Raw genomic sequence first — 230,686 nt, 5'->3', positions numbered from 1 at the left:
GAGCATGTCAAGAACATCCGCGCCAAGCTGGGCCGGTACGGGCTTGAGGCCATTGAAACCATCTGGGGGATAGGATATAAGTGGAAGCTGTAAAACAACGCAAACCCGTGCGGCTGCGCACCTTTTTTCTGCAATACCTGCTGCTGTTAAGCCTTGGTACCATTCTGCTGCTGGGAGGACTGCTGGGCGCATTCACACTGGCGTTCGCCTGGGGTGCGGTGCTGCCTGCCAACTATGACGAGAAGGAGATCACCCAGTTCAAGCAGCAGCTGGCTGCGGGTACAGCGGATACGGCTCCCCGGGTCCCCGACCGGCTGGATTACACCGTATTCACCTTAGACGGGAAGCCGCTGGGCGGCAATCTGAATGCTAAAGAGGCGGAACAAGCCTGGAGAATTACCCGGCAGGGGGACTACAGAGGCTCCTACTTCTACACCACCGCCGAACATGGACAGAAGCTGTGGATCTTCCGTTATGTCTTGACGCCGCAATACGCCTCTCCCCTGCTGCGCCGCTCGCTGCCGAACCCCCAGCTGCTGGCCCCCGTGCTCTTCGTGCTCGGGTTTCTGCTGATGGCCGCCCTGCTCGCGGCCCGGTTCGGCCGGAAGCTCTCCGAGCGGATGGCCGGGCTACAGGAAGCGACCGAGAACATCCGGCGCGAGAATCTGGAGTTCACCGTCCAGCCCAGCGGCATCCAGGAGATTGACGAGGTGCTAGGCTCCCTGGACCGGATGAAGGATGCCCTACAGACTTCACTGGAGAAGCAGTGGGAACTGGAGCGCTCCCGCAGAGAACAGATCTCCGCGCTGGCCCATGACATCAAGACGCCGCTGACCATTATCCGGGGCAATGCCGAGCTGCTGCAGGAGATTGTAGAGACTGAGCCGCAGCGTGAATACAGCGGCTACATCCGCCGCAGCGCCGCAGACATCGAAGCCTTCGTGCAGGAGGTCATTGATCTGTCCAGCCTGCAGGCCGGCTCGTCCCGCCAGCAGGCGCGGGTCCCGGCTGCAGAGATTATGGCCGAGCTGGAGCTGCAGATGAAGGCCCTCGCGGCGGGCAGGGACCTGCAGACCTCTGTCCGGCAGGAGAAGCTGCCGGAATTCCTGTTCATTCACAAGGAGCTGCTGCTGCGGGGAATCATGAACCTGATCGCCAATGCAGCTGAGCACACCCCTCCCGGGGGAAGTATAGCCCTGCTCGTCCAGGGCGAAGCGGAAGCGGCCCAGTTCACGGTTACCGATACCGGCAGCGGCTTCTCAGCAGCCGACCTCCGGGAGGCCACGAACCAGTTCTACCGGGGTGATCCGAGCCGCAGCGCCGGGGATCATCACGGAATGGGGCTTTATATTGCAAGGTCTGTGGCCGAGCAACACGGAGGCAGCCTAAGCCTCAGCAATGTCTCCCCTTCCGGGGGCGGGAAGGTGACGATGCGCATTGCCGCGCCTGAGTAGCGCCACATCCAGTTCGTGGCTGAATTCCATTGTTCTTAATATTGCTCTGCCTGCGTTCATGGATGATTTCATCCGATTTAATAGATTCAGACTTCTCCCCAGTTCCGCTGATACAAGCGGCGGGAGGGTGTGTGTTCCGTATGCTCTGTGTACAGGTTAGTTGCGGTTACAAGCGTAACCACCTTATCCAGGAAGACCGCCTTCAGCAGCTCCTGGCCGAGAATCACCTCGTAGACCTGCTGCAATTCAGCCAGAGTGAAGCGCGCAGGCATTAAGTGCAGTGCGATTCCTGTTCTCTCCGTCTCCTGACGCAGCTGTTCAATGGCATAGGCAATGATCTTAGCGTGATCAAAAGCAAGTCCGTCATTGGACAAGACGGCATATTGCACCGATCTGGCCGCCGGTGTCGCTGTCACCGTCTGTTCTACCACCGCAGTCAGCGCCTCGTTTGCAGCCTCCAGCCGCAGCTCATAGGTACGGGTGCGGATGCAGCCTTGCTCCAGCAGCTCTTTATGCTCCTGCCGGAGCTGGTAGCTTACCTTGAACCAGGCCGCAGCCTCGGCATCATCCCCTGCCTCTAATTGGCTACGGCGGCTGTCGACCAGCGCCATATAACTGCTGCTGATCACCCACGTGCGGGGATCACGCCCGGGGTCAGAGAAGGTGCGAAGCTGCTCCAGATATACGCCTGTAACACCGGTCTCCTCCTCCAGCTCGCGCGCAGCCGCCTGCTCCCCGCTCTCGTGCGGCTCGATGAAGCCGCCCGGCAGCGCCCACTTTCCCAGGCACGGATGCCCGCCTCTGCGGATGAGCAGCATGCGCAGCTCCTTCGCAACTGGACCAGGCCCTTGGTCTGCTTCTGTGTCCGTGACGGTGAAGATCACCATATCGGTAGCCACTGAAGGCCGCACATAATCCCCTGGCCGGTACTGCTCCAGGAATTCTTGCTCTGTAAGTCCGTTACGATCTCTCAATTCCACATTCTCCGCCTCCTCTATCTCTGGTTCAATGCTCCAGCTCTCCGAAATAATTCCCGTACGGCTTGAACTTTGCCAGTACACTGTCTACCTTGCTTATACGTTCCGTAAGCGTGCCCCTCAGGGTAATATAGGGAATGCGCCGCTCCTTCAGATCTGCAATAATCTGCTTGTGGAACACCTGCCGCTTCTGATCTCCGCTGCGGTCCCAGGTATCATCATACGGAATATCATCATCGCACAGGAAGAACAGGTCGTAGCGCTGCGCGTTCTCCAAGGCCAGCCGGGTCAGCAGCTCAGGCGCCCGTCCATGGTAATCCAGTGCATACATATACGTGGTAATTGCATTGGTATCGACGAATATATATTTATTGGCGTCAAGCTGTGCCTGCTCTTCCCGCTCCAGATGCCCCACCGCGATCTCGTCAAAAGCCTCCAGGCCAATCCGGCGGTCCACCTGATGCTCTGTCCAGTAATCCCGCCCGTATTCACTGGCGAAGGCCGTGCCGTACTTCTGGGCAAGCGCTTCGGTGATCGTAGACTTGCCGGTAGACATCGCCCCTACAAATACGGCCTTCGTAATTAGATCGCGGTACACAATCCCGCTGACATAATCACGGTATTTGTAGGGGTCCGAGCGGACCATCGTGGCCGATACCGGCACCTGCACCCTCGCCTCATCCACCCGCCGGTCGATGGCCCCCAGTGCCCGGCTCATATGCCCGCCATAGAACTCGCTCGAATAAAAGTGGGTCACCTGCTCGCCCTTCAGCAGCCCGAGAATATACTGCTCTTCCCGGATCTCATGCTCTCTGTCGTCCGAGTACCCGTCCGGACCGTCCCAGGCTTCGATTACCCGGACCGCAGGATAGAGGCTGCGAATCCAGTTCGCCCGGATCTGTAGCGGCACCGGAGAGACGGTCGTCTCGTAGATCACCACGATCAGCTCGTCAACCTCCCGCAGTGCGGTCTCGAACATGAACTGGTGGCCTTTATGCAGCGGGGCAAACTTTCCGAGTGTTAATCCAAGTGTCTTCATGACAGCGCCTCCTTAGCCCCTTTGTTCCAGTTGTAGTAACCGTAGACCGCGTTAATCAGATAGGCGCTCCACATCACGATCATCAGCAGACCTTCCCCGCTGCCTTCTAGCGTGCGGATCACCCAGAGCAGCACGGTGAACATATTCAGCACAATATAGACCAGCCACTGCTCCTTGAACCGCCGTACCATCAAGATCGTTGCCACTACTGATAACACGGTAGTCAGGGCATCGATGTAAGGTGAATTCTGCGCGGGAATGAACGATAAGCCGAAGCCCAGCAGCAGTGCCCCCGCCACACAGACTGCAATGGTGAGCAGGATGCCTCTAGTCTCCATTTGGCGCATGGACAGCTTGCCGCCATGCATATTTCTTTTCCACATATAGAAGCCTACAATATTCATGGGCACAAAGAATAGCAGATTCAGCATAACCTCGCCAAATAATCCGTTGATATAAGCCAAATAAGCATATCCGAACGTATTATACATCCCGAATCCATAGCTCGCCAGCTTCCCCTTCGCCGTCAGCACCACGCATAGTACCCCGGTGATGAAGACCGTGAACCCGAAGAGCGAATCCTTGGAGATCACCGTAAAAACAACCGCGATCAGCGTAAATATCACCAGCCAGGCGAGTTCAAACCCGCTCCAGTTGCCGGGTACCTTCTTCATGCTCATCCCTCCGATTCCTCTGTATCTTGCAAAACAGATTGCTTATCAATGATTCTTATTAACTAATTGATAATTACATTTTGTTAATATCAAGATAACAGAATTCATGAGGAAGCACAAGCATTTAATTTACTTCCATTTGTTGTTGCTTAATCCTCTATATGCAAATATTATAGATTCATATACTCCAAGAAATAACATCATTTTCCACGCCCTATTTCAATCTTATGAGGAGGATCAGCAGCAATGTTCAAGAGAAGGATCATGAAACGGAGCTTCACCCTGTTTGTCATTCTGGTATTGGTATTATCGTCTCTTCAGCTCAAGCCAGCTTTAGCACAGGAAGACACGGGCGGGAAGCAGGAAACAACTTACACAGGAGAGGGTTATGAGGTAACCTACACGATTTCCTCCAAGTGGGAAGGCGCCTTTAACGCAGATGTTACGATCAGGAATACGGGTAACCAGACGCTGGAGAACTGGAGTATTGATTTTACATCCCCTTATGAAATTACGAATATCTGGAACGGACAAGTACTGGCCTACGAGAACGGAGTTTATACCCTCAAGAATACAGGCAGCAATCAGGACATTCCGGTGGGTGGCAGTGTGAATTTCGGCTTCACGGCTTCATTTGAAGGAGAGCTGCTGCTACCGGCGTCATTTGATATGCACAGCACTGGACAGATCGTACCGGGCGGGCAATACGAGACAAGCTTCACAGTGACAAGTGATTGGGGAAGCGCTTTTAACGGCGAAATTGCCATTAAGAATATATCGCAGTCAGCCATTGAGGATTGGACGCTGGAGTTCGATTATGACGGGAACCTGGACCGGTTCTGGACGGCTGAAATTACCGGGCATACCGGCAATCATTACGTCATACATAATGCGGGCTATAACGCCAACATTCAGCCGGGCGAGACACTGATCCTAGGCTTCTCTGGGAACCCGGGGAATGTTGTAAGTGCGCCTTCGGGCTATCAGCTAACGCAGATCTCAACCGGGGAAGAATCCCCGGAGCCTGAGCCGGGCAGGGTCTCCGTGCAGCTTGAAACGTACAGTCTCCAGCTTCAGAACAGTCCGGACGGAGACTATTACTTCCTGACCTCCAAGATGGACAAGCTGACTGGTACGCTGGGAGGAGTATCACAGGTCAAGGCCTTCAATTATGAGATTACGGACAAGAATAAAGCAGTCCTCCAGCAAGGGACGATCCCTGTAAGTGCAGCATGGTCTGCAGAAGGAATCGGGCTTGGCATCGGATACAATCTGCTGAAGCTGCGCGCACAAGTTCAAGATGGGACTGAAGTGACCAAAGAGTATATTATCGTGAACTTCGACGAGAACAATCTGGATAACCTCGGGATTGACCGGGAGAAGGACAGCGATAAGGACGGAATCAGCGATTACTATGAGGAGCATTATGGCCTCTCCGCTACCAGCAAGGATACTGATGGTGACGGCTTAAGTGACCGGGATGAGCTGCTCGTGCTGAAGCTGAATCCACTTGAAACGGACAGTGATAAGAATGGGACCGCTGACGGTGATGAGGACTACGATAAGGATGGATTAACCAACCTGGAGGAGCTGATGCTGGGCACCAGCCTCATCAGCGAGGACAGTGACGGCGATGGTCTTACGGACGGCGAAGAGGTTCATACGCACAAGACCGATCCCCTGAAGGCCGACACCGATGGCGACGGACTCTCTGACGCGTGGGAACTCCAGATCGGAAGCGACCCGCTTGTGCCTGAGACGAAGTTCGCAAGAACAATGAAGGCAGAGGATGTCGGGGGCAAGGCTGTTCCAACTGTTGCTGTAGAAGGGATCACTGCGGAGCAGGTAGACAGCTTATCTGTTCAGCCGGTCCAGGACGGCATTCTTAATGATACAACTATTCCCGGATATATTGATCAAGGCTATAATTTCTCCATCGACGGAAGCTTTGAGAAGGCCACAATCTCCTTTGAGTTTGACAAAAGCTTACTGAGTCAGGCAGGCTTTGTGCCGCGAATCTACTATTACAATGAGGAGTCGCAGCTGTTCGAAGAGCTGCCGGATCAGCAGGTGGCCGGGAATATGATCTCGGTCCAGACGGTTCATTTCTCCAAATACATTCTGTTAAACAAGACAGTATACGACCAGGTCTGGTTATATAAGTTCCTGTATGATGAGGGACAGGAGCATTATGCGGGGATGGATATTGCCTTCGTCATCGATTCCTCGGGCAGTATGTCAGATAATGACCGGAGCAATGTGAGAATCAGCGTAACCAGACAGTTTGTCAATCTGCTGACGGACAGTGACCGCGGGGCTATTGTTGATTTTGACGACTCTGCCAAGGTGTTATCCGGCTTCACTTCAGACAAGACCGTGCTGAGTCAGGCTGCGGGGCGGATTGATGCGAACGGCGGAACGACTCTGAGCAGCGGGATTTCCAGTGCAATTAATCTGTTCGCTACCACCAGCAGAGCGGAGGTTCTGAAGTACATTATTATGCTTACTGACGGGGAAGGCTCTTATGATACCGCACTAACCAAACGGGCTGCCGATCAGGGTATTGTGATTTATACGGTAGGCCTGGGCAGCAGCATTTCGACGAGTGTCCTGACCAGCATGGCCCAAGGCACCGGCGGCAGCTATTATCATGCAAGTAATGCCAGCCAATTGTATGGGATCTTCGATACCATTGCCGAAACTTCCGACCTGTACAAGGATACAGACCAGGATGGCATCAGCGATTATCATGAGAAGGAGATGCAGGCCGGAAGACTGCGTGTCGGTACTGGCGGTGCGGCGGTCAGGTTGAACTATCTGGATGCGGACAGTGACAATGACGGGCTTAAGGACGGGCAAGAGATCCACATTGTCAAAGCTGGCAACAAGGTCTACGCTTATATGTATTCCAATCCCAACCTTACCGATACGGACGGGGACGGATTAAACGATGCGGTGGACAGCAGAAGACTGATTCCAGATGTAAGCGAGGCCCTGATCCTTCAATCTGAGTACAGAGAAGGAATTCTTAAGAAAGCCCCGCAGGGAACTTCCCCAGTCTCCGATGACCTGACGTTCAATGACTATACGTATTTTGAATTACTCAAGCTGGGCCCTGTATTCTCGGTGGCCAGAATTACTTCTGAGCCCATGATCTGGGGCGAGATGGCCCTCCTGTTCGTTGTCGGCACAATAGGTGCAACGGATGATATGAAATTCGTTCTTGGCGATCTGATCTCAACGTTCAAGTACAGCAAAACCATTAATGAGGGAACCTCAGTAACCCTTGGTGACACCTTCGATACCAGCAACTATATTAAGTATCATAACAGCAAGCTGGATAATGCCGTCATCTCGGACGCCAGCACCCAGAGGTATGTACAATTAATCCGGGATTTCGTGGTGCAGGAGCTGCGCAGTAATCATGGCGATCTGTCCAGGCTGAGATTTGACCCGAACGGAAGCCAGAGTGTGGTGAATAGTTACGTGAATCAATTCTCGACCAGCCCGTATCCGGTATTTACGGAGAAGACCAATCTGGCGTTATCTCTGGCCATCCATGCCTTCCATGGTCATAATATTACCATTAAGGACTTCAACAACAACGGAGATCAATTCAGCGGCAAGCTGGTGTTCCATTTCTATGATCATTTCGGCCTGGATGCTGATGATGAGATCAATAATCCGGGATTTGTGGACTGGTTCACTTTGCAGCACTACGAACGGTTCAACGGCAAATATGTACCGTTCATTACAACGATTGATTACGAGCTGCCTTTTAGCGGCTCCGTGTATTAATTTCAATCCAATCTAGGCAGGTGAAGCTATTGAGTGTCAGGACACGAGTCTTACTTGGCATTACAGTTATACTGATGCTTGCGGGAATAGTCTCCATCATCGGTTACGATTCCTCCAAGGCAAAATATAAACTATTCCGGGAGCATCGCGCACAGTTTGATGCTGTGAAGACGGAGGCCCTTCTGCTGATGGACAGCCTGGATGAGCGGAGCGATATCGGGAATACGTTCATCTACTCTGATAATGCCGTCCCTCCATTCCATGACAGTATGAATACGAAATTGCAAGACAATATCCGGCAGATCGCCGCATGGTCCGGGGACAGTCTGGACTTCGTGCGCTACAGCAGGCAGGACGGGAAGCCGCTCCTCAGGTTCATATTCGACTGGGAAAGGGAGCATGGTCCCACCTATCATATCGTGTATTGCGCAAGTCAGAGCATGGTGGAGCAGGCCTATGCAGCAGAGCCGGTTAAGTATAAGCTGACTCTACTTGCAGACGGCTGGTACGGTATCGAGATAGAATAGTTAACAAAAACGGGGTGTCCCACGCCATGTGTAATGGCTGAGACGCCCTTTTTTTGAATACATAGGTTACCCGCTCCGTTCACTCGCCCACCCTGTATTTTGGTTTTTCTTCAGGGTATGTTATCATTCCTAAAGTAAGTTAAATTTTAAATGTTTAGGAGGGATACCTGATGAAAAAGAGATCTATTCAATATCTGTCTGCTGGAATCGGGTATTCGACTGCTGTTTTTTTCTAGAATTAATGTTGACGGGATAGTTCTGTCCAATATTAAGAAAAACTACAAAAAAACAGCCCATTTTAAAGGAGACTTATAACCATGAGCCTAAATAACAATGTCATTCAAAGATATAATCCGGAAAATATAGCGAAACCGGTCGGCAGCTACAGCCATGTGACCAAAATCAGCAGAGATGCTGAAATGTATGTCTTTTCCGGTCAAATCGGAATTGATCCGAACAATAATATCCCTGCCGATTTCAACCAGCAAGTAACCAATACCATGAGTAATATTGTCGACATTCTGTCCTCACAGCAGCTAACCCCGGACCATGTCATCAAAATCAACATCTGGGCCACGGAGGAAATCGATTGGGATCATTTCTATTCCATCTGGAATAACGTGTTCGGCCCCACGCCTCCCTCCATGACGGTTGCCTACATCCAAGGATTAGGGCTGCCTGAGCTGAAGATTGAATTAGATGTTTGGGCCGCTGGTTAGAGCGTAGCGTAATTTAACACACCCAAAGCAAGCCTTAGAAGATATTCTAGAGGCTTGTTTTGGGTTTTATTTGATGTACCGTGTATTGGAATATCGGTTAAGGATTCAGAGCCATTGAAGCGGCAGCTTCCTCTAATGTCTTCTTCATATCCTTACCTCATCGTTCGAATGAAGCCATTCGAAAAAAAGCTGACCTAAGCGGAAGGCTAAACCTGATTAATATCGAGCCCTGGAATACAGATTGGATAAGAGCTTAGCCTATTTGGTTACTTTCCGCACATATCCAGCGTATCAGCAGTCTTATGACTATCTTGCTAAGGCGAGCCTCAACTCATCAGTCTGAAAAAATAATGTAATCCGAGGTTGTAAATACTTGATCTCTATCTCCCTATTAAATAGAAGGTGGTTGATGCAGAGTACAATGATATGGAGCTATCTAGTACACTCTGCGACTCCATCAGCTAATCCTTCAAAAAAAATTGGAGGTTTTTAAAAATGGGATATCACATTATTGTTAGCTTAAAGACGAATCGTAAAGAGTTGGGTACATTGAAAATGTATAATGATAGTGGGGCATTGGTATTTGGGCCCAAACAAGCACTTGGTCGCTCTGAATACGATACCAGTTGGTCTCAGCTTAACGGAAATACACCGACTGGTGTATACTCAGCAACAATTGCTGGTCCAATGTCTCAAACCGATGCCAATATATATTCATATGGTCCGTCGAAATATATTGATATGGACCCTGTAAGTGGTGACGCTTTGATCGCAAAACAAAATGGCCGTTCGGGTTTATGGATTCATGGTGGTAAGGAAGCCCAAGCAGGGGCAACTTCTTATCCACTGCGTCCAACCCATGGTTGCGTAAGACTTTCAAATAATGACCAAGCCAGCTTGATTTATGTCCTTTCAACGTTGGGTGGAGGCACTGGGAAGGTTACTATCACTGAGAGTTAATCATAAAAGGAGAATAGGATGGGCTTAAGCCCATCCTATTCTCCTTTACTTACATAAGATTATTCTATTTTTTTAGGTAAAAATTTTGTTGTTAAGATTTTTTGTTCATTTTCTGAGAGAGTACCTGTCACCTTGGTGATCAATTTCTCTTTTAATAAATACTGGTAAAGAATCACAGGATTTTTATCATCATCTGTTTTACTTAAAAAATCGAAGCCTTCCCCGTTCTTATGCCAAACTACCGATGTAATCAGTCTATAGTCTTTATCAGAGAGATTTGATAAGGTATTATCTTCTGTATTGTACAATGCAATGTAACTGGAACCTATAGATCCCATGCCAAAAGCAAGTGTTTTACCATCGGGGGACCAATTATAGCTATCTATTTTTTCACTAAAACCAACTTCATTGGGAAGGTTATTTAGCACACTTTGTTTTCCTCCGGAAAGACTTAAAATAATTAATCTCGACCCCTCATGATCTCTCACATGAACAGCTAATTGGTTGTTTTTCGATAAGTCCACCGACTGAATACCTAATGGCTTTTTATCAAGTTCAATCGTATGAACCCCGTTATTACTTTCAACAGTAATAGAACTAATTACCGTATTAGACTGCAAAGCTTGTTCCCCTTCCGCTTTAGAAATAGTTGCGGTAAGTACTACATCCCCTTCTTTCCACACAATCTGTTTATAAGAAGTTTGAATAATTGGATCGCTTTCTAAAACATAATATATTGAGGAATCAAATGATTTCCTTCCTCCGGACTCTTGGACCTGAACTTTTTGGGGAGCGGCATTTCCACTTTGACTTTGATTAGCCGCTTCTTTTAAATCGGAGTTATTGTTACAACCCAGTATAGATGTCATTACTAACATGATGATAGAAACATTAACAATCTTATTCATGTTCATTTTCCCATCCCTTCAGAATTACAGTCCATTTTCGTTAGCCAATATGCCATCTATGGTATATTTATCCTTTTCCTCTTCTTGTATAGACGCTAATCATTAAATAATGTTTCACTACATATCAAAAAAAATGTTTAAGATCCCAAAAATGATCTAGAAATCACAAAAATAGCCTCAAGGAAATTTTTCCCTGAGGCTATTCGTCATTTAATTACGAGCTATTTGTTGTTTTTTCTCTTTTGGACTATCCCCTACGAATTCTTCGTTTCTAACTTTATGTTTCGCGTCCAACTCTCGAATGACTTTCGTCAATCTATTGAGTGAGTTATCTAATTTGTCGAGCTTATTTCCCATTGTTTGAAGCATATACCGAAGCAGGATAAAACAAATAGCTATCGGAAAACCAACATTTGTAAACAAAGAACTTAAATCATCAATATTCATATATTCACCCCCTTTTAATACTAGGAAGCGAAAATACAATTATTACACTAATTCCTAATTCGGACACATTTTTTGTGTTATCTTATTATTATTAGGAACATATGTTCCTATTTTGGTTGTAAAATATATTTATCAAACACCTACTTTAATATAAACGTATGTATCAAAAGGGGGAAGTTTCCATATGAGCATAATCAATTATTATCGAAATGAGCTAAATAGAATCGCTTGGCGGATGCAATATCGCACAAGAAGAGATTTTAAACGTGAAGTTTCAGTATTATCAACTCCTGAGCTAATGGAACCATCCTTTTCAGAAAAGTCCGAAAATAGAATAGTCATGCAACAATATTTAGATGGATTATCGTCTGAGCTAGGTAAGAGAGTAATCTTTGAGATTTACATAAACGATAAAACTGAAACTCAAGTAGCAAGTGAACTCCAAATAAGTCAACAGGCGGTGAGCAAATGGAAGAAGAAAATGATTCAGGAATTATATCAGAAATTGAATTTCTAGATCTCTTATCACTTGTGCAGGAACAAAACGATGAAAGAGCTACTTTAAGACTTCTCGAGTTTTATGAACAAGATATAATTCGACTATCCAAATTTATGCGGATGCCCAAAGAAGAAGCTATTCAAGCGATGAAAGTTGAACTTATAGAACTTTTGAAAAAAAAGCACCCCTCTGAGGAAAAAGATGGGTCAGTGTAAGATGATTAGCCTGATGCATGGATCGATTCCATTTCAATATTGGGGCTTAAGAGTACGAAACGTCAGATATAAGAAAACAGGCTGCTCTCCATCACTGGAAAGCGGCCTGTTTCATCACCTGTCTACAATATCACTCCGCCTCCCCTTTCTTCGGCGCAGGCCGCTCATACACCACAGCATAATTCTGGCTGCCCAGCAAAATGCGTTTACCCTGGAACTCGTTATAGATGTTCACCCGCACCGTGGCACCGGTGAGCGCCTTGTACGCTTTGTTGTTCAGCGGGAAGGACAAACTGCCCGTGGCTCCCGCACCAGACGGTCCGTCTCCCAAAGGCAGAAGCTGCTCCGACGGCTGCCCGAACGGATCGATCAGCTCGGCCACCAGCTTATGCCCATTCGCCTCTGCAACATACTGTTCGCTGCGGGTGAACCGGTAGTTGATCTGCGTCTCTATGGACTCCCGGTCTTCAGGCATCGTGGCGGTCACCTGGTTCACGGACAGGGAGTACGGGAACAAGTCCAGCTTCTGAAGGGACGGCTGCGGAGCAGGATTGGCCGGACTCAGCCCCAGGCCCACGGTCTGGATGTAAGCGGTCGGCACTGCGCCAGGTGCGGTCAATTTGCCTTCGGCGATGCCTTCCCCAAGGAAGAGGGTTAGATCCGACGCATTGATCTCCGGCGGAAGCTTACTCCAGACGGTTACGAGACTCTTCTCTTTGGGGTTCAGGGCCGCGGCGGACTGCGAGATTACCGCCTCGAAATACTGATGGTCCGGGGTCCGGTAATACCCTACCAGCTGCGCCGGCTGGGTCTTGCGTAATTCCTCGTTGGTCATCACCAGCTCAGTATAGATCAGCTTGGAATCCGTGCCCGGATAGATCCGGCTCTGCCGCTCCAGAATCTCTGCCTTCTTCCCGGCCAGCTCCAGGCGTAAGGGTTCACCGGCCGCTACGGTTCTTAAGGTATTCTCCACCTGGCTGGTGAACAGCGTGAGGAAATTCGCCTGGGTCTCTTCCGAAGGATACTGGAGGATCACCTTCAGCTTAGTCAGATTATAAGAATAGGGAAGGTTCCCCGTAATATACAGAACCGCTGTCTCCTGCGGGGCCAATTGGCTCTTGGAGCCTTCGATCACCATCTGCGAACTGCCGCTGATATCGAGATCCCCTGCCTTCAGAAGCGCTGTAAGGGCCGGAAGCTGCACATTCGTGGACCCTGAGTTGCGGAGACTGATCTTGGTCACGACCTGATCGCGGTCCGACCACGGCAGGCGTTCCACCGATTCCAGCTTCACCACGAAGGTACCCAGACTGTTCTGCACGGGGTACTCAGTCGCCAGCAGATGATTCGGCTGCAAGGAGTAGGGAATCTGATAGTAAGCCGCCGGGAAGGCGATCCGGCCCTCTTCTGCCGGCTCATTCATCTGTAGCTGGAGCACTCCCTGATTAAGCTTCAGGGGCAGCTCTGCATTGAGTTCGACTACCCGCTCCTCCAGCGGCTTCAGACTCAGACCGGCCAGTGCCTTATTGCTGACCGGATAGCTGTACCCTTCGGCAGTCGTCAGGCTGAGGGGGTAGGCCGGAATCGTCACCGCTTGGTTGCCTGTGTTGCGCACCCGGAATTTCAGGCTCCATTTCGCCAGATGATCCTCCGAATACACCGCCGCGCTTGCGAGCTGCGTCTCAATTGTATCGTTAGCAACCTTAAGCTTCGCGACGGCATTAGCGGGTACGATGAAGTTGGGCGACTGTGCAGCAGGCAGCTTATACTCAGCCACCGGCAGGTTCAGCTGCAGCGCGCTGTCTTCCTGGACGAACTGCAAGGACATATTATCCGTCTTCGTATAGGAGGGGATGTCCGCCAGATATTGCACGGTCCGTTTCTCCTTGGGCTGAATCTGGTAATTGGCAGGGGCGGCATTCAGTTCAAATCTGGAGCCTCCCGAGGATATCAGATATCCCTTCAGACCTGTGTCCTTAAGCAACTTGGTACCCGAATTGGCGAAGCTGATGCCCACCCTGGCGTACACTTTTCCGTTAGCCTTAACGATCTGCAGGCTCTCGGCCTTACTGATCACCGGCACACCCGCCAGGACCAGCTTCTTGCTCTGCCCTCTGGCAGTGGCTACCGAGTAGGAACCCGGAATCGTGAACATCCCCAGCTTCTTCTGGTAATTCGCCTGGCTGAAGTCCCAGCCGAACAGGGCGATTCGGACTCCGGTTATTTTGGCAGCCTTACCCGCATTGACGTAATACGTAACCAGTTGACTGCTGTTAGCCGGAATAGACTTGATGGCAGCACTGCCTGTTACCGGTTTACCTTGAATCACAGCGCCGCTGGAAGTGGTGACCTTGGAGAAATAATCGATCAGGCTTACATTACTGCCCGTTCCGTTGTAGTAATTCAAGGTGTACGTGAGTATATTCCCGCTCTCCTGAGGCTGAAGCGCTGCATTCAGCAGCTTCACACTCACGCCGCTCTTCAATGAGACCGCCCCCAGTCCCTCCAGTGTGGACACGGCGGCTACAGCCGCTGTTCCCGCTGAAGATCCGGCGGCTGCCGTATAGGCTCCGAAGGCGATGGACTGGCTGAGAACCGCCAGGCTTAGCATGGCAGCAGCATATTTTCTTTTGGAATGATACATGATTCTGATTCTCTCCTCCCTTAACTTCGCTTACGCTTGCGGCAGCCGCATCTCGAATCTTGTCCGTATCTCGTTACTCTCCACAGACAGAGTTCCCTCATGCTGCTCTACGATGTTCCGTGCAATGAACAGACCCAGACCCGTGCCGCCATCCTGATGAGTCCGCGCCCGGTCCCCGGAATAATACATCTCGAAGATATGCGCCTGCTCCTCCGGCGGAATGGGATTCCCGTAATTGATCACCTCAACCGCAACTGCACCTGAATCCAGACGGCTGTTAATATCCACATATACGCCTTCCTGCCCATAGCGGGCGGCATTAGTAAGCAGATTCCCTAAGACCCTTACCAGCAGATCCCCATCCCCATAGACACTTAAGCCGGGGGTAATATTCAGCCGGGAGGTCAGACCGTTCCGCTCAAATACCGGGTATAGCTCCTCGTTCAATTGCCGGAGCAGCTCGCCGATATCCAGGTGCGTCTTCACCATAGGCAGTGTGCCATAGTTCATCCTGGTGATCTCGAACAGTCCGTCAATCAGCTTCTCCAGCCGCTGGGACTTGGTGAAGGCTATGGTTGCGTAGTGTCTGATCGTCTCCATGGGCAACTGCTCCTCCTTAAGAATCAGATCCAGATAGCCAAGCACAGAGGTAAGCGGCGTACGCAGATCATGGGCCAGATTGACGACCAACTGGTCTTTGCTGCTCTCGGCGAAATCACCTCTTTGCACCGCTGTCAGCAGCTTAGCCCCTGCCGCATTCAGATCCTCGGCAATCGCACTGAACTCATCCCTTGAGGCAATCTTCACCTGATTCTGAAATTCCCCGTTAGCCAGATGATGAATCCCGCTGGAGATCTCGTTAAGATAACGGATATAAGGCTTGGTGAACTTGAAAAAGAAGATCAGCATGAGCGGAATGAACAGCATCAGAGATACGTTGAAGTCCCCGAGCTTGTAGATGAACCGGCGCACTTCCGCCTCCGGGTCCTCCAACTTCACCCCGGAGTAGTAGAGCTGAAGCAGCTTGAAGATCCCATAGGTCAGACCAGCGGAGAGCAGCATGCTTACCCCCAGTAACTGGACTAATCTGGCCCTGAAACCACGGGGCCGCTTATTCATTGAACGTGTACCCGACGCCCCAGATGGTTCGGATGAACCGGTCCTTATTCTGGTCTTCGCCCAGCTTCCTGCGCAGTGTACGAATATGCACCATCACGGTATTGCCGGATTCATAGTACGCTTCACCCCACACCCGCTGAAATATACTCTCTGCGCTAAACACCTGCTTGGAGTGGCTGGCCAGCAGATAGAGGATGTCGAATTCCTTGGGCGTGAGATCAATCGCCTTCCCGTATAGCGTAACTGTATGCCGGTCAGGGGATATAACAAGCCCGCCAGACTCCAGCACCGGGGCCTGATGGGCAGCCGGAGGCTGGCTGAACTTCCGGGAACGCCGCAGCTGGGAATTGACACGGGCCAGCAGCTCCATAGGGTTGAAGGGCTTAATCATATAATCATCCGCTCCCATCACAAGGCCGGTAATCTTATCGAAATCTGAGGTCTTGGCGCTTAAGAAGATAATCGGCAGGTTATGCTTCACCCGGACCTGGCGGGTAACCTCGTACCCGTCCAGCTCCGGCATCATAATATCCAGGATCGCCAGATCAATGGACTGTGACTGAATGGCCTGCACCGCTGCCCGGCCGTCAGGCACCTTGATACAGTGATACCCTTCCTTCTGCAGATGCAGGGCAATCAGGTCGGCAATCTCCTTCTCGTCCTCTGCGATTAGAATCGTGGTTCGCTTCATTCCGGGACCTCCAGGCCGTGATCTATTCGTTAAGGTACGTAGTCGCCTTGTTCTGAATCAGCTTAGCCACATCCTCTGCCGTCTTCTGTCCGCTGAAGAACGCGTTTGCTTCCTCGCCGATGATGCTCAGAATCTTCACATCCATCATGGCGAAGTTATCCGCTGTATCCATCATGTCTTGGAACACCTTGAATTGTCCCTCTGGAACACTTGCAAGCTTGCCGTCCGGGAGCTTATACGTCCCGCTCTTCACCTGCTGCTGAAGCTCACTGAACTGCTTGTCATTAAGCGATCGGAGCAGGGAGAAGCCTTCTCTGCTCGACAGGGACTGAACTTCATCAGAGAGCAGGAACTCCATGAACGTCCAGGCTTGTTCGGCAACCGGCGATTTGGCCTGTATCGCAAACGTATAGTTCGGAATAATTCTCATGGCCCCGGAGTTTCCGCTATGCGGCTTATACAGCAGCTTCGGATTGGCGAAATTGGTATACGGAACGTTGATGAAATCCGCCGGGCCCTGTATAACGGCAGAATAGAACAATTGATTCTCGGTCTCGACCGGCTCGGTGGTCATCAACTTCTCTTGATACATCTCATTAATCTCCCGCATCATAAATATGAAGGCGGGGGAATCAAACTTGGCCTTGCGTGCAGCTACGTCTACGAACTGGTTATAGCCGTCGACCACCATCTCCTGAAGCAGCATATCCGGCGGATTATTCGGAAGCGCGTAGCGGTGTGCGGACCCCGCCTGTTGCTCCGACGCAATCAGCGATTTGGAGATTTTCTTCCATTCCTGCCAAGTCCAGCTCTTATCAATGATCTCTGCTTGCTTAAGTACATCCCCGTCTCCAAGGAACGCTCTCAGGCTGAACCCGGATGGAATGATATAGGTGCCCCCTTTCACCTTCAGGGCATTCAGCACATTCATTTGCAGGTCCTCATGCTTCAGCGTCTTCGACTGCTTGAGGTAATCCTCCATATCAAGGAATAGCTTCTTGCTCACGTAATCACTGGCGGGCAGACTGCCCGTTTCATAAATATCGGCTCCTTTGCCTGAGAGCAATGCTGTACCGGCGGTTTTCTGATACTTCTCATAATCCGGCCCTTCCATCTTCTCGCCAATCCCCTTATACGCCTGAATCTGCAAATCTATATCGGGATAAGCCTGTTCAAACTTCTGCTCTACCGCACGGTAGAACTCACTATCCTGCTGAACCGATAACGTAACAACCGTCTTCCCCCCGGTGCTTGGAGCTTCTGCACTGCTCCCTGAACTACATGCTGACATCATCGTTGTAAAAGCAAGGCTCAGCCCCAGCCAGCCCATTCTCTTAATCATCTTCATCTGTCACTACCTCCAATAATTGTTCGTATAGTAGGCCGTACTCCTAAGGTTATTGCAGACGTACGCGGTTCCCGTCCTGCAAGGGCTCACTGCTCTCCAGAATAATCATCTCGTCCCCATACAGATTATCCGTCTGAATCATACTGTCCGGGCCGTTCGTGATACTGGAGCGGATCTGAACCTCGCGGGCGACAAACGTATTACCTAATGCCCCCCTCTGCTCCTCAACTACATAGACAAAGCTGCGCCCGCCCGTCTGATGGATGGCCTTAGCCGGTACCACCACACCCTCCTGAAGGGACGGCTTCTTCATCTGGAACTGAACCTGCTCTCCTCCCTGAAGCGAACCCTCCTTCATTACAATGAAGACCGTCTTCTGTGCGATGTCCTCCGCCCCGCTGTTATCCTCACCGGCCGGGCTGCCGGCACGCGCCTGAGCGCTCTTGATCTCTGTAATCTTTCCCGCCAATATCCGGGCCGATGGCCCCTCAGCAGAATGAACCTCCACCTCAAGCTTCTCCCCCAAGGTAATGCCAAGGCTGGATAATAATCCTGCGTCCGCCGTAAAATCGAATTGGAACCCCTCGCGGCTGCTTGACAGCACCAGATCCGGCTCGCCGGATGACAGTATCCCCGGAAGGGCATTCAACCGGGTTACAATCCCGTCGAAGGGTGCCTTAAGCTGCTGCTCCGCAGTTAACCTGTCTCTCATCTCGGCGATTTTACGCGCCTGTCTGGCCTGATCCTGCTTGCCTGCTTCAATCTCGCGCCGGGCCTTGCGAATCTGGAGCTCATCCCCTTCCGCATACGTCTGAATGAACTGATCCTGCAGGGTCTGCTGCCCGAGCTTTTGCTTATCCAGCAGCGCGATTTCATCCTGCAGCCCGGCTTCCGCAGACTGGCTGTCATAGAGGATCAGCCTCTGCCCCTTCTTCACCCGCTCCCCTTCCTGCACAAGCACCTGCCGGGGCTTCCAGCCGCTGGCATTCTGGAGCTTCACTTCATTCACGGGCCGCAGCATCCCGCCGCCCTCCAGCGTGAATTCAAGGCTCTTGCTCTGCGGCGTGACCGTCGTCACCTTGGGCAAGGTCAACGACTGCAGCGTATTGCTGAAGAAGGTGAAGAAGAGTAACACGCCCAGTAGCAGCAGGGAGGCTATTTTAATGTTTTTTTTACGCCTGCGGTCTGCGGGCACTCCTGCAATCTTCATTTCCCCGTTCTCCTCCTTTCCTCATAAGTCCCTCACATGCGAGCCCTAGCCCTTGATCCCGGATAACTGAATGCCCTCAATGAAATACGTCTCCGCATACAGAAAGAGCAGTACCATCGGGGCCATGTAGATGACGGAAGCAGCAAACGCAAGCCCCTTCTCTTTGCTGACATTCGATAAGTAGACGGACAATGGCTGACGCAGCGGATCATCCAGGAAAATCAGCGGCTGCTCCACCATATTCCAGTAATCGACGAATAAGAGAATCGTAAGCGCGGCTAGACCCGACTGAACCATGGGAACAATAAGGGTACCAAAAATCCGTAAATGTCCGGCTCCATCCATCTTGGCCGCTTCGATATAGGCATACGGAATATCCAGCATGAACTGCCTGAGCATGAACACACCGAAGGCCGCAAAAATGCCAGGCAGAATAATGGCCCCCGGGCTATTCAGCAGCCCCAGCCGGTCGGCCATGATGTAATTGGGCACCAGGGTTACCTGAAAGGGCATCAGCATCGTCAGGACATAGACCAGAAACAGGAGCTCCCGGCCCCGGAATCTCAGCTTGGAGAAGGCGTAAGCAGCCAGCGCAGCTATAAGCGTCTGCCCGGCAATGATGGGCACCACCAGGAACACCGAATTCCAGAACATCGACAGGTACATCGGGCTCTCCAGCAGCACCTTACCGTATTGCTCCAGGGAGACCTGATCGGGCAGCCATTTCAGATTGGCGAACGGATCGCTCCTGCCCTCTATGACTGTGTTCATTTGTCCGACGGGACCGTAATTGATCTCAATCTCGCGGGTACTCATGAACGAATTGATGAGGGTGACCCCGATCGGGAACAGCATCAGCAGGGCAACCACTCCCATAATGACGGTTAATATTAGCTTGGGTAAGACTTTATCCACTGGCACAACCTCTCCACCTCTATTCCATATTTCGACGGTACCGGCGTTCCATGGCGAACAGCCCGAGAACAAGGATCAGAATGCCGCCGACCATCAGGGTAGATGCCGCTGTCATCTTCGGGAGGTCGAGGGACAGGAACATATTGTTCATAAAATGCTGCAGCATATAGATACTGTCATGCGGATACGGCCCGGCCAGCAGAAACGTCTCCCGGAATACCTTGAAGGAGTTAATGATCGACATCATGACGACAAAAAACATCGTAGAGGTTAAGTAGACCAGCGTAATGCTCCGGAACTGCCTGAGACGGCCGGCCCCTTCAATCTGGGCGGTTTCATAGTAATCCTTCGGGATCTGCTGCAGTCCGGCCAGGAACAGGATCACGTTGTACCCGATGTTTTTCCACACATACATCATCATAATTACATTCCGCGCTGCCTCCGTCTTCATCCAGTCCACCCGGGCCAGACCGAAGCCGCTCAACCACGCATTCAGCGCCCCGTTCCAGTCGAACAGGATCTGCCAGACCAGAATAATGGACGCGACAGGCACGACCAGCGGAAGAACGTAAGCAGTCCTTAGCCATTTCTGAAAATACAGCTTCTTATGGAGCAGCAGCGCTAACCCCAGCGACAGCACGATCAGCAGCGGAACACTCACCAGGCTGAAGTAGAAGGTATTGAAGGCCGCCTTCCGGAAGGAGTCGCCCGCAATCAGCTCCCGGTAATTATGCAGGCCCACATACTGCCCGTCCACCGCACGGTCCATGAAGGAATAGAACACGCCCATGCCAAACGGAATCAGATAAAACAAGGCAAACCCGATGCTACTAGGTGCCAGAAATAACCAAGCCACCGATGAATCCTTACGGGCCCAATTCTTCAAGTTGCTCCCTCCCTGTAATCAAGAATAGGCGCAACTACTTAAGAACAAGTCGGGTAAAGATTAAAACTTTCTTAAATTCCCTTCACCACACAGCAAAAAGCTGCGGACGGATGTATTATCCATTCGCAGCTCTTGCAAGGCACCGCATACTTTACTTCAAATCCGCAACCTCCATCACTTTATCCCTGAACCGGTACGTCACACTAACTTCTTCAATAATTGCTGTGTCGTCATAGGCCAGAGAACTCTCGAACGCTAACGTATCGTTATCCTGCCACACAAGATGGTTCGCATAACTGTAATTCTCATGATCACTGCGCGTCCAAGTTTCCAGCTTACGCTGCGCGCCATGTCTGATTCTCGCCGACTCTACCAGCTCCGGGCTGATCGTCCCCTTCTCCACATTCAGGATTTGCACAAATTCACTCTTGTTAGAGCTGGTGACCACCGCAAGCAGCTTGCGGTCCGGGGACGGGAGGATCTCCTTAATGTACATCGAAGGGGCCGCGAAGCTGAAATACGGTTCCAGCACATCGCCCTTGATCCGCCACAGCACATTCTGGGTGCCGTAATCCGAATAGTTGTTGAATAAGGCGAATACGATGCTCCCGTCGGCCATTTTGTGGAGATACGGACTCTGGTAGCTTTTCGACAGGATATCTGTGGCAAAGGCAGCCGACTCCGCGATCTTAGCGGAAGCACTGGTCAAGAAGGGCCGCAGCTTCTGCAGCGCCAGCTCCCGCGCCTTGGGATCATTGAAGCTCTCCACCAGCCGGTTCACTGCAATATATACCTTGTCATCGTTCCCGCTGGCTAACGCCTTGAGGAATTTGTCGGCCTCATACTGCGCACGGGGGGCCAGCTCCATATCCTCCGCTGTCAGATAACGGATGTAGGACTCCTCCGTTTTATTTCTGGTGTATTCTGTGGCAAGCAGCACGGTAGAAGTTGAGCTGTACACGACCAGACAGGCGACCAGTGCGATCCATCTTTTGGAGAACCTGTGTCTCCTGCCCCTGCCCCTTACTCCGCTGTGTTCAGCCGCCGCAATCAGCTCCTCGTCAATCAGTCCGATCTCTTTATACAAGTCCTCCCGCTTCATAGGTGAACGCCCCCCTGGTCTAAATGAACTCTAAGCTTGTTCCGGGTCCTGAATAGGCTCGACTTCACCTTACTGCTGCTCATATCGAACCTGCTGGCGAGGGATTCTATCGAATCCGCATACCAATACCGCCTGATGAATAAATTTCGTGCGCCCTCCTCCAGCCCATACAGGAATTCATTGATTAACCGGGCCGTTTCGCCTGCGGCATGCTCCGTTTCAACCGTCTCCGCCGCAGGCAGGCAGTCTTCCAGCTCCTCCAGAATCACCTCAAACTGGCGGCTCCGCTTCTTGGCCGTATTATAACCATGCTTGTCGAGCGCAATATTGCGGGTGATTCGCCCCAAGAATACCGGCAGCCTCCTGGGCAGGTTAGGCGGAATAGCGTTCCACGCAGCCAGGTATGTATCGTTCTCGCACTCTTCGGTATCGGGCTGGTTCGCGACAATGTTCCTGGCGATCGCCCGGCAGTAAGCACCATATTTGTTCCGGGTCTCCGTGATGGCCTGCTGTGAGCGCTGCAAGTATAGCTGAATGATTCCCTGATCTTCCATCTGCTAGTTTCTCCTTTGGCATCCTCTTATCTATATAGTAGAGAATTCCGGGTAACGGTTGCACTTATACGCTAATTATTTTTAGCACAAAAAAATCCTGGCGCATAAGCATATCACTGCTCACACACCAGGATGGGGATATAAATCTCTGTGTTAACCGAGGACCTGCTGGTCAAGCTCAGTCGTGGTGTCATCCTTCACGTCTGCCGGTTTCTGGATGACCTTAATGTCCACAATCAGGGAATCCGTCAGCTCCGTATCGGCCCAGGCTGTGCCGTCCCATACCTGCTTGCGGTAGATAACCGTTATCTTGTAATCACCTGGGGCAGAAGGAAGATAGGTAGCCTGATAGACCTCATCCGTTACGGTGAAGACGCCTGCCATACCATCCTCTGTGGAGCTCCAGGCTTCCGGATAATAACGTTCATCTCCGGGGGCAACAGGTGCCAGGCTCTGGTTATGGCCTTCTGCCGTCAGAGTAAGTGTCTCTCCTGCAAGCGGGCTGCCCGGGCTAAGGCTGAGCCGGTTGCCTTCAGGCGTAACCGCTTCATACACATCTTGGGTTACCGTCTTAAGCGCATTGGCCGTCACCTTGTGTATCCCTGTAACGCGGGCATTATCGAACACCGCATTCTGGGAGGTTGTCCGGAAGCCGATCTTCCCTGCAGTTAATTCCGTTTGCGGGTTCGTCCATTCGAGCTTTAACTGGCCGTCCACAAAGCCTAGAATTCTATTCCCTTTGATGACCGCCTTCAGGGTATACCACTGGCCCGCAGCCGCATCGGCAAAAAGCATACTAGACACGGGGGTCAGAGTTCCGTTAACCGCCTTGAACAGCTCCAGCTTCTTGTCGTTGACGTTGATCCGGTACATGTAATAGTTATTGGCGTCCTGCACCCGGAAGAGAATACCGGCATTGGCATTCGCGATGGGAACCTTCACTTTGGCTTCAAAAGCAATATCCTGCCACACGCTCCCAGCTGTAATAAGTCCCGTCGTATTCCCCGTCGTCTGGATCAAGGCTTTCGTACTGCCGTCAGTGGTTACGCTCCAGGTCCCGCTGGCAGCCGTCCAGCCCGCCAGATTGCCATCCTCAAAGTTATCCGTGAACCGGACCGAATTAGGATTGGCATCAATCGGGGTCTCATCCACATCGGTAACCTGAATCGTGAAGCTTTTTTCCAGAGACAGGCCATTGGCGTCAATGCTCTTCACCCGGATGCTATAGCTGCTCTTCGCTTCATAATCCGGCGTGGTGCGGAGGATCAGCCTGTCTCCCTGCGGGGCAATGGAGAAGCTGCTGTTATCGGCGTCTCCCTGCCCGGGAACCAGCGCATAAGTAAAGGTCTGGCCCGCATCCGGATGGGCTGTCGTGAAGGTGCCCACTACACCGCCTGGAGTAGTCAGCTCCGGCACCTGGGTTGAGCTGAGAGTGATATCAGCGGGCGGATTGTGAATGGCAGTCACCTTAGCATCGTCATACCAGATCCCGGCCGAAGTGGTGCGGAAGCCGACTCCGCCCGAGGTTAATTCATTGACCGGATTGGTCCATGTCGTCTTCAGCACACCATCCACATACCCTTTGATGGTATTGCCCTGAACCGTCGCCTTAAGCGTATACCATTGGTTCTTGACAGGCACAAACGAAGTATTCGAGACCTGCGTCAACGTTCCAGCCACAACCTTATAGAGCTGCAGCTGGCTTGTGCTGGCATCGATCCGGTACATATAGAAGTTGTTCTGATCCTGTACCCGGAAGACAATACCTGCGTTCTCGCTTCCATTAATGAGAGGTAGTCTGGCTCTGGCTTCATACGTGTAATCCGTCCAGGATGCACCGGCCTTGGCGGTGATCAGCGCCGTCGTTGTCTGGCTGGTGGACAGCACCCGGTTCCCTGTTTGCTCGGTTACCGCCCAGCTGGCCCCTCCTGAAGCCATGGTCCAATCCGTGGTCAGCCCGGATGTGAAGTAATCGCTGAACCAGGCCTGATCCGTATTTGCGAAGACCACCCCGCTTACATTCTCATTCTTGATGCTCACCTTCAGGTCACTGAGATTCTTCGCCAGCTTTCCTTTGACCACTACGTCTGCAAAAGTTACCCCGTTCACCATCCCGCCTCTGGTAGGGTTGCCCTGAATAGGGGAATCTCCTCCCGTATCGCGCACATTGATGTTCCGGAGAATGACATTGCTTACATCGCCGGATGTACTGGTGGAGACCCGCAGCCAGTAATTCCCGAACTGGTTGATGCCCACCCGTTCAATATCAATATTCTCGAAGGTCACATCCTGGGCCCAGCCCTCGACCGGGAGCGGATTCTCTGTGTAAGCATGATCCACCAGCAGCGCCCGCGCGCTCTGATAGACATACGAATTGCGGATGGTTACGCCAATCTGGGGCGTGCATATGCCCATGCCCAGCTTGAAGGCGGCGCAGCGCGTCCAGGCGAAGCAGTCCTCGAAGACCACATTCTCCAGATGCTCGATGGCTCCCGGCCAGTCCTTGGACATTCCTTTCTGCGGCCAGGTCTTGGTGGAGAAGGTATCGTCATCCGAGATGGCAAGCGCATGCTTCACCAGCACGTTCTGGCTCTCATTAATGTCGATGGCATCATCCTCAAGCGTAAATAAATCCTGGTATCCCTTATAATTGGTGATGGTCACGTTATCGGAGCGGACCACCAGGAACGCCCAAAAGCCGCCATCCCGCAGGGTTAACCCGTCAAACTTGAAGTTGCTGGTCGCCATCGGCACCACCAGGTTATTGATGAATCCCTCTCCCTGCTTATGGGTTGCAGGCGGATTGGTCATCTTGCGTTTGCGCATTTCTATCCCTTTACCATCGATGGTTCCGCGTCCCCGCATGGTGATATTCACGGAATTGGTCGCGGTGCGGATAAAGTAGGTTCCATCCGAGATCGAATCCTTGCGGAAGTCATTCCGGTAGTCCTCGCCCCGGCCTGTGCCGACAATGACTGCACCCCCGGCCAGGTAAAAGGTAACATTGCTTTTCAGGGTCAGGTTGCTGCTCTTGTACACACCCGCCGGAATATACACAGTGCCGCCTCCGGCCTGATTGGCAGCATCAATCGCCTGCTGGATGGCGCCTGAGGTGATCGTTGCCCCCGTCTTGTCTGCGTTGTACGGTGCAGCGGTCACATTGTAGATTCCCGGGCCGGAGGACGCGGGGATGTCTGTCTCCAGCGGATCGGCGGCGATCACGAGTCTTTTGCGGCGCTTGTCCGGGTCCTTCTCATTCGGGTCTTCGTTCGCAGGTGCATTAATATCCACGATCACATAGGTTGAGGCCGACAGGGTGAAGGTCAGCTTGTTGCCGTTGACCGTTCCTGTGATGTTCTTGGCCAGCGGACTGATCGAATAGGAGGTGATCGGCTTGTCTGCCGTAACCTCAAGACTAATGGTTCCTTCAAAGGAGAACTCGGCATAGTCATAATCAGGCAAATACTTGACGACGGGGACCGCCTCATTGTTCACCTTTAACGAATAGACAGCAGACGGAGTATAGATAGACGGCATCGGGTAATTCTGGATGGTTGCCGGGCCAGCGGCGGCCACCTGCGGCACCGGTTCCGGTTCCGGTTCAGCCGCACCGGCGGTCTGCGGGATGAACCCTGTGAATGCGACAGCAAGCACCAGCAGCAATCTCATTACTTTGTGAGTAAGCATAAATACCTCCTCCAGATCAATTTTGGCTCCAGGCAACCGCTTTCAATTTCCAGCAGGATACATAGAGTCATTCCCTACTATAATCCCGGGCCAAAAAGAAAGGAGGGTGGCAAACCCACTCTCCAGGGACACAATTATACTGTTCTAAACCGCTCTCCGGTCTAGATTAAAGCGCCGAAATGGCCCTCACATCTGTGACCGCGCTGCTTCCGGTATGACCCGCTGCTTTCCATATGCAATTGGAAACGGCTTTACCGTCCCATTCTTATATTTTGAAAAATCTCCGAAAACAATTTACATAATATCCTATATATGGTATCCTCGATGTGGATGCGCTTACATATTATGTCGGGAGAGGAGGAGGCGACTCCGTTTCTGTAAAGGGAAGGCGAATAGGGTTCACCAATCGAATGAAGGAGGACATGTGAAATGAAGAAAATAATGACCCGAATTGCAAGTCTGGCTCTGGCGACAGTCCTGCTGTTGCCTGCAATGTCTTATGCATCACCTGTGACAGAGGAGCAGGATCTGAGCCTGTCTGCGGATGCTGCTGCGGCTGTAACCAGTACCATCACTCCCGCTCCGCAAGGCTATGACGGATACCGCAATAATATTCCGCACGGCAACGTACAGCAGATTTCTTATTATTCGACTACCGTAGGCAAATCGAGAAACGCGATGGTGTACACCCCTCCGGGCTATACCCCTTCCAAGACCTACAACGTTCTCTACCTGCTTCACGGCATCGGCGGGGATCAGAACGAATGGCTGAACGGGATGAATCCGCGGAACATTCTGGACAACCTGTACTCCCAGAACAAGCTCGCGCCGATGATTGTCGTGTTCCCGAACGGACGCGCTATGGCGGATGACCGCCCGGTCGGCGATATTTATGCACCGGACAAGGTAGCCGCCTTCGAGCGGTTTGAATTCGATCTGATTAATGACCTCATTCCTTACGTTGACTCTCACTTCCCGGTATACAAAAACAAGCAAAACCGTGCCCTGGCCGGCTTATCCATGGGCGGCGGACAGACCCTGAACTTCGGCCTGAAGCATCTGGACAAGTTCTCCTGGATCGGCGCGTTCTCCTCTGCTCCGAATACGAAGTCGGCTTCACAGCTGATCACCAATCCGGCGCAGACGGCCAGCCAGCTGAAGCTGCTCTGGATCTCCTGCGGCGCTTCGGACGGCCTGCTCTATGTCAGCCAGAATTTCCATAACAGCCTGACCAGCATGAACGTTCCGCATCTGTGGTATCTGGATGTAGGCGGACATGAAGGCAAGGTCTGGAGCAGCGGACTGTACCAGTTCTCGCAGCGGATCTTCAAGTAATCCTGGTCATAGCCTGCCTTCCCCTGATCCGCTAAGGTAGGGGGAGGGCAGCATTTCAAGATGAGCCCGGCCATACTACAAGGAGGGCAATAAGATGGATGCAATAATCGATTACTATGATTCCTATGATGAGGAGGGAAGGCTGTTCAGGGATAACGGGCATCAGATCGAATGGATCACAACGATGTCTTACTTCAAAAAGCTGTTTAAGCCGGAAGCCTACATTCTTGACGGCTGCGCAGGAACGGGGAATTACTCCTTTCAGCTTGCAGAATTGGGGCATAAGGTCGTTGCCGGAGATATTGTTCCTCATAATGTAGATATCATCAGAGAGAAGCAGCGCATACGCCCGGTATTAGCTGATATGTATACAGGAAGCATCACGGATTTATCACGTTTTGACAGCGGAATTTTTGATGTTGTTTTGAACATGGGAGCCTTTTATCATATCGGCAATGAAGACCGGCAGCTTGCCATGACCGAATGCCTGCGCGTACTGAAGCCGGGCGGATTACTCGCGGTCTCCTATATTAACAATGCCGCCGTTTCGGTATTAAGCATAAGTGATAGACTCAGGAACATGGAAGATGTACTTACCTGGCATACCAACCAGACGAAGGATGGTCTATTCCTACATATGTCTCCCTCTGAATTGGAACACATGGCAGCTGCCTATCACACAGAGATCGTGGCCCATATTGGAACAGACGGGGTCGGTTATTTGTTTGCTAAGCAAATCAATGAGGCACAGCAAGAAGATTTTGAACGCTGGCTTCAGCTTCATCTGCGGACCTGTGAGGACAAGAGTCTGCTCGGGTATAGTTTGCATGGACTGGCCATTCTGCGCAAAAGATAAAAAACGGACCCGCCCAGCTGACGATTTACGCTACCATTCACGACCGCACATGGGCACATCCGGCCCTTGGCCTTGGCGCAAGGTCATTGGGTTCAGTTTTTCGCATACATTTGGCCCAACTGCCTTGCGTCAGCCGATTATGTTCGGTTTTCCGCATACATTTGGCCCACTTGCCTTCGCGACAGCATATTGTATTCGGTTTTCCGCATACACGCGGCACACATGCCTTCGCACCAGCATAATGCGTTCGGTTTTCCGCTTACATTTCGCTCCCAAAAGCAAAAGAAAGCTGCACGCTCATCGCATGCAGCCCTTCTCAAGCCCTCTTATGGTGTGCCAACCGTAACCAATCGGCTCTCTTCCCGAACCTCTCTTAGTGTAGCTTCCCACGCTTGTTTCCCTGCTTCAATGCCCCCGCCGATGTAGCACCAGGCATCTCTGAGTACCGAACCGGCCCGCTTCAGTAACAGGACGTGGTGGCCAGAGGGTGTATTCTTCAGCAATACTGCGGCAACACCTGTACAACGTATGGGAACTTCAACGTTCGTCTTATTCATGCCTGATCCTCTCCGCTGCTATTTGCCCACTCTAGCCAAGCTCGGTATAGATCTGGAACGTCACTCCGAACTTGTCCGTCAGATCGCCGAAGCCCGGGCTGAACGGCTCCTCCCGAAACGGCATATTAACCTCCCCGCCCTCCTGCAGCGCATCAAAAATTCTCCGTGACTCCTCCACGCTGTCCGTAGTAACGCAGACCGTTACCCGCTTCCCGCTCTCAACTGGCGTACCGCCGGGAGTATCCGAGAACATCAGCTCCGTGCCGCCCACCTGGACCTTGGCATGGGCCACCAGACTCCGCACCTCATCCGGGAACGTGTCCGGGAGGTCCGGCATATCACCATACGTCAGGATAGAGAGGACTTCAGCACCTATAGTCTGTGCATAGAATTGAATAGCCTCCTGCGTGCGCCCCTCCAGGGTGATGTAGGGAGTAAGTTTGATTGTCATTGATTGTTCCTCCTTGAATTCGGAATGGTGTCGCTTGTGCGATTCATTAGTATAGACGTTCCGGCCGCGGCAGAATCATCGGTGTTCCGGCAATCCGAAGCAAATAAATAATTCAGCATCTATAAAATGATGAACATGCGCGATCTTCCCCCCGCTCAGTTCAAGCACATGAATCGCCCACGGGACCAGCAATCCGTCTTCTCCAGAGGGAACATACTGGGCAACGGCGGGCCGGTTCCCGTTCACCCGGACCGGCAGCAACCGCGAGCCCACACAGTGACTGCGTGTGATCTGGTAGAAGGCCGCGAGATCCGCGCCGCCTTGCACCCACATCGTAAATGGCGGCATCGACAGGCTGCCGTTCTCCTGGAATAAGGCTAACAACGCATCAATATTGTATTGTTCAAAAGCCTCCACGTATCTGGTAATCAGCCCTTCGTCCACTTCGTCATCGTCAACCTGCAAGGCCCCGGACCGGAGCTGTGCCTTGGCCATGGCCGCCCGTGCCCGCTGCATCGCGCTGTTCACCGCAGCCACGGTCATCTCCAGTGCCCCGGCGGTCTCAGCTGCCGACCACCGGAACACCTCCTGCAGAATCAGCACGGCACGCTGCCGGGGCGGCAGCAGCTGAAGCAGCGCAATGAAGGACAGGCGAATGGTCTCGCGGCTGATCAGGATATTGCCAGGGTCATCCACATGGCCCGGAGCGGGCCAGATCCAGGAATGCTGAGGCAGGCTCTCCCTAGGCTCCGTAACGACAGCGGCCGGTTCCGAGAGATCCATCGGCAGCGCCCGCCGCTTGGCGCTTCTCAGCCGGTCAAGACAGACATTGGTGGCAATCCGGTACATCCAGGCTCGGAGAGAGGCCTGCTGCCTCATCTGCTCCTGGTGCTTCCAGGCCCGGATCATAGTATCCTGTACCGCATCCTCCGCCTCGAAGATGGAGCCCATCATCCGGTAACAATACCCGGTTAGCTCGGAGCGCATGTTCTCCAGCCCGTCCAGGGTCTCGTAGGTCTCATGGTTATGATTCACTTATGACATCCTCTCCTTCAGGACAATCATCCGCACTCCTCCTTATTCTTCACTCCCATGAATACAGCTCGCATCCCTTCGACAGAAGCCACGCTTTCATCTTGGCGAATACCTGTCCGGCAGCCTGCTCATAGAAAACGGCTACCTCCTGCCCACCCGCCAGATTCAGGCGGATATAGCCGCCCAGATTCCGGTAGAACAGGTAGCAGACGTAAGGGTTCTCAATGAAGAGATCCGGCGGAGACTCCGCCCGGTACAGGTCAGCCAGCTCCGTGAGCGCCAGCTGGCCCTCTCCCGGCGGCATCCGCAGGAAAAGATGCTCGCGGGTTCCCGTCCATGGCTCATAATAGACACTCTCCTCCTGGCTCCGCCCATACATCCTGCGGTAGATGCCGTCCAGGATCAGGGCATAGCCAACAGCCTCTTCCTTTTCCCCGGCTGGCAGCGGGATCACTTGAATCTGCTCCGCATGACGGGGCAGCCACAGCAGCCCGTTCACCCCGGGATGGACCGCCAGGAAATCACCATCCACGGTGGTCCCGATAGCCGTACACTCCCCGATCTGCTGCTCCGTTATAGGACTGTCTTCATCATGCTCCCATAACCCGTATTCAGCAAAAGGCCGCAGCACCTCCGGGTCAGGAGCCTGCACATTTATCCAGCCTCGATACGTTCCTTCGCCGTACTGCTGCAAGAACTTGGTATAGGCTGGCGGATACAGTCCTGCGTCCTCTGCTTCAAGCTGCTGCCTGTAATGCTCTGACAGCCCCTTGGGCTCAGATACGATATACATTCGTCATTCCCCCGGTTTCCTGCGTGAGTTATTCATCAATAACCTTATTCTGCGGCTTCCGCCAGCCAAGCCTGCATCGCCGGAGATTCTGCCCGGTTCAGCCGCAGGGCAATATCCGTATTCCCCTCATCCGGCGGCATCACTTCGGCAAGCACACATACGTCCTCCCTGGGCTGATTGAGCGCGAACAGACCCTCAGCCTCCAGCATCCGCATTGCCAGCTCCATGGCCCCCAGCCTCATAGTGAACTCATCGTTCCATGCCTCATCCTCAAGCTCGGCAATAGACGGACGCGCCAGGAATAACCGCTTGACCTCATCGAAATACTCATCCCCGAAGCAGCAATACGGCGAGTCGGCATAAGACCATTTAATCAGCTCAGCGATCTCTGCTGCCGGTGTGCTGCCGCCCTCTGCCTGTCTGGCCGCTTCCTGCTCCAGCGCTTCCCGCGACCAGGCAGAGAGGCTTGGTGCATGTCCCTCGCCCGTTGTATATAGAGTGCAGTAATAATAATGCTCCCCATTCGCAAAAAGCGCGCTGAACGACCTCCGCGCCGCCTCCGCAATCTCCGCCGCCAGCCGCTCCACTTCCTTCTGTGCCGCATTCATGGCTACTTCCTCTCGTCGATCAGCTGTTCCAGGAATCCGGCAAACGTCGGGGCGTATTCCTCAATCAGATCATTCATCAGGTCATAACGCATGACCGGGAATTCCCCCTGTTCATCCGGGGCAGAGGTGTCAAAGTAATACAGCTCATCGCTGTCCGGCACGAACAGGTCCATTCGATATGGAAACCGGGCTACCCACCAATCCTCCGCCAGATTCAGCCTGTGGATATACAGCAGATCGCTGTCGGTATACTCCCTATGCTCGGGAGCAACAAGCGTCAGAATATGCCCGTCTCCAAGTCCCCCATTCCCATAATGGATCAGCCACCAGCGGTAAGACGGCGGCAGCTTGAAGCCTAATTCCGCCTCGGCTTCAGCAATCCAGCTCTCCTGGGCCCCATGCCCCCGAAACCACCTTATCGCGGAAGGCTTACTCAATTTCTCGGTCAGATGCTCATACATAGATTTGCTCCCCTTTCCCTGCTAAGGGTCGATTATAGATTGTCAGGGTGAACAGCAGCTGGCGCATCATCATTCATGCGCAGCAGGATATACTCAATCTCCCCCAGCGGCAGCTTCAAGGTCCGGCTAACCTCATGGAGTCCCATCTCCCGGGAGAGGAGGAGGCGTGCCTGATGAATTTTCCCTTCCAGCCAGTTATTGGCCAGCATCCAGCATTTCACCCGTTTCAGCAGCTCCGCTTGGGCAATCTTACCGGCATGCTTAGTATATTTGGCAATGGATTCTGCCAGATAGCTGTACAGGTGAATGCCCAGAGCCTCGCGCTGCTCATTCTTGGACATACGCTGGTACTGCTCATAACTGAGGCTGATATCCAAATAGAGGGTATGATCCCCGCTGTCAAAGCGTCTGAACGTTCTCCGTCCATAGCTATCAGGTAATACCCGGAACACCACAAAGATATCATAGGGAAATTCCCATGTATTCGCCAGTTCCTCTAACGGAATCAATTCATCCCTGAGTACACCCACACATGTTCCATGGGTATCCAGCGTAAAACCCAGTTGCATATTAGCCCCCTCCCCCGCTTATAGCACGCTTGATTTATTTTCCCCTTCTATAGGCATCTGCCAGCTGGACCAGATACCAGACAGCCGCACCGGTCAGGACCGCGAACAGCAGATTAATACAGCCGAATACAAGAAATAACTTGGCTTTGCCCGGCCCGATCCGCACAGCAGCAACAAGCTGGAGAATCGCAGGGAGCAGGAACATCAGCCAGGAGACGGTGATCAGCTTTTCGGTCTTGAAGCTCCACCATACCGCACAGCACGATAGAGCGAGCACTCCCCAGGTACAGATCAACTTCAGCGCCATCTGCTCCCCTCCCTTTCATGGATAACCCAATACATCAGTCAGGCCCTGATTGCCCATGGATTACGAGTCCATATTGTCTGACCATCCAGGAGTTGCTTAAATCTTCAGCCGCAGCACGGCTTATGCGTACAGAGGGCTTCTGTTCCTCCATCGCCTCCGGGTCTTGCGCCGAGAAGCGGAGAGGCTTGGTCATTTTTTGAATAGAGCCGGTGATTTCCTTATACAGGGCATAACTCAGCGGCTTGTGCTCCCGGACATCCTCATAGAGATAATACTCCCCTTGCTCATCCTGAGCATTGACCCGGTGCCCCTTAGGACAGGAGATCAGGATACAGGGCAGCTCGTTCTCTGCCCATTGCCCGTGATAGGGAATAGAAATCCCCTCATTTCTCGCAAAAAAACCAAAGCTCTCTGTGTCCGGCAGAACCGACATCGAATAGATGAAGAAGGGGCGCACCCCGCTCTCTTTTTCCGCAGCTGTATAATATTGATAGAAGGCGCGATACGCCTCCACCACCTGATTCTGATCATGCTCTGTATGGGTATAATTGGTTAAATAGTACCGCACTTGCGTTGGCTCCAGAAGCTCTACGACTCTCTTAAGCTCCTCGGGTGTGATGAAGAAGCGCAGCTTGTAGAATCCACTGTTTTTTAGCATCTTCTTCTACCATTCATAGGTAACAAAGCGTGCTCTGAGCGTCTCTTCATACGGTAACCATTCCGCATCGCTCCATAGAGACATTCCAGTAATTTCGGACAGCCGCTCCACCGCTTGCTCCGGGCTGGTAAGGCTGATGAATCCGCCGAAGTTCTCCTCCTCAGCTTGCATCCCGAGCACCCGCTGGATATATTCGTCTGCTATACGCTCTTCCCGCAGCTGTTCATAATCCTCCCGGGTCCAAGGCTCACAGAAGATTCGTTCGGCCTGGATCTCCCCCTGCTCAAAGAACGACAGCTCGAAGATCTCCTCATTCATATATGCCACGGTCATCACCGGCTCCTGTAGCAGCGCGGACAACGTTCTGCCAGCCTTTTTCACCGTACCCCACACGAAATAATCGTGAAGCACGCTGATCCAGCCCTCATTACTTTGGCTTACATAGATAACGGCCTTACGCTCCGGCGTCTCAGGATAACCCAATACTTTGCCATGCTTGCCGGTCAGCTCCTGTAAGGCTTGCAGGGTCTTCTCCAGGTCACCTGACTTGATATGCAGATTTGCAAACGATCTTCCCACGGGTGGATGGCCTCCTTTAATGGCTTGTTAATAGTTACTTGGCATACTAACATATAAACTAGATTCCATTCATTTTACCAAATTAATGTAAGGAGGGGCTACCTTGAATAAGAAATTCCTCTTGGCCAGATGGCAGGACGACCAGCTCTCTGAAGTGAACCGGCGTCTGGCCGCTATTGCAGGTAAACATAATCTCCATCAACAAGACCGCTCCTTCCCGCCCTCCCCTTATGGGCAGACGGAGGCAAGACTCAAGGATTACCGGGGAGTTACCCTGACTGAGAGCATACAGTACCTCACTCTGCAGGATATTGATTTCTCTTATTCACGCTTCGAGGATTCGGCAAGCTTGAACACCTCTACATTTACCAATTGTTGCCTGGACGAGGTCAGACTGGACAAGAGATTCGTGACCCATACCTTCAATCACTGTTCCTTCCGGGGAGCGAAGCTGAATGGTGCCAGAATGAGCAAGGCGTTCCATGATTGTGATTTCACCGGCTGCAACTTAAGCAAAGTGATAGCAAATGATGTATCCTTCATCCGCTGCCGCTTTGATGGGGCCAATTTCCGCAGTGCCTTAATGTTGTATTGCCGGTTCGAGGAATGTAGCTTTGACGGGGCGCTGTTTCAAGACGGCTCCATAGCCGGAAGCCGCTTTGCGGGAGAGGCATGCTTGCTGCCTGAGTGGGGAAATACGGTATTGGATCATGTCAAATTTCAGGAGTGATGTGAGCGCCCTCAACAATAACCCGGATCATGGCCGGACTGCTGAAGGCATTGTGAAGCAGTTCCCGGAGAAGTTTAGGGGGAAATAGAGTAAGTGTCCCGTACCAGAAATAACAAACAGGCTTTTCAGCCCCCTTGGAAGAGGGAGCATGAAAAGCCTGTTTCTGTTCGTTTAGTAAATCTTCCCCAGCAGCGCGATCACTTCATCAAGCGTAAGGCCGAAGGACTTGTAATACTGAATGTCGCCCTCCATCTGCTTCAAGACCATCTCGTTACGAATCCGCAGCATCTCCTCGGGCGAGAATTCGGCCACAAAGCAGCCTTTGCCCGTTACCGTATTAATCAAGCCGCTCCGCTCCAGCTCCTCCCAGGCCTTCTTCACCGTGATGACACTGACATGCAGCTCCAGAGCAGCCTGCCGGATGGGGGGCAGACAATAGCCGCTTTCCAGCTCGCCACCAAGAATCTGTGCGCTGATCTGTTCGTGCAGCTGCTGGTAGATCGGCTTGTCGGAGGTGCTGGAGATCGTTACGTTCATAAGATCTCCACTTTCAGGAATCTCCGTACCGCAATCCGGTAGGCAAGTAGGGTGAAGGCTGCGAAAATGAGGATGCCCCCGATCAGAATCGAGAACTGAAGCGCCGTATTCTCTGTCCCGGAGCCGTAGAATATGCTGTGCATCCAGCTATTCTGGATTCCTTCCCATTGGACCAAGCCAGCGAACAGGATCGCCGCAGCCGTAGATGCAGTCGTGGCCGCGCCATACTTATACGCCGTCTTATAGTACATAGTGATAAATATAAGATTGAACACCGCCAGCATAATGAAGCACAAGCCCCAGAAGCCCATATAAGGCGGAAAGAAAATATAAGTCAAATGCGGATAGAGGCGAAACGTAAAGATACTGAAGATCATGGCAATGAGCAGATGCATCAGCTCAAGAATGACAATAACAGCTATTCTGGACTTCACGATGTCCGGTTTGGTTACAGGCATCATTGTGCTGAATATGAGATCATTCTGGCTCTTAAATCCGCCGAACATGTTCGGTACGGTGATGAAGCAGAAATACAGCGGAACCAGGAAGTAGACCCAGCCAGGAATAAGCATCAGACCGCCCATAATTAAAGGTAATACGAAGAACCAGGGATTAACGCCTAGCTTCAAATCCTTCAGCACCAGATTATACATATACACCCTCCTTTTTGGCAAAGTAGATCATGATGTCATCGAGAGTCGGGATGGCCGTGCTAAGCGCCCAGGCGGGCTTGAGATCCCGGGTATGGATCAATCCGGTGAAGCCGAAGGAGTTGATTTTGTAGGAGATCAGCTTCCCCTTCACTTCGTTAAGCTGGGACTCGCTGCCGCTAAGTAACCGGTACGACTCCTTGAACTCGTTCTTCTCGCTACTTGCCACAATCTGTCCTTGCTCAATGAAGGTGATATAATCCGCACAGCGCTCAAGGTCAGAGGTTATATGAGTGGAGAACAGAATGCTGATCTCGCCCCCCATGATAAGCTCCTGGAAAATATCCAGCAGATCGTCTCTGGAGACCGGATCGAGTCCGCTGGTCGGCTCATCCAGAATCAGCAGCCTGGCGCCATGCGACAAGGCCAGAGTCAGGCTGTACTTCACCTTCATCCCGGTGGACAGCTCCGCTATTTTTTTATTCTCATCCAGCTTGAACCGGTTCAGATAGCTGTAATACGTCTCGTCACTCCAGTTCTTATAGAATTTCTTCGTAATACCCGTCAGCGTCTTAAGCCTGCTGCGTGTATAGAAATCGATATCGCCGAAGGCGCAGCCGATGTCCTGCTTCAATTCTGTTTCATGTTCAGCAATGTTCTTGTCCAGAATGCTGATCTCGCCGCTGTCGGCTTGAACCATATTCAGAATCGATTTGATCGTGGTGGTCTTGCCCGCACCGTTGACCCCGATGAAGCCCATGATATAACCCTGCTCCAACTGAAAAGAGACGTCTTTGATCTGAAAATTAGGATATTTTTTATTTAAATTCCGGACATCTAAAGCCAGCATAACTAACCCCCTCAATAAATTGTGTATTCCGTATATACACAATGTATCATGGTGATTATGTAAAAGTCAATTCTATACGGCTGCAGACGTTGAGGATTCCTTCCGCTTGCGCCGGAAGAACGGCTTACCTTTGGACCAGTTGATGAACGGCTGTTCTATGGCGTAATACGAAATAGTAGCCGCTGCGTAAGAGATGACCACAACAGACATACTGATGCCCAGCCAGCGCCACACATCTCTGACCCCGGAATAATGGAAATCCTGAATGCCGTACTTCTCGATTAAGGTAATGAACAGATAGTGCCATATGTACAGGCCGAATGACACTTTGGCCGTATACCGGAACAAGCGGTTATCCAGCACACGCCCGGCGTACCGGCTGAATGGTGCCGAGAACAGCACGATTCCGAACAATATGGCATAGACCGGGAATAGATACGGCTGCTGCTGGAGACTGAAGTCGAATTCGCCTGCGTGGCGCATCCGCCAGATCAGAAGACCGGCAAGACCCAGAGCAAGCACTGCGGCGGCATCGAACACGCCCAGCTTGCTGAGCCGTTCCACTCTGGAGCGGCGCTGCAGCAAGGCATTCGTTATGCCCGCCGCCAGAATCCCGATGGTGAAGTGCCCGAAGAAGCCGACCGGATTGTATCTCGGCATCCAGAATTTCGCGCCGCCGACCTGGCCATAGTCCCAGCCCCGGCCCTGCTCGCTTGGAGTAAACCAATGATGAATGAGGGCATTGGCGGCAAGCACCAACCCAAATACGGCGACCCAGAACAGGATCGCCTTACTGAAGGAATGCCGCTTGCCGAGCAGGAAAAACACCGCCATGAAGAGTGGCATCAGCAGGTAGCAGAATACCTCGAAGCTGATCGACCAGAGCGGCCCGTTCAAGTCGGAGGGGAAGAACGTGGTGTAGTGGAAGCCCGATGTGAAGGTGACGGCCGCTGCAATCCGCCGCCCTAAGTACTCCATCGGAATATCCAGCCTCCAGGTCAGAAACAGACACACCAGCAGGGACACATAGAAGCCGGGCATGATTCTCGCGGCACGGCGCAGCGTGTACGTCCGCAGGCTTGGATATGGATCGTTATTCAGATACGCACTCCAGAAGGGGAACGACAGCAGGAAGCCGCTTAGCAGAAAAAACAAGCTGACCCCGCTGTTCCCCAGAAGCAGCACGGCTTGCAGCTCCTGGAGCCAGGGTTTTTGTGCGGGCATGATCAGCTTTTGCGATAAGTGATGCAGGATAACAGATAAGCAAGCGATTGCACGAACACCATCCGCTCCAGATAACCGGGTACTGCCCAGACGAAGGTTTGACATCAGCTCAACTTCCTCTTTTCATGAGTGATTCCTGAACGGATGGCCGCCATCAACACAACCACCATAGCCGTAAATTCACTACTCCTATTCGCTAAGGCGATATACACCGGTATCAGGTACTCCTATCTTTCAATACATGATGGATAAATCCTTCCGCTCTCCCTCATTCTGCCAAAATATTTCAGAGATTGCCCCGGCTGGCCAGCACATTATCGAGGAATTGCACTGCATCACTGTTGAACTTCCACCCTATGCCGAACTGATCCACGATCATCCCGAAGCATGAAGACCATGGTGTGCTGGAGAGCGGCATGATAACCGTCCCCCCCTGGGACAGATGATTATAGTACGCTTCGAGCTTCTGCTTGTCCTCAATGACCAGGCTGATCATGATGTTGTTCCCCTTCACCAGTTCACCTGTGACCTGCTGCATAGAGGGCAACAGATCGGACATCATGATGGTACCGCCTGGGAACTCTATCATAGAATCCATAATCATCGCTAACTCATGGTCCGGCAGGGGATAGCTCGGGTCCTGCGGAATATCTCCGAATTTGATCTTTTTCACTGTAGTAGCCTGCAATGCCTCCGCATAGAACTCAATCGCTTCCCCGGCAACACCATCGAAATTAATATAGGCAATAGCTGACATAGAGCATAACCTCCTTCTTAAGATAAATGTAGTATAATACACGATAGGTGACGGCTGTATGTCACCGTTTCACACTTCACTCAAGAAAGAGGGAACCGGATGGACAAGGTGGAGCGGCTGATTACCATCATTATGATTCTGCTCAAAAAAGACATTGTGCCCAGCTCAGAGTTCGCACAATTATTCGGCGTGTCCAAACGGACGATTCTCCGCGATATGGAAGTGCTCAGCCTGGCGCACATTCCTATATACGCCACACCCGGCGTGCAGGGCGGCTACGGCATTATGGAAGAATACAAGATGGACAAGCGGCTGCTGAGCAGCTCCGACCTGGAGAATATACTGGCTGCGCTCGGCGGGCTGGAGCAAATTCTGATCAGCGAAGACGTTGCCATGACGCTACGAAAAATAGAAGCGATGGTGAGTCCAATCGCTCCTAAGGGGTCGGTTCAGCTGTCCTTCTATGATTGGGAGGGCCGCGCAGAGCTTGCCGGAGCCTTGAAGACCTGCCAGGAAGCCATCGCCGGGAGCTGGCTGCTGTCCTTCGGCTACACCGACAGATCCGGCACTCCGACTACACGGACAGTGGAGCCCTACCAGCTTCATTTCAGTGAATCAAGCTGGTATCTGAAGGGCTTTTGCCTGGAGCGGATGGGGGCACGGATGTTCAAGCTCTCCCGGATGGAGCAGCTGGAGCGGAAGGAACAGATCTTCAGCCCCAGAGCGGACATGCTGAATCAGGCACAGCAGGCTGAAGTTCCGTCACAGTTAACCGAAGTGAAGGCACTGATCTCGCCGGGGATTAAGGATCAATTCGTTGAACGGTATGGCCGCAAAAGCATCGAAGCCTATAACGCGGAACAGCTGCTGGCTACGTTCTATATTCCGCAGCACCCGATCGGATATCAATTCCTGGCCGGCTTCGGCACCCATCTGGAGATTATGGAGCCGAAGGCCTACCGTGAAGAATTCCGTAAGTACCTGCTTGAAATGATGAGCCGGTATGCGTAGAAATCAATATGTGGAGCGGCTGGTTGTCATGAGATTAGCTCTATTCTGACTGTTCAACGGCAATGCGGATGCGTTTCGCCCGGTGACCACAGCGGCCAGCAGCAGATCATGGTTAAGTTATCCCCGTGCAGCTCCGCGGTCAAAGTACCGTTCATCTTGTTCATGAGGCTTTTGGCAATGGACAGACCCAATCCTGAGCCTTGCCCTGACCGGGTACGGTCCACCGTATAGAAGCGGTCGAACAGCAGCCTTACATCCATGTCGGATAGATCCTTCGCTTCGTTCACAATCCGCAGCTCTGCTGTCGTCTCCCGCTGCTCGAAACAGATCGACACCTGACCGGTAGCATGCTTCAACGTATTGATAAGCAGGTTCTCAACGACCCTCCGAACGGCCGATTCGTCAGCATATACTGCTACCGGTTCCTTTGGAAGCCGGATGTCCGGCGTCAGACCCCGCTCATTGAACGAATCGTAGAAACCGACCAGTGTGTCCGATAGCAGAAGTGTCATTACAATCCGCTCGGTTTTAAGCTGATGATCCGCAGATTCAATTAAGGACAACTCGAAAAAATCATTCAGCAGGGCCTGAAGCCGCTTTGTCCGGTTTTTGACAACGCCCAGATATTCGCGCTTCTCATCAGGCGTTATCGGCTCCACTTCCAGCAATTGAATATAGCCAAAGATGGAGGTTAGCGGAGTACGAATATCATGAGAGATGTTGGCAATTGCCCGACGCAGCTCATTCTCTATCCGTCTGCGGTTCGCCTCCGCCTCAACAATCAGATCGGATTGGAGGTTGATCTGGCCTGCGAGCGCTTCGAGACGCTTGTCAAATAGCGTCACCTCCAGCTTTTTACCGGTGGTTCGTTCGTTATAACGGCGGAGCTGCTTAGTCATCCGCACCAGCTCCCGCCTCAGTACCAAGAGATAGGCCAGCAGGAGAGCCGCCGCTGTAACCGATATGAGCGTTACGATGAACAAGACTCTCCGCCCCCTCTTCTTTACTTAATTTCCTTCTTGCGGAATATGAGAACGCCCAGCAGCCCGGATACCACTATGGTCAGCAAGGGCGCCAGCAGGAGAGCCGGCCAATCACCGCCATCCATCTGGGTCTTGCCGATTTCACCCAGCAGCTTGAAGACCGAGTAATCGTACACCGTAGTTAGAACCGGAATATACTCCGCCAAGGCTCCCAGTATCATATTAATGGCCAGGAAGAAGATCATCAGGAAGCTGATTGTCTTGCCGCTCTCGGTGAACACCGCTGTGAATAATGCCCCAATCGCTGCGTAGGCAGCAGTATACAACAGCGTGAACCCGAGGACCCGGGGGATGAAGAGGGCGCTCACTCCCTCCGGCAATTGGCCGAAGCCTGAGATCATTGATACTTCGATCAAGCTGACTAGAGGAAATATCAGAGAAATCACCATGGCTCCCGCTGAGAATCCAATCAGCTTGGCTGTGTAGAGCCGCCCTCTGTCGTTGCCCGACGATGCTACCGACTTCATGACACCTGTCGTATATTCGCTGGCGATGAAGAAACCGGCCAATGCGGCTACGCTGAATTTGATAACATAACCATTGCTGGCCACGAATTTAATCAGAAATTCGGCACCGGTGAACTGCGGCTTGCCGCCGGTCTTATTATCGACATAGTAGAGCAAAGGATAGGCCAGGGAAAGCAGAGCAATGATGAGCAACAACACCAGGAACGACCGGTCCTTGCGCAGTTTAAACAGCTCCGCTCTGATCAGGTTATACATGCCCTGCACCCCCAATCCGGTTCATGAAATAGCTCTCCAGATCTGCACCCATCGGCATAAACTGCTCGATGGTAAGACCTGCTGAGAATAGGGCCGTTGATACCTTGCCGGGCTGTTCCCGGTACCCGTACAGCTTGATGACCCCATCCGGCATGACCTCGAAGTCGGTTGTGCCCAGCTCGTTCTGAATAACCATGGCTGCCCTATCCGGATGATCCGCTTTAATATGGACATACTGCTGGCATTTATCGTTCAATTCCCGGGCGGTAAGCTGCTCCAGCAGCTTGCCGTGATGGATGATGCCGTAATGGCTGGCGAGCAAATGCAGCTCGCTTAGAACATGGCTGGAGATCAGAATCGTTAATCCCCGTTCATGATTGAGCCGCTTAAGCAATTCACGCATTTCGATCACGCTCATCGGATCAAGCCCATTGGTGGGCTCATCCAGGATCAGAAATTCCGGGTCGCTTAGCATGGCGACGGCAAGACCCAGCCGCTGCTTCATGCCCAGCGAGAAATTCTTCACCTTCTTCCTCCCTGTGTCCTGCAGCCCAACCAGTTCCAGCATTCTGCGGATGGAGTCCTGGCCGGGAATGCCCCGAAGAAGACGGTTCACCTCCAGATTCTCGCGGGCATTCATGTGCGGGAACAACGAGGGACCTTCAATAATCAGCCCCATCCGCTTACGGGCCTCGGTCAGCTCCCGTTCTGTACCGGTACCGAATAACTCAATCGTTCCTTCCGATGGAAAGGCAAGTCCGGTGACGATACGCATCAGTGTCGATTTACCGGCTCCATTCTGTCCAATAAAGCCATAAATTGAGCCCTTGCGGATAGAAATATTCACTTTATCCAGCGCAACACTGCCTTTGAATCTTTTGGTCAACTGATTCGTTTGCAACACATATTCACTCATTGCTGTCTTGGCCTCCTTCATGTGATAGACCAAGTATAGAAATCAAAACTTAAAAAGGGCTAAAGCCAACCCTTAAGAATATCTTAAGACTTCAGCCGGTAGCCCATGCCCCATACGGTCTCAATATAATCACTGCCGGGCGCTGCCTTCGCAAGCTTGCCACGCAGATTGCTTACATGGACGTTAACCGTATTATCGTCACCATAATAGGGCTCCCCCCATACGCTCTCGTACAGATTGGCCTTAGTGAATACCTTTCTGGGTTCCGATAACAGCAACTGGAGAATTTCATACTCCCGTGCAGTCAGGGCTACCTCCGCCCCCTCTGCCGTCACCGCTTTGGAATCGCAATCCAGCACAAGACCGTTATACTCCAGGATACGGGCCGAAGCTGAGGGTAAAATCTGCTTGAACCGGCGCAAATGAGAGTCAATCCGTGCCGATACCTCCTCAATATCAAAAGGCTTCGTAATAAAGTCATCCGCACCTCCGCGCAGCGCCGACACCTTGGTCTGCTGCTCTCCCTTCGCCGAGATAATAAGGACAGGCATACTTCCCCGCACGCGAATCCACTTCAGCAGCTCCTCCCCCGTCATTCCCGGCAGCATCAGGTCAAGCAGAACCATACTCCATTGCCGCTGCTCCAGATAGAGCAGGGCCTCTGTACCGGAGAAGGCTGGCTGGGGCAGATATCCGCTTTTTGTAATAATGCTGCACAGCAGCCGGCTAATGTCACTGTCATCTTCAGCAACAAGAATCGATATTGGCTTGTCCATCGGGTCTCCTCATGTCATCCATCTTCCGCAGCACATCCTATAATTTGTATACTTTAGCCTATATGATAGACCATTGCTGCCGCAAGTTCCAGAGCCTGATTGTGGACGGAGAGCATTATTCAAGCTCCTTAAGGAATTCCCCAATCCGATCCATATAGCCCGGAACTGTGATGTGGCGCGGGGCGAAGAGGCTGATCATGAGCGCCTTGAAGCTGGAATCCGCCGTCTTCTTGCTCAGCATGGAATGCTCTGCCTCCGGGAAGACCGCCACGCTCAGCAGCTCCGGCTGGACGAGCTTGCGGTACACCTGCTCTGTCTCCTGCCAGTCTACATGAATATCCTGCTGGCCCAGCAGCAACAGCACCGGGGAATGGAATTGCTTAAGATCCTGCCCGGCATCCGACAGGTAATTCTTGCTGACAAAGGCCCACCGTTCCCTCGTCATCGGGTCATTTTCCTTCACCGCAGCCAGATAGTCTTCATAGCTCGCCTTCTGCGCCAGAAGCTGCCTAATCTCGTTGTTAGCCGCCTCTTCGGCTGCGATTTCCGCCTCCGATTTCCCTTCCTGCAGCATCTGCTGCCGGGTATGATAGGCTCCTTGGCGCAGCCAGTTGATGGCCGGTGAGACCAGAATGCTGAAGGCGAGCGGCTCCTTGCCCGCCAGCTTGGGAATCACCCAGCCTGCCTGACTGGCACCCCACACCCCGATCCGGTCCGGATCGATATTCGGCTGCTTCCGGGCCCATGCGATAGCCTCGCGGGCTTCCTCCACCCGGTCATCTATACTCTGATCCAGCCAATTTCCCGCCGAACCGCCGATCCCTCTTTTATCAAGAGACAAGGAGGCATACCCCAGACCGGCTAACCGCTCCCATAGCGGCTTATACCCGTCATCATGTGAGGCATTAATCGGCCCGTCCCCATGAATGAAGAGGACCAGCCCCAGCTTGCCGGGAGATACGGAAGACCCCTTGGGCAACACCAGCGTACCCGTCAGCTCGCCCTCAGGCGACGCAATCCGGATGGCCTGCTCAATCATCTCAAAGCGGTTCTGCTGCACAATGTATATCCCCGCACCGCTAAGGAGCAGCACTATAGTTAGCAGAGATATCCATAGTTTCTTCGTTGTCTTCATTTCTGTATCCGCCCCTCTTCTGAACCATGTATTCCCAGCGCAGTTCATTGAACAATAAGTACAGGGTATAACGTATCTCCCGGGCTTCCGTGTGGAAGGACCACTTCCCGTATAGCTGACGGGCATGCGGATTACCGGCTGATACATGCAGGCTAAGTCTATTCAGTCCCGGGTCGGTATCTACAAGCTTCTGCGCCCACTCTACAAGCAGTCTTCCTACCCCTTTGTTCTGATGCTCCGGCTGGACCGCAAGATCGGTAATATAACACTCGCCTGATGCCGGGGTATGGTCTAGTACATAGAGGCCGATCAGCATTCTGATCATGCCCCGTTTGCCTAATAGCTGTGAGGTTCCCGGTAACGGAGGCGTCTGCCTTTTCCCCAAAAGGCGGGCTTCAGGAGTACGCTTAATCGCGATGCTGCCAATCACCTCGCCCTGCTGCACAGCTACCATCCTGTGAGTATAGGGATCAGCCGGAGCATACTGAAGCAGCATTTCGAAGCACCCTGCCAGCTCTCCCTCCTTCAGCCTGATCCGGTTCTGGAATTTCCCCTGAAAAGCTTGAGCCAGCAGTAGCCCCACCGCATGATTATACTTAGCTTCCATGGGTTCGATAGTTATTGGCGCTGTACTTATTGACGTTGTACCTGTTGGCATCGTTCTCATACGGAACCTCTCCCTTCCACAGGTACAGCCGGGCCGATGCAGGCCCTCAGCTCATAATGCAGCTTGCCCGGAACGAACAGGGAGAGATAAGAGCGTTCAATGACCACCAGCGGTCCCGCGAGAGGAATCGCTTGTGCAGCAGCATGCTCCAGTAATTGACTGATCCACTGTTCCAGCTCCTCCTCGCGGGCCACACATTGCAGAGTCAGATACTCCCCGTCCGGCAAAATCACCCCGCCCGCATCCGGCTGCTCCAGACACAAGGTTAGCTCACCCGACTCCTCCAGCACATAATAAATATCCGATTCGAACAGATCCGGTATCCCTGCCGCCTGCTCCGCAAGCAGCGCTGCACTAAGCTTCCTGTGTGAATCCAGCTTCATCACCTGCACAAGACTTGTAGCCTTGTACTTCACGATCTGAAAGGTCTCAGGCGAGGAGCTGTAGCTCTGCTGTTCCTCCAGCATCTTGCGGATGAACTGCCGTAGCTCCTGAAGACGCACCAGTTCCTGCTCAATCCCTTCGAGAGAGTTCTCCAGCAGCCCGCGATGCTGCTCCGGACTATAGCTCATACATTCGTTAATCGACTGGACAGGCACTTCAAGCTTGCGGAGCAGCAGGATATGCGCGAGCTGATACACTTGATCCATACTGTACATTCTGTACTGATTCTCACCGGTATAGGCAGGCTGCAGCACACCCTTCTCTTCAAAATACCGGATCTGGTGGACCGACACATTCATCAGCTTGGCCAGTTCACTAATCGTTATTTCATTTCTCATCCTAATCACTCCCGGGACTGCGGCTTGGAATATCTCTACGATACACCCTGGGTCTGACCTAAGGTCAAGGGGAGGATTCGAGATCCCGGGCCAGATGGATAAAAGCCTCAATTGCCGGGGAGAGCCACTTCTCCTCATGCCAGAACATTTGAGTTGCAAAAGATACTGCGCTCAAATCCCACGGCAGGGAGATCAGCTCCCCCCGCTTCAATTCTTCGCTTACGGCCATTTCAGGCAGGATGGCGATGCCCATGCCCAGCTTCGCACATTGTTTGATGGCCTCTGCGCTGTGAAACTCCAGTTCCGTAATGCCCGCCATCCCCTTCTGGGACAGGCTGCGCTCGAAGAAGCTGCGGTAGGAGCACCCTTGCTCCGTCAGTAAGAACGTTTCACCGTGGAAATCCTCGATAGCCAGCGCCGGGCGCGACGCCAGCGGATGATCGGGAGCGGCCAGAAGGCAGAAGCGTTCCTCCCTTATTTTTTCTCCGCAAAATCCGCTCTCGCCCTTCATCTCATCCAGCATGAAGATAACATCGACATCCCCGTCCCGCAGACTCTGCTTGAGGCTGGGACTCACGAGCGGCAGGAAGATCAAGCGGACTCCGGGATGAAGCTGCCGGAACTTCTGCAACACAGCGGGGAGCCGGTAGGTGCATAATGTCTCATCTGCGCTAATCACGATGGTGCCTGTCAGCTCTCCGGGCTGCTTAAGGGCATGCTGCGCCTCCTCCACCATACACAGGATGTTATCCGCATAACGCAGGAACGTTTTTCCGGTATCGGTTAACGTCACATTTTTGCCGAGCCGGTCTACCAGCTTCACTCCTAATTCTTCCTCCAGAGCCTTCATTTGCATCGTAACCGTTGAAGGAACATAGTTCTGCGCTTCGGCGGCGCGGGCGAAATTGAGCGTGGAAGCCAGCGTATAAAAGGTTTTAAGTTGGCGCAATTCCATCTGATGTCACTCCTTCATTCAAAAAAAATGAACGTTCCATTCAGAAACGTTTCTTTGACTTAACCTTAGCAGCATCGTAGAGTGATGACAAGAACGGCGGCCGATTCCGTTATGAATGTACAAGGATATGAAACCACAAGGAGCGAATGAACTTGAATAACCGATTGACGATATATATTCTGGCACTTGCCGTTTTTCTGATCGGGACGATTGAATATATTATTACCGGTGTGATTGAGATGATGGCTTCAGATCTTGGCGTATCCACCTCCCAAGTGGGACTGATGGTGACTGTATTCGCGCTGTCCGCAGCGATTATTGCACCGGTTCTTATTGCACTCACCCTCAATCTGGACCGCAAAAAGCTGCTGATGACCGCCCTCGGCGTGTTCATTGCCAGCAACGGGCTGATGCTTCTGAACCTGCCTTACGAAGCTATGCTGGGGGTACGGGTTATCCAAGGGGCAAGCGGGGGTATAGCTACCGTAGTCGCCATGGCCGTAGCTACACGGCTCGTGGAGAAGGAGCGCAGAGGCAATGCGATTGGCATTATTCTGATGGGACTGAGCAGCTCGCTGGTTCTGGGCGTTCCGGCCGGCACTTTTTTCAGTGAGTACTTTGGGTGGAGGGCTCTGTTCATCATCGTCGGGGGGCTGAGCCTTGTTCCGCTGTTCATCATCTCTGCCAAGGTGCCTGCCATCAAAGAAAAAGAAGCCGTCACCCTCAGGATGCAGCTGTCTGTGCTGAAGGATTCCAGAATTGTTACTGCTCTGGCGATCACCTTACTATATGTAGGGGGTTACGCTACACTCTTCACTTATATTACCCCTTACCTGCAGTCCGCATCCTCACTGTCTGTGACCGAAATCAGCGGGGTGCTCTTCCTGGCGGGGGTCTGCAGCTTCATGGGCTCCAAGTTAGGCGGGCAATTGGCTGATTCCAAAGGATCGAAGTTCACCATAATTACGGGGCTTCTGTTACAGGCAGCCACGCTCCTCCTGTTCGCGCTGGCAGGCGTTCATGTGATCGTCCTCCTCCTGGTCCTGATGATCTTCATGCTGGGAACCTGGAGCATCTCCCCTGCGCAGCAGCTCCTGCTAGTCACCCTGGTTCCCCGGAACCCGGATATGGCCCTGAGCGTCAATACCTCCTTCATCCAGTTCGGATTCGCGCTGGGATCGGGCTTAGGCGGCTATGTGATCAGCCGTACCTCTGTGCTCCACCTGAACTGGGCGGGTCTCGCCGCTGTAGCGGTGGCTCTCATTCTGGCCATCCGGCTGTTCAAGACTCATAAGGCTTGATCGCCTTCGGGGTATAGGTTGGGCAGGTTTAATACTGCAAGTGGAAACGGCTTTGCCGTCCTTTTAAAGGACGGTACCGTTTCAGCGAGAAATAGAAGGATAATTTATCGTGTGCAACATATAAATTCTTATATTTCAAGACAAAGAGGCTATCCCAAGGGATGGCCTCTTTACACGTATACAAAAGCTGGCAGGCTTGTGGTCAGCCACACGCCAATCTTTGCTATAGATGATTGACCGCGACTGGCGGCTCATTCCCATCGGTTCCATTCGTCAGGCCCAGCGTTTGCGCTGCGGAAGCATGAATGTCGTTCAATAGCTTCGGGTTAGCGGACAGGGACATGCCGTAGGCAGGAATCATCTGCTTGATCTTCGGCTCCCAGGCCTTGATCCGCTGCGGGAAGCACTTGGCGATTACCTCCAGCATGACAGATACGGCCGTTGAAGCCCCTGGAGAGGCTCCCAGCAATGCGGCGATGGAGCCGTCAGCGCTGCTGATCACTTCCGTTCCGAATTGAAGCATGCCTTTGCCGGCTGCTGTATCCTTAATAATCTGCACCCGCTGGCCCGCCACCACCAGCTCCCAATCCTCGCTGCTGGCATCCGGGATGAACTCCCGCAGCGCTTCCATGCGCTGTTCTTTGGACAGCATGACCTGCCCGATCAGATACTTGGTCAATGACAGGTTCTTCGCTCCTGCTGCAAGCATCGTAACCAGATTATCCGGCTTGACCGAGGTAATCAGATCGAACATGGAGCCGTATTTCAGGAACTTGGGCGAGAAACCGGCAAACGGCCCGAAGAACAGGGATTCCTGCTTATCGATCACCCGGGTATCCAGATGCGGAACAGACATCGGAGGCGCACCCACCGCAGCCTTACCATACACCTTGGCATGATGCTGGGCTACAATCTCCGGCTTCTTGCAGACCATGAACAGTCCGCTTACCGGGAATCCGCCAATCTTTTTACCTTCCGGGATGCCGGATTTCTGCAGCAGATGCAGACTTCCTCCCCCGCCGCCGATGAAGACGAACTTGGCGTTATGACGCTCTGTTACGCCGCTGGTGAGATTCTTCACCTTCAGCTCCCAGGAGCCGTCCTTCGCGCGCTTCAGGTCATCCACCTGATGATTATACCTAATATCGGTGTTACTGCTCTGTAAGTGGTTGAACAGTATACGGGTCAGTGCGCCGAAATTCACATCCGTTCCCGAATCGATTTTGGTGGCCGCTATCGGCTGGTCCAGCTTCCGGTTCTTCATCATCAGCGGAATCCATTCCATCAGCCGCCTTGGATCATCGGAGAATTCCATACCTTGAAACAGCGGGCTATTTGAAAGCGCTTCAAATCGTTTTTGTAAAAACGCTACGTCCTTCTGACCTTCCACAAAGCTCATATGTGGCACAGGTACAATGAAATCCTGCGGATTGTGTATTCGTTTCTGGCTCACCAGATAGGACCAGAATTGCTTGGAGAACTGAAATTCCTCGTTCACCTTAATCGCCTTGCTGATGTCGATCGATCCGTCCGGCTGCTCTGTAGTATAGTTAAGCTCGCAGAGTGAAGAATGCCCCGTACCCGCATTATTCCATTCACCCGAGCTTTCCTCCCCGGCACCTGCACGCCGCTCTAATACGGTTATCGTCCATTCCGGTGCTAATTCCTTAAGCATTGCACCCAGTGTTGCACTCATGATTCCAGCACCTATAAGAATAACATCTGTATTGGTTTGTTGATTACTCATACTCTACCGTCCTTCTACCCTACGATTTGCAGGAAGAATGCAGTCACTCCTGCTTAGGCACCATAGCAAGCCAGCGTGGACCAAGTCACACACCGTTTGGATCAATCCTGATCCTAGTTTATCACTAATGAAACTAAATTTTAAGATTTATCTTAATTTTTATAAACTTTTTCATTAATAATCACGGGCTGCATCGAACCAGCCCTGCGCCAATTCCTCTGTTATAGGCTGCCCGATCTGGTGCTCTGACTGGCTGAGTTGCCATACAGCTTCGCCAAGGTCTTCCCTCTCGGAAGTCTCAACGCCCTTCAGTGAATTGAAGCGCAGAGTGAATGCAGTAATAGCTGCTTCCGCCTCTTCAAGATTGCGGGCCTCCGCCATAGCTGCTTCTGCAGCATCGTAGGCTTCGTTCGCCAGCTTGGCCAGACGCTTAGGCCAGGCGGAGAACGGGCGGCCGTACTCACTTAACCACCACTCGGGCTTTCTCAGCTGGCTCACAGAGGCATACTTGTCCCAAGGGCGGACCTTGGCCCGCGCCTTCATCTGCTGCCTTAGACGCTTGCCGCCGGCCTCTTCCACATTGAAGGCTATGAACTGATCGAGCAGCGGCCACGCCTCCAGCGAAGGCAGACCGTCAAGCTCCGGCATGAAGCGCAGCTCCAGGCTGGTCAGCCCGGTAAGGCGGGCAAGTGCGTCAAGATCACAGAAGCTGCCCCACAAGCTCAGGGATTCCAGGTTCGGGAATTGCTCCAGACCCGCAAGTGAAATAGGCTGGCCCAGCGGCGGGCTATTCAGCGCCAGAGTGGTCACCCCATTCAGCACGCCGAGGTCCGGCAACCGGTAAGGCGCATCGCTCTTGCGCCGGCTTGTGTCCGGCACCAGGGCCAGATAATCCGGCAGATGACCGGAAGCCGAGAAGCGCGTCAGATCGCCGGACAAGCTCAGGCGGTACAGCTTCTCCGGCAGCTTCATGCGGAGTAATCCGCCGGACTGCAGGCTCATTGTAATATTCAAGCCGTAGATATCTGCCCGGCTGGCATCCAGCTCCGCAGCTTCCGGCAGAACAGGCGTCCAGCTCATCTCCTCAATAGGACGCTGCTCTGCCCACTCCAGAAATCCCGTGTCCCCGCCGGTATACCGCAGATAACGCGGCCAGGGAGAGCCTGCGGGCGTGGCGAACGGCTCGAAGACGGACCAGTTCATGCGCTCATCCGCAGCGACCAGCAGTTCCGCTGGTTGCTTCAATTCCTTGGGGCCGATCGATAAGCTGCCAACCCCAGCCTTACGGACCAGTGTGTGGCTGCCGGGGCCTGTGAGGTCAATGACGTAGTTCCCTGGTTCTGTAATCGGAGCCGGGGGGAGCGCTTGGTTATCTGTGGACATTTCAGGCATTTGCTTCATCCTTTCTGCTCGATCCTACCTGTATTTGCTATACTAACTCAACCATACGATATCCTGGAGCTCGCAGCAACTTTGCCTGAATCATGTACATATAAGTGCCTTTTTTCCAACTACTGCCCCGGTATAGTCTATCTGCGCATGAGCAAGTGGAAAAAATCCATCTGTTTCCCCCTCTCCCACCCTATCGCTTATCTCAAATGAGGAGTAAGACGAGAAAAAGCCCGGGCCCTCTCCGGCCCAAGCATTGATCTCTCTCATTAAATTGGATTGGAGTGCAGCACAGGGACAATACTTGTTCTAGTCTAAGAGCGAGGTAACGCCCAGTGCAGCGAACAGAAGCAATCCGAGTCCCAGCAGAATGCCTCCCATCAGCGAATACCGAACCTCCCGCTGAAAAGATGCAGTACCTGGGCCTCCAGGTGCCGGTGGGCCGGGCTGGGCTACCACGCCTTCCAGACGGGTACGCCGGCCCGTGCGCCGCCGTTGATAGCCAATAATGAGTAATACAATCCCCAGCAGACTCAAGAAGCTGCCCGGGTAGACGAATGCCATCCACAGGTTGTCCATAGTACACCTCCCTGTTCGTGATCTTGATCTATACTTAACCAGGTCACGGTACGCCAAACAGGGAGATGCCGCCAGGCTAGAAGCAGGTGAACGAGCTGACCCGGTTCAAATCAACGCCGTAGTATCCCCAGAAGAAGCCGTTCCATCTGAAGCCTGCGACCGAACTTCTGCCCACGAATACCGGGTAAAACCAGAACTGCTCACCATTATTCAGCCAGATATAGGTGTTGCGGAACAGGCATCCTCTGATGCCTCCGGGGTCAACCGCATAAGCTGTGACCGCCGGTGCTTGCGGTACGAATTGCGGTGGCGGTGCAGTCGGTGCTGCTACTCCCCCAGGCGTCCCCGGAAATCCTCCAGGCCCTCCGCCTGGAATCCCCGGCAAACCCGGTATCCCCGGAGTCCCCGGCCCTCCCGGCAAGCCTGGTCCACCCGGAAATCCCGGTATCCCCGGAAATCCTCCGCCGCCTCCCGGCACTGGTATAAATCCCATATACATCGCTCCTCTTTCGCTTCATTAGGCATAATCATCATATGCATTCGCGGAGAAGATGCCTGGGCGGATGCCCAGTTGCAATGGGCTTTTAACAGCATCCTGTCTAGCTGAGGGTTATTGGCACTACAGCTCCTTTTTTACGCGGCCATAAGGATCCCTGGCAATGCTTATAGATGGTGTACATAGCCGTCTTCCTCCTCATGGATCATCAGACTATATCGTAAGAGCGGAACTCACTAATGAACTCCTCCAGCCAGTCTTCCGTATAATCCAGCGCACCGCTGTCACTGATGAACTCGACATCAAGTCCCATCACCCACAAGCGGCGGGCAATCATAAACAGATCAATTGCAGACTCATCTTGTTCGGACAACTCTCTGACCGAGCGGTAGCCCGACATTAACGCCTGCCACAGCGGTTCCTTCTTCTCCTGCGGCAGACGTTTTCTGTGCCGGACCTGGGCCAAATCGTAAGCTCGCCAACCTTGTGCCGCCCATTCAAAATCATAATGCGTAAACGTATCGCCCTCCTGGAAGGCATTGTTATTCCCGTGCAAATCTCCGTGGCAGATACCCCAGTCCAGGCCCGGACTAGCAGCGTTGATCCGCTCCGTTAATGCACTGGCGAACTCGCGCAGATATGCAGCTGAGCGGTGTCCCTCGCCGAGATAATCCACAATACGGTCCAGCGGCTGGGAGATCAGAGCGCGGGTATCCAGATCCGGTCTAGGCAAATCCAAGGAGACCCTGTCCATGGCAGCATGCAATTCAGCAGCAGATTTTCCGAAGGAAATACATGATTCTTCATCATGCAGCACGTTCTCAGTGCCTGTCAGATAACTGTAAATCACGGCAACTCTAGGGCCCTCCGGCGCATCGATGACTGTATATAAGCTGCTGTTCTTTTGAGGGAGTGGAACGGAAACCTTTGTATTTACTGCGCTCAGTTGGTGCTCCAGCTGTGTCAGGAGGGACAATTCATAGACAACATCACTTTCAGCTATAGATTGGCGGTAGATCCGAAGAATATAAGTGCCTGTGCCGGTACGGATTCTGTAAGTATCGTTTAAGCCGCGTAACCAGAACAGGCAATCTCGCCAATCTCCAATGTCGTACAGAGGACTAAGGCAGTATTCCAAATACTTTGGATCTAGAACGGAACGCATGGCCGTCGGTTTATTATACATTTAGTTCTCCCCTAGCTTGCTGCTCCAGCCGGACAACGGTCTCCTCGAATGTTTTGACCGGACTGTAGCCCAGTTCGTTTTTTATTTTGTCACAACTATACGCCGTTCTTATAGGGTCTCCGCCCGGTATAACGAACTTCTTGTTCAGGGCAAGTCCGATACGCATCGTAAAATCTTTTTCCGGATAATTTCCGTCAATTGCGTTATAGCACTGGTTCCCGGCCGCAGGCTGCGTCGCTGCAAGTACACACATCTCAGCCAGGTTGTCCGCATGCACCCAGGGCGTTAAGTCCTCCGGATGAATCCAGTTCACTTCCCCGGAATCAGCAAGCTTAGCGATCAGTCTGTCGCCCCAGTGCGAGTTGAATTCGGAGCAGATTACTCCAGGACGCAGGATCACACTTGTCAAACCGTTAGCCATTGCAGCCTGTACGATCCGTTCCGATTCACATTTGGTTGAAATGTATACCTCCCCGTGGCCGAAGGCAAGGCTGCTTGCCTCATCCAGCCCCACCTCTCCATCAAAATGACCATAGACGGACACCGTCGAAAGATGCACGAAGCGTTCCACTCCCGCGGATATAGCCCCGTCAACCAGACTCTGCACCCCCTGAATATTGGACGCCTCGGCAACCGCCCGATCCTCCCCCAGATACGCCGCAGCGTGAATGATAATATTCACACCCCTGAGCGCTTCCGAGATGACAGCTCTATCTGTCAGGTCTCCAATGACGGGTGTAATGCCGAGCTCTTCACATAGCGCGATCTGGTCCGTATTTCGGATAAGCCCTTTGACCTCCGCTCCCTCGCTGAGGCATTTTTTTGCAATTTTATCTCCTGCTGTGCCCGAAACGCCTGTCACCAGAACGACCTTATCACGAAGTCTCATGGGCCTCCTCCTTTAACCTAGCTAATCAGACTATTCACTCGATGAGTTACTATTCTTACTATACATACTATCGGCGATCACCGGACTTTCCTTTGCCGTAATATGGCGCGGAGTAATCCGGCATACTTGAACCGGTCCGCCGAATACCGCCGATCTGTATTTGTCTACATGCTGCTTGGACAGGGGCCGGTTGTGGTAGCCGGGTACATATTTGTTCATCATCTCTTGAAGGACCTGCGTCGCTTCGTCCAGATCCGTAATCGGCTCCGCCTGTCCGAATATCATCACGCTCATGTAGGCGGTATCTGTCTTGGCAGGCACGGGATCGGTGATGGTTCCATACTCCTCACATACCGTGAAGCACACCTCTGAATTTGCACTCATCACCTGATTGCGTCTTCCGTCTCCCGCCCCGTGAAAATAAAGCTTCCCATCCATCCACACATAATTAAGCGGCACAACATAGGGGTGATCTCCGTCAACCAACCCGAGATAGCCAATCCTTGTCTGCTGCAAAAAAGCCTCAATTCTTGCTTCATCCTTGCACTCTCTAACCTTATACCGTACAGAATTCATATCAACATCGCTCCTTGTCACCTCTGTATTATTACGGTAGTATATCAGCTAATGGACTGTACTTTAACATCCAAATAAACGAATCTTAAGCAGTCCATAAGTCTGATTCCAAGCCGAATTGGCAATGTGGAGGGAAGCCCGATGTTGAAGGTAGACCGCAAGGACAAGAAGCCGATCTGGCAGCAACTGCTGAATCAGGCTATCCATAATATTAGAAGCGGCATCTGGGCGCCCGGCGAGCTGCTGCTCCCTTCCCGTGAACTGGCCCGCCAGCTAGGGGTATCCCGCTCAACGATCCAGACCGTCTATGAGGAACTGTTAAGCAGAGGGTATACCGTGACCTCACGGCGGGGCGGAACACGGGTGAACCACTGGAATCAAGTAACAGAGCCTGTGATGGCAATCCTGTCAAAAGGGCCCGTCCCTCCCTCGCTCCCCCTGCTAAGCTCAGCAGTCAATCAGCTGCATGACTGGTTCGGAGGCCAGCAGCAGGAGACTGAGATCGATTTCACTCCACATGAGCCTTATGTGGACAGAGTTTTTCAGAATAACTGGCGGCAATCGCTGCTCCATGCCTCCGCAGCCATGAACTTATCGGATTGGTCCTACGGGAATCCCTATGGCCTCCTGGAGTTACGGCAGCAGATTCAGCGCTATTTATTGCTTGAACGGGGGATCCGCGTCGATACCCGTCAGATTCTCCTGACCTCAGGAGCCCAGCACAGTCTTGACCTGATTGCCCAGTCGCTTCTGACCGAAGGCGATACGGTATCCGTGGAAGATCCCGGCTTCCCTGCGGCGTGGATGGCGATGAACTATCGGCGGATGCGTGTAGTCCCGGTCCCCGTTGACGAGCAGGGTCTTAAGGTTGACGAGATCCACCCGGAGTCCAGAGTCGTCTTCGTCACCCCCTCCCACCAGTGTGCCGTAGGCTGTGTAATGTCAGAGCCGCGCAGGCAGCAACTGCTGCATAAGGCTGTGCAGGAGCAGCTCTGGATCATAGAGGACGATTATGACAGTGAATTCCGCTATCGCGGCGATCCGCTCCCCACCCTCTATAGCCAAGCGGCGAATAACACCCTATATCTGATGAGCTTCTCCAAAATGATTGCCCCCGGCATCCGCATATCGGCAATTGTCGGCCCGGACCGGGCCATCGCCCAGCTGGCCCGCGTACAGGAGCTGACGTACCGCCACCTTCCGGTCATGGATCAGCTCACCTTGACCCACTTCATCCAGAAAGGGCATTTCATGCGCCATATGAGAAGAGTCCGCAATGTGTACCGCCGGAGGCATGAGGCCATCACCAAGGCTATCACCGCCAGCGGTCTAGGGGAGAGGTTCACCTTGAGCGGCGCAGAGACGGGCCTGCATGTATTCCTTGAAGCGGAGCCGGCCTATGACGAGGAAGCCGTGACCCGGTTAGCCCTGGGGCAGGGAATACGGATATACCCTCTTGCACCCTACTGCCTGGAGAGCCGGAGAAAAGGCTGGGTGCTCGGGTTCGCCAAGGTAGACGAGACCCGGATTGAGCAGGGAATCCACCGGCTGGCCGGGCTAATTTTATAGGCGGAGCCCATCCGCTCAGCCTATTCCGGCGATTGCAACATTATACCAGACAAGAATAAGCCCGCCGTCACGGTGAAATGACAGGCGGGCTTATAACGTTGGAACACTTACTGGACAGCGTTAGACAGCTCTGTGAAAATAACCCCCAAGGCAAATGCGCCCGCATCCGGGTGGCCGATGCTGCGCTCGCCTACCGTCCCGGCCCGGCCCATCCGCGCGACGATAGCTTCTGTGCGTCTGGCCCCCTCAACAGCCGCTTCGGCCGCCTTGGCGAAGGCCTCCTTCAAGGATGCCTGCTGCTGCGCACTGCTCTTCCAGGTTTCGGCACAAGGAATCAGCGCATCGATCAGCGTCTTATCACCCACAACTGCCCCGCGTCCGAAGGAGCGTTCACCGGTAGCCTGGATGCCCTGAACCGCTGCTTCCAGCATTTCGGCCATCTCCAGCGTATTCAGCGAGGTCCGGCCTGTGGCATATTTGCCTGCTGAACGGAAGGCTGAGCCCCAGATCGGACCGGAGGCTCCGCCGCAATGCTCCATAATGATCAGGGAGCAGGCCTGAAGGAAGCTTCCGATATCCGTGGAGTGATGCTGCACAAGCTCCTTCCATTCCCGCTTCAATTGCTTGAAGCCCTTGGCGACGCTCATCCCGAAATCTCCATCACCTGCATGGGCATCCAGCTCACAGAAGGGTCCCTCATTCGCGATAATAATCTCGCTCATCTTATCCACCAGATAGATGATATTCTCCAGCTGCAGCCGTTCGTCACGGAGGACAGCGAAGTCCGGATCGGTCTCGGCCGTCAGGCTCACCTCAGCCTGAGCCTCCTGCTGCGGAAGAGGGCTGACGTATTGCACCGGCTCCAGGTCGCCCGTTAACCGGAGCGCCGGAGTATCACAAGGCTCAGCAAGCCATCTGCGCAGCTCATCATCTAGCTTCATCAGGCTGATGGAAGCGCCGGCCATATCTATGCTGGTCATATAGTTGCCTACAAGAGATTGGCGGATGATGATCCCCCGTTCTCCCAGACTACGGATCACGGAGTGATTGAGCAGGTATAGCTCCTGCAGAGGCGTTGCGCCGAAGCCGTTGACCAGCACTACCACCTCTCCGCCGTCCGGCTGATCCAGATTCAGACTGGCCAGCAGGGCAGAGATCATACGTTCCGCCAGCTCATCGGCGGTCAGCAGCTTTTCTCTGCGGATGCCCGGTTCACCATGAATGCCGACCCCATACTCCATCTCATCCTCCTGAAGCTGGAAGGTAGGCGTACCCTTGGCCGGAACGGTGCATGAGGTAAAAGCAAAACCAAGACTGCGCACATGAGCAGCCGCATGCTGCGCGGCCTGCTTCACCTCTGCCAGCGGCAGTCCGGCCTCGGCAGCCGCCCCGGCAACCTTATGCACCAGAATCGTGCCAGCAACCCCTCGGCGTCCCACCGTATACAGGCTGTCTTCTACGGCAATATCATCATCAACCTTCACATAGTCCACAGCGAGGCCGTCCTCGGCCGCCAGATAAGCCGCATTCTGGAAGTTCATCATATCGCCGCTGTAATTCTTAATGATCAGCAGAGCGCCCTTAGGGCCGGTATGGTTGCGGATCGCCTGATAGACCTGAATCTGTGACGGGGAGGCGAAGACATCCCCGCAGACTGCGGCATCCAGCATTCCCGGTCCGACCAGCCCGGCATGGGCCGGCTCATGGCCGCTGCCCCCGCCGCTGATCAGCGTTACCTTGTCAAGATTGGGCGTAGACCTGGAGATAATTTTGTATTTGCTGTCGAATGTCAGCTGGGGATGAGCCATCACCAGTCCGCTGCACATCTCACGGACAAGATTGGCCGGGTCGTTGATTATCTTTTTCATACGCGCTGCTCCTTGCTCTTCTTGAAGGCTTCGCCCAGCTTGTCAGCAACAGCAATGGCAGCGGCAACCGCTTCTGTGGTAACCGGGAAAGGCATCGAATGAATCGACTCCTCCGGGATACACGCCTTGCGGGCCACTTCCATCAGCTCCTCATGGGAGATGGAAGCGACACCAATATCGGCCAGGCATACGGGAAGGCCCACGGAATGGCAGAAGGACAGCACCTGATCGATCTCTGCCTGCTGCGCATTCTCCAGAACGAGCTGTGCAATCGTGCTGAAGGCTACCTTTTCGCCATGGTAATAATGATGGGTGCCTTCAAGCGCCGTCAGGCCGTTATGGATAGCATGTGCGGCAGCCAGACCGCTGCTCTCAAACCCGAGCCCCGACAGCAGGATGTTCGTTTCAATAATATTCTCCAGCGCCGGTGTCACCACGTTCTGATCGCAAGCCAGCTTGGCTAAGACGCCATCCTCCAGCAGTGTATCGTAGCATAAGCGGGCAAGGGCCAACGCGGCTTTGGTGCCTTTGGCCTCCGTAATCACGCCTGCATGCACTCCGCAAGGTAGCCCCGCATTGACATTGGAATAGGATGCCGCAGTAGCTCTGGCCTCGAAGTAGGTGGAGAGGGCGTCGCCCATCCCGGACACCAGGAAGCGGGTAGGAGCCTGCGCAATAACAGTCGTATCAATCAGCACAACCGAAGGGCTGGCTTTGAAGTAAGCATAATCCTCGAAAGCGCCTTCAGAAGTGTAAATCACAGCGGAATGGCTGGTGGGTGCATCGGTAGCTGCAATGGTAGGAACGATAATTAGCGCATCGCCTTCTGCCACACATTTGGCCGTGTCGATCGCCTTGCCGCCGCCAAGACCGATTGTACAAGCACACTTATGCTCGCGGGCCAGCTCCTGTAGTCTGGAAATCTCCTGCCGGGAGCATTCGCCCTGGAAATCCCCCTTCACGAGGGTAATGCCGAATTGACTGCTGGTGGCATCGAGCTTCGCTTGCACACGCTTCACATCATCCGGGTGCGCAATCAGCAGAGCCGATGTGCCGAAAGTACTGACGAAGTATCCCAATTGAAGCAGCTCATCCTCACCTTGTGTGTACTTAGCCGGGCTGATAAAGGTTCTTCTCATTCTTTCATTCCTCCTCGAGTCGTATGTCCCCATTATAGACAAATGGATAGAGTGGCGCATGGGACAAAGCAAACGAATTAATATGCTGAAAAATAGTATTATTATGTTGCCCTGCATCTGAATTATAATTATCTTGTTCCCACTTGTGACTGTAGATGGAAAGGGTGAGCCGAATGCAATCCAAATTCGATTTGAAATATATCATTGATATGGACGAATGGGGCAAGCTTCAGGAATCGTTGTCCCTTGTGACGCGCATGGCCATCATTATGGTCGATTATAAAGGTGTGCCGGTTACGGCACATAGCCGCTGTCAGGCCTTCTGCCAGACCGTACGCAGCGACAAGGAATTCTCAGCCTATTGTCAAAAATGTGACGCGCGCGGAGGTCTGGAGGCTGTGCGGCTGAGCCGGCCCTATATCTACCGCTGCCACTTCGATATTCTCGACATTGCTATCCCTATCATTGTCGATAATCAGTACATCGGTGCGCTGATGGCCGGACAGATCCGGCTGGCGGAGGGAAGCGGCCCGAATCTGGAGCAGATTGTATCCCGTCCGCAGCAGGACGCCATGACGGAGGATCGGGCCCGCAAGTACGAGCTGCTGCCCGTCATGACGTATGAGGAGGTCGTGGCCACCGCCGATATGCTCTATCATTTGTGCAACTATGTGGTCAAAGAATCAATCCTGAAGCATGAGCTGCTGGAGCGGAACCGGCAGCATGAGGCCTTGAACCCGCAGGAGTCCAAGCTCCAGCTTGAGCTGCCGCCTCTGCCCGTAGAGCCGCCCTCGGCTCCCAAGACTCCGGTCTCTTCAGGAAGCGCATACAAGACGGAATGCATAAGTCCTACGCTGCAGCCCGCTTTTGACTATATGCTGAGCCACCGGGAGGAGAATTTCTCGCTGAAATCGCTGGCGCTGCTATGCCATATCAGCCCGAGCTACTTCAGCCGCCTGTTCACCAGGGAGATGGGCGAGCATTTCTCGCTATATGTCGCGCGCATGAAGATCGGGTGGGCGAAGGAGCTGCTGGCAACAACAGATTGGTCAGTCAATGAGATCAGCAATCACTTGAATTTTTGCGATGCCGGCTATTTCATTAAGATCTTCAAAAAATACGAGTCGGCAACTCCCCTGTCCTACCGTGCTTCTCTTAAAACAAATCCAATATAACATCAAGGAATAACCAGGCCGTTCTTGAACGCCAGCTTCACATCATTCTCACGGACATAGGCGGAATTGTCCCAGGATTCTCCCTCCTGCAGCCGCTTGTAGGTCTGATGAATATTCCGGCGCCAAGGCGACGGCCGACTGTTGAAGTAATTCGTGAAGAAGCGCTGCGCCTGCTCTTGTGTGCCGAAGCACAGCAGATAGGCCAGCGGACTGGATTCAGCATCGCAGATGCCGGGGAATCCTGCGCCGCAGGCGGCAAGCTGCTCCAGTGCGCGGGGACGGTCTGCGAACAGAGCGAACAGCGGCAGGACACGTTCCCCAATCAGCTGACCGATCTCCTGCCGGGAGGAATCCAGCTGTGATCCGGCGACCTGCCAGACGATGGCGCTTGACGATTTCTGCGGCCTGCGCAGCGAGCCGAACAGAACGGTATCGTCCCCTCTGCCGGTTTGTCCGGCAAGCCATTTTTTGAGGGACTTGCTGGCAATCCGCAGGTTCACGGTCATCCGTACATCGGTGCGGGTGTTGTAAGACTGCGGATTGAAAGAGAGCTCAAATACGGTGTCCTTGTCGGCCGCTGTTTTTTTCCATACCGTTCCGGCCTTATTGGATTTGAAGCCCTCTGCCTGGAGGAACTGCTGCCCGGTCTGCTGGCAGGCCTGAAGGAATTGAGCTTTGGGATCAAGCTTACGGTTAGAAGGGCCTTCAGACCAGACCTCCCACTGGGCATAACGTTCGTCTAGCACGGGCTGTAGGCGGTCATAATTCCCCCAGGTGTTCTCCACATGATAGATGCTGGGGTATTCACGGCCTTGTTCAGCCGCCTGGCGGTTGAAGACCTCACAATAATCATTAAGGTAGCTTCCATACTGTGCGGCGAAGAGCGATTGACCGTCGTAATAATCGGCGGCGAAGGCATTGCCGCGCTCGTCCAGATCCTCATCCCAGAATTTCCCGTCGCAATACTCCAGCAGGTAATCCAGTCCCGTGAGCTCACGGCGTTTCAGCCGCTTCAGCGCCTCCGCCGACTCCTCAAGGTGAATTTCCCCCGCCATACCGCGGCCCAAGGCCCAGGCCAGGAACATCCCGATATGAATCCCGCCATTCTCTTCCGGCAGATCTGCAGGATAATCTCCCCCGGAATGCCAATCGATCCGGTCATATGCCATATAGGTCTCCTTTCGGCCAGCAGGCTCTAGCTCCCGGCTTCCTTTTTTAGTTTGTCATCAAGGATGGAATTCAGTACAATGATCAGCATCGGAAGGTACTACCATAGATTATGATATACAGAAGGTGACACCGCAATGGAAAGTGGAGATTTGAGGATTTTTCAGGCTGTTGCCCGTGAGGGTTCGATTACGAAGGCTGCGCAAGCCTTGAACTATGTTCAGTCCAATGTGACCAGCCGGATTCAGTTCCTGGAGGCCGAGCTGAAGGTCCCGCTGTTTCACCGGTCCAATCGTGGGATGACATTAACGCCTGCGGGTGAGAACCTGCTGGAATACGCGAATGCCATACTGCTGCTAATGGACGAGGCTGTACAATCAACACAATACTCGGAGCACCCGGCCGGCCCGCTGCGGATCGGCTCTATTGAGACGACTGCGGTCATTCATCTGACTACGATGATCGCCGGCTACCATTCCCGCTACCCCGATGTCCATCTGTCGCTCATCACAGGCGAAACGCATGACCTTCTGCACAAGGTGCTTGATCATAAGCTGGATGGTGCCTTCGTCTATGGACCTATAGACCAGCCGGATATAGGGCATGTTGCGGCTTACGAAGAGGAATTGGTGCTTATCGCTGAACCCGGGACAAGTGAGCTGCATGAGTTGCTGCACAGGCCCATGCTGTTCTTCGACGTTGGCTGCACACACCGGGTCAAAGCGGAGCGCTTCCTGCGCGAGAGCGGGATGCACTCCTATCAGATCCGGGAATTCGGCACGCTGGAAATGATTCTAAACGGAGTATCTGCCGGGCTCGGCGTATCGCTGCTGCCTAAGTCCTCGATCCGCAAAGCAGAAGAGGCCGGACGAATCACCTCCCACCGCCTGCCCGAAGAATACCGGAAGCTACAGGTATGGTTGATATACCGCTGCAACACCGTGCTCTCCAGTGCAATGTCCAGGTTTTTGGAGATGGCCGGGCAGGGATAGATAACCGTTACTGGAACCATTATATTCGGTTTTTCACATACATTTGGTCCCGTACTCCCCATCGGTGCATATAAAAAAGATCAGAACCTATTCCCTCAGGTTCTGATCTTCTTGCATCTTAGAATCTATCTATTCGAATTCGACATCATCCAGGCCAGGAATTCTCCAAACGAATCGGCTACCTTCTCAACCTCTTCAAATTCAGGCTCACATCCATAAACAATAGCCCCGCTATCCGCTGCAATGGCATAGAAGGAATAACCATCCTCCACAGACATTACGATCGGCAAGTGATGATCCCACCAGGCCGTGATCTCGGACTGCCAAGCTGGATCACCCGCTGCTGCCTCCACACTAAGCATTTCAAATTCATTCCACCGGAACTCGATTTCCGCGTTATGATTGAAGTCAGCCTCACAAATAAACCAGGTTTGCTCATCCGGTGCAACGCAGGTTTCAACTACACTTAGAAACTCTGAGTACTCTTTGGGCAGTCCTTTATATCTGGAAGTAATGCCGCTATTCAAATGCAGCTGAGCACCGGATTTCTTCCTTATCTCCCAGCCGTTTGCCTCCGCCCAAGTGATAAAATCCCCAATATGAGTTTTTCCTTTTCCATTATCCATTGCCAATTGATACACCTGCCCATCCGCTTAAGAAATGGAAACTCCTACACTAATATACCATTTCCGCAGGTTAGCTTACATACAGCAGATCATTCCGTTACCTTAAGTTGCCACGTTGCATCCCTTCCCTCCCACTTCTTACCGTTAGCCACATAGTACTCTCTTTCCACCGAACCATCTGTTTTGGTAAAGCTGATTGCAAATATCTGCCCTTCTTCTATCAGCGTTGGGTATTGATCGTACGGAAGAACACCATTCGCTAGCGGCAGCTTGCTGACATCTCCGTAAGCCCCCTCCACCCGCCAAAATTCCCGGGAGGCGTAATCCTTGAATCCGCTTATATCCTGCTTCCCATAATACGAGGCCGCATACCTCTTGCCCTGCAAAGTGATGTGATCCACTCGGGTAGGCTTAATATCCTTCACTATCCAGCTCAGATCCTCCGTATACAGGTTGCCCCCATAGTACTTATGTAATTGATTGGCCATGCAAGGAACAGATTGTGTGACATAGTCCAACTGATCCACTCCAGTATGTGCTGAGCCGTAAATGCCCATAATGCTCTCGTTGCCCAGCTTTTCAAATTCACGGATGAAATTCTCCGTCATCTTATTCTCCCGGTATACATCGTCATAACTCCTGTAGTATCTCAGCCCCTGCTGAATTGCCTCGGTCGTTAAGGTGTGCATCTCCGATCCGGTCAGATTATTGTCCGCCAGATAAGACAAGAACCGGTTACCAGTAGTCTCTCGCCCATGCCCAATATCTGTTCCGTGAAAAATAGTATCAGGACATCCGCTTTTAATTTTTCGAAAAAAAGTCTTCGTATAGGGAACGTGACCCTGAGTCCCTTCCCCATCCTGATAGAGCTCCTCCAGAATGTCGTCATTGTCCGACTGCATCCATAGGTTCAAATATTCGGCAGCGTAATAGGACTGTTCCACGAATAGGTGTCTCATTCCCTTGTTGTGGTAATAATCAGACCAAGCTTCATATTCCTTGTCCATAACCTTGGCAACCCCATGGGCTTCGCCATACAGATAAATCTGGCCGGTCGCTTTTGTCGATAACGGGGTTGCAGCAGGCGTTGCCTGGGCCAATTGGGCAGGAGGTGCCGATGGACTGGCTGGTTGTGCAGACGGACTTGCTATTTCACCCGCCGAAGAGTTGCTGCTACAAGCTGTCAGGCTGCTGATCAGAAGGATAGCGATTAGGGCAAGCAGCAGAGGGCGAGCAGACCTTATTCGCGCCTGAGCCGCTACGCCGCCGTATGTACTGGAACTTTTTACATCCATAAGAAATATCACCCTTTCATCATTAACTCCTACAAGTTAATCACAAATTATGGATGTCCTCAGTGCTGTATGTCATGCGTAGAGTTACATTATTCTTCTATTGAAATCAGTAAAGCACCTGCCCTATGAGAGCAGCAGGCGCTTGGCAGCGGTTATGACTTCCGAACAGGCCGGACATACTTGAAGTACCGCTCCGGGTTGAAATAGAAGTAGATGATCCGGCCGGGGCTGGGATCGAAGCAGTAGCCAGTACCTGTATAATCAAAATTGGCCATCGCCTGCTCCATCCGTTCCTCGACACTGCGGTTCTCCTGCTCATAATCGAATGGCCCGTGCTCGAATACGATATACTCGGCCTCGGGGACATCCGCCATCAGCATCTGCGCGGGGACTTCTCCTTCATACTCATAAGGGAGACGCACCCCATAACACTCTGTACGCGGAAATCCCCAATCGCAGAGCCTGCCGTCCGGGTCATTCATATAGGCCATAATCTGGCCGTTACCGCTGTTCGTATCGCTTCCGCCGTCATCATCCAGCTTCCCCTTGATACTATCCAGCAAGCCGCTGATGGTCTCGCAGTCCTGCCCTGGAATCAGGCTCTGCTTCTGCCAGAAATCCCAGTACCCGTTGCTCTCGTAGTTCTTAATGTGCAGGAATTTGTGCGCCGGAATAGTTACGAAATAAATCTTAACCTCTTCTGTAGATTTGATCATGCCAACCTCTCCTAGTCCGAAAAAGTAGCGGTCAAACGGGTTGATTTTGGTACGAAGGACGACAGGATACGGGTGTCTCCGGTACTCGCTTGGGGCCACACCATAGGTCACCTTGAATGCGCGTGTAAAAGCTTCATGAGAGGAGAATCCATAGTCGAGCGCAATATCCAGAATGCTTTTCCCGCTATCCCTTACCTCCTTCAGGGCAAAAGCCAGCTTCCGGTGGCGAAGGTAATCCCTAAGCTGCATCCCGGATATCTCTTTGAATTTCCTCGTCGTATGAAACTCCGAATATCCCAGCTTGTCAGCAAGAGATTGCAGCGTTATGGCCTCACTGTTATGCTGCTTAATACTTTGGTCCATATCATCGACAATGGTCTGGATCTGCCTGTGCCACTCATACACCGTCCGCTCACCCCCTCGTTCCAACCGCTCTATGTTCATTCTAGAATACTGGAAAAGGCATTTCTTGATTCTACTTGCGGCGCCCGCATCGGTGCAGGCAATGAAGCCCTCATTCCCCATCTGCCCAAGCAAAACAATTGATCCCCGGCAGCTCACGCTCCTCCGTCCAATGCTTCTGGATGAAGTAACTCATGGCTCTATCCTTTCATTGGGTTGATTTTCTTGTCTAATATACTATTTCTGTAAGCTGCCGCGTTTTCCCTTCAAAAGTTAAAGCCCCCCTTGGCAGGATGGCCTTAGCACATGTCTAGATTAACCCTTCGCCTGGATGGCTACGGGGTAATAAAGATCGAGCTGGAACGCTTCGTTAACAAACATATCCCCGTTGAACAGGAAGTGCTCCTCCAGCCACTGACCCGGGCCCGGCTGATATTTACTGCTCTGCACCCATTCATTTAAGCGATTCCAGGCTTCGGGGATATCGAGACCGTATAAGCTGGAGACGGCATAGAGAGCGCCACTCACCTGCTTGATCCGTACCTCGCCCGAGGGTTCGGTGTCTTCAGAGACCGTAGCCCACATCTCATAACCATGCTCATTCTGCGCGCCAGGCTGATTGAACCCGAAATAGCGGGTGGCCGTAACCTGGTCTAACCCCTTTTCCTTCACCCATGCATACAGCACATTCCACGCCTCATCCTCCGGCTGATTCCCTGCAGTAGTCTGATAGTACGCCACCTTCATAGGCTTCAATTCAATAAACCGGACCTGATGATCCCCCAACTTCACTAATTGATGTTCCATTCTTCCTGATTCCTCCGTCTCTATATTTAATTCTCCTTCACGGAACATGGCAGCAACGTCCAGATTAATCTTCTTCGACTGCTCCAATAACAGACCGATGGCATTGCCCTTGGCAACCCCCTGTGCCTGCAATAATTCCACATACCGTTCGAGCAACTCCCTCAATACCAGCATGTTGCTGATCTCCCGCTGAACCTCTCCCAGTTTATTGCAGAATACACCGACCGCCGTTGACAGTTCAGATGCTAACAGTACCGCTGTAATGTCCTTTACGGAGAAGCTTAACTGCTTCAGCAGCAGAATCAGTTCAAGCCTTCTGAGCATCTCCTGGCTGTACAGCCGTTTGGCGCTGCTGGGCTCCCTGATACTCGCGATCAGGCCTATCTCCTCGTAGTATCTAAGCGTTCGGCTGGAGATGCCGTACCGGCTCGACACCTCTCCGATTTTACTCAACTGAGTGGTAATCATGAATTCTCCTTTCCTGTGGCTATGAAGTACTTCATGGCTCTATCCTACAAGTTTACGTGCACGTCAAGTCAATACCTATATTGTAAGGAATTTCTATAAAAGAAACCTGAACGATTGGTTTCCCGTAGTAAATATGAATTAACCGACATGGGAAGTGATTTATTTGACTGGATTTATGGGTGTTGTAATCCTAGCCGTAGGATTGGTTATCGCCATTTGGCCTCAGGTGGCCTGGTATTTACGGCTGGGCTGGAGGTTCAAAAATTCGGAGCCCAGCGGGCTGGCCTTAGGGGCGGAACGGGTAACCGGTGTGGTCCTTGTGATCACCGGGTTCATCCTGGTGGTATCCAGCTGCGCCTCAGGAAACGCTGAGCGCCGATGGTCGGAGCAGTTCAAAGAGAAGCTGGAATCGGGGCAGGTTCAGGAAATCAGCATCGGCATGATTAACCCCACCGTATTAAACGAAGAAGAAACAAATAGAATGATCCAAATGATACAGGATGCTGAGCTTAGACCTTTTGATGCAGGGAATTCGTTCGGAGCGAGCAACACCGGGACCATTACCTTTAAGGACCAGACCCGTGTAGATATGGTTATCATGGGCCCGTCCGGGGGAATTGAGCTGCATCCCGATGATGCACAGAGCGAATATGAGATCATGAGCGGATCACTGAAATCGTGGCTGAAGAGTTACGGGAACTAGCCAAAGCTTTTTGCACAAAAAAGCTGGAGGCTACCCGTCGGGACCTTCAGCTTTTTCTTTCGTTACCTGCCCTCAAACCGTTTAACCGCATCCTCCGTCACCGGTTGAAAGAGATTCACAAGGTTACCGTCGGGATCACGGAACAGCATCGAACGGTTCCCCCAGGGCATCGTGGTTGGCTCCTGTACCCAGTCCCCGACAAGCGGCTTCAACCGTACATATTCAGCATCGACATCATTGACGCGGAACTCCATAATAACCGTGCGGTTATTGCCCGCCACTACAGAATCAGCACCGAATAGCTGCGCTGTCTTGGAGTGGCCAATGGCCAGGGTACATGTTGGCATTACGAATTCGGCAAATACCGGAGCGGGCCGCTCTGCCGTCATCCCTGTCACTTGCTCATAGAACTCCACCAGACGATCAATGTCGTCAGTAATAATACGTATCGAAACGAAATTCATAATTGTTCATCCTTTCTTGAATGTTTACATGTCCAATGATAAAAAAACGCTACTGACAACGTTATGTCAGTAGCATTTTTAATGTAATCGAAAAAACGATCACATCGGGCTGGCGCAAGGCTATCGGGCCGAATCAGTAGCGTCTCTATGTCCTGTCCCTGTACCCTCAGCCTATTCTCAGGGCAATGTTCCCCAGCTGCTCCGCGCGCTCCATCCGCTGAAGGGCAAGCGGAGTCTCCGCTAAGGAATACACGCTATCCAGGATAGGGTGTACCTGATGCTGCTCCATGAACCGAAGCATCGCGATGAACTCTTCATGGCTGCCCATAGATGTTCCAAGAACCTGAAGCTGCGGGAAGAATATCGCTCTTGCCGGAATGGAGAGATCATCGCCTGAGCTTGCGCCGAACATGACGATTCTCCCGTTAGGCTTGATGACCTCGAAGTATTGCCCGAATGTCGCTGGCCCTACACTATCAAGGATCAGGTCTACAGGCTGATGCTGAAGCTCCTCCCGCCAAATACTATTGCTGTCTATAACCTGTGTAACAGGTAATTGCAGAGCCTCTGCACGCTTCGCTTCACTTCTGGATGTAACCGTAACTCGCGCCCCAGCCGCTGCCGCCATAAGAGCGGCAAACGTAGCCACTCCGCCGCCAATGCCAGGAATCAGCACATGATCGCCCTGCTTCAGGTCCCCTCTGGTAAATAACGCCCGGTACGCAGTGAGTGCCGCTAATGGTAACACCCCCGCCTCTTCCCAGGACAGATACGCTGGCTTAGGCACAACATTCTGCTCAGGCACAATCACATATTCCGCAAAAGTCCCGTCTGCAGGGTACCCTAATATGTCAGGAACCACAGGCACCTCATCCGCCTGATCCCAGCCGAGACATGGATTAATAATGACTTCCATCCCCTGAGCCAGGCCGCTTACCCCTTCACCCGTCTCTTCAATAACGCCCGCCCCGTCTGAACCAAGCACGCAAGGATGAATCGGGCCGGGCGCGCCTTCTGTAGCAGAAGCAGCAGCGATGATGAATAAATCCCGGTGATTCAGTCCGGCTGTCTTTAACCTTACCTTAACCTGCCCCTGTTCAGGACGCTTGTCCGGGTGATCCGTATATTGCAGACCCTGCGGTCCAAGTGTAATTGCCTTCATCTTCATATCCTCCTGTTACGCTGTAGTGGCTTCATACAAAGTGTAAGCTGTTACAGCGGTCAGGTAAAATGATTAGAAGAGAAGGTGAGTATCATTAATAATGATAGTGCTCCAGCATGGTCAAGCGACGGGCCTTAACACCCCTGCAATAGCCGGAAACGCCCAATAGCAATGATGATCGCCAGCACTATAAAGAGGATGTTGATCCACACATTCGATTCGCCCCGCAGTAGATGGAAGACTAGACCGGAACCTGCGGCACCAGTCAGACCCATAGCGGCGAGCGGAGTGAGCTGCGGCTGGATTCGGAGCGCCATCGGTAAAATCAACCCTAAGACCCCCAGCAGCTCAGCGATGCCGATTCCCATGCGAATTGCAGCGGGCCATATACGGCCCAGAACGTGTCAGTGAACCGGAAACTAACCAACAAGGCTAAAGGCACCCAAGCGGGTGCCTTTTCTTTTTCAAGCGATCTCATTTCCCTTAGACTATAGGCTCTGTCCGTTAGAAGCGATAACCTCCTTGTACCAGTCGAAGCTCTTCTTCTTGATTCTCTGCAGGGTGCCATTACCGTCATTATCTTTATCGACATAGATGTAACCGTACCGCTTCTTCATCTCACCTGTAGAGGCACTTACAATATCAATCGGTCCCCAGCTCAGGAAGCCCAGCAGTTCAACACCGTCTTCAATCGCTTTGCCCGCTTCAATCATGTGGTCCCGCAAATAGGAGATCCGGTAATCATCATGGATGCTCTGATCTTCTTCAACCGTGTCCACAGCGCCGAACCCGTTCTCGACAATGAAAAGCGGCTTCTGATACCGGTCGTAGAGCTGGTTCAGCGTGAATCTCAGGCCCGTGGGATCAATCTGCCAGCCCCACTCCGATGCTTTCAGATAAGGATTCTTGACGCCCATAGCCAGGTTGCCCGATACCATCTCCAGACCACTCGGATCAGCGCTGGCACAGCGGCTCTTGTAATAGCTGAAGCTGATATAATCAACGGTATGCTGCTTCAGCAGCTGCTCATCCTCTGCCGTCAGATCCAGCTCGATGTCATACTCCTTGAACCACCGTTTCACGTAAGTAGGGTAGTATCCTCTGGCCATAACATCCGTGAAAAAGAAGACCTGTCTATCCATCTCCATGGCTGTGAGAATATCATCGGGATGGCAGGTATGCGGGTAATACGGCCCTGCGGCGATCATACAGCCCATCTGCGAGCCCGGAATAATCTCATGGCAGGCCTTCGCGGCCAATGCGCTGGCTACATGCTGGTAGTGCGCCATCTGGTAGATGATCTGCTTCTTGTTCTCGCCTTCCTCAATGACCGTTCCGCCGCCGACGAAGGGAATGTGGAGCAGCACGTTGATCTCGTTGAAGGCAATCCAGTATTTCACCTTGTCCTTGTAACGCTTAAATACAGCAATCGCATATCTCTCAAAGAACTCAATCAGCTTGCGGTTTCTCCACCCGCCGTAATCCTTAACAAGTCCAAGCGGCATTTCATAATGGGACAGTGTCACAACCGGCTCAATATTATACTTCCGCAAACAATCGAATAATTGGTCGTAAAACTGCAAACCGGCTTCATTGGGAGTCTCTTCGTCCCCGTTAGGGAATATTCTTGTCCAGGCAATGGAGGTACGGAGCGCCTTGAAGCCCATCTCAGCGAATAACGCGATGTCCTCCTCGTATCTGTGGTAGAAATCTATAGCCTCATGGTAAGGATTCTTCTTACCCGGATGCTCATAGGGCGGGTTAAAGATGCCGTTGGCCAGAATGTCAGCAATCGATAGCCCTTTACCGTTCTCCTGATAAGCGCCTTCCACCTGATTAGCTGCAATCGCGCCCCCCCATAAGAAGCCTTCCGGGAATTGCATGTCTGTCTGTTTCATTCTATCTTCTTCCCTTCTATTGGTTCATACATTAAGTTTCAGTAGAGCATCCTTTTCTTTCACGGTAGTCTGGCTGACAGCCGTAATGCCTGCGTAGTCGCTGGTATTAGAGATGATCACCGGAGTAATGATGTCGAAGCCCTCCTGAATAATACTCTCCCTATCGAATTCAAGAATCAGATCGCCGACATTTACCCGGTCACCTTGATTCACATGAAGCGTGAAGTGTTTGCCGCCCAGCTTGACCGTATCAATCCCGACATGAATCAGAACCTCTGCCCCGTCGTCGCTGGTAAGGAGAACAGCATGCTTCTTTTTGAAAGCCACCGACACAACACCATGAATTGGGGATACAACACGGCCCTCACTAGGCAGAATTGCGATGCCTTTACCCATCGTCTCCTGCGAAAAGGCAGGATCGCTGACTTCGCTTAAGCTTTTAACCTCGCCTGCAATGGGAGCATAGATTTCTTCGTTTTGCAGCTTTTTGGCAGATACAGGTACACTCTCAGACGGCTTGGGAAGGTCCGTACTGTTCTCTTCCGCTGGCGCCTCTGTAACATCCTTGAAGCCCAGAACATAAGCGACAACAGCCGCAACGACAAAGCTGACACACACTGCCAGAATCATCAATGAAAATTTATGTCCGATGTACAGCGGCAAGGACGGCAAGCCGACTTTCCCCAGCGCATAGGCTGCCACCTGGAAGATACTTAAGATGAATGCACCTGCAGCACTGCCGATCAACCCGGCAATAAACGGCTTTTTCAACTTGAGGTTCACCCCGTAAATAGCTGGTTCTGAGATGCCCATCAGCGCGCTGATCGTTGAGGCTCCGGACAAGGACTTCATATTATTGTTTTTGGTCTTCAGGAATACGGCGAATACAGCACCGGCCTGCGCGATATTAGCAACGGTCATAATCGGCATAATGTAGTCGAATCCGTTCTGGGCAATCGCCTGGAAGACAAGCGGAATGAGACCGTAATGCAGTCCGGTGATGACCATCAGCGAGAATGTGGCTCCAAGCAGCGTTCCGGCGATGACACCAAAATGCTCATAGAAATACATGTAGCCATCGGCAATGGCATTACCCGCATAAATTCCTAATGGGCCAATCACGATTAATGCGATAGGTGCCACAATTAACAGGATCAGCATCGGCTCCAGGATGGTCTTCAGTACATTCGGTACAATTTTGCGGACAAAACGTTCTACATAAGACATGATCCATACGGTTGCAATAATAGGAATCACAGAGGAAGAGTAGGATACCAGCTTGACCGGCAATCCCAGGAAGCTCATCGACGTTATACCGTCGGCCATAAACTTGGCAAAGTTAGGATGGAGCAGCACGCCCCCTATCACAACAGCCAGATACGGATTGACATTGAATTTCTTGGCAGAGCTGAAGGCGAGCAGCATCGGCAGGAAATAGAATACGGCATCTGAAATAATATTCAGAATTTTGTAGAGATCCGTATTTGCTGCTGTGGCATTGAACATGACAATTACAGCCAGCAGCGCCTTGATCATCCCTGCTCCCGCTATAGCCGGAACAATGGGATTGAATATTCCCGGTAAGATATCTGCAAAAAACTTGCCAACCGAAGCCTTAATGCCGAGCTTCTGCCCTTTATTGTTACCTTGTTGTTCAGCGTTCTCCTTGGCAGAGCCAGCATTGTTTTTGGCAATCTTGCTTAACTCTCCATACACCTTGGATACATCGTTGCCGATGATGACCTGAAATTGCCCGCCGTTAATGTTAACATCCATCACTCCCGGCAGCTCCTTTAGCTTTATTCGGTCCGCCGCCCCATTCTCCCGCAGATTGAAGCGAAGTCTGGTCATACAATGGGTATAATCCTGTATGTTGTCTTCCCCGCCTACTAATTTTAGTATTTCTTTCGCCAGCTTTTGTTGATCCATGGTACAGCTCACTCCTCTTCATTGATAAGAAAAATATAAGAAAAACCTAAACCGGTGAAAGAATACCCCTAGCAAAATACAGGGATAGTCCTTTTCCAGTTTAGGTTTTGCCTGCTCCGCAGTAGCAACCCCAAACAAGGGTTATTTTAGATGTACGACTCTTTCAATATGAATCGTTAAATACATAACTTCTTCATTGGTCAGTGTGCAATTGTATGTTTTTCGGATATAATCTTGAATCTTCCGTCCACACAAGAAGGAGTCCTTATACTGCTGCTTGACCATCTCATATAACTCACTATCGGTATTCTCAATATGTGTGCCATTTAATATTCTTCGGGCGAAGAATTTGAGATGGGTGACGAACCTGTAATACGTCAGCGACTCTTCGTCGTAATCGATTTTGAAATGGTACTTCACGATATTGAGAATCTCATGCATGATCTTGGTGATTTTAACTACATTCGGGATTTCTTCATTCATATGCGCATTTACCAGATGGAGCGCAATATGAGCGGCCTCGTCTTCCGGGAACTGGATTCCCAGCTCCTCATGGATCAGTAACAACGCTTTCTCACCAATCTCGAATTCATCCTTGTAGAATTTCTTGACCTCCCACAGCAACACATTCTTGATATGGTGTCCCTGCCTGAAGCGTTCGATGGCCGAATGGATATGGTCGGTCAGACTAACATAGATGCTGTCGTGCAGTCTCTTCCCCAGATTCATTTTGGCGAGATTAATAATACGCTCCGAAATCTCCATATGCGCAAGCGGGATCTCGGATAGAAGCGTCTTCATTTTGTCGGATATACTCTCATTATCCATGAAGACCTTCTCAATTTTATCTTCTTCAATGAGGTCGCCCGGCTTCTTCTTGAACGCAATCCCCCTGCCTATTACCACCACTTCTTTATTCTGGTCATTCACAGTAATGATGGCATTATTATTCAACACTTTTGCAATTCTCATAATAACCACCTTTATCACAAAATAAAAAAAGGCAAGACCACAAACTTCGCCATATAAATATAGCTCTGTTAATGGTATTGCCTACATACGTAGTAACAATCCGTTATCTATTTAATTCTGGACCGATTATATCATGGATTTTTTAGTTCAACAAGACTTTCTTGCAACCCTTTTCATGGAAGCTCACTACTGCAAAAACAACCTCCCGTCCTCCATCCGGTACACCTTATTGCAATATTCAAGCATGCGCTCATCATGTGTGACCATAATCGCCGCTTTGCGGCGTGTTCTCACCTCATGAGCAATCAGGGAGACCACTTCATGGGCACGCTTGGTGTCCAGGCTTGCGGTAGGTTCATCCGCCAAGATGATGCCGGGTTACTAACGTAAGTATCTGTTTCACAAAGTTATCAATCACTATCCTGTCCGGACGGGATTTCAGGAACACCGTAAGTCCTATTAACGAAATGACAAGTGTCTGCGCCAGATCCTTGGCGTTAATCCCCATATCCAGCTCCCCTGACCGCAAGCCCCGTTCAAGCGTTTCCTGGAAGATGACCGAGAGGTACATCTGATGTTCTCTGGTCAGGATCGCAAATTTCTCATCATGAGGAGCGAGCTCCACCATTGAATTAATGCAGAAGCACCCCGTGCTCGGGCTTTTCCCGTATTCTTTGGACACCACATCCTCAAAAAAGGTACGGAACGCCTCCTTAACTGAAGAATGCTTGTGCAGACTGGTGCGGACATAGGCAGCATGGGAACTAGTATATTTTCGCAGGGCAGCTTCAAATAAGCCTTTTTTATCTCCAAAGGCAGAGTATAGGCTTGGACGCTGAATGCCCATTCTTGCGGTTAAGTCGCTTAAGGAGGCCGCTTCGAACCCTTTTTCCCAAAACACATGCATAGCTGCCTCTAGCGCCTTATCCTGATCAAATTCACGTGGCCGGGCCATAAAACTCCCCTCATTTCATATCGAATGGTATATTACGATTGTATTTGGCGAAGATCCTTCTGTCAATCAGACCATTCTATATATCTTACACGCCAGTTGCCCCTTGACAGTTGATTTTGCTTGGCGTTATATTTATCAGGAATTATTTCATACCGATAAGTATTTAATTATATCCATATATCGAAGGAGGCGTTATGTTTGGCGGGCTTTATGAAAGAACCGAAATTTAATGACGTAGCAGCAGAACCAGTATCTGCATCTTCAATGTCCCGCAAGGTTGCACTTCTGTTTGCCATCACCTGCGGACTCGCCGTTGCTAACATCTATTACGCCCAGCCCTTACTGGACGCGATCTCCAGCGAATTCGGGATTACGCATTCTTCCGTCGGCATCGTGATTACAGTGACTCAGATTTGTTACGCCCTTGGACTGCTATTGCTGGTGCCGCTCGGCGATCTGCTCAATCGGCGCTGGCTGATTGCCGGACAGATGCTGGTATCCGTGCTGGCTTTGATTATAGTGGGTACTGCCCCCACCAGCATGGTGTTATTCATAGGCATCGCTACGGTAGGATTGCTGGCGGTAGTGACACAGACGCTCGTTGCTTTTGCAGCCACCTTGGCTGCCCCGGCTGAACGCGGGCGCACGGTCGGTGTGGTGACCAGCGGAATTGTCATTGGTATTCTACTGGCGCGGACATTCGCCGGCGCGTTAACGGATCTGGCCGGTTGGCGTTCGGTCTACCTTGTCTCGGCAGGACTCACGTTAATCATGGCAGGTGTATTGTTCAGGGTGCTGCCGCAATCTGAGCCCCGGAGAGAATCCTTATCCTACCCGCAGCTTCTCCGTTCGCTATTCACGCTTTTCGCACAAGAACGGCTGCTGCGAATCCGTGCTGTGTTATGCCTGCTGATATTTACCGCCTTCAGTATCTTGTGGACTTCCCTGGTGCTGCCTCTCAGCGCTCCGCCGCTATCTCTGTCACATACTGCGATTGGAGCGTTTGGTCTCGCCGGAGTTACCGGGGCGTTAGCAGCAGCGCGGGCAGGCCGTCTGGCCGATCGGGGGTTAGGTCAAAAGACCACCGGTGTGGCGCTAACTCTGCTACTCATCTCTTGGCTGCCGATCAGTTATACTCCACATTCGCTGCTCGCGCTAATCATCGGGATTATCCTTCTTGACCTGGCCGTACAAGCCGTACATGTCACCAACCAGAGCATGATCCTTAATCTGCGCCCGGAAGCCCGCAGCAGGCTTACTGCCGGTTACATGGTCTTCTATTCGATCGGCAGCGCCACCGGATCGATTGCCTCTACCAGTATGTATGCATACTCGGGCTGGAGCGGGGTATGCCTGCTCGGTGCAACGGTTAGTGCGCTGGCTCTGATCTTCTGGGCGTTGACCCGTCATATGAAATGAACCATGTAACGCCTTCATATTTCCTCTGAGGTTTGTCAAACTCTAAAATTTCCATTATTGTTATCCTTATCTTACATTTGAGGTTATGGATGCAGAAATGGAGGCCCGGAATTTCTTGAAACCACGGTTATTAACACGTTCCTTCTATTATCTCTGGACAACTCAGACGGCGGCGAATGCCGCCGATGTCTTGTATATTATGGCGCTGACGGTGCTGGTGCTGGACCGCACAGATTCACTTGTCTCGGCGGCGCTGATGCCGCTGATGCGCAGCTCGGCCCAGATCGTGAGCGGCTTCATCGCCCCGCTGCTTATCAACCGGATCAAGCTGCCCTCGCTGCTGCTGATCTCACAGACTGGCCAGTTCCTGCTGTTTGTGCTGCTGGCTCTGTATCTGCAGCTTAACGGCGCGGCTGCTTCACTCACACTGGTCTTTGCCCTGGTCTTCGTCATGTCCTTCCTGGACGGCTGGACCGTTCCGGCCCGCAATGCGCTGGTGCCGCGGCTTGTCACGCAGGAGGAGGGGCTGCTCCGTGCCAACGGGCTGATCAGCGTCAGCGACCAGGTCGTGCAGTTTGCGGGCTGGGGACTGAGCGGCCTGCTGGTCGCGTTCCTGGGGCCCAGCCCGGCGCTGTTGATGACAGCGGCCATCTATGGGCTGGCGGCCGCATTTACGCTTGGCGTCAGAGAGCCGGCAGAGGCAAGTGTCCAGATGCAGGGGCAGCCGGCGGACTCTGAACAGGCAGCTTCTTCGCGATGGAAGACCTTAACTGAAGGCTGGCAAGTCATCTGGCGGATGCCCCGCCTGCGGATGCTGACCTTCATGGACATCATCGACATGCTAGGCGGCTCAGTCTGGGTCGGCGCGTTCACATTGGCCTTCGTCCAGGTGGCGCTGAAGCAAGGCGAGGAATGGTGGGGCTTCATTAACGCAGCCTATTTTGCCGGAACGGTCGGCGGCGGGCTGCTGGTCCTGTCGGCAGTGCGGCTCATCGGCAACCGTTACCTGGGAGCGATGCTCATCGGTATGGCAGGCTACAGCCTGCTCACCCTGATGTATGCTCTGAATACCCAGCCTTATGTAGCGCTGATACTTGTTCTGCTGACGGGACCATTCACGGAGCTGTCGGTGATTAACCGGCGTACCCTCATCCAGCGCAGCACCAGCAAGCAGATGCTGCCCAAGGTGCTGTCGGCGCAAGCCTCGCTGCTGCATCTGGTGTTCTGCATCTCGCTGCTGGTCATGGCGGGACTGGCCGAACGGTTCGGGATCGTCAACCTGTATCTGCTGGCGGCGGTTCTGACATCGCTGGCTTTCTGCGTCGGTTTGCTCGGCCGCCGGGCGTTCCGGGACGAACCGCAGTCATCAGATGCCAGAAGTCCAAGCCTGTAATTGTATATCTGTCTGGTATGAAATATCATACAGTTAGGCAGATGGATTTTAGAAGGAGAGATCTGGGATGCAGCATAATGACTCTGTGGTAGATGAACAACAATGAGCGAATTCCTGAAATTAATGAAGGATGTACGGTTCAGAAGAACCATGGGGATGATTTTCAAGTTCGCCTGGGATTTCTGGTGGCTGGGCAAGCTGAAGTACTTGATGTCACGGCGGCGCTTTGCAGCGAGAACCAAAGCCTTATACCGCAAACAGGCAGTCTATTTCACGACCACTGCCATGGATATGGGCGGATTAATTATCAAGCTTGGGCAGCATGTGAGTGCGCAGGTGGATATGCTGCCGAAGGAAGTTATCGAGGAATTGTCCAAGCTGCAGGATTCCGTAGAATTCGTAGATTTCTCCGAGATCCGGCAGAAGGTAGAGCGTGAGCTCGGAGCATCCATCAGCGAGAGGTTTGCTGAGTTCAGCGCGACTCCCATTGCAGCAGCTTCCTTCGGACAGGTCCACCGGGCAACCTTACGGACAGGCGAACAAGTCGCCGTGAAGGTGATGCGTCCCGGGGTCGAAGATATTATCGCGATTGACTGGAAGTCCATCCAGGTCGCCATTTCGTTATTGAAACGCCAGAAGATCATTACAGACTTCATGGATCTCGATGCGGTATATGAAGAGTTTCATGACACCATTATGGAAGAACTCGACTATCAGCAAGAAGGGCATAATGCAGAAGATTTCAAGCAGCAGTTAGCCCACCGGAAGGATGTCGTAATTCCACACATTCATTGGTCCTGTACCACTTCGCAGGTGCTGACCATGGAGTTTATGGAGGGTGTCAAAATCAATGATTCCGCCACGCTTGAGGCTTGGGGTGTGGACCGGACCCAACTGGCAACGTCGCTGATCGAAATGTTCGTGGAACAGATTCTATTGAACGGGCTGTTTCACGCCGACCCGCACCCGGGCAATGTTCTCGTGCAGCCTGACGGCACCATTGCCTTAATCGATTTTGGAATGGTCGGGCGGATTCCCGGGGATATGAAGACCCAGATGGTCGCCCTTCTGCTGGCCGTATATTTGAAAGACGCACACGGCGCCATCGATGCCCTCACCCGTTTGAGATTTCTAAGAAGGAATGTAGATCTGGAGGTATTCTCAAGGAATCTTACCTTATTATTCGAACAAATCAACGGGGATACGTTCGATCTGAGTTTTGTGACCTCCGGCGACAATGTGGAAGAATTGCGAAATTTCCTCTACTCCCAGCCATTTCAGTTACCTGCTAATACTACATTCCTGGGCAAAGCCATAGGCACCGTGTACGGCCTCTGTACCGGACTGGACCCTGAGCTTGATCTGGTCGGGACGGTTAAGCCTTATGTGGAACAGGTAGTGCGCCGCGATCTGCGGGGAAGCGTCATCTCCAAAGTTATCGAGGATGGCAAGGGTATGCTCAAAGACATCCTTCCGACGACCAAGAAGTTTATTTCGGCAATCGATAAAATGGATAGCGGAGGCTTAAGGGTCAAGCTGTCGAGCTCCCTTGAACAAAAATTAATCGAGACGCAAAATAAAAATACACAGCGGATGATTGCCACCATCATTGGCGCAGTGTTACTTCTGGCCGGGGTCAACCTGTGGAATGAAGTGAAGCCCATCATCTCATATGTACTCGGCACCCTGGGCCTGCTCGTTATGCTGAGCCAGCTCCGAACAAGACAAGGCCGCCGGGATGAAAGAGCTGCAAGGCAAATTAACGCTATGCGTGAACGTAGCCGGTTGGAGAAGCCGAGGTCTGGATCGCGTAGATAACAATGCGCACTTTACTTATGCTATAGCAAACGCACAAGCCCATGGCTTGTGCGTTGTTCTATAATTATGAAGCGAACCCAACCATCCCCGGTGGCGAATCCCACGGTTTTGCTTCCAATTCCTGAGCAATACGCTGGCCTAGACGCTGAGTAACTCCAAGTCATACAGAAAAGGTAAGGTTTAAGAGCTTTTTTTAACCATTAGGTCCAGCTTATTAACATAAGGGGTGAGCGCCTCCAATAACTTCTCTTGATCCTGTATTTCTTCTGCCGACAGCCGATCCATATGAACACTTCCGTCTGGATCAGTTACCTTGGCATCATAGCTTTTCAACTGATTTATTATGGGTTCAAGCTCCCTATACTCCTGTTCAGTAAGCCTCTGTTCAGCCTTCTCAAGCAAGCTATCCCAGAAAGCGCCACGATCTGCGCCAGATGCCTTTGCCTGGGATTTATCTGTTTCGTTCATTTTCTTGAAATACGGTTCAAGCTCCACCAGTAATTTCTTGTAAGCCTTCTGTTCATCTGCATCAAGCTGTTCTATGTGAAAAGCTCCCTGGGAATCTGCCGCCAACTGATTGTACTCGCCTAATTCCTTCAATAAGGACATAACCGTGGCAGCTTCTTCCTCGCTAAAATTATGCTTCAACCTCTGCAGCTTGGCCTCTAACTCCTCATATTTCTGCGGGGTTAGGCCAATCACAGCCGCTGCTTCTTTCGAACCATACATACTATCCGCCAGATAATGATATCCGGCAAACGCTCCAGTAGGAATTAATAAAGTAGCTGCCAAAACGCCTGCTACGATCCACTTCTTTTTCATCCGTCTTCCCCCTTGTCCGGTCACGGTCTGATTTAGTATTCTCTCCTTCAGTTCCGGTGGGGCATTTAAATTTCTGGCCTCTTCCTGCAGAACTGTTCGCAGCTTTTCATTGAAATTCATGCAGATCCTCCACCTTTCCCTTAAAAAGAGTCTGATTCTCTGGCTTCTGACGAAGCTTGCGCAGTGCAGCATGAATACGGGATTTCACGGTACCCAGAGGGATCTCAAGGATCGCGGCACTTTCTTCCTGTGATAATTCATTTAAATAATGCAGAATAATCACCTGCTTCAGCTTATATGGAAGACTTTCTACGCTTGTAAGCAAGGAATGGTTAGAGATCTTGTCGACAACCTTACTTGTGAATTCAGGCTCCACCACCAAATTGACCTGCTCTGCCTTCTTAAGAATTCGGAGATGCGTCCATCTCTTTCTCCGGTAGGCATGAATTTGTCGCACTGCTATTCCCATAAGCCAGGGTCTAAAGGGACGACTGATGTCAAAGTGTTCAAGAGATCTGCGCATTTGAATATAAATCTCCTGAACGATATCGTCCACCTCAGATGTTTCGCGAACGAGGAAATGAACGGTTTGATATACATCCCTGATCGTAGCTTCATATAGCTCACTAAATGCTTCACGACTGCCGGCTAGCGTAAGCGTAATGAGCTGAGAATATTCTTTTGGATGCTCCATTCATCACCCCTCCCATCGGTCTTACACTATATATTGGGGAATAAAGAATATTTCGTTCGATTTTTCTTCGGAAAAATACGGAATAAACCGATCAAAGTCCACTAAGGATTTTGATCGGTTTATTGTTGTCTGCCTAACATTCACATTCCCCGTTAGTTGAGCAACAAGCTCTCGAAATGTATTATCAGTGAATCCAACGGATTCCCGATTTTCACATTTAACTCTTGCTCAACTTTAACGGCTGATTCCACCATAGATAATTGTGCAACAGAAATTTTCTTGTTTTTTTCTGATGCAAGTATCCCCTTTAAGTACTTTGATAATTCTTCAACGTATTGCTCATTTTTACCTTGCATGATTAGCTCAAATGTATTCTCTATGACACGTGCCTCAATATGAATTGGCTTATCCTGTATAGAAGCAAATTCATTAAGCCTGCTTATTGTCCCTTCGACGGTTGCTGGATTAGTGAATAATAGAACTTGTGGTTCTGTAATACTGCAGACAGAACTAAAGAAAGGCTCATCAATTTTTATTATGGGAATAGATGTATGAAGCCGGTTTTCTTCAAGAAGAGCAATATAATTAGTACATGTGATAAGAATAACCTCAACATTTGCTTGTGCTATCCATTCTATTTGTTCGATGACTTTATTTTTGGCTTGTCCTTCATCGAAATTGTTATCTGATGTAATTCTACTCATCAAACCAGGATCCACAAAATGAACCAATTCCAACTCATCAGAGGTAAGAGCGTTTTGAATATACTGGATATTTGAATAGTGGGCGTGTAAACAAGCAATCTTTTTCTTCATGATTTTATCTCCTTAAACCCGTACTTTGAGCTGTCCCGCTCCTTAATAATATCATGTTTCTCCAAAAAACTGCCCGTTCACTCTGGGATATAAGGAAGATCCAGTGTCTTCGGAACGTTGATCACATGCTGCTCTGTATAAGTGCGGATGCCCTCTGCGCCGTATTCACGGCCGATACCGGACTGCTTGAAGCCGCCGAACGGGAACCGGACATCGAGCCCTTGCACAGCAGCTGTGTTGATCATGGTCGTTCCCGCTTCGAGCTGACGTGCGACCAAGATGGCCTCCTCTTCTTGCCCCCACACCGAGCTCGTCAATCCATAGATGCTCTCATTGTGCAGATGAATCACCTGCTCCACATCGTCAAAGGGCAAAATCGGAACGGTAGGACCAAACTGCTCCTCCACCACAATCGGATCATGATAATCACAATCCAGAACAAGCGTAGGCTGCAAGTAATAACCTTGTTCAAACCGCTGCTGATCCAGAATTTGGCCGAGCGGAATGACCTTAGCTCCGCGCTGGCGCGCATCTTCAATCAGACCCTGCACGTAATTCTTCTGCTTCAGGTTATTTACCGGACCTACTGTCGTATTGGCATCAAAGGGATCACCGATGCGAATCCAGCGGTTGGCTGCCTCGATATATTTTTCAACAAAAGCATCATAGATAGAACGGTGGACATATACACGCTTGGCGATCATACAGATCTGGCCGGTGGTCAGGAAGTTAGAAATGACAATCCGGCGCATAGCCCGCTCATCTTGAACATCAAAGCTATCCAGGAAGATCGCTGCATCATTGCCGCCCAGCTCCAGTGTCATATCCTTAATCGTCTCCGAAGCCGCTTTTATAATGTGCTTGGCGGTTGCGGTTCCGCCTGTGAAGGCGATTTTGGCGACAAGAGGATTTCGCGTCAGCTCAACGCCCACATCCGCATCCCCATGAACGACATTGATGACGCCCGCCGGGAACTCACTCGCGATCAGCTCTGCCACCTTCGCCGCCGCCAGTGGCGCAAATGGACTCGGTTTGAGCACAATCGTATTGCCCGCAAGTAAGGCAGGAGCGATTTTAATCGTAGATAACGCAATCGGATAATTCCATGGACTGATCGCTGCCACCACACCCATTGGATCATAGGACAGGATGGTTTTACCATGGTCATGCTCCTGGACCTCTTCCTGCAGAACGGATGCAGCCTCATTACAAGCGAACTCCATCCACATTAACGAGACATAAATCTCACCATGGGCATCATATAGGGGCTTGCCATGCTCTCTGGACAGCAGATGGACAATTTCATTCTCCGCTGCTCTAATCTTCTCTATTGCCTTACGCATCCGGGCAATACGTTCATCAATCGGGGTCTTCTTCCATATTTTAAAAGCTTCTGCCGCCGCTTCAATCGCTTCCACCGCTTGTTCCTTCGTAGTGACAGGGAAATAGCCTACGATTTCCGCCGGGTCCGCCGGATTCTCTTTGGCTGACTGCGAACGGGAGGGTACATGGTGACCATTAATGAAGGCCTCCACAATAACGGTCTCTTGGTCTGCCTTCCACACTTCTTCGGCAATTTCCTTCACATAACGAAGCTTACGCCACTGTTGTTCTTCCGTTAGAATATTGCCTTCCTCTGTAGAGGAGAACCCGCATTGCGGGCTCAAGCACAGCTGCTCAAGGGGCACATAGGTTGCTGCTTCGGCAATCCGGGCTTTAATGTACTCTTTATCTTCTAGTTCGCCTGTTTTGGATGTGAGCAGACCCAGCACGATTTTCAAATCCGGCCGGTTCACATATTTCAAAGGCTCGAAGCTGCCTGAACGCTCATCATCAAATTCCAGGAAAAAGCCATCTACGTCTAAGCCTCCAAAAATGACCTCAGAAGCGTAATCATATCCGCCAGTTGAGAAGTAGTTGGATTTATAGTTCCCCCGGCAAATGTGCATTGTTACCACTAGGTCAGCCGGTTTATGAGCCAAGGTTTCGTTAATCATGCGCTGCATGATCTTGAGCTCTTCCGCCGGTTCCAGACCCTTTGCCCGCAACTTATCGTGACCTGCTGCTGAGAAAAGGTCTGCCCATGCTGTATCATCCAGTTGCAGGTACCGGCATCCGGCATCATAGAACGCTTGAATGGCTTTTTGGTACGCCGCAATCGTATCCTGAAGGAATTGCTCCCGGTCGTTATAACTATTGGCCCCAGGCTCCAGCCGGTAGATCAGCATGTTGGGACTTGGAATGGTTTGCTTCGCTACGGCGTCACCTGCATGCTTTAGCAAAAACTCAAAATGCCCGATAAAGGGATGGCTGGAGAAATCTACTTTACCCACCACACGAATGCCACCCTTACGGGTCTGCATATTATGGAACTTGGGCCCGTCGATCTCCTCATACAGCTCTACGCCGTCTAGCCCGCCCAGAAAGTCAAAATGCCACCAGCTTCTGCGGAATTCCCCATCCGTTACTGCGAATACGCCATTCTCCTTCTGCTGCTCAATAATCCGGATAATCTCTTGATCTTCCACCGCTCTTAATGCTTCATATGTGATGTTGCCAGCTTTATATTGTTCACGCGCCTGGCTTAAGTTCGCAGGACGCAGGAAGCTGCCTACATGATCATTGCGAAAGGGTATCATCGCTACATCTCCTTACAACTTTTTAGTGTACTGAGTATAGCATGAGGGCAAGAAATGCAGGTTATATGTAAAAAGCATGATTGGTCATAGCTTTTCGCGATAGCGGAAAGCTGTAATTCTGTTGATGACTGGTTTTTTAGCTGAAAATGTAGAAGGAATCTCTCCATCAGAGTAGTAGCGGATTGCCTTACCCGTTTTTCCAGCATACTCAATCTCATTTCTTGTGCTGTTGCCAATGTAGCCATTTACATCAATCACGAAGATTTCGTCAGAAATATCAATCTTTCTAAAATGCAGATCTCCCAGTAACTCCGCTTGTTCTTCCGTGATTTCAAAACCTTCAGTTTGTTCAAAGAAGGCTAAACTAATCACTATGTTTCCTTGTAGTGTAAGAAATGCATTAGCTTGTTCAAATTGCTCCTTGAATTTTGTAGAACCGCATAATGTAATTATCTTCATCAGCATATCCTTCCTGAGCTGTTTTAGGTGTTTTTTCAGATAACCCGTACACTGTTCGAATTCTTGCTGAAGCTTGGTTAACCACTTGCCTTCATATAGCACTTCAACCCAGCTATGAATGATCTCCTGGGGAGATAATTGGTAATACCACCCTTTCATTGCCCCCTTTTGCAGTTTCTTATCAATGGCAAATCCGTGCATACGGCATGGCAGCACCATACTCTTCACTAATGAAGAACATGGCGCTGTTAATATTTCGCAGGTATGCGACTGAAGAGACATTGGTAGCTAACTTCTATTAGATTGAGCAGCAGACAGACGCCTGTGTTTCCAGAACCGTACCCATCCACCTGGCGACTTCCTGATGGGCCGGGTGGATAAGGTATTCATCCATGTCTTCTAAGGAAGCAAACTTGGTGATCAGGATCAAATCGTATGCTGAAGGACCAGGGCGAACATTAGCTTCAGCTTCAATAACACATGATTTAGTATCATCTTTGGGTTCCCCATGTTCCTTATATGATTGGCCTTTGTCTACTTAATCCGATCCTTTAGACAGCCCGATCGCAAGCTGCTTAATCTTATCGTTGCGAATCTGAAAATTAAAATCCAAATAGAGAGGGTCCGGGAGGCCGGTTTTGTCGAAATCCCCGTCAACCTTAAAAACCACCACGTTTTCTTCCCCATGCTGTTTATCCTGTATGGGTTCAAGTGTTATGTTAGCTCCAAAATGATATTCGGCACTCCATTGTTTTATAGCAGCTTTGCCTGCCCACTCTTTACCTTCATCGAGAACAAGTGCATCTTTCGAAAAGCAGTCGACATAAGCATCCGGATCGGGTTTATTGGTAGCGGCTATAAAATCTAGTATAACTTGCGGAAGCAGATTAAGATTAGGCTCCATATGATCAACTCCTTTGTAATCTTTGAATACAAAGCTAGTGTAACCCACAGAACCTGACAGCTGCGTGTCTAGTTATCTGTAATATTTATTTGTTCAGGACAAACCTGTCCGATAGGGGAATACCTCAACTGAGCTTCAGATACTGAAGTAGAGGGGTATCTTTCACTTTTTTGATTGATTCACATTCAGTTGATTGAATTGATATAAAATTGAAATAGTTAGCTTATTTCTTTATACATTTGATGATAATGGTTGGAGGACTTAAACGTGCCTTCATCCCCGAATACCATGTAGTCGGTGAACTTTCGTCTGTCTCAGGAACCCGTGATTCTTCAATTACCCGTTCTATAAAAAAGCCAGCATTTGAAAGTTTATTTAATATTGTGCTGACTTTTCGATGGTGCATGATCACGGGTACTCCACGCCAAGTTACCTTATAAGGTCCTTCGGAATGATAGGATTGAGTATAGGTCATTTTGTCATCCTCATACATCAGTCTGCTTTGTATGGGATGTTCCCAACTAAATACCAATACCCCGCCGTTTTTTAGTCTTTTGTAGATGTTAGATAGTGTCCGTGCCATATCGACTGTCCAGCCTAATGCATAAACAGAGAATACGATATCAAAATATTCACTGGGCAAGTCATCTATGTTTTCCATAGACATCTGTTGTATGTTCCCGGTCAATCTGTTCTCCTGGAGCAGTTCCTTAGCGTAATTAACCTGAGTCGTCGATAAATCGATTCCCCAGACATCCCCTGCGCCTCTGCTTGCCATGTACAAAAGCGAGTGTCCACTGCCACAGCCTATCTCAAGTACTGTCTTGCCAGCAACCTCACCTAGAAGATGCAATTCATCCTCTGTGGGTGCATATGGCCCATATTGCGGCAAAGCATGTATTCCAAAATATTGATCAGCTACTTCATCCCATCCTGCTTTGTTGATCTCAAGCATTTCTTTCTGATCTTGCATGACTTCCCCTCCTATTGGTCTTCTTTAGTGCATCTATTACCCCTGCCTTATGTGATCGACGTTCCGGTTCATCAGATGCCGAACCACCCTACCAGGAGATCATTCATAGCTGGGTTGAAATGCTATATGAAGATAAATGGTACCAACGTGCAAAAAGAAGGAATCGTTCAGGATTTCGGAATTTACGACAGTACCTTTTGTATTACACTGGCCGTAGCCATCCTAGCGGTGAACGCTTGCAGCGGCTCGCCTTCTCCTATCTCCATGCGGGGAGAATAATACACAAGCCAATCCCCAGGGTGCATCCTGCGTAACGGCGCTGCTTTACCGTGACACATCTGGGCAAAGCCGCCACTAACGCCCCCCTGCGCGTGGTTCGCTGAGACGACCCCTATCCAATATGAAGGACTTCCATTTTCCGTATCCTCGAATTTACGCAACGTTTCTTTCGTATCCATTGCCGAACGCAACTCCTTTTTACTTAAGCTGAATCCAGTATACTAAAACGCTACTGACAGCGGTTTGTCAGTAGCGTTTTAGTGAGGCTTTCGAACAGAACTTCCTTATTATTGAAATATCGTATCCCGTTAGTTTACAGCCTAGCGAGTTCGAAATTGTACCAAGACAGATAAATGCATAAAACTGCCACTGAAAAGAAGATTATGGAAATTTTAAGATTTCTCCGCATTAGCATACTTACGATATCCTGAATATCGCTTTCTCCTGAGGTGACCAAAAACTCTTCATTCTGATATGCAAACAGCTGAACCAAATTAACTTCAAGCGGCGATTTAATTTTTTATCGTATTATTCTTCACATGCTCTAAGACTTTACAATGATAAACTTGTTAATATGCCTTATGACACTTTAGGAGGGAATATAATGAGCAAATACGACGAAGCCATGAAGCTGCTTGAAGAACAAGTGGGGAACAAGGACGGCCTAATCTCTTTGTCCACCATCGCGCTGGAACCGGGGGCCAATGGCACAAGCCGTCCCGCCGCCCGCATTGTGGATGCCTATTATGAGGACGGCGCGTTCTACACCGTCACTTACGCGACCTCAGGCAAGATGCAGCAGATCGCCCAAAACCCCGAAGTCGCCGTATGTATCATCGTCGAGAACTTTACGGCAGATGGTATCGGTGAAAACCTGGGCTGGGTATGTGACGAGAAAAACGCCGGGATGATGACCAAGCTGCGCACAATGTTCGCCGATTGGTATAACGAAGCCAATAACGATGAGGACCCTAACACATGCCTGCTGCGCATCCGCCTGACCAAGGGCCTGTGGAATGACGCCCATAAAGGGATCAGAAATGAGATTGATTTTGTCAATAAGACGGCAAATTAAGCGGTCTGTGTCATTTGAAGAAACCTGCGACAGCCACTCCCCCCAATTAGAGCGTCTCGACCAATTTCTTCGAAAATCCCGTGCTATTATCCTCTGTCAGAGTTACAGCTATTTTTGTTATACCCTTCAGGGACTCTCCCCATGTAGAAATTAATTTTATGAACTTTTGTATTGCCCACTTTCTCGGATGGTAAAAGAGTAGCTACACCCGTTGTTTATGGATGAAACTTTCCTTATCATTGACCTTACTTGAGCGGGTATACTCTATGTATATCACAGTAAAGATGGAACGCTAGAGGAGGCAGCGCCTGTATGGAGAACCATGGTTTTTCATCCGCACTGGGGGAATTCATCAAATCGCGCAGACATCGGCTTCAGCCTGAACATGTGGGAATCAAGCCCTTGCCTGGCCGAAGACGTACTCCGGGACTTCGAAGGGAAGAAGTCGCCTATCTGGCCAATGTCAGCGTAACTTATTATACCTGGCTAGAACAGGGCCGGGAGAGGAATCCTTCCCCGGAAATCTTGTCCAACATCAGCCAAGCGCTGCAACTGGATGCAGACGAGCGGAAGCACTTATTCGACCTGGCCGCACCTGATTCAATCAGCTTCAGCATGACCCGGAGTTCAGAACAACCCGATACCGGATTTTTGCAAAACCTTGTGGATCAAATGCGTTATCCTTCTTTCATTGCCAATGAGTTTGCCGATATGATCGTCTGGAATCGGGGAGCGGAGCTCGTTGTCGCTGACTTCAGCCGATTGCCGGAAAGCGAACGAAACATGGTGACGCTGGTGTTTCTGGATCCGGAGTACCCCAAGAGGCTTGACAACTGGGAAGAATTTGCCCGTTTCATGACGGCGTTAATCCGGGCAGGCTTCGACAGCAATAAAAACAACCCCATGTACATGGAACGATATGAGCGTCTTAGACAGAATAGCGAAGACTTCATACGGTTGTGGGAGTGGCATGAGATCCGGCAAAAAAGCTCTGCCCCGGTCCAGTATCTCCTTCCAGGCGGACAGGAATTATCGTTCACGATCCATTGCGCGGCCCTCGACAATAATCCAGGACTGCAATGGTGCTTCTTCGTTCCTACACCTGGTTCGGGAACGGAAGAGCGGCTAGCGGACCTGCTGAAGCAAGACGCCGAAGGGCGGCCGTAATCTTAGCCTGTTAGTTCCGTTAATAGTAAAGAGGCACAGTGGTTAGCCCCTTCTATCGTTGGTATGATCATAACCATATCAAGACGAGGGGGCTGTGTCATGAATACATATTCATATCAGGGCAAGCTGGCAGTGGTCACCGGGGCTTCATCCGGAATTGGCGAAGTGTATGCCGGGGCGCTGGCGGCACGAGGCTGCCATGTCGTACTAGCTGCACGCTCAGCCAAGAAGCTGCAAGCATTGGCCGGCGAAATTCAACGTAAGTATGGGGTGCAGGCCTATGCCCTTCCCTGCGATTTGGCCAAAGCAGGTGCCCCGCGCCAGCTGGCCGAATCCATTGCAGCGCTCGGCCTAACGGTAGATATTCTAATCAATAACGCAGGCATTGGCACGCATGGGCGCTTTGAGGAGATTGATCCAGAGCGCGAGCAGGCGGAAATTATTCTGAACACTGCGGCTCTTGTCGACCTGACGCATCATTTTCTACCCGGCATGCTGGAACGCAAGGACGGAGTCGTCGTCAACGTGGCTTCAATGGCCGCATTTGCACCTTGCGCCTATTCGGCTGTCTACGGTGCAACCAAGGCTTTCGTGTTATCTTTCTCCGAAGCGTTGTGGGCCGAAACCCGTGGACGCGGGGTGCGCGTCCTTACCCTTTGCCCGGGTGCGACGGATACAGGCTTTTTCGATGCTGTCGGCAGCAGGGACATGGCGGCGGGTAGCACATTGTCCACTCCAGAGAAAGTCGTTCAAGCCGGATTTCGCGGAATCGACAAAGGCAGCAGTTATATCGTCGACGGGCGAAATAATCACATGGCCGCTCAGATGGGCCGTTTTCTTCCCCGGCACAGGGCAGCTATACTAATGGAACGTATCTCGCGCCCCAAAGAACATTGAGGAACCCAATTTAGATGCCATTCTCACGCGTTGTTCACCGTAATGTATCTAAGCACACAGTACGGTTTGACTCCAAGGGTTACATGTCTATATGATATACCTCAAATTCATAAATTCTTGCCGCAGCATTCGTGGTTTGTGTAGGTACCGTTACGTTAAGCTTAATATATCGGGCCGATACTGCCGTTATATTGTCTACCGTAATACCGAGCCTATTGTTGAGCCTCCGTTCGTCTCATAGGTCACAACTAGTTGTTTGGGGTTCCCCCCTTCATCGCCTCCGGCAATTGCAGGAGCTCCTAATGCCATTACCGACAAGATGATAGCTATCACCACCAAATACCCTCTTATCTTCGCCGTAATCCTTTTCTTCCCCTGCCTAATCCCTGACCCTTCCATGTTCGTGCCCCTTTCTCCTGCCCCAAATGATTACGGACTTTCGCACCACTCATAAAGGTATTCACACCAACGCGGAAGAATGCTTAATTAGCATCACAAAACATCAAAGTAAAGTTGATTGAACCCGGTGCTATTCATACGGACTTCGGTGGAAGGTCCATGGAATTCTTTTATAATGATGATTTAACAGACTACAAGCTATTTACTGCTGCGTTTCGCACGAAATTGGGTGAGATGGAAAAACAAACGTCCTACGCCTCCCCTCCAGAAATCGTTGCCGAAACCATATACCAAGCGGCCACAGACGGTACAAGTCAATTCCGGTACATCGTCGGAGATGATGCAAAGATGCTCATTCAGATGAAAGAAAATACGGATGAAGAAGAGTATTTAACTAATATCGCCCAGCATTTTGCTTGAAAAGAGAATACGTGCCTGATTTTCGGCTATGGACGCTGTTAGCAGGAGGTATACTATACTCATCCTAAAACATGCAGGTGTGATCATGATTCAAAATGAGGAACGCAAATTGGAGTATTATAAAGCCCTTATCGAGAAAAAGTCTGACTATGAAGGTGTCTTCTATGTGGGAGTCACCTCCACCGGCGTATTTTGCCGGCCTACTTGTCCAGCCAGGAAGCCAAAGTACGATAACTGCGAGTTCTACGAGACAGCGCAGCAGGCACTTCTGGCCTCCTTCCGCCCATGCCAGCGCTGCCGGCCCTTGTCCCACCCGAATCATGTCTCCGATATCGTCCGGCTACTGGTCGAGGCCGTTGAGCAAAACCCGGAGAAGCGGTGGAAGGGACAAGACTTCAAGGCATTATCCATTGATGAATCGACCGCCCGCCGTCAATTTAAAAAGCGCTTTGGCATGACATTCGTTGAATATGCCAGGTCCCGTCGAATGGGACTGGCCTTGAAGAGCATCCGGTCGGGGGGAAAGATTATTGATACACAATTAGCTTCTGGCTACGATTCCAGCAGCGGATTCCGTGACGCCTTCTCCCGCATTATGGGCGCAACGCCTACGCGGTTAGATGATAGCCTTATTCTTAGGGCATCCTGGCTGGACACGCAACTCGGCCCTATGATGGCAATAGCGGATGACAATGAGCTATATCTCCTGGAATTCGTAGATCGCCGAGGTCTAGAACGTGAGGTCGAACGGTTAAGGACAAGACTTCAAGCGGCAATTATACCAGGACAGACCACCCCTATTCAGTCTATCGAGAATGAACTAAGCCAGTATTTTGAAGGAATGTTAACCGAATTTAAGACCCCTCTCCATCTAATGGGATCGCCATTTCAGAAGAGTGTGTGGGAACAGTTACAGAAGATTCCAGCGGGCGAAACAAGCTCTTACGCCGATATCGCACTGGCGCTTGGCAAGCCCACCGCATATCGTGCGGTAGCACAGGCGAATGGGGCCAATCAACTGGCGATCGTCATTCCCTGTCATCGCGTAATTAACGTCAGTGGTGAACTCGGCGGGTATGGCGGTGGAGTCGCACGCAAAGAATGGCTGCTAAATCATGAGAAAACCGGGGGTTCAAAAAATGAACAATCAACTTGAACAAGCACAGAAGTTACACGATCTGCATAGAAGCGGCAATCCGCTTGTCCTCGTCAATGCCTGGGATGCAGGAAGCGCGCAAATTATTCAAGGAGCAGGGGGCCAAGTTATTGCCACCGGCAGCTGGTCTGTAGCTGCTGCGCATGGTTACGAGGATGGAGAGAAGCTTCCTTTCGACCTCGTTCTATCCAATCTTCAGCGCATCAGCAATAGCGTAGATCTGCCCATTACTATTGATATAGAAGGCGGTTATGGATCTTCTCCCGAAAGGATCAAGGACAATGTGCTGAAGATCATCGGGTGTGGGGCCGTAGGAATCAATCTTGAAGATCAGAAGATCCATGAGCCGGGATTATACGCCATAGAGGAGCAAGTCTTGCGTATCGCAGCTGTGCGGGAAGCCGCTGAGCATACTTCTATTCCCCTTTTTATTAATGCTCGAACTGATGTCTTCTTAGAGACACCAGCAGATGAGCACAACGAGGCTCACTTGGAAGCTGTCCTTCAAAGGGTACATGCCTATGCAGCGGCCGGAGCTCACGGAATTTTTGTGCCGGGTCTGTGTGACGAGAGGTTGATCGGGAAATTATGCGAGCAGTCTTCAATCCCTGTGAATGTTATGATCTCCCCGGACTCACCCCCACTACAGAAGCTGGCATTACTAGGCGTGGCTCGCATCAGCTACGGCCCGCATCCGTACTTGATCTTGATGGATGCATTAAAACAAGCTGCTGTGAGAGCCCTAGCATTACAGGAATTGTGAATGAGGCAGGACTAATTAATCTGGTACCCTTTCCATACACTTTATAAATTGGAACTTCTATGTTGTCTATGAAATCCCCAGCCCTAGCTGGTAGCCCGTGCCCATGGGTATGATTTTGGCGCTAATGTGAATGTAGGAACCTCACCGATTCTGCGCTCCCCACTCGCACAGCTGCTCCAACACAGGTAGCAGAGTCTGCCCTTTCGGTGTCAGCGAATACTCCACTTTGGGCGGAATCTGCGGATACTCCACGCGCTTCACCAGCCCGTCAGCCTCCAATTCCTTAAGCTGCGCACTGAGAACCTTGTACGTCACCGCTCTGAGCTGTCTCTGCATTTCGTTGAACCGAATCGAGGGTTTGGCGGACAACAGATACAGAATCGCCATCTTCCACTTCCCGCCGATCACCGACATCGTATAACCGAATGGTGTGTCTTGGATCACCGTCTCCTTGCCCTTCAAATCAGAAATGCCCATGTTCACGCTATCCTTTCGGATAGTAGCCCACTTCTTTGTGCGTACTATCCCTTTATTTTTGCTCAGTCTATAATAGCTTTACTTTGAAGTAAAGGGGCTAAAGCAATGACAACCATTCGAACGTACAATCATAACCTCTGGGATCACGGGATTTCGCAGGGGTACCTTGTCGACAACACGCTGTATATCTCGGGACAGTTCTCCCATAATGCGGAGGGCAACTTCGTCGGAGCAGGCGATATTCAGGCACAGATGACCCAGACGCTGAAGAATTTGGATACCGTGCTACAAGAGTTCGGAGCGACAAAGGATAATCTGGCTTACGTGGAGCTGTATCTGACGAATGCGCAGGAGCACGCGGAAACCGCGATCGGACTGTTCAAAAAGTATGTCGGAGAGCATCGGCCGGCGGGGAGCATGATCGGGGTGACTTACCTGGCATTTCCAGAACAGTGGGTAGAGGTTCGGGCTGTGGCGCATGTAGGTTAAGAAAAAAGAGGGGGCCTCCTAACCTTTGATCGCAAATACGATGGCGCGGGGCTAAGTCGTCAGGTATTGAGGATGGTCCTTAAAACCGTTAGCTTATCTTACCCCCGCCTGATGTAATCGACGTTCCGGTTCATCAGATGCCGAACCACCCTGCTATAGATTATTTTCTTGAACGGGCTGAGCCCTTGCGGATGAGCCGTGAAGAAAGCATCGGGACTATCGTAAATCCCGAAATCCTGAACGATGCCTTCTTTTTGCACGTAGGTATCATTTTCGTTCCAATAGATCTCCGGCTTTTGAAAATTATCGGTTGCAACGCCATACCCGCAAAATGAACCCGTACACTGTTCGAATCTTTGCTGAAGCTTGGTCAAATAGGGGACATCCAGTATAAATCCCTCAATATTCAACCACTTATCTTCATATAGCACTTCAACCCAGCTATGAATGATCTCCAGGGGGGACAGTTGGTAATACCACCCTTTCATTGCCCCCTTTTGCAGCTTCTTGTCGATGGCAAATCCATGCATACGGCATGGCACGCCCACAGCCCTTAGCAGCGCCATAAATAGCACTCCCTTTGTATTACACTGACCGTAGCCATCCTGCAATACTACCGATGCCGGAATATCATCCGCCCGGTTATAGCCGAAGCGGATTTCGTCACGAACGTAGTTATAGATGCCAAGAATTTGGTCCTTCCTGGACATCGAATCCCACTGGCGGCTGTGAACAATTTGCTGGATTAACGGGTGAGAATAGTTCAACAATTCGGTTTCCTTCAAGTATGCACTCATGGAACACACCTCCTGCACCCATTGTAAGGTTAATGCAGGCAAGAAACTTTTAAAAAGACGCTATCTTTGCGAATATCCTTCGCCGTCATTCCCAGCAACTGCTTGCTGGTGGCGGCTAAATGGGACGGGCTGTCAAATCCTGCTGCCATAGCCGCATCCGTAATGCTGAGCCCCTCAAAAATTAAATAGGTTGCTTTCTGCAGCTTATGCAGCACCATGTACCCGCTAAGCGATATGCCTGTATTTTCTTTAAAGAGATGCGACAATCTGCTGTTGGATAAACCAACTTGCCGGGCGTATTGACTGACGGAGTGTTCGGATTCGGTGCAATCTTTGATGAGCTGAATACAATCTCTTATTCTCGGATCAACAATAGCAGTATTCACCTGTTGTACACCCAATAACATCATGAGTTGTCCCAGAAAAGAACGATAGCTGTCCGGGTCCTTAACGCCAGCATACTCTGTTTGCACAAATTCGCGAATGCTCTTCATCATTCCTTGCGGAAATACATAATACGGCTGCCCCGCCAGAACCCGCTTAAAGCTTGCAGCCATCTCAGAGGTGCTGTCGATCAGAAGGAGCATCAACGGGTGTCCTGCTTCTTTTAACCGATGAACGACGTTCGAATTGATAACAATACCTGGACCACTCAAGCTTTGCCCTGCCACCTCAATGTCAAATTCGCCTGTTAATGAGATCGTCACCTGTAAAAAAGAATGCCGGTGCTCTTCCGCATCAATCGAATCTGACACCACCATCAAGTGATGCTCCGCTCCATATAAATTCATCATGTTCTAATCACGGAAAATCCAGCTCATCATCGATGACACGGAATATCTCCCTACTCCGCACCGGATAACGGCCATCCAATTCCTCCCACTTCCGCTTCGGTAAAATCAAAAATTCGTGCGTATCGGATAGATACGAGGCCTCAAATAGTCGAATTTCGTACTTGTCCCGGATCAGCTCCTGAAAGCTGCGAATCGTGATATAGCGATCATTTCCGGTAAAGGTAAGCGCAATCGAATGCAGTTGTCCATTGTAGGTAACGTCCAACCCTTTGTCCGTAGACGTCACCTCGACCGTTTCATCGGGAAGCTGTTTACCGAACAATCGGACGATCTCCTCGTCCTCCTCTCCCCAATCTACAATGACGCTGTTCGCAAAAGCAAATTGCTGCAGCTGTTGCTCATCTCCATCGAATAGCAATGTCAGCTCGCTGTCGCTTGGCATTCTCATCCCAGTATCCTCCTTGTGTTCATATCAGGCCCAAACCAAATGCTCTACAACTTGGTAGAATCTTATTTTTGTATAATCGATTTCTGAAACTCCATAGGATCTAAAGAATAACTTGACCCATTGCTCGCCGAAGTTTCTGATAATGCTCTTCTCAGCTACTGCCAAATCGTAATAACGGTCCGCAATCCCGCAATTCCCCAGATCAATAAATCCACTTATAGAATCATCAGCAATGATGATGTTTGGCAGGCTGTAGTCACCGTGTGTGAATACTAAATCTTCTTTGAGTTCCCGGGAATAATTGTTGACTTCAATCAGCAACTTTTCAACATTGTCCTCACCAAATCTTCTGTGCAGCTCCGTTGAATCAAACTTAATCCCTCTACTCAACTTGTACTGAATAGTGCTCATAAGCTGTTCAAATGAATGATCAAAAGGACAATCTTCAATTGAAACTTCATGAATTCTCCGAAGACCTTGTGCCAATAAAGAGATCATTTCTTCTGTATTTGAAGAATATTGCTAATAAAAACTCATAATTCCCGATCACACCGAAATCAATAACCTCCGGAATTCACCCAAATCAATGAAGCCTCGTCATCTCCAACCAACTCAAGGAATTCAAAGGGTACTGCCTCTTTTTCTCCAAAACTCATAATTCCCACCTCTATGGCTCAATCAATATCGGTTCAAAATACATAGCATATTCCTGCAAACTTAGTTGGCTCCAGGAGCAAAAAATAGAGCAGGAATTATGGGTTCCCATCATTGCCAAGTAGCAACGAAGGTACCCTATCTATAAACGTTATATCCTCAATATCATGTCTTACAGTGGAATGACCCTCTTGAATCCCTCTGCCCACACTTAATAACATAATGTCTTCATAATGTCCGGGAATGTTGAGCCCTTCAAAAAGAGCAGCTTTATCATAACCTGACATCGTGATGGTCTGGTACCCTTTGTCGTTCAAAATAAGGACCAAGGTCATTGCAGCCAGACTGCCATCGCGGACCAACTCTTTTAAATAATCTTGATTAGACATGTTGTGATAATAACCAATTGCTGCATTTGTTAAATACGTTTTCGTTTCTTGAGTGAAATAACCTTTCTCCAAAGCCTTGTCTTGAATAGCATGGATATTCTCAGTATGAAAAGCACGGTAATCCCCCAAGATCAAAATCAAATAACTGGAGGTTTCAACCTGCTCCTGGTGATATGCAATGGGTTTAACTTTAGCGCGCAACTCCTTATCTTCGATGAGTAAATAGCGTGTACTCTGAATGTTATTTCCGTTTGGTGACTTGGCTGCCAGTTCAATCGCATCAAGTATTTCCTTTCTTTCAATCTTATAGTTTGGATCATAATGTCTGACCGATTTCCTTTGTAGGATAATATCCTGCAAACTCATTTTAACGCCCCCCATAGCTTAGATTTGCTATAATCATCTTATCTGGAGCGTCTGCAATTGAAAATACTGCACTTTATAGTCACTAGGTTACTTCGAAGTAAGGAGGATATCATGAATAAAATAAATACTGGATTTGATGTGGTGCAAAATATCATTAGTGGTAAATGGAAAAGCATTATCCTGTATCAATTAGGATATGAGCAAAAGCGCACAAAAGACTTACTCAAAATTTGTGAAGGCGTCTCACATAAGGTTTTAAACGAACAATTAAAGCAAATGCAACAGGATGGATTAGTGAATCGCGCGGTATATGCAGACGAGGTTCCCATTAGAGTAGAATACTCAATATCGGACTATGGCCGGACATTGCTTCCCTTATTAAAAGAAATGTGTGATGCGGGCGATAACCATCTTAAAAGAGAGGGAATCACCGCAGGTAATAATACAATTTGCGAACATTCTAAATCACTGTGATCGAAACATGAAGCAGAAACCCCTGATTCCTTAAAGCAAAGGACGCCCAAGCAGGTGCCCTTTGCTACTTATTCAACAAACTTGCCGCTACTTATTTCAGCTTAACGTTATCTGGCAGTAAGCTTGTGAACCAGGTCTCGTATCTCTGTGCTAAGTCTTGGATTGGCCGGATAGACGGCTTCAATGAACTCTAGAATGCATAGTGCCGACTCGGGTACACGATCATATCCCTGCAGCATACCGCCAAGCTTGTCGGCAAAACTGGGGTACCGCTTCTCTAAACGGCGCTCATTTCCGAAGGGATCAGGGAAGTAATCCACCTCCGGCTCCAGCAGATGAAGCACCGACAAAATCCGGTCGATCGCGTGGCCCTGAATAAACCGTGCCGCAGACAGGCGCTCTCCCCTGGCATAACGACCCAGCCCCACGTACAGATTGGTTAACGCTTCGTTCAGCGGAAAGTCTAAGGAATCACACTTTTGACTCGGCAGCGGTCTGCGCGGTTTGGCTATAGCCGTGTTACTGTACAGCGGAGCCTTCCACACCACCCGGCCCTCCGTATAAGACACGTCAGACAGCTCTCGCTCCTCAAATATCGCGTATTCGCCGTAAATTCCATCCTCAAACAAGATTTTGCAGCCCACATCAGAGTTTTTAAAAGCATAGGCAAGCGGATACGTCTCCTCCAGCCAATCCAGACGGTCAATATACCTCTTCTTCTGCCCTGCTTCCACAATAACAAAAAAATCCAAATCCGAATACTCATCCATTCGCTCCAGCTCCACCCCCACCGACCCCACACCCAGCAGCAGAAGCGCCCCGCCCTTACGTCCGAGCGTCCCCCCAATCTCATCCAGTCTTTGTAAAAGTAACTCTGTCCGCAACATGCTAATATTCCTCCCTTTATCGGAATGCAAAAAAGGCCCAACCCCACACTTCTCAGCGAGGTTGAACCCTAAGGTTACATTGCCTTTGATATTCTAGAGTAAAAATAGCACTGGTTGGGGGTGGGTGTCAAATGAAATACGTATAGCTACTTATTTCTTACTAAGGTTCAGTTTAACCAGTCTATCGGTGAAATTTACGGAAAATCCAGCTCATCATCGATGACACGGAATATCTCCCTACTCCGCACCGGGTATCGGGCATCCAGTTCCTCCCACTTCTGCTTCGGTAAAATTAAAAATTCGTGCGTATCGGATAGATACGAGGCCTCAAATAGTCGAATTTCGTATTTGTCCCGGATCAGCTCCTGAAAGCTGCGAATCGTGATATAGCGATCATTTCCGGTAAAGGTAAGCGCAATCGAATGCATTTGTCCATTGTAGGTAACATCCAGTCCTTTGTCCGTAGGCGTTACCTCGACCGTTTCATCGGGAAGCTGTTTACCGAACAATCGGACGATCTCCTCGTCCTCTTCTCTCCAATCTATGGTGACGCTGTTCGCAAAAGCAAATTGTTGAAGCTGTTGCTCATCTCCTTCGAATAGCAATGTCAGCTCGCTGTCGCTTGGCATCCTCATCCCCGTATCCTCCTTGATAATGCTCTTCTCAGCTACTGCCAAATCGTAATAACGGTCCGCAATCCCGCAATTCTAAAATCATATATTCTCTTGCTTTAAGGTATCAATAATATTCTCTTTTTTTACTTTAGCTCCGGAATAAACAACCGCAGAGCTGACAATGACAAATACACACACAATGACAGACAGAATGCTCATCCAGGGCAGGGTGAACCCATAGCTGAATTTGTTCGCAAATGCTTTATAGATCAGAACCATCACGGCGAAACTGACAGGAAGCCCATACAAGAGCGACTTGACCCCATAAAAAACACTCTCATAGTTCAGCATTTTTGCAAACGCCTTTGGCGTCGCGCCTACGGATTTCAGCATCGCAAATTCCCGTTTGCGAAGAGCCAGCCCTGTTGAGATCGTATTAAAGATGTTCGCAACGGAAATCGCAGAGATTAATACGATGAAACCGTAAGAAAAGACGTTCATCAGCAGAATCTGTTGTTCTTCTCTTATTCTGGATTGATATACATTGTAGACATTCAGATTGGTCTCATTCAACGCTTCAATTTCCTGCTGCGTTTTCACCGGTTCCGTGCTTTTCAAATGGAGATACATCGAAGCGTTAGCCAGCTCCTCGCCGTCTGCCAGCCGATTCATGACGCGTTCCGACACGATCATATTTAACCCGCCTACGCCTACCGGGCTCATCCCCATCGGTGCCTTATCCGTCAATGCGGCAACTCTCACTTTATTTGCCTTCGTTTCTTCCCCGCTCGCTTTAAAAAAACTCGTTAGCTCGATATGTTGTCCGATATTCGCATATATGGACTTCGTCTGAATATATTTCCCCGTATCTATATCTTTGTAATGAATCGTATCCATCACGATTGCGGCAGGATGATCCAGATCCGTAAGCTGTTCGTAATCTGCGTGGGCCGCTCTGGCATAGGCTTGCAGGCTCGAATCATTCAGTGCATAGAGCTTAATTTCGTAAGGGTATTTCCCGTCTTGCAGCATACTCTTATCCTGCTTAACCTTCTCTTGCAACTCGTCGGCGATGCTTGCTGCATCGACCCAAGCGTTCCTGACTAACTCATGACTGACGCTATATTCCGTGACGCCATCCAGAGATACAAGCGATTGCATCAACCGGTCATCTAGTTTTTCGCCATTACTGGACGACACTTCAATATCGTAATTGATGCCTTCCAGCGACAATGCCAGAGATTGTGTCAGGCCAGTCGTGAAAAACGATATCGTCAAAAACAAAACGATGCTGATGACCAGCGAAAAAAGAATAACATGATATCTTCGTTTGTTCCTTTTTAAGTTTTTCAGCCCGATTTCTGCTTCGATTCCGAAGAGCTTACGAATGATCTTCGACGTCTTCACTGCTTTGGCCGTAAGCTTTACGTCAGTGGTTTGGCGAATCGCGTCCATGGGAGATACCCTGGATGCTTTAACCGCCGGGAGATACGCCGAAACGAAAATCGTCAGCATCGAAACAAGACAAGTAATCAAGAGCAATAACGGCGTGACGATAAGCCTCAGCTTTTCACTAGTCCATAATGCCCCTTCAATCATTGTGTTCATGAACGAAAAGGTGATTCCGATTCCGGCAAGACCGCATAAGATGCCAATGGGAATGCTGATCAAACCAATGACGATACCTTCAAAAAATACGGAATTTCGCTTCTGCCTTTTCGTCGCCCCCACGCTCGCGAGCATCCCTAAATGGCGGGAACGTTCCGAGACGGATATCGCAAAAGCGTTATAGATGAGCCCAACCGAGCCAATTATAATGGCCCCCATAATGATTGCCGATAATGAGAACATCATGCTGGATGAGGCTCCGCTGCTGGACAAGCCATAATAACGAAGCAAATCGTTATTATATTGGACAGTGTCCATTTGGTTTTTCTCAGCCAGCTTCTCCGCATGTGCGAACAAGAACGGATTGACCTGCTGCAAGACCACCGACGCATCGACCCGATCGTCCCCCCCGATGATATGATCATCGACATAGCTAATGATCGTATAACCCGGGGCCCGGGCCGGTTCCGACACCGGAGGTTTAATGAAGCCTACCACCGTATAATCCCTAATTATGCTATGCTGTAATGTCTCGGTCAATGTGCCGTCTTTCCTGCGCAGCGGTTCCGTCTGATCCAGGGGATGATCGCCCCCTTGTTTGAATCGGTCGCCGACCCGAAGCGTTAGACGGTCGCCGATTTCGTACTTCACTTTGCCATTTGTTGTAACAGACTCGGAGATCACAACCTCCTTGTCCGTGTGCGGAAGACGCCCCTTGCTTATTTCAATCTGAAATTGTGTGAACCCTTGTACATCATATTCCTTAATGAACAAGTACGGCTTATTGGAATTTTGTCCCCCTTCTAATGGGGCATACCCAAGGTCTCTTGTGAGAGCAACCGTTTTAGTTGCATCATCGCCCTTTATCGCCGCAAGCTGTTCCTTGGTTATATCTTGATACTGAACATGCCACTCCCCTGTATCTGTGATCGTTTGTCTGATCATTAAATCCGCAAAGGAAAAAATAAGCGTAATGACAGCGGTCATCATGGATACCGAAATAATTACGCCAAGAATAGTCACAAGTGTTCGTCTCTTGTTCTGCTTCAGATGCCGGATGGTTAATGTATTGACAATATTCATCGCCTTATCACCTCGTCTTTGGCAATCCTCCCATCTTCAATTGAAATGATTCTGTCGGCTTGCAGGGCGATCCGTTCGTCATGCGTGATTACGAGCAGGGTCTGATGATAGGTCTTATTCAGCATTTTCAATAAATCGACGATCTCGCTGCTATTCCTGCTGTCCAGATTCCCGGTGGGTTCGTCGGCCAGCATGATCGCAGGATTGCCGATAATCGCCCTGCCAATCGAGACACGCTGCTGCTGTCCACCGGATAGCTGATTCGGCAGATGGTTTAATCGATGCTGCAAATTCAACGTATTCACAAGATCAGCCAATTGCTTTTGATCTACCTTTTGTTGATCCAGCAAGAGCGGCAGCGTAATATTCTCTTCCACCGTCAGGACGGGAAGCAGATTGAAAAACTGGTAGATCAGCCCGATTTGCCTGCGTCTGAAGATGGCCAGCTGCGTTTCGTCCAAGGTATACATATCCGTATCCTGAACATACACTTTCCCGCCAGTCGGTCGATCCACACCGCCCAGCATATGAAGGAGTGTCGATTTCCCCGATCCGGAAGGTCCGATAATTACGACGAATTCACCTTTTTGGACCGAAAAGGAAACATCATCAAGCGCCTTCACCGCCGATTCGCCTGTGCCGTATATTTTGGACAAATTTTCAATGGTTAAAATCTCCATTGCCATCCCTCCTTCCCGAGATGCTCAATTCCAGTTATATACCATCTCTCTATATCCAACATCCCAAAGGATTTCATTCCCCTCAATGGTTATCTTAAGCTCTTTAGCCCCGGTGAGATGAAGGATCCTATTGTCCGGCTCATGGAGCTGATCTTCTGCAGATACAGACAGGAGCTCATGCCCGTCAACGGTAACCTTAAGGCTGCCCTGAAAATCCTTATGATCAGGAATTCCATAATTCAATCTAAGATACAGATCACTCTTATTGCCTAGCGAATACGTATATGTTTCCTTCTTTTTGCCTTCGATGCCATACACATTATATTGGGGTGTCACGTCTTGACCGCCAATCTTAAGACTGTCCTGTTTGGTTCCCGTTACTCGATTTCCGGTACTATCTTCCCATTCGTTTATCGCTACAAAAGGGGCCAACTCTTTGGTGAACACTTGATCAACTACTCCGAAGACCCCCCATACGCCGAGCATTAACACAGCACTGGCAATTCCTGTAGCAGCGATATTTCTCCAGTAGTTTTTTGTACGGAAGCCAATCTTGTAGCCCCCGAATCCAATAGCAGCGCCCACTGAGTTCGTTATGACGTCGTTCGTGTCAAAGCTGCCGAGGAATGTTAGGGCCTGGATGGTCTCCACCACAAGAATGGACAGGATAAACCCTGTCATGAAGCGAACAAAGCTAGTGCGGTATAACAACGGAAACAGTATGCCAAAAGGTATGAAGGCTGCAAAGTTTCCAATACCCACCAAGTCCATCAGTGTCGGATGTAGAAGATCGGAAAGACCCGGCACCCTAAAAAAACCGTCCGGCAAAAAAATAAAGGTGTACTGACTGGTTTGATCTACCGTATCCGCTCTGCCGAAAGCAAAAAGCATAAAATAAAGAATAATCAGGGTGTAGCCTATCGTGATAATAAAAGTAATCTTGCGCTGCTGCTTCATTTGCATGGTTGTACCTCCATTGTTCATCTGATAAATATCATTTTAACTGTCCAAAATGACTTTACAGTGACGTTGGAGGTGACAGTTCAGTCACTTACGGAATGCTGTTAAATCACATGCTTATAAAATTTGATCCGAAACTCTGTGCCCCTCCCGCTGCCGCTCGTTACATCAATCACGCCGTTCTGGCTTGCAATGATGCTGTGAGCCATCGCAAGCCCTATACCGATACTTCCTTCATTAGCATTCTTTCCTTTATAAAAACGTTTGAATATATAAGGCAAATCCTCTTTCGGAATGCCCTCTCCGTTGTCAGCAATAACGATTTCCGTATATAGCACGTTGTCGGAAAATGTGATTGTAATCGCACCGCCCTCAGGTGTATGCTCCACTCCATTTTTCAAAATATTGATAACCGCTTCAGCAGTCCAACGGAAATCGCCGGCAAAAGAGACGTTGTCATCCCCTGTGATGGAAACGGTCTGTCCCTTAATATCCATCGGAATCATAACCGGCTCTAGTGCCTTTTGGATTAAGGTTCTCATGTGTATTCGATCTTTTTTGAACGGGATAGTTCCCGCTTCCATTTTCGCTAGCTTTAATAAGGATGAAACAAGCCAATCGATTCGTTCAAGCTGAATGCGAATATGATGGGTGAACTCCGTTCTTTTGAGTGAAGGCAGATCAGGGGCGCTTAACAGATCTGCCATGACTGTCATAGAGGTGATCGGTGTTTTAAGCTGATGTGAAATATCGGAGATGGCATCGGTCAGTTGAAGCTTATCCCGCTGCAATAGCGAACGATGCTCGGAGAGCATGCGTGTCACCTTGTAAATATCATTCTTTAAGATGCTAAGCTCACCTTCTTGATTATCACGAGGGTCAAGGGAGGCCTGGCCACTGCTAATCTCCCGCAAATAGACGGACAGCTTCTCTAGCTCGTAATATCTCCGTTTTGTGAATAATACAGCTGTGCCGGTAAGCAGCACGGATACAATAATAACCAGGGCTGCGGTGACAGACGAAATGAAAGCAGCAATGACGATCGCCGATAAGCTGATCGAACCCATGACGAGTAATAATATTTGATTTTCCCGATTGCGCAGCATCTAATCACCAACCTTATAGCCTAAACCGCGTACTGTTTTGATCAGAGCCGGCTGCTCTGGATTATCCTCCAGCTTTTCCCTTAGCCTTTTGATATAAACCGTTAACGTGTTGTCATTCACGAAGTCGCCGGCCACGTCCCAGATTTGCTCCAAGAGCTGATTCCTGGTGAGGACCTGTCCAACGTGGTTGCCAAAGATCAGCAATAAGCGGTATTCCAGGGCGGTTAGCGAAATTTCGGCACCGTTTTTATATACTTTGCCTTCCAGCGTATGGATGCGCACATTGTCAATGTCAATGACCGCTCCGGCATGGGACAGCTTCTGGTATCTCCGCAAGACGGACTTGATCCGGGAGAGAAGCTCGCGAACCCGAAAAGGTTTGGTAATGTAATCATCGGCTCCCATATCGAGTCCCATCACGACATTGACCTCATCATCAATCACTGTTAAGAAAATGACCGGGATATCCCGTCGTTCCTTCACCATCTTGCATAATTCATAGCCCGTTCCGTCTGGAAGCTGTAAATCGAACAGGCACAAAGTGAACTGATCAATGTCTTCGGCGAGCACCTTTCGGGCTGAAGCGGCATCATGGCAGAGAACGGTCCAATAACCCTCTTGCTGCAGCGAATATTCCAGTCCCGACGCGATCGTCTTATCATCTTCAACTAATAATATTTTCATCTGAAGATCTTCCTTATGGTTGATTTTAGAACATTTAATGAATTCCACGACTACACAATCTCTTTATTAAAATGTCCTCTTGTGTCTGTTTCCTGATTGAAGACAGCATTCTTCATTGAGCCATTTAATTTGCCTAAGGCCCTATGAATGACTTCCACAACCTGATCTTTAGATTCAATTGTGAAGTTTAACCGGAGCGCCTCGATTCCTTTGAGGTTTGGTAGCTCATCTAACAGATTAAGCGTCTTCCCATTAAGGAGAGTCGAGGTACAATCCTCATGGGAAAGGATAGGGAATGTTCCATGCTCATCTTTTAACTCATAGCTCTTCGTTTTGCAAATTCTGCATTGATTCATTTTTTTCATCGGACAATATTTGGTGAACATCAAAGGAGCCCTGCCATATACAACCATTTCCAGAGCAGGATAGCCATCATTTTCTTCAACATAGGCATTCATTAAATCTTCAATTTGGCTCTTATTCAATTCATAAGATAAAGTGACCCGTTTGGCACCTAATTTATATAATTCATAGCAGCTAGTGGCATTAATAACATTTAGAGAATAGTCCGTAACAAACGGGTTTGTTTCTCTATAGTGATGAATGCCGCCATATCCTCCGATCAGTAGCTGTCCTTCTTGTTCCTTATAATCATTCTGATTTCTTCTAACCACATTTTCGTAATAGATTTCCTTAATTCCACAGCTCACGCAAGCATCGTACTGTTCCTTAGTCGTTACAGAGGCCGTAAGGTATGGTTGTACAGGGGCAAAGCTTATTTTTTCTTTTGCTTCCACAGCCTTGGTTCTTTTCTGCTGGCTGTTAAGCTTTAAGTCATACAAGCCCAGTACAATATCTCTTCTTGCTGCATTTAACAGTTTAGCTGGAATAAATGCATTGCATTCCTCATAATCGACCTGATGAAGTTCAAATATCGTATCATTTAATCTGGAGAATTGCTTGATGACCTGGTCTTTGGTTGTTGGATTATTAATGGCTTCGCCCAGTATTTCCTCACTTTCATAGGAATAATTACAGCCTAAGCCCTCCGCCTCTATGACAAGCTTTGAACCTGGATATGCATATACTCTAATATCGAGGTTAAACCGCTTAAATTCTTTTTCCAGTGAGGCTTCTAATTCTTTATTATAGAAATAATCCTTCGTTTTATATACTACATCTCCCTTAGACATCTTTTCTTTAATTTTGATATAGCAGACATCATCTGCTGTGTTGATTAATTCGCCCTCTTTATTGTACAGTTTGGCAACCGTTAGATTAACATCTTCATTGTTGTGACTTATTCGAATGGTATCGTTCTGATTCAAAGGACGTGTAAGGGTTATTTCATACGTGTCTTTAATAACCTTGCTGATTGTTCCAATTTCATAACCAAAGTTATTAGGTTTTAAGATGTTTGTAATATTTCTCTTATCTTCGTGAAACAAATACCCTTTAGTAAATGTTCTATTGAATGTTTTTTTCAGATTTTCTTTGTCTTCTTCTGTTATTTTATGATCTAAGGCCATGCGATATTTGGATACAACGTTGGCAACATACGTAGGTGCCTTCATTCGGCCTTCTATTTTCAAAGAATCGACTTCATTTAAATCATGGATATAATCAATTGTGTTTAAGTCCTTAGTAGATAGAATATAGCTTTTCCCTAAAGATGTATCTGTTGTCTTATCAATCAGGTCGTATTCCTTACGGCATGAACCCACACATCTTCCGCGATTTGCGCATCGATTGCCGAGTAATCCTGACATTAGACAGTTTCCCGAATAAGATACACATAACGCACCGTGAACGAAAATTTCTAAAGGTATTTCAGCTATTCTTTTGATCTCTTTGACTGTTTCAACCTTGACCTCACGGGACAGAACCACTCTTTTCGCACCAAGTTCTTTGAATAATAAAGTTCCGTCTACATCGTCTATTCCCATCTGAGTGGAACAATGTGCTTCCATATCAACAAAGTTTTTAACGATATAATCGAAAGCCGTCAGGTCCTGGACGATAATGCCATCCACACCGATTTCATTTAATTTGTGGATCTGCTCTTTCATCTCTTCAACTTCGTTTTGGAACACGATGGTATTCATTGTAACATAGAGTTTAACGTCCCTCAGGTGCGCATACGTAACGGCCTCTTGTAACGTTTCTAGATCAAAATTAGATGAGTATGCACGTGCACCAAATTTTTGCATCCCTAAGTATACTGCATCACAACCATTAGATATTGCAGCTTTTAAAGCTTCCATATTTCCTGCTGGCGCTAATAATTCAGTCATAAATTATCCTTACCTCCTACTTCAATAACCGCTCAAATTCAGCACCATTAATCATAAAATAAGAACTACACCTAAGCTACGGCAAATAGCACAAACCAATGGTTTGCCTTATTGATTAATGTGAAGTAGACATTTGATCCTCTCTTGAACAACATATCCACGAAATTGTATTAGTTAATTTTTCATCCGCTTTGGGGGAATTCATCAAATCGCGCAGACATCGGCTTCAGCCTGAACATGCGGGAATCAAGCGCTGCAACTGGATGCAGACGAGCGGAAGCACTTATTCGACCAATTAATAACGCAGGCATTGGCACGCATGGCCGCTTTGAGGAGATTGATCCAGAGCGCGAGCAGGATGAAATTATGCTGAACACTGCGGCTCTTGTCGACCTGACGCATCATTTTCTGCCCGGTATGCTGGAACGCAAGGACGGAGTCATCGTCAACGTGGCTTCAATGGCCGCGTTTGCACCTTGCGCCTATTCGGCTGTCTACGGTGCAACCAAGGCTTTCGTATTATCTTTCTCCGAAGCGTTGTGGGCCGAAACCCGTGGTCGCGGTGTGCGCGTCCTTACCCTGTGCCCGGGTGCGACGGATACAGGCTTTTTCGATGCTGTCGGCAGCAGGGACATGGCGGCGGGTAGCGCATTGTCCACTCCGGAGAAAGTCGTTCAAGCCAGATTTCGCGGAATCGACAAAGGCAGCAGTTATATCGTCGACGGGCGAAATAATTACCTGGCCGCTTTAAGGCTGAGTCGCTTTTAGAGTCTTATTTTCACGCAATAGGAGTACCATTAGGTATTTCAGTATCCGGCTTTAATAGAATAACATCTCCTTTTTCCGGGACTCCTCCCAACACTAATACTTCCGATTTGAATCCTGCAATGCGCCGGGGAGGGAAGTTGACGATTCCTATAATTTGCTTTCCTACAATTTCATCAACTCTGTAACGCTTAGTTATTTGTGCACTTGAGGATTTCATCCCGATCTCCGGTCCAAAATCAATCTTAAGCTTGATCGCAGGGATCTTTGCTTCTTCAAAAAACTCCGCTTCCTTAATCGTTCCGACACGAATATCCAGTGCTGCAAAATCATCAATCGTTGCCAACGTTTTGCCTCCTCCACTAAAGACTTCAAGAATTTCACTGCGCTGGGCGGAAAGGCTGCAGGAGTCGAATCCCTTCCTCAATGGTTCCTTCCATCAGTTCTAAGAGCTGGGGCACCAGTTCCTGCATCCGGGGAGCGCTCAGGTGCCGATCGAGGGCATCCCGGTTTTCCCAGCGCTCGTAGATGATGAATGTGCCAGGCTGGCCTTCTAACTCATGAGCCTCGTAGTCAATGTTGCCGGGGTCGTTGCGCGACGGAGTGACAGCAGCAGTCATAAATGCCTTCATCTCGGCTTCTCTCCCTGCCTTAGCTCTCGCCTCCCAGAGTACAGTAACGTAACGGTTCTTTGTATCGTTCATGCTAATTCCTCCTAATTTATAGTTACTGCAATTTCATCTGGCTGCGGAGCATCCGGTCGAGGAGCTTGTCGGGGAGAATACGGACCAGTCGGGTCAGCAGTGCCGAATCGCGACCGGCCGTATAGCGGGTGCGTGGATTTCTGTCGTGGATTGCACGTGAAATCACTGCTGCCACCTTCTCAGGGCGGATACCGTCCTTTGCCCACGTTTCAGCCTGAGCCTTCACGGAGTCAAAAAGACGATCATGGCGCCGGTGCTGGTCCGGCGTCATTAACTTGGCCAGCCGCTCCGCTGTTGTAATTCCTTGCTCCGACAGGCCAGTGCTGACACCACCCGGGGTGATCATGATAACCTTGATCCCAAACGAGGACATCTCCCTCCGGAGACTGTCATTGATTGCTTCCATGGCAAACTTTGCTGCCGAATATATCCCGAAACCAGGCATAGAGATCTTGCCGCCAACAGAACCGATATTGACCACGCGCCCGCCGCTGTTCAGCAAGGCCGGGGTAAGCGCCTGAATAACCGCTACCTGTCCGATCACACTAACTTCGATTTGGCGGCGAAATTCATCGAGTGGAACCATCTCCAGAGGTGCATTAACGGCAATGCCGGCATTGTTGACCACTGCTCTCAAAGGCCGACCAAGCGGATCTTGCACCACCCTTTCGGCCAGTGCCTTTAGTGTCTCGATATTGGTAACATCGACGATCACCGGCTCGATATTTTCGCGTTTGATTTTGTCGGCGTCTTCCTGACGGCGAACCCCCGCCAAAACGTGAAATCCTTCAGCGGCGAGCTGCTCCGCGGTAGCCCTACCGATGCCGCTGGACGTACCTGTGACGACAACCAGTGCTTGAGTTTTGATTGGCATAGTAACCCTCCTAAATTTGATAAGATACAGACCACTGTATAGCACCGCTATAGGGTCATTGTAGCACCGCTATATCACATTGTCTATAGCGGTGCTATATTTTTTCTCTAAAGTATTGTGCTGCGGTCTGAACTAATGCTCGCACCCTCCAAACATAAAAAAATCGCCATCCTCCTGGAGGTCCAGGTTGGATAGGCGATCTTTCTTATGCCTCTTCTAGATTAGGCCTTTTCTTGAAATCTCCAGGCTCTGTCAAAATGATCTGCATTACGCTTTCCCGAATAAGTTCAACAACGTCGGGTTGGGGCGGGGGTGACTTACGAAACTGGGCCGTCACATACAGCCAAGCGGCCGTATTGGCGGAAGCCCAGACCAGATCAGCGGCTGCTTGAGCGGACACAGCCAGTTTGCCTTCGGCGGCGACTCTCTGAACATTTTGTACTAGGGCTTGGTGCGATTGATCTGCCGCCTCGATATGGGCGCCCTCAAGCAACCGCCCCATCATAGCCGCATAAATCCGGGGACGGGCAGCCGCAAAACGGACATAGTCATCCCATCCTTGACGAAGAGCCCTCTCTGGAATAGTCGACTCCACTGCGGTAATCTTACTTTCCAATAACTGTTTGAATGCTTCCACTATAGCTGCACTCAGGAGTCCATCGGCATTGCCGAAATGGTGGTAGAGTGTAGGGGCCGTAACCTGTGCGATCTTAGTTACGGCTCGCGTCGAAAATTGGGCTCCGCCCTCCTCTTCGAGTACCTTAAGAGCAGCTGCCAATATTTTGTCATAGGTTTTCATACCAGCATTATAGCAGTGCTATATGCAAATGTCCATGACAAAGGTTATCCGCTCCAAGTGTGCCGCTTGCTTCTCTGATATTTTAGTAATAGAATGATTAACAGTTCGTAGCTGCTAATCTCCCTTTTTGTAACCATCGTTGATACGTTATCCAAAAGGGTGTGATTTCACAACCCCGTGTCATTGACATCCACTACCGGAAATTCTCCACATACTCCTGCAGAAAAGCTTCCAGCTTGCGCGGCTCTCTGCCGAGCAGGCGCCTCACCGTGTCATTTGGACTTTCTGGAACCACCCTGGACATGGTTTGAATCTCCACAACGTGGTTCGCCAGCCAAGGAGGCATATGCCCATGCTCGATAAGATTACGGAGTAGTTCTTCGGGTTCCATATTGATGTAACTTATTGGCCGATGGAGCAGGGCGGACAGCCGGGCTGCGATCTGAGGATAGCTGAAAATCTCTGAACCCGTAAGCGTATATATTTGGCCTGTGACCTCAGGGTTAGTTAGAGCTTCTGCGGCAACGTCTGCGATATCGCGGCAGTCAATGAAGTTACACGGCGAATGGCCCATGGAGCCGAAGAAAACATTTTGGGTTGTAATCGTTGGTGCAAAGCGCATTAGGTTTTGCATGAATGCATACGGGCGCAACACGGTATGGGTGAGACCTGATTCCCTCAGCACTTGCTCGATTTCTTGATGCCAGCCCGCCACTGCTACTGGAGAGCTCTGCTCAAAGGCAGGGCTGGATATTTTCACGATGTGCTCGATTCCAGATTGGCCTGCAATCTGAATGATTGAAGTTTCCAATTCGATTTGTCTTGGACTGTTGGACATGGCGAGGAAAAGCTGGCTGGCACCTGTACATGCGCGGCGCAGCGATTCGGGGTCAGCAGCATCTGCCCATACGACCTCGATAGCTGATCGGCCCTTTTCTCCGATCTGCTTACGCAACTTCTCCGGCTCTCTGCTCAGAGCCCTGACGGGCACGCCAAGATCAGCCAAACGTTCCACCAGCGCACTGCCTATCGTACCTGTTGCTCCCACAATAACTATCATTTTTTTCTTCTCCTTTTGGATGTCAATTGGGTGGTAACGGCGAGACGCCACCGCCATGTCACTATCGTGCTTGCTATGAATCCGGACAACGGGAAATCGGTCCAGACGCGATCGGCCCAGGCCAAGTGATGGTCCGGCATCATAAGTTCCAGTACACCAGATGTCACCCATGCCGCGCATAGGCCATACAAGGACCCGGCTATTGCGAACCCTCCTACCACAACCAGGTGAGGTGCACCGGTGACCCATCGCATATGGCCCACCCGGCTGCGCAATATAAGGCCAATCATCAAGGCCATTAAGGCTGATGCACCGCCAATTGTGGTCAATGCTCCGATTTGAAGCCCCCTATCAGCAGTAACCAATCCCCCAATACCTGCCATGATGGCAGGAGCAGCATAGGCCATTACAACTTCACGCCATAGTGCAAAGGGCTTTTTTCTGGAACCCACCGTCTTGATACCGTAAGCATCATCTGGCGGATTCGGGTATTTCATCTGGTTCATTTCGTTGCCCCTTCCTTCTCTGAGATCATTCCGTCGAGTGCTTTCAGCGAAATATAATTAGGAACCTAACTATATAGGAGTAAAAAGAGGCTAGCATTACTAGCCCATTCTACTCATTACTGATGTTTCATTTTGGTTTCGAGCCTGGTTCGTCCATAAGGGCAGAGACGCCTTGCGTAACCCGGCCCAGCAAGTCGAGGAATACGCTGCGCTCGTCTATACTGAGTAAGCCCACCGTGGCCTCCAGCCAAGCGAAATGCTCAGGAGCCATTTCACGTAGCTTCTTCGCTCCTTCTTCCGTCAAAATAACCGATTTCTGGCGGCCATCTTTTGAGCTTAACCTTCTAGATACTAGGCCATCCCGTTCAAGAATGTCGATCAGACCAGTCACTGTAGCACGTGTAACGCCTAGATGCTCTGCTAATTGCGAAGGCAACTCTTCTCCCTCGTAATCTTCGAGATCTGCCAATACACGATATCGGCCTGTTGATAAGCCGAATCTGGAGAAATGAATCTCCGAGGCCTGACCAAGCTGGGCTCCCGCTGCCATTAGCCTAGACGCGACGAGTATAGCCTGTGCGTCTATGTCCAGGTTATAGCGATCAATCTGACGCTGGGATTGTACAAGGGAGGGAATAGCCTCCATGTCATTTATTTTTCTATTGTTGTTGTTCATACACATAGTATGGCACCTAATTACTTTTGTGTCAACCCGCATTGCAGTGTCGTCTGTTACATGGCCTTTTCAACCACATCATGAACTAGATTTCTTATCCACTTGCGGGAGTAAATCCGGGTGTATCCGAAGCCAAAGCGGACAACCTCCTCCAGGGAGATGACGAGATACACAAGGTACACAGGCTGGTTCCAGACATAGGACAACAGCAGCCCGGAGGGGACACCTATCAGCCACGTTGTGGTCGATTCCAAGGTGAACACGAACTTACTGTCCCCCCCGCTGTTTAGAATTCCGCCAGCTATAATCATATTGGACACCTTGACCCAAAGAAATCCAGCAAACACGATAACGATATACATACTCATTTGCTTAGCATCCTCGGAGATATTGAATGCAGAGACATACAGCTTCGAACCTGCCGCAATGATAACCCCGACAATCAGAGAGATAATGATGCCAAGGCGAATGAACCTTTTCGCGTGATCGAGTGCAAGTTCAGTTTCGTCCGCACCCAAACGGTTACCAACCATTACTCCTGCTGCACTGGCCAGTCCCGATAATAAGCCGATGCAAAGACCCTGCAGCGGGAAGGTAATAGTCATCGCAGTCATTTCCGTTGACCCCATACGGCTATAAATGATCGCATATACCGTTTCGCCCAATACCCAGATCAATTCAGTCAGTAGCAGCGGATAGGTCGTTCCAAAAAACTTGCGAATGAGCGGTTTAGGAATGATGAACAAGTTCTTTAACCCGACAGCTCCCGGTAAACGATATCGGTATACGGCACCAATGATCAACAAGCATTCTAAGATCCTGGAAATTAGGGTAGCAATGGCCGCGCCCTTCAGACCAAGCGCAGGAGCGCCGAAATGGCCGTATATAAGCACGTAATTCAGTATAATATTCAAACCCACTGAGATTAAACTTACATACATCGGCCATTTAGCATGGCCCGTACTGCGCAAAATCGCGGAATACATCATCGTGAGCATAACAGGCACAAAGCCGATCGACATGACCTGAAGGAAAATGTACCCCTCATCTATTACATTCACATCTGTAGTGAACAGGCTCAAAAAGAGCGGCGAATCCAGGAAGACAGCCGCAGAGAACAGGAAAGAGAACGTGAATCCGGCGATCAGCCCGAGACCCAGCACTTGGGAGACACTTTTGGAATCCTTGTTCCCCCAAAACTGGGCAGCGTAAATGGATACCCCCGTCGATAAACCGGCTAAGACAACCGCGATGATCCCGTATATTTTGGTAGATATCCCCACCGAGGCAATGGCCACATCTCCAAGCTGCCCGACCATCAATTGATCCGTCAAATTGAGCAGCGCCATCAGCAAGCTTTGAAGCGTAACGGGCACAGCGATTTTATACACACTTTTATAGAACTCTTTGTTCTCTGACATGATTCGTACATAACCCCCATATTCTAGATTTTCCCATTAATCCATAGCCATTGCAGTCTATGACTTAGTGTGAGCTCATATCACCTTTTTGTAGCGCATGAGTGTGTAATTATCGTTTGGCTGAATTTCTACAACCTTGAATTTCTTCGCAAAGCTCAATTGCTGATACCCGTCTCCATCCACTAAAGTAATGTTCGTGGAGCCGCCGATGATGATCGGGAGCTGCATTAGAATAATTTCATCGACGATATCCTGATTGAAAATATGCCAGTTCAAAAATCCGCCACCTTCGACCATGAGGCTGGTAATCCCGTAGTTTTCCTCTAACTGACGTTCAAGCTCCACAAAATCAACGGTATCCTTACCGCAGATGAGGCACTCCTTCCCTCTTTCCCGGATCTGCTTGATCTTATCTTCATCCCGTCCTTTCTCGGTCGTGACAATAATCGTCTTTCCCTGATCCGAAAGCACATTGCAGTCCATCGGAATGTCCAGGGTAGTCGTCGGTATGATACGGATTGGATTTTTGTTCTCCTCATACCGATTCGTAAGAAATGGATTGTCGGTCAGGATTGTATTTTTACCAACCATAATGCCCTGCACATTCCCCCGGAATAGATGGATGAATTCCATATCCTCACTGGAAAATAAAGAAAAAAGCTCTTTACTCGAATTCCCGGCCCCCATCGTGAGCTTTCCGTCGATTGAAATTTGGCTGAATATCGTTGTTTTCATTTCTCTTCTCCCCTTATCTGATTAGTTTTGTAATGCGCCCCAGGATGCCTGGAGGGTCTGTTCCATTTTTTTCAGAGCTTGTTCGGGATTGCTTAAAGGCAACTCGGTCAGACCCGCGTTGAGCGCCTCCCAGACATGGATCATGAAGGGGTAAGTCGGCATCGGCCGTGTGTGGTCTAAAAGCGACAAAATCATTCTTTTATTAGGTGCAGCAGTGGCACTTAGGCGGTGTAGCACCTGCTCCTGAGCCGGAATTCGCTGCACGCCCTGCGTCCACAGGGTTTGGCATTCGTCACTCAGCATAAAACGCGTGAATGACAAAATATCCTCCCGCTCCTCCGTGGTTAACGAAAAATTGGGGTAGATCAGGCCGATGGAAGAAGACATAGATAGCGATTGCTGGCCTTCTATGACTGGAAGCTGGCAAACCTCAAGCCTATCGTTCATATGCTTGTCCAGATGGTTGTAGATCCACTCCCCACAAATAATAGCGCCGATCTTACCGTCAATGAACTGCTCTAGCAGTCCTGTAGAACCGTCGAGACTGACGAGTACGCCCTGATCCATCTTGTCGCGGATGAACTCAAGCGCTTGCTTCATTTCAGGGCTGACGATATTCGGCTTTCCATTCTGTACAGGCCAGCCACCGAAAGCTGTAAGGAACGGAATAAACCAATAGCCCTGTTGTAGATCCGCCCCAATGGGTACGATTCCTTGGGCGGTTAACCTCTCTGCTGCCTCTTCAAACACGTCCCATGTCGCCGGTGCACTGGGGTAAATCTCCGGATTGTAATATAGAACCAGATGATTGCCCCGCAAGACCGGGATACCATACTGGACACCCTCCATTTGCATCGTGGAAAGGGCCTCCTCAGTCAGCACATCCTCAAACAACCCGCCCGGAACCTCGGAGTAAAGACCATTGTCGACATAGGAGGACATATCGGCAGGAACCATCGCCAGATGCGGACCTTGGCGGGTATGTTTGATTCGGTTCAAGCGCGCAGTCAGATCCGTAATGTTCATCACTTGTGGCGTAATTTGTACGCTGAAGCGCTCTGTATACAGCTTGCAAATCCCCTCCAGCACTTCAATCGAGGTATCTCCCGGACCGTCAAACTCATGCCATAGCACGATTTCCTTGTTGTTCTTTTCCATTCGCAGCCTCTCTCCCTTATCTACAATTGTTTACGAGCACTAGAGCCTGATTAGGCGCAAGCTGCAAGAAGTCGAACGCCTGACCTACGCTGCTACCCGTTAAAGAGCTATCCAGTGTTACAGTCATTGGGCATCGGCCGGGTACGGCCACGTTTAAATCGACTTGGCAGACAGCATCGGCACTCAAGTTAAAGCAGCACAGCATCGTCTCATCCCCTTGCATATACCCGTATATAGCAGTACCTTCCGGGGATTGAGCCACGAAAAAGTTCTCCGGCTTCACGAGGTGGTGCCAAGCTTCCTTAAATTCACTTAGCTCCGCCAGCAGCGGCAGCATGGGTGCAGGATTAGTCCAATTAATTTGCATGACATTAAAAAAAGCGCGGGAAATCTCCTCACCGTTCGTGTTGTCACCAAGGCCACAGTTGAGGGGCTGCTCCTCATTCATTTCATAGCCTGTTGTCACGTAAGGAATTGCGTTCGGAAGAAATTGATTAAATACTGCGATCATCCGGGCAACCCCGACACCGCCCCGGCTCGTGATCCGGGGAGTATCTGCCGTTTCTGCACAAGCAAACACATGAATATTCAACTCGGGCAGCTCCTCTAAGAATGAAACCAGGTTCTCCTTAGTAATCTCCGTCATCACGTTCCATCCGCTTCCAAGCATAATGTTGTAGCCCGTGTTCGCTGCCTTCCTGTGATTGCGGTTGAACAAGTCTTCACTGATCAGGAGCGCATTCGGATTCATCTCTTTAACCGTGTCAAAAATACGAGTCAACAACGGAATAGGAAGCACATGTCCGATGTCGATGCGGAAGCCGTCAATCCCATACTTTTCGAGATTAAAGCGTACTGCCTGCTCCAGAACGTCCCATAACTCCCAATTCGGCTCCTCTCCCGGGTAGTCATTGCATTTAATCGTATCAAAAAGGACATATGGTGCCTGACCCCTGCTGATAAGATGTCTCACTTGCGGAGAGAAATCTTTATAGAGGCGCAAGAACGTAATGTCTGTCCAAATCGGCTGCACATCATTAATCCAATCCGAATGCGCCGGAGAGGTTGTTATTCCCATCTCTTGCTCCACCAAAGTTAATAGCTCGTCTCCATGATTAGCAGCTCTTTCCTTCAACTGCTGCCAAAGGCTGGGATGAAGTTCATGGGGCGGCGGTGAGAACTTCCGCAGGAATGCTGCGGTCTCCTGGCTGTGATAGACCGTCTCCAAGTGGTCAGGTGTACACTCCTCAAAGAATCCAAGCTCAGGAATCGGCGGCGGCGCAAAGCCTTCTAATTCCTCAAGCTTGATCCAGTACACCCATTCGGGATGCTCAGTAATGAATGCACTGTTTCTCGCTGTTACACGAGGAATGAAATCGACAACCGTCTTGATATCAAGCAAATGACAAGCTTCTACCAAAGCGCTAAGCTCATCGTGGATGGTGAACTCTTCCATACCGTCCAACAAGCTGTCATGCAGGTTCTGGTCCAAGTGGAATAACGATTGCACAGCATAAGGTGACCCGATATCCCCCTTCAGATTTAACTTGCTATACTGGTTGACTGGAAGCATATACAGAATATTGACGCCCATTTTCTTTAACAGCGGCAGAAGAATAAGGAATCTTAGAAAAGTGCCCGATTCGACTGTTCCGTCATGGTTGTAATCCCAGGCCGTCGAATAACGAATTAACGCAGAATAGATCGTGCTTTCGTCTAAATTCGTGCGTTCCTTGAGCAAATACCTCCAGGAAAGCTTGTCTACATACCTCAAATGCTCTGTCAAAAAATCATACGGATGTACACATATTTCACCGTCTTTTTCGAAGAGAATAGGCTTATAGCTGCACTCATTCCACACTGCAGGTATCCAAATCGGCTCTACCTCTCTGGCCTTGTGCATAGACAAGTAATCCTGAACAAGTCTAAATTTGTCTTCATTGCCCATGAATAGATCCACCCCTCGCTAATTACAGCTCCACATTTAGGGAACAAAAACCGTCTTCACGGTATCACTCTCAACCACCTTCAAAGAATTCAATTCATAGCCGATCAACTCGTTTATTGCTGCTTCGTGCTGATTGAGCTTAACTTTTCTAGTCACCAGTTTCTCCAGTTCAGGTGTCTCAGCAGCAAACCGTATAGCTTCCTCGAACATATAGCGGTATTCGCCTGCTGCGATAATTTTGATGGCCTGCTGTACGAATTTGGTAGGAGAAAAGGTGTACCGGTAATTCGCATTAATACCAAAAGGAACGATGCGGCCTCCACGCTCAATCCATTGCTCCGCCATTTCGAGCTGAGTGCCTACCGTGTCGATAATCACATCAAACTTATGTCCCGAGCAGATCTCGTCTACGGTAGCTTCATGTAATTGGGAAGGTGTCAGAGCATAATCTGAGATTTCTCTGGCAAAAGCCAACCGGTAAGGATTAATCTCCGTCGCAACGGTAAGCGCCGCCTTGGATTTACTCACAATTTGACTTAGCAATCCCATCGGACCCGATCCAAGAATGAGCACCTTATCATCTGCAGTGACATTAGCCTCTTTGAAATTGTGCAGCACACAGGCAAGAGGCTCGATCAAAACCCCCGTTTCCCAGCTCATATGGTCAGGAAGCAGGTGTGCAAACGTTTGTACAGTTGAGTAAAAAAAAGTGAATGTCCCATTTCGATTCAAACCTGCAATAGGCATCCCATTTCCATCGGTGCCCGTACAGAGGTGCGGCTGTTTCTTCAAGCAAAAATAACATTTCTCGCAGCTTTGATTCGGATCAATAACTACGCGGTCGCCTACCTTAACGCGGTCAACGCTGCTGCCGGTTTCAATTACGGTCCCTACAGCCTCATGACCGCGAATAACGCCTGGAACCCCCTCCTCTTTCCCCGTGATGACTGCTAAATCTGTTCCACATACACCCGTCATCTCAATCCGGATCTTGACTTCATCCGGTGCTGCAATTGTCGGCTCTTCCCATTCGCAGAGCTCCAGCTTATGATTCGATGTCCACACAAGCGCCTCCATATGCATTCTCCTTCCCCTTTCACTTCTTTACTATCCATATTCACCCAGAATATATCATAGCTACCACGTAAAAGTAAGGTGAATTTTGTCGAATAATGTTAATAAATACATTTTATATAAAACTATAATAGTAAGCGCTTTAATTTTGACATTCGGATAACATACCAGAACAGCTCAAAGGGAGTGTTCGCACACTCCCTTTAAGCTGTTCCTTAGGATAGGGAACTTACAGTAATGACGACATTCCCCTTCTTATGTTTTTGTTCGACATAACGATGGGCATCCGGAATTTGTTCCAGCGAATAGCATCTATCAATAACAGGCTTAAGGGTACCGGCCTCAAGCTGCTCTTGGAGGAAGATAAGATCTTCCACGCGAGGCTTGTGTGACATATCCACACTCACATACTTCCCGTTCGTACGCAGTGCTTTTTTGAATGCCGATTTTTTGATTTTCGATATCGTTTGCCCAACGGCATCAAAGATCAGATCATAGCTTTCTTCATGCGCCATGAACTTCTGTTTCGTATAATCTATGACCCGATCCGCTCCTATAGATCTTACCAGCTCAAGATTAGCAGTACTGCATACCCCTGTTACATCTGCCCCGTAATATTTGGCAAGCTGGACCGCATAAGTCCCCACACTTCCAGAGGCTCCATAAATAAGCACCTTCATTCCGCTCGCCAGTTGCCCCTTCCTTAGAAAGTTCAACGCGGTGAGCCCCCCGACGGGAACAGCGGCAGCCTGCTCATAGCTCACATTGACCGGCTTCATGACTACCAGTCCATCTTCAGGCAGACATTTGTACTCAGCATATGCACCGAAGCTGAAACCACAAGACGCAAATATTTGATCGCCAATCTTAAAGCGTGTTACATTTTTGCCTGCGGCTTCAACTTCCCCGGCTAACTCAAACCCCAATATCGTTACCTTTTTGGGCCTTAAGAGACCATTATACAATCTTGCAAGGAACGGGTCGGCCTTTCGCATACGCCAGTCCCCCGCTGTTACCGTTGCCGCATAGATTCTGACAAGGACTTCGTTATCCTTCGGTGAGGGTTTCTCTAGCTCCTTCAGGTGAAGCACATCAGGCGAACCGTATTTGGCATATACCATTGCTCTCATCCTTTACCCCCTATCTATTTCCCGCTTGGCTCCTCTGAATTTTCCCCGTAAAAGAATACCTCTTCGAGCGGCAAGTTAAAGGTGCGGGCTATACGAAAGGCCAACTCCAGTGAAGGAGAGTAATTTCCTTTTTCAAGAGCTACGATCGTTTGTCTGGTTACACCTGCCTTGTCGGCCAGCTGCTGCTGGGTCATTTCATTAAGATCGAAGCGTAATTTTCTGATGTAATTGCCAACAAGAACTTTGCCCATCTTAGACTCCTCTCCTGTAGTAATACAGTCTCGATATTGAACCGGTTACGTCTGACAGAAATCCAGCGGCGATTAGGACGATGAACATTACCTTCAAAGGCTGGTCTATAACCAATGAGCCCATAGCCAGAAGGAAGCCACTGACAAACATCGCAAATGAATTTCGGAAGGCCAGCAAGCCGATGCGCTTATCCAGTTCGTCCGCGAATGCAGGTTCCTTTTCACCCGTCGTCATGCGGAAGATGATGTTAAAAACAATGCTGATCACGATATGTGCCGCGATGGAAACCAAGGTCAATACAAGAATGAAGGAACCCCAGTAATGGAAGGTTACTTTTGAATCCAACACTTCATTTGGATACTGCGGGTACCTGTACAGCAAATACACTGTAAAAATGAGTAGGGTGCTGATTAGTGATACGATGCTCTTCTTTTCCTGATAAGTCATGTATGACACCACCTTTAGTATAGTTCACTAAACATAATGTATACCAAACTATACATAATGTCAACTTTATCATACAAAAAACCGTCTTATGTATGTTATGATCCATTTCATCATACATAAGACGGTTCTTTTGTAGTATCAGCCCTTCAAGAATTGCAACAAGGCATGGTTAAATTCCTTAGCGTGGGTAACATTGAATCCGTGGGGGCCGCCCTCAATTACAACTAACTGGCTACCTGCGATCCGCTCATGCGCTTTTTGCCCACTGATCTCGACAGGAACGATTGCATCAGCATCCCCATGAAGAATAAGCGTTGGCAATTTGAATTTCTCAAGGTCCGCACGAAAATCGGTATAGCTGAATGCCGAGATGCAATCAAGCGTGCCTTTCGGCGACGCAAAAGCTGCAATATCGCGATTGTATAAGCGGAACGCTTCATTTACCAAGTCAGTTCTGTCCCCAGAGGCGAAGAAATTGGTTACAAACCCATCTAGGAACCCTAAACGATCCGCCTTTACCCCCTCTTGGAATCCTTTAATAGTCGCATCGTCAAATCCGCCGTCCGGGTTATCCGAGGATTTGTACAGATACGGCGGGACAGCACCGGCCAACACCGCTTTTGATACCCGATCCACTCCATAAGTACCAATGTAACGCGCTACTTCTCCTCCGCCCATGGAGAACCCGACCAATGTCACATCGTGAAGATCCAGGTTCAACATCAACGCATGCAAATCCGCCGCGAATGTATCATAGTCGTATCCGTTCCACGGCTGGGAAGACTGACCGAATCCACGGCGATCATACGTGATCACCCGATAACCGGCTTCCACTAGTGCAGGCACTTGCTTCTCCCAGGACCTTCCACTGAGCGGCCAACCATGAATCAGCACAACTGGCTTCCCTGTTCCGACATCCTCATAATGAAGCTCAATTGAAGTTCCATTCTCCTGCCCAACCGTAACCTTTGCCATTTGTACATCCCTCCATTTTTTGTTTTACCGCTTCATGGGCTTCTACTACCTCTTTAATTGTTAAATATAGTTAAAATTTTTGACGTTGAGAATATAACAATTAATAGTCTAGCTGTCAACACCCCAGGAAAATGGATATTGAGTATGTTATGAATACTGACTTATAGTCTTCTCCAGCAACTCTCTGACACATTCCTGCAACTCCCTTGGAGAGACCACCTTCACTTCCGGTCCGTATGCAAGCAGCTTCTGCGCCGTGAACGGGAACTCTTCCACAGGAATGCAACTGCTCCATCCCATCGACCCGATACAGGGGAATCTCACCCCGCTTGCTGGCGGGCATATACCAATACCCTTGTTCATAATAGATCCCGAGCGGATAGACCTGCACATTCTTCTTGCCGCTGCGGGAATGATAAGCAAATGTAATCTCTCTCTTCTCCACGGCCGCACCTAACTACGTCATATTTTGTCATAGTTCAAGTGTATCATTGAATCTGGAAGGGAGCGATAACAATGTCAAAACATAAAGTTGTACTGTACATCGCTATGAGTCTGGATGGTTACATCGCAAGGCCCGATGGCTCTGTCGACTGGTTGTATGAGATCGAAGGGAATGGAGGGGATAACGGGTATAGTGAATTCTATGGAACTGTGGGAAGCGTAGTGATGGGGCGGAATACTTATGAAGAGGTGCTGAAGCTAGCCGATGAATTCCCCTATGCAGATAAACCGGCTTTTGTCCTTACGCGTTCCGGGCAACCGCCTGCGCCACATGTTGTTTTTACAGGCGAATCCATTGACCGGCTTATCCCCCGGTTACAACAAACCTCGGAAGGCAAGGTCTGGATTGTAGGCGGTGGATTGCTTGTCCAGAGCGTCCTGAAGCTTCAATTGCTGGATGAGCTCCAAATTGCGCTTATTCCCGCCATACTGGGGGAAGGCATTCCCTTATTCCCTGCCGGAACAGCGCCAGAGAATCTAACTTTAACCCATACCGAGCGAATGGGTCAGATTGTGATGCTTCATTATCAAACACTTCGGTCATAATCTCCATGATTGAGGGTACTTATGATACGGTTCAGTGCGCTGTCTGTAGCGGCAAGCTTTGACCAAAAGGCCATCCCGCAAAGGATGGCCTTTCGTTCTTCCAACCTTTTTGCCGTACCGTTACTTTTGCCCGTTTTATTGTGATATCTTTACATCGTCGAATCGGCCGGTACCTTGGGAAGCAAAGACACCGATAGTTCCAGAAGCAAATTGAGCATCTGTCGTGGAAATCCGCTCCGTTCCATCCACTGACACTTTGATGCCCGTTCCGAGCATGCTCAGTTTAACCGTGTGATAACTGTCTTCCGTATAGTTGCCGGCATACGAACCGATTGTGGTCCAACTGCCGTTCACGACTTTAGCCAGAACAAGGCTTTGGCTCCCGTTGAAGTAAGCGATATAGAAATTATTCTGGTTTTGCAGACGGCCGGCAATACCGATTTGAAGGTTGGTTCGGTTTCCTGTATTTACAGCTTGGACTTTAACTTTGGACTCATATGAATAATTGCTCCAGCTTTGGCTTTGTACGCGAGATACGCCCGTGTCATAAACTCCGCCGCTCGAATACACTTTTGTTAGGTCCGTGACAACAGACCAGTTGCCGCTGAAATTCGACCAATTGCTGCTCCCACTCTCAAAGGAATCGGACCATACGATAGTTTCACTGCCACTACCGCTACTCACATTTGTGGTTACGGAGAGAGCGCTGCTCGGAGCCGACACGTTGCCTGCGGCATCCCTAGCCTTGACAGTAAAGCTGTAGCTTGTGTCTGGACTTAACTCCGTACAAGTAAAGGACGTAGAGGCTGTCGTGCCGCAAGGCGTCGTGCCGTGGAAGATTTCATAGCCGGTAACCCCAATATTGTCGGATGATGCATTCCATGTCAAGGATATGGACGTATCGGATTTGCTCGGCGAGCTCAGACCTGTTGGCGCCGTTGGTACCTGAGTGTCGCTTGATGGCGGATTCGTTCCACCGCCGCTTGGCTTATAAATTTTAAATTTGCCGCTGGCATGCAGAAGGCTCATCATATACAAACAGCCGTCATAATAGCGATATTGACCGGAAGGAATCGACGTATTCCAAAACTCATTTACGAACTCCCATGACTTAGTTGTTGTTGCAGCAAGTGTCCCTACTGCATTGGTTGCTACAAGGCCTGGAGAGTGGTCCGCCGAAAGTGATGATCCGCTTAGCGAATATTGGTTCGCATAAGCACCAATGCCCTGACCATGAAAGAAGTTCTGAACACGATCTGCATAGGTTGTCTGCCAGGAATCCTTGGCGAACCAGTGATAGTCCATCGCCACATTCATAATCGTTCGCCATGCGTCGAATCGGAAGTCGCCATGGTTTCCAGTATTATTCGGTCTGCCGTCGAATTCCGCATAGTCCGGTCCTAAGCCTGTGGTAGAATGAGCCTGTTTCTTAAAGAACTCACGGCTTGTCGCGGCTGCATCGCGCCAGAATTGGTTGTTGTTATTATCCCAGAGTGCCCAGAGTTCATAAAACGCTGGCAGATGATAGGAGGGGTCTGAAAATCCGGCTGCACTGCCGTATGGGACGAAAACGACTTGCTTCTGTGTCAGGTCAAACAAAGTTTTCTGATCGCCGTTTGGAGTTAGAACCCGGTCAAGCAATGTCTGCGCCTCAGTGCTGTAATTGTAGATTCCCGTACCGCTTCCCCAGCGATTAGCTGCGAAGAGCAGGGCCGTGATGAAATATTCTTCGCCATCGGAAGCCGGGTTTGTGTCGATTTTGTTGCCACTTGCGTCTACCTGCCAAGCAAAATAACCTTGCTGTGTTCCGCTTGTGTTCTGCATATAGGTCTTGGCCCATTTCCAGAGACGATCGAATTCCGCCTTCTTGTCAAGCTGGACGGCGATCATCATCCCGTAAGACATACCCTCGCTGCGAACATCGTTGCTCGCTTTGTCAAGAATATAAGCCATGTCCGTACCTACAGGGTAGTAGATCCTCTGAGTGTCGTTATCCCCGTAGAACAGCTGCTGAAACGCGGCATTGACCTTTGCGTCAATCTCCGCATCGGACTTGCCAAATTCCTTGAACAGATTACGGTAAACCCCGGAATCAAAAGCCCCGGTGGTCGGAGGAACCGGGGCGGGAGGCGACAGCGCGGGAACACTATCGAAATAAAGCTCGTAGTAGTCGATCAACGTATCATTCGATCCGTTGTCTGTCTCAAGCTTCAGTTGCACTTCTTGACTGCTGGTGCCGGTCACATCGAATAATACCGACTGAATAGCAGGGGTCGTACCCGTGAATGAAAGCGATGCTTTCTTGCTTCCCCCGACGTAGACGGAGACACCTGCTGCCGACGAATTACTCGACGCTCCTCTTACCCGCAATTCATATTTTCCCGGAATGGTCGCGAAGGTGGTGCTATTCTTGACGAGATCATTGTTCGCATACAGCGCAACTCCGGTAAATGGCGACGAAATATTACTGGTATAGCTTCCCGCCTTCGTCATCGACTCCGCCTCATACTTCGAAATGAATGTAGCGGCCTGTACTTCGGCACCGCCAATGAAGGTGAAAATGTTCAGTACCATAACAATCGCCAGCAAACTGCTCCAACACTTTTTCATAACACACCCCTCTTGTCAGAAATATTAATAACCGCTTCTATAGTAAGCGCTTACAGAATCAAATTATAATTCACTTCATCTGTTCACACTATGTATGAAATCGTTCGTTATTTGTCCATTTGATGCCATAATTTACTGTTAAACTGCTTTAGTTTTGATAAAGACAGAAGATGTCAGTGAGGGTATGATGAACTCAGAAAGCGAGAACCTGTGAAGGGGCGTGATTGTAATGATTATAAAGTCCAAATTCTCTCATCAGCGGACACATGAATTTGAAGAATATTATCTGCCCAATATACACACTTCGTTATATGTACATGAAGCCCACTGGCGAAAGGTTCCTGCCAGTTGGTCCTATCCCGCCCATGAAGAGTCGATCTTCGAAATCAATTATGTCATTGAAGGCGTCCAACTTTGCAAACTGAATAATCAGCATCATATTTTGCAAGCCGGGGACTTTATTATTATTCGACCATTCGAAATGCATGAGAATTTCTGTGCTTCTGAGTCAGGATTGACCTATTTCTGTCTTCATTTCGACTTGAATGACATCCTGTTCCGAAAGATGCTGTGTAATACCGAGAATACTTTTTTTCCTAAAGAAAATGAGAACGCTTACGGTATTCGACAAAGCATCGAAAAATTAATCCAGCTTTGCGGCGACAAGAATAAAGATTGTTTGGCAAGTCGATTAGATATCGTTTCTGCCTCCATCAGCTTGTTTGGAGAGATGGGCAAGTGCTTGTCCGACTCCGAAACAAAACGAAGGCCAGATACCTCCATTCGCAATATCCAAATGGCGCACTTTGCCTCCGAGAGAATCATGAAGTTAGCCCCTCCATCCATCACCCGTCATGAGCCTTCTATGGAAAGGCAGTTTACGAATGTGGTTTCCAAAATCGCAGCAGAGCTTGCCATAAGCAGAACTTATCTGTACCGAATCTTTAGTCAAACCTTTGGCATGTCCCCTCGTCAATATTTGTCCTCCTTAATTCTGGATAACGCCAAGTTCATGCTGCTTGAAGACCACAAATCAATAGAAGAGGTCGCTTACAACCTGGGCTATTATGATGTCTCTCACTTTAGCAGACAGTTCAAGCGGTGGACTGGAATGACCCCGTCACAATATCGGAACAAAATGAACTTGTAGTTTCAAGTGCAGAACCATTCCTCTAGTTTTGCCCTACTTATGATACGGTTCTCCCCACGTCACTCACTGGTAAAGCAAATTGGCTAAAGGAATCGTCTTCTGTGAACCAGAAGACGATATTTTTAATGCTCTTGCGATCTGCTTCCATATGAATCTCTTTAATCAGTGCTCGTAGGAGTCATCATTAGATGTTTCCGCAAACAGGGCATCGAAGTTCTTCAAAGCGTCTACAACCATTTCCTTATTCAGGATAACAGCGTTTAGCCGAGAAGTGCGGCTTTACGTTTTCCTATATTGGTGGTGTGGAACGAGCGGAAAAGAATATCTCGTTAAAGTCACCGCCAGACTACTCTCGACCGCCGCACTGACATCACCAAAGAAATCGAAGCTATTCGAGCCGAGCGTGACTCCATAATCGCTGGCTTGAGGCAACAGCAAGATTTGCAGGTGGCGCTATGAACAATCACACTCCCCCGCTCGACTCCAAGTGCCCTGCTGGGCGCACAGTCGCCGCACCTAGCGCTGTCTTTAGCCATTACTAACGTTTGTTCGTCATAGGAAGCGAGTAATGCTGAAATATCATGAATGATTTGTTCACTTGCGTGCTCGACTGCGAGTTTGAGATGGCGCTGGGTGAGGGAAAGAAGATGTCGCTCGGCAGCAGGATTGATATCGAGTTGGTACAGGTGAATGGGCTTTGACATGTGGATCGCCTCCTTGAAAGTTTCATGTATATTAGCTTCCTTTTAGCTTATTGTCCAGTATTTCAATCGTCTAAGTTGGTATTTAGCAGATTCAAAAGGCTCATGCTACAGGGCATGAACCCTCAATGATTCAATATTCAAATGATAGCCATTTGTTTAGATGTCCTCGGATTATTTGTCAACACGGTGTGTTGACACTACCACTTCGACATGTGTCGAATGTGCATAACAGAATAATGTACCTATCAGCTGTATACATCATGTTTTCAATAAAGAGGGAAAATAGAACCTGAATAATGAAGGCGAGCTTAGATGCGTATGAAATATGTAATTACGAAGGATACTCAGCCGTTCCCATATAATCGATACATATATTATTAAGTGGGTTATACTGATAGTATCCAAGTTCATGAATCAATCCATCATTTCGGAGGAATAATTTAGTTATGGAATATACCATTTTTATAGTTGAAGATGATTTGTCTATCTGTCGACTTTTAAAAGAACATATAGAGAAGTATGGGTTCTCAGTGAAGGTTGTACAAAACTTTGAACAGGTCGCAGAAGAATTTTCTTTACATCGTCCTAGTTTAGTGCTGCTTGATGTGAACCTTCCTAAGTTTGACGGGTTCTATTGGTGTAGAAGGATCAGGGAAATATCTAAAGCTCCAATTCTCTTCATCTCGGCTAGAGAAAGCGGAATGGATCAAGTGATGGCTCTTGAAAACGGCGCGGATGACTACATAACCAAGCCCTTTTCTTACGAGGTGATCATGGCCAAAATCAAAAGCCATCTTAGGCGAGCTTATGGCGATTATGCCCGTTCGGATGAGCGGGTTATTGCTTTGGAGGAGCTAGTATTATATCCCGAAAGATTGGAGCTTGAATTCAAAGGTCAGGCATTAACGCTTACGAAAAAAGAAGCTCTGTTGCTCGAAAGCTTGATTCGATTGTATCCGAATGTGGTATCCAGAAACAATCTACTCGAAAAGTTGTGGGATGACTCCCAGTTCGTCGAAGAAAACACCCTGAATGTAAATGTCACAAGACTGAAAAAAAAGCTGCAAGAACTTGGTATTCAAAACGGGATTATAACGATCAGAAGCCTCGGTTATAAATTAAACAAATGCTGGTAGGATGTGAACCCTCAATGCGATTATTTCTAAAAGAACATCAGGGATATATTCTTCTCTATTATTTCTCTGTGGTATTATCTACTTTTTATTGTGTGCTCGTGATAGATTTTCCATTCCCAGACATCCTGTACATATTCTTATTTAACACTTTTATCCTTCTCGTTTATTTAGTTTGGAAGTATGTGAAGACGAAAGAGGTTTACGCCTTACTATATCGTGACTTCTATGCTCTTGAGGAAATTTCGTTGGATAAGGGGAGCTCCTTTTGGAGCCATCAAATCTCCATGTTGCTCAAACAACAACACCGCTTATATGAATTGAAATTGCAGCAATCCAATCAAAAACATCAAGAGCACTTAACATTCATCAACCAATGGGTGCATCAAATGAAAACGCCTCTTTCCGTTATCCAGCTGCAGTTGGAGGCTCAGGTTGGTACCATATATGTGAGCGGCATCCAAGAGGAGCTGTATAAGATTGAAAAGGGGCTTAAGATGGCCTTATCATTGGCGCGTCTGGATGCCTTTGAGAAGGACTTCGTCATTGAGAAGACACGCTTGCAGCCCCTTATTATAGATTGCATCAATCAAGAAAAAAAACAATTTATAACTAACGGCATATTACCTAGAGCAACCATTGACGAAACCATTGAGGTCTACACGGATGTAAAATGGCTCAAATTCATCATTGAACAGCTGATCACAAACGGCATCAAGTATTCCAAAGGAAAAGGGAAATATGTGAGCATCTCCGCTTATCGGAGAGAGAATGAAGTTGTTCTGGAGGTCACAGATGAAGGCATCGGAATTCATCCTAAAGATATTCGAAGAGTGTTCGATCCCTTCTTCACTGGCGCAAATGGAAGAGTGCGGGGGAAATCTACAGGAATGGGACTATATATCGCCAAAAAGGTCTGCGAGAACTTGCATCACAATATTCAAATTCAGTCAGAAGTGAATCGAGGTACAAAGGTCATTGTTCGATTTGACAACCTTACATCCATGTAAGAATCGTGTAATGAAGATGAATCGCTCAATGGGACTCGACCGATTACTATAGAGGATATCGCGATTAACCATAGAGGGGAAGATATCGTTATGGAAATGTTAAAGGTCAGTCAATTAAGCAAATCTTATGGCAAACAAGTGATGTTCAGCGCTTTGAATCATATCAGCTTTTCAATTGAAGCCGGTGAATTGGTAGGGGTTATGGGACCTTCGGGCAGCGGCAAAACAACCTTGTTGAATATGATCTCCACGGTCGATCAACCCACATCAGGTGAAATTTATATTAAGGGTAATAATCCATTAAGCTTAAATGGGGATAAGCTTGCTCTCTTTAGACGAAGGGAACTGGGCTTTGTTTTCCAAGACTTTAATTTGCTTGATACCCTGACACTTGGTGAGAATATAATCTTGCCCTTGGCCCTAGACGGTGTACCTGTTAAGGAGCAAGACAGAAGGCTGACGAAAGTCGCCAAGATCCTTGGCATCGAGCATCTGCTGAGCAAGAGAACCTTTGAAGTCTCCGGAGGAGAAGCTCAAAGAACGGCTATTGCCAGAGCCATCATCCATAAGCCATCCCTCCTTCTTGCAGACGAACCTACAGGAAATTTGGACTCCAACGCATCGAGGATCGTAATGGAATTGTTCGAGAAAATCAATCAAGAGGAACAGGTTACTACTATGATGGTGACTCATGATCCCTTAGCAGCCAGTTATTGCAACCGGATCTTATTTATTAAAGACGGCAGCATCTATAACGAAATATATAAAGGCAGCAGCAGGCAGCAGTTTTATCAACAGATCATCGACGTACTTTCTCTGTTGGGAGGTGCTTCGTGTGAATTTTAAGCAATTCGCCATAAAAAATGTAACGCGCAATGGGAAAGCCTATTTTGCTTATTTCCTGAGCACTTGCATTTCTGTCGCTTTATTTTTCTCCTTTACCATGTTTATCTTTCACCCCGATAAAGGGGCATTCAAATCCTATATTGAGATATCCCTTTACGCAGCAGAAATCATCACTTATTTCTTTCTTTTTTTCTTCGTGTTTTATTCCATTAGCGTATTTCTGAAGAGCCGGTATAAAGAATTTGGAATTTTATATATGATCGGCACATCGAAAAAGCAGATTTTAAAGATGATATTTATCGAAAATTTGTTGATCAGCATTTCAGCAACCGTCTGCGGAATTGTAACAGGATTAGTTTTCTCAAAACTCTTTTTAATTATGATCGAGAAAATGTTTAGGATTCAAGCTCTGCCGTATTATTTTCCAATTAAGGCTATTCTGATAACCTCGGTTGCCTTTATCCTTCTATGTGTCTTGGTATCTTTCTTCACTTCATGGATTATCAAGGAGAAGGACATCCTCCACTTGCTCAAAGGAACAATGGCTCCAAGGCTCGCGCCTAAGCCATCCGTGCTTTTAGCTATCTTGAGTGCTGTGCTGCTGCTCGTAGCTTACTATATATCCTTTACCAGTAATATTGAAAATTTAGAAAAAATCATCTTATTGGTTATGGTAATGGTTGTCATATCCACCTTCTTCCTGTTTTCGCAGTTCAGTGTTTTTTTTATCGCCTTCCTCAAAAAGAACAGGATTTTTTATTTGAAGCACACGAATTTGATCTGGGTATCCAATTTGTTCTATCGCATGAAAGATAATGCTAGAGTGTTTTTCATCATATCGATCACATCCACAGCAGCATTCATATCGATCGGAACTTGTTATGCCTTCTGGGATAATACATTAGGCAATATCGAAGAGAGATATCCTCTTGCCTTTACTTATCAAACAATTGGCGAAAACCTGACCGTCCATGAGGAAATCAATTTTATTGATCAGCAGCTGAAGGAAGGCGGTTCTTCCTATACCCCAATAACCATCGCTAACAAATCGGTTACCGATGCGGAAGGAATTTCTTATACCCTGATGAAGATGAGTGTCTATAACCAACTGGCCGAACAATTAGACCTCCGAACTGCTTCGATTCAAGAGCATGAGTCGATCAAAGTAATGGCCTCTGCCGAATTTGGCAACGATATCAATCGCATGACGATTGAAGGAAATCCCATCCGGGTAACCGATGAAATACAGGCGAAGATCATGCAAGACCAAGCATCAACCCTATATGTCGTTGCCGATACGCTATATGATCTCATTGAAAGCGATGAAGGGATTCAATATACCTTCCATGTCGAGGACTGGTCTGACACTTATGTCGTCTATGATGAATATGAAGCCAAGTATGGAGGTAATCCTAACGGTTTATTCTTATCCAAGTCGCATATTTTCGAGACAGAAAAAAGTGCTTATGGTACGATCATGTTCTTGTCCATATTTATTGGAATGATCTTCTTCGTGACTTCAGGCAGTTTTATCTACAACAAATTTTTTAACGATGTGGAAACCGATAAGAAAAAATATAAGCAGTTAAATAAGGTTGGCTTAACCTTCAAAGAAATTAAAAGGATAACCACAATCGAGATGGGAATCTTGTTCATGCTGCCCTATATCGTTGCATGTATTCATTCCTCAGTCGCACTGAGCACGCTAAATCGTATATTTAAGATAGAAGTCGGAACCGCCGCCTTTTTAATCATGGGCAGCTTTTTGATCCTGCAGCTGTTTTACTACGTATTTATACGAAGAAACTACTTAATTGAAATAAAAAATGAACTAATCATCGACTAAACGTTCATTCACGAGCTGAAAGGAGAATCCGAGCTGATGTCTATCCAATATACAATTGAATCTTATTATGTCTTGGCACCGCTGTTTCTTATATTTCTGGTCACTCTGTTGGGCTTGACTAAATTGAAGATCAAGAGGTTTACAGCTCTGCAATATACCTTACTCGTCACGTTTGGCTTCTATTTACTAGCTGTCTTCCATTTAGTACTCTTCCCGATTGATGTCAATATTGGCCTATACGCGAACCAAACGCCTTGGTATAAACATATTAATTTCATCCCTATATTAACAATCGATATAAAAACATTTATTTTGAATATCATCATGCTAGTGCCGCTGGGAATGTATCTGCCTCTCTTGAATCGTAAATACGATAACACTAAAAAAGCGGCAAAGTTGGTACTAATCTTGAGCCTCTCCATTGAAGTTATACAAATGGTTATCGGGATCACTCTTGGCAGCAGCAGAAGTACGGACATTAACGACATTATCGCCAATACCCTCGGGGGAGTGCTTGGCTTCCTTATCATGAACAAGTTGATGCAAGCGAATGCTATTCAACGCTTCGCGGCCAAGTTTAATCTGTAGCGCTGACAACGTCCCACATTAAGAGGCCTATTTGAGCCGGGCAAAGAGAAGGACGATGTTATTCATCCTAATTGTTTTCAGTGGCCGCAAGAACTTCCCTTTAAAATCTAATATCAAAGGACTCATTGAATAATATAGCTGTCCGCTATCTTAATAGCGTGCCTTAGTGTATACAATCATTTAAAACAATGCATTTGAGCAATACTGCCACATCTCAACTATTATTGAGTATCATCAATATTGAGCACTCCACATGTGTGGAGTGTTTTTAAGCTCCAATCTGCAGATTGAGCATCGCTGCTTCCACCTTCAACTCGACCCTCCGCTTTACCACTATCGATGATACGGTTCACCGTAACACTCTAACAGCGAAATTAAAGAGCATTCGTGTGGGTGCCCTTTAGATGTCGTATAAATTCGAATTTCAACGTTGGTTGGAGTTCAATAAAACAGCGGCAGGCTAGGACTATGTCCTCGATTTGTTCTTCACCGCTTTAACCAAGCTCTCGATAAATTGGATAGGAAGGAGGGTATCCTGGGGATTCCCGGTAGCAGCCGAGTTCACGACGATTACTAGATTCAGGTCGGGTACGATGGTCAGATATTGGCCGGCATAACCCATACCGAAAACTGCCTTGTGCCCGCCGTACTGATTCATCCACCAATGGTGGCCATATTCGCCGAAAGACACATTTCCCTCCGAATGCCGAGAGGTCGATTCCCGGATCCATGCTTCCGAGACGATGCGCTTGCCATCCCATACGCCACGGTTAAGCACCAATTGGCCAATCTTGGCCAGATCCCTTGGCTTCATCTTCAGGCCGAAGCCCCCTGAATTCGAATCGTCCGGTGAACGGGGCCACTTCATGCTATCAATTCCGAGAGGACCCAACAGATGCTCCTTGGCAAAATCGAGTTCGGATTGCCCAGTCGTTTTCCTGAGAATCGCCGCCATTAATTGGGAACCGCCTGTATTGTAATTCCATATTTCACCTGGCCTAGAATCCATCGTTTGGCTGAGTACAAATTGGTTCCAGTCCTTGGTCTCCGTCATAGGCTGGATCATATAATTCCAATCAGTCCATTCCGGGAAATGTAAGCCACTTGTCATGCTGAGCAAGTGCTCTAATGTAATGGATCTCTTATCGGGTGAATCGAACAACTCCTTATATTCAGGGAAAAATGGCTCTATCGGCTCATTTATTCCTTTCAGATAACCTTTGTCGATAGCTATCCCGATCAAGAGCGATGTCACGCTCTTGGTGATCGAGTTTATAGCCAGCTTGGTATCCGACATGCCATCCTTGTAATACTCGGAGACAATTGTGCCGTCCTTAACAACTAGCATGGAGAGAACCGGCGATTCCTTGGCATATTGCATCACTGCTTCGACTTCCTTGGGATCCATCTCAACCTGCTCTGGAGTGCCGATCGGCCACTCCCCGTTTGGCAAGTTGATCACCTTGGAGTTGCCGGGGGACAACGCAGGGGCTAAGGACTTTTCCGGAGAGCAAGCGGACGTGGTAAGGATCAGGCAAGCTGCCCCTGCCAACACGGCTAGCTTGGCATAACGAAATATTTCGGTCATACATGAACACACCCTTTAAGGTTATTCTTCTATCTTCCCTTATGGTAGTGTAATGGGCGTGGTTCGTCTTCCAATTTCTTGCTACCCGATTAACAATTCTTGCTATAATAGAGATCGGATTTAATCAATAATGGGAATAAGGGAGGGCGGTGAAACGGATGGTGATAGCCAAAGCCTTGGAATTGGAATACCGGTACCGGGTCAACCATGTCGTCAACTACATGGAGGAGCATCTTACGGATCCATTAACCCTTAAAGAAGTGTCGGACGTGGGCGCCTTCTCCCCCTTTCACTTCCATCGGGTGTTCAAAGCGGTGATGGGTGAGAACGTGCACGGGTTTACCCGGCGGATCCGCATCGAGAAGGCAATCAAGCTACTGTTGTTCCACCCAAACCGGAGCATAACTGATATCGCCTTGGATTGTGGTCTGCAAACCCCGGCCCACTTTTGCAGAGTGTTCCGCGAGCATACCGGCCTGAGTGCTTCCGAATGCCGGGACAGGTTTCCTCTCCAGACGATTGCGGAACGGTTCAGGGCCCGGTTCACCTTTGAAAAGTCCACCGAACTGTCCCGCAAGCTGGCGGAACTCCCGATTGAGATTCGGAACCTTGCTCCAATGACTGCTATCTACGCCCGGTATAGGGGAACCATCAATGAAGGAAAAATCAATTCGGACATTACGGGGCTATTTGAGCGGGTAGCCTCGTGGTTGGACGCGAGAGAAGCACTAAAAAAAGGAAGTATGACGGTCGGACTCATCCTCGACGACCCTTTCATCACGCCGGACGGCAGACACAGGTATGACGCTTGCATTACAACGGAGCAACGGATGACGCCATCTGGCGATCTGGGCATCCGGACGATTCCTGGAGGCAAGTACGCCATTGTGCGGATGACAGACAGACCGGATATGGTGAAAGATCTGCTGCACCTGGTCTCCATCGAGTGGCTTCCCCTAAGCCCATATATATGGGACGTTTCACGTCCGGCCCTGGAGATTTACTTCCCCAACTCCCTTCACCATCCGGATGGACAGTGCGAAATGGAATTCGGCATCCCGATCAAACTAAATGAAGCAAGCTTCTGGTAGCTGAACGCCCTCTCTCTTCAAAAGTTTTAAGGCCATCCTTTACGGGATGGCCTTGTATCATTTACCGGTTCAACTTTGAAAGGTGAACAATCCGTACATCCTTAAGCGTGGATAAATGTTGATCTGCCTTGATCAAATCGTTCATGGATAGGTCCTCCTTGAGATTACTTTTGGATAAAGGAAGGGCTTCAACGATCTGTAGCAGAGTTTTATCCATCCAGACTCCCGGGTTCAGCTTCACTTCGGTATGGAGCTTGAGTTGATCTACCAAGTTTTGCAGTACATTGTGAATGACAGACAATGCCGTCATTTCGCTGGATAGTTCATACATCTTTTCTTGGAACACAGCAAGTGCGATCCTGGACTCATCACTCTGCAGAATCCTTTGAATTTCCTTCAACGGAATTCTCAGCTTTATTGGATGACCGCATGCATCGCTTCCGCGATAGTAAAGAAATCTTCTTGGTTTATCTCTAATTCCAGGCATAATGATCATTAATTGATTTTAGTCTAATCAGACTATATAATGACTCAATTAGTCTATATTAGTTATGTAAAGGAATGAAGATTAAATGATAAAATCATTTTTAATGTTGGGTCAATCTAATATGGCAGGCCGTGGATTCTTGCATGAAGTCGACCCTATATATAATGAAAAAATAAAAATGCTGCGTAATGGACAGTGGCAGATGATGACAGAGCCGATTAATTATGACCGTCCGGTTTCCGGTGTAAGCCTGGCGGCGTCTTTCGCCAATGCCTGGTCGATAGCCAATTCTGATGAAGAAATTGGTTTGATTCCTTGTGCAGAAGGTGGCAGTTCTTTGAATGATTGGCATCCGGAGGGCATCCTTTTTCAGCATGCTTTGTCCGAAGCCCGCTTCGCCTTGCGGTCCAGTCAAATCTGCGGGATTCTGTGGCACCAGGGTGAGAGCGACAGCTATCAATCGCTGCATGAAACGTATTACGAGAAATTAACCCTTATCATCGAGACCCTAAGAAACGAATTGAATCTTGATGAGGTGCCGATGATCATTGGCGGACTTGGTGATTTCCTTGGTAAGACTGGTTTTGGGCAGCAAGCGACAGAGTATAGACAGGTCAATGAACAATTGCAGCGCTTCGCTAACGAACAGCAAAATTGTTATTTTGTAACGGCGGCAGAGTTGACCGCGAATCCTGATGGCATTCATATAGACGCGGTTTCGCAACGCAAATTCGGCTACCGCTATTTCGAAGCTTTTTCGAACAAGTGTCATGTATTGGAGGCCCTCCCGGGGGAGGCGCTTTCGCTGAAAGTGGAGCACGACTATTCAAAAACAGAACAGATCTACCTTCTTAGCATGGATTTGGCTTTGGGTAAAATCACTTACGCGGAATTCGAAGCGCAGATGGTGAAGGTTATGCAGCCTTGATCCCTTTAGCGTAACGGGTTTATCGGCGAAAACAAAGGGGCGGCCTGGAAGGCCGCCACTGTTGTTTATACTATAAATAGTCACGCTCTGCTGCGGTAACCATGAACTCCTCACCCTGGTAAGCAAACAACTGAATGATATTCACCTTCTCCCCACGTTCAATCTGCTCTATGTATGAAAAATGAAACCCGCCTATCTCCCCAAGCGCCTCCTGTGACAGGCCTGTCCAAAGTGTGGACAAGTACTTTATTATCACTTAACAGTCACGATTCAGTTTTTCGCAGTAAACCCCGGTCATCTTCATAGTCGAAAACAGTATCCAGGAAAACTTGCTCGTTTGGAGCTAAATGAACAAGTCGTTTGAGCTTTTCAGCAAAGTATTCTCGCTGGGTTCCAGTTATACTAAAAGGATAAGTGTTGAAACGTTAACGTCAAAACGGCTTCTAATTATTCTACAGGTAAGCGCAGACTGGCATAACCGAAAGGATGATTAAGAAATGGAAACTAGAGCAATCGCAGGTACAAGTAGGGCGGGACGTCCATGACTATGAGATCAAGCAAAATGGTCAAGGTGCCTAATGAACTGGTAAAGTTTCCTAATAAAAAAGGGAGCTTGAAGCTGGGTGGGATGTCCGTTATCGAAATCTGCTTTTACACGCAAGGCATAAAAGGAACCTTTTTTTTGCAGGATCATCTTCTGCTAATCGTCAAGTCGGGTGTCTATACAGTACGCTTCAGTGATCAAGAATATACGATGCGGAGCAACGAAATGATGTTTATTCATAAATCAATGGGAGTCGAGTACGAGAAAGCGGGTGAACCCGATTCCGATTACATCCTCGACTATATGATGTTTTTCCTGAACGAGAAGATAGTAGATGAATTCCTCAAATTCGCCGGTTTAAAACCGATTTGTCTCGTGAATGATGTTGTTCCGATAACAGTCTTTCCGATCAATGACCGCATTGGAAGCTATATCGAGTCGTTAAAACCCTATTTCGAGCACCCTGACGAAGTCAAAGAAGGACTGGTTCGTGTCAAACTGATGGAATTGCTGTTTCACATAGCAGATTCGAATGATCGTTTGTTGCATCAAATGATGCAACCCATAAGCAAGGACAGAGGCAGCATCACAAAGATCATGGAGGAGAACTTCATGAATCCTGTTTCCCTTAACGACCTGGCCTATTTGTCTGGCAGAAGCCTGGCGGCGTTCAAAAGGGATTTTCAAGCAATATACAACACCTCCCCGCTCAAATGGGTTCGCAATCGAAGGCTGGATAAAGCCAAGGAACTGTTAGCGGAAACAGCGTTATCTGTTACGGATATCTGTTTTTCGACCGGATTCGAAAATATCGCTCACTTTTCCAAAGTATTCAAGGAAAGATTCGGACTTCCACCGTCAGAGTTTAGACGGCAGCTAAGGTTGAAGAAGGATGACTATAGGGGCTTAAAAATGAGCTAAATAAACAAATAGAATGAGCTTGTAGGCAAAGATATTTATTCGTCTCCTTGATATTCTTAACTCATGCGGTAAACGCAGCCGTATTAAAACAAGAATGTAGGGAGGCACTTTTATGAATAAATCTAAGATCGTATTAATTACAGGTGGAAACAAAGGTATCGGTTTTGAGACAGCAAGACAATTGGGAAATATGGGGTATGAGATTTTAATAGGAGCAAGAAGCGAAAATAAAGGACATGAGGCCGTAACGTTATTGGAAAAGGAGAAAATTAAAGCTAAAACAGTGGTTCTTGATGTCACGAACCCCAGCTCCGTTCTCTCCGCAGTAGAATGGATTGAGCAAGAGTATGGATTGCTTGATATCTTGATTAATAATGCAGGTGTGTTTTTCGAAGAAAACACCCCTCCAAGTGAACTGGAATTGTCTGTTCTCAAGAGTACTTATGAGACAAACGTTTTCGGTGTATTTTCTGTCACTAAAGCAATGCTTCCATTGCTCAGAAATTCTTCTGCCGGAAGAATCGTTAATCTTTCCAGCGCATTAGGTTCCTTAACCTTGAATTCAGACTCAACGTCGGAATTTTATAATGCGAATTCGCTCGCCTACAATAGTTCTAAAACGGCTGTAAATGCCTTAACCGTTTCCTTTGCTAAAGAATTAAGCGATTCTCCTATTAAAATCAACTCCGTTTGCCCTGGATTTACAGCTACCGATTTAAATGGTAACAGTGGCTATCGTTCAGTCGAACAAGCAGCTTCCATTGTAGTGGAGCTTGCCACAATAATTAGTGATGGTCCGACTGGTGGCTTTTTTGATGAGCGTGGAGTTGTGGCTTGGTAAAACGGAAAAGCCAATCAGAATTCTGACTGGCCAGATAATTAGGAATGAGGGACCGGGTCGCCTGCAGCCGCACATGTGCACGCGGTCCACCTCGGCCAATGGCCGCGAAATATCAGAAGTGACTTCCGATTTCTATAAATTGATTTTCGCCATCACTTATGGTATGGTTCTCCGCGCTGTCTGTAACGGCAAGTTGAGGATCATCCTTGCAGAATGGTATTCATGATGAATTTAAGTCAATTTCGGCATGCTTGATGTCACGTTCTCAAGGTTTTGTAAGTGCTATTCTAAAACCAAGATCATCTATCTTGAGATCGGGCATGCTTTTCCTTCTACTGGTAGAACCACAGTTGTTCTCAACTTCAGCCCAGCTACCTCCCCGGAAGACTCTATAGTTCCCATATCGTTCAGTATCATATAGATCCCAGCACCATTCCCAAACGTTCCCAATCATATCAAAAAGTCCCCATGGATTAGGAAGCAGTTGTCCTACTTGATGAACGGAGCCATTGGAGTTTTCTTGATACCATGCAATTTGATCAATTCTTGCATATCGGTATCCCGTAGTTCCCGCTTTGCACGCATATTGCCATTCAGCGTCTGACAGTAATCGAAAGCCATTTGCTGTCTTGTTATATATCGTGTTCTCACTTTCATTTGTGAATATGTAGCATTCCGTCCTTCCAAGCATTCTGGACAATTCATTACAAAAGACAAGCGAATCCATCCACGAAACTTCCGTAATTGGCAGATTATTCACATTCGGTTCTACTTCTTCTTCATACATGACAAAATGATACAACTGCTGGGTTACCGGATACTTCATTACATGGAAAGGTTCGATCGTTTCAGTCCATGTAATAGCTTTTTTATTACTTCCAGGATCTGATAACCTGTAGTCAGAGCTAAACCATTTATTTGTGTTAATATAATCGCGTAATTCAAGGGTCCCCCCCTTTACCGGCACCATCAAATTCATTAAATCCATTAGAAACCGCTCTCTGTCACTTCCGTATTTTTCGATAATCTTATTGACCTCCCTTGCTCATTTATCGCCAGAAAGTTTCATTTATTAACTGTATTATCCTGTTTAATAGCTCTGAAATGTACCCGCAAAAAACTTGCCCCTACTTATGGTACGGTTCTCATCCGGACTCAATTATTATTTCCTCTTTTTAGTTCATGAGCAATTTGAGAAAATATACTAGACAGAGTAATCTCCAACCCGCCTCTAGCCTGATTCATATGAAAACCAGAATTACTAAAAAACCGTTTTATTAGCTCCTTATCTGCCAGCATCTCATTTACATCATCTACGCGATCTACGAGTTCAAAAGTTCTTAATTCTCTCATGATATCTTCTTGAACCAAGGATGTGTAATCTTGCTTTTCTACCCAATCCAAAAATGCCTCGCGAGACTTCGTGTTCGGAGCACGGTCATGACAGTTCTTACACATCAGAAATAGATTATCTGGGATATCCTCTCCATCGAACTGACGGGCAATTATGTGGCAACGTTGAAGAGGTACCCTATCCCAGTTATTTATTATATCTTCACGTGTAGCACTGGGCTTGTTCAAATCATATTTAGCATCAAAATATCGTTTACATGCCCAACAACATGGCTCCCCCCAGTCAAATCCCCTCTTGTCCAACCATTCCATCCAATGTTTAAAAATCTGGGCTTTTGTTGGCATAGCCATTTTAAACCCCCTGTGTCATTTTATTTTTCATTTTCAATTTACTTTTTTGGAGAAAAGGTGATAAATAACAACTTCTTAAATCAATTGGTTAGAAGGTATATCAGCTAGGGAGAACATCAAGCCCAGTGAATAGCTCAAGTAATTTCGGAAATATAGTTTCACTAAAATGGGTTATGCTTTTTAATTCATCATCAGTAGGTTATCTTTGTGTCTCAAATAAACAATCGCTATAGGAAAGCTTGATGGAGCCCCCTTTCCCCCCTCTAACACCCTGACTTCACGTGCACCGAAAACGTAGTATTCATGATCTAATAATTCCTTTATCATTTTAGTTATTTCAAAACCGTATCTAACTCTTTCACCCGATTCAAAATCGCTTAGTAAATCTCCAAAATCATGTAGGTATTGTAGGAACCCTGAAATCAATTCAACTTCATTTTCATTTTTTGGTTCATCATGATCAAATTCATACCCCATTGCTCTATCCAAAATATTAATGATTTCTTTTCCGCTTGTAATCCTAGGTAATTTTTCAGGAATATTTTCCTTTAGCCTTTTAATTCTCGGAGGTTTATCTTCTTGCTGGTCAAGGCTTTTAGATACCCAAAGCTCATGGTTGACTTTAATTTGTTTAATAATGTCTTCGGTAAATGTCTCAGGTTGGTCATCAATCATCTTGTGATGAATGCGACATAACAGAATAAAATTATCATAAGTATCTATTACATCTTTAGGACGGTTTTGATCGTGTCTAGGCCCATTCTTTTGACCAGAAATAATATGGCATTCCTCACCGATAATTGACGAATTATCTTTTTCAGTCTCATTAATAATTAGTTCTAGCTTGCATATGGAACATCTATTGCCTGATCTACCCCATAGTATCTTTCTAGTCTTATCTGAGATCGACATGGGATCCCCCTTATAAGTACTCTCTCATCGTCTCAATTATTCTTTTATATCACTCTGTCCAACATCTTTCTTAGCACTATTCCACAGAAGTTTTCGCCGTCATTTATGATAAGGTCACCGCGCTGTCTTTATCGGCAAGTTTTTGAATAATTCTGCTTAAAAAGGATGGTCTATCTTTAAATTACATGCTTTAGTGTTCTTCCTTTCTTAATTTCGCTTAATTTTAGCGTGCTTTCACTTATCCGGTCACAGAATTTTATGAGGTTATTATGCTAGATTTGAATTACTACGTCTCCAGCTTCGTAACTAAAGGGACAATTTTTAACAACGATCAATAATTCACCTCTTAAAATATTCAAATATACTTAAATATAAAAAGTAGCTAAGCTATACCAGCATACTACTAACTTGATAACCATAATGATAAAGCTACCTATAGCATAGGACGAATAACATACAGACAAAAGAATAACGGTTACCTGTATGAGACGCTTTCTTAAACGAATCCAAAATAGGCCCTTGTTAATGCCCTTTGAACTCCAACTGGACGGCATAAACATTAGCCTGTCCCATAAATCTTTATATCTTTTTCTGTCCCTTTACTCGACTCCATGGAGATGATCTCAGTATGGAACTCATTCCAGTTTTCTTCCTTTTTATGCTCAACAAGTTTATCAATTCTTATACCTTTTCGTGATGGAATATCATCCTCGATGAAGCTGATTTCACCTACTTTATAATGTTTATCATAGAATATTACCTTACCTACAATATTTTTTATATCATAGCCAGTAGTGTTCAGAATGCGTACTTCACGCAAAACTCTCCACTTCCCATTATATAAAAAGTCATCGTCAAATACTTTAGTTGATATGGGTGTCTTTTCTTTTGATTCATATATTTTGGGCTGGTGACTCTCTTTTATTTCTTCATTAAATTTAGAATCGCTAATCCTTAGTACTATAACTGTAAAACCAAATAGAATAGAGTATAAAATTAAACCCACTAAATTCTCAAGTAAGATAATACTGCTGGAATTTAATACATCTCTTATAAGAACGGATTGCCAAATATATAACAATATTAATAAACTAAAAATTAAAAAAAGTTTGAAAATTTTATTATTTACTTGAATTGGTCTTCTTTTATTTTTTTCATTGCTAGTTCTTAAATTCAATTCCGGGTAATGCTTATTTAATTCCATAGAATCAGTTGCTAGATCTTGAATAAGATCTTCCCAAAACAGCATTTGTATAGGGAATTTATGTTCTATTTTTCGTTGCTCAGATAGCATACGTATGTCTCTCTGGAATTTGGCATCGCGAGATGCTGTTGTTGCTATGTAGTATATGTCTAAATAAGGAACAAAGTTTTCAGCTTTTAAAACCTCTGAGACTACAACTTTTAAGTTTAATTTACCTTCTATTAGTTTGCACTGCACGCCTGCCTTTCTTCCTAGATCATCATTGCCATAAATATCAACACCATGTTGAACTTGTCCCTTTCTTCCAATTCTACTCAAATTTTTATTTCCCCAGCGTATCCGTAAGCAACTAGCGACTATATCCTCAAATTCATTCCATTCTCTCGGAGCTGGTATTGATGAGTTTGCCATTGTTGGCATTGCCTCTTCCTCTCCCTCCAGGGTTCGTTGTATATTGTTTATTTAATTTATTTTCAAAAGCAAATTAAGGGAGATCCATTTTCTGGCCTCCCTAATTGATTTTTACTTAATCTATAATTATGGATCTCTTTTGTTTTTCTGATAAAGGTTCTTAGTTATACTAATAGTCTATTGTTTCATCTTGATCAAGTGTATCGTTCCCAACATTGTCAGTAGTATCTTCTGCATCTCTTGTTTCTTCAGCAATTAAAGGAGCAGGTATCAACGGGGTAACGCCTCTGTAAAACTCAACACTGTTTGCTTTCAGCATTCCGAAAAATCCATCGCTCGAAACATAATCTCGTCCACTTGCTGAGGGTAGCCATCCTTTAACATTAGCTTCATAAGCTAAAAGCCAGTTGTCGGTATATAATTCACTACTCTTCATTATAGATTTCCACTTTCTATTATCTAAACCTCTTGGTATCAAGTTACTATTGAGCAAATCCAGTGCAGCTAAAGCAACTACATTATCATCAGATTTTGAAATTTCTATTGCGGCGCTCTCCTTAACTTCGGTATTAAGCAATTTGCTCATCCAGAGACTCCAAGCAACCTCATTGTCATAATTAAACTTCACACTATTCATGATTATTTCTGTAATTGTGTCTGAAATAAGAGATGTATTTATTATCTGACCTTCGTCTTTTTGTTTATAAAAGATTAATGCAGCAATGGATATTACACTGGGCTCTGCAATCACGGAATTTAAAATTAAGCTTTCGTACAAAGACCAATTTTCATTTTTTATCTCTATATTTTTAATTCTTGATAAGGCATATTTCAAAACACGATCATTAGGATACTTTTTTGAGTAATCAAATGCGAGGCTAAAATATCCAATAAGGTCTGTATGTTGGCCTTTAACTGTTTCCCTAATATTATAATTCCTTAATTCCGAAACCCATTTCTGTTCCAATGATACGGGAAGTTCTTCTATAAAAGTTTTATTAGGGTTCAATTCAAGTTCAAAATCTTTCATAATGCTATGGAGAGTACTTAAAGCAAATTCAGCCTCGGGTTTAGTGCTAAAGTAAAGATAGTAATCATCCATATATCTAAACCCTTTAATATCGCCCAGTCTACTTCTTAACTTCACATCCATTGAAGTTGCAATAATTTCTGCAATGATTAGTGATGTATCTGGTCCCACCGGAATGCCTAAAGTTTGACCATCCATAGAGTTTCTAACACGTTTGTCCAGTAAGTTTCCATATAAGGCATCTTTTCTGTTGATTTTTGCTACTTCTTTTGTATGCAAAGCCCACGGAATACTATGGGTATATATGGTTGGGTAAAAACGAGAAATGTCTGTTCGCAACACATACCTTACACTCGTCGAATCTAATGCCTGTTGAACCGGAATATACGAATAATGACGTAATCGTGAGACAGCTCTTTTTGAATCTTGCAAAATAACTGGTTTTGTAAGAGTCATTTTCGTATTAGACAAGAATCCATCAATAGTATTCCAGTTATCTTCAATAGTGTTGCATAGCTTAATCTGAAGTAATGGATTAGGAATGCTCAACATTCTTCGAAGGTGCTTAACCCTAGGTATTGAGTGCTTAGTGGCACTTGCTGGTTTATCAGGAAAGTTACTTATATTTGGAATAATAGTATTAAGTGTATCTGCCAAAGTCTCTGTAGAAAATATAGGTGAGAGTTCCTCTGGAAAATATCCTTTTCTGATTAAAGAATCTACTGTGAGCATTAGGAGACCTCCTTCATGGTTATTTTTGCAGAAATTACTTAGGGCTACTTAGGGCGTATTAAATTAAGCATTAAAACAATGATGTAATTAATTCTGTCCAACCAGTATTGATAATCAAAAATTCAGTTCTTCACTAGTTAAAGTAAATTATAGGATGATTTTAACTGGAAAATCTAAGAAATAGAAGTGCTAATATAAGAGAAATATTCACCTAATTTAATAAACTTCGGATTCTAATTAACATCCAAATACAACAACTATTAATACCTCAGACCTTTAGCCAAAACCGCGCAAGAAGCTTCATCCTAATATGGCAAGGCTTCATTTAGATACATCATTATATTCTAGCTCAAATAAACTCTCAAAAGCCTTTTTACGCACCGTTCCGACCGGAGCGTGACCTACCCTGCCCCTACCGTCGATATGCTATAAATACAGGCTCCTGCGAGTTTTTTCAAAAAACTTGCCCCTACTTATGATACGGTTCAGCGCGATGGCTGAAGCGGCAAGTTTCAAAGCTATTCTAAGCAAAGAGCCACCTAGAAAGGGTGGCTCTTAATACTTTCGTTTTAATTTTCTTCTTTCAATTTCATTTCCAACCAATCAATTAGGGAATTCAAGTCTCTATATAAATCTATCAATAAATATCCATTTCCAATATCACCAGAAAATAAATATAAATATTCATCAAACTTTTCCTTTGCGATCTTACTCAAATCAGAGTTTTTCCCTTTTGCAATTTCTATTAAATAAGCTATATGCTTTTCTTGGTCATCTGTTAATTGGGCATAATTGTTTTCATCCTTGTTTAATCTAACTTCCCTAGCTTCTTCAACAGAGTTAATTACTTCCTTATTTAAAAATCTTCTAGCGGCCTGAAGTAGGAACATATCCCCTGTGTAAATATAAAATGGCAACGGAGTTGAAGCATCAAGTTCAACTTCTAAAGAAAATTCATCAATTAATTCTACCCGAGGGCCTAGCGTCCTACCCTTAAGAATCCTCCACCAATCTTGCTTTTGATCATCAGTTATAAACACTACTGGCTGCTTAATTACCTTGGCATGTAGAATAATTTGTTTCCAAGCAACTAGATCTCCATATTTATCGGGCACAATTAAATTATCATACTGCTTCCATTCCTCGTCTTTTTTATGACGATCTTCATAACCCGGTGGGCGTAATATTTTATATCTCTCTTGTCCTGATTGAATTACCCTCTTAAGCTCCTCTTCCGTGAAAGCTTTTCCTACATTAATAAATAAGTCTAGTATACTATTCTCTAGTTTACCTCTTTGTTCAACTTCAATCTCATGAATTTCCTCTGTATTTTGTAAAATTTGATAAAAATCAGATAATACTCCTTCAAGCTTGAAAACAATCTCTGAGGTCTCTATAAATGGATGATTTTTATATTGTTTTAATTCTTTTTTTGCTTCTTCTAATGCCGGATTGAATATTTTTTTAAATGCGGAATCAATTTTGCTATACGAATTTTTAAGGCCTATCTGAACTGATTCTTGATTATACATATATTCTAGTAACACTTGATGGGGTATCCACAATCTATCCTTAACTCTTGTCAGTACATTGAAGAAATCCTTATTAGTCGAATTACTATATCTATGAAAGTTTAGTAGCATATTAGTATCAAAAACAAATATGCAATTTTCCCATAAAAAATCAAAATCCTCCTGATTATACTTAGGTTTCCATTTTAACATTTTTCATTTCCCCCAAATAAACTACCTATATTATTACAGTTAGAAGCATGTTTTAATTTTACTATATATACCAGTGTAATTCTACAGATCATCAAACTTCCCCCTACTTATGATACGGTTCCCCCCGATTTATCTTCACCGCCCGGTAAATCTGTTCCACCAGCACCAGCCGCATGAGCTGGTGGGGTAGGGTCATGCGGCCGAAGCTCATGCGCTGCTGGGCGCGGCGCATGACGTCATCGGAGAGGCCGTGGCTGCCTCCGATGACGAAGACGACATGGCTCGTCCCGTAGGTGCCGAGCCGGTCGATCTCGGCGGCAAGCTCCTCGGAGCTCCAGAGCTTGCCGTCAATCGCGAGCGCAATGACATGCGCCTCGCTCTTAATCTGCGCGAGGATACGCTCGCCCTCGCGCACCTTCACCTGAATAACCTCTGCGTCGCTGAGGTTATCAGGGGCCTTCTCATCCGCCACCTCGATCATCTGGAACTTGATGTAGGGCGTTAACCGCTTAGCATATTCCGCGATGCCAAGCGTCAGATACTTTTCCTTCAATTTGCCTACGCATATCAGTTGAATTAACATAGTTCCTCCATCGGTCTGATCTTGTCATGTCCCTGTATTTTATCACATCCCTGCCCATAACATGCCCTGCTTAAGAGACATTCCCCGCACACCCTGTAACGCCAAAAGAAGAGCCATCCTTCACGGATGGCCCTAAGACACTACGAATAGCCTGCAATTATTGGTTAGACAAATCAACAACTAACTGCTGTGTAATCTTACTCTCCTTCATAGTGGTGAAATCCAGGCGAAGCGACTGCGGCTTATTCAAGAAGAAGTAGCTCTCTGAGACGATTTTCATCTCATGGTCTGCATAGGTATAGGTAGAAGCTCCTTCTTGCGATTTATAATCACCGGTTCCGTTCTTGACCAATAGCGATGGGTAATATTCCATATAGAAGGTCTCCATAAACTCTCTGTTTTTAAACAAAGCTTCGTCTGAGGATAGTGTGGTTACAGTCGTGAACGGTGTCAATTCCAGCTTCACTTTAATCTTATGCCCTGCCACATCAATCGTTTCCTCCGGCGTCAGTGTCCGGGTCTCCTGCTTCCAGACCTTGGGGTTGATATCAAAGACCACCTTCAGCACAGGGCTATACTTCACGTTGGACTTGATTGCATCATACTTCTTCAGCAGTTCAGGACTGTAGCTGAACGATGAGGTCTGGTCCAGGTTGTCCGCATGGGCCTTTTCGGCGGCAGCGAGCATTTCGGCATCCAGCGCCTTTAACTGATTCAGCTCAATGGCGGTTAAGGTGCCTAGCTGAAACTCAGCAGCTACTTTTTTGGGAGGCGTGGTCAATGGACTGCTTAACCGGATTTTAGCAATTCCATATAGAATATGATCTTTCTTTGCCGGACTTGCGCCTATGACTAGAGCATCATTGAATTTCTTGCCACTGATGACCTTGCCTGTAATCGCATCGGACAATTGGAGACTATGACCCTTTGGCGGCATGAACACGAATGCTCTCTTACTGTCGGCTTGGGCTGTAAAAAGGATGATCAGCTCATATTTGTCTGCGATGAGGCCGTTCACCGTCAGCTGATATCCGTCTTTTTTGACGACTGTGTTCAGCGGCTGCACCAGATTGTGTTTGATGGCGTACTCAACCTGTCGATACCCCTGAATCTTCAGATTCACAAAGGGGGCAAGCGCTGCTGACTTATTCGCCGCTGCAGCTGAGGTGGCAAACGCTTGACCTGTCACGGCAAAAGGGCTAAGCACCAGCGCTGCGGTTGTCATGACTGCGACGATGGCGGTAGATAGCCGGTTCCTGGAGGAACGCCGTTTATTTGGCGCTGACCATTGCTTTTGTTCCTGTCCTGGATGCGTCTGTGCCGTATGTTTAATCTCCATTGTATCCCGCTTTATGCTATTCATTACTACACTCTCCTTCAATACAAGTTGGTTGTTTCATCCGGATCAGCTCTGATCCTGTCCGGGGACATCAAAGATCATCTGGTATGTATGCTTAAGATCCTTCATTCCAGTAGGTTTCGCCGGACTCTTCATGAAATCCAGCCGCAGAGATTGCAGCTCATCCAACAAATAATAGCTTTCTGTAACCATCTTCATTTCATAGTCTGTAAACGTAATTGATGAAGTGCCTGGCTGCTGCCTATAGTCTCCCGTTCCAGTCTTGCTCCACCACAGGAATAGAGAACCGTACTTCTCATGGAATGATTTCATAAATTCCTTATTCTTAAACAAAGGTTCATCTGAATAAAAAGTGGCTATGGTTGTTAAGGGTGTCAATTGTAATTTCACTTTGATCTTGTGTCCCGCTACGTTAAGCGTTTCTTGCGATGTGATGGTATGCGACTCCTGCTTCCAGTAATTTGCCCTCACATCGAAGGTGGTCTGAAGTGCCGGAGACTCCTGAATGTTGGAATCGTTGGCTCCCAGTGTGCGTAAATGGAACTCTACCTTAATCTTTGAAGGCGGGTCCGTCAAAGGAGTACTGAACGGAAGTCTGGCTATCGCATCTTTAATATGCTGCTCCGGGCTGCTGCTGCTGACCAGCGCGTGGGTCCGGCCGTTAATCACCTTGCCGGTAATACCATCCGTAATGATGCATTCTACGAAATGAGGACCGTCAGAGAATAGTGACCTACCGCCGTCCACTCTCGCAGTATAGAAGAGAATCAATTGATTCTTGTCTGCCATGAAGCCTGTGATGTTGACCTGGTAACCGTCTTGCTTAATCTCCACATTCATCGGCACCAGAAGATTATGCCGGGTCACATACTCCGTCTGTTGTGCACCTATGCTCGTTAACGGCATCAGTGTCTCTCCTTGATCCGTTGGCGTTTCTACGCGTTCCCCCGCAGCAACGCCTTCTGCATGAGTACCAGCGGAATTGGCCACAGGTTCCGTGACAGCAGAGTCACCGGGTTCCCCAGAGACACCTGTAAGCATCACGATGCTGAGCAGAGCGACCAGAATTACAGCTGCTGCGGAGATGCGGTAGGAGCCTTTTTTGAAAGATTGAATCATACTGATTCTTCTTCTAATCTGTTGCCGCTGCTGCGGGTTAGAGAAATAGAGATGCCCCCTCCTCTCCCGGACTCGTGAGAAGCGCTTCAGGAACTCTACCAGAGTAAGCCCGTAATCAATTGCCTCCTCTTCTCCCAATACCTCCAGCACATAGGCGTCGCACGCAACCTCCCTATCGATCTTCATCCGCCGGATCGCCAGCCACATCAGGGGATTGAACCAATGTATCGTTGCGGCTAGGCTCCCTAGCAGGTTCCACAGCATATCCCTCCGCTTGCAGTGGGCAAGCTCATGCGCGAGGATGTGCCGCAGCCGGGAAGCATCCAGTTCCCGCAGAGCTTGCTCCGGGACAAAGATCCATGGACGCAGGAGTCCTGACAGATATGGGTTGTTAGCGGAACCTCCGGTATAGATAGGTATCGCTCTCCTTATTCCAAACTGGCGTCTGGTGGCAAGAACCACCTTAAGAATCTCCGGGGCATTCACCCGTCTAAGCCGTCTGCGTTCGCGGTGCATCCGCCTTATGTACAGGAGTCCATTCAGCAGCATAAGCATGACGCCCAGCAGCCAGATCCCTGTGCCTATCTTCAACCAGAGCGGATAGTCTACGGCTTGCGCAGAGCTGCGGTTAACGGCTGCCGCTCCATCCTTCTGCCAGGCTGTGTCTGTCTGCCCTTGTGTATCCCGAACGGTGTTATTAGCCGGATATGTAACCTGATCTCCCTCTCCGGGCGCAAGCTCCTGATAATCACCCTTAGAAGCTCCGGTGTCCGGCCCCTTGTCCAGGATAGTTGTTAACAAATGCTTACTATTGCCGAGAATATGCAACATGCTGACAGGGCTGTCCGGTACAGCAGGCAATAACAGCCGGGCGATAACAAGCAGCCACAGGAGGTAACGCACCCGGGCGTTGATGAATCTCCGCAGAACATATTGAATGAACAACACGGCCAGAATCACTATGCTTGCCGCCAATGTCTGTTCTGCGATACCGGCAAACCATCCGTAGACCATATTCATTCCTGCTTACCTGAGTTGCCGCTGGTGCCCTGCGACTTCTTCTCCCTCAGCAGCTGTTCGAGCTGTTCAATCTCCTGCTTGGACAGCTCGACATCCTCCAGGAAGCTGGTCACCATTAACTGGGTAGCTCCGCCAAAAACGCGCTTCAGGAAGGAGCGGCTCTCGGCCCGGACACATTCATTCTCTGACACCAGCGGATAATAGAGATAGCTCCGGCCGGATTTCTCATACGCTATCGCCTTCTTCTTAAGCAGCCGGGTGACGAAGGTGCGCACCGTCTGCTCGCTCCATTCCACAGATGCAGGCAGGAGCCGGGTGATTTGTTCCGAGGTGAGCGGATGATGCTCCCAGATAATCTTCATAATTTCCCATTCAGCTTCTGAAATCTTCGGGGTTGTACTCATCATAACAGCTCCATTCCGTGGCGGCAGCATTCAATCTACAAGTGTAAATACAAACTCTGTTCTATACATTACACTTGTAGATTGAATTTGTCAAATATGCCCACATTGTGACGATTGAACGCGAAACGACACCCAAAGTGGCTAAGTGGCCGTAACCATAGCAAAAAGCACAAGCCAGCGGCTTGTACTTCCTGCATCCTATTCATAAGACTTACTTACTCCTGTCACTTACTTGCAGCTTACAAGCCCGCAATCAAAGACTTAACCGAGCTGTCGCTCTCCAGCGCGCGGATAATCACGGCCACCGCTTCGGCGCGGGTAGCCTGACTCTTTGGAGCGAACGCTGAAGCAGAGATGCCCTTCACCAGGTTAGCAGAAGTGGCCTGGCGGATGGCGTTAGCTGCCCAGTAGCTGCTGCTGACATCCTTGAAGCTCGCCGGAGTGCCAGTCTGGAGCACGCCGAGATCAAGCACACGGCCGATAATCGTGACCATCTCAGCGCGGGTAATGGTCGCTCCCGGCTTGAAGCTGCCGTCTGCATAGCCGGTTACGATGCCTTTATCGGCCAAGGCACCGATATAGCCAGCCGCCCAATTAGAGGCAGTATCCCCAAATTTAGAAGCCGCCGATGTAGTGCCTATCCCGAAGGAACGGGCGATCATCGCTGCGAATTCAGCTCTGGTCACCGGTGCATCCGGACGGAAGGAGCCGTCCGCATAGCCGCTGATGATCTGCAGCTTCACAGCTGTAGCGATGGTGCTGCTGCCCCAGTGTCCTGCGGTATCCTTGAAGCTGATGCTCTGATTCTTCGTGGCTGCAATGGCTTCAGTCACGGTCTTGTATACCGCTTCTCTGCTGACCACTCCGGATTGGAAAGGATTAACGCCGCTCTGTGGCTGTTTTTCCGGTTCAGCAGAAGTAGTGCTGCCATTCCCTGGAGTGGTGCCGGTAGTCCCTGGTAACGTGCCGGTATTTCCAGCCGGAGTACCCGGCGTTCCGCCCGGATTACCGCCGCCAGTTCCTCCGCTTGTCGTATCTGTAATACTAAGCGCGATCTGATCGCTCAGGTACATGACCTGGGCGTTGTATTTGCTTGGCAATCCTTCAACCTGCACGGAAGTAAACTGCCCGCTGCGCTGACTGACGCCATGCGTAAGGAGCGGAATCAGGCCGCTGCCTGGAACGTAGCTGTTCCCGAAGTTCACCTTCAGCTTCCCGTCAGCCTTCACCGCACCCTTAACCTCAAGGATATCGTTTGCTCCGGTAAGGCCCAGTACAAGCGTACCTGCGGAGGCCTGGGTGAAGCTGCCTTCGATCACTATTTTACCGTAGACGTTCTCAACTACAGAACCGCCGGTATTCGTCACATTCCCTTTGCCGAAGGCTGTTGCCGAGTCTCCTTCCAGGACACCTGCGTTCACCTCTGTACCGCCGGAATACGTGTTGCTGCCCGCCAGCTTAAGCGTGCCTGTACCCTCCTTGGTCAGTCCGCCCGTCCCGGAGATATCATTGCGCCAGCGGTCTGCGGCGTGGAAGCCGCCCTTCGCAGCGTCCATCGCTACCGTTACATGCTCAGCGAATGCACCGTACCCGTCGGCAGCGGCGAACAGGTTCAATCGTCCCCAGCCTTCGGGATCATCCAGCAGTGGATAACCGGAAGGGAGTGCCGTTGTTACGAGAACTGCTCTACGCTGATCCGCACTCAGGTAAGGCAGGCGGGTCTCCAGCAAGACCTCTGCTCCCTTAGGAGCAACAGCAGGCTCAGTCGTGGAGTGAATCTGCGGGAAGCCGTAGGTCAGCCGCTGGATATACTGGGCCTTATTCTTCGCATAATCCGTGAACCGGTCTTCTGCGGTACCCGTCTGTGTAAGCAGCACTTCATGAGCCTGAGTGTAGGCCGCCTGCTTCAATGCCGCATTATCCGGGTCTGTCAGCGCACCTGCTGCGAAGGCCATCGCTGTTACCCGTCCGCCCATAACATCCAGCGGTGAGTGCATCCCGGCGACGACACGGTTGTTGCCCATCTCCGAGGCCCGGGTCATCAGCTCCTGGAAGCGCTCAGGTACGGAATACGCCAGAGCCAGGGCTGCCAGATAGGAAGCGTTGGTATGTCCGCTCGGGAATCCGCCGTCTGTGGCGGGAGTTTTGCTTCTTGCAGAGAGCAGAGAAGGTACGATGACTGAGGTATCCTTCCAGCGGAACGGACGCATGTAGCTGTAGAAGTTCTTGGCCTGACTCGTTGAAGCATAATTGCCGCGGATAATTCCGATCAGGTCCACCATTTTGCCCAAGCTGGAATTGGAATCGCCGCCCTTATTGGTATCATTGCCGTCATTGTATTTCACCGTAGTCGTATCATCTGGAATGCTGTTAATGGTCGTGTAGGTTCCTGACATCGTACGGTACACCTCAGACAACGGACCAAGACCGTCAACCGCACCATAGGTCTGATTCCGCCGGTCATCGTAATACGCGGCCTCCTCCTCTGCCGGAGTACGGGTCTTAGACAGATCCGCCACATATTGAATGTTGTAATCCAGCACATCGTTGTTCAGCTTCGTTCCGGTATCCCAGGTGGCGCCCGGTGTCCAAAGATCCAGGAAGCCGGAGAGAACACCGATCGAGGGGTTGGAATACACCGCCGTATTCACAGGTGTGTTATTCTTATAAGTATCTACGAAATGTCCCCATGCCGGAGCAGCCGGCAGCCCGGTTAATGAATTACCCGTGGCCGCCTCTGCAGGATGTACCGCGATCGAATTCGTGAGGAGTACCAGACCTGCCGTAACAGACAACAGCTTTCTTTTCGACTTCAAGTTCAATGTGTCAGCCCCTATCTTGTTATTTTGATTGCCTGAATCGGACTCAATATAGCACCTGCCTCCACCGCCGCTCAATAACACAATTTCGCAATTCTATGATTTTGGGAACAATTCAGCTTTTTTCCGGCCATTTAACATTGATTTAACATGAATCCCGAACAGATTTGTGAGGGGCTAGTGTATAATCCGCCTGGGAGGAGAATACATCTTGCGAAAATGGAACTCTGCCTTTGCCGCCCTAGCCGCTTCATACATCTCTGTTGTGTTAGTCATTGTCCTCTTACTCTGCTCTGCCTTCTATCTGTATTTCTCGAATCATTATAAGGAAGAGCTTCAGGGCCGCAACCGGCTCATCCTTGACAATACCGCCCGTACCCTTGAAGCCTCCGTGCTTCAGCGGGTGCAGCAGATCTATCTGGAAGTCTCACTGAACCAGCGGGCTGCGCTCCGTATGCTGCCAGATGCTTCACTTCCAGCGAATCTCAGCAAGGTGAGCAGTCTCCAGGAGTCGCTGAACATGCAGGTATCCAATCATTCGGACCTGATACAAGCCGTACATCTATATGCTCCCAGGCAGCATCTCCTGCTGTCCTCGCTGTATGGGCTGAAATTCCGTGCGGATCAGCAGGCGGGTGCCGCCTACTGGATGGATTGGGTGAACGGCATGAACCTTAATTCCCGTAACAGCCTCTGGACAGAGGCCCGGTTCGTGCCGGACGATATCGTCTCCAGCATCCCCGGCGGCAGCGGCAGCCAGCTGATCACCTATGTGCACAGCTATCCGTTCCAGTCCCCCGGGGCAGCCAGTGAGCTGCTGATTGCCATTGATCTGAAGGAGAGTGCGCTGCGCGCCATTCTGCAGAATATGATGCCTGCCCGCTATCAGAGCAGCTTCATTGCTACGCCCTCCGGCGGGATTGTGGCCGGCTCGAATCCGGATGCTGCGGCCCAGGCCGATACCTATGCTGCCAGTATCTCGAATGCGCTAGCCTCTCCTGAGACATCCGGGAACATGAGCCAGGAGATCGGAGGCAGCACCTACGTGATCTCCTATCAGGACCTGCCGACCACCGGGTGGAAGCTCTTCAGTGCGGCTCCGGCGAACCTGTTCTATGAGAAATGGCTCGTTGTCCAGAGGGTCATTCTCTCCTTGTGTCTGCTTGCTATATTGGTAGGAATCTGTCTGTCCGGCATTCTGGCCAAATTGAATTACAGTCCGCTTAAGCGGCTGCTTCGCACTATTAAGGACCTCTACGGCCCTGGGCCTGAGGTGCCAGGAGTGCGGGGACAAGCCCTTAACGAATTCGGAATTATTGATTCCGCCTTCAACCGTCTGAACAACAAAGTGACCACACTGGAGGGGACGCTTGAGGCCAGCAGTCCGCATATCCGGCAGAACATGATCCTGAATCTCCTTCAGGACAGCCCTGCCCCAGGCAGCGTAACCGTAGATCCGCAATTCCTGGGACTCTCTCCGGAGCACCGTCATTACTGCTGCCTGCTCCTCAACACCCGTGGAGCCTACGCCCGCATGAGTCTAAGCGGCTTGCAGGCAGCCATGAGCGGGATGACCGGGACGCTTGAGGCAATCCGGCTTCACGGAATCCGCATTCTGGCCGAGGAGCTGCCGGACAAGCAGACGGTTGTCATTATCGGCGCGCGCGAAGCCTCCGGGACACTGCTCGAACAGCTCTCGGACCGGATTACAGCAGCGGCGGAGCAGCATTTCCAGCTGAATATTCAGCTCTCGCAGGGCTGCTGGGTGGATGCCATCAGTCTTCTCCACACAAGCTACGCTGAAGCGCAGACCTTAATGAAATATGCTTATTTTCTGCCGGAGAGCAGGGTCTTGAAGGACCGGGAGCTGCTGAAGAAGGAGCAGAGTCTTGACGAAATCCCGCAGTCGGTGCTGATGAGATTCAAGGATAAGCTGCAGACGCGTCAGCTGGATGAGACTCTGGCCGCGCTGGAGCAGCTGATAGCCGTCATGCGGGAAGGCAGCTACCCGGCGGATTATTGCCACTTCGTGCTGGCGAACACCGTATTTATGTACTCGGATTATCTGAAAAGCATCCGCTACACCCCTTCCGCACACGGGCCTCTGGATCTGTATAACGAATACATTGCCCTGCCGGATATCCGGCATTTGCAGGAGTGGTTCGCCGCCTCCATCGGCACCTTCATCATGGAGACGCAGAAGCGGAACAGTGACCGTGCACTCTCGACCATTGAAGCGGCCAAGGCCTATATCGGGGAGCATCTGTCCGGGGATCTATCGCTGGATGCCGTATCCGCCAAGGTCTTCATCAGTCCCAAGTATCTAAGCAAGCTGTTCAAGGAAGAGCTGGGGATCACCTACACCGACTATATCACCGGCATACGGATGGAAGAGGCCCGGCGGTTGATCGAGAAGAACAATATGTCGATCGAACAAATTGCCGGCACGGTCGGTTATGGAACGACTCCCTACTTCATCAAGCGCTTCAAGGAGATCTACGGCTGTACGCCGGGGAATTATCTGCGAACCGTGAATACACTGCCGCCGCAGGCGGAGATTAGCTTGGGATAAGGAGGGTGCCTTATGTATTATATGTATAAAAGATTAATGCTCTTGCCCCTCCTGGGGCTGATCTGCGACTGCAGCGGGCAGCCAGCTTCACTCTCGTCTGCGCCTGGACAAGAGCTGCTGGATACATCCGTTTCCGCTTCTGATTCTGCTGATTCTGTTGTTCCCGCTTCCTCTGCCCCGAAGCTCAAAATCTCCTGGACCATGCATCAAAATCTGCCGGTTGCGGAGGATGCCGTAATGGTGCGGGAGCTGGAGCAGAAGTTCAAGGTAGATCTGGACTTCTGGAATCTGCCGAATAACAAATACGAATCCCTGCTCGACCAGAGACTGGTGCAAGGCAGCATTCCCGACCTGTTCCGGGTCCGGCAGACCCAGGATCTGCTGAAGTACCAGCAGCAAGGCGTGCTCGCCCCTATTCCTGAGGAACTGCTGAACACCTACGCTCCCAATATTCTTAAGGCCATCCGCGAGAATGCACCAACCTATCAGCAATATGGCCGCATTAACGGGGCCTATTACGGCATTCCGGTCATTAACCCTACCAACATCTATCGGGTCCCTGTGGTCTACCGGCAGGATTGGCTGGACAAGCTCGGCCTTAAGGTGCCGGACACCTTGGCCGATTTCGAGAAATTCATCTATGCCATTGCGAACGAAGACCCGGACGGCAACGGTATCCGGGACACCTACGGCTTGTCACAGGAGGGCATGAATGTGGTCTTCGGCGCATTCGGGCAGATGGTCTTCACGGATCAGCTCTACTTCAGCCGGAAGGATCAGGGGCTGGTCATTGGCGCTCTGGAGCCGGATATGCAGGAAGCACTGCGTTATCTCCGCAAATGGTACAAGGACGGGGTCATTGATCCCGAGTTCATCACCGGGGAGAATAGCGGAGGCTACAAGCATCTGTCGCACGCCTTCATTAACGGACGGATCGGCATGACCTCCATGGGCAATTATTATCACTGGACACAGGCAGGAGATTATACGGACTGGAAACTGGATGACCAGAAGGCAGCCAGGCTGGTTCCGGTAGAAGCAATGTTTAACGTCAAGGAGTTAACCGCGAAGCATCCGCAGGCCAAGATCGCTTTCGGGCGGCCGGTTAGCGGTCCGGACGGCAAACGCGGCTCCAAAGCCTATGATATGCTGATGAGCTTCACCGCCATTGGCGCGGATGCTACCCAGGAGCCGGGCAAGCTGGAGAAGATCCTCCAGCTGCTGGACTACGTCAGCGCAAATCCTGACCCCGATGAGGCGGCATCTCTGCAGTACGGTATTCAGGGGACACACTGGGACTGGGCCGGAACGGACAAGAAGGACATCATCCTGCTGCCGCCGTATAACCATAGGTTCAGCTACCAGAATACGATCGGCGCGGGGATCGGCATGACCCTGCCCATCCTTCCTGCCGGACGGAGCGAGCAATGGGCGGCAACCCTGGGGCTGGATCACGACGGCATCTATAATGCCCTGGAGGTGGCTACGCCCTCTCTGATCAGGAACGGCCCTGGGCTTATTAAGCTAAGAGACCAGGCGTATATTGCCTTCATCACCGGGGAGCGTCCGCTGGAGGAATTCGGGGAGTTCGTGGAGGAGTTCCTGGCGGCGGGCGGAGCGGAGGTACTGGCGGAAGCAAATGATTCCTATAAGAAGCTTGATCCATAAGTAGAAACGGTACCATCCTTTTAAAGGACGGTACCGTCATTATTGTGCAGATGCTCCAGGCATATCAGCCAGCTCCCTGTGCCGGTTCCGCGGATGCGCAGCAAGCATGGAATCAAGCAAGCTGCGAACCGCAGGATGAGCGGACTGCAGGAACTGCTCCTTGCTGTCGTTATATTCCACGATCCTGCCCTGATCCATGACAGCCAGTGCGTCTGAGATCATACAGGCGGCCTTAATATCATGGGTGATGAACAGATACGACAGACCGAATGCAGCCCGCAGCTCCCCCAGCAGCCGCAAAATTTTCGCCCCATTAATCATATCCAGACTACTAACCGCCTCATCCAGTACGATGAGCTTCGGCTTCAGCGCAATCGCCCTGGCGATATTGATCCGCTGCAGCTGTCCTCCGCTGAACTGGTAGGGCTGCTTCTGCATGTCCGCCGCACTTAGTCCGACACACTCCAGCAGCTCGCCTACCGCCCGCTTCTGCTCCTGAACGCTCAAGGACTCGTAATTGGACAGCGGCTCGCCAATAATCTGCTCGGCTGTCATCCGGGGATTCACGGCAGAATAACAATCCTGGAAGACCACCTGCAGATCGCGGCGGAGGGTCCTGCGCGCCTGCGGGCTCAGCTTATACAGATCCTGGCCCTGAATCAGCACCTGGCCCGCGCGGGGCGGCTCCAGCCCGAGAATAACCCGGCCCAGTGTGCTTTTACCGGCTCCGCTTGATCCCAGCAGCCCCAGGCAGGTTCCCTCCTCTATATGAAGAGACACGCCGGACAGCACATTATCCTGCTTCTCCGAACGCCTCCACCGGCGGGATGGAGCATAGGTATGGGTAACTTCCCTGACCTCAAGCATGTATTCTGCCGCTATTCCAGTCATAGCTGTCCCCCTAACTGCGGACTAAGCTGAAGCAGCGGCCTTGCTGCCAGCAGCTCCCGGGTGTATTCATGCCGGGGATGGTCGAACAATTCGAATACATCGGCGGTCTCGACAATCCGCCCGTGCTGCATGACCGCAACTTCATCAGCCAGCTCCGCAATCACGCCGAGGTCATGGGAGATTAACAGAATGGCAGTTCCATGCTCCTGCCGCATCCGGTCCAGCTGCCGTAGCACCTGGAGCTGATTGGTCACATCCAGAGCGGTAGTAGGTTCATCGGCAATGATCACGGAGGGCTTCAGGCACAGGGTGAGCGCCAGCATCACCCGCTGGAGCATCCCGCCACTCAGCTCATACGGATACTTTTGCAGCAGCGCTGCGGGATCGGGCAGATTCACATCGGCCAGGGAGCGGATCGCGCAGGCTCTGGCTTCTTTTTTCCCCAGCTTCACATGTGTACGGATGGACTCCACGAATTGCACACCAATGGTATACACCGGAGAGAAAGCCGTCATCGGATTCTGCATAATCAGCGCAAGACTACTGCCGCGAAGCCTGCGCATGTCCTTCTCCGGGAGTCCGTTCAGCTCACGGGTATGTAGCCGGATACTGCCTTCGATCACACTCGTCTGCCGGTCCAGCATCTGGAGGAGCGCCAGTGACGTAACGGTCTTTCCGCTGCCGCTGCCTCCCACAAGACCCAGCACACGCCCCGGCTTCAGCTCCAGGTTAACATCCTCTATGAGGGGCAGATATCCTGCCGCCGTCTCCACAGATACCTTCAGACCCTTCACCTGCAGCACATATTCCGCTTGTTCCATGATTCGCTCATTCCTTCTTTCAGGAGCCTCGTTTGATCCCGTACCGTTCAGACAACGCCTCGCCCAGCAGATTAAACGAAGCTACAACCATAATAATCATCAGGCCCGGATAGAGCATCAGCTCGGGATGATTGCGGATGAAGGATTTCCCTTCGTTCAGCATCGCCCCCCATTCCGGTGTAGGCGCCTGGACGCCCAGGCCCAGGAAGGACATCGCGGAGATATCCATAATCGCCCAGCCCATCTCAAGCGTCCCAATCACCACAATCGACGGCAGAATATTGGGAATAAGATGCCTGCTCATGATCTGCCAGGGGGAAGAGCCGCTGATCCGCGCTGCCGTGATGAAATTCCGCTCCTTCAGGCTGACAATCATATTCCGGAACATCCGGGCGAAGTACACCCACTGCACCAGCATCAGAGCAATAACCAATTGAGACAGGCCCGGCCCCAGAATCCCGATCAGACCGAAGACCAGAATCATACTGGGAAAAGACATAATGCCATCGCACAACCGCATCAGCACAGCATCCAGCCACCCGCCGATGTACCCCGAAACCACTCCTGCGAGCAGTCCCACCCCTAAGGAAGCGGCAAAAATAAGTGAAGCAAAGCCCAGCGAGATCCGTGTTCCATACAGTAGCCTGGATAGATTGTCCCGGCCCAGCTGATCTGTGCCCAGAAGATATTCCCACGAGGGCGGACTGAGCTTCGCTGCCAGGTTCACCCGTATCGGATCATGCGGTGAGATCCACGGGGCCAACAGGCCAGCAAGACCAAACAGGATCAGCAGGCTGCCGCAGATCATGATCACTTTCCTGCCTTTGAAACGGCTGCTTAAGTTATTCATCCTTGGCTGGCCCTCCCTTTACGCGCAATTCGCGGGTCCAGGAACAGCTGGAGCAGATCGGCGATCAGATTGCTCCCGGCAATCACACAGACCGAGAGCATGACATAGCATTGAATCACCGGAATGTCACGGTTAATGATCGCTTCAATGAAGTACCGGCCGAAGCCCGGCCAGGAGAATACCTGCTCTACGATAATCGCTCCTGTCAGCAGCTTCCCCAGATTGATGCCCAGTCCTGTAATAAGCGGCGCTATGGCAATTCTAAGCACGTATTTATACAAAATCACACGTTCCTTAATCCCTCTGGCCCGGGCATATCGGACATAAGCCTCCTTCAGCTCCTCCAGAACGGTCGTCCGCAGCAGGCGCGCGTAGATAGCAATTAGCCAGAGCGCCAGGGTAATAGACGGAAGAATCAGGTGCTGCACAGACCCTCTGCCCTCCACAGGCAGCCATTCCAGCTTGACCGAGATGAAGAACATCAGCAGATAGCCGATCCAGAAGACCGGAACACAGGCACCGATATAGGCGAATACCCGGATCACATGATCCACCAGCCGGTTTTTGTAAATCGCCGCCAACACCCCAAGCGGGATGCTGACCACCAGCGCCAGCACGATACTGGCGGACGCAAGCTGAAGCGTTGCGGGCAGCTTCTGGGCAACCTCTCCCCATACGGGCATATTGGACAGGTAGGAATGGCCGAAATCCAGCCGGAGCAGCCGGCCCACCGATTGAACATATTGCATCAGCAGCGGCTGGTCCAGCCCGAATTCATGCCGCTTGGCGGCCAGCACCTCATCATCCGGCTGGATATGAGCCGCCGCCAGATAGGCCTCAGCCGGGTCCACTGGCCCCACCCGGATCATCACGAACATCAACAATGTGGAGAACAGAATGATGGGGATGATCGCTAGCACTCTTTTTCCGATATATAAGCCCACTTAGAACCCTCCCGAACGGCTGCTACTTCTTCTCAATACCATGGAGCGGATATTCATCCCGGTTGGACGGGAACTTGAACTCGGTCACATTGTCCCGGTACACCGCCATCTGCTTGATGTAAGAGATCGGAAGGATCGAAGACTGTTCCTGCAGCGTAGTGAGCACAGAGCCGAACAGCCCGGTACGGGATTTGTCATCCGTGGTAGCCATACCTTCCTTAATCTTCTTGTCGATCTCAGCCTTCATCGGCACAGCCGCCAGAGTATCCGAGACCCCGTAGCCCGGCTGTAAAACGGCAGTCATGAAGGAATGCGGGTCATACGGCGCACCAAAGGTCGAGTAGAAATTCATATCGAACTCATTGGCCTTTCTGCGCTGGATGTAGACGGTCAGCTCGACGCCGGTGATTTTCAGATTCACACCGATCCCCGCCCATTCAGCTTGCAGGGTCTCCGCCATGGCCTTCATGGTCAGATCCGCCTTGTCATACATCAGCTCCAGCTCCAACGCCTGTCCATCCTTCTCCCGCACGCCCCCACCTGAAGGCAGCTTCCAGCCCGCTTCATCCAGCAGCACATTCGCCTGATCCACATCATATTTTACCGGGCTCACCTTAATATTGGCATAAGGCAGATTCGGTGGCAGGATATTGTCCGCCTTCTCCTCCAGTCCCAGCGTTACCCCTTCGACCATCGCTTCCTTATTGAAGCCCATGCTAAGCGCCTGACGGACCTTAAGATCAGCCAGCTTCGCGTTCATGGTATTCAGCACCAGATTGCGGGTGGCGATTGGCTCCGACAGCTTAGTGACGTACTTTCCGGTGCTCTCAAGCTCCTTGTAGGCGTCATAGCTGATGAGACCTTCGCCATAGATCAGGTCCAGATCCCCTTTTTCAAAAGACAGCACACGGGTCTCCGCATCCGGGATCACCTTCACCACCACCTTGTCCACCTTCGGCTTATCGCCCCAATAGTAGGGATTCGGTGTAAAGGTTGCCGCTTCATCCTTCTTATACTCGCTTAGCACCCAAGGTCCGGTTCCAATCGGGCTGCGAATGCCCTTGGACGTATCACCATCCTCGGGGAAGCCCGCCTCGCCAAGGAAGCGTACCGGCCGCACCACCGCAAGATCGTACAGTGCCGGATAATAGGATTCCGTCAGCGTGAGCCGGAACGTAGTGTCATCAAGCGCTTCTGTCTTCTCAATCAGCGGGATCATGCCCAGCCACGTGTGCAGCTTCTTATTATGTAAGACCGCATCCATATTCTTCTTCACCAGCTGTGCGGTAAAAGCCGTTCCGTCCGAGAACTTGACGTTGCTGCGTATCTTGAACGTGTATACCTTGCCATCCGGCGATAGTGTCCAGGATTCGGCCAGAGCCGGGACAAGCTTCCCGTCTTGATAACTGACAAGCGGCTCATAGATCATAGATTGGGCTAACAGCTGGGACGGGTTATATAAATGCGGATTCATCGGTCCGATATCCCGGGGCCACGCCATTGTAATAGTCTTCGTAGCTTGCGCGCCTCCGGCGTCCGCTGATTTCTCCGTATTATTCGATGAACAGCCTGCAGCGACCATGGATATAACCAGTAAAACGAGCAGGCCTTGCAGCAGCCTCTTACCTTTAGATGCGAACATAGCGTTGACTTCCTCTTTTCTAATCGAGAATGATTATCATTATAAATTAAAATATTACTGTACCTGACACAATTCTGTCAATGGTAACGGTTGTATGCTCTGTACATACCAAAAAAAACCACCCCAAAACCTGGAGTGGCGATGATGTCATACGTTATATGTCAAACGTTATATGATTGATTAAACCTGTTCTTGCCCTTCTTCTTCCGGCTCCCCGAATCCCTCATCTGGGCCAGGACTGACATAAGCCTGCAATACAGAATCCAGCAGCCCGGGGAACCGCTCGTCCAGATCTTCCGTCCGCAGAGACAGAATTCGCTGGGTACCCTGCACCCGCGTATGAATGACACCCGCTTCGCGCAGCGTCCGGGCATGGTGGGTCAGCGTAGACTTGGCAATCGGCACCTTGAAGCTGTTGCAGGACTGCGGGCCGTGGTTACAGATCTCCGACACTACATATAGACGGATCGGGTCGCTAAGCGCATAGAGCACCGAGGCGAGCTGAATGTCCTTGCGTTCCGGATGATGGAGCTGCTTCATGAATAAGACTCCTTCAAAGTATATAATAGTACTTCTTTTCACGATGATTTCCTAATTGCATTTTACATTAGCGCATGCTATATTTCAATAGTTCGTAAGTAATCGAACTATACAATAACTTAATGAAGGAGTGGCTTTCTCATGACCTCATCACCTGCTTCTGAGGGCGATCAAGAGCATTCAATGGCTGCTCCGCAAGCGGCTCTTCCACGGGAAGGACTGTTAACTCTGCTATTCAGCGTTGCTGTCGTCCTCGTGATTATGAACACAGCGATGTTCAATCTGGCCCTGCCTGATGTAACCGGGACCTTCGGCATCACCGCAGCGTCCGCCTCCTGGATTGTAACCGGGTATTCCATCATGTTCTCTATTGCCTCAATCACATACAGCCGGCTCTCGGACTTCCTGCCGATCCGCCGGCTGCTGGTCATCGGGCTGCTCACCTTAGGGCTTGCTGCTGTGGCCGGATTCTTCAGCACCAGCTTCATTTTCCTGCTGATTGTGCGTATTCTGCAAGCCTCGGGTGCAGGCGCCGTGATGTCGCTGTCCCTTGTCCTGTTCACCCGCTACATTCCGCAGGCCCGGCGCGGCAAAGCCATGGCGACGATCATGTCGGCCGTCTCCCTGGGACTGGGTCTGGGTCCGGTAGCCGGCGGCTCCATTGTTGAGTACCTCGGCTGGACCTGGCTGTTCGCGGTCACTGCCGCCGTTCTGCTGCTGGTGCCGCTGTTTCTGATCCTGCTACCTAAGGAAGTTCCGGCCAGCGGCTCATTCGACGTCCTGGGCGGGATCTTCCTCGGCGTGGGTACCACCGGTCTGCTGCTATTCCTGACCAGCGGACTGTGGATCGCGTTGATCGCTGGTATCGCCGCCATTGCCTTATTTGTAGGGCGTATCCGCACGGCCCCTGATCCATTCGTGCTGCCCGCGCTGTTCAGCAACCGGCCATATCTGGTACTGGCACTGATCGGGGTTGCCTCTTACCTGTGCAGCTTCGCTACCCTGTTCCTGCTGCCGCAGATTCTGACTCACCGCTTCGGCTTCAGCGCCAGCCATGCCGGGCTTGTCATCTTCCCGGGCTCGCTGCTGGCCATCTTCGTCTCGCGTCTGGTCGGACGGATGATAGACCGCTACGGCAACACCGGAATTCTGCGCTTCGCACCGCTGCTCGTTCTGGCCGCCACCGTATTGTTCGCCTTGTTCGCCGGAAAGTCATGGGTTGCTGTCATGCTCGTCTACATGATCATGAGCCTGTCATTCACTGTACTGTCGAGCAGTGTATCGAATGAAATCTCGCGCATCCTGCCTGCTTCGCAGATCGGCTCCGGGATGGGGCTTTTCCAGCTGCTGCAGTTCTTCAGCGGTGCCTTCAGCGTCGCGATGGCCGCCAGCGCTCTGGAATGGCAGCGCAGTCTGCCGCTTCAAGCCGCTTACTCCAATATCTACTGGGGCTTGTCAGTTGCGGCAATCGTGGCGATTGGCTCCGCCTTCATCTACCTGCGTAGCAGTCAGCGCAGCCCGCTGTCCGAGATGGTGAAAGCCGCAGACTGCTAAATCCGCAACTGCACCATTCGCGCATACGCCCGCACGCCAAAACACCCTGCAGCCTTTCACGGCCACAGGGTGTTTCTTATTCCAGCCGCCCTCAGACGACCAGATATTCCGCATTTTGTTCACATTCCGCACATTTCGCCGGCGGGTCCCAGTCCGAGAACTCCGTCTCCTTCAGATCGACTACATCCGGTGCATCCTCGTACTCGTCCACAAATTTGTCGATGGCCAGCTCTACGTGTTCCTTACAGACTACATACATTCAATCAAGCATCCCTTTCTGTGCCGCTGCGGCGTAGACTTATACTACTGTTCTACCACACTTCCCCGCAAAAAGGAACCTCCCGCTGCGCAAAACGCGCCCTTATTCCCGCCCCGCAAACTTCCGGACATCCCCGGCAATAAATCCGAGCGCCTCCTGCCAGAAATCCAGGGAATGCACATCAATATCCATCAGCTTCGCAGCGTCTGCGATGCTTCGGGTACTGGTCGCTGAGAGGAACTGTTCATAGCGGCTCACGAACGCCTGCCCCTGCTTTTGGTACTGTGCATACAGCCCCTTGGAGAACAACAGCCCGAAGGAATAAGGGAAGTTCAGGAACTCATTACCTGCCATATAATACCCAGCTTTGCTAATCCACTGGTAAGAATGAATGGACCCGGGCAGCACACTATCCCCGTAAGCGGCAGCCATCGATTCCAGCATCAATGCGTTCAGCTCCTCTAATGGAAGGGGACCGGATAACCGGCGGGCATAGAGCGCGCTCTCGAAGCAGTACCTGGCATAGAAATCGACAATATAATACCCTGCATCCGAGAGACTACGTTCCAGGATTGCATCCGCTTCCTCCGCAGGCAGCGAGTTCAAGAGTTCAACATGAATCAGACTCTCGCAAAAAATCGACGCCGTCTCCGCAATAGGCACCGGATAATCCATGTTGACCATCGTATGCCCTGCGAGGCGGCTGGTATGATACGCATGCCCAATCTCGTGGGCCAGCACACTCACATCTATATATTGGCCGTGGAAGCTCGTGATGATCCGGCTCTCTCCAATCGGGACAATATCGACACACATCCCGAAATTGCCCTTCCCGCTGCGCGGCTCGGCATCGATCCAGCGCTGCCCGAACACCTTGCGGGCGAACCCGCCCAGCTCGGGGCTGAACCTGCTGAACCCCGCGATAATCATCGCCTGGGCCTCAGCATAGGTTACGCGGACTGAAGACTCCGTGCCGATGGGCGCAAAAATATCCCAAAACGGCAGCTGTCCCCCCGCGTGCCCCAGCCGCCCAGCCTTCTCGGCATAATATTGCCGGAAGACCGGCAGGCTCTCCCTGATGGCCTGAAGCATCACCTCCAGCGTCTCCTGATCCATCCGCGCTGCTTCCAGTACCTTATGCAGCGGGGAGGCATAGCCTCTCAGTTCATAGACGGCCGCCGCCTCACCGGACACAGCATTGATACAGGCAGCACTCTGCTCCGCTACGCTGCGGCAAGCCTCATGCTCTGCTTCAGCCGCTGCCTGCCGCACCGCGGGATCAGGGTCGTAGACCAGATTACGCAGCTCCGCCAGCGTCACACTGCGCGTCACCCCGGCCAGCTCCAAATCAGTCCGCAGTGTAGAGAGCGTCTGCATGTACAGCCGCTCCCACGCCTTCGAGCCGGTGCTCTGCATCCGGGCAATCACCGCTTCGCCTTCCGCACTGAGCATATGCTGCGATTTACCCTGTAATCCGCGCAGATAGAAGCTATGCTGCTCCAGATAAGCGCTGGAACGGAGACTCCGCTCCAGTTCATCTGCGCTTACCCCTGCCAGCCACTTGCTGAAGCGGACCAGGGCTTCACCCGCCCCGCCGGTCACCTCTTCCAGATCGTCCATCAGATTGACGGCTTCCTCACACTGGCTGTCCGCACTGAACCGCAGCTCCGCGTAGCTGAACAGACGCAAATATAGCTGTTGATACGCATTATATTGTTTAAGGAACTCTTCCATCCGATCTGCAGCAGCCCGCCCGCGAACCAACTGCGAGGCCGACCATGTATTCAGCTCCCCTGCAAGGGTCTCCACCCGCTTGCGGTCCTGCTGAAATCCCTCCGACTCGAAGGAGGAATAGATCCGGTCCAGATTCCATGTTAATTCGCACGTTGTTGATTCCATAGATTAATCTCTCCTTATTTATAATCGCAGGAGCCCTCCGTTATCACATGCTTCCACCCCGTTCATTTGTTGTCCCTGTCAGGATCATCCATTTCAGTATACCTTAATTGCTGAGTTTGTCGCATACATCCGGCACACGTGCCGAAGAAGCCCTCCCTGTCCGATACCAGACAGAAAGAGCTTCTTCCATTTACCTTATTTACCGTCCGCCGCATTCTTCGCCTGACCCGGCCGGTCCAGCTCATATAGCCTGCGGTAGCGGGGTTCCCGCTCCATCAGCTCGGAATGGGTGCCGCGCATCTCCACTTGGCCATTCTCCATGAAGATGACCTCGTCCATCTGCTCGGCGCCCACCAGATGATGCGTGACCCAGATCAGCGTCTTGCCGGCCATCGCCTCGAACATCGTGGCCAGTAGCTCGCGCTCTGTGCGCGGGTCGAGGCCAACGGTTGGCTCGTCCAGTACAACCACCGGCGTATTCTGCAGCAGAATACGGGCCAGAGCCATCCGCTGGCGCTCTCCGCCGGAGAAGCGTTGCCCCGCCTCGCGTACCGGAGTATCATATCCCTCCGGCAGCGAAGAGATCAGCGTATCCAGCTTCGCCAGGGCTGCCGCCTGCTGGACCGCTGCCTCCGAAGCCTCCGGGTCCCCGAGCCGGATATTGTTCGCCACCGTGGTGTCGAATAGATGCGGGCTCTGGTTCAGCACCGCGATGAGCTGCGGAATCCGCTCACCGTAAGCCGCAGCATCGATACCGTTAATCGTCACGGAGCCAATGGTGGGCACTATCACGCCCTGCACCAGCTTGAGCAGTGTCGATTTACCGGCTCCGCTGCGGCCGATAACTGCAACCTTCCGCCCCTGCGGCAGCGTAAGGTCCAATTGCTGAACAGAGAAGTCGTCCCCTGCCGCATAGCGGTAGCCCGCCGACTTCAGTTCAATCTGAACCTGTCCGCTGGCCTTAGCAGCCTCAGCAGCAGCAGCGGCCTGAGCCGCAGCTTCGGCATTCCTGCCTTTTTCCGCCTCAGAGAGTACACCCTCCGCTGGAGGCTCCACGCCCTCCAGCCGCTCCAGTGAATTCCGGTATTGCGGAATTTTCTCCACAGCCTCGGATACGGGCAGGAAGGCATCCGCTACCGGGAAGACTACCAGCACGAACGCCGCAATCAGCGTTCCGGCAATCGCCCCCTCGGCATACTGCCCGGCCGCCCAGTATAACAGAGATAACACCGCCAGGCCGACAACAGCCTGCCCGATGAACATACGTAGCCGTGCCCAACTCCGCAGCGAACCGTCTACGCGGGCAACCGCCTGCTCGTCAGCCTCGTACGTATCGACGAACTGGCTCTGCCGCCCGCTGATTACCCAGTCGCTTAAGCCAAGCACAGCATCTGTCAGCTTTTGATACAGCCGATTGCGCTCCTGCTTCACCTGACGCTGACGCTTCTGGGTCAGCAGAAGAGAGATCAGCGGCAATACGACAACCAGTACCAGCATGTAGAGTCCCATAAGCAGAGCAAAGGCCACATCGAACGTCCCGAGCGCAATCATCGCCGCTGCATAGATCAAGAGCGCGATAATGCTCGGAAAGACGGTACGCAGATACACGTTCTGCAAATATTCGATATCATCGGCAAGCATACCAAGAATATCTCCGGTACGGAAGCGCGAGGACAGGAACAAGGCCTGCGGTTCCAGCATATGGTACAGCCGGACCCGCATCTTCGACAGAATGCGCAGAATCGTGTCGTGTCCCACGAGCCGCTCCACATAGTGGATAACAGCCCGGCTGGTCCCGAAGGTTCGCACACCGACAATGGGCACATAGATCATCAGTATATTTTCCGGCGGAATTGAGGCCTTCGAGATCAGGAAGCCTGAAGTATACATCAGCGAGGACGCAGAGAAGATAGTCAGAGCGCCCAGCAAGATGATTAACATGAACCGCCAGAAGTAGGCAGAGTAATAGGGAGCAAACCATCCTTCACGTTTCAATGGATTCCCTCCAATTGACTTTGAATAAGCTCATAATAAGCACCCTTCCGCGCAGTCAGCTCGTCGTGTGTGCCTATTTCAGCCACCCGTCCCTGCTGCATAACGACAATCAGATCCATGTCGATCATCCAGTGCAGGCGGTGTGTAGCCAGGAATACCAGCTTGTCCTCGAACAGCGGCAGCATCGTCTCCTTCAGCTCATATTCCGTCTCAATGTCCAGATGGGCCGTCGGCTCATCCAGCAGCATGATCGGGCGGCTGCTCAGCAGGGCGCGGGCCAAAGCCACACGCTGCTCCTGCCCGCCGCTGAGCGAGCGGCCGCCGCCGCCGATCATTTCGTTCAGACCTTCCGGCAGCGAGGATACCAGCTTCGATAAACCTGCCGACTCCAGCGCGGCAGCTACTGCTTCCTGGGAAGCCTCAGGATAATAGAACCGGACATTATCAGCCAGGGTGCCGCTGAAGATATACGGGCGCTGCGGAATATAAGCCGTCTGCTTCCGCCAACCCTCATCGGTCAGCGCACTAACACGGCTTCCATTAATCGTAAGGGTTCCGGAGGTTGGATGCAGGAATCCGCCCAGAATATCTACAAGCGTAGACTTGCCTGCCCCGCTCTCCCCGATAATTCCAATCTTGCGGTAACCGCTGAATTCAAGATTCACCGCTTCAAGTGAAGACACTCCGTCCGCTTCATACTTCACGCCAACCCCATCAAGCTTCAGACGGCCGTTATTGTTCCACGTGAAAAAGTCGCCAGACCAAGCTCCGCTCTGACCCGCCATCTCCTTCTGCCCACCCGGCTCCAGCAGCTTCGCCTGGACCGTCTCACGGTCAATGATGTCCTTCATCGCTTCACCGGCTTCCTTGCCGTCCAGTGTGGCATGGAAATCTGCACCCACCAGCCGCACCGGCAGGAAATATTCCGGCGCGAGAATCAGGATCGTAAGTCCGGTAACCAGCGTCATCTGCTCATTGACCAGACGCAGACCAAGGCTTACCGCTACCGAAGCGACAGACAGCATGGTGAAGAAGTCCAGTGCGAATGAAGACAGGAAGGCGACTCGCAGCGTACGCATAGTTGCTGAACGGTAGCGGTCACTGACCTTGGCAATACTCTCACTGTGGCTGCGGCTGCGTCCAAGAAATTTCAGCGTCTCCAGACCGCGCAGCGAATCCACGAAGTGATTCGATAAGGTACGGTAAGACTTCAGCTGACGGTCCATCTGCTTGCGGGCCGTCATCCCGATCAGGATCATGAATACAATAATGATCGGCATTGTTAAGGTAAGAATCACACCGCTGGACGTATCCAGGGTGAATACATAGACAAGCAGCAGAGCAGGCGTTACCGCCATACCGACCATTCGCGGAATAATTAGCTCCAGGTAAGTGCGGAACTTCGTTACTCCTTCAAGCACTAATGTGACCATATTTCCGGTCCCCCGGTCGCGAGCCAGCCGTGGTCCCAGCTGGAACAGCTTGTCCATCATCTGTCTCCGCATGCTGCTGCCGGTCGCTTCCGCGAAGCGGTACGCCACCCGGCTCATCAGCAGAGCGCAGGCATGGCGCACAAGAAACGCAAGAAGGAACAAGAGCGCTCTAGCCCCTTGTTCCTTCAGCGGTTCTCCCGCAAACAGCGCAGAGACAGCTTCTGCCAGCGACTTCGCCAGCAGAAGAATGGAGAAGCTTTCCACCAGGGTTAGGAAGCCAACCAGCAGAAAGACAGGCTTAACTCCTTTGTACCCAAGCAAATTTTTATCCATTAGTATTCAAGATGCTCCTTATCATGAACCCGTTTGTGGAAGATGAAATAACTCCAGATCTGATAGCCCAGCACGAACGGCAGCAGGGTCAGCGCTACAATAGTCATCACCTTCAGTGAATATTGACCGGAGGCAGCATTCGTAATCGTCAGGTTGAACGCCTGATCCAGCGAGCTGATCATAACCCGCGGGAACAGTCCGATGAAGATCGAAGCAACAGACAGCGCCATCACAGCCCCAGTCATCCCGAAGGCATAGCCGTCCTTCTTCTTGGTCATGAAATATCCGGCCAGCAGATACGCGGCTACACCCAGAATAACTACAATCCACAGCAACGTTCCGTGTTTATCGAAGATATCCGTCATAGTATATGTCATCACAACGAAGGCTACCAGCAGCGCCGCCAGTGGAATCAGCAGCTTCTGGGCCAGCTTACGCGCCCGTTCCTGCAGATCACCAAGCGTGCGGATCGTAGTGAACATCAGCCCGTGTACCAGACACAGCAGGACAACCGTAATCCCAGCAACCACCGTATAAGCATTGACGATATCGAAGAATCCGGCATACATCTGCATATCCTTGTCGATCGGCAAGCCTTTGATGAAGCTGGCGAATACTACGGCGAGCAGGAACGGCGGCAGGAAGCTGCCGAAGAAGATGCAGACATCCCACGTTTTTTGCCAAGCCTTGGAATCACGTTTGCCTCTGAACTCGAAGGCAACACCACGGGCGATTAACGCCAGCAGAGCAAATACAAACGGGATATAAAAGCCGCTGAACAGCGTAGCATACCAATGCGGGAAGGCCGCGAACATTGCGCCGGCACCCGTAATCAGCCATACCTCATTCGCATCCCAGAACGGCCCGATCGAATTGATCAGTATCCGGCGCTCTGTATCATTCTTGGCCAGAATCTGTGTCTCCATCCCTACGCCGAAGTCGAAGCCTTCCAGGAAGAAGAACCCGACGAACAGCACCGCAATCAGCAGAAACCATAATTCATTAAGTGACATTGGTTAGCCCTCCTTGTTATACGGATCGTGGGATTCACCATGTTCGTTATCCATAGCATAAGGACCTTTTTTGATCACTTTGACGAACAGGCCGACCAGCACTGCACCCAATATGGCATAGATTGCGTTAAAAGTAATCACCGAGAACAGCACCTGTCCGCTGGTAATATTAGGTGACACACTGTCTTCTGTAGTCATAAGTCCGAATACGGTCCATGGCTGACGCCCGATCTCTGTCATTATCCAGCCGGCCGTGTTGGCAATCGGCGGAAGCAGCAGTCCCCAGAACATGAAGCGCATGAACCAGGTATTGGGTCTGTCCATCTTTTTACGCCACATGAGGTAGATGGCATATACCCCAAACAGCATCATCAGCGTGCCGGCAGCAACCATGATCCGGAAGCTCCAGAAGGTTGTTTTGACCGGCGGAATATAATCTCCTGGTCCGTAGGCTACTTCATACTCCTTCTGCAGCTCCAGCATCCCCTTCACATCACCAGAGAATTTACTGTAGGACAGGAAGCTCAGCAGATACGGAACCTGAACTTCGTTGCTGTTGGTCTGATTCTTCACATCGATATTGGCAAACACCGTCCAAGGTGCCGGGTCGCCGCTCTCGCCCCACAAGGCTTCGGATGCGGCCATCTTCATCGGCTGTGTCTCTACAAGATATTGGGCCTGTGCATGTCCTGCGACCGCTACTCCGAAGGAAGAAATAACCCCTACGATCGCTGCAATCTCGAACGATTTCCGGAAAAAGGCGACGTCCTGCTTCTTCAGCAATTTGTAAGCACTGATCCCTGTCACCAGGAAGGCGCCTGTAGCGTAGGCGGCAAGCACTGTATGCGGAAATTCCACCAGCAGCTGGCCGTTCGTAATCAGCGCGAAGATGTCATTCATCTCAGCCCGCCCGTTATTCAATGCGAAGCCGACCGGATGCTGCATGAACGAGTTAGCCAGCAGAATCCAGAATGCCGACAGCATCGTCCCCAAGGCGACCAGCCAGATGGATAATAGATGAATCCGCTTGGATACCTTATCCCAGCCGAAGATCCAGATTCCGATGAACGTGGACTCCAGGAAGAAAGCCAGCAAAGCTTCAATCGCCAGCGGTGCCCCGAATACATCACCGACGAAGCGCGAGTAGTCCGACCAGTTCATACCGAACTGGAACTCCTGCAAGATCCCTGTCACTACGCCTACTGCGAAGTTAATCAGGAACAGCTTCCCCCAGAATTGCGCCATTCTTTTGTACTCTTCATTGCCCTTTCTTACGTACATGGTCTCCATAATAGCAATTATGAGCGCAAGTCCGATCGATACTGGCACAAAGAAATAATGAAAAATTGTCGTCGACGCAAATTGAATACGTGACAGCAGTACTGTATCCATATTTCTCCCCTTCCTTCTCCCCATTCGTTATGTCTATTTTGTCAAATTTCCGACGCCTTCAGTGTGATAATTATCACATTATACACCCTGTTTAGGCATGAAATTTAAAATATTTGTGACAAATATCACAATATTGCACATAGAAAGCAAAAAAAATAAGACGGTTTCACCGTCTTACATTTTCCAGCATGTATAGTATATAGTTGTCTTGGCTCATAAAGGCATTGGTCTAGGTAATCGAAGTACCCTTCTTAAGCGATTTGAGATCGCCATTTGAATTAAGCAATTGCGGCAGCATCTTCATGCTACGAACCATTGGGGAATGACAGAGACGGCAGGAAGGCGCATGTTCAAATGCGAAATTATCCCTCATCCATCCATTACACTCATCGTTGGTACATGCCCATATTGCGGTATTTTCTTCTGGTACTTCCTCCAAAGGCTTCTTCCGGTAGTTCATTGCCGTTCCTCCTTCCTTTATGTTGCAAGCCCAGTAACGATAAAAAAAGACCGTCCCAACTTTCACAAGCGGGGACGGTACCTTCTATTAATTACAGTTTTACAACGTTTTCGGCTTGTGGTCCGCGGTTGCCTTGAACAACGTTGAATTCAACGCGTTGGCCTTCGTCCAAAGTTTTGAAGCCGTCGCCAGTGATTGCGCTGAAGTGAACGAATACGTCGCTTCCGCCTTCAACTTCGATGAAACCGAATCCTTTTTCTGCGTTGAACCATTTAACTGTACCTGTTTGCATGTGTGTTACCTCCACAAATTTAAATTAATATGTTCTTTTTATCTTCAGACAAAGAAAAAATTCACACATTGAGAAAGGTTGTATCTTTGATTGACAGCCCTTTTCAATGCGAGAATTAGGTATCAATTGTATGAATAAATTCATGTTACCACACCTGAATGACAAAGGCAAGCTGTTCTATCCTAATTTCTCCGTTTTTCCCCTTATAAGGACCTCTTCCCAATGTAAGGGCTACCAGTTGGATCAAATAGTAATATTTATTCCCATTACTACCATTTACCCCATTTTTTCAGCCTTGAAACGACCCCGCCCTCTTCAATTTTTCTTGAAAAGGACAGTCGAACCGTTTCCGTAATCCTGACTGCATCCTTATTATATACGGCCATTTCCAATTTTATTCCTCAGGCTTCTCAAGAAGCTGGACCGTTGTCTGCTTCACTTCGCCATTGCGGTAAAAGGTAATCTTCAGCTTATCCCCGATCTTGGTATGATCGTACAGATATTTGCGAAGCGACAGCGTGGAAGTAATCGGCTTGTCATTGAACTTCGTGATCACATCGTTAAGCATCAGGCCTGCATCCTTCGCCGGTCCCACAGCATCCAGGACCACAACCCCATCGGTTACTACAGACGGAAGATTAAGCTCCTTGCGCTGATCATCAGCCAGCGGCACATACGGATTATTCAAATCAACTGAATATACCCCAAGATACGAACGGGCTATCCGGCCTTTGGAAGTCAGCTCATTGGCTGTACCCAACACATGGTTGGCGGGAATCGCAAAGCCCAGTCCCTCCACACCCGTATCGGAGATCTTCATCGTATTAATACCGATTACCTTACCGTTCAGATCCACCAGTGCGCCGCCGCTGTTGCCCTCATTAATGGCAGCGTCCGTCTGGATCACTTCCTGCTCCCAGTCGTACACGCCATCCTGGTTCAATGACACCGGTATCGTCCGCTCTGTATAGCTGACAATGCCGGAAGTCAACGTATCTCCAAGGCCCAGCGGGTTGCCGATGGCAATCACAGTCTCGCCCAGGCGCAGCTTGGAGGAATCCCCGATCTCAGCAATCCGGTCGATTCCCTTGCCGTCAATGGACAGCACAGCAATATCGCTCACCTTGTCAGCGCCTACCAGATCCGCCTTGTGTGTCTCACCGTCTACCGTAACCACTTCCAGCTTGCCGGCACCCTCAATGACATGATTATTCGTGATGATAAATGCCTTATTGTCATCCTTCTTATAGATAACTCCTGAGCCTAGAGCCGATTCATCGAGAATATTAAGTTCCTTATTGTCTTCTTTATGATTAATGATGCTTACTACCGCAGGGCGGACATGGGCAGCAGCCTGAATAATCCGGTCGTACGGATCTGAGCTGCTCGCAGCCACCTTATCAATAACTACCGGAGCCTGGGCTCTCTCAGTGGTGAACTGCCCCGTCACCAGACTGAACAGCAGCACAGCCACTACAGCACTGCATACAGAGCTGATCAGCGAAATCTGCCAGGTTGCCAGAGACCGCTTCGATTTGCGGACAGCCCATTTGCCGTCTGCATATCCACCGGATGCTTTAGATTTGCCGCTTTTGCGCCGTGACACCTTGGTTGAATAGAAATCATCATCGAATAATCCCACGTTACACTCTCTCCCCTCTATTGCCACCGCATTCAAGACCTGAACGCCAAGCAACCACGCCCGAGCTTAACCGCTATATCTCTTAGACTTTACGAAGTGCTAAAAGGTTTCACTTTGTTTATTCACCACATTCCAGTGGGTTCTAAGCGCAAGGGATGTCTATTATTCTAATAAGCTACTAAAAAGTTCAACAGCTTGTATCCGGAATATTTTGCAACTTAAAAGACTACAATAGGATTAGAACGTTCTATATGATTGTATCACAGGCAGCCGTGCTGCCCACATTTTTTCTGTGTTAAAAAATTGTAAATTATTCACATTTTCACTACAATCCATTTCACAAGGAGGGCCGGACTATGGAGTCTTTTTCAACAAGTAAGGATCTGGTGCAGTTCATTGGTAAGCTGGGGGACCTTAAGGATGAACACTATCAGCTGGTTCTTGTCCAGCATGCAATGATTGAGCTGTTGATTGATAAAGGGCTATTCTCCCGTCAGGAGCTGGAGCACAAGATTACCGAGGTTGACCGCCTTATGACTGGCTCACCTTATCCCATGGCGTAGGCCGGTCGTAGTAGGTGTCGCATAGCCTGAACTCACTGTCTTTGTAAAAGCAGCCCCGGTCCTCCATAGCTCCGCGCACGGACATCTTCGCCAGATCCATCATATTATGGTCTCTGCTCAGATGGGCCAGATAGGCGCGCTTGGTCCGCCCGCTCAGAATCTCGCTGAGCGCTGCGCCTGCCGCCTCATTGGACAGATGCCCCAGATCGCCGAGAATCCGCCGCTTCGTATTCCAGGGATAACGCCCCATCCGCAGCATTTCGATATCATGATTTGACTCCAGCACCAGCACATCGGCATCCGATATGGCCGTTCTCACCTTGTCGCTGACATACCCGAGGTCTGTGGCTACACACAGCTTCTCCTTGCCGTCATAGAAATTGTATGCTACCGGCTCCGCAGCATCGTGGGAGATGGCGAAGGATTCCACCCGCATACTGCCGAAATCCCGGTGCTGCCCGGTCTCCATAATAACCCGGTTATGCTCCTCAATCTTGCCGATCCCTTTCTCTATGGCTCCCCAGGTGTTCGAATTCGCATAGATCGGAAGATTATACTTGCGGGCCATCGCGCCCAGCCCCTTAATATGATCCGAATGCTCGTGGGTCACAAGAATCCCGTCCAGTTCCGCTCCCGTCAGTTCGCGCATGGCCAGCAGCTCGTCAATCCGCTTCGCACTCAGACCCGCGTCGATCATAAGTGTGGTCTCGCCGTTACGCACCACTGTCACATTCCCGGTAGAACCGCTGGACAGTACTGTAAATGAAATCCCCATATCTCTCCTGCTCCTTCTACTCTGTTGTCTTCGGACTGATAATGTCCGCACTGATCGCATCCATATAGTAGGCGCTGCCATCCTCCAGCATGAACCGCCACATCGGCGATGCCACCTGGCTCTCGGAGTTGAACAACTCGCCGTAATAGCCCAGTTCAATCTCCTTCACTGCAGAACCCGCAGGAAAATACTTCTCGATCAGACTGCTAAGCGCCTGCGATGCCGGGAGCACCTTCTGCAAATCCTCGCTCCGGCTTGCTGCGATCTCAATCTTCGGCCAGCGGTAGGCCACAATCTTCTGGTCACTGTTAATCAGCTCCAGCCGCACTCTGAACAGAGACCACTTGTTATCCACCAGCGGATGGAGGACGAACTTACCGACCTCACTCTCCTGTGAATCGAACCGGTAATTGGCAATGTCGGGAATCTGGGTCTTCAGCAGATTGCTAAGCTCCGAGAACGAGGAGTACATCAGCTTGCTGTCGATCGGCTCCTTAAGCTTCACAGGCAGTTCATTCTGCTCTTCGGCCGAATAACGGTACGTGATATCAGGCAGCTGCGGAGTGGCAGCCGGAATCGGGCACAGCAGCCGGATGTTCTTCTCCTCCATCACCGCCTGAGTCTCTGCGGACAGGGAAGTGAAGTCAAGTCCCGCACTGACCTGATCGCGCACATCGATCCATAGCTGATAGCACAGCAGCAGATTCAGCACCAGAAAGGCATATATCAATACACTCTTGGCCCTTCCCCAGTCCATAACGTCCCTCCTCGAATCGGTATTCTATCCGCTTGGCTTAACTCCGCCCTATTTCAATGTATGCTCACTGCCATCGCTAAGCGTAACCCGCCAGACCGGATGAAGCTGCAGCTTCTCCCCAGCCAGCGCAGGCATATAGGCAGGCGTAAGCTCAATGATCCGCAAGGAGCTGCCGATCTGCGCCAGCCGCTGCTTCAGCAGTTCGCCGCCGGGCAGCTCGACAATGGTCTTCTCAGACTTGTCCTCATTCGTGTACATCAGGGAGCGCTCATAGGAAGAGACCGTTCCCTGCTGGAGCTCCAGATGGATTACGCCATACTGAAGCTGCGGATTGCTCATGATCGGATAGGAGCCGGACGGATAAGCGCCATAATATTGTTGAAAAGAAACCTTACGGTCCTGCCGGCCCTCCTCCGTAGCAGCCAGCCTGTAGGTTCCGTTCCAGCCGCCATGGTTATTGACGAATTCCACCGCCTCCAGCGCATCCTTTGCCGGTGTGCTGTCCCCGTCCGGAAGTGCAGCCGGGTCGCTATAACTCATCCAGTTCTGCTCCTGGTCCACCTGCAGGCTGCGTTTGCTGTCCGTGTATATCTTGGAACCGTCCTTCTCAGGAATGTATCTTGTATTGCCTGCATCGAAGAACAAATTGCTCTGCATTTGCTCAATGGTATACATACCCGCAGGCATCACGACTTTAACCAGCGGAACATCCGCCTCAGGGACGTAATACTCACCGTTCACGGCTGTATATAGAGTCAGATTCTTGCCGAAGTCCACATGCTGCTGCACATCCTGAACCGTAAGATCGGCCTTAGCCGCCTCGTACACAATATCCCCGCGTGTGCTGAAGAAGATGACATGGGCTTTGGAGTCATTTTTGATATTATAGATCCAGATCCGGTCAATGCTCTCCCCCTCGAACAGCGAATCCGGCGAGATCTGCATGACCCGCTGCAGCAGCGTTACCGGAATGCCTGCCCCGAACGACAGCTCAATGCCCGGATTCTCGCTGCGGATCTTGTCCCAGTCGAAATCTTGTACGGACCGCCGCTGGAAGCTCTCGAAGCTGCGTCCCTTCAGGCGGTTCATAATCAGATTATAGAAGGTGGAGCTGGGGTAGAACAGCGTATGCTTGTCCCCGCCCATATGAATAATCATTTTATCGGGGTAGAGCAGGTTCTCCACCTTTTCCTTCAGTCCCATATTATCCGTCTTCACATATAAGGTCTTCGACAACACCGCCGAATCACTGCCGGGCAGCCTGTAGATAAGGTAATAGCTCTCCACCAGACTTCCGAGTATAAGCAGGACCAGCATCCATGACTTGATTCTCTCTTTCACGCCTCACTCCCCCTTTGCTTCATCAAAGGCAGTGTGAACGTGACCAGCGAGCCCTCATTCAGCTCCGATTGCAGGGAAATGGAGCCGCCGTGGGCTTTGACAATTTCCCGGGCAATGGACAGCCCCAGACCTGTTCCGCCCATATTCCGCGAGCGCGCCTTATCAACCCGGTAGAAGCGTTCAAAGATCCGCTCAATATCCTTCTTCGGAATCCCTATACCGGAGTCGCGGACAGACACGGCCAGCATTCCATCCTCGCTCTTATGCGCCTCCAGCTGAATCGTCCCGCCTTCCGGCGTATACTTGAGGGCATTGGAGACCAGATTACCCAGCACCTGATCAATCTGATCGCGGTCCAGCCAGGCTGTAGCGACATCCTTGCGCACCCTGGTGCTGATGTGAATCCGCTTCTGGCGGATCTGGAAGGAGAAGCGGTCCGCCACATCCTCCAGCATATCAGAGATGTCCGTCTGCTGAATGCGCAGGCTGGATTCCTTGGAATCGAGCCGCGACAGATGCAGCAGATCGGTAACCAGCCGGATCATGCGCTCCGTCTCATTGCGGATAACTCCGACGAACCGCACGGCAAGCTGCGGATCTTCCAGCACGCCGTCATCCAGCGCCTCCGCATAGCTCTTGATCGTCGTAAGCGGCGTCCGCAGCTCATGCGATACATTCGCCACGAACTCCCGGCGGGACTCCTCGAGGTTCTCCTGCTCTGTGACATCCTGCAGCACCGCAATCGTCCCGGCCACCCGTCCGCCTTCGCGGCGGTGGATCGGGGTGAAGGTCACCCTCACGATATTGGGGTCTTCTCCGTCCAGAGGAGACAGGTGGAGCATGGCCGACTGGGCAATGCCTTGTGTTACCGAGACCGTCTGCTCAGGGTCAAGACCCAGCAGGCCGCCGAGCGGAGCCCCCTCCGGCAGCGGCCCTTCGGCACCCAGCATCAGGGCAGCGCGTGTATTCATCAGAATGACCGCTCCGCTCTCATCCGTGGCTACGACACCGTCACTCATATTGGCGAGAATGGACGACAGCTTCTCCTTCTCCTCTTCGTTCTGCAGCAGCGCCTCGCGCAACCGGTCCGTCATGTAGTTGAAGGCCTGGCTGAGCTGACCAATCTCATCATTGCCGAACACAGGAACCTTCCGGTTGAAGCGCCCTTCAGCCACAGCCGTGGCATGCTTGGTCATCTCCTTAATCGGATGCGTAATCGTATGCGCCAGAATGACTCCCAGCACGGCCGTCAACGCCAGCGCCAGCAGCAGCCCCGAGAGGAACACACTGTTAATCCGGCTCATGGTGGCATATAAGTCTTTCATATCGGCAGCTATATAGATGGCGCCAACCACTTTATCACCGGAGATTACCGGCTTCGCCACTACCTTCTTGCGCACATTATCATCAGCGATGATATATTCCTCATTATCGCTGATGCCCTGCAAGGCGCGGCTAACTACGGTCTGCGTGTTCCGCTGGCCGACATAGTCATTCTGGGAAGGGATCGAGGTGGTAATGATCTTGCCGCTCGCATCCAGCACCTGAATTTCTGCGCCATTGATATACAGATTGTTCACCATGCCGCGCAGGCTCTCCACCGCCGATTCTTCATCGGCGGTTCCCGTCTCACTGCCGAATTTGTCAGCGGTGAGGATCGAGAGCATCTCGGCCCGGGCCTTCAGGTCCTTGGTGAAGTTATCCGTCAGCGAGTTCTTCATCGAGCTGACAAAGTATACGCCGATCAGTTGCATCGCAATCAGAATCAGCAGCACGTAAATCACGATAAGCCTGGCCTGAATCGTCCGGAAAAAGGACAGTGCCTTCATTACAACCCTCCGTTTTTGGGGCTATGCATCAAATAACCGAGTCCGCGCCGGGTATGAATATACTCCGGCTTGCTGGGATTCTCCTCAATTTTTTCTCTGAGCCGGCGGATGGTCACATCCACCGTCCGCACATCGCCAAAATATTCGAACCCCCACACAGCCTGCAGCAGATGCTCCCGAGTCATTACCTTGCCCGCATGGCGGATCATGTAATAGAGCAGCTCATATTCACGATGCGTCAGATCCAGCGGCTCACTATCCTTGTAGACCATGTACATATCCGTATCAATGAATAATCCGAAATGATAGACCCCCTGCTTGCTCTCCACCGCCTCACTCGGAGCTTCCGATGGGGATGGCTTATGCTGGCGACGCATTTGGGCCTTAACCCTGGCCAGCAGCTCACGGGTACTGAACGGCTTGGTCACATAATCATCCGCACCAAGCTCCAGACCCAGCACTTTATCGATCTCTCCATCCTTCGCAGTGAGCATGATGATGGGAATATCCAGATGGGCAGCGCGTACCTCACGGCAGACATCCATTCCGTCCTTGCCGGGCAGCATCAAATCCAGCAGCATCAGATCGGGGCGTTTGGACAGAGCCAGCTCCACCGCGCTGTTGCCGTCAAAAGCGCAGATGACCTCGTACCCCTCTTTTTCCAAATTGAATTTCAATATATCAGCAATAGGTTGTTCATCATCCACTACCAGAATCGTTCCCATTTGCATATGCTCAGCTTCACCTTTCTAAACGATACTCAAAACCCTGATTCCTTTATTTTAACATACCTGCCTTGACGTCACATCTAAATAAGGTACCAGTTCAAAGAGAAATAAAAACCGCCCGAAATGATCCGGACGGCAGAGAAGAATTATAGAATGGAAGCTTAGTTGTTATTCATTATTTCAGGAATTTCATCGGATTGATAGCAGTCCCGTTCTTGCGGATCTCGAAATGCAGGTGCGTCCCCGTCGAGCGCCCGGTGCTGCCCATAATGCCGATGGAGCTGCCCTGTCCAAGCTTCTGTCCGGTGGAGACCGAGATGCTGCTTAAATGCCCATAGTACGTAACGTATCCGTTGTTATGGTTAACGATCACCACATTGCCGTAACCGTTCTGCACACCGGCGAAGCTGACCGTCCCTGCATCCGCAGCCTTGATCGTGCGGTTGCCCGATACCAGATCGACTCCTTTGTGTGTTCGTCCCCAACGCTCGCCGTAGCTGCTGGAGATCATCGCTCCGCTAACCGGCCAGGCGAACATTCCTGTGCCTTCACCTACAACCTTGGTGCCGGAATAGACCACTTCAGGCAGAGCAGCCTTCACTACGCTCTGACCCAGCCACTCCTCCTGAACCACCTGTCCGTTCTCCTTGGTCAGCCTGTACTGCATCGTTTTGAGCCCGGTTTGTCCGGGGCGGACTACCTTCCGCTTGCCTGCCGGCAGCTGGTCGCTCTTGCGGATGATAACCTCAGGCTCCGTGACCACCTCTTCAGTTACCTGTTCTACGGTCACTACCGTCAGGTCAGGCTGTGGCACCGTTAGCTGCAATTGATCCCCAATCTGCAGGCTAAGCTCCTTCACTCCGGGATTATTGCCGAAGATCTCAGCCTGGGTGATGTTGAACCGGGAAGCGATGGCGGAGACGGTGTCGCCTTCCTGAACCGCATAGCGCAGAGGCGCCTCCCTGCCTTCAGTCAGTACCTTCACTGCTTCTTCTACACTAAGTACCTTATTAGGATCTGCCTTCACCGGCACGATGTTAACTTCTTCCCGAATCTTGACCGACTCCACCTGATCATTGGCGGCTGAACCAGCTGCTCCAGCCTTGGCAGCCGTCTTCTTCAGCTTCGCTCCCGAAGCTACAGCATTCTGCGGAGCATAATGCGCCTTGACAGCCTGAAGCACCGCCGCTGCCGTCTCCTGATCCTTCACGATCCCGAGCGGTTCCCCGTCTACAGCCAGTTGTACGCCTACGGCATATGCTTTGAGCATACCATCCAGCTTGTCCAGTGTAGCTTCGCTGTTAACCTCCGGCTTGTAAGCCCGCTGGGCCTCGGTAGTGATGCCGCCGGTCTGCAGTACCATTACAGAGTCGGGATATTTGAGCTGATATTCCCGTCTCTTCTCCTCAAACAGCTTGTTCAAATCTGCTTGCTGGTTCAGTGCTCCAATCTCCTCGCCGTTCACCAGCACTTTGTAATAGGTGACGGTATTCGCTGTTACCTGCCTCTTCTGTGCCCCTACCAGGAAGGTGGTCAGAAGAATCAGACCGGCTGAAGCCAGCAGCCATGAACGCCGGCGTCGCCGGGATTTCATCTCCGGTTGAAAGACACGGGGTTCACCCGTTGTTATTGCATCCTTGCCTTGTTCACCTGCTGCACCAGATCCTGCGGAGGCTTCTACGCGGTCCCGTAGGTTCCCCATCCGGCGCATAAACTTAAATCCTTTCATGAAACTCTCCCTTTCAGCTGTAAAAACAAGAATTTATATACTTCGCGCGTTGATTTGCATGACTAAGAATATGACTGTGTGACGCAGACGGAAAAGGTTACAAAATATTAACCCTTATTAGTCCTTTTTTACTGTACCATAGCCTGAAGAAAAATTTCAACTTTGATCCCACAGCAAAACCCGCGAAATTCGCGGGTTTATTCCCATAATATGCGTTTCAAACGGCGATGCCGTGTCCAAAAAGTGACAATTATTAATTCTGATTTGTTCCCTGGTTGTCCGGTGTAAGCATTTTCATCAGCGCCTTATATTCATCCTTATCTACATATTTCTCAATGATTCCCTGCAGTTCCGTTACTTCGCTCTCTGTCAAGCCGCCCTCCAGGGCAGCGGAGATCTTGATCATTTCCTCCTGGGGAAGCTTGTTCATCAGAATATTGAAAATATTGGATTTCTCATTAGCAGGAAGATTCTCCTTCAACTCGTTCATAGCCTCCGGAGTCATCACCAGGTTCTGGTCCTGCCCACGCGCACTTTGTTCTTCTCCCGCAGCGGCTTGTCCCATCACAGGCAGCGCATTATCCGGCACTGTCTCATCCACCGGTTTCTCTTGAATATTGCCGGATTTCCCGCCACTGCTATCCTTCTTCTCCCCGTCGACCTTGCTCGAATCCGCCTCCTTGGTGGAGTTCTTAGGCTCGCTTGACGCCGCTTTGGAGTTCTCCTTGGAGGTAGCCCCGCTGCCGCCCATTCCTGTCATACTCTTCACGAAGCCGCCGATTCCCGGTCCCGGCCCATCCAGTTTGATATCGAAGCTGGCCAGCACCGACTGGATATACGTATTCACCACATAAGCCGTTGTCAACATAGACAGTCCGCTGGCCAGCACCACAATCAGGCAGACGCTAAGTGCTCGCTTCACTATTTTCACCATCATCACTCCCCTACACCCTGCTCTATTCAATCTCTGAAGAATCAGTTCGCTATGATCCCATTCTCACAGTATTGACTAGAACAACGCCCGGGAAACGTCCTGAAGCACAGAAAAGCTATTCACCTGCTGAAAAATCATCCAGACATACAGAAACAGGAGCCTCACCGAGGCCCCTGCTCCTATACGTATCTATTCAGTTCTGCCCAGTCTAGATATAGATTGGCAGCACTTGATTGGTCTGTTCACGGTTACGGCCCACGGAGAAGATCGAGATCGGAATACCCGTCAGCTCTGATACACGTTCCACATATTTGCGTGTGTTGGCCGGCAGATCCTCCAGCGTCTTCGCCGAAGTGATGTCCTCACTCCAGCCTGGAAGCTCCTCGTAGACCGCTTCACATTCTGCCAGCATTTTCAGGCTCGCCGGGTAATGTGTGATAATATCTCCACGGAACTTGTAGCCAGTGCAGATCTTCACAGTCTCAAGGCCGCTCAATACGTCCAGCGAGTTCAGCGACAGGCCGGTAATTCCGCTGACGCGGCGGGCGTGACGCACAACCACACTGTCGAACCAGCCTACGCGGCGTGCGCGTCCGGTTACCGTACCGTACTCATGCCCGGTCTCACGGATATAATCACCGGTAGCATCGTTCAGCTCGGTAGGGAACGGGCCGTCGCCGACACGGGTGGTATACGACTTCGCCACACCGATAACCTGCTTGATCTTGGACGGGCCAACGCCCGAGCCGATGCAGACGCCGCCAGCCGACGGATTCGATGAAGTAACGAACGGATAAGTTCCCTGGTCGATATCAAGCATTACGCCCTGCGCGCCTTCGAACAGCACCCGGGAATCCGCATCAATCGCATCATTCAGCACCACCGAAGTATCGGTTACATAGCCGCGCAATACTTCTGCATACTCCAGATATTTGGTCAGAATCTCTTCCACATTCAGCGGCTCTGCGCCGTATACCTGAGTAATAACCTGATTCTTCTCTTCCATCAGCGGACGAAGTCTCAGCTCGAATTCCTCAGCGTCCATCAGATCGGCAATCCGGATGCCGTTACGGGCAGCCTTATCCATGTAGCACGGGCCAATGCCCTTGCGTGTTGTACCGATTTTGTTCGGTCCTTTGCGGTCTTCCTCAAGCGCATCCAGCACCATATGATAAGGCATAATGACATGCGCACGATCGCTGATTACCAGGTTCTTCGTATCAAAGCCATTGTCATGAATATAATTAATTTCTTGGATCAGCGCTTCCGGGTTGATAACCATTCCGTTGCCGATAACACAAGTCTTCTCTTTATAAAATACACCAGATGGAATCAAGCTCAGCTTGAACTTCTTTCCGTCAATCAGAATCGTGTGACCGGCATTGTTCCCCCCTTGATACCGGGCGACCACATCTGCACTTTCCGCCAGAAAATCCGTGATCTTCCCTTTGCCTTCGTCTCCCCATTGTGTTCCCACGACGACTACCGTTGACATGTTCATTCCTCCGTAGGTGCTTGCAAGCACCATTATTTTTCCGTTTATCATAGGAGCTTTGTACGCGCTTCATCCTGTACGCAGCCCTCCGGATACCAGGCGGGCAGGCCGCCAAAGCACAATAATCAGTGTAACAGCGGCACTTTTTAAAGTCAAATAAAAACGAACGATCACAGACTGAAATGTGCGATCGTTCGTGTATTGTGCGAAATTTGCCTAACCCGCGAAGGGTTCTGCCTGGGCCCGCTCGTAGTTAACGAACTTGTTAAAGTTCTTGAGGAACACAAGCTCCACCGTCCCCACCGGACCGTTACGCTGCTTGGCGATAATAATTTCGATAATATTCTTCTTCTCGGTATCCTGATTGTAATAATCATCACGGTACAGGAACGCTACGATATCGGCATCCTGCTCGATGGAGCCTGATTCACGAAGGTCACTCATCATCGGCCGTTTGTCCTGACGCTGCTCCACACCGCGGCTGAGCTGGGACAGGGCAATGACGGGAACGTCAAGCTCACGGGCGATCTGCTTCAGGGTACGGGAGATTTCCGATACCTCCTGCTGGCGGTTCTCGCCAGCCTTGCCCCGGCCCTGAATGAGCTGCAGGTAATCGATGACAATCATTCCGAGCCCTTTTTCCTTCTTCAGCCGGCGGCATTTCGCCCGGATATCGGTAACCGTAATGCCGGGAGTGTCGTCAATGTAGATTTCGGACTCGGACAGCGACTGGATACCCATCGTGAGCTTAGACCAGTCATCATCGCTTTTGAAATCACCGGTACGCATAATATTGGCATCCAGATTGGCCTCCGCGCAGATCATACGCTGAACCAGCTGGGGCGCCGACATTTCCAGACTGAAGATGGCTACCGTCTCCTTCGCCCGGACCGCCACATTCTGGGCGATATTCAGAGCGAAGGCCGTCTTCCCGACCGAAGGACGGGCCGCCACAATAATTAAGTCATTGCGCTGGAAACCGTTCGTCATGTGGTCAAGATCCACGAAGCCGCTTGGAATCCCCGAGGTTCCACCCTTATTCTGATGGAGCAGCTCTACCCGGTCGAATACCTGCATCAGCACATCGCGGATGGCGATGAACCCGCTGCCGCTGCGGCGGTTCGAGATCTCCAGGATTCGCCGTTCGGCGTCACTCAGCATAATGCCTACATCTTCGCCGCCGGTATAGCCTTCGCTGACAATCTGCGTTGCTGTGCGGATCAGCCGCCGCAGCATCGCCTTCTCTTCAATAATCTGGGCATAATATTCGACGTTGGCCGCAGTCGGCACCGCATGCGCCAGCTTCGCCAGATAGCTGACACCGCCGATATCCTCAAGCTCCCCTTTATCCTGGAGCCGGGATGTCAATGTAATCAGGTCAATCGGCTGGCTCTCTTCTCCGAGCTGCACCATCGCCTCAAATATCATCTGATGCGGTTTGTCGTAGAAGTCTTCGGTATTCACCCGCTCCATCGCGGTAATTAGCGCCTCATCCGACAGTAGAACTGCACCCAGTACGGCCTGTTCTGCCTCCAGATTCTGCGGGGGAACCCGATCGAAAAAGAGATCTCCACCCATCCTACTCCTCCGTTACCTGAACCGTGAGGTTAGCCTTTACTTCAGTATGCAGCTTTACCGTTACCTGGAACGTGCCTACATGGCGGATCGAATCGCTCAGCTCAATTTTGCGCTTGTCGATTACGATTCCCTGCGAGGCTGCCAGTGTCTCGCCGATCTGCTTGCTGGTGATCGCGCCGAACAGACGGCCGCCTTCACCTGCTTTGGCCTTCAGGGTCAGGGTCAGCTCATCCAGCTTCTTGCCCAGCTGTACCGCTTCCTCCTTCTCCTGGTCCTTGCGGCGCTGTTCGGCTGCCGCCTGGTTCTCCAGTGTCTTCACATTGCCGTCTGTAGCCGGACGAACCAGCCCGCGCGGCAGCAGGAAATTGGCTGCATAGCCTTCCGATACCTCTTTAACCTGACCCTTCTTGCCCTGCCCCTTAACATCCTTCAAGAATATGACCTTCATTCAAATAACCCCTCTTTCGCTTCAATTTCGGCCAGCACTGCGAGCAGCCTGGCTTCCGCTTCTTTCGTTGTTCCTTCAAGCTGTACAGCCGCGTTAGACAGATGTCCGCCGCCGCCCAGCTTCTCCATCACTACCTGTACATTCATTCGTCCCAGGGAACGGGCGCTGATGCCAATCAGGCCGTCAGGACGCTCACTGATGACGAAGGACGCGACCACATTCGTCATCCCCAGCAGCGTATCCGCCGTCTGGGCGATCAGCAGCTGCGGGATCTTCATCCCGGGCTGTGTGACCACCAGCGCTATTTGGTCATACACCATACGCGCATGCTTGATGATCTCCGCCTTCGAGATGTACTCCTGCAGATCCTCCTTCAGCATACGCTGGATCAGAATTGTATCCGCCCCGACCCGGCGCAGGAACCCGGCGGCCTCGAAAGTCCGCGACCCTGTGTGCAGCGCGAAATGCTTCGTATCGACCGTGATTCCGGCCAGCAGCATCGTGGCTTCCAGCGGGCTGAGCTTAATCTTGTCGTGAATATACTGCAGCAGCTCCGTCACCAGCTCACAGGTTGATGAAGCATACGGCTCCAGATACACGAGCACTGCGTCATTAATGAACTCTTCACCCCGGCGGTGATGGTCTACCACTACAATCCGGCTGGCATACTGCACCAGTCTCGGCTCCATAGTCATGGAGGCCTTGTGTGTGTCTACAACAATCAGCAGCGTATGCTCCGTCATCACCTGGAGAGCCTGCTCTGTCGTGATGAAGGTTTTGTAGAGCGGCTCATCCTTGCGGATCTCCTCCATCATCCGGGTAATCGAAGGATTCGGCGTCTCCATCACAATGCTGGCTTCCACATTGTACATCTGCGCCGCCTTGAGCAAGCCGATCGCCGCTCCCACCGCATCGATATCCGGTATCCGGTGCCCCATAATCAGCACCCGGTCGCTCTCCTGCATCAGATCCCGCAGGGCATGGGCGATCACGCGCGCCCGGACGCGGGTGCGTTTCTCTGCGGCATTGCTCTTGCCACCGTAGAAGGAGAGCCGCTGGCCCGCCTTCACAGCGGCCTGGTCCCCGCCTCTGCCGAGCGCCATGTCCAGACTCGACTGGGCAAGCGCCCCCAGCTCGCTGGCCGATTCCGAGCCGTAGGCAAGGCCTATACTCAGCGTCATCGGCACCTTGAGATCGGCTGTCATCTCGCGGACCTCGTCAAGCACCACGAACCTGCTCTCCTCCAGGGCCTGAAGGCTGCGGTGATTCAGCAGCATGAGATACCGCTCGGAAGACAACCGGCGCAGATAGACCTCGAACTGCTTGCTCCACTCAGTAATCTCGCTGGCTACCTTGGCAATCAGCGAAGTGCGCTGCTGATCATCCATACCCTGGGCGGCTTCGTCCAGATTATCCATCATGACAATTCCGATTGCCAGCTTCTCTTCCTCATACCGCTCACGCAGCACAACAAGCTCGGTAATATCGAATAAATACAGCAGGCGTTCGCTTGGAATCACCACGACCTCATAGTAACGGTCATCGACCGTGAGTTCATGGCGGTGTTCCTTCAGGACACCTTCCTTAACCGGTTCCCGCTTGGACGGCAAATTCTGCAGCGAAGCCATCACCTCCGGCATCAGCTCCTGCATACCTTCACCAACAAGAGACTTGCGGGAGAAGATCTGGCCGGCATTCCGGTTATGCCATTCCACCGCACGGTCCTCACTGTACAGGATGATTCCGAGCGGAAGCATGCTTACGGCCTCCCCCTCCACCCGCTTGATGCGGAAGGACAGACCGTTGATATAATCTACAAGGTTGCGGCGGAACGACAGCTCGGCCTGCAGCATGGTGAAACACAATGTGCCGGCCAGGAAGAGGCTGGCAACACCGAGGACCCAGTTATAGACACTGACTACTATAATCAGGACCAGCAGCAGTAAGAACGCCCACACGGTATGGTAGCCGTGCCAGCGTCTTTGCAGAAATTTTGGCATGAGCTCTCACCCTATCGTTTCGATTTCTTGACAAGCTCCCGCAGCGGAAACGCCAGGTCCACCACACCAATAATCCAGAATCCCGGCAGAGCAATTACAGGTATCGCCAGCAGAAGGGCAATGATCTTGCTCCACTTCCGTTCATGCACCAGGAAGAAGAGGAAGCCGACGGTCTGGATCTTGAACGCAATCTGCAGCAGCGGCAGCAGATTGGCCGAGACCATCAGCATGAAGCCGCTGTCTGCAGCGCCGAACAACAGGCTGATTACTACGCCAAGCAGATAATACCAGATGAAGGATTTGGCCAGTCTCCATTCCCGCGCCGGCTTCAGCTTGGGTACCGCATATCCCATACTGTTCAGAATAGGGCGGACAATCGAATGGGTGATGACAGCAATCACGAAGGCACTGAGGATCAGCGTCATCGGAATCGCCTGAATCGTCAGCCAGCTCATCTGTCCAATCTGATCGGAGGAGATAGCGATCTCGGACAGCAGCGGATTGCTTGCCCCCATACTTGTCAGCCACTCCGTATAAGTCCGCAGGACATCGTAGACATAGTCGTATAAATTAAACTTAAGGAACGCCGTACTGATCAGCAGAATCAGCAGGAATTCGGCTAGTATAGCGACCATGCCGGCAATCAGTGTAGAGATCGCTGAAGCACGCTTCTTGTACCATCGTCCCATCACAAGCGCCGGGATCAGGAAATAGGCCGCAATCAGGATATACATCGGGGTAATCAGGCCCACAATCAGCAGGACCGGTAACAGATGCAGAATGAACTGCTTGGTGTTAAGGGTCGTGAAGAGCACTATGGCCGGAATAATCATAAAGAATGTTGTAATAAGCAATAGCGGGGTTGACAGGGATAACAGCAGCAACAGATAAGCTATGCTCCAAGCCACAGATGTCCAGCGAAATTTCAACAGTATTCACCTCTTACGCATATGTTCTTCTAATGCAGATATATCCTGGTACCATTCTTCCAGCTGATGGCCTTCCTGCCTGTGCTTTCTCAGCTTCTCCAGCAGTAAATCATCCAGCTCGCGATAAGGGATGCCCAGTCTGCGCCCCAAGATGTACGAACTCATAATCAGACTGGCCAGACTGTCGCCGACACGCGCGGTACTGCCTTCCCACAGCGCTTTGAATAACCTTGAGACTTGATCAATTACTTCCGTCTTTAACCACTCAATTACCTTGGCACGTTTGGCCACATCCAGATCCTTCGGCACATTGGGCACTGTCTCTCTACCTCCGGCAAAAAGCATTATTCTCCATTATAGCATAAAAATTTCCGAGCCACACGGACGCCTACCACCCCTGAATATAGCCTTCATTCTTTCAAAAAAGGCCCGCATTCCGTTTCGCCGGAAATACAGGCCCTGGTCCCCTTATAACGATTCGAGCGATTGCCTTGAGACAAACTTCTCGCAGTATTCAATAATCTGGCTCCGTCGTACAATACCAATGAACCGCTTCATGTCATCGACCACCGGAACAAAATTCTGCACCTTGGCCAGATTAATCAGATCCTCCATATCCGCATCAATTGAGACCGCCAGATTGTTCATCCGCAGCGGTACATCCTTGAGCAGAAATTTGGAAGCATTCTCAAAAGTGACCGCGCCGCCCGACTCCTTCATGTACCAGAGCAAATCACCTTCTGTAACCGTTCCGGCATATTCCCCGTTCCGGTTCAGGATCGGTACTGCGGTATAGCGGTGAAACTCCATCCGTTCCAGGGTCTGGCGCAGCGTCGAATCCATGGTAACGCATGCAACCTCCTGCTTCGGAAGTAAAAAAAACGCAATATTCATCTCGTGATCCTCCTCAAAGAATTCCGAAGGAATGTTACTCTACCTTCCTTGCACACTAAAGCCCACCGTACTTATACGCCTGCACGCACAATTAGTTCCATTCCATTATAGCATGAAGACAGTAAACAGCAGCCATTAACCTGCGGGAATGGCTGCTGTTTTTATAACGGCAAGACTGGCCGGTCTAATCCTTATTGTGCTGCGGGTGTAGCCGAAGGCTCCAGCGCGTTCACTGCCTTGCCTGGTTCGATAAGCTGGTCAACCGGTGTACTGGCACTCATCCAGTTGTCAATCAGTACCTTGGCTTTGTTCAGATCCTCTTCATTCACAATATCGTAGTAGACACCGCCGATGCGCTTGCCTTCACCCATCACCGTGAAGCTGGAGATATCCATATCCTTACCGCCCATGAACTTCTTGGCGAGACTGATGATCATGGAGGGCTGAATATCCGTTTTGAAATTCTCCCCCATAATGTCCAGCAGCTCGGGGATATTGCCAATTTGGCTGATCGATAACATTTTATTCGCTACGACATCAATAAAGACCTGTTGACGTTTCGTCCGGTTGAAGTCGCTGTCCTCACGGTAGCGCGTATAGTTGAGCGCCTCTTGCCCGCTGTAATTCGACTTATTGGCTTTGATCGTGAATTTCTCATGGTCAGCACCTTTGTTGACAATATCCTTCTTGATCGGAAGCGGAACTCCGCCAATGGCATCTACGGCATCCTTCAACCCTTGGAAGTTAATAGTGGCATAATACTGAATATCGTGGCCGAGCAGCGCTTCGAGCGTATCCTTGGACATTTGCTGGCCGCCGAACGCGTAAGCATGTGTGATCTTATCCTTCTTGTCACCGTTATGTCCGATGATTTCCGTGTAGGTATCCCGGGGAATGGAGATCAGCAGAATCTTGTAATCCTCCGGCCGGATCACCGCATACATCATGGTATCGGAGCGTGCGGTTTCATTCTTCCGCTGATCTGTACCCAGTAGCATCAGAGAGAACGGATCGTTTTTGAGTGCCACGGGTTCAGCCTTAACGGAAGTTGGTGTCTTGCTGGTGTTATTCTCCAGAGGCACATAGGATGCATCCGTCAGCTTCTTCTCTACCTGATCGGATAAAAAGAGGTCAAAGGCCAGCACAGCAAGCGGCTTCTGGAACAGAAACGCTCCGGCGGCAATCACCAGTACCAGAATAAGCGCAATGTATCTTTTCTTTATTTTTTTAATCTTTTTCATCATTATTAATTCCTTCTTTATGGTGGAATGTACATATCATTGCTGTAATCTATTTACAATGGCCGCCTGGGCTTCCAGGGCAGTCATGGGTGGGCTGTTCTTGCTGCTATGCGCCGCCCTGCTTCAGATTGTATTATTCCCCCTTTCCGGGATTCGGGTCGTTCTAATTGTAGAATAAACCTGGAAAACGGCTTTGACACATAAACAATATTTCTATTGTAATCACTTCACAACTAAAAAGAAACAACAAATAACGACAACATCAGCATCCATGCCACTAATATTCCATAAAGTATATGACGCAGCAAACACCGTTTTGATTCTTTTTGAGGCAGAAAAATAAAAAAAGACAGTCTGTACAGCCGCTCTACGCAGCAGATCAGACCATCTTCCCTAGCCTATTCAGTATCCTTAATCCACCAGCTCTGCGGATCGATGATATTGCTTAAGGTGTTCATCGTTATCCCATGCAGCCGCTTATTCACCGCAGTAATATTCGACCGTTCTGCGAAAAAGATCATCGGAACCTCATCATTGATCAGCTTCTGCCATTCATAATAGATCTCTTTGCGGAAGTCCCTGTCATAGGCCTTCAGGCTGACTCCGTCCCGGATCAGGTCCTCACTGCGCTTCGAGGTCCACCGGGGATAATTCCATGAATCGGTAGCGCGCCATAAGCCCGAAGGATCAGGGTCACTGGCCAGTCCCCATACGCCGTTGAACAGCTCCACTGCCGGATCGTCTGACTCCACCGCTTCATAGAAGGCATTCAGCTCCTTCAGGCTTCCTCCGCTAAGCCGCACATCCAGCCCCACATCACGCCAATTCTGGAGAATGGCTGCCGTGCGCGCCTCGGCCGTTTTACTGCCGCTCATCGCATCATAATGAATAACGAACTTTTTGCCGCCGGGATCTTCGCGGAGTCCGTCCCCGTCCTTATCCCGATATCCGGCCTCATCCAGCAGCTGCTCAGCCTTCTCTGGAAGATAGGGATAGGTGTCAATCTCCTCGTCCGCTATCTTGGCCCAGCTGGAGCTAGGGACGGGCGTCTCAATAAGCGTCCCCAGGCCATAGGAATATTGATCAATGATCCCTTGCCGGTCAAGCGCATAATACATCGCCTTACGCAGATGTTTATTCTGGAACTTGGGATTATCCATTACCACCTGGCCGCTGGCCTCATCCCAGTGTCCAAACTTAAAGCCGATATATTCAAACGACAGTCCAGGTGTGACCATAATCTGAACATTGTCCAGTTGGCCTGCGGCCTCATAGGCATCACGCGGCAAAGTGGCCATATCCAGAGTTCCTGCTTCAAGCAGAGCGGTGATATCTTTGTTGTCAATCGCTTTGTACGTAATCCCGTCCAGAAGCGCCTCGCCCTTGTAATAATTATCGAACCGTTTCATTTCCACCGTCTGGCCCGGCACAATGCCGGTTACCATGAACGGACCGGTACCAATCGGCCGCTTGCGCACCTGATCGCTGTCCATCATGTCCTTGACTGCCACTCCCTCGAAGTATCGCTTGTTCATCGGGTAGGCCCACAGATTATCAATCACGTTCACCCGTGCTGAATTCATTGTAATGCGCAGCGTATAAGGGTCCATCACCTTAAGCCCCGTAATTTCCTTCGCCTGGCCCTGGTGATATGCTTCAGCGCCCTTAATCATCTCAACACTATAGTATCTGGAACCCGTATACTCCGGGCTGGCGATAGTCTCCAGGGCAAATTTCCAATCCTCTACAGTCAGCTCATCCCCGTTATGCCAGCGTACCCCCGGCTTAATGGTGAATGTGAACACCGTATGATCCTCAGACTCCTGCCAGCTGGCGATATTAGGAGCCGTAGACAAATCATCCTTCACGGTAAACATGCCCTCAGTGGTGAACTCAAGCACATTGGCATCATCTTCCCCTTCGAAAAAGGCTGGTTCAAAGATACCTTGAAAAGTGGACGGGTAACCAAAGGTCACAGTTCCGCCTGTAATGGGTTCATCGGCTGTTTGGCTAAGGCGCGCCACAACATTCTTGACGGCCGGGCTTGGCCCATTGCATGCCGACAATGCCACCAAGAGCGCAAGCGGTAGCATCAGTCTGCCGATGAGTCGGTTTGACATATATTTCTTCCCTCCCGGGTTGGACCACACAGTAATGTAAGCGGTTTCTACACTAGATTTTACTGTAATGCCTATTATGCAGATTGTGGACAATTCATTATTCCACATTATAGAGAATATACAATATTCACTGTAAAGTGAAGTCTTTAATTTATTTTGGGTCAGCCAAGAACCCTTCCTTTATTGAAAAAAGCCTGCCCTGACGGGCAGACTCCAGGTACAGCAGTGTCTTATTTTTCCTCCCCGGGATGGATGATGCTCAGGCCCTCCACATGCTTTTTCCGCATCAGTTTACGCTTCTTCCGGGTCTCCTTGCTCTCAAAAATAATATCAAAATCATAATCCTCCGGGTACAGCTCCTCCTTGGACAGATAAGGCTTCAGCCGCTTATGGTTAATGCTCAGCTTCTGCTGCTGAATCATCACTCCGACCCTCCCCCGGCTGTCCTTCCTCTCATAGACAATTCCCGTGCGCCCCAGCGAGCTGACATAGACGGCATCCCCTACCTCAAATTCAGGTTTCCGAACATTCTCCTCCTGTACTGCATCCTTTCCATTTCCATGTCCATGCTCTCCAGTAGCTGTGCTGTCCGCTCTTGGGGGTATTCCAGCTTCCGCAGCTTTAGCCCTCTGTGCAGCTCTGATAGCGTCCTTCCAAGGGCTGTGGCCGCCTCTGTGCCCTTGCTGCTCTGTAACGAGCTGTTTCGCCCGCTCAATGACGGAATGGACAATACCCAGCTTCTCGGCGATCTGTAGCGCATAGCTCTCGCCCGCCTCGCCAATCGTCAGCTGATACAGCGGCTGCAGAGTATTCTTATCGAACTCCATGCGCGCATTCTCGAAGCCTGACGTCGCGGCCGCGAAGGCCTTCAGCTCATTGAAGTGGGTCGTTACCACGATATTGGCCCCCTTCCGGTTCAGCTCCTCCAGAATCGCGATGGACAGCGCGAACCCTTCACCGGGGTCTGTGCCCGCTGCCAGCTCATCAATTAGCAGCAGCACGCCTCTGCCGGCATCATAGAGCATTCCTTCAATACTCTTCATCTGTGCCGAGAAGGTACTCAGGGACTGTGTCAGGCTCTGTCCATCTCCGATTACGCTCATTACATTGGTGAAGACGGGAAAGTCGCTGCCGGGATCAACCGGTACCAGCAGGCCGGACTGTGCCATTAATACGAGCAGCCCCAAGGTTTTGAGCACAACCGTCTTGCCGCCTGTATTCGGCCCGGTTACGATCAGTGATTTATACCCCTGGCCCAGCTCCAGACTGACCGGCACCATCTCCTTCAGCAGCGGGTGCCGGCCGCCGTTCATCCTCAGATAACCGCGTTCGTTCAGAGCGACTGGCCCCGCATCCATTACCCGGGCGTATTTCCCTTTGGCAAAAATAAAGTCATAACTGCCCGTTACCTCAATATTAAGCCGAATAGCGGCCTGCTCCTGCTCTAACAGCCCTGTCAGCATACTCAGGATTATTCCTTCCTCACGGGCCTCGTCGGCAGCTAGCAACCCGATCTCTCCCTGTAATGAGGCTACCTCATCCGGTTCGACGAATACCGTCTGCCCACTGGTGGACTGGTCCAGCACCGAGCCCTTGATTTGCTTATGATACTCCCGTTTCACCGGGATGACATAACGGCCGCCGCGCATACTGACCAGACTATCCTGCAAAATGGATTTGTGGCGGTTCATGATGCCCTCCAGCTTCCGGTGCAGGCGCTCCTTGGCGGCAGCCAACCGTTTGCGAACCCGTTCCAGCCCTTTGCTGGCCTGGTCATCAATAACCCCCAGCCGGATACAACGTTCGATCTCATCCCGGACCCCGTTCAACTCCTGTAGTGATGCCCCGTAAGCGGCGATGCGCGGCGCAATCTGCTCCTTGGCGGCCATGTACTTCCTCAGCTGTCCGCAGCTGTTCAGAAACTGTGAGACTGCTGTGAAATCCTGCTCATTATACATGTATCCGGTACCGAGCAGCGACAGCACCCATTCGATACCCTCCAGCGAGGGAATCGGCACACTGGCCCCGCGCTCCAGCAGCTCCTTCGCTTCCTGCGTCTCCTCGAGCGCCCGGTGTATGGCCGGCAGGTAGATCATCGGCTCTAGCTCGCTGACATACCTTCTTCCTTCATAAGATACCGCATGACGCATCAATTCCTGCCTAATCGTCTCATATTCCAGTGTGTGCAGACTTTGTAGATTCAATCTGAATTCCTCCTTGTATACAAGTATGTTTCTTATCCCAATCCACTGCGCATAACGCAAAAAGAGGGCAAAGAACCGCCACCACGGCAGTCTTCGCCCTCTTTTTGCTGCTACTTATCCTCTTTGGCTTCAGAGTCCCGCCCCTTTTAGGAAGACCCCTGAAAACAGAAAAAACCGTGCTGCAAAGAGCACGGTTAATCACAAAGAGAACAATAGCCGGATAAAGAGGCCATCATGACGCTTCGCGTGTGTTCTTAACTAAATCATTCATTCCAGCAGCCCGCGGTCTATTCAGTCAGAGACGTCACCAGGACAGACTCTAACAAGACATGCCCCTGGCACAATCAGAGCATGGGGCGGCTAAGAGCCGGAACGATATGAAATTGCTTAGTTAAGAACGCTCACCAACATCAAAATTTCCCCTTTAGTTATAGGATACCTGTAATTTACTACATCTGGAATCTGTTTGTCAATTGAGAGTGAAGCAGTTCATCACCTTTTGGTCACCAGTTAAAACCACAAAATAACCCCACAAAGTGGGGCTTTAGCTTCGATGATGACTCAGGTACTTTGCGGGGACCCCAAAACATATAAATTCTTAGCATGCGGATTTCCCGCACACGGCTTTCCTTCGTCAGTTCCCCATCTTCAGGAGTGAGTTTCCTTCATCCGTCGCCGGATTGCCTATTTCACTCCTGAATTAGGAACGTGTGGTGAGTAAACTCGTTAGAAATACCATTCCCGCTGATTCCAATACCTTGTTTGGAATCAGCCGGTTTGACACCGTAGACTTCTTTTGACGTATAAAGGCTCGCACCCTCATTCGCATCCATTGATCTAGACGTTCAAACTTCTTCTTCACATTTCCTATCCCGAAATAATTGCCAAAGCCTCGGATGATTTCGTTTAGTTTCCCCAGCATACTCTCCAGATTATTTCCTTGTTGCCTACGGGTCGCGTTTCGGATTTTATCCTTATATTTCTTCACTTTCGCGTCCGGCAAGGTCACATAATCCCTCTTCAAGTCGAAACCCAGAAAACGAAATCCTTCATCAAAATCCACAACCTTTGTTTTCTCCGGATGCATCCGTAGACGCAGGTCTTCTTCCAGTATCTTCTTTGCCGCCAGATATGCCGTCTTTGCCTGCTCCTTGGTCTTGCATAGGATCACCGCATCGTCCGCATACCTTACTACAGCAAAACCCTGCTCCTTCATTCCCCAGTCAAACGTATTCAGATAGATGTTCGCCAAGAGCGGCGAGATCACTCCGCCCTGAGGAGACCCGATTTCTGTTTCATGGAACTGATCATCTTCCATGATTCCCGCCGTTAGCCATCCGCGAATGAGCGTCAGCACTTTTCCGTCGGTGATTCTCTCTCGCACCTTCTCCATGAGTCCTTCGTGTGGAATTTCATCGAAGAAAGATACAATATCCAGGTCTACCACATGTTCATATCCGTTTCGTTTGGCTCTCCGAATAGTCCGTATGGCTTGATGCGTCGAGTATCCTGCCCGAAAACCAAAGCTATAATAGTAAAAATCCTCTTCGAAGATAGGCTCAATGATTTGACGGACGGCTTGCTGACAGATTCGATCCCGGACCGTGGGAATGCCTAGCGGTCTTAATTTCCCATTTTCCTTCTCGATATAACGTCTGCGCACCGGATCGGGTACGTAACGACCCTGCTGCAATAACCTCTGGAGTTCCCTTAGGTTTATGTGCAGATTCTTTTCGTACATTTCAATGCTGACGCCGTCCACACCGCCACTTCCTTGATTCTTCTTCACCGATAGCCACGCTTCGTGCAGATTGTTCATTTGGTATACCTTATCGATTAAGGAGTAGTAACGTCTTTTCGGTTTCATTGGTGTTTCACCACCTTTACCGTTACTCACCAAGCTGGTCTTGTTTTCGCTACAGAGCATCGATTCCTTGCTCGTTCCATCCCGGCAACTACGTGTTAGAAAAAAAAACCTCAATCGCTCCTGCTGCCTTTGGATGTACTCAGGTCGCCAGTTCGCCTCATCCCCAAGCGTTCTTTCGCTCTCGGCGGGACGTACCCTCTCGGTCAAACCCTCGCTGGTTTAAGACGTTTACGATCTCCACTCACGAACACTCACAAGCTTTGACGAAGCACGTTCCCTTCGCCTCTGTCTCTCCTCTTTTGGAGTGAGAGCAGGGTATGCGACACCACTTTTTTTTTTCCCTGGCTACTTGCCCTAAAAAAAAAAAAATTGGGCACATACTCGTCCAGGTTTTCCCCTCCAGTCTGTTACCAGCTTTCATTGGCCTGGACTTCCTCACTACTACGGAACGATCCGCCATCTCGCAGCCCTTCGATTTGGCTTTCCCTTTCGGTTATACCGCCCCTACCTTATCCGCGTTTGCACCAAGGAGACTACGAGACTTCCCTCAGTCATCTGCATCTTCTGTTCCATCCATCCTGACCCTAATCACGTCGATGAGTCCTACAGGTCATCTCCCTTTGTTTGTTTTCCTGTAGAATATACACTTGTGTATAAGTTTCCCCGTTTTCTAGGCGGGTCGCCCAGCATCGCCGCCACCTCTGGTTCACTGCATTCCGGGCTGGACTTTGCCTGCAGGCCCTTCGGATTCTTCCTCACGGAAGACACCCTGCCCATCCGTCTACCTTCGGTTGACGGATGTCTGCTTCGGCTACGGCACTTTAAAGGGTAAAGTTACCGGGTGGATTTAAACCACCTAGATGATGCGACTGTAAGGCGCACTAAAAAAAGCAGCCGGCTAAGCCGGCTGCTTCATAAAACGTCTATTCTGTTGTGTAAGGCAGCAGCGCGATTTGACGCGAGCGCTTTACAGCAATAGTCAGAGCGCGTTGGTATTTTGCACTAGTACCCGTTACACGACGCGGCAAAATCTTTCCGCGTTCGCTGATGAACTTCTTAAGAAGCTCAGTGTCTTTATAATCAATGTGAGTAATCTTGTTCACAGTGAAATAGCACACTTTTTTACGCTTGTTGCGTCCACCACGACGTGCCGGTCTTTTGTCGTTGTCCGCACCTTCTCTTGGTTTGAAAGCCATGTTCAGTTCAGTCCTTCCTTATTAAAATGGCAAATCATCGTCCGATATATCGATCGGTTTTCCATCGCCCGAAAAAGGATCTTGGGTATTGTTGTTACGCGAGAAATTATTGTTATTTCCATTTCCGCGAGCACTGTTCCCACCGTTACCGCCGCCACCTAAGGCTGGCTCTTCAGGCATACTTCCACCACTTGATGCATTTCCGCCTTCACGGCTCTGCGCGGATTCCAGGAAACGGACATTATCGGCAATAACTTCAGTAACGTATACACGTTTGCCTTCGTTATTCTCGTAATTCCGTACTTGGATGCGTCCTTCTACGGCTGCCAGTCTTCCTTTGCGCAAGTAATTGGCACAGGTCTCAGCCAGCTGTCTCCAGGTTACTACCGGGATAAAGTCCGCTTCACGTTCACCATTCTGGCCCGTAAAGTTACGGTCTACGGCAAGCGTAAACTGTGTTACGGCAACACCAGCAGGAGTATAACGAAGTTCCGGGTCACGGGTCAACCGACCGATCAGAATGATACGGTTCAACAATTAGGTCCCCTCCTTAATAGCGCGATTCGTTACAAAGCTTGTCAATATCTTAGGCAACGTCGTTCGTAATGAGATAACGAATTACTTCGTCAGAAATCTTCATGATACGCTCAAGTTCAGTAACTACTGCAGGTTCTGCACTGAAGTTAACCAAAACAAAAACGCCATCACGATGTTTCTTGATCTCATACGCAAGACGGCGTTTACCTTGTACGTCGTGCTTTGTAATTTCTCCGCCGTTGGAGATGATGCCTTGGAATTTTTCGACTGCTGCTTGAACGGCTTCTTGTTCAATGTCAGGACGAATAATGTACATGACTTCATATTTGCGCATAATTTTCACCTCCTTATGGTCTGAGGCCCCTAATCAGGTCAGGAGCAAGGAACGAGCACAAACATAGACTCGCACCAAATCAATATACCAAATCGGGCAGAGGATTGCAAGTTTTATTAATACGTTCCAGATGCTGGACCCAAGAAAAAACTGTTGCCGGATTCCGTAAGAACCCCAGAGTAATCTCTGCTAGCCAGGGCAACAATATAACGGCTTCATCATTCTATAACAGGAGGGGTATCCACCAATGGGCGAACAAACGGAATACGAAAAGGGCGACAAAGCCCCCAACCCGGGCATTTACACCGAAGTAGGCGAAGCACGGAGCTTCCACACCGAGATTCAGAATCCGAAGCAGATCACGATGGAGAAAGGCGACACCTTCCCTGAAACCACCAACCAGAACCGCAAGTGGAAAAAAGTCGAGAAGGCCCGCGTCCATTAATTTGGTGCAGCCAGGTATAAAACCCTGCAGGCGGCACATACTAGACCCAGGCAGTACAAAAGAGAGGTGTGGTTCCGTTGAACGTCGCAGACGAACACGATCACAGGGATTCTGAATTCAGCAGCTATCGTAGCACGGGTTCCAATACCCAATCACAGTAGTGGCTATAGACAGAGACTTCCGAACATCATTGCTGTACTGCCTCTGGAAGAGAGACCTGAGAAGGTCTCTCTTTTTGCATGCCTGTATCTGGACTGCGCACCGAAGTATGCAGACACAAAAAAGTCCCCGTATCAAAACGTAGGACTCAAAGTTTAAGTATATAATTGCTGAAGTGGCGGAGAGGGTGGGATTCGAACCCACGCACGCTGTGACACGCCTAACTGATTTCGAGTCAGCCCCCTTGGGCCTCTTGGGTACCTCTCCGCAGCAAGAGTTATCATATCATGCCAAACTCACAATTGCAAGTTTAATTTACTTACGCTTCGCTTCCTGCACCAGCTTAATTATTCTCCGCTCCGCTTTCCGCTGACTGCAGCACCTTCTTCAGATTCTTCTCGAATTTGGCGCGGGGAATGAGGACGCTATGCTGACAGCCGGTGCACTTAATCCGGATATCCATCCCCATACGGATAATCTCCATCTCGTTCGTCCCGCAGGGATGCTGCTTCTTCATCTGTACAATATCACCCAGCCCGAATACCTTGCGTTCCATCATTCTTCCCCCTTCTCTCCCTCTTGCGCGGCAGCCATCTGTCGTCTTGGGCTTGCCTCATGCTCCTCACGGGCTCTGCGGGCTTCCTCTGCGCGTTCCTGCTCACGAATCACCTCAGCCTCTCTTGCCTCTCTCTCCGCCTGCTCAAGCGCCTCCTGCTCGGCCTTAGCGGCCTCCAGGGCACTCTGCTTCTCCAGAGCCTGCTTGATATCATTCTGAATCTGCCGCTCGGCAGCATCCCTGGCATTAGGCAAGCAATTCGCCGCTACGCGGATGACATACTCCGAGGTGCTCATCGACTGGATTCCCAGAATATTCGGGTAGGCAATGACACTGGAGCTCCGCTCCTCAATGCCCTGAAGCGCCTCGCCGATCAGTGCAAGGGTAGCTTCCAGCCCGCGCTCTATTTTGACCGGAACATCGACTACTGCCAGTGCATTCGCCAGTGAATAATTCGTGACATTAACAATCGTGCCGTTAGGGATGATGTGTATCTCGCCCGTAGCACTTAGCAGCCTTGTCGTTCTCAGGCCAATCATCTCGACCGTTCCCTTATACGTTCCGCTCTGGATAACATCCCCGACTGCAAACTGATCCTCAAAAATAATAAAGAAGCCCGTAATCACATCTTTGACCAAACTTTGTGCGCCGAACCCTATAGCCAGCCCGACTACACCTGCACCGGCGAGCAGCGGCTTTAGATCGAAGTTGAACTCCGACAGAATCAGCAGAATCATGGTGAAGTTACAGAAGAAGGTAACCACATTTTTCATCAGTCCGCCTACTGTAGAGAAGCGCCGGTTATTGACTAACGCCCTCCCCCTCGTCTCCCGCTCAAGAGACCGGTCAATCACATTGGAGACCACTTTGACAATCACCCGGGTCAGAATGAAAATCAGCAGAATCCGTATCCCGGCAAACAGCACAGTGGCCCACATATCCGCATTGCTTAGCCAGTCCCATACCCTATCCTTGAATCGTACAGCTTCCTTGAGGGCTTCTCCGCCTGTTGTCTCGAGTAGCCAGTTATTCATCGAACCCCTCCTTCTTCCCCTACCTCTATATACCCGTCTCCCTGAGCAGCTTTGGCATAGATCCCGCGGATCTCTATACTTTGCTCTGCCACAATGACCCGCACCTGTTCCAGCGCACTCCGGCAGAATTGGATCGACATCGCACAGCCGGCAGTGATCTCCTTGGGCGTAGGGAAGATATCGATTTCAATCTCTGCATATTCAAGCAGCATTTCGGCGCGCAGCGCCTGCTGGGTCGAATCAAAGGCTATCAGCAGTTCTTCCTCCACACTTCACGTCTCCCCTGGGCTATTGGTCCTATCTATTGCCGCCATAGTATAAAAAACCACTTCCATCCATATACTAGGATCATCAAAACACTCTCCCGCGGACTTAAGCCTTGGTAATCAGCAGCCTTTCAGCCAGACCGCTTATTCAGCTGATTTCCCCCGTGATTCGCAGTCGCCGCCTCAGAAAGGACGATTATATGAATTTCTCTTCCAAAGCTCCACCACTTCAAGAACCATCCTGTTTAAAAATATCACATGCTGATCCCAATATCTATTCTGCCATTACCCACCGTCTGCTGTTCCACTTTTCGCGCACCCGCCCGGATACGCCTATTGTTATTATCTGCGTGGGGACGGACCGCTCTACCGGTGACTCCCTCGGCCCCTTAGTCGGCACGACACTGGCCCGCTTTCGCAGCCCGCTGTTCCATCTCTATGGAACGTTGGAGGAGCCGGTACATGCCATTAACCTGGAAGAGACCCTCACCCTTGTGTATCAAAAACATGCTAACCCGTTCATCATTGCCATTGATGCCTGCCTCGGCCAATCCACCAGCGTCGGCTGCATCCAGGTCGTTGAAGGTCCGCTGCGTCCCGGCGCAGGGGTCAACAAACAGCTTCCTCCAGTTGGTGATATCCATTTGACTGGCATCGTTAATGTGGGAGGATTCATGGAGTATTTCGTATTGCAGAACACCAGATTAAGCCTGGTAATGCGCTTGTCAGATATTATTTCATCCAGCCTCTACTCTGCCCTGAAGCAATGGAACCTGCATTCTAGATCTGCTGCAACGCGAGAGCAATGACCTCTTTTTCCTCCGGAGATAGAGGATACGGGGACTCTCCCTTTTCAAGCGGTTTAGCATAGATATATGAGTTCTCGCGGTTGTGCAGACTGCTCAGCACAATTCCGCTATGGTTGTCATCCAGAATGGCAAGCGAGAAGCTCAGATCATTGCCGCGTTCTCCAAAGGCATTATAGCGTTTCATCGCCACCTTAGACTTCATGCCGCGCATTTTGGTTTGTGCAGCTTCAAGCAGCGCCTTTTGCTCCTGCTGGGCCTCCTCCAGCATATCCCCCTGATTCTTCAGGTTGACCAGCAGATTCTCCAGATCCTCTATTCCATTTCCGCTCATCATGGCTTCATATCTGCTCCGCATTCTGCGAAGTTTGGTACCCTGGACAATCAGCATAATAGCCAGCAGTAAGATTACCCCGGCAAAGCCCATGATGAACACCGCTAATTGCTCGCTTAACAATTCATTTAATTCCGACATATTGAATCATCCTTTATATAAAGATAAGAATCCCCTCGCTGCAACGACACCGACCTGTACAATCCACCTGAATCCTTATCCATTTGTTATCTTGAACGGGATACGCCGAACATATCGTCCATGGCTGACAGTAGCCTCTGAACATCCTCTTCCGTGGAACTCACTCCCACACTTGCCCGCACTGCTCCGCTATCCAGCGTATCCGCAGATTGGTGGGCTAACGGTGTGCAATGCATCCCTGCACGTACGGCAATCTGGTATTCGCGGTCCAGCCGGTGGGCAATATGCGCCGACTCCTGTCCCTCTACGACAAAAGCCACAATTCCGCTGCGCGGAGCGCCCGGCGCCGGACCCAGAATCCGCATGCCCGGAATAGCAGCCAACCCTTCCATCAATAACTGTGTCAGCTTCCATTCCTGCCTATGAATCTGTTCTACTCCCAGAGCCTTAACCGCCTTCACACCAGCCAGCAGTCCGGCTATTCCGACGGCATTCTGTGTTCCTGCCTCATAACGATCCGGACGTACATTTGGCTGCTCAATATTCTCTGACTGACTGCCTGTTCCCCCATGCATTAGAGGCTCCAGATCCAGCTCAGGAGAGATATACAGCCCACCGGTCCCTTGTGGACCGAGCAGCCCTTTATGCCCTGGAAATGCCAGCAGATCAATATTCATGGCCGCCACATCAATATTAAGCGCCCCTGCACTCTGAGCAGCATCAACCAGGAATACAGCCCCATGCGATTTCACAACATCACCGATATCCCCAATCGGCAGAATACTCCCCAGCAGATTGGAGCTATGATTGCAGATCACCATCCGGGTGTTAGGACGCAGAGATCGCTGAAGCTCCTGAAGATTGATTTGGCCCTCACGGTCCGCCTGTATATAATCGACTTCAATCCCGATCATCCGGCGCAAATACTCCAAGGGTCTGCGCACTGAGTTATGTTCTGTCATCGTTGACACGACATGGTCCCCAGGTTGAAGTGTGCCCTTAATAGCCATATTTAGCCCCATAGTTGTGTTATGAGTAAAAGCAATATCCTGGGCATTCGCTATACCAAATAGCTCTGCCAGCTGCATCCGCGCCCGGACCAACACCCGCCCTGTCCCGATAGCGAGTGAGTGATTGCCCCGCCCGGCATTGGCTCCTGCCTGCTCTAAGGCCTCTACCATGGCTACCGCCACCTCTGGCGGCTTCGGCCATGAAGTAGCTGCATGATCGAGATAGACCAACCGTTCCATCTTCCATCCTCCTTTTTTCGATTTAAAAAACATATCCCTCCATATCCGTATTAAGGATATCTCAGGATATGTTTTCGGTACAAATATCCACATCAGTCCCCTAGCAGTTCCAGCAATCTCTCCAGGTCTTGGGCACTGTAATAGTTTAATTCGATTTTCCCTTTTTCCTTACCTTGTTTGATTTTGACTGTTGTCTTGAACCGTTCCCGCAATACTTCCTCAACATTATCAATATAAGGATCGCGCTTAACGACCTTGGCCTTGATCCCGTTAGCAGGTTTGCGGTCAATATTCTTCACTACCTCTTCCAGTTCTCTAACACTCCACTGAAGCTCTACACATTGTGCAGCCAGTTGTTTGATCATCTCCGGATCTTTCAGGGCAACAATTGCACGGGCATGTCCCATCGAAATTGTTCCACGTGAAACATAATCTTTCACTTCTTCCGGCAAGCTAAGCAGCCGCAAAAAGTTAGCGATATGCGATCTGGACTTTCCGACTTTAAGTGAAAGCTCTTCCTGGGTCAGCGAGAATTGATCCATCAATCCTTGATAGGCAACCGCTATTTCCATAGCGTTAAGATTCTCACGTTGCAGGTTCTCGATCAGGGCAATCTCCATTACCTGCTGATCACTTAGGCTACGTACCACTGCAGGAATTGTAGCTTTACCGCAATACTGCGAGGCCCGGAATCTCCGCTCCCCGGCAATAATCTCATATCCTTTTAACACACTACGCACAATGATCGGCTGGATAACTCCGTGCTGTCTTATGGATTCTGCAAGCTCCTGGATTGCCTCTTCATTGAAGTCCTTGCGCGGCTGATAGGGATTGGCTCTCAGCTGCGTCAACGGGATCTCTACTACCTTGTCGTCTTCATTGATAGAGAGAGAAGGTATTAATGCATCCAAGCCTTTCCCCAATCGCTTACTCATAAGAGATCACTTCCTTTGCCAACTCTAAATATACTTCCGCTCCCTTGGAACGGGAATCGTAGGTAATAATCGACTGTCCATGTGAAGGAGCTTCACTGAGGCGCACATTCCGCGGAATAATCGTTCTGTATACCTTTTCCTGGAAATATTTTTTCACCTCTTCAATGACCTGAATTCCTAGATTCGTCCGGGCATCCAGCATAGTCAGCAATACTCCCTCTATTTTGAGATGAGGGTTAAGATTCTTCTGCACCAGCCTGACAGTATTGAGCAGCTGGCTTAGCCCTTCAAGCGCATAATATTCGCATTGTATAGGGATGATCACTGAATCTGCAGCCGTTAGAGAGTTAATGGTAAGAATCCCTAATGATGGAGGGCAATCTATGATAATGTAATCATAATTTGCCTTCACTGCATTCAGTGCCTTTTTCAGCTTCAGTTCTCTCGATATGGTTGAGACCAGTTCGATCTCTGCCCCTGCCAGTTGAATCGTTGCCGGAATAATATGCAGGCCCTCAATCCGGGTCTCCTGTATCGTTTCCTGGGGATTCACTTCATTAATAAGAATATCATAGATGCAATTCTCTACATCCGCTTTGTTGACGCCAACGCCGCTCGTAGTGTTGCCTTGCGGATCAATATCAACAAGCAGCACTCTCTTCCCCAGAGTAGCCATGCTGGCACCCAGGTTTACAGAGGTTGTTGTTTTACCGACCCCGCCTTTTTGATTTGCTATGGCAATAATCTTGGACACTTATTTCACCTCGAATTGTTTAGAAAGAATCATCTCGTAGTTCTTAGCTGTTAACGGCATAATAATCTGGATTTACGGCATCACGTTTGCGGAGATGTAGACGTTCGGAGCTAGTCATAGAAAAGGCGGCCAACACCTCAGGGCCGCCTTCAGCTTTTGTAACCATTTATCGTTTTGGAATTTGGATAACAATTTCATAATGATCGCCGCGATCATTCTCGGAGGTTTTAATCTCCATTCCTGAACCGGTCACCATATCTATAGATTGGCGAATTGTATTAAGAGCGAGACGAACATCTTTGGTATAGGAGGTTCGTTTTGATTTTTTAGTCTGGCTTACAGCCTTATAAAAGGCAATACGTGCTTCTGTTTGTTTTACATTCAATTCCTTTGAAATAATCTCAGCCAGCACCTTATGCTGCATCTCCTCAGTGTCCAGCGACAAGAGCGAGCGTGCATGGCGCTCCGTAATTTTTCTTTCCATTAATGCCGTCTTGACCTGTTCGGGCAAATTCAGCAAGCGGATTTTGTTGGCAATGGTAGATTGGCTTTTGCCAAGCCGCTGAGCCAGACTTTCCTGGGTCAATTGATGCAAGTCAATCAGCTTCTGATACGCAATTGCCTCTTCAATAGAAGTTAAGCCCTCACGCTGCAGGTTCTCTATCAATGCGATGGAAGCAGCCTGTGAATCATTGAATTCGCGCACAAGCGCCGGAATGGTCTCCATGCCCAGCTTTTTAACCGCCCGCCAGCGTCTTTCGCCTGCAATAATCTCATACTTGGAATCACGCATACGCACAACGATCGGCTGGATCACTCCATGAGTTTTGATAGTCTGACATAACTCATCTATCTTCTCATCATCGAAAATGGTCCGTGGCTGATACGGACTGCTGATGACCTCATGAACCGGGATTTGTTTGATCTCTTCTCCGCTGCTCCGCTCGGTAAATCCAAAAAGCTTGGTGAATTGTTCTTTCATTCCGTTCATAACCACCTAATTTCGTTATAGTACGATCTCTAAACCTTTCATGCGAAAAGCTTATCGTACAGCGTAAGACGGCCGAGCAATAATTCTAATCCTATCTATTAAAAGACTTACTATATTATTCTATCACTTTTCTGCTAATAATCCTATTCTCCATACTGACCTATTTTTCCTGCAATACAGCTTGAAATGAGGTAGCTTTCCTTAAAAATAAAAAGATCAAGCTCACTTTTGCATGAGCTTGATCCAGTAGAACAGAAGACAGTCAATTGTTGTTTCACGTGAAACAATTAGATGAGTGGCGACTTGGCAGGTACGCCGGGATTCCGTGGATACTTGGACGGTGTTGCCCCCGTCTTACGTACAAGAATAATGTGGCGGGAAGATTCTTCCACCGGAAGAGTAAAGGATTCTACCTTGTGCAGCTCAGCACGCAGTTCCTTGAAGCTGCGCTTGGCCTCTTCCAGTTCCTCCGTCGGATCGCTCCCTTTCATAGCAGCGAAGATTCCATCCTTGCGGGTGAATGGCAGACAGAATTCATTCAGCAGCGATAAGCGGGCCACTGCACGGGCAGTGACCATATCATAAGCATCGCGGTGGACAAACTGTCTGGCGACATCCTCTGCCCGGCCGTGGATAAGCTGTACATTCGTTAAGCCTAGGCGATCACAGACATGCTGCAAGAAGGTGATCCGTTTGCTAAGTGAATCCACAATCGTCAGCTTAAGCTGAGGGAAGCATATTTTCAGGGGAATTCCAGGGAACCCCGCTCCCGAGCCGATATCAGCAAGACTCTTCGTCTCCTGCATATTCACATAGAAGGCTAAGGATAAAGAATCATAGAAGTGCTTGGTATAGACCTGGCCCCGCTCTGTGATCCCTGTTAGATTCATCTTCTCATTCCAGGAGACCAGCTCCTGGTAATAGAGTTCAAATTGTTCAAGCTGCTTCATTGAGAGTTCAACCCCTCGCTCCTTGAGCAGGGCGGTGAACTCGGCTACTGTTGTATCCATAGATTATCCTTTCGCCGCTGTTACACGGTTATAGTGCTCCAGATGAACCAGCAGAATTGAGATATCTGCCGGTGTAACTCCTCCGATGCGGGAAGCCTGGCCTATCGAGATTGGAGCAATTTTGGTCAGCTTTTGCCGGGCCTCCATTGCCAGTCCATGAATCTCATTATAATTGATGTCGTCAGGAATCTTCTTCTTCTCCATCTTCTGCAGCTTCTCCACATGTTGGAGCTGTTTCTCAATATAGCCGGCATACTTAATCTGAATCTCTACCTGCTCCTTCATCTCTTCATCCAGTTCTTCTGGAGAAGGAGAGATCAGATCCACGAAGCTGTAGGCTAACTCAGGGCGGCGCATTAAGGTAAGCAGATTACTTCCGTCCACAATTGGTGCAGATCCATAACCGGCTAGAGCTTCATTCACCTGAACCGGTTTGACCTTCGTCTCCTGCAAACGGATAATCTCACGGTCTACCCGACCTTTTTTATCAAGGAAGGCTTCATAGCGCTGCTCTGGTATCAGTCCAATGTCATAGCCGATTGGCGTCAAGCGGAGATCCGCATTATCATGACGGAGCAGCAGCCGGTATTCCGCACGGGAAGTCAGCAGACGATAAGGCTCATTCGTTCCCTTGGTAACGAGATCATCGATCAGAACGCCAATATAGCCCTGCGAACGGTCCAGTACCACCGGTTCCTTCTCCTGCACTTTACGCGCTGCATTGATGCCTGCAATAATCCCCTGCCCTGCCGCTTCCTCATAACCGGAGGTGCCGTTGATTTGTCCCGCAGTGAATAGTCCCGGCAGACGTTTGGTTTCCAGAGACGGCCAGAGCTGCGTAGGCACCATGGCATCATATTCAATGGCATAGCCGTTGCGCATCATCTCTACTTTCTCCATACCGGGAATAGACCGCAGGACCGCCAGCTGAACATCCTCAGGAAGGCTTGTAGACAGACCTTGTACATAGTATTCCGATGTGTTTTTACCTTCCGGCTCCAGGAAGATCTGATGCTGTGATTTATCACTGAACCGGACAACCTTATCTTCAATCGAAGGACAATAACGCGGACCTGTTCCTTCAATAATACCGGTGAACATCGGCGCCCGGTGCAGATTATCATTAATGATCTGATGGGTAACCGGAGAGGTGTAGGTCAGCCAGCACGGCAATTGCTCATTATCCGAGGATTTGGTTTCAAAAGAGAAGAATTTCAACTTCTCATCGCCCGGCTGGATTTCCGTCTTGGAGAAATCAATCGTATCCTTGTGGACACGCGGCGGTGTTCCTGTCTTGAAGCGGACCAAATCGAACCCCAGTTCGCGTAGATTCTCGGACAGCCGTATAGACGGCTGCTGATTATTCGGCCCGCTCTCATACGTCAGCTCACCCATAATCACTTTACCGCGCAGATAAGTTCCCGTGGTCAGAATAACGGTTTTACTGTGATACACCGTCCCGGTCTTCGTCACCACTCCGGCGCAGCGTCCTTCTTCAACTATCAGCTCCTCCACCATCCCCTGGCGCAGGGTCAGGTTAGGGGTCTTCTCCATCGTTTCTTTCATTGCGTGCTGATAGAGGAACTTGTCGGCTTGTGCACGCAAAGCGTGAACAGCAGGCCCCTTGCCTGTATTAAGCATTCGCAGCTGAATGAAGGTCTTATCTATATTGCGGCCCATTTCTCCGCCCAGTGCATCGATTTCACGCACCACATGGCCCTTGGCGGGTCCGCCAATCGATGGATTACAGGGCATGAAGGCCACCATATCCAGGTTAATCGTGATCATCAGTGTGCGGCTGCCCATCCGTGCAGCAGCCAGAGCCGCTTCGCAGCCGGCATGTCCGGCGCCGATGACGATAACATCATAGCTGCCTCCATCATAATTCATAACGGTTCCTCCTTATTATTTGCCCAAGCAGAATTGCGAGAAGATCTGGTCCAGCAGCGAATCAGCCGCCGTATCTCCAATAATCTCCCCAAGCTGCTCCCAGGCCAGTCGTACATCAATCTGTATCATATCTATAGGAATCAGCATCTCCGCTGCTTCATAGGCATCCTGCAGTGATCTATGCGCCTTCTTAAGCAAGGCTATATGCCTTACATTGCTTACATAGGTCAGATCGCCCGATTCCAGCTTGCCTCCGAAGAACAGTGCGGAGATCGCCTCTTCCAGTGTGTCGAGTCCTTCCTCTTCCAGCACAGACATTGGTACAATACTCGCTTCATCGAAAAAGGAGCGCAGCTTTCCCGTGTCCAGACGGGGCGGTAAGTCCATTTTATTCATGATGACCAGCGCTTGTCTACCGTGGATTTGTTCCATAAGCGCCAGTTCATCCTCATGAAGCTCCTCATTAGCATTTAGTACCAGCAGAATCAGATCCGCATCGCTGAATGCCGCCTTTGAGCGCTCCACACCGATTCTCTCCACCACATCCATCGTCTCACGGATACCGGCAGTATCCAGCAGCTTCAGCGGGATATTATTAATCGTTACATACTCTTCTATCACATCACGCGTTGTTCCCGGAATGTCGGTAACAATCGCCTTGTTGTCGCGGGCAAGCGCGTTCAGCAGTGAAGACTTCCCTACATTGGGCCGGCCCACAATAGCTGTCGTAATCCCTTCGCGCAGAATCTTTCCTTCATTGGCGGTCCGAAGCAGCTTATCTATGCCTTGCATAACCTCTTGACTCTTATCTTTGATGAAATCGGCAGTTAAAGATTCTACATCATGTTCCGGGTAATCAATGTTCACTTCAATATGGGCCAGTGTCTCAATAAGGGTGTGCCGAAGCTCATGAATACGTGTGGATAACGAGCCGCTAACCTGCTTGAGCGCAACAGAGAAGGCCCGGTCCGACTTGGAACGTATCAGATCAATCACGGCCTCCGCCTGCGACAGATCAATCCGCCCGCCCAAAAAAGCACGTTTCGTGAACTCTCCCGGCTCCGCTAATCTGATATCCTGCTGCAGCAGCAGATCCATTACTCTTCTTACAGAGATTACGCCGCCATGGGCGCTGATCTCTACCACATCCTCTGTTGTAAAAGAACGCGGTCCCTTCATGACCGTTACCAGAACCTCCTCCAGCTGCTCCCCATCCAGCGGACTTACGATATGTCCATAATGCACCGTATGAGAGTCAGCTTCCGTAAGGGGGATACGGCTTTTGAACAAGGGAGCTACTTGGGGGATGGCCTGCGGTCCGCTAACCCGGATGATGGCAATACCGCCCTCACCCAAGGCTGTCGATACGGCAGCAATAGTGTCACTAAGCATGTTGTAATTCACCTCTGGGTATGGTATTAAAAAACAATGACTCCTCGCATAGGTCAAGGAGTCATTGCGGCATATAGTTCTATTTCAAAGTGATAACGACGCGGCGATTCGGTTCTTCACCCTTGCTAAGGGTGTTCACCTGCCGGTGATCCTGTAGTCTGGAATGGATGATCTTGCGTTCCTGCGGAGACATGGGCTCAAGCACCACCTCTTTGCGGGTCCTCACCACACGCCCGGCCAGACGGTCGGCCAGCTCCTCCAGCGTCTTCTTGCGGCGTTCCCGGAAGTTCTCCGCATCCAGCACCAGCCGGATGAAGCTGTCGGAATACCGGTTGGCAACAATATTAGCCAAATACTGCAAAGCATCGAGAGTTTGTCCTCTTCTGCCAATCAGCAGCCCAAGCTCCGGACCGGAAATTTGCAGAACAGTTGATTCCTTGGCATGAACGATTTCAACTTCCACCTCGAGCCCCATGCTCTTGGCGACATCTACAATGAAATGAACGGCCTGACCGTATGCTTCTTCCACCGGGTGTCCGGAATCCTGGCGCGGCACACCGCTGATCGCCTCTGTATTGCTCTCTCTTGTTGTCTGCTGAGACAGTAGCGGAGCACTCGCCGCTGATGCCGGTGCGGCTTCAGGGATCAAGGTCAATTCTACCTTTGCTCCCTTCGCACCGATCAATCCAAGGAATCCTTTTGACGGCTGTTCAAGTACGTTGACCGTTACCCGGTCCTTGTGAACTCCAAGCTGATTAAGTCCCCGTTCTACAGCTTCTTCAATGGTTTTCCCTGTCGCGACGACTTTGCTCATTTTGACTTTTTGACCCCCTTCTTCCCATTGCTTCCGTTTCCTTTAGCAGTAGGAGTTACATCTTTGCGGGCGTTAGAATTGCTGTTCTTGCTCTTCGTCAGGTTTACATCCTTGGCCTTGCTGTTGCCTGCATTGGCCGTGGCATTGGCAGCAACAAGTGCGGCTTTGTGCTTATCATTGTTGCGGTACAAGAAGTAGTTCTGGACAATGGTGTAAATATTGCTGTATACCCAGTACAGAGGCAGAGCAGCCGGGAAATTGTAGGACATGATGAAGATCAGAACCGGATAGACCATCATCATGAACTGCATTGGACCCTGCTGTTGGACCGGATTCATCTTGGTCATCATGCGGGTCTGAATGAAGGTGGTTGCAGCAGCAAGAACCGGCAGGATGAACAAGTGATCGGGTTTGCCGAGCTGCAGCCACAGGAAGTCATGTAATCTAAGATCTGGGTTGTAGTAAATCGAGTTGTATAGGGCGATGAAGATCGGCATTTGCACAATCAGCGGCAGACAGCCTGCCATAGGATTGACCTTGTTCTCCTGGAACAGGCGCATCGTTTCCTGCTGTACCTTTTCGGGCTCATCTTTATATTTTTTCTTAATCTTCTCAAGTTCCGGCTGGATGGCCTGCATGGCACGCGAACTCTTTACCTGCTTAATCGTAAGTGGAAGAATCAGCGTACGGACAATGATAACCATTACAAGAACGGCTAGACCATATTGGCCATTGAACCATTTCGCGAAAGTATCCAGGGCAATGGCGAAATAATACACTACATTACTCTGCCAGAAGCCTCCATTTTTCAAATCCTCCGTAGTGTGCGTCACTGTCGTCGCAGACGGAGAGCATCCCGACAGAACAGCGATCATTAGAACCATTAACCCGAGGAGAAGAAACATTTTTCCTCGCTTAGTCTTCATTAGAGACACTTCAAAACCCCTCTCATAAACATTCCATTGCACCGTAAATCATAACATAATTATGGATACAAATAAACAAGCCCTCTTCAGGCTGTTTTACTTGCGTAAAGCCTTGAGCAGCTTGGCTTTGCGCAGCACATGCAGCACGCTTTTCTCCAGCTCGCCGTAATCCTTGGAAAGCGCTCCTTTTCTGACGATGAACACGATGTCCAGATTGCCGGCAATTTCCGGCTCATGGTGACGCACAATCTCCTTCACCAGCCTTCTCATCCGGTTGCGGACTACAGCATTTCCGACCTTCTTGCTGACGGATATGCCCACCCGGAACCGTTCCACCTCTCTTTTGGGGAACCAATACACCACATACTGATGATTCGCAAATGACTTCCCATGGCGGTATACGCGGCTGAAGTCGGCACGGTTTCGTAATCGTAAACTTTTGTGCACGGGAATCTCCTATTCAAATACCGGAATTTCTCCAGGCTCCGGAATTTCATCTTCTAATTAGTATTGTCATTCAAGGGAGACCATAAACAGTTACCGCTGCGGCCCTGGAGACACCCTGCTAACAAACATAGACGCTTGTGCTACCTATAATAATGTGGAAATCATGTGAAACATATAAATCTTATATTTTTAAAAAAAGCCCCGCAGTAGCGTCAAATCCTCTGCAGAGCCTTTCATTTATTGTCGCAGCAGCAGAAGTAATGGCTGGTTGTCCACTCTCTGAGCGTCATCCTGTTCTGCGCTATATATAGAAGAGAAATAAAAATAATGATACATTCTGCAAATTCAGCGTAAAAAAGGACCACAGCAGTGGTCCCAACGTGGCCTATCTTACGCACTCAAAACTTTTCTGCCTTTCAAGCGGCGGGCTGCCAGCACTTTGCGGCCGTTTTTCGTGCTCATTCTTTTGCGGAAACCATGCACCTTCTTGCGTTTGCTCACATTTGGTCTGAACGTCGGTCTCATGTATTGCACCTCCCTTACAGGAACATAATTACTGTCATATTAGCAGAAACGGACTAAGCCGTCCTTAAAGTAGGGACAGTATCTACAAGTATTATCAATTAAATTTGGAGACATATCCTCACAGAAAACACCTTTATATATTTAAACACATTTTTGCGGCAAAAGTCAACCTTGTCCCTTCTCCCTCTTTTTAAAGGTGTCCCCCATTTCCGGGTATCGGCCGGAATTTTATCCCCAGCTTACCTTGCCCTTCACTAATTCTATCCTTAACCGCTTATCCACAAAGAAAAAAATCCAAAAAATAATCCACAGGCTTAAACAGTTATCCACCTGTGATTAATTATGAACGCAGTTTGCTCACAGGTGCGCACAACCTGTGTATAAAAAAATCGCGTCCATTGCAGAAACTGTCGAACGGTAAACAAATTATCAACAATATGTAGTGGTGTGCTTAAAAATTATACACAAGTGATTGAATTTGTGGATAAAATAGCGTGGCTCATTGAAAAACAAGGGGCGTTTTGCTATGATGGTATTACTTTTGAATGTGAATAGATTTGTTTGTTCAATAAATTATCAACAAGCTGTGGATAAAGTTGTGAACAATTCAAGTTTATCCATATTTTTTTGTCTCTTGAACTTGTATACTGGGGATAAGATTCAGCAACAACCCATTTTCTTCGACATTTCCACTTCATGGCTGATGCCACATTTGGAAGATTTAAAGGAGTGACAGTCTGTGGACAGCCATACTTCCGAATTATGGCAGGAAATTTTATTGATTATTCAAACCAAATTAAGCAAACCGAGCTTCGATACCTGGTTCAAGGCCACCAAGGCCATGACGTTCAATTCCCAGGCTCTTATCATCTCGGCGCCCACAACCTTTGCCGTAGAATGGCTGGAAAGTCGCTATACCAAATTGGTAGGAGCAACGGTATATGAAGTTACCGGACAGCAAGTGGAAGTCAGATTTGTCATTGAGGAGAACAAGCCCTCTGAGCCTATTGTTCAACAAAATGCACCCACTCCCGTCGTCTCTCGCGAAGAAGCGCAGACGCATCTGCTCAATCCCAAATACACCTTCGATACGTTCGTGATTGGTTCCGGCAACCGTTTTGCGCATGCAGCCTCACTCGCTGTAGCCGAAGCGCCGGCCAAAGCCTATAACCCTCTGTTTTTGTATGGAGGCGTAGGTCTCGGGAAGACCCACCTGATGCATGCGATCGGCCACTATGTGCTGGAGCATAACCCCAACAATAAGGTGATTTACATCTCCTCCGAGAAGTTCACGAATGAATTCATCAACTCCATCCGTGATAACCGCGGCGAAAGCTTCCGCAACAAGTACCGCAGTGTTGACATTTTGCTGATTGATGACATCCAATTCCTGGCTGGAAAAGAGTCGACACAGGAGGAATTTTTCCATACGTTCAATGCACTTCATGAAGAACGCAAACAGATCATCATCTCAAGCGACCGGCCTCCCAAGGAAATTCCCACGCTGGAGGAACGGCTTCGTTCCCGGTTTGAATGGGGTCTGATCACTGATATTCAGCCTCCGGATCTGGAGACACGGATTGCCATTCTGCGTAAGAAGGCCAAAGCGGAGAACCTGGACATCCCGAACGAAGCGATGATGTACATCGCCAATCAGATTGATACGAATATCCGGGAGCTGGAAGGCGCGCTGATTCGTGTTGTAGCCTATTCATCGCTGACCAATCAGGATGTGACGACGCATCTGGCGGCGGAAGCGCTGAAGGATATCATTCCATCCAGCCGTCCGAAGATGATCACCATGAACGATATTCAGCAAAAAGTCGGCGAATACTACAATTTGCGCATGGAGGATTTCAAAGCGCGGAAACGCACGAAGGCTGTTGCTTTTCCAAGGCAGATTGCCATGTACTTGTCGCGTGAACTGACAGATTATTCGCTGCCCAAGATCGGTGAAGCCTTCGGAGGACGCGATCATACGACCGTTATCCATGCCCATGAGAAGATTACGCAGCAATTAAAGGTGGACCAGGAGCTCTATAAAGTGGTAAATAATCTTGCGGAGAAAATTAAAAATCCTTCCTAAGAGGAACAAAGAGCCTATACACAATCTATACACATGTGGGTAGGCTTAATTTTATGCTGTTTTGCGACTTATCCACATAAACGGAGCCCCTACTACTAATACTATTAAATAACTATAATAATTCATCTTCTAAGAGCAGGTTTCAAAGAGGATTTACGTAGCCCATTTCCCAATTTTTCAGCTAGGAGTGAAATTATGAAAATCAGCATTCTCAAAAATGAACTCAACGAATCCATTGGCCATGTCTCCAAGGCAATCTCCAGCAGAACAACCATCCCTATTCTGACCGGTATTAAGTTTGAGGTTAGCCATCAAGGAGTTACGCTGACTGCAAGCGATACGGATATTTCCATTCAGTCCTTCATCCCTGCCGAGAATGATAGCCAGACGATCGTCAAGGTAGAACAACCGGGCAGCGTAGTGCTTCCAGCCAAGTTCTTCGTTGAGATTATCAAGAAGCTCCCCTCCCAAGAGATTCACATGGAAGTTAAAGACGGCTTCCAAACCTTCATCTCCTCCGGCTCTACGGAGATTCAGATTGTGGGCCTCGATCCTGAAGAGTTCCCTGTCCTGCCAAGCATCGAGGAGAATGAAACCATCTCCATGCCTGGTGATTTGCTGAAGAATATGATCAAGCAGACCGCTTTCTCCATCTCCACCCAAGAGACAACACCGATTCTGACAGGCATTCTGTGGAATCTGGCTGACAATGAATTCAAGTTCACGGCTACCGACCGCCACCGGCTCGCTACCAGAGCTGCACATCTCGAAGGGACAGAGAGCATACAGTTCGCGAATATTGTCATTGCCGGCAAAACGCTGAACGAGCTCAGCAAAATCATCCCTGATCAGAATATGCTGGTGGATATTGTCGTGGCCGATAATCAAGTTCTGTTCAAAATCGACAAAGTGCTGTTCTATTCGCGCATTCTGGATGGCATTTATCCGGATACTTCTAGAATTATTCCAACCACCTACAAAACAGAACTAACTTTGGACACAAAAAAATTAAGCGAATCGATTGACCGTGCTTATTTGCTGTCCCGTGAAGAAAAAACGAACATCGTCCGCATGCAGACCCTGGAGAACGGCGATGTAGAGATCTCCTCCAGCTCGTCAGAGCTTGGTAAGGTACGTGAAGAGCTGGAAGTCATCGATTTCAAGGGTGAGCCGCTGCGGATCTCCTTCAACTCCAAATATATGCTTGATGTGCTGAAGGTTGTGGAGAGCGAGCAGCTTGTCATCGCCTTCACCGGCATGATGAGCCCGATTATTCTTAGACCGCTCGATGAGAGCCGGAGCCTGTATGTGATTCTGCCGTACCGGACAACTAATTAACGCCCTGTTCATCAACATGTGGATAAGTGGCAGGAAGGATAAAAAAATGAAAAAAATAGTTATCCACAGTGGATACATTAAGCTCGACCAGTTCCTGAAGCTCTCCGATTGTGTATCCACAGGGGGGATGGCCAAGGCGCTGCTGCAGGAAGGGCATGTGCAGGTGAATGGTGAGGTTGAAGAACGCCGTGGCCGGAAGCTCTACCCGGGTGATAAAATACAGGTACAGGATAACGGCGTGTTTGAAGTTGAGGGCGGCGGAGTCAAGGAGGAGTAACCCTAAGGAGGAACAGGCTCTTGTTTGTCAAAAATATCGGACTGCAGGATTACCGTAACTATGGGCTGCTGCGTCTTGAGCATCTGGGCGATGTGAACCTTATTCTCGGACAGAACGCCCAAGGCAAAACCAATCTCATGGAGGCCTTGTTTGTCTTGGCCATGACCAAAAGCCATCGTACCTCCAAGGACAAGGAACTGATCTCCTTCGATGCACCGTCGGGTTCGGCACAGATTGTTGCCGAGGTGGAGCGTAAGTACGGGGATCTTAAGCTGGAGCTGACCCTGTCCCCGCAGGGCAAGAAGGCCAGAATTAACGGCCTCGAGCAGCGCCGGCTAAGCGAATTCGTAGGTTCACTGAACGTGGTAATGTTTGCCCCGGAGGATCTGGAGATTGTCAAAGGCACTCCGGGAATCCGGCGCCGGTTCCTTGACATGGAGATTGGTCAGGTCCAGCCAAGCTACCTGTTTCATCTGCAGCAGTACCAGAAAATCCTCCTCCAACGAGGCAATCTGCTGAAGCAACTATGGGGTAAAGAGGCAAGCGGCCGGGAGCTTCTGGACATCTGGGACGCCCAACTTGTAGAACATGGTGTTAAAATCGTAAAAAAAAGGAAACAATTCATAAAGAAGCTGCAGATATGGGCAGAAAGCATCCACCGGGGCATCACAAACGGCGGAGAAGAGCTCAAACTGCTCTATGTCCCCTCGTTTGGTGAGCGTGAAGAGGAAGATGAAGCTGTCTTATTGGACAAATTTATGTTAAAGTTATCACAAACAAGAGATCAGGAAATCAGGCGCGGCATGACGCTGACGGGTCCCCATCGGGATGACCTGTCCTTTTTTATCAACGGAAGAGAAGCTCAGGTCTACGGTTCCCAGGGACAGCAGCGTACGGCAGCTTTATCGCTCAAGCTGGCGGAAATTGAACTGATCCATGAGGAGATCGGAGAATATCCTGTGCTGCTTCTTGATGATGTTTTGTCCGAACTTGATCCCTATCGTCAGACCCAGCTTATCGAAACCTTTCAGAGCAAGGTGCAGACCTTCATCACCGCCACCGGTGTAGAGGGACTGAATGCTGATAAACTAAAGGGTGCAATCCTGTATCATGTTCATGGCGGCAAAGTGGAGCTATAAGAGCGGAGGAAGACCATGTATATTCATTTGGGCGGAGAAAAAATTATTCGATCCTCAGAGCTGATTGCTATATTTGATATATCGATTGAGAAATCCTCCAAGGTATCGAAGCAATTTATGACTCATTCCCAGCAGGATAAGAAGCTGGAACGCATTGGTGAAGAGGAAGCGAAGTCTATAGTCGTAACCAGAAATACTGTCTACTACTCCCCGATCTCCTCCTCCACTCTCAAAAAAAGAGCCAAACTCTTGTTAGAAATATAAGGTTTCACAAGTTACATGAGATAATCTGAAAGAAGTAGGTGAAGGCATGTCAATGAATCAACCGACATATGATGAGAGCCAGATTCAGGTACTGGAAGGGCTGGAAGCAGTTCGGAAACGTCCCGGCATGTACATTGGCTCCACTAGCGCCAAAGGTCTGCATCATTTGGTCTGGGAGGTTGTCGATAATAGTATCGATGAGGCGCTGGCAGGTTTTTGCGACCGGATTCAAGTCATAATTACTGAAAATAATAGTGTGACTGTTATTGACAACGGGCGGGGAATTCCTGTTGGTGAGAACGTCAAGCTGAAGAAGTCCACGCTTGAAGTGGTCATGACTGTCCTGCATGCGGGCGGTAAGTTTGGCGGCGGGGGTTACAAGGTGTCCGGCGGTCTTCACGGCGTAGGGATCTCTGTGGTTAACGCCTTGTCCGAGAAGGTAGTTGTCACTGTCAAACGTGACGGGCATGTCTACCAGCAGGAGTACAACCGCGGCGTGCCGCAATATGACATCCGAGTGATCGGGGATACAGAGGAGACGGGGACCACCACCACCTTCCACCCGGACCCGGATATTTTTACCGAAACCACTACTTTTGAATACTCCACGCTCCTTACCCGTATCCGGGAGCTGGCCTTCCTGAACAAGGGCATTGAGTTGTCACTGCTGGATGAACGGACCGGAGTTAACAATACGTTCAAGTATGAAGGCGGTATTGTGGAGTATGTGAAATTCCTTAACGAGAAAAAAGAAGCTCTTCATGAGGATCCCATCTACGTGGAAGGCTCACGGGATATGATCGCGGTTGAAGTGGCTCTCCAATATAACGATTCATACACAGAGAACATTTATTCATTCGCTAATAATATCAATACTCATGAAGGCGGAACGCATGAATCCGGCTTCAAGAGTGCCTTGACGCGGATCATTAATGACTACGCACGCAAGGCAGGCGTGATCAAGGACAGCAGTCAGAATCTGACCGGGGATGATGTCCGGGAGGGTCTGACGGCGATTATCTCCGTCAAGATTCCTGAGCCGCAGTTCGAAGGCCAGACCAAGACTAAGCTCGGCAACAGTGAAGTCCGCGGGATTGTAGAATCGCTATTCGGCGAGAAGCTGCAGGAGTTCCTGGAAGAGAACCCTGCCGTTTCGCGCAAGGTGCTAGAGAAGTCATTGCAGGCTTCCCGTGCCCGTGAAGCGGCCAAAAAGGCCCGTGAGCTAACCCGCCGCAAGAGTGCGCTTGAAGTCAGCGCCCTGCCGGGTAAGCTGGCAGACTGCTCCTCCAAGGATGCGTCTATCAGTGAGCTGTACATCGTCGAAGGTGACTCGGCCGGCGGATCGGCTAAGCAGGGCCGGGACCGTCATTTCCAGGCCATCCTGCCGCTGCGCGGTAAGATCCTGAACGTTGAGAAGGCCCGGCTGGACCGGATCTTGTCCAATGCGGAAATCCGGGCGATTATTACCGCACTCGGAACAGGGATCAGCGATGATTTCGACCTCTCGAAGGCGCGTTACCACAAGGTGGTCATCATGACCGATGCGGACGTCGACGGCGCCCATATCAGAACACTGCTGCTGACGTTCTTCTACCGCTACATGCGGAAGATTGTCGACGCAGGGTATATCTATATTGCCCAGCCGCCGCTCTTCAAGATCGAGCGCAACAAGGTTGTGCGCTATGCACAGTCCGAGCGGGAACGCGATGAGATTATTGCTACCTTTGGCGAGAACGTGAAGGTTAACGTTCAGCGCTACAAAGGTCTGGGTGAGATGAATGCCACCCAGCTATGGGATACTACCATGGACCCTGAGACCCGCACTATGTTACAGGTGACCATTGAGGATGCTATGCTGGCAGACAGTATCTTTGATACCCTGATGGGTGACAATGTCGAACCACGCCGTGAATTCATTCAGGAGCACGCACAATCTGTCAAAAACCTGGATATTTAAGCAGCCTATAGCGGACCTCCGGATTATCCCTTGCGGGTGAAGCCGGAGGTTTTTTAATAAAAAGATAAGAATTTATATGCTTCGCGCTATAATTATCCTTATCTTTCTCGCTGAAACGGTACCGTCCTTTAAAAGGACGACAATGCCGTTTCCACTTGTACATAGAGCTATACGTTGGATAGTCGCTTGCGGCGGCTGGGCACAGACTTCCGGTTAGGCTTTAACCGTCCATAGGCCACAGCATAACGGTGGATTCTGCGGTAAATCCCTTTGTTCGGGAACAATTTGAAAACAATGATAGAGGGTAAGGTGTTCACTTCAAGCAGCCATAGATCGTGGTGCTGGTCCATTGCTACATCAAGTCCGAGCTCTTTGAGTCCTGGATAAGCCGTTTCAAGCTGTGCCCCGATCCGGACGCCCAGAGATTTCAGCTGCTGGGTAGTCGCAGACATTTCGTCAGAGGTCATATGGTCCTTGAACAGGGTATCTACCGGAAAAATACTGCCCCCGCTGTGATAATTCGTAATCACCTTCTGCGGTGCGGCTACCCGGCCAAGCATGCCTGTAGTCTCCCAGCTACCGTGAGGATTCTTCTGGGTAAGCACGCGCAAGTCGAAGGGACGGTCCTGATACTGAAGCAGATCAATGCCCTGCTGGACCAGATAAGTGCGGTCTTTAACCCGGGGCACTAGCGCAGCATGAAGCTCTTCGGGGCTGTTAAAGACCTCGGCATCCTTGGCATACCTCAAAATATACATCAGCTTCGGCTCTGCCGGTACGGCTGCTTCACTGCTCACGGATTCTGGTTCCGGCTCACTGGTATCCGGCTGCTGCCCGCTGGGACTTAAGTGTACGATCCTCTGCTCGGCTCTCATTACTCCGCTGCCATAAGTGCCGCGGTCGGGTTTAATGTATACCGTGCCGTGCAGATGCAGCATTTCTTTCAGATCCTCCAGGCCATATTTGCGAGTTTCCGGAATATAGACCGAGAGGTGACGGTTTTGCAGAATGACTTTCGTTTTTGCCCATTTGCTGGACACGCGTTGAATCTTCATGTTCTGCCTCCGTTTCTTTACGCATAGCGAATTTTCAGGACAAGACAACTAAATAATGTTATAATATCAGGATATGAGATTTAACTTTTCGGGACGAAAACAGGGGCATGAAGCCAATTCTCTTGTCTCTACAGTCTATGTACTGAAGACAGCAGCGGAGAGGGCGTATACCCTTATCCGTACTAAAAGAAAATCAATATAGACGATAACAGGCTATCATGTTTAATTGTGCTGGTTTTGTGAAAGTAATATAATATAGGGTAGCGGTTTTTAACTGAAGGAGGTCCACCAACTCATGGCTGAACAAAATAACCCGCAAGTCAAGGATCGGGACATTGGCGTGGAAATGCGAGAATCCTTTATGGATTACGCAATGAGCATCATTGTAAGCCGGGCTTTGCCGGATGTGCGGGATGGACTTAAGCCTGTTCACCGACGCATTTTGTTTGCGATGTCGGAACTTGGTATGTCCTCGGATAAGCCACATAAGAAGTCAGCTAGAATCGTCGGAGAGGTTATCGGTAAGTATCACCCTCACGGTGACTCGGCGGTCTATGAAACCATGGTACGTATGGCACAGGATTTCTCCATGCGTTATATGCTTGTAGACGGTCATGGTAACTTCGGTTCAATTGACGGAGATATGGCGGCTGCAATGCGTTATACAGAAGCACGTTTGTCCAAAATTGCCGGAGAAATGCTCCGTGATCTGAACAAGGAAACGGTTGATTTCGCTCCCAACTATGACGGTGAAGAGAACGAGCCTGTAGTCTTGCCTGCGCGTTATCCCAACCTGCTGGTCAATGGTGTAGGCGGGATTGCGGTGGGTATGGCAACCAACATTCCTCCGCATAATCTCGGTGAGGTCATTGACGGTGTGCAGGCGATGATCAAGAATCCTGATATTACGCCTCTGGAGCTCATGGAATATATCCAAGGTCCAGACTTCCCGACGGCCGGGTACATTCTGGGCCGGGAAGGAATACGTCAGGCCTACCGGACAGGACGCGGATCGGTTACCATGCGTGCCAAGGCGACGATTGAAGAGAATAACGGCAAAGCACGGATCATTGTGCATGAGCTTCCTTACCAGGTCAACAAAGCCCGGCTCGTGGAGAAGATCGCGGAGCTGGTGCGTGAGAAACGCATCGAGGGCATTACGGATCTGCGTGATGAGTCTGACCGTAACGGAATGCGCGTAGTGGTTGAAATGAGACGGGATGTGAATCCAAGTGTTGTACTCAACAATCTCTACAAGCATACTTCCATGCAGTCCACCTTCGGAATCAACATGCTGGCTATTGTCAACAAAGAACCGAAGATTCTGAACCTGCGTGATGTGCTGTATCACTATCTGCAGCATCAGATTGAAGTCATCCGCCGCCGGACGATCTTCGACCTCAAGAAGGCGGAAGCACGGGCGCATATTCTGGAAGGTCTGCGTGTTGCCCTGGATCATCTGGATGAGGTCATTGCCCTGATCCGCGCCTCACGCACAACCGATATTGCCCGTGAAGGTCTGATGGAGACCTTCAGTCTAAGCGTGGAGCAGGCTCAGGCGATCCTCGATATGCGGATGCAGCGCCTGACCGGTCTTGAACGCGAGAAGATCGAGAATGAATATAACGAGTTGTTGTCCAAGATCGCTGAATACCGTGAGATCCTGGCTAACGAGCATCTCGTACTGGATATCATCAGCAACGAGCTGCAGGAGATTCGTGATAAATACTCCGATGACCGCCGTACGGAAATTACGGTTGGGGAAGAGAGCATTCTCGACGAGGATCTGATTCCGCGTGAAGAGGTAGTTATCACAATTACCCATACCGGCTATATCAAACGTCTTCCGGTCACCACTTACCGCAGCCAGAAGCGCGGCGGACGCGGTGTAATCGGAATGGACACTAAGGATCAGGACTTTGTGGAGCATCTCTTCGTGAGCAACTCCCATAACTACCTAATGTTCTTTACTGATAAGGGTAAGGTGTACCGGATTAAGGCCTATGAGATTCCGGAGCTTGGACGGACTGCCCGGGGAACGCCGATCATCAACCTGATTCAAATTGAACAAGGGGAGAAGATTAGCGCGGTCATCCAGGTGGAGGAAGCGGACAGCGACAAGTACCTGTTCTTTGCTACCCGTGAGGGAATTGTGAAGAAAACACCTTTGGAAGATTACAACAACATCCGTAAGGGCGGCTTGATTGCAATCAATCTCCGTGAGGAGGATTCACTGATTGAAGTGAAGCTGACGGACGGTGAGCAGAATCTGATTATCGGTACTGCACGCGGAATGTCGATTACCTTCTCGGAGAATGATGTGCGCTCCATGGGCCGCAGCGCTACCGGGGTTAAGGGGATCACGCTTGATTCCAATGACCATGTTATTGGCATGGACTGCGTAGACCCGGAGCTTGAGGTGCTGATCGTAACCACCAAGGGCTATGGTAAACGGACACCTGCCGGCGACTACCGGTCTCAGACCCGCGGCGGTAAAGGCATCAAGACCATTAACCTTACAGATAAGAACGGGCCGGTTGTCGGGCTGAAGGTCGTCAAGCAGGACGAGGACCTGATGATTATTACGACCAGCGGTACCCTGATCCGTACCAGTATGGACGGAATATCTACAATGGGCCGTTACGCGCAGGGTGTTAGACTGATTAACATCCGTGAGGATGATGCAGTAGCCACACTGTGCAGAGCGGATAAAGAGGATGAAGAACTGTCTGAGCATGAGGACGGCGAAGACATTCAAGGAACTCCGGTAGAAGGCGATGGCGAAGTCAGCCAGCCTGAAGCGGATGCCGTGAACGAAGACGACAACCTCGAATAATGATTGCAGGAGAGCATGGGTTTCTGATGTATAGAAATCCATGCTCTTTTTTTTAAAAGATTTGTATGTTTTGGGGCCCCCGCAAAGTACCTGAGTTATCTTCGAAGCTAAAGCCTCACTTTGTGGGGTTATTTTATACCCAATTACCTGATGAACGGGGAATTCTCTATCTAGCCGCTTCCCGGGTTCCATACTATAATTAGAGAATTACAGGTGTCACCGACATAAAGGGGCTTAGGCTTATGCCAAACATATCCGTTGGAGAGATTAAAGCGGGTTCAAAGATTATTAAAGATGTGATCACTCCATTAGGAGGAGTGTTGTTCGGAAAGGGCAAGATCATTCTGCCCCGGGATATTGAGATTTTGCAGGCTTTTTTGATCGGACAGGTTGAGGTTGAAGGGGCGCAAGGGGAAGACAAAACTACGGAGAGCGCTAAACCGGCAGTAAAGCAGCAAGCAGCAAAGGCAGGTGCGCTGATCAATGAGTCGGTGCTGGCCAAGAGTAATTCTCCGCTTCACGATGAGTATGAGAAAATGCTGGTGCTTATCAAGCAGAGCTACCGTGCCGCCGCCGCTGCATCACTGCCAATCTTCGAACTGCGGAGTCAGCTGGATCTGCTGATTACCCATTTGAAGGATTACCATGTCTTAAAGTTTGCGCCGCGTGTGTTGTTTGACCAGGAATATAATTATCATAATGCTGTCTTATCTGCCTTGACTTCATATAGAATTGCCCAGTGGTGCGGATATCCCCAGAAGGATTGGATGCAGGCTGCTTTTGCCGGCTTGCTGCATGATGTAGGCAACACTAAAGTAGACGAAGCTCTGCTACAGAAGCCGACTCCTCTAAGCGCTCCAGAGATTGACGAGGTACGCAGGCACACTACATACGGATACCAGCTGCTGCGCAATGTCACAGCCATTAACGAAGGGGTTAGACTGGCCGCCTTGCAGCACCATGAGAAGATAGACGGTTCAGGATATCCACTTAGGCTGGATGGCAGCCAGATTCATTTCTACGCCAAGATTGTGGCAGTCGCCGATATCTTCCATGCCATGACGCTGGGAAAAGCCTACAGAAAGGCACAGTCGCCTTATCTGGTATTGGAGCAGCTGCAGAAGGAGAGCTTCGGAAAGCTCGATCCAGTGATCGTACAGACCTTCATTCAAAAGACGACAGACTTGTATAACGGTACACGGATACGGCTCAGCGATGGGCGTCATGGGGAAATCATCTTTACCGACCGCAACAACCCGACAAGACCCATGGTTCAGGTTGAAGGAAACATCGTTAATCTGATCAATGAGCGAGAGCTGCATATTCAGGAGATTATTGCTTAGCACGAGTGGATAAGGGATCAGAGAGCTATGCTTGCTTGCTTGGCTAGGGCGGTTATGGATAGCATAGCTTTATAATAATCATTTCAAAATAATGCTTGCAATGAGTTTCTAACCATGATATATTCTATTTCTGGCCGCGAAACATCAACGGTTTGCTCGAAAAGAAGTTAAAAAAAGAGCTTGCATTGATCGGCTGGATGTGATATATTATAAGAGTTGCTGGTGACGAAGTAATCGTCGCTGACAACGAGCTTGATCTTTGAAAACTGAACAACGAGTGAGTATCTGGAGATCACTTCGGTGAGATCCAAAATGAGAGAATGTAACAATTCTCGTCAGATGTTTCAAAATGAGCAATCGCTCTTTCTAAATACCAATTTGGAGAGTTTGATCCTGGCTCAGGACGAACGCTGGCGGCATGCCTAATACAT

Annotated in this window: 219 protein-coding genes, 1 tRNA gene and 4 pseudogenes (1 of these 224 cut by a window edge); 54 read left to right on the top strand and 170 right to left on the bottom strand. The window is 50.0% G+C overall.

Annotated elements, in window-relative coordinates; genetic code table 11:
• Both ACFSX3_RS08770 and ACFSX3_RS08765 read left to right on the top strand, forming a co-directional pair.
• Window positions 1–93, top strand: partial view of a response regulator transcription factor gene (locus ACFSX3_RS08770; protein WP_209986929.1) — the final stretch only. The gene continues 570 nt to the left of window position 1, outside the view; 93 of the gene's 663 nt are visible here — the last part of the coding sequence; its start codon lies beyond the left edge, outside the window; the stop codon is at window positions 91–93.
• Window positions 81–1,454, top strand: coding sequence for a HAMP domain-containing sensor histidine kinase (locus tag ACFSX3_RS08765; protein WP_209986933.1), 1,374 nt, complete (start codon window positions 81–83; stop codon window positions 1,452–1,454). The genes ACFSX3_RS08770 and ACFSX3_RS08765 overlap by 13 nt, the downstream gene beginning before the upstream one ends.
• A gap of 86 nt (window positions 1,455–1,540) precedes the next feature.
• On the opposite strand, the gene ACFSX3_RS08760 is transcribed toward ACFSX3_RS08765, so the two are convergent.
• The 3 genes from ACFSX3_RS08760 to pnuC are packed head-to-tail and all read right to left on the bottom strand — an operon-like array spanning window position 1,541 to window position 4,144.
• A complete protein-coding gene (locus ACFSX3_RS08760) occupies window positions 1,541–2,434 on the bottom strand; it encodes an NUDIX domain-containing protein (RefSeq protein ID WP_209986936.1) in 894 nt (297 codons plus the stop codon).
• A gap of 25 nt (window positions 2,435–2,459) precedes the next feature.
• Window positions 2,460–3,470, bottom strand: a complete 1,011-nt coding sequence (locus ACFSX3_RS08755) for an AAA family ATPase (RefSeq protein WP_209986939.1) — start codon at window positions 3,468–3,470, stop codon at window positions 2,460–2,462.
• Entirely contained in the window at window positions 3,467–4,144 is a 678-nt protein-coding gene (gene pnuC / locus ACFSX3_RS08750) for a nicotinamide riboside transporter PnuC (RefSeq protein WP_209986942.1), read from the bottom strand. The genes ACFSX3_RS08755 and pnuC overlap by 4 nt, the downstream gene beginning before the upstream one ends.
• A gap of 246 nt (window positions 4,145–4,390) precedes the next feature.
• On the opposite strand from pnuC, the gene ACFSX3_RS08745 reads away from it, so the two are divergent.
• The 4 genes from ACFSX3_RS08745 (at window position 4,391) to ACFSX3_RS08730 (ending at window position 10,148) form a co-directional block, all read left to right on the top strand.
• Entirely contained in the window at window positions 4,391–7,942 is a 3,552-nt protein-coding gene (locus tag ACFSX3_RS08745; protein WP_209986944.1) for a DUF3289 family protein, read from the top strand.
• A 29-nt stretch (window positions 7,943–7,971) separates the two neighbouring features.
• On the top strand, window positions 7,972–8,469 hold the full coding sequence (locus ACFSX3_RS08740) for a hypothetical protein (RefSeq protein WP_209986946.1): 498 nt from the start codon (window positions 7,972–7,974) through the stop codon (window positions 8,467–8,469).
• Window positions 8,470–8,786: 317 nt separating this feature from the next.
• A complete protein-coding gene (locus tag ACFSX3_RS08735) occupies window positions 8,787–9,188 on the top strand; it encodes a RidA family protein (RefSeq protein WP_209986949.1) in 402 nt (133 codons plus the stop codon).
• Window positions 9,189–9,683: 495 nt separating this feature from the next.
• Window positions 9,684–10,148: a L,D-transpeptidase family protein gene (locus tag ACFSX3_RS08730; protein WP_209986951.1), complete on the top strand. Its 465-nt coding sequence runs from the start codon at window positions 9,684–9,686 to the stop codon at window positions 10,146–10,148.
• Window positions 10,149–10,207: 59 nt separating this feature from the next.
• On the opposite strand, the gene ACFSX3_RS08725 is transcribed toward ACFSX3_RS08730, so the two are convergent.
• Window positions 10,208–11,056, bottom strand: a complete 849-nt coding sequence (locus ACFSX3_RS08725) for a protein tolB (RefSeq protein WP_209986955.1) — start codon at window positions 11,054–11,056, stop codon at window positions 10,208–10,210.
• 210 nt (window positions 11,057–11,266) lie between these two features.
• Complete coding sequence (locus ACFSX3_RS08720; RefSeq protein WP_209987554.1) at window positions 11,267–11,503, bottom strand: hypothetical protein; 237 nt, start codon at window positions 11,501–11,503, stop codon at window positions 11,267–11,269.
• Window positions 11,504–11,971: 468 nt separating this feature from the next.
• On the opposite strand from ACFSX3_RS08720, the gene ACFSX3_RS08715 reads away from it, so the two are divergent.
• Window positions 11,972–12,217 (top strand): hypothetical protein, encoded by a 246-nt coding sequence (locus tag ACFSX3_RS08715; protein WP_379254400.1) that lies wholly within the window; start codon window positions 11,972–11,974, stop codon window positions 12,215–12,217.
• Window positions 12,218–12,347: 130 nt separating this feature from the next.
• Here the strand turns inward: ACFSX3_RS08715 and ACFSX3_RS08710 are convergent, their stop codons facing one another.
• The 10 genes from ACFSX3_RS08710 to ACFSX3_RS08665 all read right to left on the bottom strand — a co-directional run bounded on the left by ACFSX3_RS08710 (window position 12,348) and on the right by ACFSX3_RS08665 (window position 26,373).
• A complete protein-coding gene (locus ACFSX3_RS08710) occupies window positions 12,348–14,861 on the bottom strand; it encodes a hypothetical protein (protein WP_209986957.1) in 2,514 nt (837 codons plus the stop codon).
• Between the two features lie 30 nt (window positions 14,862–14,891).
• Window positions 14,892–15,980, bottom strand: a complete 1,089-nt coding sequence (locus ACFSX3_RS08705; RefSeq protein WP_209986960.1) for a HAMP domain-containing sensor histidine kinase — start codon at window positions 15,978–15,980, stop codon at window positions 14,892–14,894.
• Window positions 15,973–16,671, bottom strand: coding sequence for a response regulator transcription factor (locus ACFSX3_RS08700; protein WP_209986963.1), 699 nt, complete (start codon window positions 16,669–16,671; stop codon window positions 15,973–15,975). The genes ACFSX3_RS08705 and ACFSX3_RS08700 overlap by 8 nt, the downstream gene beginning before the upstream one ends.
• A 22-nt stretch (window positions 16,672–16,693) precedes the next feature.
• Window positions 16,694–18,019 carry an ABC transporter substrate-binding protein gene (locus tag ACFSX3_RS08695; protein ID WP_209986966.1) on the bottom strand — a complete coding sequence of 442 codons (1,326 nt, stop codon included), beginning with the start codon at window positions 18,017–18,019 and terminating at the stop codon, window positions 16,694–16,696.
• A 49-nt stretch (window positions 18,020–18,068) separates the two neighbouring features.
• Window positions 18,069–19,229 carry an efflux RND transporter periplasmic adaptor subunit gene (locus ACFSX3_RS08690; protein WP_209986969.1) on the bottom strand — a complete coding sequence of 387 codons (1,161 nt, stop codon included), beginning with the start codon at window positions 19,227–19,229 and terminating at the stop codon, window positions 18,069–18,071.
• Between the two features lie 45 nt (window positions 19,230–19,274).
• Complete coding sequence (locus ACFSX3_RS08685) at window positions 19,275–20,105, bottom strand: carbohydrate ABC transporter permease (RefSeq protein ID WP_209987507.1); 831 nt, start codon at window positions 20,103–20,105, stop codon at window positions 19,275–19,277.
• A gap of 58 nt (window positions 20,106–20,163) precedes the next feature.
• A complete protein-coding gene (locus ACFSX3_RS08680) occupies window positions 20,164–21,030 on the bottom strand; it encodes a carbohydrate ABC transporter permease (protein WP_209986972.1) in 867 nt (288 codons plus the stop codon).
• A 151-nt stretch (window positions 21,031–21,181) separates the two neighbouring features.
• On the bottom strand, window positions 21,182–22,132 hold the full coding sequence (locus tag ACFSX3_RS08675) for a hypothetical protein (RefSeq protein ID WP_209986974.1): 951 nt from the start codon (window positions 22,130–22,132) through the stop codon (window positions 21,182–21,184).
• A complete protein-coding gene (locus tag ACFSX3_RS08670; RefSeq protein WP_209986977.1) occupies window positions 22,129–22,686 on the bottom strand; it encodes an RNA polymerase sigma factor in 558 nt (185 codons plus the stop codon). Before ACFSX3_RS08670 ends, ACFSX3_RS08675 begins: the two co-directional genes overlap by 4 nt.
• Before the next feature lie 153 nt (window positions 22,687–22,839).
• A complete protein-coding gene (locus tag ACFSX3_RS08665; RefSeq protein ID WP_209986980.1) occupies window positions 22,840–26,373 on the bottom strand; it encodes a family 16 glycoside hydrolase in 3,534 nt (1,177 codons plus the stop codon).
• Window positions 26,374–26,802: 429 nt separating this feature from the next.
• Between ACFSX3_RS08665 and ACFSX3_RS08660 the strand changes: the two genes are divergently transcribed.
• On the top strand, window positions 26,803–27,708 hold the full coding sequence (locus ACFSX3_RS08660; protein WP_209986983.1) for an alpha/beta hydrolase: 906 nt from the start codon (window positions 26,803–26,805) through the stop codon (window positions 27,706–27,708).
• Between the two features lie 94 nt (window positions 27,709–27,802).
• Window positions 27,803–28,564 carry a class I SAM-dependent methyltransferase gene (locus ACFSX3_RS08655; protein ID WP_209986986.1) on the top strand — a complete coding sequence of 254 codons (762 nt, stop codon included), beginning with the start codon at window positions 27,803–27,805 and terminating at the stop codon, window positions 28,562–28,564.
• 326 nt (window positions 28,565–28,890) lie between these two features.
• On the opposite strand, the gene ACFSX3_RS08650 is transcribed toward ACFSX3_RS08655, so the two are convergent.
• The 10 genes from ACFSX3_RS08650 to ACFSX3_RS08605 all read right to left on the bottom strand — a co-directional run bounded on the left by ACFSX3_RS08650 (window position 28,891) and on the right by ACFSX3_RS08605 (window position 34,582).
• Complete coding sequence (locus tag ACFSX3_RS08650) at window positions 28,891–29,121, bottom strand: NUDIX domain-containing protein (RefSeq protein WP_209986989.1); 231 nt, start codon at window positions 29,119–29,121, stop codon at window positions 28,891–28,893.
• A 31-nt stretch (window positions 29,122–29,152) separates the two neighbouring features.
• A complete protein-coding gene (locus tag ACFSX3_RS08645) occupies window positions 29,153–29,572 on the bottom strand; it encodes a VOC family protein (RefSeq protein ID WP_209986992.1) in 420 nt (139 codons plus the stop codon).
• A gap of 75 nt (window positions 29,573–29,647) precedes the next feature.
• Window positions 29,648–30,607, bottom strand: coding sequence for a sigma-70 family RNA polymerase sigma factor (locus ACFSX3_RS08640; protein ID WP_379254390.1), 960 nt, complete (start codon window positions 30,605–30,607; stop codon window positions 29,648–29,650).
• A 49-nt stretch (window positions 30,608–30,656) separates the two neighbouring features.
• Window positions 30,657–31,400, bottom strand: coding sequence for a hypothetical protein (locus ACFSX3_RS08635; RefSeq protein ID WP_209986994.1), 744 nt, complete (start codon window positions 31,398–31,400; stop codon window positions 30,657–30,659).
• Window positions 31,401–31,444: 44 nt separating this feature from the next.
• Window positions 31,445–32,008 carry a DUF4303 domain-containing protein gene (locus ACFSX3_RS08630; protein WP_209986997.1) on the bottom strand — a complete coding sequence of 188 codons (564 nt, stop codon included), beginning with the start codon at window positions 32,006–32,008 and terminating at the stop codon, window positions 31,445–31,447.
• 2 nt (window positions 32,009–32,010) lie between these two features.
• Window positions 32,011–32,469, bottom strand: a complete 459-nt coding sequence (locus ACFSX3_RS08625) for an SMI1/KNR4 family protein (protein ID WP_209987002.1) — start codon at window positions 32,467–32,469, stop codon at window positions 32,011–32,013.
• A gap of 32 nt (window positions 32,470–32,501) precedes the next feature.
• Window positions 32,502–33,038, bottom strand: coding sequence for a hypothetical protein (locus ACFSX3_RS08620; RefSeq protein ID WP_209987005.1), 537 nt, complete (start codon window positions 33,036–33,038; stop codon window positions 32,502–32,504).
• 34 nt (window positions 33,039–33,072) lie between these two features.
• Window positions 33,073–33,345 (bottom strand): hypothetical protein, encoded by a 273-nt coding sequence (locus tag ACFSX3_RS08615; RefSeq protein ID WP_209987008.1) that lies wholly within the window; start codon window positions 33,343–33,345, stop codon window positions 33,073–33,075.
• Between the two features lie 34 nt (window positions 33,346–33,379).
• On the bottom strand, window positions 33,380–34,003 hold the full coding sequence (locus tag ACFSX3_RS08610; protein WP_209987011.1) for a hypothetical protein: 624 nt from the start codon (window positions 34,001–34,003) through the stop codon (window positions 33,380–33,382).
• 6 nt (window positions 34,004–34,009) lie between these two features.
• A complete protein-coding gene (locus ACFSX3_RS08605; RefSeq protein ID WP_209987013.1) occupies window positions 34,010–34,582 on the bottom strand; it encodes a hypothetical protein in 573 nt (190 codons plus the stop codon).
• 103 nt (window positions 34,583–34,685) lie between these two features.
• Between ACFSX3_RS08605 and ACFSX3_RS08600 the strand changes: the two genes are divergently transcribed.
• On the top strand, window positions 34,686–35,312 hold the full coding sequence (locus tag ACFSX3_RS08600) for a pentapeptide repeat-containing protein (RefSeq protein WP_209987016.1): 627 nt from the start codon (window positions 34,686–34,688) through the stop codon (window positions 35,310–35,312).
• 171 nt (window positions 35,313–35,483) lie between these two features.
• Here ACFSX3_RS08600 and ACFSX3_RS08595 read toward each other — a convergent pair whose 3' ends face one another.
• The 5 genes from ACFSX3_RS08595 to ACFSX3_RS08575 all read right to left on the bottom strand — a co-directional run bounded on the left by ACFSX3_RS08595 (window position 35,484) and on the right by ACFSX3_RS08575 (window position 39,330).
• Complete coding sequence (locus ACFSX3_RS08595; RefSeq protein ID WP_209987019.1) at window positions 35,484–35,849, bottom strand: GntR family transcriptional regulator; 366 nt, start codon at window positions 35,847–35,849, stop codon at window positions 35,484–35,486.
• The gene (locus ACFSX3_RS08590) at window positions 35,846–36,502 is read right to left on the bottom strand and encodes an ABC-2 transporter permease (RefSeq protein ID WP_209987021.1); all 657 of its coding nucleotides are present in this window, start codon (window positions 36,500–36,502) and stop codon (window positions 35,846–35,848) included. Before ACFSX3_RS08590 ends, ACFSX3_RS08595 begins: the two co-directional genes overlap by 4 nt.
• On the bottom strand, window positions 36,495–37,349 hold the full coding sequence (locus ACFSX3_RS08585; protein ID WP_209987024.1) for an ABC transporter ATP-binding protein: 855 nt from the start codon (window positions 37,347–37,349) through the stop codon (window positions 36,495–36,497). The genes ACFSX3_RS08590 and ACFSX3_RS08585 overlap by 8 nt, the downstream gene beginning before the upstream one ends.
• 72 nt (window positions 37,350–37,421) lie before the next feature.
• Window positions 37,422–38,678 (bottom strand): acyltransferase family protein, encoded by a 1,257-nt coding sequence (locus tag ACFSX3_RS08580; protein ID WP_209987027.1) that lies wholly within the window; start codon window positions 38,676–38,678, stop codon window positions 37,422–37,424.
• A 181-nt stretch (window positions 38,679–38,859) separates the two neighbouring features.
• Window positions 38,860–39,330, bottom strand: a complete 471-nt coding sequence (locus ACFSX3_RS08575; protein ID WP_209987030.1) for a VOC family protein — start codon at window positions 39,328–39,330, stop codon at window positions 38,860–38,862.
• A 99-nt stretch (window positions 39,331–39,429) separates the two neighbouring features.
• On the opposite strand from ACFSX3_RS08575, the gene ACFSX3_RS08570 reads away from it, so the two are divergent.
• Window positions 39,430–40,341, top strand: coding sequence for a helix-turn-helix transcriptional regulator (locus ACFSX3_RS08570; RefSeq protein WP_209987032.1), 912 nt, complete (start codon window positions 39,430–39,432; stop codon window positions 40,339–40,341).
• Window positions 40,342–40,394: 53 nt separating this feature from the next.
• On the opposite strand, the gene ACFSX3_RS08565 is transcribed toward ACFSX3_RS08570, so the two are convergent.
• The 8 genes from ACFSX3_RS08565 to ACFSX3_RS08530 all read right to left on the bottom strand — a co-directional run bounded on the left by ACFSX3_RS08565 (window position 40,395) and on the right by ACFSX3_RS08530 (window position 47,337).
• Window positions 40,395–41,324 carry a sensor histidine kinase gene (locus ACFSX3_RS08565; protein WP_209987035.1) on the bottom strand — a complete coding sequence of 310 codons (930 nt, stop codon included), beginning with the start codon at window positions 41,322–41,324 and terminating at the stop codon, window positions 40,395–40,397.
• A gap of 20 nt (window positions 41,325–41,344) precedes the next feature.
• Window positions 41,345–42,106, bottom strand: a complete 762-nt coding sequence (locus tag ACFSX3_RS08560) for an ABC transporter permease (RefSeq protein WP_209987038.1) — start codon at window positions 42,104–42,106, stop codon at window positions 41,345–41,347.
• Complete coding sequence (locus ACFSX3_RS08555) at window positions 42,099–43,022, bottom strand: ATP-binding cassette domain-containing protein (RefSeq protein WP_209987041.1); 924 nt, start codon at window positions 43,020–43,022, stop codon at window positions 42,099–42,101. The genes ACFSX3_RS08560 and ACFSX3_RS08555 overlap by 8 nt, the downstream gene beginning before the upstream one ends.
• 83 nt (window positions 43,023–43,105) lie before the next feature.
• Window positions 43,106–43,798, bottom strand: coding sequence for a response regulator transcription factor (locus tag ACFSX3_RS08550; RefSeq protein WP_209987045.1), 693 nt, complete (start codon window positions 43,796–43,798; stop codon window positions 43,106–43,108).
• 115 nt (window positions 43,799–43,913) lie between these two features.
• Window positions 43,914–44,933, bottom strand: a complete 1,020-nt coding sequence (locus tag ACFSX3_RS08545) for an alpha/beta hydrolase family protein (RefSeq protein ID WP_209987047.1) — start codon at window positions 44,931–44,933, stop codon at window positions 43,914–43,916.
• Window positions 44,878–45,600 (bottom strand): GNAT family N-acetyltransferase, encoded by a 723-nt coding sequence (locus ACFSX3_RS08540; RefSeq protein WP_209987050.1) that lies wholly within the window; start codon window positions 45,598–45,600, stop codon window positions 44,878–44,880. The genes ACFSX3_RS08545 and ACFSX3_RS08540 overlap by 56 nt, the downstream gene beginning before the upstream one ends.
• A complete protein-coding gene (locus ACFSX3_RS08535) occupies window positions 45,597–46,382 on the bottom strand; it encodes a MerR family transcriptional regulator (protein ID WP_209987053.1) in 786 nt (261 codons plus the stop codon). The genes ACFSX3_RS08540 and ACFSX3_RS08535 overlap by 4 nt, the downstream gene beginning before the upstream one ends.
• 64 nt (window positions 46,383–46,446) lie before the next feature.
• Window positions 46,447–47,337, bottom strand: coding sequence for a LysR family transcriptional regulator (locus ACFSX3_RS08530; RefSeq protein WP_209987056.1), 891 nt, complete (start codon window positions 47,335–47,337; stop codon window positions 46,447–46,449).
• Window positions 47,338–47,483: 146 nt separating this feature from the next.
• On the opposite strand from ACFSX3_RS08530, the gene ACFSX3_RS08525 reads away from it, so the two are divergent.
• A complete protein-coding gene (locus ACFSX3_RS08525) occupies window positions 47,484–48,638 on the top strand; it encodes an MFS transporter (protein WP_379312805.1) in 1,155 nt (384 codons plus the stop codon).
• A 223-nt stretch (window positions 48,639–48,861) separates the two neighbouring features.
• Here the strand turns inward: ACFSX3_RS08525 and ACFSX3_RS08520 are convergent, their stop codons facing one another.
• From ACFSX3_RS08520 to ACFSX3_RS08490, 7 genes are all read right to left on the bottom strand, one after another.
• On the bottom strand, window positions 48,862–50,385 hold the full coding sequence (locus ACFSX3_RS08520) for a malate:quinone oxidoreductase (protein ID WP_209987062.1): 1,524 nt from the start codon (window positions 50,383–50,385) through the stop codon (window positions 48,862–48,864).
• Between the two features lie 174 nt (window positions 50,386–50,559).
• Window positions 50,560–51,768, bottom strand: a complete 1,209-nt coding sequence (locus tag ACFSX3_RS08515) for a hypothetical protein (RefSeq protein WP_209987513.1) — start codon at window positions 51,766–51,768, stop codon at window positions 50,560–50,562.
• A gap of 315 nt (window positions 51,769–52,083) precedes the next feature.
• The gene (locus tag ACFSX3_RS08510; protein ID WP_209987065.1) at window positions 52,084–52,353 is read right to left on the bottom strand and encodes a hypothetical protein; all 270 of its coding nucleotides are present in this window, start codon (window positions 52,351–52,353) and stop codon (window positions 52,084–52,086) included.
• Window positions 52,354–52,429: 76 nt separating this feature from the next.
• Window positions 52,430–52,846 carry a collagen-like protein gene (locus tag ACFSX3_RS08505; protein ID WP_209987067.1) on the bottom strand — a complete coding sequence of 139 codons (417 nt, stop codon included), beginning with the start codon at window positions 52,844–52,846 and terminating at the stop codon, window positions 52,430–52,432.
• 211 nt (window positions 52,847–53,057) lie between these two features.
• Complete coding sequence (locus tag ACFSX3_RS08500) at window positions 53,058–54,035, bottom strand: phosphotransferase (protein WP_209987070.1); 978 nt, start codon at window positions 54,033–54,035, stop codon at window positions 53,058–53,060.
• Entirely contained in the window at window positions 54,028–54,924 is an 897-nt protein-coding gene (locus ACFSX3_RS08495; RefSeq protein WP_209987072.1) for an NAD-dependent epimerase/dehydratase family protein, read from the bottom strand. Before ACFSX3_RS08495 ends, ACFSX3_RS08500 begins: the two co-directional genes overlap by 8 nt.
• A 30-nt stretch (window positions 54,925–54,954) precedes the next feature.
• A complete protein-coding gene (locus ACFSX3_RS08490; protein ID WP_209987075.1) occupies window positions 54,955–55,500 on the bottom strand; it encodes a pyridoxamine 5'-phosphate oxidase family protein in 546 nt (181 codons plus the stop codon).
• Window positions 55,501–55,641: 141 nt separating this feature from the next.
• On the opposite strand from ACFSX3_RS08490, the gene pdxR reads away from it, so the two are divergent.
• A complete protein-coding gene (gene pdxR, locus ACFSX3_RS08485) occupies window positions 55,642–57,069 on the top strand; it encodes a MocR-like pyridoxine biosynthesis transcription factor PdxR (protein ID WP_209987078.1) in 1,428 nt (475 codons plus the stop codon).
• Window positions 57,070–57,176: 107 nt separating this feature from the next.
• On the opposite strand, the gene dhaK is transcribed toward pdxR, so the two are convergent.
• Entirely contained in the window at window positions 57,177–58,937 is a 1,761-nt protein-coding gene (dhaK, locus tag ACFSX3_RS08480) for a dihydroxyacetone kinase subunit DhaK (protein ID WP_209987081.1), read from the bottom strand.
• A complete protein-coding gene (locus ACFSX3_RS08475; protein WP_209987085.1) occupies window positions 58,934–60,076 on the bottom strand; it encodes a glycerol dehydrogenase in 1,143 nt (380 codons plus the stop codon). Before ACFSX3_RS08475 ends, dhaK begins: the two co-directional genes overlap by 4 nt.
• 173 nt (window positions 60,077–60,249) lie before the next feature.
• On the opposite strand from ACFSX3_RS08475, the gene ACFSX3_RS08470 reads away from it, so the two are divergent.
• Entirely contained in the window at window positions 60,250–61,251 is a 1,002-nt protein-coding gene (locus tag ACFSX3_RS08470; RefSeq protein ID WP_209987088.1) for a PocR ligand-binding domain-containing protein, read from the top strand.
• A 2-nt stretch (window positions 61,252–61,253) separates the two neighbouring features.
• Here ACFSX3_RS08470 and ACFSX3_RS08465 read toward each other — a convergent pair whose 3' ends face one another.
• Window positions 61,254–62,420 (bottom strand): DUF7832 domain-containing protein, encoded by a 1,167-nt coding sequence (locus tag ACFSX3_RS08465; protein WP_209987091.1) that lies wholly within the window; start codon window positions 62,418–62,420, stop codon window positions 61,254–61,256.
• A 135-nt stretch (window positions 62,421–62,555) separates the two neighbouring features.
• On the opposite strand from ACFSX3_RS08465, the gene ACFSX3_RS08460 reads away from it, so the two are divergent.
• A complete protein-coding gene (locus ACFSX3_RS08460; protein ID WP_209987092.1) occupies window positions 62,556–63,410 on the top strand; it encodes a LysR family transcriptional regulator in 855 nt (284 codons plus the stop codon).
• 125 nt (window positions 63,411–63,535) lie between these two features.
• On the opposite strand, the gene ACFSX3_RS08455 is transcribed toward ACFSX3_RS08460, so the two are convergent.
• From ACFSX3_RS08455 to ACFSX3_RS08440, 4 genes are all read right to left on the bottom strand, one after another.
• A complete protein-coding gene (locus ACFSX3_RS08455) occupies window positions 63,536–64,036 on the bottom strand; it encodes an SMI1/KNR4 family protein (protein WP_209987516.1) in 501 nt (166 codons plus the stop codon).
• An 89-nt stretch (window positions 64,037–64,125) separates the two neighbouring features.
• Window positions 64,126–65,331, bottom strand: a complete 1,206-nt coding sequence (locus ACFSX3_RS08450) for a hypothetical protein (RefSeq protein WP_379312803.1) — start codon at window positions 65,329–65,331, stop codon at window positions 64,126–64,128.
• Window positions 65,332–65,483: 152 nt separating this feature from the next.
• Entirely contained in the window at window positions 65,484–66,452 is a 969-nt protein-coding gene (locus ACFSX3_RS08445) for a helix-turn-helix transcriptional regulator (RefSeq protein WP_209987097.1), read from the bottom strand.
• A gap of 312 nt (window positions 66,453–66,764) precedes the next feature.
• Window positions 66,765–67,724, bottom strand: a complete 960-nt coding sequence (locus tag ACFSX3_RS08440; RefSeq protein WP_209987099.1) for an effector binding domain-containing protein — start codon at window positions 67,722–67,724, stop codon at window positions 66,765–66,767.
• A gap of 163 nt (window positions 67,725–67,887) precedes the next feature.
• Here ACFSX3_RS08440 and ACFSX3_RS08435 point away from each other — a divergent pair, with 163 nt between their 5' ends.
• Complete coding sequence (locus ACFSX3_RS08435; RefSeq protein WP_379254360.1) at window positions 67,888–68,427, top strand: DUF6199 family natural product biosynthesis protein; 540 nt, start codon at window positions 67,888–67,890, stop codon at window positions 68,425–68,427.
• Between the two features lie 62 nt (window positions 68,428–68,489).
• Here the strand turns inward: ACFSX3_RS08435 and ACFSX3_RS08430 are convergent, their stop codons facing one another.
• The 8 genes and pseudogenes from ACFSX3_RS08430 to ACFSX3_RS08395 all read right to left on the bottom strand — a co-directional run bounded on the left by ACFSX3_RS08430 (window position 68,490) and on the right by ACFSX3_RS08395 (window position 75,807).
• Window positions 68,490–68,891 carry a VOC family protein gene (locus tag ACFSX3_RS08430; protein ID WP_209987105.1) on the bottom strand — a complete coding sequence of 134 codons (402 nt, stop codon included), beginning with the start codon at window positions 68,889–68,891 and terminating at the stop codon, window positions 68,490–68,492.
• Between the two features lie 166 nt (window positions 68,892–69,057).
• On the bottom strand, window positions 69,058–70,053 hold the full coding sequence (locus ACFSX3_RS08425; RefSeq protein WP_209987108.1) for a zinc-binding dehydrogenase: 996 nt from the start codon (window positions 70,051–70,053) through the stop codon (window positions 69,058–69,060).
• A gap of 134 nt (window positions 70,054–70,187) precedes the next feature.
• Window positions 70,188–70,427 (bottom strand): DoxX family protein, encoded by a 240-nt coding sequence (locus tag ACFSX3_RS08420; RefSeq protein WP_379258527.1) that lies wholly within the window; start codon window positions 70,425–70,427, stop codon window positions 70,188–70,190.
• Window positions 70,428–70,541: 114 nt separating this feature from the next.
• Window positions 70,542–71,951, bottom strand: coding sequence for a 6-phospho-beta-glucosidase (locus ACFSX3_RS08415; RefSeq protein WP_209987114.1), 1,410 nt, complete (start codon window positions 71,949–71,951; stop codon window positions 70,542–70,544).
• 24 nt (window positions 71,952–71,975) lie between these two features.
• A complete protein-coding gene (locus ACFSX3_RS08410) occupies window positions 71,976–73,880 on the bottom strand; it encodes a beta-glucoside-specific PTS transporter subunit IIABC (RefSeq protein WP_209987117.1) in 1,905 nt (634 codons plus the stop codon).
• Between the two features lie 141 nt (window positions 73,881–74,021).
• Window positions 74,022–74,852 carry a BglG family transcription antiterminator LicT gene (gene licT / locus ACFSX3_RS08405; RefSeq protein ID WP_209987120.1) on the bottom strand — a complete coding sequence of 277 codons (831 nt, stop codon included), beginning with the start codon at window positions 74,850–74,852 and terminating at the stop codon, window positions 74,022–74,024.
• A gap of 186 nt (window positions 74,853–75,038) precedes the next feature.
• A pseudogene (locus tag ACFSX3_RS08400) lies at window positions 75,039–75,230 on the bottom strand (hemin ABC transporter ATP-binding protein); the annotation flags it as partial.
• Complete coding sequence (locus ACFSX3_RS08395; protein ID WP_209987124.1) at window positions 75,208–75,807, bottom strand: TetR/AcrR family transcriptional regulator; 600 nt, start codon at window positions 75,805–75,807, stop codon at window positions 75,208–75,210. The gene ACFSX3_RS08395 and the pseudogene ACFSX3_RS08400, both read right to left, overlap by 23 nt.
• 210 nt (window positions 75,808–76,017) lie before the next feature.
• On the opposite strand from ACFSX3_RS08395, the gene ACFSX3_RS08390 reads away from it, so the two are divergent.
• The 3 genes from ACFSX3_RS08390 (at window position 76,018) to ACFSX3_RS08380 (ending at window position 80,437) form a co-directional block, all read left to right on the top strand.
• Window positions 76,018–77,226, top strand: coding sequence for an MFS transporter (locus ACFSX3_RS08390; protein WP_209987126.1), 1,209 nt, complete (start codon window positions 76,018–76,020; stop codon window positions 77,224–77,226).
• A gap of 115 nt (window positions 77,227–77,341) precedes the next feature.
• Window positions 77,342–78,619: an MFS transporter gene (locus ACFSX3_RS08385; protein ID WP_379254351.1), complete on the top strand. Its 1,278-nt coding sequence runs from the start codon at window positions 77,342–77,344 to the stop codon at window positions 78,617–78,619.
• A gap of 102 nt (window positions 78,620–78,721) precedes the next feature.
• Window positions 78,722–80,437, top strand: coding sequence for an ABC1 kinase family protein (locus ACFSX3_RS08380; RefSeq protein WP_209987132.1), 1,716 nt, complete (start codon window positions 78,722–78,724; stop codon window positions 80,435–80,437).
• 180 nt (window positions 80,438–80,617) lie between these two features.
• Here the strand turns inward: ACFSX3_RS08380 and ACFSX3_RS08375 are convergent, their stop codons facing one another.
• The 9 genes and pseudogenes from ACFSX3_RS08375 to ACFSX3_RS08335 all read right to left on the bottom strand — a co-directional run bounded on the left by ACFSX3_RS08375 (window position 80,618) and on the right by ACFSX3_RS08335 (window position 87,743).
• Window positions 80,618–81,379, bottom strand: a complete 762-nt coding sequence (locus ACFSX3_RS08375; protein WP_209987135.1) for a DUF3600 domain-containing protein — start codon at window positions 81,377–81,379, stop codon at window positions 80,618–80,620.
• The gene (locus ACFSX3_RS08370; protein ID WP_209987138.1) at window positions 81,366–81,953 is read right to left on the bottom strand and encodes a sigma-70 family RNA polymerase sigma factor; all 588 of its coding nucleotides are present in this window, start codon (window positions 81,951–81,953) and stop codon (window positions 81,366–81,368) included. The genes ACFSX3_RS08375 and ACFSX3_RS08370 overlap by 14 nt, the downstream gene beginning before the upstream one ends.
• A 152-nt stretch (window positions 81,954–82,105) precedes the next feature.
• Window positions 82,106–82,768 carry a hypothetical protein gene (locus ACFSX3_RS08365; protein ID WP_209987140.1) on the bottom strand — a complete coding sequence of 221 codons (663 nt, stop codon included), beginning with the start codon at window positions 82,766–82,768 and terminating at the stop codon, window positions 82,106–82,108.
• A 77-nt stretch (window positions 82,769–82,845) separates the two neighbouring features.
• Window positions 82,846–84,333 (bottom strand): aldehyde dehydrogenase family protein, encoded by a 1,488-nt coding sequence (locus ACFSX3_RS08360; RefSeq protein WP_209987522.1) that lies wholly within the window; start codon window positions 84,331–84,333, stop codon window positions 82,846–82,848.
• Window positions 84,325–85,407: pseudogene (locus ACFSX3_RS08355) on the bottom strand (5-methyltetrahydropteroyltriglutamate--homocysteine S-methyltransferase); the annotation flags it as partial. The gene ACFSX3_RS08360 and the pseudogene ACFSX3_RS08355, both read right to left, overlap by 9 nt.
• A gap of 84 nt (window positions 85,408–85,491) precedes the next feature.
• Window positions 85,492–85,866 carry a hypothetical protein gene (locus ACFSX3_RS08350; RefSeq protein WP_209987526.1) on the bottom strand — a complete coding sequence of 125 codons (375 nt, stop codon included), beginning with the start codon at window positions 85,864–85,866 and terminating at the stop codon, window positions 85,492–85,494.
• 298 nt (window positions 85,867–86,164) lie between these two features.
• The gene (locus tag ACFSX3_RS08345) at window positions 86,165–86,341 is read right to left on the bottom strand and encodes a Dabb family protein (RefSeq protein ID WP_209987529.1); all 177 of its coding nucleotides are present in this window, start codon (window positions 86,339–86,341) and stop codon (window positions 86,165–86,167) included.
• Between the two features lie 63 nt (window positions 86,342–86,404).
• Window positions 86,405–86,770 carry a nuclear transport factor 2 family protein gene (locus ACFSX3_RS08340; protein ID WP_209987143.1) on the bottom strand — a complete coding sequence of 122 codons (366 nt, stop codon included), beginning with the start codon at window positions 86,768–86,770 and terminating at the stop codon, window positions 86,405–86,407.
• A 223-nt stretch (window positions 86,771–86,993) separates the two neighbouring features.
• Window positions 86,994–87,743, bottom strand: coding sequence for a class I SAM-dependent methyltransferase (locus ACFSX3_RS08335; RefSeq protein WP_209987146.1), 750 nt, complete (start codon window positions 87,741–87,743; stop codon window positions 86,994–86,996).
• A gap of 126 nt (window positions 87,744–87,869) precedes the next feature.
• On the opposite strand from ACFSX3_RS08335, the gene ACFSX3_RS08330 reads away from it, so the two are divergent.
• Window positions 87,870–88,022, top strand: coding sequence for a hypothetical protein (locus ACFSX3_RS08330; protein WP_379259027.1), 153 nt, complete (start codon window positions 87,870–87,872; stop codon window positions 88,020–88,022).
• Here ACFSX3_RS08330 and ACFSX3_RS08325 read toward each other — a convergent pair.
• Window positions 87,968–88,201, bottom strand: a pseudogene (locus tag ACFSX3_RS08325) (EVE domain-containing protein); the annotation flags it as partial. The gene ACFSX3_RS08330 and the pseudogene ACFSX3_RS08325 overlap by 55 nt on opposite strands.
• Window positions 88,202–88,626: 425 nt before the next feature.
• Between ACFSX3_RS08325 and ACFSX3_RS08320 the strand changes: the two are divergent.
• The 6 genes from ACFSX3_RS08320 to ACFSX3_RS08295 all read left to right on the top strand — a co-directional run bounded on the left by ACFSX3_RS08320 (window position 88,627) and on the right by ACFSX3_RS08295 (window position 93,899).
• A complete protein-coding gene (locus ACFSX3_RS08320; RefSeq protein ID WP_209987153.1) occupies window positions 88,627–89,097 on the top strand; it encodes a pyridoxamine 5'-phosphate oxidase family protein in 471 nt (156 codons plus the stop codon).
• Between the two features lie 312 nt (window positions 89,098–89,409).
• Complete coding sequence (locus ACFSX3_RS08315) at window positions 89,410–90,264, top strand: helix-turn-helix transcriptional regulator (protein ID WP_209987156.1); 855 nt, start codon at window positions 89,410–89,412, stop codon at window positions 90,262–90,264.
• 99 nt (window positions 90,265–90,363) lie between these two features.
• On the top strand, window positions 90,364–91,161 hold the full coding sequence (locus tag ACFSX3_RS08310; protein WP_209987159.1) for an SDR family NAD(P)-dependent oxidoreductase: 798 nt from the start codon (window positions 90,364–90,366) through the stop codon (window positions 91,159–91,161).
• Between the two features lie 558 nt (window positions 91,162–91,719).
• Window positions 91,720–91,980 (top strand): hypothetical protein, encoded by a 261-nt coding sequence (locus ACFSX3_RS08305; RefSeq protein WP_379312798.1) that lies wholly within the window; start codon window positions 91,720–91,722, stop codon window positions 91,978–91,980.
• 85 nt (window positions 91,981–92,065) lie between these two features.
• Window positions 92,066–93,136 (top strand): bifunctional transcriptional activator/DNA repair enzyme AdaA, encoded by a 1,071-nt coding sequence (locus ACFSX3_RS08300; protein ID WP_209987165.1) that lies wholly within the window; start codon window positions 92,066–92,068, stop codon window positions 93,134–93,136.
• On the top strand, window positions 93,120–93,899 hold the full coding sequence (locus ACFSX3_RS08295) for an isocitrate lyase/PEP mutase family protein (protein ID WP_209987168.1): 780 nt from the start codon (window positions 93,120–93,122) through the stop codon (window positions 93,897–93,899). The genes ACFSX3_RS08300 and ACFSX3_RS08295 overlap by 17 nt, the downstream gene beginning before the upstream one ends.
• A gap of 141 nt (window positions 93,900–94,040) precedes the next feature.
• Here ACFSX3_RS08295 and ACFSX3_RS08290 read toward each other — a convergent pair whose 3' ends face one another.
• Window positions 94,041–94,376 carry a winged helix-turn-helix transcriptional regulator gene (locus ACFSX3_RS08290; protein WP_209987170.1) on the bottom strand — a complete coding sequence of 112 codons (336 nt, stop codon included), beginning with the start codon at window positions 94,374–94,376 and terminating at the stop codon, window positions 94,041–94,043.
• 105 nt (window positions 94,377–94,481) lie between these two features.
• Between ACFSX3_RS08290 and ACFSX3_RS08285 the strand changes: the two genes are divergently transcribed.
• Complete coding sequence (locus tag ACFSX3_RS08285) at window positions 94,482–94,865, top strand: RidA family protein (protein WP_209987173.1); 384 nt, start codon at window positions 94,482–94,484, stop codon at window positions 94,863–94,865.
• A gap of 98 nt (window positions 94,866–94,963) precedes the next feature.
• Here the strand turns inward: ACFSX3_RS08285 and ACFSX3_RS08280 are convergent, their stop codons facing one another.
• The 5 genes and pseudogenes from ACFSX3_RS08280 to ACFSX3_RS08260 all read right to left on the bottom strand — a co-directional run bounded on the left by ACFSX3_RS08280 (window position 94,964) and on the right by ACFSX3_RS08260 (window position 98,313).
• On the bottom strand, window positions 94,964–95,662 hold the full coding sequence (locus ACFSX3_RS08280; protein ID WP_209987176.1) for a transglutaminase-like domain-containing protein: 699 nt from the start codon (window positions 95,660–95,662) through the stop codon (window positions 94,964–94,966).
• 29 nt (window positions 95,663–95,691) lie between these two features.
• Window positions 95,692–96,423: a helix-turn-helix domain-containing protein gene (locus ACFSX3_RS08275; RefSeq protein ID WP_379254335.1), complete on the bottom strand. Its 732-nt coding sequence runs from the start codon at window positions 96,421–96,423 to the stop codon at window positions 95,692–95,694.
• A gap of 40 nt (window positions 96,424–96,463) precedes the next feature.
• Entirely contained in the window at window positions 96,464–96,904 is a 441-nt protein-coding gene (locus ACFSX3_RS08270; RefSeq protein WP_209987181.1) for a hypothetical protein, read from the bottom strand.
• Between the two features lie 24 nt (window positions 96,905–96,928).
• Window positions 96,929–97,405 (bottom strand): annotated as a pseudogene (locus ACFSX3_RS08265) (phosphotransferase); the annotation flags it as partial.
• A 251-nt stretch (window positions 97,406–97,656) separates the two neighbouring features.
• A complete protein-coding gene (locus ACFSX3_RS08260) occupies window positions 97,657–98,313 on the bottom strand; it encodes a nitroreductase family protein (protein ID WP_209987187.1) in 657 nt (218 codons plus the stop codon).
• 111 nt (window positions 98,314–98,424) lie between these two features.
• Here ACFSX3_RS08260 and ACFSX3_RS08255 point away from each other — a divergent pair, with 111 nt between their 5' ends.
• The gene (locus tag ACFSX3_RS08255) at window positions 98,425–98,787 is read left to right on the top strand and encodes a winged helix-turn-helix transcriptional regulator (RefSeq protein WP_173134440.1); all 363 of its coding nucleotides are present in this window, start codon (window positions 98,425–98,427) and stop codon (window positions 98,785–98,787) included.
• Between the two features lie 107 nt (window positions 98,788–98,894).
• On the opposite strand, the gene ACFSX3_RS08250 is transcribed toward ACFSX3_RS08255, so the two are convergent.
• The 8 genes from ACFSX3_RS08250 to ACFSX3_RS08215 all read right to left on the bottom strand — a co-directional run bounded on the left by ACFSX3_RS08250 (window position 98,895) and on the right by ACFSX3_RS08215 (window position 108,703).
• Window positions 98,895–99,674 carry a hypothetical protein gene (locus tag ACFSX3_RS08250; RefSeq protein ID WP_209987190.1) on the bottom strand — a complete coding sequence of 260 codons (780 nt, stop codon included), beginning with the start codon at window positions 99,672–99,674 and terminating at the stop codon, window positions 98,895–98,897.
• Between the two features lie 194 nt (window positions 99,675–99,868).
• Entirely contained in the window at window positions 99,869–100,309 is a 441-nt protein-coding gene (locus tag ACFSX3_RS08245; protein ID WP_209987193.1) for a hypothetical protein, read from the bottom strand.
• Between the two features lie 78 nt (window positions 100,310–100,387).
• Window positions 100,388–102,979, bottom strand: coding sequence for an ABC transporter permease (locus ACFSX3_RS08240; protein ID WP_209987195.1), 2,592 nt, complete (start codon window positions 102,977–102,979; stop codon window positions 100,388–100,390).
• Window positions 102,976–103,659, bottom strand: coding sequence for an ABC transporter ATP-binding protein (locus ACFSX3_RS08235; protein ID WP_076243716.1), 684 nt, complete (start codon window positions 103,657–103,659; stop codon window positions 102,976–102,978). Before ACFSX3_RS08235 ends, ACFSX3_RS08240 begins: the two co-directional genes overlap by 4 nt.
• A gap of 24 nt (window positions 103,660–103,683) precedes the next feature.
• Window positions 103,684–104,622, bottom strand: coding sequence for a VanZ family protein (locus tag ACFSX3_RS08230; protein WP_173134456.1), 939 nt, complete (start codon window positions 104,620–104,622; stop codon window positions 103,684–103,686).
• A 101-nt stretch (window positions 104,623–104,723) separates the two neighbouring features.
• Window positions 104,724–105,725: a sensor histidine kinase gene (locus tag ACFSX3_RS08225; protein WP_209987198.1), complete on the bottom strand. Its 1,002-nt coding sequence runs from the start codon at window positions 105,723–105,725 to the stop codon at window positions 104,724–104,726.
• A complete protein-coding gene (locus ACFSX3_RS08220) occupies window positions 105,726–106,409 on the bottom strand; it encodes a response regulator transcription factor (RefSeq protein WP_042141824.1) in 684 nt (227 codons plus the stop codon). It abuts the gene before it with no gap.
• Between the two features lie 50 nt (window positions 106,410–106,459).
• Window positions 106,460–108,703 (bottom strand): U32 family peptidase, encoded by a 2,244-nt coding sequence (locus ACFSX3_RS08215; RefSeq protein WP_209987201.1) that lies wholly within the window; start codon window positions 108,701–108,703, stop codon window positions 106,460–106,462.
• 237 nt (window positions 108,704–108,940) lie between these two features.
• Between ACFSX3_RS08215 and ACFSX3_RS08210 the strand changes: the two genes are divergently transcribed.
• The gene (locus tag ACFSX3_RS08210) at window positions 108,941–109,471 is read left to right on the top strand and encodes an SDR family NAD(P)-dependent oxidoreductase (RefSeq protein ID WP_379254324.1); all 531 of its coding nucleotides are present in this window, start codon (window positions 108,941–108,943) and stop codon (window positions 109,469–109,471) included.
• Window positions 109,472–109,481: 10 nt separating this feature from the next.
• Here the strand turns inward: ACFSX3_RS08210 and csaA are convergent, their stop codons facing one another.
• The 17 genes from csaA to ACFSX3_RS08125 form a co-directional block, all read right to left on the bottom strand.
• Window positions 109,482–109,814, bottom strand: coding sequence for a chaperone CsaA (gene csaA, locus ACFSX3_RS08205; RefSeq protein WP_209987205.1), 333 nt, complete (start codon window positions 109,812–109,814; stop codon window positions 109,482–109,484).
• A gap of 34 nt (window positions 109,815–109,848) precedes the next feature.
• Entirely contained in the window at window positions 109,849–110,172 is a 324-nt protein-coding gene (locus ACFSX3_RS08200) for a putative quinol monooxygenase (RefSeq protein ID WP_209987209.1), read from the bottom strand.
• A 22-nt stretch (window positions 110,173–110,194) separates the two neighbouring features.
• Complete coding sequence (locus ACFSX3_RS08195; protein ID WP_209987212.1) at window positions 110,195–111,046, bottom strand: SDR family oxidoreductase; 852 nt, start codon at window positions 111,044–111,046, stop codon at window positions 110,195–110,197.
• 205 nt (window positions 111,047–111,251) lie between these two features.
• Entirely contained in the window at window positions 111,252–111,845 is a 594-nt protein-coding gene (locus ACFSX3_RS08190) for a TetR/AcrR family transcriptional regulator (protein WP_209987215.1), read from the bottom strand.
• 193 nt (window positions 111,846–112,038) lie between these two features.
• Entirely contained in the window at window positions 112,039–112,905 is an 867-nt protein-coding gene (locus ACFSX3_RS08185) for an SDR family oxidoreductase (RefSeq protein ID WP_209987217.1), read from the bottom strand.
• Window positions 112,902–113,411 carry a hypothetical protein gene (locus ACFSX3_RS08180; protein WP_209987220.1) on the bottom strand — a complete coding sequence of 170 codons (510 nt, stop codon included), beginning with the start codon at window positions 113,409–113,411 and terminating at the stop codon, window positions 112,902–112,904. The genes ACFSX3_RS08185 and ACFSX3_RS08180 overlap by 4 nt, the downstream gene beginning before the upstream one ends.
• Window positions 113,412–113,538: 127 nt before the next feature.
• Entirely contained in the window at window positions 113,539–114,087 is a 549-nt protein-coding gene (locus ACFSX3_RS08175) for a MarR family winged helix-turn-helix transcriptional regulator (RefSeq protein WP_379254321.1), read from the bottom strand.
• Window positions 114,088–114,143: 56 nt separating this feature from the next.
• Window positions 114,144–115,508 (bottom strand): MATE family efflux transporter, encoded by a 1,365-nt coding sequence (locus tag ACFSX3_RS08170; protein ID WP_209987224.1) that lies wholly within the window; start codon window positions 115,506–115,508, stop codon window positions 114,144–114,146.
• A gap of 75 nt (window positions 115,509–115,583) precedes the next feature.
• Window positions 115,584–116,243: a dihydrofolate reductase family protein gene (locus ACFSX3_RS08165; protein ID WP_173134492.1), complete on the bottom strand. Its 660-nt coding sequence runs from the start codon at window positions 116,241–116,243 to the stop codon at window positions 115,584–115,586.
• Between the two features lie 21 nt (window positions 116,244–116,264).
• Window positions 116,265–117,401 carry a sugar ABC transporter substrate-binding protein gene (locus ACFSX3_RS08160; RefSeq protein ID WP_209987227.1) on the bottom strand — a complete coding sequence of 379 codons (1,137 nt, stop codon included), beginning with the start codon at window positions 117,399–117,401 and terminating at the stop codon, window positions 116,265–116,267.
• A gap of 16 nt (window positions 117,402–117,417) precedes the next feature.
• Entirely contained in the window at window positions 117,418–119,349 is a 1,932-nt protein-coding gene (locus ACFSX3_RS08155) for an alpha-amylase (protein ID WP_209987230.1), read from the bottom strand.
• Window positions 119,350–119,385: 36 nt separating this feature from the next.
• Window positions 119,386–120,426 (bottom strand): zinc-dependent alcohol dehydrogenase, encoded by a 1,041-nt coding sequence (locus ACFSX3_RS08150; protein ID WP_209987233.1) that lies wholly within the window; start codon window positions 120,424–120,426, stop codon window positions 119,386–119,388.
• Window positions 120,427–120,638: 212 nt separating this feature from the next.
• Window positions 120,639–121,553 (bottom strand): NAD(P)-dependent alcohol dehydrogenase, encoded by a 915-nt coding sequence (locus tag ACFSX3_RS08145; protein ID WP_209987237.1) that lies wholly within the window; start codon window positions 121,551–121,553, stop codon window positions 120,639–120,641.
• Between the two features lie 14 nt (window positions 121,554–121,567).
• Window positions 121,568–121,804, bottom strand: a complete 237-nt coding sequence (locus ACFSX3_RS08140; protein WP_209987239.1) for a helix-turn-helix transcriptional regulator — start codon at window positions 121,802–121,804, stop codon at window positions 121,568–121,570.
• A 1-nt stretch (window position 121,805) separates the two neighbouring features.
• Complete coding sequence (locus ACFSX3_RS08135; protein WP_209987242.1) at window positions 121,806–122,252, bottom strand: hypothetical protein; 447 nt, start codon at window positions 122,250–122,252, stop codon at window positions 121,806–121,808.
• 138 nt (window positions 122,253–122,390) lie between these two features.
• Window positions 122,391–123,227 carry an alpha/beta fold hydrolase gene (locus tag ACFSX3_RS08130; RefSeq protein ID WP_209987245.1) on the bottom strand — a complete coding sequence of 279 codons (837 nt, stop codon included), beginning with the start codon at window positions 123,225–123,227 and terminating at the stop codon, window positions 122,391–122,393.
• Window positions 123,228–123,342: 115 nt separating this feature from the next.
• Window positions 123,343–123,618: a WYL domain-containing protein gene (locus ACFSX3_RS08125; RefSeq protein ID WP_379258524.1), complete on the bottom strand. Its 276-nt coding sequence runs from the start codon at window positions 123,616–123,618 to the stop codon at window positions 123,343–123,345.
• A gap of 125 nt (window positions 123,619–123,743) precedes the next feature.
• Between ACFSX3_RS08125 and ACFSX3_RS08120 the strand changes: the two genes are divergently transcribed.
• Complete coding sequence (locus tag ACFSX3_RS08120; RefSeq protein ID WP_209987250.1) at window positions 123,744–124,277, top strand: dihydrofolate reductase family protein; 534 nt, start codon at window positions 123,744–123,746, stop codon at window positions 124,275–124,277.
• A 135-nt stretch (window positions 124,278–124,412) separates the two neighbouring features.
• Here the strand turns inward: ACFSX3_RS08120 and ACFSX3_RS08115 are convergent, their stop codons facing one another.
• Window positions 124,413–126,887 carry a glycosyl hydrolase family 8 gene (locus ACFSX3_RS08115; protein ID WP_209987252.1) on the bottom strand — a complete coding sequence of 825 codons (2,475 nt, stop codon included), beginning with the start codon at window positions 126,885–126,887 and terminating at the stop codon, window positions 124,413–124,415.
• A 229-nt stretch (window positions 126,888–127,116) separates the two neighbouring features.
• Between ACFSX3_RS08115 and ACFSX3_RS08110 the strand changes: the two genes are divergently transcribed.
• Window positions 127,117–128,037: an AraC family transcriptional regulator gene (locus ACFSX3_RS08110; RefSeq protein ID WP_209987255.1), complete on the top strand. Its 921-nt coding sequence runs from the start codon at window positions 127,117–127,119 to the stop codon at window positions 128,035–128,037.
• A gap of 335 nt (window positions 128,038–128,372) precedes the next feature.
• Here the strand turns inward: ACFSX3_RS08110 and ACFSX3_RS08105 are convergent, their stop codons facing one another.
• The gene (locus ACFSX3_RS08105; protein WP_209987258.1) at window positions 128,373–128,741 is read right to left on the bottom strand and encodes a hypothetical protein; all 369 of its coding nucleotides are present in this window, start codon (window positions 128,739–128,741) and stop codon (window positions 128,373–128,375) included.
• Between the two features lie 446 nt (window positions 128,742–129,187).
• On the opposite strand from ACFSX3_RS08105, the gene ACFSX3_RS08100 reads away from it, so the two are divergent.
• The 5 genes from ACFSX3_RS08100 (at window position 129,188) to ACFSX3_RS08080 (ending at window position 134,164) form a co-directional block, all read left to right on the top strand.
• Window positions 129,188–129,877 carry a response regulator transcription factor gene (locus tag ACFSX3_RS08100; protein WP_076222424.1) on the top strand — a complete coding sequence of 230 codons (690 nt, stop codon included), beginning with the start codon at window positions 129,188–129,190 and terminating at the stop codon, window positions 129,875–129,877.
• Window positions 129,878–129,891: 14 nt separating this feature from the next.
• A complete protein-coding gene (locus tag ACFSX3_RS08095; protein ID WP_076222425.1) occupies window positions 129,892–130,884 on the top strand; it encodes a sensor histidine kinase in 993 nt (330 codons plus the stop codon).
• A gap of 90 nt (window positions 130,885–130,974) precedes the next feature.
• Entirely contained in the window at window positions 130,975–131,730 is a 756-nt protein-coding gene (locus tag ACFSX3_RS08090) for an ABC transporter ATP-binding protein (RefSeq protein WP_076222426.1), read from the top strand.
• Window positions 131,720–133,576: an FtsX-like permease family protein gene (locus tag ACFSX3_RS08085; protein WP_076222427.1), complete on the top strand. Its 1,857-nt coding sequence runs from the start codon at window positions 131,720–131,722 to the stop codon at window positions 133,574–133,576. Before ACFSX3_RS08090 ends, ACFSX3_RS08085 begins: the two co-directional genes overlap by 11 nt.
• A gap of 36 nt (window positions 133,577–133,612) precedes the next feature.
• Window positions 133,613–134,164: a VanZ family protein gene (locus ACFSX3_RS08080; protein WP_076222428.1), complete on the top strand. Its 552-nt coding sequence runs from the start codon at window positions 133,613–133,615 to the stop codon at window positions 134,162–134,164.
• Window positions 134,165–134,630: 466 nt separating this feature from the next.
• Here the strand turns inward: ACFSX3_RS08080 and ACFSX3_RS08075 are convergent, their stop codons facing one another.
• A complete protein-coding gene (locus ACFSX3_RS08075; protein ID WP_209987264.1) occupies window positions 134,631–135,752 on the bottom strand; it encodes a serine hydrolase domain-containing protein in 1,122 nt (373 codons plus the stop codon).
• A gap of 158 nt (window positions 135,753–135,910) precedes the next feature.
• Between ACFSX3_RS08075 and ACFSX3_RS08070 the strand changes: the two genes are divergently transcribed.
• A complete protein-coding gene (locus ACFSX3_RS08070; protein WP_209987267.1) occupies window positions 135,911–136,843 on the top strand; it encodes an AraC family transcriptional regulator in 933 nt (310 codons plus the stop codon).
• A gap of 61 nt (window positions 136,844–136,904) precedes the next feature.
• Here ACFSX3_RS08070 and ACFSX3_RS08065 read toward each other — a convergent pair whose 3' ends face one another.
• On the bottom strand, window positions 136,905–137,243 hold the full coding sequence (locus ACFSX3_RS08065; protein WP_209987270.1) for a hypothetical protein: 339 nt from the start codon (window positions 137,241–137,243) through the stop codon (window positions 136,905–136,907).
• Between the two features lie 172 nt (window positions 137,244–137,415).
• Between ACFSX3_RS08065 and ACFSX3_RS08060 the strand changes: the two genes are divergently transcribed.
• Window positions 137,416–138,258 (top strand): sialate O-acetylesterase, encoded by an 843-nt coding sequence (locus tag ACFSX3_RS08060; RefSeq protein WP_209987272.1) that lies wholly within the window; start codon window positions 137,416–137,418, stop codon window positions 138,256–138,258.
• Window positions 138,259–138,328: 70 nt separating this feature from the next.
• On the opposite strand, the gene ACFSX3_RS08055 is transcribed toward ACFSX3_RS08060, so the two are convergent.
• Entirely contained in the window at window positions 138,329–138,499 is a 171-nt protein-coding gene (locus ACFSX3_RS08055) for a hypothetical protein (RefSeq protein ID WP_209987557.1), read from the bottom strand.
• A gap of 300 nt (window positions 138,500–138,799) precedes the next feature.
• On the opposite strand from ACFSX3_RS08055, the gene ACFSX3_RS08050 reads away from it, so the two are divergent.
• On the top strand, window positions 138,800–139,723 hold the full coding sequence (locus ACFSX3_RS08050; RefSeq protein WP_209987273.1) for a helix-turn-helix domain-containing protein: 924 nt from the start codon (window positions 138,800–138,802) through the stop codon (window positions 139,721–139,723).
• Window positions 139,724–139,835: 112 nt separating this feature from the next.
• Window positions 139,836–140,564, top strand: coding sequence for an SDR family oxidoreductase (locus ACFSX3_RS08045; protein WP_209987277.1), 729 nt, complete (start codon window positions 139,836–139,838; stop codon window positions 140,562–140,564).
• 265 nt (window positions 140,565–140,829) lie between these two features.
• On the opposite strand, the gene ACFSX3_RS08040 is transcribed toward ACFSX3_RS08045, so the two are convergent.
• The 11 genes from ACFSX3_RS08040 to ACFSX3_RS07990 all read right to left on the bottom strand — a co-directional run bounded on the left by ACFSX3_RS08040 (window position 140,830) and on the right by ACFSX3_RS07990 (window position 155,589).
• Window positions 140,830–141,552 carry a formylglycine-generating enzyme family protein gene (locus ACFSX3_RS08040; protein ID WP_209987280.1) on the bottom strand — a complete coding sequence of 241 codons (723 nt, stop codon included), beginning with the start codon at window positions 141,550–141,552 and terminating at the stop codon, window positions 140,830–140,832.
• A 167-nt stretch (window positions 141,553–141,719) separates the two neighbouring features.
• A complete protein-coding gene (locus ACFSX3_RS08035) occupies window positions 141,720–142,268 on the bottom strand; it encodes an HNH endonuclease (protein WP_209987284.1) in 549 nt (182 codons plus the stop codon).
• A gap of 180 nt (window positions 142,269–142,448) precedes the next feature.
• Entirely contained in the window at window positions 142,449–143,180 is a 732-nt protein-coding gene (locus tag ACFSX3_RS08030; protein ID WP_209987287.1) for an HNH endonuclease, read from the bottom strand.
• A 559-nt stretch (window positions 143,181–143,739) separates the two neighbouring features.
• Window positions 143,740–144,804 carry a hypothetical protein gene (locus ACFSX3_RS08025; RefSeq protein ID WP_379254276.1) on the bottom strand — a complete coding sequence of 355 codons (1,065 nt, stop codon included), beginning with the start codon at window positions 144,802–144,804 and terminating at the stop codon, window positions 143,740–143,742.
• A 160-nt stretch (window positions 144,805–144,964) separates the two neighbouring features.
• The gene (locus tag ACFSX3_RS08020) at window positions 144,965–146,557 is read right to left on the bottom strand and encodes an RNA-directed DNA polymerase (protein WP_209987291.1); all 1,593 of its coding nucleotides are present in this window, start codon (window positions 146,555–146,557) and stop codon (window positions 144,965–144,967) included.
• A gap of 569 nt (window positions 146,558–147,126) precedes the next feature.
• A complete protein-coding gene (locus ACFSX3_RS08015) occupies window positions 147,127–148,281 on the bottom strand; it encodes a PIN-like domain-containing protein (protein ID WP_209987294.1) in 1,155 nt (384 codons plus the stop codon).
• Window positions 148,282–148,384: 103 nt separating this feature from the next.
• Window positions 148,385–148,864: a 23S rRNA (pseudouridine(1915)-N(3))-methyltransferase RlmH gene (rlmH, locus tag ACFSX3_RS08010; RefSeq protein ID WP_209987297.1), complete on the bottom strand. Its 480-nt coding sequence runs from the start codon at window positions 148,862–148,864 to the stop codon at window positions 148,385–148,387.
• Window positions 148,865–149,021: 157 nt separating this feature from the next.
• The gene (locus ACFSX3_RS08005) at window positions 149,022–150,227 is read right to left on the bottom strand and encodes a DUF4179 domain-containing protein (RefSeq protein ID WP_209987300.1); all 1,206 of its coding nucleotides are present in this window, start codon (window positions 150,225–150,227) and stop codon (window positions 149,022–149,024) included.
• A 42-nt stretch (window positions 150,228–150,269) separates the two neighbouring features.
• Window positions 150,270–152,357 (bottom strand): M56 family metallopeptidase, encoded by a 2,088-nt coding sequence (locus tag ACFSX3_RS08000; RefSeq protein WP_209987302.1) that lies wholly within the window; start codon window positions 152,355–152,357, stop codon window positions 150,270–150,272.
• A gap of 2 nt (window positions 152,358–152,359) precedes the next feature.
• Window positions 152,360–152,767 carry a BlaI/MecI/CopY family transcriptional regulator gene (locus ACFSX3_RS07995; protein WP_209987532.1) on the bottom strand — a complete coding sequence of 136 codons (408 nt, stop codon included), beginning with the start codon at window positions 152,765–152,767 and terminating at the stop codon, window positions 152,360–152,362.
• A gap of 239 nt (window positions 152,768–153,006) precedes the next feature.
• Window positions 153,007–155,589, bottom strand: coding sequence for an S-layer homology domain-containing protein (locus tag ACFSX3_RS07990; protein ID WP_379254258.1), 2,583 nt, complete (start codon window positions 155,587–155,589; stop codon window positions 153,007–153,009).
• A gap of 208 nt (window positions 155,590–155,797) precedes the next feature.
• Here ACFSX3_RS07990 and ACFSX3_RS07985 point away from each other — a divergent pair, with 208 nt between their 5' ends.
• Both ACFSX3_RS07985 and ACFSX3_RS07980 read left to right on the top strand, forming a co-directional pair.
• On the top strand, window positions 155,798–158,158 hold the full coding sequence (locus ACFSX3_RS07985) for a helix-turn-helix domain-containing protein (RefSeq protein WP_209987305.1): 2,361 nt from the start codon (window positions 155,798–155,800) through the stop codon (window positions 158,156–158,158).
• A 12-nt stretch (window positions 158,159–158,170) separates the two neighbouring features.
• Window positions 158,171–159,826, top strand: coding sequence for an ABC transporter substrate-binding protein (locus tag ACFSX3_RS07980; RefSeq protein WP_379254256.1), 1,656 nt, complete (start codon window positions 158,171–158,173; stop codon window positions 159,824–159,826).
• 39 nt (window positions 159,827–159,865) lie between these two features.
• Here the strand turns inward: ACFSX3_RS07980 and nikE are convergent, their stop codons facing one another.
• From nikE to ACFSX3_RS07950, 6 genes are all read right to left on the bottom strand, one after another.
• Window positions 159,866–160,693: a nickel import ATP-binding protein NikE gene (gene nikE / locus ACFSX3_RS07975; protein ID WP_209987539.1), complete on the bottom strand. Its 828-nt coding sequence runs from the start codon at window positions 160,691–160,693 to the stop codon at window positions 159,866–159,868.
• Between the two features lie 20 nt (window positions 160,694–160,713).
• Entirely contained in the window at window positions 160,714–161,538 is an 825-nt protein-coding gene (locus tag ACFSX3_RS07970; RefSeq protein ID WP_209987308.1) for an ABC transporter ATP-binding protein, read from the bottom strand.
• A 19-nt stretch (window positions 161,539–161,557) separates the two neighbouring features.
• Entirely contained in the window at window positions 161,558–162,388 is an 831-nt protein-coding gene (nikC, locus tag ACFSX3_RS07965) for a nickel ABC transporter permease subunit NikC (RefSeq protein ID WP_076081890.1), read from the bottom strand.
• On the bottom strand, window positions 162,385–163,332 hold the full coding sequence (gene nikB, locus ACFSX3_RS07960) for a nickel ABC transporter permease (RefSeq protein ID WP_209987310.1): 948 nt from the start codon (window positions 163,330–163,332) through the stop codon (window positions 162,385–162,387). The genes nikC and nikB overlap by 4 nt, the downstream gene beginning before the upstream one ends.
• A gap of 22 nt (window positions 163,333–163,354) precedes the next feature.
• Entirely contained in the window at window positions 163,355–164,974 is a 1,620-nt protein-coding gene (nikA, locus tag ACFSX3_RS07955) for a nickel ABC transporter substrate-binding protein (protein WP_209987313.1), read from the bottom strand.
• A 180-nt stretch (window positions 164,975–165,154) separates the two neighbouring features.
• Window positions 165,155–165,514, bottom strand: coding sequence for an ArsR/SmtB family transcription factor (locus ACFSX3_RS07950; protein WP_209987316.1), 360 nt, complete (start codon window positions 165,512–165,514; stop codon window positions 165,155–165,157).
• A gap of 141 nt (window positions 165,515–165,655) precedes the next feature.
• Between ACFSX3_RS07950 and ACFSX3_RS07945 the strand changes: the two genes are divergently transcribed.
• Entirely contained in the window at window positions 165,656–167,068 is a 1,413-nt protein-coding gene (locus tag ACFSX3_RS07945) for an MFS transporter (RefSeq protein WP_379254252.1), read from the top strand.
• A 91-nt stretch (window positions 167,069–167,159) separates the two neighbouring features.
• Here ACFSX3_RS07945 and ACFSX3_RS07940 read toward each other — a convergent pair whose 3' ends face one another.
• From ACFSX3_RS07940 to ACFSX3_RS07900, 9 genes are all read right to left on the bottom strand, one after another.
• Window positions 167,160–167,327 (bottom strand): CxxH/CxxC protein, encoded by a 168-nt coding sequence (locus ACFSX3_RS07940; RefSeq protein ID WP_063776434.1) that lies wholly within the window; start codon window positions 167,325–167,327, stop codon window positions 167,160–167,162.
• Window positions 167,328–167,429: 102 nt separating this feature from the next.
• On the bottom strand, window positions 167,430–169,226 hold the full coding sequence (locus ACFSX3_RS07935; protein ID WP_209987318.1) for a M3 family oligoendopeptidase: 1,797 nt from the start codon (window positions 169,224–169,226) through the stop codon (window positions 167,430–167,432).
• Window positions 169,227–169,421: 195 nt separating this feature from the next.
• Window positions 169,422–171,221: a thiol reductant ABC exporter subunit CydC gene (gene cydC, locus ACFSX3_RS07930; RefSeq protein ID WP_209987321.1), complete on the bottom strand. Its 1,800-nt coding sequence runs from the start codon at window positions 171,219–171,221 to the stop codon at window positions 169,422–169,424.
• Entirely contained in the window at window positions 171,218–172,987 is a 1,770-nt protein-coding gene (gene cydD / locus ACFSX3_RS07925) for a thiol reductant ABC exporter subunit CydD (RefSeq protein ID WP_209987325.1), read from the bottom strand. Before cydD ends, cydC begins: the two co-directional genes overlap by 4 nt.
• Window positions 172,987–174,000 (bottom strand): cytochrome d ubiquinol oxidase subunit II, encoded by a 1,014-nt coding sequence (cydB, locus tag ACFSX3_RS07920; protein ID WP_209987327.1) that lies wholly within the window; start codon window positions 173,998–174,000, stop codon window positions 172,987–172,989. Before cydB ends, cydD begins: the two co-directional genes overlap by 1 nt.
• Before the next feature lie 3 nt (window positions 174,001–174,003).
• On the bottom strand, window positions 174,004–175,392 hold the full coding sequence (locus ACFSX3_RS07915) for a cytochrome ubiquinol oxidase subunit I (protein WP_209987330.1): 1,389 nt from the start codon (window positions 175,390–175,392) through the stop codon (window positions 174,004–174,006).
• A gap of 229 nt (window positions 175,393–175,621) precedes the next feature.
• Entirely contained in the window at window positions 175,622–175,852 is a 231-nt protein-coding gene (locus tag ACFSX3_RS07910; protein WP_173134614.1) for a cold-shock protein, read from the bottom strand.
• Window positions 175,853–175,943: 91 nt separating this feature from the next.
• Window positions 175,944–176,144 carry a cold-shock protein gene (locus ACFSX3_RS07905; RefSeq protein ID WP_019914582.1) on the bottom strand — a complete coding sequence of 67 codons (201 nt, stop codon included), beginning with the start codon at window positions 176,142–176,144 and terminating at the stop codon, window positions 175,944–175,946.
• A gap of 394 nt (window positions 176,145–176,538) precedes the next feature.
• Window positions 176,539–177,786, bottom strand: a complete 1,248-nt coding sequence (locus ACFSX3_RS07900; RefSeq protein ID WP_209987333.1) for a S1C family serine protease — start codon at window positions 177,784–177,786, stop codon at window positions 176,539–176,541.
• Window positions 177,787–178,142: 356 nt separating this feature from the next.
• Between ACFSX3_RS07900 and ACFSX3_RS07895 the strand changes: the two genes are divergently transcribed.
• On the top strand, window positions 178,143–178,349 hold the full coding sequence (locus tag ACFSX3_RS07895) for a hypothetical protein (RefSeq protein ID WP_209987336.1): 207 nt from the start codon (window positions 178,143–178,145) through the stop codon (window positions 178,347–178,349).
• Here ACFSX3_RS07895 and ACFSX3_RS07890 read toward each other — a convergent pair.
• The 21 genes from ACFSX3_RS07890 to rpsF form a co-directional block, all read right to left on the bottom strand.
• Window positions 178,318–179,124 (bottom strand): MBL fold metallo-hydrolase, encoded by an 807-nt coding sequence (locus ACFSX3_RS07890; protein ID WP_036699804.1) that lies wholly within the window; start codon window positions 179,122–179,124, stop codon window positions 178,318–178,320. The genes ACFSX3_RS07895 and ACFSX3_RS07890 overlap by 32 nt on opposite strands.
• Window positions 179,125–179,140: 16 nt before the next feature.
• Window positions 179,141–179,881 carry a two-component system regulatory protein YycI gene (yycI, locus tag ACFSX3_RS07885; protein WP_209987339.1) on the bottom strand — a complete coding sequence of 247 codons (741 nt, stop codon included), beginning with the start codon at window positions 179,879–179,881 and terminating at the stop codon, window positions 179,141–179,143.
• A gap of 48 nt (window positions 179,882–179,929) precedes the next feature.
• The gene (locus tag ACFSX3_RS07880) at window positions 179,930–181,222 is read right to left on the bottom strand and encodes a YycH family regulatory protein (RefSeq protein ID WP_209987344.1); all 1,293 of its coding nucleotides are present in this window, start codon (window positions 181,220–181,222) and stop codon (window positions 179,930–179,932) included.
• Entirely contained in the window at window positions 181,219–182,976 is a 1,758-nt protein-coding gene (walK, locus tag ACFSX3_RS07875) for a cell wall metabolism sensor histidine kinase WalK (protein ID WP_379258517.1), read from the bottom strand. Before walK ends, ACFSX3_RS07880 begins: the two co-directional genes overlap by 4 nt.
• Window positions 182,977–183,050: 74 nt before the next feature.
• The gene (gene yycF, locus ACFSX3_RS07870) at window positions 183,051–183,782 is read right to left on the bottom strand and encodes a response regulator YycF (RefSeq protein ID WP_209987350.1); all 732 of its coding nucleotides are present in this window, start codon (window positions 183,780–183,782) and stop codon (window positions 183,051–183,053) included.
• A gap of 172 nt (window positions 183,783–183,954) precedes the next feature.
• Entirely contained in the window at window positions 183,955–185,508 is a 1,554-nt protein-coding gene (locus ACFSX3_RS07865; RefSeq protein WP_209987353.1) for a peptidoglycan DD-metalloendopeptidase family protein, read from the bottom strand.
• 253 nt (window positions 185,509–185,761) lie between these two features.
• Window positions 185,762–186,445: a hypothetical protein gene (locus ACFSX3_RS07860; protein ID WP_379258515.1), complete on the bottom strand. Its 684-nt coding sequence runs from the start codon at window positions 186,443–186,445 to the stop codon at window positions 185,762–185,764.
• Window positions 186,446–186,650: 205 nt separating this feature from the next.
• Window positions 186,651–187,937, bottom strand: a complete 1,287-nt coding sequence (locus ACFSX3_RS07855) for an adenylosuccinate synthase (RefSeq protein WP_209987357.1) — start codon at window positions 187,935–187,937, stop codon at window positions 186,651–186,653.
• 216 nt (window positions 187,938–188,153) lie between these two features.
• A complete protein-coding gene (dnaB, locus tag ACFSX3_RS07850) occupies window positions 188,154–189,515 on the bottom strand; it encodes a replicative DNA helicase (protein WP_209987359.1) in 1,362 nt (453 codons plus the stop codon).
• A gap of 1 nt (window position 189,516) precedes the next feature.
• A complete protein-coding gene (gene rplI / locus ACFSX3_RS07845; protein WP_209987362.1) occupies window positions 189,517–189,963 on the bottom strand; it encodes a 50S ribosomal protein L9 in 447 nt (148 codons plus the stop codon).
• Window positions 189,960–191,963: a DHH family phosphoesterase gene (locus ACFSX3_RS07840; protein WP_209987365.1), complete on the bottom strand. Its 2,004-nt coding sequence runs from the start codon at window positions 191,961–191,963 to the stop codon at window positions 189,960–189,962. The genes rplI and ACFSX3_RS07840 overlap by 4 nt, the downstream gene beginning before the upstream one ends.
• 11 nt (window positions 191,964–191,974) lie before the next feature.
• Window positions 191,975–192,892, bottom strand: coding sequence for a DUF2232 domain-containing protein (locus ACFSX3_RS07835; protein ID WP_209987368.1), 918 nt, complete (start codon window positions 192,890–192,892; stop codon window positions 191,975–191,977).
• A 6-nt stretch (window positions 192,893–192,898) separates the two neighbouring features.
• Window positions 192,899–193,201 carry a MazG-like family protein gene (locus ACFSX3_RS07830; RefSeq protein ID WP_206105356.1) on the bottom strand — a complete coding sequence of 101 codons (303 nt, stop codon included), beginning with the start codon at window positions 193,199–193,201 and terminating at the stop codon, window positions 192,899–192,901.
• Window positions 193,202–193,360: 159 nt separating this feature from the next.
• The gene (locus tag ACFSX3_RS07825) at window positions 193,361–193,786 is read right to left on the bottom strand and encodes a CBS domain-containing protein (protein WP_036728036.1); all 426 of its coding nucleotides are present in this window, start codon (window positions 193,784–193,786) and stop codon (window positions 193,361–193,363) included.
• A 191-nt stretch (window positions 193,787–193,977) separates the two neighbouring features.
• Window positions 193,978–195,030, bottom strand: a complete 1,053-nt coding sequence (locus ACFSX3_RS07820; RefSeq protein ID WP_209987371.1) for an LCP family protein — start codon at window positions 195,028–195,030, stop codon at window positions 193,978–193,980.
• A gap of 395 nt (window positions 195,031–195,425) precedes the next feature.
• A complete protein-coding gene (gene opp4A / locus ACFSX3_RS07815) occupies window positions 195,426–197,147 on the bottom strand; it encodes an oligopeptide ABC transporter substrate-binding protein (RefSeq protein WP_209987374.1) in 1,722 nt (573 codons plus the stop codon).
• A gap of 230 nt (window positions 197,148–197,377) precedes the next feature.
• On the bottom strand, window positions 197,378–199,351 hold the full coding sequence (locus ACFSX3_RS07810) for an endonuclease MutS2 (protein WP_209987377.1): 1,974 nt from the start codon (window positions 199,349–199,351) through the stop codon (window positions 197,378–197,380).
• Between the two features lie 700 nt (window positions 199,352–200,051).
• A complete protein-coding gene (ltrA, locus tag ACFSX3_RS07805) occupies window positions 200,052–201,218 on the bottom strand; it encodes a group II intron reverse transcriptase/maturase (protein ID WP_209987379.1) in 1,167 nt (388 codons plus the stop codon).
• Window positions 201,219–202,141: 923 nt separating this feature from the next.
• On the bottom strand, window positions 202,142–202,414 hold the full coding sequence (gene rpsR, locus ACFSX3_RS07800; RefSeq protein WP_036699837.1) for a 30S ribosomal protein S18: 273 nt from the start codon (window positions 202,412–202,414) through the stop codon (window positions 202,142–202,144).
• Window positions 202,415–202,435: 21 nt separating this feature from the next.
• Entirely contained in the window at window positions 202,436–202,951 is a 516-nt protein-coding gene (gene ssb / locus ACFSX3_RS07795; RefSeq protein WP_173134671.1) for a single-stranded DNA-binding protein, read from the bottom strand.
• A 49-nt stretch (window positions 202,952–203,000) separates the two neighbouring features.
• Window positions 203,001–203,285 (bottom strand): 30S ribosomal protein S6, encoded by a 285-nt coding sequence (gene rpsF / locus ACFSX3_RS07790; protein ID WP_036699842.1) that lies wholly within the window; start codon window positions 203,283–203,285, stop codon window positions 203,001–203,003.
• A 247-nt stretch (window positions 203,286–203,532) separates the two neighbouring features.
• On the opposite strand from rpsF, the gene ACFSX3_RS07785 reads away from it, so the two are divergent.
• Window positions 203,533–203,730 (top strand): YjzC family protein, encoded by a 198-nt coding sequence (locus ACFSX3_RS07785; RefSeq protein ID WP_209987382.1) that lies wholly within the window; start codon window positions 203,533–203,535, stop codon window positions 203,728–203,730.
• Window positions 203,731–204,065: 335 nt separating this feature from the next.
• On the opposite strand, the gene ACFSX3_RS07780 is transcribed toward ACFSX3_RS07785, so the two are convergent.
• From ACFSX3_RS07780 to ACFSX3_RS07765, 4 genes are all read right to left on the bottom strand, one after another.
• Window positions 204,066–204,156: transfer RNA gene (locus ACFSX3_RS07780), tRNA-Ser, on the bottom strand.
• A 76-nt stretch (window positions 204,157–204,232) separates the two neighbouring features.
• The gene (locus tag ACFSX3_RS07775) at window positions 204,233–204,445 is read right to left on the bottom strand and encodes a DUF951 domain-containing protein (protein ID WP_209987549.1); all 213 of its coding nucleotides are present in this window, start codon (window positions 204,443–204,445) and stop codon (window positions 204,233–204,235) included.
• Window positions 204,445–205,479, bottom strand: a complete 1,035-nt coding sequence (locus ACFSX3_RS07770; protein ID WP_209987385.1) for a mechanosensitive ion channel family protein — start codon at window positions 205,477–205,479, stop codon at window positions 204,445–204,447. Before ACFSX3_RS07770 ends, ACFSX3_RS07775 begins: the two co-directional genes overlap by 1 nt.
• On the bottom strand, window positions 205,476–205,748 hold the full coding sequence (locus tag ACFSX3_RS07765) for a DUF3343 domain-containing protein (protein ID WP_209987388.1): 273 nt from the start codon (window positions 205,746–205,748) through the stop codon (window positions 205,476–205,478). The genes ACFSX3_RS07770 and ACFSX3_RS07765 overlap by 4 nt, the downstream gene beginning before the upstream one ends.
• Before the next feature lie 197 nt (window positions 205,749–205,945).
• Between ACFSX3_RS07765 and yyaC the strand changes: the two genes are divergently transcribed.
• Complete coding sequence (gene yyaC, locus ACFSX3_RS07760; protein WP_209987552.1) at window positions 205,946–206,554, top strand: spore protease YyaC; 609 nt, start codon at window positions 205,946–205,948, stop codon at window positions 206,552–206,554.
• Here yyaC and ACFSX3_RS07755 read toward each other — a convergent pair.
• The 12 genes from ACFSX3_RS07755 to rpmH form a co-directional block, all read right to left on the bottom strand.
• A complete protein-coding gene (locus tag ACFSX3_RS07755) occupies window positions 206,526–207,026 on the bottom strand; it encodes a DUF4446 family protein (protein WP_209987391.1) in 501 nt (166 codons plus the stop codon). The genes yyaC and ACFSX3_RS07755 overlap by 29 nt on opposite strands.
• A gap of 86 nt (window positions 207,027–207,112) precedes the next feature.
• Window positions 207,113–208,276, bottom strand: a complete 1,164-nt coding sequence (locus ACFSX3_RS07750) for an aminotransferase class V-fold PLP-dependent enzyme (RefSeq protein ID WP_209987393.1) — start codon at window positions 208,274–208,276, stop codon at window positions 207,113–207,115.
• Window positions 208,277–208,368: 92 nt separating this feature from the next.
• Window positions 208,369–209,211 carry a ParB/RepB/Spo0J family partition protein gene (locus ACFSX3_RS07745; protein ID WP_209987395.1) on the bottom strand — a complete coding sequence of 281 codons (843 nt, stop codon included), beginning with the start codon at window positions 209,209–209,211 and terminating at the stop codon, window positions 208,369–208,371.
• A complete protein-coding gene (locus tag ACFSX3_RS07740) occupies window positions 209,204–209,965 on the bottom strand; it encodes a ParA family protein (RefSeq protein WP_209987398.1) in 762 nt (253 codons plus the stop codon). Before ACFSX3_RS07740 ends, ACFSX3_RS07745 begins: the two co-directional genes overlap by 8 nt.
• Before the next feature lie 166 nt (window positions 209,966–210,131).
• Window positions 210,132–210,947 (bottom strand): nucleoid occlusion protein, encoded by an 816-nt coding sequence (gene noc / locus ACFSX3_RS07735; protein WP_209987401.1) that lies wholly within the window; start codon window positions 210,945–210,947, stop codon window positions 210,132–210,134.
• A 296-nt stretch (window positions 210,948–211,243) separates the two neighbouring features.
• The gene (gene rsmG, locus ACFSX3_RS07730; RefSeq protein WP_209987404.1) at window positions 211,244–211,966 is read right to left on the bottom strand and encodes a 16S rRNA (guanine(527)-N(7))-methyltransferase RsmG; all 723 of its coding nucleotides are present in this window, start codon (window positions 211,964–211,966) and stop codon (window positions 211,244–211,246) included.
• A gap of 3 nt (window positions 211,967–211,969) precedes the next feature.
• The gene (mnmG, locus tag ACFSX3_RS07725; RefSeq protein WP_209987409.1) at window positions 211,970–213,856 is read right to left on the bottom strand and encodes a tRNA uridine-5-carboxymethylaminomethyl(34) synthesis enzyme MnmG; all 1,887 of its coding nucleotides are present in this window, start codon (window positions 213,854–213,856) and stop codon (window positions 211,970–211,972) included.
• Window positions 213,857–213,871: 15 nt separating this feature from the next.
• Window positions 213,872–215,248: a tRNA uridine-5-carboxymethylaminomethyl(34) synthesis GTPase MnmE gene (mnmE, locus tag ACFSX3_RS07720; RefSeq protein ID WP_209987412.1), complete on the bottom strand. Its 1,377-nt coding sequence runs from the start codon at window positions 215,246–215,248 to the stop codon at window positions 213,872–213,874.
• 79 nt (window positions 215,249–215,327) lie between these two features.
• Window positions 215,328–216,062: an RNA-binding cell elongation regulator Jag/EloR gene (jag, locus tag ACFSX3_RS07715; protein WP_209987415.1), complete on the bottom strand. Its 735-nt coding sequence runs from the start codon at window positions 216,060–216,062 to the stop codon at window positions 215,328–215,330.
• Complete coding sequence (locus ACFSX3_RS07710; protein ID WP_209987418.1) at window positions 216,059–216,997, bottom strand: YidC/Oxa1 family membrane protein insertase; 939 nt, start codon at window positions 216,995–216,997, stop codon at window positions 216,059–216,061. Before ACFSX3_RS07710 ends, jag begins: the two co-directional genes overlap by 4 nt.
• Before the next feature lie 87 nt (window positions 216,998–217,084).
• The gene (rnpA, locus tag ACFSX3_RS07705; protein WP_209987450.1) at window positions 217,085–217,435 is read right to left on the bottom strand and encodes a ribonuclease P protein component; all 351 of its coding nucleotides are present in this window, start codon (window positions 217,433–217,435) and stop codon (window positions 217,085–217,087) included.
• 390 nt (window positions 217,436–217,825) lie between these two features.
• Entirely contained in the window at window positions 217,826–217,960 is a 135-nt protein-coding gene (rpmH, locus tag ACFSX3_RS07700; protein ID WP_039295761.1) for a 50S ribosomal protein L34, read from the bottom strand.
• Between the two features lie 739 nt (window positions 217,961–218,699).
• On the opposite strand from rpmH, the gene dnaA reads away from it, so the two are divergent.
• The 6 genes from dnaA to gyrB all read left to right on the top strand — a co-directional run bounded on the left by dnaA (window position 218,700) and on the right by gyrB (window position 225,021).
• Window positions 218,700–220,046 carry a chromosomal replication initiator protein DnaA gene (gene dnaA, locus ACFSX3_RS07695; protein WP_209987453.1) on the top strand — a complete coding sequence of 449 codons (1,347 nt, stop codon included), beginning with the start codon at window positions 218,700–218,702 and terminating at the stop codon, window positions 220,044–220,046.
• 195 nt (window positions 220,047–220,241) lie between these two features.
• Window positions 220,242–221,384, top strand: coding sequence for a DNA polymerase III subunit beta (dnaN, locus tag ACFSX3_RS07690; RefSeq protein WP_209987456.1), 1,143 nt, complete (start codon window positions 220,242–220,244; stop codon window positions 221,382–221,384).
• Between the two features lie 46 nt (window positions 221,385–221,430).
• Entirely contained in the window at window positions 221,431–221,661 is a 231-nt protein-coding gene (gene yaaA / locus ACFSX3_RS07685; protein WP_209987458.1) for a S4 domain-containing protein YaaA, read from the top strand.
• A 20-nt stretch (window positions 221,662–221,681) separates the two neighbouring features.
• The gene (gene recF / locus ACFSX3_RS07680; protein WP_209987461.1) at window positions 221,682–222,800 is read left to right on the top strand and encodes a DNA replication/repair protein RecF; all 1,119 of its coding nucleotides are present in this window, start codon (window positions 221,682–221,684) and stop codon (window positions 222,798–222,800) included.
• Window positions 222,801–222,815: 15 nt separating this feature from the next.
• Window positions 222,816–223,064 carry an extracellular matrix regulator RemB gene (remB, locus tag ACFSX3_RS07675; protein WP_209987465.1) on the top strand — a complete coding sequence of 83 codons (249 nt, stop codon included), beginning with the start codon at window positions 222,816–222,818 and terminating at the stop codon, window positions 223,062–223,064.
• 46 nt (window positions 223,065–223,110) lie between these two features.
• On the top strand, window positions 223,111–225,021 hold the full coding sequence (gyrB, locus tag ACFSX3_RS07670) for a DNA topoisomerase (ATP-hydrolyzing) subunit B (RefSeq protein ID WP_209987468.1): 1,911 nt from the start codon (window positions 223,111–223,113) through the stop codon (window positions 225,019–225,021).
• 167 nt (window positions 225,022–225,188) lie between these two features.
• Here gyrB and ACFSX3_RS07665 read toward each other — a convergent pair whose 3' ends face one another.
• The gene (locus ACFSX3_RS07665) at window positions 225,189–226,076 is read right to left on the bottom strand and encodes a YheC/YheD family protein (protein ID WP_209987471.1); all 888 of its coding nucleotides are present in this window, start codon (window positions 226,074–226,076) and stop codon (window positions 225,189–225,191) included.
• Window positions 226,077–226,371: 295 nt separating this feature from the next.
• Here ACFSX3_RS07665 and gyrA point away from each other — a divergent pair, with 295 nt between their 5' ends.
• Both gyrA and ACFSX3_RS07655 read left to right on the top strand, forming a co-directional pair.
• A complete protein-coding gene (gene gyrA, locus ACFSX3_RS07660; RefSeq protein WP_209987473.1) occupies window positions 226,372–228,912 on the top strand; it encodes a DNA gyrase subunit A in 2,541 nt (846 codons plus the stop codon).
• Between the two features lie 242 nt (window positions 228,913–229,154).
• Window positions 229,155–230,255 carry an HD-GYP domain-containing protein gene (locus ACFSX3_RS07655; RefSeq protein ID WP_209987476.1) on the top strand — a complete coding sequence of 367 codons (1,101 nt, stop codon included), beginning with the start codon at window positions 229,155–229,157 and terminating at the stop codon, window positions 230,253–230,255.
• Window positions 230,256–230,686 lie beyond the last annotated feature (431 nt).

This window comes from Paenibacillus rhizoplanae (assembly GCF_042684125.1).
GTDB classification, from domain to species: domain Bacteria; phylum Bacillota; class Bacilli; order Paenibacillales; family Paenibacillaceae; genus Paenibacillus_AQ; species Paenibacillus_AQ rhizoplanae.
The sequence above is the reverse complement of the archived record's forward strand: the minus strand, read 5'-3'. Positions and strand labels throughout refer to the sequence as shown.

Bases quoted from the DNA above. Each gene is read 5' to 3' on its own strand.
- ACFSX3_RS08460 (WP_209987092.1), top strand. From the start codon at position 62,556: ATGGAAAGTGGAGATTTGAGGATTTTTCAGGCTGTTGCCCGTGAGGGT.
- ACFSX3_RS08285 (WP_209987173.1), top strand. From the start codon at position 94,482: ATGACAACCATTCGAACGTACAATCATAACCTCTGGGATCACGGGATT.
- ACFSX3_RS08515 (WP_209987513.1), bottom strand. From the start codon at position 51,768: ATGTCCACAGATAACCAAGCGCTCCCCCCGGCTCCGATTACAGAACCA.
- ACFSX3_RS07995 (WP_209987532.1), bottom strand. From the start codon at position 152,767: ATGAGTACAACCCCGAAGATTTCAGAAGCTGAATGGGAAATTATGAAG.
- ACFSX3_RS08660 (WP_209986983.1), top strand. From the start codon at position 26,803: ATGAAGAAAATAATGACCCGAATTGCAAGTCTGGCTCTGGCGACAGTC.
- ACFSX3_RS08625 (WP_209987002.1), bottom strand. From the start codon at position 32,469: ATGTATGAGCATCTGACCGAGAAATTGAGTAAGCCTTCCGCGATAAGG.
- ACFSX3_RS08685 (WP_209987507.1), bottom strand. From the start codon at position 20,105: ATGGGAGTGGTTGCCCTGCTGATGCTGTTCCCGATCGGGGTCACCCTC.
- ACFSX3_RS08425 (WP_209987108.1), bottom strand. From the start codon at position 70,053: ATGAAGGCAATTACACTTGGACCGCAGGGTCTGCAATATACGGATCAC.
- ACFSX3_RS08260 (WP_209987187.1), bottom strand. From the start codon at position 98,313: ATGAGTTTGCAGGATATTATCCTACAAAGGAAATCGGTCAGACATTAT.
- ACFSX3_RS08720 (WP_209987554.1), bottom strand. From the start codon at position 11,503: ATGAATATTGATGATTTAAGTTCTTTGTTTACAAATGTTGGTTTTCCG.
- ACFSX3_RS08465 (WP_209987091.1), bottom strand. From the start codon at position 62,420: ATGGCATATGACCGGATCGATTGGCATTCCGGGGGAGATTATCCTGCA.
- ACFSX3_RS08035 (WP_209987284.1), bottom strand. From the start codon at position 142,268: ATGGCTATGCCAACAAAAGCCCAGATTTTTAAACATTGGATGGAATGG.
- ACFSX3_RS08540 (WP_209987050.1), bottom strand. From the start codon at position 45,600: ATGAGAACGATGCCAACAGGTACAACGTCAATAAGTACAGCGCCAATA.
- ACFSX3_RS08300 (WP_209987165.1), top strand. From the start codon at position 92,066: ATGATTCAAAATGAGGAACGCAAATTGGAGTATTATAAAGCCCTTATC.
- ACFSX3_RS07980 (WP_379254256.1), top strand. From the start codon at position 158,171: ATGTATTATATGTATAAAAGATTAATGCTCTTGCCCCTCCTGGGGCTG.
- pdxR (WP_209987078.1), top strand. From the start codon at position 55,642: ATGTTGAAGGTAGACCGCAAGGACAAGAAGCCGATCTGGCAGCAACTG.
- ACFSX3_RS08710 (WP_209986957.1), bottom strand. From the start codon at position 14,861: ATGTATCATTCCAAAAGAAAATATGCTGCTGCCATGCTAAGCCTGGCG.
- ACFSX3_RS08070 (WP_209987267.1), top strand. From the start codon at position 135,911: ATGGTGATAGCCAAAGCCTTGGAATTGGAATACCGGTACCGGGTCAAC.
- gyrB (WP_209987468.1), top strand. From the start codon at position 223,111: ATGTCAATGAATCAACCGACATATGATGAGAGCCAGATTCAGGTACTG.
- ACFSX3_RS08225 (WP_209987198.1), bottom strand. From the start codon at position 105,725: ATGCTGCGCAATCGGGAAAATCAAATATTATTACTCGTCATGGGTTCG.
- ACFSX3_RS08175 (WP_379254321.1), bottom strand. From the start codon at position 114,087: ATGAACAACAACAATAGAAAAATAAATGACATGGAGGCTATTCCCTCC.
- ACFSX3_RS08745 (WP_209986944.1), top strand. From the start codon at position 4,391: ATGTTCAAGAGAAGGATCATGAAACGGAGCTTCACCCTGTTTGTCATT.
- ACFSX3_RS08510 (WP_209987065.1), bottom strand. From the start codon at position 52,353: ATGGACAACCTGTGGATGGCATTCGTCTACCCGGGCAGCTTCTTGAGT.
- yycI (WP_209987339.1), bottom strand. From the start codon at position 179,881: ATGGACTGGGGAAGGGCCAAGAGTGTATTGATATATGCCTTTCTGGTG.
- ACFSX3_RS08475 (WP_209987085.1), bottom strand. From the start codon at position 60,076: ATGAGAAGAACCTTTATCAGCCCGGCTAAGTACACACAAGGTGAGGAT.
- ACFSX3_RS08500 (WP_209987070.1), bottom strand. From the start codon at position 54,035: ATGTATAATAAACCGACGGCCATGCGTTCCGTTCTAGATCCAAAGTAT.
- ACFSX3_RS08550 (WP_209987045.1), bottom strand. From the start codon at position 43,798: ATGGACAAGCCAATATCGATTCTTGTTGCTGAAGATGACAGTGACATT.
- ACFSX3_RS08295 (WP_209987168.1), top strand. From the start codon at position 93,120: ATGAACAATCAACTTGAACAAGCACAGAAGTTACACGATCTGCATAGA.
- ACFSX3_RS08390 (WP_209987126.1), top strand. From the start codon at position 76,018: ATGAAAGAACCGAAATTTAATGACGTAGCAGCAGAACCAGTATCTGCA.
- ACFSX3_RS08635 (WP_209986994.1), bottom strand. From the start codon at position 31,400: ATGTATATCGTATCTGAGCCCAAGGGGCTGTCAGAGCATTACAGGCAG.
- ACFSX3_RS08735 (WP_209986949.1), top strand. From the start codon at position 8,787: ATGAGCCTAAATAACAATGTCATTCAAAGATATAATCCGGAAAATATA.
- ACFSX3_RS07940 (WP_063776434.1), bottom strand. From the start codon at position 167,327: ATGTATGTAGTCTGTAAGGAACACGTAGAGCTGGCCATCGACAAATTT.
- ACFSX3_RS08100 (WP_076222424.1), top strand. From the start codon at position 129,188: ATGGAATATACCATTTTTATAGTTGAAGATGATTTGTCTATCTGTCGA.
- ACFSX3_RS08365 (WP_209987140.1), bottom strand. From the start codon at position 82,768: ATGAAGAAAAAGATTGCTTGTTTACACGCCCACTATTCAAATATCCAG.
- ACFSX3_RS07860 (WP_379258515.1), bottom strand. From the start codon at position 186,445: ATGATGGTGAAAATAGTGAAGCGAGCACTTAGCGTCTGCCTGATTGTG.
- ACFSX3_RS07840 (WP_209987365.1), bottom strand. From the start codon at position 191,963: ATGCCAAAATTTCTGCAAAGACGCTGGCACGGCTACCATACCGTGTGG.
- ACFSX3_RS07750 (WP_209987393.1), bottom strand. From the start codon at position 208,276: ATGGAACGGTTGGTCTATCTCGATCATGCAGCTACTTCATGGCCGAAG.
- ACFSX3_RS08310 (WP_209987159.1), top strand. From the start codon at position 90,364: ATGAATACATATTCATATCAGGGCAAGCTGGCAGTGGTCACCGGGGCT.
- nikE (WP_209987539.1), bottom strand. From the start codon at position 160,693: ATGCTTGAGGTCAGGGAAGTTACCCATACCTATGCTCCATCCCGCCGG.
- ACFSX3_RS08120 (WP_209987250.1), top strand. From the start codon at position 123,744: ATGTCAAAACATAAAGTTGTACTGTACATCGCTATGAGTCTGGATGGT.
- ACFSX3_RS08520 (WP_209987062.1), bottom strand. From the start codon at position 50,385: ATGAGTAATCAACAAACCAATACAGATGTTATTCTTATAGGTGCTGGA.
- ACFSX3_RS07770 (WP_209987385.1), bottom strand. From the start codon at position 205,479: ATGAATAACTGGCTACTCGAGACAACAGGCGGAGAAGCCCTCAAGGAA.
- yaaA (WP_209987458.1), top strand. From the start codon at position 221,431: ATGAAAAAAATAGTTATCCACAGTGGATACATTAAGCTCGACCAGTTC.
- ACFSX3_RS08080 (WP_076222428.1), top strand. From the start codon at position 133,613: ATGTCTATCCAATATACAATTGAATCTTATTATGTCTTGGCACCGCTG.
- yyaC (WP_209987552.1), top strand. From the start codon at position 205,946: ATGAATTTCTCTTCCAAAGCTCCACCACTTCAAGAACCATCCTGTTTA.
- ACFSX3_RS08395 (WP_209987124.1), bottom strand. From the start codon at position 75,807: ATGGCCCGGCCACGTGAATTTGATCAGGATAAGGCGCTAGAGGCAGCT.
- ACFSX3_RS08165 (WP_173134492.1), bottom strand. From the start codon at position 116,243: ATGAAAACAACGATATTCAGCCAAATTTCAATCGACGGAAAGCTCACG.
- ACFSX3_RS08415 (WP_209987114.1), bottom strand. From the start codon at position 71,951: ATGAAACAGACAGACATGCAATTCCCGGAAGGCTTCTTATGGGGGGGC.
- ACFSX3_RS08250 (WP_209987190.1), bottom strand. From the start codon at position 99,674: ATGTTGCGGACAGAGTTACTTTTACAAAGACTGGATGAGATTGGGGGG.
- ACFSX3_RS08380 (WP_209987132.1), top strand. From the start codon at position 78,722: ATGAGCGAATTCCTGAAATTAATGAAGGATGTACGGTTCAGAAGAACC.
- ACFSX3_RS08245 (WP_209987193.1), bottom strand. From the start codon at position 100,309: ATGAGGATGCCAAGCGACAGCGAGCTGACATTGCTATTCGAAGGAGAT.
- ACFSX3_RS08495 (WP_209987072.1), bottom strand. From the start codon at position 54,924: ATGAGACTTCGTGATAAGGTCGTTCTGGTGACAGGCGTTTCGGGCACA.
- ACFSX3_RS08630 (WP_209986997.1), bottom strand. From the start codon at position 32,008: ATGAATGCGGCACAGAAGGAAGTGGAGCGGCTGGCGGCGGAGATTGCG.
- yycF (WP_209987350.1), bottom strand. From the start codon at position 183,782: ATGCAAATGGGAACGATTCTGGTAGTGGATGATGAACAACCTATTGCT.
- ACFSX3_RS07910 (WP_173134614.1), bottom strand. From the start codon at position 175,852: ATGAACTACCGGAAGAAGCCTTTGGAGGAAGTACCAGAAGAAAATACC.
- rsmG (WP_209987404.1), bottom strand. From the start codon at position 211,966: ATGGATACAACAGTAGCCGAGTTCACCGCCCTGCTCAAGGAGCGAGGG.
- ACFSX3_RS08240 (WP_209987195.1), bottom strand. From the start codon at position 102,979: ATGAATATTGTCAATACATTAACCATCCGGCATCTGAAGCAGAACAAG.
- ACFSX3_RS08090 (WP_076222426.1), top strand. From the start codon at position 130,975: ATGGAAATGTTAAAGGTCAGTCAATTAAGCAAATCTTATGGCAAACAA.
- ACFSX3_RS08440 (WP_209987099.1), bottom strand. From the start codon at position 67,724: ATGATTACCACTCAGTTGAGTAAAATCGGAGAGGTGTCGAGCCGGTAC.
- ACFSX3_RS08655 (WP_209986986.1), top strand. From the start codon at position 27,803: ATGGATGCAATAATCGATTACTATGATTCCTATGATGAGGAGGGAAGG.
- ACFSX3_RS08015 (WP_209987294.1), bottom strand. From the start codon at position 148,281: ATGTTAAAATGGAAACCTAAGTATAATCAGGAGGATTTTGATTTTTTA.
- ACFSX3_RS08730 (WP_209986951.1), top strand. From the start codon at position 9,684: ATGGGATATCACATTATTGTTAGCTTAAAGACGAATCGTAAAGAGTTG.
- ACFSX3_RS08210 (WP_379254324.1), top strand. From the start codon at position 108,941: ATGCGGGAATCAAGCGCTGCAACTGGATGCAGACGAGCGGAAGCACTT.
- ACFSX3_RS08490 (WP_209987075.1), bottom strand. From the start codon at position 55,500: ATGAATTCTGTACGGTATAAGGTTAGAGAGTGCAAGGATGAAGCAAGA.
- ACFSX3_RS08580 (WP_209987027.1), bottom strand. From the start codon at position 38,678: ATGTCAAACCTTCGTCTGGGCAGTACCCGGTTATCTGGAGCGGATGGT.
- ACFSX3_RS08025 (WP_379254276.1), bottom strand. From the start codon at position 144,804: ATGCCAACAATGGCAAACTCATCAATACCAGCTCCGAGAGAATGGAAT.
- ACFSX3_RS08470 (WP_209987088.1), top strand. From the start codon at position 60,250: ATGCAATCCAAATTCGATTTGAAATATATCATTGATATGGACGAATGG.
- ACFSX3_RS08335 (WP_209987146.1), bottom strand. From the start codon at position 87,743: ATGCAAGATCAGAAAGAAATGCTTGAGATCAACAAAGCAGGATGGGAT.
- ACFSX3_RS08230 (WP_173134456.1), bottom strand. From the start codon at position 104,622: ATGCAAATGAAGCAGCAGCGCAAGATTACTTTTATTATCACGATAGGC.
- ACFSX3_RS07665 (WP_209987471.1), bottom strand. From the start codon at position 226,076: ATGAAGATTCAACGCGTGTCCAGCAAATGGGCAAAAACGAAAGTCATT.
- ACFSX3_RS08595 (WP_209987019.1), bottom strand. From the start codon at position 35,849: ATGAACGTAACGATCTCCAGCACCTCCGACAAGCCGATCTACCAGCAG.
- ACFSX3_RS08190 (WP_209987215.1), bottom strand. From the start codon at position 111,845: ATGAAAACCTATGACAAAATATTGGCAGCTGCTCTTAAGGTACTCGAA.
- cydB (WP_209987327.1), bottom strand. From the start codon at position 174,000: ATGTCACTTAATGAATTATGGTTTCTGCTGATTGCGGTGCTGTTCGTC.
- ACFSX3_RS07890 (WP_036699804.1), bottom strand. From the start codon at position 179,124: ATGGGGATTTCATTTACAGTACTGTCCAGCGGTTCTACCGGGAATGTG.
- ACFSX3_RS08560 (WP_209987038.1), bottom strand. From the start codon at position 42,106: ATGTATAACCTGATCAGAGCGGAGCTGTTTAAACTGCGCAAGGACCGG.
- ACFSX3_RS08570 (WP_209987032.1), top strand. From the start codon at position 39,430: ATGGACAAGGTGGAGCGGCTGATTACCATCATTATGATTCTGCTCAAA.
- ACFSX3_RS07865 (WP_209987353.1), bottom strand. From the start codon at position 185,508: ATGAAAGGATTTAAGTTTATGCGCCGGATGGGGAACCTACGGGACCGC.
- rplI (WP_209987362.1), bottom strand. From the start codon at position 189,963: ATGAAGGTCATATTCTTGAAGGATGTTAAGGGGCAGGGCAAGAAGGGT.
- gyrA (WP_209987473.1), top strand. From the start codon at position 226,372: ATGGCTGAACAAAATAACCCGCAAGTCAAGGATCGGGACATTGGCGTG.
- ACFSX3_RS07755 (WP_209987391.1), bottom strand. From the start codon at position 207,026: ATGTCGGAATTAAATGAATTGTTAAGCGAGCAATTAGCGGTGTTCATC.
- ACFSX3_RS07935 (WP_209987318.1), bottom strand. From the start codon at position 169,226: ATGGAATCAACAACGTGCGAATTAACATGGAATCTGGACCGGATCTAT.
- ACFSX3_RS08645 (WP_209986992.1), bottom strand. From the start codon at position 29,572: ATGACAATCAAACTTACTCCCTACATCACCCTGGAGGGGCGCACGCAG.
- ACFSX3_RS08410 (WP_209987117.1), bottom strand. From the start codon at position 73,880: ATGGATCAACAAAAGCTGGCGAAAGAAATACTAAAATTAGTAGGCGGG.
- ACFSX3_RS08155 (WP_209987230.1), bottom strand. From the start codon at position 119,349: ATGGGCAATGAAGACAAATTTAGACTTGTTCAGGATTACTTGTCTATG.
- rpmH (WP_039295761.1), bottom strand. From the start codon at position 217,960: ATGAGACCGACGTTCAGACCAAATGTGAGCAAACGCAAGAAGGTGCAT.
- ACFSX3_RS08020 (WP_209987291.1), bottom strand. From the start codon at position 146,557: ATGCTCACAGTAGATTCTTTAATCAGAAAAGGATATTTTCCAGAGGAA.
- ACFSX3_RS08375 (WP_209987135.1), bottom strand. From the start codon at position 81,379: ATGAATTTCAATGAAAAGCTGCGAACAGTTCTGCAGGAAGAGGCCAGA.
- ACFSX3_RS07970 (WP_209987308.1), bottom strand. From the start codon at position 161,538: ATGGAACAAGCGGAATATGTGCTGCAGGTGAAGGGTCTGAAGGTATCT.
- ACFSX3_RS08045 (WP_209987277.1), top strand. From the start codon at position 139,836: ATGAATAAATCTAAGATCGTATTAATTACAGGTGGAAACAAAGGTATC.
- ACFSX3_RS08050 (WP_209987273.1), top strand. From the start codon at position 138,800: ATGACTATGAGATCAAGCAAAATGGTCAAGGTGCCTAATGAACTGGTA.
- ACFSX3_RS07895 (WP_209987336.1), top strand. From the start codon at position 178,143: ATGGAGTCTTTTTCAACAAGTAAGGATCTGGTGCAGTTCATTGGTAAG.
- ACFSX3_RS08000 (WP_209987302.1), bottom strand. From the start codon at position 152,357: ATGGTCTACGGATGGTTTGCCGGTATCGCAGAACAGACATTGGCGGCA.
- ACFSX3_RS08535 (WP_209987053.1), bottom strand. From the start codon at position 46,382: ATGAGAAATGAAATAACGATTAGTGAACTGGCCAAGCTGATGAATGTG.
- ACFSX3_RS08220 (WP_042141824.1), bottom strand. From the start codon at position 106,409: ATGAAAATATTATTAGTTGAAGATGATAAGACGATCGCGTCGGGACTG.
- ACFSX3_RS08305 (WP_379312798.1), top strand. From the start codon at position 91,720: ATGGAATTCTTTTATAATGATGATTTAACAGACTACAAGCTATTTACT.
- ACFSX3_RS08030 (WP_209987287.1), bottom strand. From the start codon at position 143,180: ATGTCGATCTCAGATAAGACTAGAAAGATACTATGGGGTAGATCAGGC.
- ACFSX3_RS08705 (WP_209986960.1), bottom strand. From the start codon at position 15,980: ATGAATAAGCGGCCCCGTGGTTTCAGGGCCAGATTAGTCCAGTTACTG.
- ACFSX3_RS08290 (WP_209987170.1), bottom strand. From the start codon at position 94,376: ATGGGCATTTCTGATTTGAAGGGCAAGGAGACGGTGATCCAAGACACA.
- pnuC (WP_209986942.1), bottom strand. From the start codon at position 4,144: ATGAAGAAGGTACCCGGCAACTGGAGCGGGTTTGAACTCGCCTGGCTG.
- ACFSX3_RS08670 (WP_209986977.1), bottom strand. From the start codon at position 22,686: ATGGAAGATCAGGGAATCATTCAGCTATACTTGCAGCGCTCACAGCAG.
- mnmE (WP_209987412.1), bottom strand. From the start codon at position 215,248: ATGCTTAGTGACACTATTGCTGCCGTATCGACAGCCTTGGGTGAGGGC.
- ACFSX3_RS08140 (WP_209987239.1), bottom strand. From the start codon at position 121,804: ATGGGCAAAGTTCTTGTTGGCAATTACATCAGAAAATTACGCTTCGAT.
- ACFSX3_RS08695 (WP_209986966.1), bottom strand. From the start codon at position 18,019: ATGAAGATGATTAAGAGAATGGGCTGGCTGGGGCTGAGCCTTGCTTTT.
- ACFSX3_RS08340 (WP_209987143.1), bottom strand. From the start codon at position 86,770: ATGGAGCCTAATCTTAATCTGCTTCCGCAAGTTATACTAGATTTTATA.
- ACFSX3_RS08370 (WP_209987138.1), bottom strand. From the start codon at position 81,953: ATGGAGCATCCAAAAGAATATTCTCAGCTCATTACGCTTACGCTAGCC.
- ACFSX3_RS08585 (WP_209987024.1), bottom strand. From the start codon at position 37,349: ATGCTGGCTTTAGATGTCCGGAATTTAAATAAAAAATATCCTAATTTT.
- rlmH (WP_209987297.1), bottom strand. From the start codon at position 148,864: ATGTTAATTCAACTGATATGCGTAGGCAAATTGAAGGAAAAGTATCTG.
- ACFSX3_RS07905 (WP_019914582.1), bottom strand. From the start codon at position 176,144: ATGCAAACAGGTACAGTTAAATGGTTCAACGCAGAAAAAGGATTCGGT.
- ACFSX3_RS07775 (WP_209987549.1), bottom strand. From the start codon at position 204,445: ATGGAACGCAAGGTATTCGGGCTGGGTGATATTGTACAGATGAAGAAG.
- ACFSX3_RS08620 (WP_209987005.1), bottom strand. From the start codon at position 33,038: ATGCAACTGGGTTTTACGCTGGATACCCATGGAACATGTGTGGGTGTA.
- ACFSX3_RS08130 (WP_209987245.1), bottom strand. From the start codon at position 123,227: ATGGCAAAGGTTACGGTTGGGCAGGAGAATGGAACTTCAATTGAGCTT.
- ACFSX3_RS08650 (WP_209986989.1), bottom strand. From the start codon at position 29,121: ATGAATAAGACGAACGTTGAAGTTCCCATACGTTGTACAGGTGTTGCC.
- ACFSX3_RS08615 (WP_209987008.1), bottom strand. From the start codon at position 33,345: ATGGCGCTGAAGTTGATCTGTACCTGGGGAGTGCTCGCTCTATCGTGC.
- ACFSX3_RS08690 (WP_209986969.1), bottom strand. From the start codon at position 19,229: ATGAAGATTGCAGGAGTGCCCGCAGACCGCAGGCGTAAAAAAAACATT.
- nikC (WP_076081890.1), bottom strand. From the start codon at position 162,388: ATGAATAACTTAAGCAGCCGTTTCAAAGGCAGGAAAGTGATCATGATC.
- ACFSX3_RS07655 (WP_209987476.1), top strand. From the start codon at position 229,155: ATGCCAAACATATCCGTTGGAGAGATTAAAGCGGGTTCAAAGATTATT.
- ACFSX3_RS08180 (WP_209987220.1), bottom strand. From the start codon at position 113,411: ATGAACCAGATGAAATACCCGAATCCGCCAGATGATGCTTACGGTATC.
- ACFSX3_RS08160 (WP_209987227.1), bottom strand. From the start codon at position 117,401: ATGGAAAAGAACAACAAGGAAATCGTGCTATGGCATGAGTTTGACGGT.
- ACFSX3_RS08555 (WP_209987041.1), bottom strand. From the start codon at position 43,022: ATGAGTGAATATGTGTTGCAAACGAATCAGTTGACCAAAAGATTCAAA.
- ACFSX3_RS08135 (WP_209987242.1), bottom strand. From the start codon at position 122,252: ATGACTTATCAGGAAAAGAAGAGCATCGTATCACTAATCAGCACCCTA.
- ACFSX3_RS08255 (WP_173134440.1), top strand. From the start codon at position 98,425: ATGAATAAAATAAATACTGGATTTGATGTGGTGCAAAATATCATTAGT.
- ACFSX3_RS08115 (WP_209987252.1), bottom strand. From the start codon at position 126,887: ATGAAAAAGTGTTGGAGCAGTTTGCTGGCGATTGTTATGGTACTGAAC.
- ACFSX3_RS08610 (WP_209987011.1), bottom strand. From the start codon at position 34,003: ATGCTAAAAAACAGTGGATTCTACAAGCTGCGCTTCTTCATCACACCC.
- ACFSX3_RS08075 (WP_209987264.1), bottom strand. From the start codon at position 135,752: ATGACCGAAATATTTCGTTATGCCAAGCTAGCCGTGTTGGCAGGGGCA.
- ltrA (WP_209987379.1), bottom strand. From the start codon at position 201,218: ATGAAACCGAAAAGACGTTACTACTCCTTAATCGATAAGGTATACCAA.
- walK (WP_379258517.1), bottom strand. From the start codon at position 182,976: ATGCAACTGATCGGCGTATACTTTGTCAGCTCGATGAAGAACTCGCTG.
- rpsF (WP_036699842.1), bottom strand. From the start codon at position 203,285: ATGCGCAAATATGAAGTCATGTACATTATTCGTCCTGACATTGAACAA.
- cydD (WP_209987325.1), bottom strand. From the start codon at position 172,987: ATGGATAAAAATTTGCTTGGGTACAAAGGAGTTAAGCCTGTCTTTCTG.
- dhaK (WP_209987081.1), bottom strand. From the start codon at position 58,937: ATGAAAAAGATAATCAACGACCCGGCCAATCTTGTCCGTGAGATGTGC.
- ACFSX3_RS08270 (WP_209987181.1), bottom strand. From the start codon at position 96,904: ATGAGAATGCCAAGCGACAGCGAGCTGACATTGCTATTCGATGGAGAT.
- ACFSX3_RS08700 (WP_209986963.1), bottom strand. From the start codon at position 16,671: ATGAAGCGAACCACGATTCTAATCGCAGAGGACGAGAAGGAGATTGCC.
- remB (WP_209987465.1), top strand. From the start codon at position 222,816: ATGTATATTCATTTGGGCGGAGAAAAAATTATTCGATCCTCAGAGCTG.
- ACFSX3_RS07785 (WP_209987382.1), top strand. From the start codon at position 203,533: ATGGGCGAACAAACGGAATACGAAAAGGGCGACAAAGCCCCCAACCCG.
- nikA (WP_209987313.1), bottom strand. From the start codon at position 164,974: ATGTTCGCATCTAAAGGTAAGAGGCTGCTGCAAGGCCTGCTCGTTTTA.
- rpsR (WP_036699837.1), bottom strand. From the start codon at position 202,414: ATGGCTTTCAAACCAAGAGAAGGTGCGGACAACGACAAAAGACCGGCA.
- ACFSX3_RS07855 (WP_209987357.1), bottom strand. From the start codon at position 187,937: ATGTCAACGGTAGTCGTCGTGGGAACACAATGGGGAGACGAAGGCAAA.
- ACFSX3_RS08040 (WP_209987280.1), bottom strand. From the start codon at position 141,552: ATGGATTTAATGAATTTGATGGTGCCGGTAAAGGGGGGGACCCTTGAA.
- ACFSX3_RS08235 (WP_076243716.1), bottom strand. From the start codon at position 103,659: ATGGAGATTTTAACCATTGAAAATTTGTCCAAAATATACGGCACAGGC.
- ACFSX3_RS08185 (WP_209987217.1), bottom strand. From the start codon at position 112,905: ATGATAGTTATTGTGGGAGCAACAGGTACGATAGGCAGTGCGCTGGTG.
- dnaN (WP_209987456.1), top strand. From the start codon at position 220,242: ATGAAAATCAGCATTCTCAAAAATGAACTCAACGAATCCATTGGCCAT.
- ACFSX3_RS08715 (WP_379254400.1), top strand. From the start codon at position 11,972: ATGGAAGAAGAAAATGATTCAGGAATTATATCAGAAATTGAATTTCTA.
- ACFSX3_RS08350 (WP_209987526.1), bottom strand. From the start codon at position 85,866: ATGAAGATAATTACATTATGCGGTTCTACAAAATTCAAGGAGCAATTT.
- ACFSX3_RS08095 (WP_076222425.1), top strand. From the start codon at position 129,892: ATGCGATTATTTCTAAAAGAACATCAGGGATATATTCTTCTCTATTAT.
- ACFSX3_RS08575 (WP_209987030.1), bottom strand. From the start codon at position 39,330: ATGTCAGCTATTGCCTATATTAATTTCGATGGTGTTGCCGGGGAAGCG.
- ACFSX3_RS08110 (WP_209987255.1), top strand. From the start codon at position 127,117: ATGATTATAAAGTCCAAATTCTCTCATCAGCGGACACATGAATTTGAA.
- ACFSX3_RS08320 (WP_209987153.1), top strand. From the start codon at position 88,627: ATGAGCAAATACGACGAAGCCATGAAGCTGCTTGAAGAACAAGTGGGG.
- ACFSX3_RS07820 (WP_209987371.1), bottom strand. From the start codon at position 195,030: ATGATGAAAAAGATTAAAAAAATAAAGAAAAGATACATTGCGCTTATT.
- ACFSX3_RS08755 (WP_209986939.1), bottom strand. From the start codon at position 3,470: ATGAAGACACTTGGATTAACACTCGGAAAGTTTGCCCCGCTGCATAAA.
- ACFSX3_RS08450 (WP_379312803.1), bottom strand. From the start codon at position 65,331: ATGGATGTAAAAAGTTCCAGTACATACGGCGGCGTAGCGGCTCAGGCG.
- ACFSX3_RS08545 (WP_209987047.1), bottom strand. From the start codon at position 44,933: ATGAAGACAACGAAGAAACTATGGATATCTCTGCTAACTATAGTGCTG.
- ACFSX3_RS08145 (WP_209987237.1), bottom strand. From the start codon at position 121,553: ATGAGAGCAATGGTATATGCCAAATACGGTTCGCCTGATGTGCTTCAC.
- jag (WP_209987415.1), bottom strand. From the start codon at position 216,062: ATGAGCAAAGTCGTCGCGACAGGGAAAACCATTGAAGAAGCTGTAGAA.
- ACFSX3_RS08430 (WP_209987105.1), bottom strand. From the start codon at position 68,891: ATGAATTTCGTTTCGATACGTATTATTACTGACGACATTGATCGTCTG.
- ACFSX3_RS08505 (WP_209987067.1), bottom strand. From the start codon at position 52,846: ATGGGATTTATACCAGTGCCGGGAGGCGGCGGAGGATTTCCGGGGATA.
- ACFSX3_RS08675 (WP_209986974.1), bottom strand. From the start codon at position 22,132: ATGAAGCGGGAGGACTTGTATAAAGAGATCGGACTGATTGACGAGGAG.
- ACFSX3_RS08150 (WP_209987233.1), bottom strand. From the start codon at position 120,426: ATGGAGGCGCTTGTGTGGACATCGAATCATAAGCTGGAGCTCTGCGAA.
- ACFSX3_RS08330 (WP_379259027.1), top strand. From the start codon at position 87,870: ATGAAGATAAATGGTACCAACGTGCAAAAAGAAGGAATCGTTCAGGAT.
- ACFSX3_RS08215 (WP_209987201.1), bottom strand. From the start codon at position 108,703: ATGACTGAATTATTAGCGCCAGCAGGAAATATGGAAGCTTTAAAAGCT.
- ACFSX3_RS08665 (WP_209986980.1), bottom strand. From the start codon at position 26,373: ATGCTTACTCACAAAGTAATGAGATTGCTGCTGGTGCTTGCTGTCGCA.
- ACFSX3_RS08005 (WP_209987300.1), bottom strand. From the start codon at position 150,227: ATGAATAGCATAAAGCGGGATACAATGGAGATTAAACATACGGCACAG.
- ACFSX3_RS07825 (WP_036728036.1), bottom strand. From the start codon at position 193,786: ATGAATATTGCGTTTTTTTTACTTCCGAAGCAGGAGGTTGCATGCGTT.
- ACFSX3_RS07950 (WP_209987316.1), bottom strand. From the start codon at position 165,514: ATGAAGCAGCTCCATCATCCGGAACGCAAGGACATTCAGCTCGCCTCG.
- ACFSX3_RS08725 (WP_209986955.1), bottom strand. From the start codon at position 11,056: ATGAATAAGATTGTTAATGTTTCTATCATCATGTTAGTAATGACATCT.
- ACFSX3_RS07745 (WP_209987395.1), bottom strand. From the start codon at position 209,211: ATGAGTAAGCGATTGGGGAAAGGCTTGGATGCATTAATACCTTCTCTC.
- ACFSX3_RS08105 (WP_209987258.1), bottom strand. From the start codon at position 128,741: ATGTCAAAGCCCATTCACCTGTACCAACTCGATATCAATCCTGCTGCC.
- ACFSX3_RS08530 (WP_209987056.1), bottom strand. From the start codon at position 47,337: ATGGAATTGCGCCAACTTAAAACCTTTTATACGCTGGCTTCCACGCTC.
- ACFSX3_RS08455 (WP_209987516.1), bottom strand. From the start codon at position 64,036: ATGGATAATGGAAAAGGAAAAACTCATATTGGGGATTTTATCACTTGG.
- licT (WP_209987120.1), bottom strand. From the start codon at position 74,852: ATGAGAATTGCAAAAGTGTTGAATAATAATGCCATCATTACTGTGAAT.
- ACFSX3_RS08590 (WP_209987021.1), bottom strand. From the start codon at position 36,502: ATGTATAATCTGGTGCTGAAGGATTTGAAGCTAGGCGTTAATCCCTGG.
- opp4A (WP_209987374.1), bottom strand. From the start codon at position 197,147: ATGTCAAACCGACTCATCGGCAGACTGATGCTACCGCTTGCGCTCTTG.
- dnaB (WP_209987359.1), bottom strand. From the start codon at position 189,515: ATGGGTGGAGATCTCTTTTTCGATCGGGTTCCCCCGCAGAATCTGGAG.
- ACFSX3_RS08525 (WP_379312805.1), top strand. From the start codon at position 47,484: ATGAACTTGAATAACCGATTGACGATATATATTCTGGCACTTGCCGTT.
- ACFSX3_RS08195 (WP_209987212.1), bottom strand. From the start codon at position 111,046: ATGCCAATCAAAACTCAAGCACTGGTTGTCGTCACAGGTACGTCCAGC.
- ACFSX3_RS08280 (WP_209987176.1), bottom strand. From the start codon at position 95,662: ATGAGTGCATACTTGAAGGAAACCGAATTGTTGAACTATTCTCACCCG.
- ACFSX3_RS08060 (WP_209987272.1), top strand. From the start codon at position 137,416: ATGATAAAATCATTTTTAATGTTGGGTCAATCTAATATGGCAGGCCGT.
- ACFSX3_RS08315 (WP_209987156.1), top strand. From the start codon at position 89,410: ATGGAGAACCATGGTTTTTCATCCGCACTGGGGGAATTCATCAAATCG.
- ACFSX3_RS08275 (WP_379254335.1), bottom strand. From the start codon at position 96,423: ATGGTGGTGTCAGATTCGATTGATGCGGAAGAGCACCGGCATTCTTTT.
- ACFSX3_RS08170 (WP_209987224.1), bottom strand. From the start codon at position 115,508: ATGTCAGAGAACAAAGAGTTCTATAAAAGTGTGTATAAAATCGCTGTG.
- ACFSX3_RS07945 (WP_379254252.1), top strand. From the start codon at position 165,656: ATGACCTCATCACCTGCTTCTGAGGGCGATCAAGAGCATTCAATGGCT.
- mnmG (WP_209987409.1), bottom strand. From the start codon at position 213,856: ATGAATTATGATGGAGGCAGCTATGATGTTATCGTCATCGGCGCCGGA.
- noc (WP_209987401.1), bottom strand. From the start codon at position 210,947: ATGAAAGAACAATTCACCAAGCTTTTTGGATTTACCGAGCGGAGCAGC.
- ACFSX3_RS07915 (WP_209987330.1), bottom strand. From the start codon at position 175,392: ATGGATACAGTACTGCTGTCACGTATTCAATTTGCGTCGACGACAATT.
- ACFSX3_RS08200 (WP_209987209.1), bottom strand. From the start codon at position 110,172: ATGAACGATACAAAGAACCGTTACGTTACTGTACTCTGGGAGGCGAGA.